This is a genomic window from Spirosoma taeanense, assembly GCF_013127955.1.
GTDB lineage: Bacteria > Bacteroidota > Bacteroidia > Cytophagales > Spirosomataceae > Spirosoma > Spirosoma taeanense.
Window position 1 is genome coordinate 518,587 of sequence record NZ_CP053435.1, and the last position, 230,686, is coordinate 749,272.

At 53.1% G+C, this 230,686-nt stretch carries 186 protein-coding genes and 1 pseudogene (2 of these 187 running past the window's edge); 92 read left to right on the forward strand and 95 right to left on the reverse strand.

The window, feature by feature from the left end:
- On the reverse strand, positions 1-1,905 hold the 5' portion of the coding sequence (locus HNV11_RS02320; RefSeq protein ID WP_171738125.1) for a hypothetical protein. The gene continues 366 nt to the left of window position 1, outside the view; 1,905 of the gene's 2,271 nt are visible here — the first part of the coding sequence; the start codon lies at positions 1,903-1,905; the stop codon falls past the left edge of the window.
- Positions 1,906-2,204: 299 nt separating this feature from the next.
- Here HNV11_RS02320 and HNV11_RS02325 point away from each other — a divergent pair, with 299 nt between their 5' ends.
- The gene (locus HNV11_RS02325; RefSeq protein WP_171738126.1) at positions 2,205-3,140 is read left to right on the forward strand and encodes a homoserine kinase; all 936 of its coding nucleotides are present in this window, start codon (positions 2,205-2,207) and stop codon (positions 3,138-3,140) included.
- On the opposite strand, the gene HNV11_RS02330 is transcribed toward HNV11_RS02325, so the two are convergent.
- From HNV11_RS02330 to secA, 5 genes are all read right to left on the reverse strand, one after another.
- On the reverse strand, positions 3,137-3,751 hold the full coding sequence (locus tag HNV11_RS02330; protein WP_171738127.1) for a DUF6134 family protein: 615 nt from the start codon (positions 3,749-3,751) through the stop codon (positions 3,137-3,139). The two genes, HNV11_RS02325 and HNV11_RS02330, sit on opposite strands and share 4 nt — an antisense overlap.
- Positions 3,748-4,686 carry a 3-oxoacyl-ACP synthase III family protein gene (locus HNV11_RS02335; RefSeq protein WP_171742033.1) on the reverse strand — a complete coding sequence of 313 codons (939 nt, stop codon included), beginning with the start codon at positions 4,684-4,686 and terminating at the stop codon, positions 3,748-3,750. Before HNV11_RS02335 ends, HNV11_RS02330 begins: the two co-directional genes overlap by 4 nt.
- A gap of 169 nt (positions 4,687-4,855) precedes the next feature.
- Positions 4,856-5,992 carry a glycosyltransferase gene (locus HNV11_RS02340; protein WP_171738128.1) on the reverse strand — a complete coding sequence of 379 codons (1,137 nt, stop codon included), beginning with the start codon at positions 5,990-5,992 and terminating at the stop codon, positions 4,856-4,858.
- Between the two features lie 51 nt (positions 5,993-6,043).
- Positions 6,044-7,126, reverse strand: a complete 1,083-nt coding sequence (locus HNV11_RS02345; protein WP_171738129.1) for a hypothetical protein — start codon at positions 7,124-7,126, stop codon at positions 6,044-6,046.
- 103 nt (positions 7,127-7,229) lie between these two features.
- A complete protein-coding gene (gene secA / locus HNV11_RS02350; RefSeq protein WP_171738130.1) occupies positions 7,230-10,622 on the reverse strand; it encodes a preprotein translocase subunit SecA in 3,393 nt (1,130 codons plus the stop codon).
- A gap of 215 nt (positions 10,623-10,837) precedes the next feature.
- Here secA and HNV11_RS02355 point away from each other — a divergent pair, with 215 nt between their 5' ends.
- From HNV11_RS02355 to HNV11_RS02450, 20 genes are all read left to right on the forward strand, one after another.
- Positions 10,838-13,321: an SLBB domain-containing protein gene (locus HNV11_RS02355; protein WP_171738131.1), complete on the forward strand. Its 2,484-nt coding sequence runs from the start codon at positions 10,838-10,840 to the stop codon at positions 13,319-13,321.
- Between the two features lie 45 nt (positions 13,322-13,366).
- Entirely contained in the window at positions 13,367-14,467 is a 1,101-nt protein-coding gene (locus HNV11_RS02360) for a Wzz/FepE/Etk N-terminal domain-containing protein (RefSeq protein ID WP_171738132.1), read from the forward strand.
- Positions 14,464-15,417, forward strand: a complete 954-nt coding sequence (locus HNV11_RS02365) for a GDP-mannose 4,6-dehydratase (protein ID WP_171738133.1) — start codon at positions 14,464-14,466, stop codon at positions 15,415-15,417. The genes HNV11_RS02360 and HNV11_RS02365 overlap by 4 nt, the downstream gene beginning before the upstream one ends.
- On the forward strand, positions 15,417-16,703 hold the full coding sequence (locus tag HNV11_RS02370; protein ID WP_171738134.1) for a flippase: 1,287 nt from the start codon (positions 15,417-15,419) through the stop codon (positions 16,701-16,703). Before HNV11_RS02365 ends, HNV11_RS02370 begins: the two co-directional genes overlap by 1 nt.
- Positions 16,696-17,607, forward strand: coding sequence for a glycosyltransferase family 2 protein (locus tag HNV11_RS02375; protein ID WP_171738135.1), 912 nt, complete (start codon positions 16,696-16,698; stop codon positions 17,605-17,607). Before HNV11_RS02370 ends, HNV11_RS02375 begins: the two co-directional genes overlap by 8 nt.
- 101 nt (positions 17,608-17,708) lie before the next feature.
- Entirely contained in the window at positions 17,709-19,439 is a 1,731-nt protein-coding gene (locus tag HNV11_RS02380; RefSeq protein WP_240163705.1) for an autotransporter outer membrane beta-barrel domain-containing protein, read from the forward strand.
- Between the two features lie 158 nt (positions 19,440-19,597).
- Positions 19,598-21,478 carry a beta strand repeat-containing protein gene (locus tag HNV11_RS02385; protein ID WP_240163706.1) on the forward strand — a complete coding sequence of 627 codons (1,881 nt, stop codon included), beginning with the start codon at positions 19,598-19,600 and terminating at the stop codon, positions 21,476-21,478.
- Positions 21,479-21,640: 162 nt separating this feature from the next.
- Positions 21,641-22,327, forward strand: coding sequence for a class I SAM-dependent methyltransferase (locus HNV11_RS02390; RefSeq protein ID WP_171738136.1), 687 nt, complete (start codon positions 21,641-21,643; stop codon positions 22,325-22,327).
- A gap of 242 nt (positions 22,328-22,569) precedes the next feature.
- Positions 22,570-23,118 carry a T9SS type A sorting domain-containing protein gene (locus HNV11_RS02395; RefSeq protein ID WP_171738137.1) on the forward strand — a complete coding sequence of 183 codons (549 nt, stop codon included), beginning with the start codon at positions 22,570-22,572 and terminating at the stop codon, positions 23,116-23,118.
- Positions 23,119-23,317: 199 nt separating this feature from the next.
- Positions 23,318-26,023, forward strand: a complete 2,706-nt coding sequence (locus HNV11_RS23880) for a beta strand repeat-containing protein (RefSeq protein WP_240163709.1) — start codon at positions 23,318-23,320, stop codon at positions 26,021-26,023.
- Between the two features lie 228 nt (positions 26,024-26,251).
- Complete coding sequence (locus tag HNV11_RS02405) at positions 26,252-28,801, forward strand: hypothetical protein (protein WP_171738138.1); 2,550 nt, start codon at positions 26,252-26,254, stop codon at positions 28,799-28,801.
- Between the two features lie 112 nt (positions 28,802-28,913).
- Positions 28,914-30,278 carry a hypothetical protein gene (locus HNV11_RS02410; RefSeq protein WP_171738139.1) on the forward strand — a complete coding sequence of 455 codons (1,365 nt, stop codon included), beginning with the start codon at positions 28,914-28,916 and terminating at the stop codon, positions 30,276-30,278.
- Positions 30,279-30,287: 9 nt separating this feature from the next.
- The gene (locus HNV11_RS02415; RefSeq protein ID WP_171738140.1) at positions 30,288-31,427 is read left to right on the forward strand and encodes a hypothetical protein; all 1,140 of its coding nucleotides are present in this window, start codon (positions 30,288-30,290) and stop codon (positions 31,425-31,427) included.
- A 37-nt stretch (positions 31,428-31,464) separates the two neighbouring features.
- On the forward strand, positions 31,465-32,553 hold the full coding sequence (locus HNV11_RS02420) for a glycosyltransferase family 4 protein (protein WP_240163711.1): 1,089 nt from the start codon (positions 31,465-31,467) through the stop codon (positions 32,551-32,553).
- Positions 32,554-32,637: 84 nt separating this feature from the next.
- Positions 32,638-33,783, forward strand: coding sequence for a glycosyltransferase (locus HNV11_RS02425; protein WP_240163713.1), 1,146 nt, complete (start codon positions 32,638-32,640; stop codon positions 33,781-33,783).
- Between the two features lie 39 nt (positions 33,784-33,822).
- On the forward strand, positions 33,823-35,370 hold the full coding sequence (locus HNV11_RS02430) for a capsule assembly Wzi family protein (protein WP_171738141.1): 1,548 nt from the start codon (positions 33,823-33,825) through the stop codon (positions 35,368-35,370).
- 187 nt (positions 35,371-35,557) lie between these two features.
- A complete protein-coding gene (locus HNV11_RS02435; protein WP_171738142.1) occupies positions 35,558-36,937 on the forward strand; it encodes a sugar transferase in 1,380 nt (459 codons plus the stop codon).
- Between the two features lie 43 nt (positions 36,938-36,980).
- On the forward strand, positions 36,981-38,507 hold the full coding sequence (locus tag HNV11_RS02440; protein ID WP_171738143.1) for a capsule assembly Wzi family protein: 1,527 nt from the start codon (positions 36,981-36,983) through the stop codon (positions 38,505-38,507).
- A gap of 133 nt (positions 38,508-38,640) precedes the next feature.
- Positions 38,641-39,891, forward strand: coding sequence for a serine hydrolase domain-containing protein (locus tag HNV11_RS02445; RefSeq protein WP_171738144.1), 1,251 nt, complete (start codon positions 38,641-38,643; stop codon positions 39,889-39,891).
- A gap of 65 nt (positions 39,892-39,956) precedes the next feature.
- A complete protein-coding gene (locus HNV11_RS02450) occupies positions 39,957-40,880 on the forward strand; it encodes an alpha/beta hydrolase (RefSeq protein WP_171738145.1) in 924 nt (307 codons plus the stop codon).
- Positions 40,881-40,940: 60 nt separating this feature from the next.
- On the opposite strand, the gene HNV11_RS02455 is transcribed toward HNV11_RS02450, so the two are convergent.
- The 14 genes from HNV11_RS02455 to HNV11_RS02520 form a co-directional block, all read right to left on the reverse strand.
- Entirely contained in the window at positions 40,941-41,507 is a 567-nt protein-coding gene (locus HNV11_RS02455) for a YceI family protein (protein ID WP_171738146.1), read from the reverse strand.
- 208 nt (positions 41,508-41,715) lie between these two features.
- A complete protein-coding gene (locus HNV11_RS02460; protein WP_171738147.1) occupies positions 41,716-42,528 on the reverse strand; it encodes a LytR/AlgR family response regulator transcription factor in 813 nt (270 codons plus the stop codon).
- 220 nt (positions 42,529-42,748) lie between these two features.
- Positions 42,749-43,810, reverse strand: coding sequence for a sensor histidine kinase (locus HNV11_RS02465; RefSeq protein ID WP_171738148.1), 1,062 nt, complete (start codon positions 43,808-43,810; stop codon positions 42,749-42,751).
- Between the two features lie 185 nt (positions 43,811-43,995).
- Positions 43,996-44,925 carry a hypothetical protein gene (locus tag HNV11_RS02470; RefSeq protein WP_171738149.1) on the reverse strand — a complete coding sequence of 310 codons (930 nt, stop codon included), beginning with the start codon at positions 44,923-44,925 and terminating at the stop codon, positions 43,996-43,998.
- A complete protein-coding gene (locus tag HNV11_RS02475) occupies positions 44,922-45,647 on the reverse strand; it encodes a VOC family protein (RefSeq protein ID WP_171738150.1) in 726 nt (241 codons plus the stop codon). The genes HNV11_RS02470 and HNV11_RS02475 overlap by 4 nt, the downstream gene beginning before the upstream one ends.
- 14 nt (positions 45,648-45,661) lie before the next feature.
- The gene (locus tag HNV11_RS02480) at positions 45,662-46,165 is read right to left on the reverse strand and encodes a hypothetical protein (protein WP_171738151.1); all 504 of its coding nucleotides are present in this window, start codon (positions 46,163-46,165) and stop codon (positions 45,662-45,664) included.
- Between the two features lie 160 nt (positions 46,166-46,325).
- Entirely contained in the window at positions 46,326-47,669 is a 1,344-nt protein-coding gene (locus tag HNV11_RS02485; protein ID WP_171738152.1) for a histidine kinase, read from the reverse strand.
- 350 nt (positions 47,670-48,019) lie between these two features.
- Complete coding sequence (locus HNV11_RS02490) at positions 48,020-48,769, reverse strand: hypothetical protein (protein ID WP_171738153.1); 750 nt, start codon at positions 48,767-48,769, stop codon at positions 48,020-48,022.
- A 267-nt stretch (positions 48,770-49,036) separates the two neighbouring features.
- Positions 49,037-50,185, reverse strand: coding sequence for an acyltransferase family protein (locus HNV11_RS02495; protein ID WP_171738154.1), 1,149 nt, complete (start codon positions 50,183-50,185; stop codon positions 49,037-49,039).
- 124 nt (positions 50,186-50,309) lie between these two features.
- Complete coding sequence (locus HNV11_RS02500) at positions 50,310-50,681, reverse strand: Hpt domain-containing protein (RefSeq protein ID WP_171738155.1); 372 nt, start codon at positions 50,679-50,681, stop codon at positions 50,310-50,312.
- A gap of 40 nt (positions 50,682-50,721) precedes the next feature.
- A complete protein-coding gene (locus HNV11_RS02505; RefSeq protein WP_171738156.1) occupies positions 50,722-52,251 on the reverse strand; it encodes an ATP-binding protein in 1,530 nt (509 codons plus the stop codon).
- Positions 52,252-52,255: 4 nt separating this feature from the next.
- Entirely contained in the window at positions 52,256-53,395 is a 1,140-nt protein-coding gene (locus tag HNV11_RS02510) for an FIST signal transduction protein (RefSeq protein ID WP_171738157.1), read from the reverse strand.
- Between the two features lie 250 nt (positions 53,396-53,645).
- On the reverse strand, positions 53,646-54,551 hold the full coding sequence (locus HNV11_RS02515) for a prohibitin family protein (RefSeq protein ID WP_171738158.1): 906 nt from the start codon (positions 54,549-54,551) through the stop codon (positions 53,646-53,648).
- 355 nt (positions 54,552-54,906) lie between these two features.
- Positions 54,907-55,359, reverse strand: a complete 453-nt coding sequence (locus HNV11_RS02520; RefSeq protein WP_171738159.1) for a DUF1573 domain-containing protein — start codon at positions 55,357-55,359, stop codon at positions 54,907-54,909.
- Positions 55,360-55,601: 242 nt separating this feature from the next.
- On the opposite strand from HNV11_RS02520, the gene HNV11_RS02525 reads away from it, so the two are divergent.
- The 3 genes from HNV11_RS02525 to HNV11_RS02535 all read left to right on the forward strand — a co-directional run bounded on the left by HNV11_RS02525 (position 55,602) and on the right by HNV11_RS02535 (position 60,001).
- Positions 55,602-58,013 (forward strand): alpha-ketoacid dehydrogenase subunit alpha/beta, encoded by a 2,412-nt coding sequence (locus HNV11_RS02525; RefSeq protein ID WP_171738160.1) that lies wholly within the window; start codon positions 55,602-55,604, stop codon positions 58,011-58,013.
- An 80-nt stretch (positions 58,014-58,093) separates the two neighbouring features.
- On the forward strand, positions 58,094-59,440 hold the full coding sequence (locus HNV11_RS02530) for a 4Fe-4S dicluster domain-containing protein (RefSeq protein WP_171738161.1): 1,347 nt from the start codon (positions 58,094-58,096) through the stop codon (positions 59,438-59,440).
- 18 nt (positions 59,441-59,458) lie between these two features.
- Entirely contained in the window at positions 59,459-60,001 is a 543-nt protein-coding gene (locus HNV11_RS02535) for an NADH-quinone oxidoreductase subunit J family protein (protein ID WP_171738162.1), read from the forward strand.
- Positions 60,002-60,028: 27 nt separating this feature from the next.
- Here the strand turns inward: HNV11_RS02535 and HNV11_RS02540 are convergent, their stop codons facing one another.
- The 5 genes from HNV11_RS02540 to HNV11_RS02560 all read right to left on the reverse strand — a co-directional run bounded on the left by HNV11_RS02540 (position 60,029) and on the right by HNV11_RS02560 (position 64,383).
- Positions 60,029-60,868 carry a TPM domain-containing protein gene (locus tag HNV11_RS02540; RefSeq protein ID WP_394353872.1) on the reverse strand — a complete coding sequence of 280 codons (840 nt, stop codon included), beginning with the start codon at positions 60,866-60,868 and terminating at the stop codon, positions 60,029-60,031.
- Positions 60,861-61,298, reverse strand: coding sequence for a TPM domain-containing protein (locus HNV11_RS02545; RefSeq protein ID WP_171738163.1), 438 nt, complete (start codon positions 61,296-61,298; stop codon positions 60,861-60,863). The genes HNV11_RS02540 and HNV11_RS02545 overlap by 8 nt, the downstream gene beginning before the upstream one ends.
- A 59-nt stretch (positions 61,299-61,357) precedes the next feature.
- Positions 61,358-61,939, reverse strand: coding sequence for a LemA family protein (locus tag HNV11_RS02550; RefSeq protein ID WP_171738164.1), 582 nt, complete (start codon positions 61,937-61,939; stop codon positions 61,358-61,360).
- Positions 61,940-62,015: 76 nt separating this feature from the next.
- The gene (locus tag HNV11_RS02555) at positions 62,016-63,485 is read right to left on the reverse strand and encodes a DASH family cryptochrome (RefSeq protein WP_171738165.1); all 1,470 of its coding nucleotides are present in this window, start codon (positions 63,483-63,485) and stop codon (positions 62,016-62,018) included.
- 106 nt (positions 63,486-63,591) lie between these two features.
- The gene (locus HNV11_RS02560; protein ID WP_171738166.1) at positions 63,592-64,383 is read right to left on the reverse strand and encodes a DUF547 domain-containing protein; all 792 of its coding nucleotides are present in this window, start codon (positions 64,381-64,383) and stop codon (positions 63,592-63,594) included.
- An 88-nt stretch (positions 64,384-64,471) separates the two neighbouring features.
- Between HNV11_RS02560 and HNV11_RS02565 the strand changes: the two genes are divergently transcribed.
- A complete protein-coding gene (locus tag HNV11_RS02565; protein WP_171738167.1) occupies positions 64,472-65,260 on the forward strand; it encodes an SDR family oxidoreductase in 789 nt (262 codons plus the stop codon).
- Positions 65,261-65,328: 68 nt separating this feature from the next.
- Here the strand turns inward: HNV11_RS02565 and HNV11_RS02570 are convergent, their stop codons facing one another.
- From HNV11_RS02570 to galE, 7 genes are all read right to left on the reverse strand, one after another.
- Entirely contained in the window at positions 65,329-65,988 is a 660-nt protein-coding gene (locus tag HNV11_RS02570; protein ID WP_171738168.1) for a response regulator transcription factor, read from the reverse strand.
- Positions 65,989-66,108: 120 nt separating this feature from the next.
- The gene (locus HNV11_RS02575) at positions 66,109-66,921 is read right to left on the reverse strand and encodes a sensor histidine kinase (RefSeq protein WP_171738169.1); all 813 of its coding nucleotides are present in this window, start codon (positions 66,919-66,921) and stop codon (positions 66,109-66,111) included.
- A gap of 108 nt (positions 66,922-67,029) precedes the next feature.
- Positions 67,030-67,707 carry a hypothetical protein gene (locus HNV11_RS02580; RefSeq protein ID WP_171738170.1) on the reverse strand — a complete coding sequence of 226 codons (678 nt, stop codon included), beginning with the start codon at positions 67,705-67,707 and terminating at the stop codon, positions 67,030-67,032.
- 23 nt (positions 67,708-67,730) lie between these two features.
- Entirely contained in the window at positions 67,731-68,138 is a 408-nt protein-coding gene (locus HNV11_RS02585) for a PH domain-containing protein (protein WP_171738171.1), read from the reverse strand.
- A gap of 367 nt (positions 68,139-68,505) precedes the next feature.
- Positions 68,506-69,366 (reverse strand): glucose-1-phosphate thymidylyltransferase RfbA, encoded by an 861-nt coding sequence (gene rfbA / locus HNV11_RS02590; protein WP_171738172.1) that lies wholly within the window; start codon positions 69,364-69,366, stop codon positions 68,506-68,508.
- 82 nt (positions 69,367-69,448) lie between these two features.
- Entirely contained in the window at positions 69,449-70,504 is a 1,056-nt protein-coding gene (rfbB, locus tag HNV11_RS02595) for a dTDP-glucose 4,6-dehydratase (RefSeq protein ID WP_171738173.1), read from the reverse strand.
- A gap of 72 nt (positions 70,505-70,576) precedes the next feature.
- Positions 70,577-71,617 carry a UDP-glucose 4-epimerase GalE gene (gene galE, locus HNV11_RS02600; protein ID WP_171738174.1) on the reverse strand — a complete coding sequence of 347 codons (1,041 nt, stop codon included), beginning with the start codon at positions 71,615-71,617 and terminating at the stop codon, positions 70,577-70,579.
- Positions 71,618-71,747: 130 nt separating this feature from the next.
- Between galE and HNV11_RS02605 the strand changes: the two genes are divergently transcribed.
- Positions 71,748-72,623: a transglutaminase-like domain-containing protein gene (locus tag HNV11_RS02605; protein WP_171738175.1), complete on the forward strand. Its 876-nt coding sequence runs from the start codon at positions 71,748-71,750 to the stop codon at positions 72,621-72,623.
- A gap of 59 nt (positions 72,624-72,682) precedes the next feature.
- Here the strand turns inward: HNV11_RS02605 and HNV11_RS02610 are convergent, their stop codons facing one another.
- Positions 72,683-73,303 carry a 4'-phosphopantetheinyl transferase family protein gene (locus HNV11_RS02610; RefSeq protein ID WP_171738176.1) on the reverse strand — a complete coding sequence of 207 codons (621 nt, stop codon included), beginning with the start codon at positions 73,301-73,303 and terminating at the stop codon, positions 72,683-72,685.
- A 106-nt stretch (positions 73,304-73,409) separates the two neighbouring features.
- On the opposite strand from HNV11_RS02610, the gene HNV11_RS02615 reads away from it, so the two are divergent.
- From HNV11_RS02615 to folB, 3 genes are all read left to right on the forward strand, one after another.
- Positions 73,410-74,309, forward strand: coding sequence for a WD40 repeat domain-containing protein (locus tag HNV11_RS02615; protein WP_171738177.1), 900 nt, complete (start codon positions 73,410-73,412; stop codon positions 74,307-74,309).
- Positions 74,310-74,428: 119 nt separating this feature from the next.
- Entirely contained in the window at positions 74,429-75,361 is a 933-nt protein-coding gene (locus HNV11_RS02620; RefSeq protein WP_171738178.1) for a DivIVA domain-containing protein, read from the forward strand.
- 62 nt (positions 75,362-75,423) lie between these two features.
- On the forward strand, positions 75,424-75,774 hold the full coding sequence (gene folB / locus HNV11_RS02625) for a dihydroneopterin aldolase (protein ID WP_171738179.1): 351 nt from the start codon (positions 75,424-75,426) through the stop codon (positions 75,772-75,774).
- A 67-nt stretch (positions 75,775-75,841) separates the two neighbouring features.
- Here folB and ytxJ read toward each other — a convergent pair whose 3' ends face one another.
- Positions 75,842-76,171: a bacillithiol system redox-active protein YtxJ gene (ytxJ, locus tag HNV11_RS02630; protein ID WP_171738180.1), complete on the reverse strand. Its 330-nt coding sequence runs from the start codon at positions 76,169-76,171 to the stop codon at positions 75,842-75,844.
- A gap of 282 nt (positions 76,172-76,453) precedes the next feature.
- Here ytxJ and HNV11_RS02635 point away from each other — a divergent pair, with 282 nt between their 5' ends.
- Positions 76,454-77,725, forward strand: coding sequence for a 3-deoxy-D-manno-octulosonic acid transferase (locus tag HNV11_RS02635; protein ID WP_171738181.1), 1,272 nt, complete (start codon positions 76,454-76,456; stop codon positions 77,723-77,725).
- Positions 77,726-77,789: 64 nt separating this feature from the next.
- Complete coding sequence (gene rsgA, locus HNV11_RS02640) at positions 77,790-78,716, forward strand: ribosome small subunit-dependent GTPase A (RefSeq protein WP_171738182.1); 927 nt, start codon at positions 77,790-77,792, stop codon at positions 78,714-78,716.
- Here the strand turns inward: rsgA and HNV11_RS02645 are convergent, their stop codons facing one another.
- From HNV11_RS02645 to hemC, 8 genes are all read right to left on the reverse strand, one after another.
- Positions 78,717-79,325, reverse strand: a complete 609-nt coding sequence (locus tag HNV11_RS02645; RefSeq protein ID WP_171738183.1) for a PDDEXK family nuclease — start codon at positions 79,323-79,325, stop codon at positions 78,717-78,719. It abuts the gene before it with no gap.
- Positions 79,326-79,396: 71 nt separating this feature from the next.
- A complete protein-coding gene (locus tag HNV11_RS02650; RefSeq protein WP_171738184.1) occupies positions 79,397-80,788 on the reverse strand; it encodes a cystathionine beta-synthase in 1,392 nt (463 codons plus the stop codon).
- The gene (locus HNV11_RS02655; protein WP_171738185.1) at positions 80,785-81,414 is read right to left on the reverse strand and encodes a hypothetical protein; all 630 of its coding nucleotides are present in this window, start codon (positions 81,412-81,414) and stop codon (positions 80,785-80,787) included. The genes HNV11_RS02650 and HNV11_RS02655 overlap by 4 nt, the downstream gene beginning before the upstream one ends.
- Positions 81,411-82,526, reverse strand: a complete 1,116-nt coding sequence (locus tag HNV11_RS02660) for an AAA family ATPase (RefSeq protein ID WP_171738186.1) — start codon at positions 82,524-82,526, stop codon at positions 81,411-81,413. Before HNV11_RS02660 ends, HNV11_RS02655 begins: the two co-directional genes overlap by 4 nt.
- Before the next feature lie 34 nt (positions 82,527-82,560).
- On the reverse strand, positions 82,561-84,234 hold the full coding sequence (locus HNV11_RS02665; RefSeq protein WP_240163716.1) for a M1 family metallopeptidase: 1,674 nt from the start codon (positions 84,232-84,234) through the stop codon (positions 82,561-82,563).
- 14 nt (positions 84,235-84,248) lie between these two features.
- Positions 84,249-85,454, reverse strand: coding sequence for an ABC transporter permease (locus tag HNV11_RS02670; RefSeq protein ID WP_171738188.1), 1,206 nt, complete (start codon positions 85,452-85,454; stop codon positions 84,249-84,251).
- Between the two features lie 54 nt (positions 85,455-85,508).
- Positions 85,509-85,940: a GNAT family N-acetyltransferase gene (locus HNV11_RS02675; RefSeq protein WP_171738189.1), complete on the reverse strand. Its 432-nt coding sequence runs from the start codon at positions 85,938-85,940 to the stop codon at positions 85,509-85,511.
- A complete protein-coding gene (gene hemC / locus HNV11_RS02680; RefSeq protein ID WP_171738190.1) occupies positions 85,937-86,863 on the reverse strand; it encodes a hydroxymethylbilane synthase in 927 nt (308 codons plus the stop codon). The genes HNV11_RS02675 and hemC overlap by 4 nt, the downstream gene beginning before the upstream one ends.
- A gap of 302 nt (positions 86,864-87,165) precedes the next feature.
- Between hemC and HNV11_RS02685 the strand changes: the two genes are divergently transcribed.
- The 4 genes from HNV11_RS02685 (at position 87,166) to HNV11_RS02700 (ending at position 90,348) form a co-directional block, all read left to right on the forward strand.
- Entirely contained in the window at positions 87,166-87,573 is a 408-nt protein-coding gene (locus HNV11_RS02685) for an Hsp20/alpha crystallin family protein (protein WP_171738191.1), read from the forward strand.
- A 446-nt stretch (positions 87,574-88,019) separates the two neighbouring features.
- Complete coding sequence (locus HNV11_RS02690; protein ID WP_171738192.1) at positions 88,020-89,069, forward strand: ribonucleotide-diphosphate reductase subunit beta; 1,050 nt, start codon at positions 88,020-88,022, stop codon at positions 89,067-89,069.
- Between the two features lie 146 nt (positions 89,070-89,215).
- Positions 89,216-89,410 (forward strand): DUF2283 domain-containing protein, encoded by a 195-nt coding sequence (locus HNV11_RS02695; RefSeq protein ID WP_171738193.1) that lies wholly within the window; start codon positions 89,216-89,218, stop codon positions 89,408-89,410.
- Positions 89,411-89,727: 317 nt separating this feature from the next.
- A complete protein-coding gene (locus tag HNV11_RS02700; RefSeq protein WP_171738194.1) occupies positions 89,728-90,348 on the forward strand; it encodes an FkbM family methyltransferase in 621 nt (206 codons plus the stop codon).
- 10 nt (positions 90,349-90,358) lie between these two features.
- Here the strand turns inward: HNV11_RS02700 and HNV11_RS02705 are convergent, their stop codons facing one another.
- The 4 genes from HNV11_RS02705 to HNV11_RS02720 all read right to left on the reverse strand — a co-directional run bounded on the left by HNV11_RS02705 (position 90,359) and on the right by HNV11_RS02720 (position 94,048).
- The gene (locus HNV11_RS02705) at positions 90,359-91,453 is read right to left on the reverse strand and encodes a glycosyltransferase family 4 protein (RefSeq protein ID WP_171738195.1); all 1,095 of its coding nucleotides are present in this window, start codon (positions 91,451-91,453) and stop codon (positions 90,359-90,361) included.
- A gap of 63 nt (positions 91,454-91,516) precedes the next feature.
- The gene (locus HNV11_RS02710) at positions 91,517-91,975 is read right to left on the reverse strand and encodes a regulatory protein RecX (protein WP_171738196.1); all 459 of its coding nucleotides are present in this window, start codon (positions 91,973-91,975) and stop codon (positions 91,517-91,519) included.
- A gap of 69 nt (positions 91,976-92,044) precedes the next feature.
- A complete protein-coding gene (locus HNV11_RS02715; protein WP_171738197.1) occupies positions 92,045-92,977 on the reverse strand; it encodes an RraA family protein in 933 nt (310 codons plus the stop codon).
- Between the two features lie 138 nt (positions 92,978-93,115).
- Positions 93,116-94,048, reverse strand: coding sequence for an RraA family protein (locus HNV11_RS02720; protein WP_171738198.1), 933 nt, complete (start codon positions 94,046-94,048; stop codon positions 93,116-93,118).
- A gap of 281 nt (positions 94,049-94,329) precedes the next feature.
- Between HNV11_RS02720 and HNV11_RS02725 the strand changes: the two genes are divergently transcribed.
- A complete protein-coding gene (locus HNV11_RS02725) occupies positions 94,330-95,781 on the forward strand; it encodes a mandelate racemase/muconate lactonizing enzyme family protein (protein ID WP_171738199.1) in 1,452 nt (483 codons plus the stop codon).
- Positions 95,782-96,517: 736 nt separating this feature from the next.
- On the opposite strand, the gene HNV11_RS02730 is transcribed toward HNV11_RS02725, so the two are convergent.
- From HNV11_RS02730 to HNV11_RS02740, 3 genes are all read right to left on the reverse strand, one after another.
- Positions 96,518-96,853 (reverse strand): plasmid pRiA4b ORF-3 family protein, encoded by a 336-nt coding sequence (locus tag HNV11_RS02730; protein ID WP_240163718.1) that lies wholly within the window; start codon positions 96,851-96,853, stop codon positions 96,518-96,520.
- A 100-nt stretch (positions 96,854-96,953) separates the two neighbouring features.
- Positions 96,954-100,496 (reverse strand): carboxypeptidase regulatory-like domain-containing protein, encoded by a 3,543-nt coding sequence (locus tag HNV11_RS02735; protein ID WP_317168054.1) that lies wholly within the window; start codon positions 100,494-100,496, stop codon positions 96,954-96,956.
- 264 nt (positions 100,497-100,760) lie between these two features.
- Positions 100,761-101,240: a recombinase family protein gene (locus HNV11_RS02740; RefSeq protein WP_171738201.1), complete on the reverse strand. Its 480-nt coding sequence runs from the start codon at positions 101,238-101,240 to the stop codon at positions 100,761-100,763.
- 222 nt (positions 101,241-101,462) lie between these two features.
- On the opposite strand from HNV11_RS02740, the gene HNV11_RS02745 reads away from it, so the two are divergent.
- From HNV11_RS02745 to HNV11_RS24185, 3 genes are all read left to right on the forward strand, one after another.
- Positions 101,463-101,657 (forward strand): hypothetical protein, encoded by a 195-nt coding sequence (locus tag HNV11_RS02745; RefSeq protein WP_171738202.1) that lies wholly within the window; start codon positions 101,463-101,465, stop codon positions 101,655-101,657.
- 70 nt (positions 101,658-101,727) lie between these two features.
- The gene (locus HNV11_RS02750; protein WP_171738203.1) at positions 101,728-102,195 is read left to right on the forward strand and encodes an ATP-binding protein; all 468 of its coding nucleotides are present in this window, start codon (positions 101,728-101,730) and stop codon (positions 102,193-102,195) included.
- Positions 102,196-102,228: 33 nt separating this feature from the next.
- Entirely contained in the window at positions 102,229-102,315 is an 87-nt protein-coding gene (locus tag HNV11_RS24185; RefSeq protein ID WP_394353882.1) for a hypothetical protein, read from the forward strand.
- Between the two features lie 46 nt (positions 102,316-102,361).
- Here the strand turns inward: HNV11_RS24185 and HNV11_RS02760 are convergent, their stop codons facing one another.
- The 8 genes from HNV11_RS02760 to HNV11_RS02795 form a co-directional block, all read right to left on the reverse strand.
- Positions 102,362-103,273 (reverse strand): TIGR01777 family oxidoreductase, encoded by a 912-nt coding sequence (locus HNV11_RS02760; RefSeq protein ID WP_171738204.1) that lies wholly within the window; start codon positions 103,271-103,273, stop codon positions 102,362-102,364.
- 114 nt (positions 103,274-103,387) lie between these two features.
- Positions 103,388-104,581 carry a threonine synthase gene (locus HNV11_RS02765; protein WP_171738205.1) on the reverse strand — a complete coding sequence of 398 codons (1,194 nt, stop codon included), beginning with the start codon at positions 104,579-104,581 and terminating at the stop codon, positions 103,388-103,390.
- 66 nt (positions 104,582-104,647) lie between these two features.
- Positions 104,648-105,553 carry a LysR family transcriptional regulator gene (locus tag HNV11_RS02770; RefSeq protein WP_171738206.1) on the reverse strand — a complete coding sequence of 302 codons (906 nt, stop codon included), beginning with the start codon at positions 105,551-105,553 and terminating at the stop codon, positions 104,648-104,650.
- Between the two features lie 36 nt (positions 105,554-105,589).
- On the reverse strand, positions 105,590-106,144 hold the full coding sequence (locus tag HNV11_RS02775) for a hypothetical protein (protein ID WP_171738207.1): 555 nt from the start codon (positions 106,142-106,144) through the stop codon (positions 105,590-105,592).
- Positions 106,145-106,203: 59 nt separating this feature from the next.
- Positions 106,204-107,112 carry a 30S ribosomal protein S6--L-glutamate ligase gene (gene rimK / locus HNV11_RS02780; protein WP_171738208.1) on the reverse strand — a complete coding sequence of 303 codons (909 nt, stop codon included), beginning with the start codon at positions 107,110-107,112 and terminating at the stop codon, positions 106,204-106,206.
- 51 nt (positions 107,113-107,163) lie between these two features.
- Entirely contained in the window at positions 107,164-107,658 is a 495-nt protein-coding gene (locus HNV11_RS02785; protein ID WP_240163723.1) for an ATP-dependent zinc protease family protein, read from the reverse strand.
- 67 nt (positions 107,659-107,725) lie between these two features.
- Positions 107,726-108,850: a DNA polymerase III subunit delta' gene (gene holB, locus HNV11_RS02790; RefSeq protein WP_171738209.1), complete on the reverse strand. Its 1,125-nt coding sequence runs from the start codon at positions 108,848-108,850 to the stop codon at positions 107,726-107,728.
- A 5-nt stretch (positions 108,851-108,855) separates the two neighbouring features.
- Complete coding sequence (locus HNV11_RS02795) at positions 108,856-110,055, reverse strand: putative sugar nucleotidyl transferase (protein ID WP_171738210.1); 1,200 nt, start codon at positions 110,053-110,055, stop codon at positions 108,856-108,858.
- 160 nt (positions 110,056-110,215) lie between these two features.
- Here HNV11_RS02795 and HNV11_RS02800 point away from each other — a divergent pair, with 160 nt between their 5' ends.
- Together HNV11_RS02800 and HNV11_RS02805 are read left to right on the forward strand one after the other, a co-directional pair.
- Positions 110,216-111,277, forward strand: a complete 1,062-nt coding sequence (locus HNV11_RS02800; RefSeq protein WP_171742042.1) for a hypothetical protein — start codon at positions 110,216-110,218, stop codon at positions 111,275-111,277.
- Positions 111,278-111,321: 44 nt separating this feature from the next.
- Entirely contained in the window at positions 111,322-112,191 is an 870-nt protein-coding gene (locus HNV11_RS02805) for an SMP-30/gluconolactonase/LRE family protein (protein WP_171738211.1), read from the forward strand.
- A 25-nt stretch (positions 112,192-112,216) separates the two neighbouring features.
- On the opposite strand, the gene HNV11_RS02810 is transcribed toward HNV11_RS02805, so the two are convergent.
- Positions 112,217-113,122, reverse strand: a complete 906-nt coding sequence (locus tag HNV11_RS02810) for a ChaN family lipoprotein (RefSeq protein WP_171738212.1) — start codon at positions 113,120-113,122, stop codon at positions 112,217-112,219.
- 112 nt (positions 113,123-113,234) lie between these two features.
- Between HNV11_RS02810 and HNV11_RS02815 the strand changes: the two genes are divergently transcribed.
- From HNV11_RS02815 to HNV11_RS02850, 8 genes are all read left to right on the forward strand, one after another.
- Positions 113,235-114,629, forward strand: a complete 1,395-nt coding sequence (locus tag HNV11_RS02815; RefSeq protein ID WP_171738213.1) for a sensor histidine kinase — start codon at positions 113,235-113,237, stop codon at positions 114,627-114,629.
- A gap of 55 nt (positions 114,630-114,684) precedes the next feature.
- Positions 114,685-116,346 carry an FAD-dependent oxidoreductase gene (locus HNV11_RS02820; protein WP_171738214.1) on the forward strand — a complete coding sequence of 554 codons (1,662 nt, stop codon included), beginning with the start codon at positions 114,685-114,687 and terminating at the stop codon, positions 116,344-116,346.
- A gap of 104 nt (positions 116,347-116,450) precedes the next feature.
- Positions 116,451-116,621: a UBP-type zinc finger domain-containing protein gene (locus HNV11_RS23885; RefSeq protein WP_240163725.1), complete on the forward strand. Its 171-nt coding sequence runs from the start codon at positions 116,451-116,453 to the stop codon at positions 116,619-116,621.
- Between the two features lie 87 nt (positions 116,622-116,708).
- The gene (gene egtB, locus HNV11_RS02830; protein WP_171738215.1) at positions 116,709-117,872 is read left to right on the forward strand and encodes an ergothioneine biosynthesis protein EgtB; all 1,164 of its coding nucleotides are present in this window, start codon (positions 116,709-116,711) and stop codon (positions 117,870-117,872) included.
- A complete protein-coding gene (gene egtD / locus HNV11_RS02835; protein ID WP_171738216.1) occupies positions 117,872-118,849 on the forward strand; it encodes an L-histidine N(alpha)-methyltransferase in 978 nt (325 codons plus the stop codon). The genes egtB and egtD overlap by 1 nt, the downstream gene beginning before the upstream one ends.
- 161 nt (positions 118,850-119,010) lie before the next feature.
- Positions 119,011-119,643 (forward strand): RNA polymerase sigma factor, encoded by a 633-nt coding sequence (locus tag HNV11_RS02840; RefSeq protein ID WP_171738217.1) that lies wholly within the window; start codon positions 119,011-119,013, stop codon positions 119,641-119,643.
- Between the two features lie 40 nt (positions 119,644-119,683).
- Positions 119,684-120,013 carry a hypothetical protein gene (locus HNV11_RS02845; RefSeq protein ID WP_171738218.1) on the forward strand — a complete coding sequence of 110 codons (330 nt, stop codon included), beginning with the start codon at positions 119,684-119,686 and terminating at the stop codon, positions 120,011-120,013.
- On the forward strand, positions 120,010-120,414 hold the full coding sequence (locus tag HNV11_RS02850) for a hypothetical protein (RefSeq protein WP_205402743.1): 405 nt from the start codon (positions 120,010-120,012) through the stop codon (positions 120,412-120,414). Before HNV11_RS02845 ends, HNV11_RS02850 begins: the two co-directional genes overlap by 4 nt.
- 41 nt (positions 120,415-120,455) lie before the next feature.
- Here the strand turns inward: HNV11_RS02850 and HNV11_RS02855 are convergent, their stop codons facing one another.
- From HNV11_RS02855 to HNV11_RS02875, 5 genes are all read right to left on the reverse strand, one after another.
- Positions 120,456-121,889 (reverse strand): vanadium-dependent haloperoxidase, encoded by a 1,434-nt coding sequence (locus tag HNV11_RS02855; RefSeq protein ID WP_171738219.1) that lies wholly within the window; start codon positions 121,887-121,889, stop codon positions 120,456-120,458.
- A 149-nt stretch (positions 121,890-122,038) separates the two neighbouring features.
- Positions 122,039-123,571: a SusD/RagB family nutrient-binding outer membrane lipoprotein gene (locus HNV11_RS02860; protein ID WP_171738220.1), complete on the reverse strand. Its 1,533-nt coding sequence runs from the start codon at positions 123,569-123,571 to the stop codon at positions 122,039-122,041.
- A 21-nt stretch (positions 123,572-123,592) separates the two neighbouring features.
- A complete protein-coding gene (locus HNV11_RS02865; RefSeq protein WP_171738221.1) occupies positions 123,593-126,817 on the reverse strand; it encodes a SusC/RagA family TonB-linked outer membrane protein in 3,225 nt (1,074 codons plus the stop codon).
- Between the two features lie 376 nt (positions 126,818-127,193).
- Complete coding sequence (locus HNV11_RS02870; protein WP_171738222.1) at positions 127,194-127,982, reverse strand: DUF3108 domain-containing protein; 789 nt, start codon at positions 127,980-127,982, stop codon at positions 127,194-127,196.
- A gap of 27 nt (positions 127,983-128,009) precedes the next feature.
- Positions 128,010-129,056, reverse strand: a complete 1,047-nt coding sequence (locus tag HNV11_RS02875; protein ID WP_171738223.1) for an aminopeptidase — start codon at positions 129,054-129,056, stop codon at positions 128,010-128,012.
- 195 nt (positions 129,057-129,251) lie between these two features.
- Between HNV11_RS02875 and HNV11_RS02880 the strand changes: the two genes are divergently transcribed.
- On the forward strand, positions 129,252-131,807 hold the full coding sequence (locus HNV11_RS02880) for a zinc-dependent metalloprotease (RefSeq protein ID WP_171738224.1): 2,556 nt from the start codon (positions 129,252-129,254) through the stop codon (positions 131,805-131,807).
- A 144-nt stretch (positions 131,808-131,951) separates the two neighbouring features.
- Complete coding sequence (locus HNV11_RS02885; RefSeq protein ID WP_171738225.1) at positions 131,952-133,418, forward strand: hypothetical protein; 1,467 nt, start codon at positions 131,952-131,954, stop codon at positions 133,416-133,418.
- A gap of 68 nt (positions 133,419-133,486) precedes the next feature.
- Here the strand turns inward: HNV11_RS02885 and mdh are convergent, their stop codons facing one another.
- Positions 133,487-134,428, reverse strand: coding sequence for a malate dehydrogenase (gene mdh, locus HNV11_RS02890; protein ID WP_171738226.1), 942 nt, complete (start codon positions 134,426-134,428; stop codon positions 133,487-133,489).
- 208 nt (positions 134,429-134,636) lie between these two features.
- Between mdh and HNV11_RS02895 the strand changes: the two genes are divergently transcribed.
- The 15 genes and pseudogenes from HNV11_RS02895 to HNV11_RS02965 all read left to right on the forward strand — a co-directional run bounded on the left by HNV11_RS02895 (position 134,637) and on the right by HNV11_RS02965 (position 155,036).
- Positions 134,637-135,095 (forward strand): YkvA family protein, encoded by a 459-nt coding sequence (locus HNV11_RS02895; protein WP_171738227.1) that lies wholly within the window; start codon positions 134,637-134,639, stop codon positions 135,093-135,095.
- A 90-nt stretch (positions 135,096-135,185) separates the two neighbouring features.
- Positions 135,186-135,395 (forward strand): Sec-independent protein translocase subunit TatA/TatB, encoded by a 210-nt coding sequence (locus HNV11_RS02900; protein ID WP_171738228.1) that lies wholly within the window; start codon positions 135,186-135,188, stop codon positions 135,393-135,395.
- Between the two features lie 163 nt (positions 135,396-135,558).
- Positions 135,559-137,013 (forward strand): Asp-tRNA(Asn)/Glu-tRNA(Gln) amidotransferase subunit GatA, encoded by a 1,455-nt coding sequence (gene gatA, locus HNV11_RS02905; RefSeq protein ID WP_171738229.1) that lies wholly within the window; start codon positions 135,559-135,561, stop codon positions 137,011-137,013.
- 91 nt (positions 137,014-137,104) lie between these two features.
- Positions 137,105-138,688 (forward strand): lytic transglycosylase domain-containing protein, encoded by a 1,584-nt coding sequence (locus HNV11_RS02910; protein WP_171738230.1) that lies wholly within the window; start codon positions 137,105-137,107, stop codon positions 138,686-138,688.
- A 107-nt stretch (positions 138,689-138,795) separates the two neighbouring features.
- Positions 138,796-139,385: pseudogene (gene ruvA, locus HNV11_RS02915) on the forward strand (Holliday junction branch migration protein RuvA).
- Positions 139,386-139,687: 302 nt separating this feature from the next.
- Entirely contained in the window at positions 139,688-147,364 is a 7,677-nt protein-coding gene (gene sov, locus HNV11_RS02920) for a T9SS outer membrane translocon Sov/SprA (RefSeq protein ID WP_171738231.1), read from the forward strand.
- Positions 147,365-147,427: 63 nt separating this feature from the next.
- Positions 147,428-148,486, forward strand: coding sequence for an aldo/keto reductase (locus HNV11_RS02925; protein WP_171738232.1), 1,059 nt, complete (start codon positions 147,428-147,430; stop codon positions 148,484-148,486).
- A gap of 77 nt (positions 148,487-148,563) precedes the next feature.
- A complete protein-coding gene (gene gcvH, locus HNV11_RS02930; RefSeq protein ID WP_171738233.1) occupies positions 148,564-148,947 on the forward strand; it encodes a glycine cleavage system protein GcvH in 384 nt (127 codons plus the stop codon).
- A gap of 97 nt (positions 148,948-149,044) precedes the next feature.
- Complete coding sequence (locus tag HNV11_RS02935) at positions 149,045-150,370, forward strand: dihydroorotase (RefSeq protein ID WP_171738234.1); 1,326 nt, start codon at positions 149,045-149,047, stop codon at positions 150,368-150,370.
- Positions 150,367-150,918: a DUF4199 domain-containing protein gene (locus tag HNV11_RS02940; protein ID WP_171738235.1), complete on the forward strand. Its 552-nt coding sequence runs from the start codon at positions 150,367-150,369 to the stop codon at positions 150,916-150,918. Before HNV11_RS02935 ends, HNV11_RS02940 begins: the two co-directional genes overlap by 4 nt.
- 70 nt (positions 150,919-150,988) lie before the next feature.
- The gene (locus tag HNV11_RS02945) at positions 150,989-151,507 is read left to right on the forward strand and encodes a DUF4199 domain-containing protein (protein WP_171738236.1); all 519 of its coding nucleotides are present in this window, start codon (positions 150,989-150,991) and stop codon (positions 151,505-151,507) included.
- Between the two features lie 71 nt (positions 151,508-151,578).
- A complete protein-coding gene (gene gldF / locus HNV11_RS02950; protein WP_171738237.1) occupies positions 151,579-152,304 on the forward strand; it encodes a gliding motility-associated ABC transporter permease subunit GldF in 726 nt (241 codons plus the stop codon).
- Between the two features lie 73 nt (positions 152,305-152,377).
- Complete coding sequence (locus HNV11_RS02955; RefSeq protein WP_171738238.1) at positions 152,378-152,767, forward strand: VanZ family protein; 390 nt, start codon at positions 152,378-152,380, stop codon at positions 152,765-152,767.
- Positions 152,768-152,923: 156 nt separating this feature from the next.
- On the forward strand, positions 152,924-153,820 hold the full coding sequence (gnd, locus tag HNV11_RS02960) for a phosphogluconate dehydrogenase (NAD(+)-dependent, decarboxylating) (protein WP_171738239.1): 897 nt from the start codon (positions 152,924-152,926) through the stop codon (positions 153,818-153,820).
- 145 nt (positions 153,821-153,965) lie between these two features.
- Positions 153,966-155,036 carry a fatty acid desaturase family protein gene (locus HNV11_RS02965; protein WP_171738240.1) on the forward strand — a complete coding sequence of 357 codons (1,071 nt, stop codon included), beginning with the start codon at positions 153,966-153,968 and terminating at the stop codon, positions 155,034-155,036.
- On the opposite strand, the gene HNV11_RS02970 is transcribed toward HNV11_RS02965, so the two are convergent.
- A complete protein-coding gene (locus HNV11_RS02970) occupies positions 155,033-155,893 on the reverse strand; it encodes a DNA/RNA non-specific endonuclease (protein ID WP_240163728.1) in 861 nt (286 codons plus the stop codon). The genes HNV11_RS02965 and HNV11_RS02970 overlap by 4 nt on opposite strands.
- A gap of 128 nt (positions 155,894-156,021) precedes the next feature.
- Between HNV11_RS02970 and HNV11_RS02975 the strand changes: the two genes are divergently transcribed.
- Together HNV11_RS02975 and HNV11_RS02980 are read left to right on the forward strand one after the other, a co-directional pair.
- The gene (locus HNV11_RS02975; protein WP_171738242.1) at positions 156,022-158,037 is read left to right on the forward strand and encodes a tetratricopeptide repeat protein; all 2,016 of its coding nucleotides are present in this window, start codon (positions 156,022-156,024) and stop codon (positions 158,035-158,037) included.
- Between the two features lie 381 nt (positions 158,038-158,418).
- Entirely contained in the window at positions 158,419-159,603 is a 1,185-nt protein-coding gene (locus HNV11_RS02980; RefSeq protein WP_171738243.1) for an alpha/beta hydrolase, read from the forward strand.
- A 78-nt stretch (positions 159,604-159,681) separates the two neighbouring features.
- On the opposite strand, the gene scpA is transcribed toward HNV11_RS02980, so the two are convergent.
- The 3 genes from scpA to HNV11_RS02995 form a co-directional block, all read right to left on the reverse strand.
- Entirely contained in the window at positions 159,682-161,814 is a 2,133-nt protein-coding gene (gene scpA / locus HNV11_RS02985) for a methylmalonyl-CoA mutase (RefSeq protein ID WP_171738244.1), read from the reverse strand.
- Between the two features lie 86 nt (positions 161,815-161,900).
- Positions 161,901-163,634, reverse strand: a complete 1,734-nt coding sequence (locus HNV11_RS02990) for a tetratricopeptide repeat protein (protein ID WP_240163730.1) — start codon at positions 163,632-163,634, stop codon at positions 161,901-161,903.
- A 185-nt stretch (positions 163,635-163,819) separates the two neighbouring features.
- The gene (locus HNV11_RS02995) at positions 163,820-165,154 is read right to left on the reverse strand and encodes a methylmalonyl-CoA mutase family protein (protein WP_171738245.1); all 1,335 of its coding nucleotides are present in this window, start codon (positions 165,152-165,154) and stop codon (positions 163,820-163,822) included.
- A 294-nt stretch (positions 165,155-165,448) separates the two neighbouring features.
- On the opposite strand from HNV11_RS02995, the gene dnaA reads away from it, so the two are divergent.
- Together dnaA and HNV11_RS03005 are read left to right on the forward strand one after the other, a co-directional pair.
- Positions 165,449-166,858 carry a chromosomal replication initiator protein DnaA gene (dnaA, locus tag HNV11_RS03000; RefSeq protein ID WP_171742045.1) on the forward strand — a complete coding sequence of 470 codons (1,410 nt, stop codon included), beginning with the start codon at positions 165,449-165,451 and terminating at the stop codon, positions 166,856-166,858.
- Positions 166,855-167,865 (forward strand): GNAT family N-acetyltransferase, encoded by a 1,011-nt coding sequence (locus tag HNV11_RS03005; RefSeq protein ID WP_240163733.1) that lies wholly within the window; start codon positions 166,855-166,857, stop codon positions 167,863-167,865. Before dnaA ends, HNV11_RS03005 begins: the two co-directional genes overlap by 4 nt.
- 79 nt (positions 167,866-167,944) lie before the next feature.
- On the opposite strand, the gene HNV11_RS03010 is transcribed toward HNV11_RS03005, so the two are convergent.
- Both HNV11_RS03010 and HNV11_RS03015 read right to left on the reverse strand, forming a co-directional pair.
- A complete protein-coding gene (locus HNV11_RS03010) occupies positions 167,945-169,972 on the reverse strand; it encodes a c-type cytochrome (RefSeq protein ID WP_171738246.1) in 2,028 nt (675 codons plus the stop codon).
- A 32-nt stretch (positions 169,973-170,004) separates the two neighbouring features.
- Positions 170,005-171,891, reverse strand: coding sequence for a family 16 glycoside hydrolase (locus HNV11_RS03015; RefSeq protein WP_171738247.1), 1,887 nt, complete (start codon positions 171,889-171,891; stop codon positions 170,005-170,007).
- A 165-nt stretch (positions 171,892-172,056) separates the two neighbouring features.
- Here HNV11_RS03015 and HNV11_RS03020 point away from each other — a divergent pair, with 165 nt between their 5' ends.
- On the forward strand, positions 172,057-172,863 hold the full coding sequence (locus HNV11_RS03020) for a 3-keto-disaccharide hydrolase (RefSeq protein WP_171738248.1): 807 nt from the start codon (positions 172,057-172,059) through the stop codon (positions 172,861-172,863).
- Between the two features lie 169 nt (positions 172,864-173,032).
- Here HNV11_RS03020 and HNV11_RS03025 read toward each other — a convergent pair whose 3' ends face one another.
- From HNV11_RS03025 to HNV11_RS03045, 5 genes are all read right to left on the reverse strand, one after another.
- On the reverse strand, positions 173,033-174,118 hold the full coding sequence (locus HNV11_RS03025; RefSeq protein WP_171738249.1) for an IPT/TIG domain-containing protein: 1,086 nt from the start codon (positions 174,116-174,118) through the stop codon (positions 173,033-173,035).
- 106 nt (positions 174,119-174,224) lie between these two features.
- Positions 174,225-175,796, reverse strand: coding sequence for a RagB/SusD family nutrient uptake outer membrane protein (locus tag HNV11_RS03030; protein WP_171738250.1), 1,572 nt, complete (start codon positions 175,794-175,796; stop codon positions 174,225-174,227).
- Between the two features lie 93 nt (positions 175,797-175,889).
- Positions 175,890-179,117, reverse strand: coding sequence for a SusC/RagA family TonB-linked outer membrane protein (locus tag HNV11_RS03035; RefSeq protein WP_171738251.1), 3,228 nt, complete (start codon positions 179,115-179,117; stop codon positions 175,890-175,892).
- 99 nt (positions 179,118-179,216) lie between these two features.
- A complete protein-coding gene (locus HNV11_RS03040) occupies positions 179,217-180,965 on the reverse strand; it encodes an ATP-binding protein (protein WP_171738252.1) in 1,749 nt (582 codons plus the stop codon).
- Positions 180,966-181,080: 115 nt separating this feature from the next.
- Positions 181,081-181,728: a response regulator transcription factor gene (locus tag HNV11_RS03045; RefSeq protein WP_171738253.1), complete on the reverse strand. Its 648-nt coding sequence runs from the start codon at positions 181,726-181,728 to the stop codon at positions 181,081-181,083.
- Positions 181,729-182,146: 418 nt separating this feature from the next.
- On the opposite strand from HNV11_RS03045, the gene HNV11_RS03050 reads away from it, so the two are divergent.
- From HNV11_RS03050 to HNV11_RS03060, 3 genes are all read left to right on the forward strand, one after another.
- Positions 182,147-182,656 (forward strand): SixA phosphatase family protein, encoded by a 510-nt coding sequence (locus HNV11_RS03050; protein WP_171738254.1) that lies wholly within the window; start codon positions 182,147-182,149, stop codon positions 182,654-182,656.
- A gap of 185 nt (positions 182,657-182,841) precedes the next feature.
- A complete protein-coding gene (locus tag HNV11_RS03055) occupies positions 182,842-183,345 on the forward strand; it encodes an FAD-binding oxidoreductase (RefSeq protein ID WP_240163734.1) in 504 nt (167 codons plus the stop codon).
- 12 nt (positions 183,346-183,357) lie between these two features.
- The gene (locus HNV11_RS03060) at positions 183,358-186,648 is read left to right on the forward strand and encodes a M4 family metallopeptidase (RefSeq protein ID WP_171738255.1); all 3,291 of its coding nucleotides are present in this window, start codon (positions 183,358-183,360) and stop codon (positions 186,646-186,648) included.
- A gap of 44 nt (positions 186,649-186,692) precedes the next feature.
- Here the strand turns inward: HNV11_RS03060 and HNV11_RS03065 are convergent, their stop codons facing one another.
- From HNV11_RS03065 to HNV11_RS03075, 3 genes are all read right to left on the reverse strand, one after another.
- The gene (locus HNV11_RS03065) at positions 186,693-188,138 is read right to left on the reverse strand and encodes a M56 family metallopeptidase (protein WP_171738256.1); all 1,446 of its coding nucleotides are present in this window, start codon (positions 188,136-188,138) and stop codon (positions 186,693-186,695) included.
- A complete protein-coding gene (locus HNV11_RS03070; protein WP_171738257.1) occupies positions 188,135-188,506 on the reverse strand; it encodes a BlaI/MecI/CopY family transcriptional regulator in 372 nt (123 codons plus the stop codon). The genes HNV11_RS03065 and HNV11_RS03070 overlap by 4 nt, the downstream gene beginning before the upstream one ends.
- Before the next feature lie 359 nt (positions 188,507-188,865).
- Positions 188,866-189,318: a hypothetical protein gene (locus tag HNV11_RS03075; protein WP_171738258.1), complete on the reverse strand. Its 453-nt coding sequence runs from the start codon at positions 189,316-189,318 to the stop codon at positions 188,866-188,868.
- A gap of 139 nt (positions 189,319-189,457) precedes the next feature.
- On the opposite strand from HNV11_RS03075, the gene HNV11_RS03080 reads away from it, so the two are divergent.
- The 4 genes from HNV11_RS03080 to HNV11_RS03095 all read left to right on the forward strand — a co-directional run bounded on the left by HNV11_RS03080 (position 189,458) and on the right by HNV11_RS03095 (position 195,728).
- Entirely contained in the window at positions 189,458-189,754 is a 297-nt protein-coding gene (locus HNV11_RS03080; protein WP_171738259.1) for an SCP2 sterol-binding domain-containing protein, read from the forward strand.
- A 135-nt stretch (positions 189,755-189,889) separates the two neighbouring features.
- Entirely contained in the window at positions 189,890-191,350 is a 1,461-nt protein-coding gene (locus tag HNV11_RS03085; RefSeq protein WP_171738260.1) for a Gfo/Idh/MocA family protein, read from the forward strand.
- 89 nt (positions 191,351-191,439) lie between these two features.
- Positions 191,440-193,398, forward strand: coding sequence for a sensor histidine kinase (locus HNV11_RS03090; RefSeq protein WP_171738261.1), 1,959 nt, complete (start codon positions 191,440-191,442; stop codon positions 193,396-193,398).
- A gap of 434 nt (positions 193,399-193,832) precedes the next feature.
- Complete coding sequence (locus HNV11_RS03095) at positions 193,833-195,728, forward strand: sensor histidine kinase (RefSeq protein WP_171738262.1); 1,896 nt, start codon at positions 193,833-193,835, stop codon at positions 195,726-195,728.
- A gap of 2 nt (positions 195,729-195,730) precedes the next feature.
- Here HNV11_RS03095 and HNV11_RS03100 read toward each other — a convergent pair whose 3' ends face one another.
- A complete protein-coding gene (locus HNV11_RS03100; protein ID WP_171738263.1) occupies positions 195,731-197,086 on the reverse strand; it encodes an NAD-dependent succinate-semialdehyde dehydrogenase in 1,356 nt (451 codons plus the stop codon).
- A gap of 65 nt (positions 197,087-197,151) precedes the next feature.
- The gene (locus HNV11_RS03105; RefSeq protein ID WP_171738264.1) at positions 197,152-197,637 is read right to left on the reverse strand and encodes a MarR family winged helix-turn-helix transcriptional regulator; all 486 of its coding nucleotides are present in this window, start codon (positions 197,635-197,637) and stop codon (positions 197,152-197,154) included.
- Between the two features lie 175 nt (positions 197,638-197,812).
- Here HNV11_RS03105 and HNV11_RS03110 point away from each other — a divergent pair, with 175 nt between their 5' ends.
- The 3 genes from HNV11_RS03110 to HNV11_RS03120 all read left to right on the forward strand — a co-directional run bounded on the left by HNV11_RS03110 (position 197,813) and on the right by HNV11_RS03120 (position 202,028).
- Entirely contained in the window at positions 197,813-198,931 is a 1,119-nt protein-coding gene (locus HNV11_RS03110; protein ID WP_171738265.1) for an HlyD family secretion protein, read from the forward strand.
- An 89-nt stretch (positions 198,932-199,020) separates the two neighbouring features.
- Entirely contained in the window at positions 199,021-200,625 is a 1,605-nt protein-coding gene (locus tag HNV11_RS03115) for a DHA2 family efflux MFS transporter permease subunit (protein WP_171738266.1), read from the forward strand.
- Between the two features lie 68 nt (positions 200,626-200,693).
- Positions 200,694-202,028, forward strand: coding sequence for a TolC family protein (locus HNV11_RS03120; protein WP_171738267.1), 1,335 nt, complete (start codon positions 200,694-200,696; stop codon positions 202,026-202,028).
- 52 nt (positions 202,029-202,080) lie between these two features.
- Here the strand turns inward: HNV11_RS03120 and HNV11_RS03125 are convergent.
- Positions 202,081-202,832 (reverse strand): IS5 family transposase gene (locus HNV11_RS03125; protein ID WP_171738033.1). Its coding sequence is split into 2 segments (ribosomal slippage): positions 202,081-202,517 and positions 202,517-202,832, totalling 753 coding nucleotides; the frame shifts between segments, so codons are not numbered across the junction.
- 119 nt (positions 202,833-202,951) lie between these two features.
- Between HNV11_RS03125 and acpP the strand changes: the two genes are divergently transcribed.
- A complete protein-coding gene (gene acpP, locus HNV11_RS03130; protein ID WP_171742048.1) occupies positions 202,952-203,191 on the forward strand; it encodes an acyl carrier protein in 240 nt (79 codons plus the stop codon).
- A 61-nt stretch (positions 203,192-203,252) separates the two neighbouring features.
- Here acpP and HNV11_RS03135 read toward each other — a convergent pair whose 3' ends face one another.
- The 4 genes from HNV11_RS03135 to HNV11_RS03150 all read right to left on the reverse strand — a co-directional run bounded on the left by HNV11_RS03135 (position 203,253) and on the right by HNV11_RS03150 (position 208,378).
- Positions 203,253-203,963, reverse strand: a complete 711-nt coding sequence (locus HNV11_RS03135; RefSeq protein WP_171738268.1) for a 2-phosphosulfolactate phosphatase — start codon at positions 203,961-203,963, stop codon at positions 203,253-203,255.
- Positions 203,964-204,005: 42 nt separating this feature from the next.
- A complete protein-coding gene (gcvT, locus tag HNV11_RS03140) occupies positions 204,006-205,091 on the reverse strand; it encodes a glycine cleavage system aminomethyltransferase GcvT (protein WP_171738269.1) in 1,086 nt (361 codons plus the stop codon).
- Positions 205,092-205,693: 602 nt separating this feature from the next.
- Positions 205,694-206,335 (reverse strand): deoxyribose-phosphate aldolase, encoded by a 642-nt coding sequence (locus HNV11_RS03145; protein WP_171738270.1) that lies wholly within the window; start codon positions 206,333-206,335, stop codon positions 205,694-205,696.
- A 102-nt stretch (positions 206,336-206,437) separates the two neighbouring features.
- The gene (locus tag HNV11_RS03150) at positions 206,438-208,378 is read right to left on the reverse strand and encodes a pseudouridine synthase (RefSeq protein WP_171738271.1); all 1,941 of its coding nucleotides are present in this window, start codon (positions 208,376-208,378) and stop codon (positions 206,438-206,440) included.
- 277 nt (positions 208,379-208,655) lie between these two features.
- Between HNV11_RS03150 and HNV11_RS03155 the strand changes: the two genes are divergently transcribed.
- Together HNV11_RS03155 and HNV11_RS03160 are read left to right on the forward strand one after the other, a co-directional pair.
- Entirely contained in the window at positions 208,656-210,629 is a 1,974-nt protein-coding gene (locus HNV11_RS03155) for an acetoacetate--CoA ligase (RefSeq protein WP_171738272.1), read from the forward strand.
- Positions 210,630-210,857: 228 nt separating this feature from the next.
- A complete protein-coding gene (locus HNV11_RS03160; protein WP_171738273.1) occupies positions 210,858-212,588 on the forward strand; it encodes a S41 family peptidase in 1,731 nt (576 codons plus the stop codon).
- 51 nt (positions 212,589-212,639) lie between these two features.
- On the opposite strand, the gene HNV11_RS03165 is transcribed toward HNV11_RS03160, so the two are convergent.
- The 7 genes from HNV11_RS03165 to HNV11_RS03195 form a co-directional block, all read right to left on the reverse strand.
- The gene (locus tag HNV11_RS03165; RefSeq protein ID WP_171738274.1) at positions 212,640-213,095 is read right to left on the reverse strand and encodes a hypothetical protein; all 456 of its coding nucleotides are present in this window, start codon (positions 213,093-213,095) and stop codon (positions 212,640-212,642) included.
- 104 nt (positions 213,096-213,199) lie between these two features.
- Positions 213,200-215,080 (reverse strand): gliding motility-associated C-terminal domain-containing protein, encoded by a 1,881-nt coding sequence (locus tag HNV11_RS03170; RefSeq protein ID WP_171738275.1) that lies wholly within the window; start codon positions 215,078-215,080, stop codon positions 213,200-213,202.
- A gap of 295 nt (positions 215,081-215,375) precedes the next feature.
- Complete coding sequence (sufB, locus tag HNV11_RS03175; RefSeq protein WP_171738276.1) at positions 215,376-216,854, reverse strand: Fe-S cluster assembly protein SufB; 1,479 nt, start codon at positions 216,852-216,854, stop codon at positions 215,376-215,378.
- 218 nt (positions 216,855-217,072) lie between these two features.
- Positions 217,073-217,783: a hypothetical protein gene (locus HNV11_RS03180; RefSeq protein WP_171738277.1), complete on the reverse strand. Its 711-nt coding sequence runs from the start codon at positions 217,781-217,783 to the stop codon at positions 217,073-217,075.
- Positions 217,784-217,855: 72 nt separating this feature from the next.
- Positions 217,856-218,254: a DoxX family protein gene (locus HNV11_RS03185; RefSeq protein ID WP_171738278.1), complete on the reverse strand. Its 399-nt coding sequence runs from the start codon at positions 218,252-218,254 to the stop codon at positions 217,856-217,858.
- Positions 218,255-218,294: 40 nt separating this feature from the next.
- A complete protein-coding gene (locus tag HNV11_RS03190; protein ID WP_171738279.1) occupies positions 218,295-218,561 on the reverse strand; it encodes a hypothetical protein in 267 nt (88 codons plus the stop codon).
- 21 nt (positions 218,562-218,582) lie between these two features.
- Entirely contained in the window at positions 218,583-218,852 is a 270-nt protein-coding gene (locus HNV11_RS03195; RefSeq protein ID WP_171738280.1) for a hypothetical protein, read from the reverse strand.
- 97 nt (positions 218,853-218,949) lie between these two features.
- On the opposite strand from HNV11_RS03195, the gene HNV11_RS03200 reads away from it, so the two are divergent.
- The 3 genes from HNV11_RS03200 to HNV11_RS03210 all read left to right on the forward strand — a co-directional run bounded on the left by HNV11_RS03200 (position 218,950) and on the right by HNV11_RS03210 (position 223,139).
- Complete coding sequence (locus HNV11_RS03200; RefSeq protein ID WP_171738281.1) at positions 218,950-219,744, forward strand: alpha/beta fold hydrolase; 795 nt, start codon at positions 218,950-218,952, stop codon at positions 219,742-219,744.
- A 96-nt stretch (positions 219,745-219,840) separates the two neighbouring features.
- Positions 219,841-222,231, forward strand: coding sequence for a bifunctional YncE family protein/alkaline phosphatase family protein (locus HNV11_RS03205; protein ID WP_171738282.1), 2,391 nt, complete (start codon positions 219,841-219,843; stop codon positions 222,229-222,231).
- An 89-nt stretch (positions 222,232-222,320) separates the two neighbouring features.
- Positions 222,321-223,139, forward strand: a complete 819-nt coding sequence (locus HNV11_RS03210; RefSeq protein WP_171738283.1) for a peptidoglycan-binding domain-containing protein — start codon at positions 222,321-222,323, stop codon at positions 223,137-223,139.
- Positions 223,140-223,251: 112 nt separating this feature from the next.
- Here the strand turns inward: HNV11_RS03210 and HNV11_RS03215 are convergent, their stop codons facing one another.
- Complete coding sequence (locus tag HNV11_RS03215; RefSeq protein WP_171738284.1) at positions 223,252-223,521, reverse strand: hypothetical protein; 270 nt, start codon at positions 223,519-223,521, stop codon at positions 223,252-223,254.
- A 148-nt stretch (positions 223,522-223,669) separates the two neighbouring features.
- Between HNV11_RS03215 and HNV11_RS03220 the strand changes: the two genes are divergently transcribed.
- The 4 genes from HNV11_RS03220 to HNV11_RS03235 all read left to right on the forward strand — a co-directional run bounded on the left by HNV11_RS03220 (position 223,670) and on the right by HNV11_RS03235 (position 228,153).
- Entirely contained in the window at positions 223,670-224,647 is a 978-nt protein-coding gene (locus HNV11_RS03220) for a GlxA family transcriptional regulator (RefSeq protein ID WP_171738285.1), read from the forward strand.
- Positions 224,648-224,821: 174 nt separating this feature from the next.
- Complete coding sequence (locus HNV11_RS03225) at positions 224,822-225,625, forward strand: alpha/beta fold hydrolase (protein ID WP_171738287.1); 804 nt, start codon at positions 224,822-224,824, stop codon at positions 225,623-225,625.
- A 91-nt stretch (positions 225,626-225,716) separates the two neighbouring features.
- Complete coding sequence (locus HNV11_RS03230) at positions 225,717-227,285, forward strand: sensor histidine kinase (protein ID WP_171738289.1); 1,569 nt, start codon at positions 225,717-225,719, stop codon at positions 227,283-227,285.
- A 76-nt stretch (positions 227,286-227,361) separates the two neighbouring features.
- Positions 227,362-228,153 carry an MBL fold metallo-hydrolase gene (locus HNV11_RS03235; RefSeq protein WP_171738291.1) on the forward strand — a complete coding sequence of 264 codons (792 nt, stop codon included), beginning with the start codon at positions 227,362-227,364 and terminating at the stop codon, positions 228,151-228,153.
- A 3-nt stretch (positions 228,154-228,156) separates the two neighbouring features.
- Here the strand turns inward: HNV11_RS03235 and HNV11_RS03240 are convergent, their stop codons facing one another.
- Positions 228,157-228,558 carry a hypothetical protein gene (locus HNV11_RS03240; protein WP_171738293.1) on the reverse strand — a complete coding sequence of 134 codons (402 nt, stop codon included), beginning with the start codon at positions 228,556-228,558 and terminating at the stop codon, positions 228,157-228,159.
- Positions 228,559-228,624: 66 nt separating this feature from the next.
- Positions 228,625-229,371, reverse strand: a complete 747-nt coding sequence (locus HNV11_RS03245) for an SDR family NAD(P)-dependent oxidoreductase (protein ID WP_171738294.1) — start codon at positions 229,369-229,371, stop codon at positions 228,625-228,627.
- A 375-nt stretch (positions 229,372-229,746) separates the two neighbouring features.
- Between HNV11_RS03245 and HNV11_RS03250 the strand changes: the two genes are divergently transcribed.
- Positions 229,747-230,686: the 5' portion of a glycosyltransferase family 2 protein gene (locus tag HNV11_RS03250; RefSeq protein ID WP_171738295.1), read on the forward strand. 50 nt of this gene lie beyond the right edge of the window; the window shows 940 of its 990 coding nt (coding positions 1-940); its start codon is at positions 229,747-229,749; its stop codon lies off the right edge, out of view.

The window sequence follows — 230,686 nt, forward strand, 5'->3', positions numbered from 1 at the left end:
GGCCTGCTGCCAGCCCGTTCGGAGGTCTTCGAGCGGAATTGGCAGGTTACGCTGAATATGACCTTCGCGCGGCTTCTCACAAATGGTATCTTCCGGCAGTTCGGCGGGCAGGTAATAGCGGCCCCGGTGCAGCAGATACTTCATGTACTCGGCCAGCAGCAGATTTAGCGACGGCGATACTTCGTGCTCAACCAGTTTCAAGTAGGCCAGCGCAGCCGTAAACGCTTCCTCTTCCTCATACGACGCTACATAACTGGCATCCTGCAGACACGATACGCCCATGAACGTCGTGTAGTGTTGCGCGTGACCGAAGCTGCAGTCCCATAGCCACATCTTGGCCACCACGCTGGCCATGCACACTTTACTCAGATCAAAATAGAGCCGGTTGCTGGTTATGCGCCAGAGCTTCGCCATCGTCACCGCGCTCATGATGGTGTTATTCGTCTGGTACAGCAGATCAAATCCTTTGCCGCATAGCCGGTGCGCCGACATTTCGGCTTCGTTCAGATACGTCTTATCGTTGGTTAGCTCATAGGCCTGTAGCATGACGTGCGTGTAAAGCCCCGGAACGTCAACCTCGCCCGCTGTACCGGGTTTGGGGTCGGCTTTATAAACTTTTAAACTGGTTATGTTATAAAAAACCGGCCATTCGTAATCGAAGTGATGAGCCGCTTTGATGACATAGTTGAGCGACGAGAAAAACATTTTCTTGGCCTCTTCATCGCCTTTCCCGGCCAGTCTGCCCAGGTTCATCAGGCTATACAACAGATACCAGGAGTCCATGCGCTGGGGGCCTTCTTCTTCGCTCAGGTCGGCGTCCGCCTTCTTAAACTCAGCACCCGGCAGCCACCGGACAATAGTGCCTAACTGCTCATTAAAGAACGTATAGACACTATGCTGGAGCTGTTTGACCAACTTTATCGGATCACCTTTCCACGGCTCATACTCCATCAGCGGCAGCAGGATTGCCAACTGCACCATGCTTTCGGGCGGTTTATAGGACGAACCGACGTAGGCGTTCAGATACACATGGTTTTTGATCCGGCGACTGCATACCGACGAACGGGTCAGCGTTTGCAGGGTCCGGACAGCTGTTGTGGGCCAGTCGTAATAGTCGGTTTCGGGTCGGGGAATATAGCGGTAGATAGCCGCAGTGGCGTCGATGTACTGATCGGCGGCCTCAAACTCATCGACTGGGAGCGTTTCGCTCAAATACAGATACGCATCCGAAAGAATCACTTCTTTTTTGCCCGGCAGCGGTTTGTCGGATGTAGGCAGCGACAAACCTATTTCCGGCCACTGAGCGCCTACTGTACCACTGGGGTCTGTCTGCGTCAGACTACAGTACGGATTCAGAGATGTCAGATTCTGAAAATAAAGCACGGTACCGGTCTGGTAGTCCTCCAGACAGAAATAGGCCGTGCCGGACGTAGGGCCGTTCTGGGTAGTAAAGATCTTGCCAGCGGTTTTAGAAAGCCGGTATCGCCGGTCCAGCACATAGACATCCCGCGGCAGAGCTGATAACGTCAGGTCCTGGTGGGGACGCAGTGCGGTTGTATAATGAAGCACTGGGCGCTCAGGATCGGGCCACTCAACCCGCACCGTAAACTGCCCAATGGCACCATCAATCTGGTATTCAGCGAAGGTATTACTTTGATTTCCCGGTTGGCATTTCTTCAGTGTCTGTGGGTCAAAACAGGTTCGAATCGCTACTTTACCGCCTTTAGGGAAACTGAAAATCAGCCAGAAGGAGGTAGCGTCGAGGCAGGTTTCCAACTGACCGAATAAGGGCTGAAGGTTGGCAGGCTTTCGGTTTCTGGATGGGCTTAGAGCTTCTTCGATACCCACCGTCCACTGGGATGCGGCCTGCTTTCTGGAACGTGACTGAGAAGAAGATTCTGCCATAGACGTGGAATTAGTGTATGGCAGAACTAAACCCGCTCCTAATAGTTAGCGATCGTACTCAACAATTAGGATACGGTTAAAGTCAGATTAACCAGTCAGAATTAGCTGGTTTTATCCTTGTCCTGAGGTAGATCAGACCGCACTATTGACAGGGGTAATAAATTTCGCTAAGGCTCGCGTTTGAAAGAATCTGACCAAATCAGGTCATTTAAAGATTGTGCAGCTACCAATGGCCGTTTATCATTGATTTTCCGGCTCGAAACCGCTAAACTTGTCCCTTCGCTGCCCTATTTCGTATCGTGGATTCAATTTCAGTGTTTGCGCCTGCTACCGTAGCCAATGTGGCCTGCGGGTTTGATATATTCGGTTTTGCAGTTGCCAGCCCCGGCGATCAGATTACTCTGACAGCGCGTCCGGAACCCGGCGTTCGAATTACCGACATTATTGGTGACGAGGGGCGTCTACCTCGGGAAGCTGCCCGTAACACAGCCGGGATTGCCATTCAGACGTACCTGCAGCATATTAACCGGACCGATGTCGGCGTAGATGTTCTGCTGCATAAGCAGATGCCGCTGGGTAGCGGGCTAGGCTCAAGTGCCGCCAGCGCCGTGGCGGGCGTATATGCCATTAACGAACTGCTCGGACGGCCGTTGGCGACGATGGACCTGCTGCCGTTTGCAATGGAAGGGGAGCGGCTGGCCTGCGGCTCGGCCCATGCCGATAACGTAGCACCATCGCTGCTGGGTGGGTTTGTGGTGATTCGGAGTTACCACCCGCTCGACGTAATCCGGATCGAAACACCGGCAGCGCTTTTCTGCACAATTGTTCACCCCGACATTGAAGTCAATACCAAAGATGCCCGTTTCATCCTGAAAAATGAGGTGTCGCTGAAGAATACGATCACGCAGATGGGCAATGTGGCGGGGCTGATTGCCGGGCTGATGAAACCTGACTATGACCTCATCAGCCGGTCGCTGGTCGACGTAATTATTGAACCCGTGCGGGCCATTCTGATTCCGGAGTTCAACGAAGCCAAACAGGCCGCTCTCGACAACGGCGCATTGGGGTGCAGTATTTCAGGCTCGGGACCATCGATGTTTGCCTTGAGCCGCGACGCGCATACGGCCGAGCGGGTTGGCGCGGCTATGCAGCAGGCATTTCTGTCGGTGGGTATCACCAGCGAAGCATACGTCTCGGAAATTAACCGGCAGGGCCCCAGAGTGCTGGCTAACTAATCCAGCAGCCGCAGCACGAAATTTTTGATGGCGTTGTGCTTGATTACTTTGACCAGACGACCGCGTTCATAGACATACTCGTCTTCCCGGTCGCCGAGTAGAGCACGATACGTTCCTGCCTGAGTTTGGCTGAGCTGAAAGTAATCACCGAAATACTCCGAAAAGACTTTGCTGCGGCCAATTGGCTCCGTGAAGTACAACGAGGAGAGGACGTAGTCGATCGGATTTCGTTCCGTCGCCTGCCGTTTGTATTTATACTGATCTGCTGAAATTACGTAATGATCGCCTTTCCACTCCGTTCGGGATGCGTAGTTGCCCCGGTTGGTGTGCGCTTCCACCGTTGAAAATATAAGCTTTTTGCCCTCAAAATGGGTATTGGCCTTGTAATATACCGTTACGGTGTAGACCAGCAGTTTAACCTTTACGTCGCTGATGAGCGTGTAGGTTGATCGGTTGTCGGCTAACGGCTGACGAACGGCGGTCATTGTGCCTACACGAATACCCGCGATTTCAATCGCGTAATGGTGCGTTTCGGCAGCTGACTGACCCGATGACTGGGCCAGGCTCACCGAGCCCAGCCCGCAAAGTATGCCCGCCAGAACCGCTTTCATCGCTCCAGCAGCATCGCTCCGTAGGAATAGCCTCCTCCGAAAACCGTCACTACAATCCGCTGTCCTTTCTGGAAGGTGTCCCACTTTTCAGACAAGGCAATGGCGCATCCCGCGCAGCCCGTGTTGCCCAGGTACTGAATATTAGAGATCAACTTTTCTTCGGGAAGATCAAGCGTGTGCATAACGTTGCGCGAAATTCGCAGGTTGGCCTGATGAGGCAGCACATAATCAACATCGGCCAGCGTCAGACCACAGCGCTCCAGCACCTGCAGGCTGGCTTTAGGCATATACTGGCAGGCATTGATAAAAACGTCGCGGCCGTGCGGCATCACAACTCCGCCTTCGTTAGGTTTGAGCACAACCGCGTTGGTAGCTTTGGCCGTATGGGCCGCTCCGCCCGTCAGCAGGGCTTTAATAACGAAATCGTCCTCGCTCTGCCGCTCTTTGGTAATCAGCAGGGCAGCCGCGCCGTCGCCCCAAAGATGCCCCGACACTTTATCCTGCTCGTTATTGTAGGCCGTGTTGTGTTCCGATACGATGACCAGGGCCCGACTGGCTTTGTTAAGCGCAAAGTATCCTTCAACCACTTCAATTGCGTTGAGTAGCGAGGAGCAGGCCGTCGAAATTGAAACAACCGGAATGTCGGCAATGCCCAGGCAATGCTGAGCTTCGTGAGCCAACGAAACAATGGTATCGTAGGGCGTATACGTAGCGCCAACAATCAGGTCAATCGTTGAGAGGTCAGTTTTGGGCGCGAGCCGACGGATGACGTCGAGCGTCATGGTGTTCGTGTTCTCACCAGGGGCGGCTTTGCGTCGCTCCCGAATCCCGGTTCGTTCAATAATCCAGTCGCTGGAAAGGCCGTTGAGCTGGGTAAAATGGTCATTGCCAACTACTTCTGTTGGTAAGTAGTGGCTTGCTGCATGAATATACATCAGGCCGATAAATAAAGCGGATTCAGGCATTGCCTGAAAAATATCCGAAAGTTAAATCCTTCCGGGAAAGCATGGTATTTGTCATTAGAACAATACCATAACGTGTTGGTAATGTTAAAAACATCAGGCTAGGGCGAATGATTCGTCCGCAGAACGATTTATTCGTCAGTTAGGCATGGGTTCGGTTCGGATTGTGTGAAATCTGTTTATAAAAGGCAAGCAGCTTCTGGGCCTCCGAATCCCAGTTGTATTCGGTTTCGACCGCCTGCCGACCACGTTGCCCCATTGCTTCGGCTTCGTCGGGGTGTTTGATCAGATACGTTAATGTTTCGGCCAGCCGGGCGGGATCATAGGGCGAAACGCAGAAGCCGCAGCGGTGACGCTCGACAACATGCTGATACAGCGGAAAGTCGGACGTAATAACCGGCAGACCCAGCGCCATGTATTCAAACATTTTGGTCGTGTATGAGTCCGGGTAATCGCCGACGGGTTTCAGCAAGGCCAGACCGGCCGTTGCTCCGGCTGCGTAGGGGAGGGCCTTGCGCTGATCGGCATACCCGTAAAAGCGGAGGTTTGATCGCACCGTTGAAAACGCAGGTAATTGCGCCAGATCAGCGTTCGTGAAGGTGCGCCGGCCGAAAAAATGAGCTATAAAATCGGGATGTTGGCTTTTGAGTCGGGCTAACGAATCTACCAGTGTATCGAATGCCCGTTCGAAACTTAGCCAGCCAATGTAAAAGAACGAAGGCTGCCCAGGGTTGGGCTGGTAAGGTCGGCGAAACGGTTCGAGAAACGACAGGAGCGGGTAATTATAGATTACCGCGTAAGGTTTAGCCATCCGGGTATAGGTGTCCAGATAGCCATGTTCCGTAAAAATCAGAAAAAAATGCCGCTGCGCCAGCCGGTCGAACCACCGAAACGCCCGTTCCAGCCCGTATCCCCGGTTGAAGGTCTTCAGATGTATTTTCTTGTATAGGTTCTCCTGCACTTCATAAATCACTTCTGCGCCAAACCATCGAAAGACAAAGGCAAATGGGATGAACTCCGGTACGTAAACATGGATGATCCGCGGACGCAGCCATAAACACCTTAGGAGAATAAGCGGACAGGTCAGTAAGGTTCGCCAGATCACGCGTCTGAAAAACGGCAGGCGAATGAAATGAATATCGGGGGCAACGGCCGGGTCGGCACGGGGCAGGGCGCAAAACACGTCATACGCCTGGGTGAGTGTCTGGCACTGCTTGAAAACAACACGCGGGTCCTGAGGCTGATGAGCGGTGCTGATGTGCAGGATACGAGCTTTCATCGAATAAGGCAACGCACTAGCAGCATGTCCGGCATCGCAAACAGGTCGTGTTTAGTTTTTCACCCCAAAGGTACGTAACTCTGCGTCAATTCGCTGATTCCATCGCTCCTGCGCCATCTGGTTCGTACCGTGGCCGGTCTCGGCGTCGTACTGCTCCTGCATCCGGTTCATATCCCGAAACGATTCAATGAACTGATATTGAATGATGCTGTTATAATCTTCCAACGTCAGGCTGTCGGAATGGAGTTTCCGTTTAAACCGCTCGGCAATGATTTTTGTAATGTCGAAGTGCCGTTGCTCGTGGTTTAGCGCATAATCGTTTCTGGCTTCGGTACGTCCCCAGGACGAGCTCTTGAGCATATAACTCTTCACCGTCAGGTTCACGTTTATAATCCCTTCCTTGACCGTGCTTTTGCCTTCGTAGGCGAAGCTGGTGAAGATTTCGGCGGCATAATGGCTGCCTCGGCGCGGTTCGGCCCGAAAATCATTCCAGGTAAGTTTACGGTCAGGATTATAATGTACCGTATCATCGTCGGTCATCCGGGAATCATCCGTGAAGATGACCTTCAGGCCGGTTGCCAGTTTTTCATTCTGGCTCACTTCGCGGGTCATATAGTCATTCAGCGTCCGCAGAGAAGCGACAACTGCCTGCCGGATAGTCGGTTCAATAACGGTTGTCTGGCTCAGGGGACGGGTGTAGTTGACGCTGCCCCGGTAGGTGGTCAGGCGGGTGCTGGTTTCGCTGCCGTCCTCGTTTTTGCCCAGCAGGTCGAAAGCAGCGGCAAACAGAAAGTGGCCCGTCACGCGGTTGCCTACAGCGGTTTCGGTCAACCGGAACTGCGTCACGCGCATGGCAATCGGTCGCAGCGTTTTATTCGGTCTGACACTCTGGTTGATAAATTGCCGGATGCCACCAACAAGCCCGTGTTCCAGATCAACCGACTGCGGAGGCTGATTAAGCACCAGCGCCAGCCGGGCAACCGGACCCGATTCGGATCGCTGATCAGAAACGGCAGCAATATAAAATTCTTTGGGCGTAAACGGCAGGGATTGCGGCTGAAGCCGGATAGGAACAGACGGAAGCGTATGGAACGCTCCGTACAGCAAAAGTAAGAGAAAGGTAACGGCTCTCATTCTATATCTAAAAACGGTTTCTGCGTTTAGAAAGTGCCGTAAACAAACGCCCTCCGAACAACAATCCGGAGGGCGTTTTAGAGGTAGTTGAGCAGCTGAGGCCTTACTCGATCAGCATGGCCCTGCCGCTCATAACGTCGTTCTCGACGGTTTTGAACTTCACATCACGTTTCACCGAGCCGTCGGCATACTGCACACTAACCCGGGCATTACGGTCCAGCTTCGCTACCCGAACCGGAGCCTGACGCGGAGGCATTGGAGGAGCCCCGGCCCCCATGGCGTTATTTTCGGCCATGCGACGGGCGTATTCCTCAGGACCGCTGGCAAGGTGGTCGTCGTCAAAATCCTCCATATTAGTGTGCAGCTGGGGCTGCGGCTCGGGCCGGTGCTGCGCAGGAGCCTGCCGGATTTCCTGCTGTACCTCTTCGGCCTCCTGCGCGGGGATATCGGCTTTGCTCAGGAAGCTGATCGTGTCGAAGTTGACTTTACTCAAGAATCGCTTAAACAGCTCTACAGATTCGAACTTATATACCAGCAAGGGGTCTTTCTGTTCGAAAACGGCGTTCTGTACCGACTGCTTCAGGTCGTCCATTTCGCGCAGATGTTCTTTCCATTCCTGGTCAATCACCGACAGCGTTACGGCCTTTTCCATTTCTGTGACCAGTTCACGACCACCCGTTTCAACGGCTTTCCGCAAATCGGTCACAACGGTCAGCTCGTGCAGGCCATCGGTAAAGGGCACCACAATATTTTTAATCTGGTGGCCCTGTTCATTCAGCACCTGCGTCAGCACGGGCAGGGCTTTCTCGGCGATGGCGTGGTTTTTAGCCTGATACTGTGCTTCGGCTTCGTTATACAACTGCCTGATCTGATCCGGTTTCTTCATCCGGCCAAACTCGTCGGCTGTCAGCTCGGGCGTAACGCCGAGTGTGGTCAGCAGTTGCAATTTGATTTCTTCATAGTTGCCCTCGGCGTTATTGACCGTTTCTTCGACAACATCATACATCGTGTTGGCGATGTCGAGCGGTAGCCGGTCGCCAAACAGGGCGTTCCGACGGCGTTTGTAGATAGCTTCACGCTGGTAGTTCATGACGTCGTCGTATTCGAGCAGACGCTTCCGGATGCCGAAGTTGTTTTCTTCGACTTTCTTCTGCGCTCGCTCAATAGACTTCGTAATCATTGAGTGCTGAATGACTTCGCCTTCTTCCAGGCCCATCCGGTCCATCACCTTTGCAATCCGGTCGGAACCAAACAGACGCATCAGGCTGTCTTCGAGCGAAACAAAGAACTGCGACGTACCGGGGTCGCCCTGACGACCCGAACGACCACGTAACTGCCGGTCGACCCGGCGCGACTCGTGACGCTCTGTACCAATAATCGCCAGACCACCCGCAGCCCGCGACTCGGGCGTCAACTTGATGTCGGTACCCCGACCGGCCATGTTGGTCGCAATCGTTACGGTACCCGGCTGTCCGGCCGAAGCAACGATCTCGGCTTCGCGCTGGTGATATTTAGCGTTCAGAACCTGGTGCTGAATCTTCCGCAGGGTCAGCAGGCGGCTCAGCAGCTCAGAGTTTTCAACCGACGTTGTTCCCACTAGCACGGGCCGGCCTTTCTCAACCAGCGCGGTGATTTCATCAACGACGGCGTTGTATTTCTCGCGAACCGACCGATACACTTTGTCTTCTTCGTCCTTGCGGCTGATGGCCCGGTTGGTCGGAATCACGACCACGTCCATTTTATAAATCTGCCAGAACTCCGATGCCTCCGTTTCGGCCGTACCGGTCATACCGGCCCGCTTGTGGTACATCCGGAAATAGTTCTGGAGCGTAACGGTCGCGTAGGTCTGGGTTGCGTCTTCTACTTTTACGTTCTCTTTGGCTTCAACGGCCTGGTGCAGCCCATCCGACCAACGGCGGCCTTCCATGATCCGGCCGGTTTGCTCGTCCACGATTTTTACCTTACCGTCCATGATGACGTATTCGGTATCCCGTTCAAACAGCGTGTAGGCTTTCAATAACTGGTTAACGGTATTGATACGCTGCGTCTTGACGGCATAATCGCGCACCACGGCTTCGCGGTGCAGAATCTTTTCCTGCTCCGAGAACTCGGGGTTTTTATCAATCGCATTGAGATCAATCGACAGGTCGGGCAGGATAAAGAAGTTAGGGTCCTCGCCCGAGCCCGTAATGTAGTCAATGCCTTTTTCGGTTAAGTCAATGCTGTTATGGCGCTCGTCGATGGTGAAATACAGCGGAGCGTCGGCTTCGGGCATCAGCTTCTGGTTTTCGGCCAGATAGATGGCTTCCGTTTTTTGCAGCAGCGCTTTGTTGCCGGTCTCACTCAGAAACTTAATGAGCGGCTTATGTTTGGGCAGACCCCGGTGCGCCCGGAACAAGGACAAACCACCTTCTTTCTCATCGCCGGCTGCAATCTTCTTTTTGGCGTCGTTTAGAAAATCGAACACCAGTTTCCGCTGGGCTTCTACCACGCGGGCTACGCGGGGCTTCAGCTCGATATAATCCTGCTCATCGCCACGGGGAACGGGGCCGCTGATAATTAACGGCGTCCGGGCGTCGTCGATCAGAACGGAGTCCACTTCGTCCACCATAGCGTAGTGGTGTTTGCGCTGAACCAGTTCGCCTGTTTCGCGGGCCATGTTGTCGCGCAGGTAGTCGAAGCCAAATTCGTTATTGGTTCCGTACGTAATGTCGGCCAGATACGCCTGCTTGCGTTGAAATGAGTTGGGCTGGTGCTTATCGATGCAGTCCACGCGCAGGCCGTGAAACTCAAACAGCGGAGCCATCCACTCGGAGTCACGCTTGGCCAGGTAATCGTTTACCGTTACGATATGGACACCGCGACCGGCCAGACCGTTCAGGAAGGCCGGGAAAGTAGCGACGAGGGTTTTTCCTTCGCCCGTCGCCATCTCCGCAATTTTGCCCTGGTGCAGAACCACACCCCCGATAATCTGCACATCGTAATGGACCATGTCCCATTTGATGGGCGTTCCGGCCGCATCCCAGCGGTTAGCCCAGTGAGCCTGGTCGCCCTCGATCACGACGTTTTTCTTGCGGGAAGCAATTTCACGGTCGAAGTCCGAGGCCGTAACCGTCAGTTGGTCATTCTCGGTGAACCGGCGGGCGGTTTCTTTCACAACGGCAAAGGCCCGGGGCAGAATGCTGAGCAGAACGCGCTCCAGTTCGGTATTACGCTCGGCCTCCAGTTTGTCAATCTGGTTGAAAAGCCGCTCTTTCTCGTTGACGTCAACGTCGGGGTTGCCAGCCTGTTCGCTCAGCTGGGCAAGCTGATTGTCGATGTCGGCCAGCTCATCCGCAATCTGCGCTTTAAGTTCGGCCGATACCTGACGAAGTTCATCATTGGAAAGGTCTTTCAACCGGGCAAATTCGGCGTTTACCTGTTCAACGTAGGGGAGCAGTTCCTTGATGTCCCGCTGCGATTTGGTGCCGAAAAACTTGGCTATCAGGTTGATCATATTCTTCGTTAATGGTTAGTAGCTCAGGGTTGGCAGGAAATAAAATTGCTCGTTACCAGTCACCAGCCACTAAAATTTTCTACAAATTTAGTGCATTAGCGCCGGACTTTAACATAGCTAAGGGCTGGCGATTTGTACGTTACCTTATGGGAACGACGTTTTGGGAGTAATGCATTACTTTTGCAAATCAAATTTTGGCCCAACAGCCAACATTCATGCGTACTAACGACAAATTGTCACCTACTTTATCATTGACTCGCCGTTTACGAACCACGTTTGTCTTACTCTTACTGACGGCAGCTATGCAGGCGTTGGCCCAGCAGCCTGCTCAGTCGCGGGTTGATCAGCTGACCGACGCCCAGGTTGAAGAGTTCTACCGCCGGGCGCAGGCCAGTGGTCTGAATGAAATGCAGATTGAGACCTACGCCATGTCGCAGGGCTATACGCTCGATGATATTGCTAAAATGCGCAAACGTATTGCGAATATTCGTTCGCAGACGTCGCGCCCCGGCAGTCAGACCGGAATTCGGGGGAACAATCGGCTCAACAACCGGGGAAATACCGGTACACGGGGGAACGTAAACGAGCCCAGCATGGAGTCGGGCCGGATGCTGCCCGACGATCTTTCGCAACGGGACGATTCGCTGCAGTTGCTGCCGCGCCAGGATACGGTTCGTAAACTACGGGTATTTGGCGCATCGCTGTTTGAGAATGCCAGTTTGTCATTCGAGCCGAACCTGCGCATCGCCACCCCCCGGAACTACATAGTAGGTCCCGACGATGAAATCAGCATTGATATCTCCGGAGCAGCATCCGATAACTTTCAGCTGCGGGTCACGCCCGAAGGAACGGTTAAGGTGCCGAACGTACAGCCTATTTTCGTTAGCGGGCTGACCATTGAACAGGCCGAACAACGGATTATTGCCCGTTTGCGGAAGGCGGGCTATCAGGGGCTGGGTGTGCCGGGCAGCGGAATAGATGCCAACGTAGCGCTGACCAATATTCGCAGCATTCGGGTGACGCTCGTAGGCGAAGTGGTACGGCCGGGAACGTACACCATCTCTTCGCTCGGGTCGGCCTTCAATGCGCTCTACCTGGCGGGCGGTCCGAATCCCGAAACTGGCTCCTTTCGTAAAATCAGCGTTATCCGCGGTAATCGCGTTGTCCGGACCATTGACCTCTACAACTTTGTCCTGCATGCCGATCAACGGGACAACATCCGTCTTCAGGATCAGGATGTTATTCGGGTGGCTGATTACGAAACCCATGTCGAGCTGACCGGCGAGGTACGTCGGCCCGCTATTTTTGAGTTACTGCCGGGCGAAACGCTTAAGACGCTGCTGAGTTTCGCAGGGGGCTTCGGTGATGATGCTTACCGGGCGTCGATTACGCTCCGGCGCAACACCAGCCGCGAGCGCCAGATGGTGAGTATTACCGAAGATCAGATTGCCACCTTCATTCCGCAGCGGGGCGACAAATACTTTGTTGGGAAAATTCTGGAGCGGTATGAGAACCGTGTGCAGGTAGCGGGGGCCGTCATGCGGCCGGGTGATTACGCGCTTGGACAAGGTCTGGAAACCGTACGGCAACTCATCACCCGGGCCGAAGGGCTGCGTAAAGATGCGTTTACGAACCGCGCAACGATCATTCGGGAACGCCCCGATATGGACCACGAGAATCTATCGTTCGATCTGGGTAAGTTAATGCGAGGCGAAATCGCCGATATTTCGCTGGTGAGCCAGGATAGCCTGACGGTGTTTTCCATTCGTGATCTGCGGGAAGAATATTACGTCACGATTGAAGGGGCGGTCAATAAACCGGATACGATTGAATTCGTCAACAACATGAGTGTTGCCGATCTGATTGCCAAGGCGGGCGGTTTTCAGGAAGGGGCTAAACCGACTCTGATTGAAGTGGCCCGGCGTATCCGGCAGGATTCGGTTGGTATCCGGACCACTATGCAGGAAGTATATCGTTTCTCGGTTGACCCGAACCTGCGCATCACGCAGTTTGAAGGCGGCCCCGGCACCGGTTCGGGCGGATCGAGTGCGTTCCGACTGCAGCCGTTCGATATTGTGTATGTTCGGACATCGGCGAACTACGAACCGCAGCGGCAGGTGCATGTTTATGGAGAGATTATGCAGCCCGGCAATTATGTGATCTTTAACCGGGAGGAACGCATTGCCGACCTGATTCGGCGGGCGGGTGGCCTGAAACCGGAGGCTTATCTGTCCGGTGCGCAGTACCGACGCAAGGGCCAGCTCGTGGGCAATGATCTGCGGAATCTGCTGACAGACCCGGGGGGCGAGGAAAATCTGCTGCTTAAGGAAGGCGATACGCTGTTCATCCCCCGACGGTCGGAGGTTGTTTACATCCAGGGGGCCGTACTGAACCAGTCGTCGGTTAGCTACAAGGCAGATTATAACTTTAATGATTACATAACTGAATCAGGCGGGTTTACGGAGAATGCACGTCAGAGCAAAGCCTATGTGGTGTATCCAAACGGACGGAAAGACCGCACACGTCGGTTTCTCTGGGCGAACCTGCGGCCGAATGTAGAGCCCGGTTCGACGATTGTTGTACCGTTCCGCCCGGATGATGACCGGAATCTAAGCCCAACCGAACGGATTGGCATTTTCTCGCTCATTGGGACACTGGCGGCCACGACGGCAACGGTGCTGATCAACGTATTGCGATGATAACCCGTATCCATCGTACCGAAACCCATCAAACTACACCTGTGCATGTCCGTAACGGAACAAAATAAAGTAAACTCCCCGAACGATGGCGAATATGAGATTCGGCTGAGTGAAATAGCTCAGTGGCTTGCCGAAAGCCGTCGTACCGTTGTCCTCTGGGCGCTGGGTGCGTTGCTGGTTGGGGCCCTGTATGCTTTTCTGACGCCAAATGAATTTACTACGTCGGTCCGGATCATGCCGGAGCTAAAAGCGTCCGGTAACGCGGGTGGCCTGGGCGACCTGAAATCGCTGGCCGGACTGGCGGGCGTGAACCTCGACAATGTAACGGGCAGCACCGAGGCTATCCGGCCCGATCTGTACCCGGACGTAGTATCGAGTGTTCCGTTCGCGCTGCATATGCTGCGCCAGCCGGTTTTTGTCGCTGAAACTGGCAAAAGCATGAGCCTGCAGCAATATCTGGTCTGGGATAACGAACGGCGCGTCATCGGCGCCATCCGGACGTATTTAAATTCGTTATCGTCTGCCGAAAAAGTGCCGGTAAGGAATATGGACAAGACTCAGGTGCTGACCATGACGTCTGAGCAGGAAATCTGGGCGCGGGAGATATTCAATCGGATTGGGGCCGCCATTGATAAGAAATCGGGTATTATCACGATTTCCGCTGAGATGCCGGATCCGGTTGTGGCCGGGACGGTGGGGCGCCAAACTCTTGATTACCTGCTGCATTACGTTACCGACTATCGGACGGGCAAAGCCCGCCAGCAGGTGCGCTTTCTCGAGCAGCAGGTCCGGAACGCCCGTCGCCGGTACGAGAGCGCCGAATATGCCTTGTCGGCCTATCGGGACCGTAACCGGAGCCTGTTCCTGAATACGGCAAAAATTGAGGAGCAGCGCTTACAGGGCGACTACCTGCTGGCTCAGACGGTCTATAATGATTTGTCCAAGCAACTGGAGCAGGCACGGATTAAAGTCCAGGAAGAAGCCCCCGTTTTCCAGACCCTTAACCCCCCCAGCGTACCGCTTAGGAAAAGTGGCCCGAAAAGGCTGGTAATTATCATCGCGTTTACCATCTTTGGGGCCTTAGCTGGTCTGACGGCCTTCTTCGTTCGTCGGATCTTTCGCCAGAAACCTGTACGGTTCGTATGAAAAAAGCGTTGATTTGTGGTGTGTCAGGGCAGGACGGAGCCTATTTAGCCAAGTTACTGCTCGAAAAAGGATATCAGGTATTTGGCGGTTCGCGCGATGCACAGATGTCGGGTTTCCGTAATCTGGAAAAGCTGGGAATACGGAAAGATATTCAGTTAATATCGGTCAATATCAACGACTTTCGGAGCGTTCTCCAGACGCTTATCAAGACCAAACCGTATGAGGTCTACAATCTGGCCGGGCAAAGTTCGGTGGGTCTGTCGTTTGAGCAGCCCGTAGAAACGCTCGAAAGTATTAGCGTTGGAACGCTCAATTTGCTGGAGGCCATTCGGTTCAGTGATCTGCCCATCAAGCTCTACAATGCCGGATCGAGCGAATGCTTTGGCGACACGGGCCATGCCGCTGCGGATGAACTAACGCCTTTCCGGCCCCGTAGTCCCTATGGCGTAGCCAAGGCGGCTGCGTTCTGGCAGGTTGCCAACTACCGCGAAGCGTATCAGCTGTTTGTCAGCACCGGTATCCTGTTTAACCATGAGTCGCCCCTGCGCCCCGAACGGTTCGTGACGCGTAAAATCGTGGCGGCTGCCTGTCGTATCGCTCAGGGAAGCGACGAAAAACTGACACTGGGTAATATTGACATAGCCCGCGACTGGGGCTGGGCACCCGATTACGTAGAAGCCATGTGGCTTATGCTACAGCAATCGCAGCCCGACGATTACGTTATTGCAACGGGGCATACCTGCAAACTAAAAGATTTTATCCGCGTTGTCTTTGACTGCGTTGGGCTGAACTGGGAAGACCATGTTCGCACGGACCCGGCTTTTTTCCGACCCACCGACATTGCCGAAGGCCACGCTAATCCTACCAAAGCCCGCGAACAGCTGGGCTGGCAGGCTGCGCATCGCATGGAAGATGTAGCCCGGCTGATGGTGGATGATCAACTTCGCTAATGCTGCTAACGCAACAGATCCGGAACGCCGTCCGGCGGGATCGCCATTTAGTAAAGAATTTTGTCGCCCTGGGGTTGGTCCAGGCCACCAACTTCATTATCCCGCTGGTAAATTTTCCGTATCTAATGCGGGCGGTCGGGGCCGAAAAGTTTGGCGTGATCGCCTACGGCCTGACCGTGCTGAACTATTTTATTGCGTTTACCGACTACGGCTTCAACCTGTCGGCAACCCGGCAGGTAGCCATTCATCGGGACGACCGGCCGCTCTTATCGCAGCTTTTTTCCGCCGTCACCGTTACCAAACTGCTGCTTTTTGGGGTCACCATCGCTACCATGGCCATCTTATGCCTGCTGGTGCCCCGGTTCAATCAGGATGCTCTGGCCTATATGCTGGGGCTTTTGTTTGTACTAGGTAATGTGCTCATGCCAGTCTGGTTTTTTCAGGGCATGGAGCAGATGAAGTATATCACCTACGTAAACCTGATTGCTAAAGTCGCTTTGCTGGGCCTGATTGTTCTGCTGGTGCAGCGGCCCGCCGATTACATTTATGTACTTGGGCTATATGGAGCCGCCAATATTCTGTCGGGTCTCCATAGTTTTTATCTGATTCGATCCCGTTATCGGCTGACGGTTTACTGGCCCGGCTGGCAGGCCATAAAAACTCAGTTGAAGGAAGGCTGGTATGTATTCCTGTCGAACTTTTCGATCATGCTCACGTCTAATCTGAACGTGCTGCTCCTGGGTTTCTTCGTAACCAACACGACCATCGGTTACTACAGCATCGCTGAAAAAATCGTATTTGCCATGTGGTCGCTGTTGTCGCTGTTTTCGCAGGTCATCTACCCGCACGTCTGTCGGCTGGCGCAGGATTCACACGCGCGTCTGCAGCAATTCCTGCGAACAACATTTGCTCCGCTGTTGATAGGGACTGTCCTGGTGGCGATCGGCGTGTATGCATATGCCGATGAAATTATCCGCCTTGTAGCCGGCACGACGCAGGCCGAAGCCGCCCATGTTCTGCGGCTGATGAGCTTTGTGCCGGTACTGGTCTGTTTGAATATTCCACCCTATCAGACGTTGCTGGCCTATAATCAGCAGAAGCTTTACGTAGTTTCGTTCAATATTTCGGCCGTTGCCAACCTGATCATCAGCCCACTGCTTATTTTCCAGTTTGGTGTACTGGGAGCGGCTCTGAGCCTGATGCTGATTCAGTTGCTGATTACGCTCTCCCTGTATTATACGCTTGAAGCAAAGCGTCCAGCCTACTCGCTTTTCAAACGTGTCTGATCGCCCCAACACCGCTGTCTTTGTGTCGGTAGCCTTAGCAACGTTTAACGGCGAGAAGCACCTGGCGTGTCTGCTCGACTCTCTGGTCGAGCAAACCCGGTTACCAGACGAAGTGGTGGTCAGTGATGACGGATCGCAGGATCAGACTTTAGCTATTCTACAGCGGTACAAAGGGCAATTGCCTCTGTATATTCATCAGCAGCCCCGGCCCGTGGGCATTGTAGCAAATTTTCGGCATGCCGTTTCCTTGTGCCGGGGGGATGTGATTGCTTTCTGCGATCAGGATGACGTATGGCTGCCTCACAAAGTAGCCACGGGTTTAGCCGCTCTGGAGCGCATTGACGGGTCAGATCCCGCGCTTATATTTACGGATTTAGAGGTAGTCGATCAGCAGCTGAACCGTATTGCCCCATCCTACTGGAACCACCGGCAATTACATCCCGAACGCGAGACATTCGGGTCATTGCTATACGGTAATTTTGTAACGGGCTGCACCGCCATGTTTAACCGGCCGATGGCGGAAGAAATAAAACGTATGCCCGATGATGCGCTGATGCACGACTTCTGGTTAGCCTGCGTAGCCTACGGCATTGGTCAGGTTCGGTACCTAACCAAACCATCGGTTCGCTATCGGCAACATCCCGACAATGTTACGTTGAACAACGCTATTACCTTCAACACCCGCTGGCGACGATTAAACAGGTTTATTGTTGATAATCAATACGCGTCTGAGTACCTTTTACCGGAAATTCGCCAGGCTGAACTGTTTTGCCGCTATTATAATGCGCAACTCGATGCTGCCCGCCGACAACAGCTCAATGCTTTTATCCAGCTAAAAAGGAAATCGCCCACCTATAGACGCTGGCGGGCTTTTCTGACTAAATTCCTGTATTGGATCGAATGAAATTTATTAATAATTATCCTATAATGGTAACTTGCGATTTGGTTTTTTAGTATTTTGCAGTCCGCTTGAGATAAGAACTTATCAGCCCGTACCTTATCCGTATGAACAAAACATTACTAGTCAGTACGCTGGCCGCCCTATCCAGCCTAGCCGCAGGCGAGGCCATTGCACAGTCAACACAAACCAATATTGCGATTACTGATCCTACCTCCGTTACAACGGGCGGCTCCGATAATACGCTGGTGGGCGTAGGGGCCGGCAACCGGAATATGAGTGGTAACGGTAACCTGATTCTGGGCCGGGGCGCAGGTGTTCAGAACATGGCCGGAGCCCAGAATGCGTTTGTCGGTGGATTAGCAGGCCGTCAGAATTCGTCGGGAAGCTACAATAGCTTCTTTGGGTACGAAGCCGGTGCTGGTAACACGATCGGAAATAACAACTCGTTTCTGGGCAATGGAGCCGGATACACCAATACGGAAGGGTATGATAACCTGTTTGGTGGTTACCGGTCTGGTTACTTCAACAGCACGGGCCACCACAACGTCTTTATGGGATCGGGAGCTGGCTACAGTAATACAACGGGAGCAGACAACACCTTTATTGGAGCTGATGCCGGGGGCAGTAATACCACTGCAGCCGGTAACGTGTTTATCGGTTCGCTCTCGGGCTCATCGACAACGACCGGCAGTCAGAACACGTTTCTGGGTACGCAGTCGGGGCAGAATGTGACCACGGCAGCTGCGAATACTTTTGTGGGCTATCGGGCCGGGGCCAGCACAACCACCGGGGCTTATAATACCTTTTTAGGCGTACAGGCTGGTCAGAATAATACAACGGGTAGTTCTAATTTCATAATGGGCACCAACGCCGGGTCGGCGAATACGACGGGAACGGCTAACTTCTTCCTGGGCGATAACGCTGGTGCAGTCAATACCTCTGGCGGGTATAACGTGTATCTGGGCGCTAATGCCGGTAATGGAGCGGGTGTTAATGGATCCAATAACCTGTCGATTGGTTTTGAATCCGGCCGGGCAAACAACGGCGGCAACACTAATACGTTTGTAGGCTTCCGCGCTGATGCCGGAGCGGCTGGCCTGAGCAATGCAACGGCGATTGGCGCGAACGCAAAAGTAAACGTCAGTAATGCCATTGTGCTGGGTAATGCGGCTAACGTTGGGATTGGTAACACGGTCCCTACGGCGCGGCTGCACGTAACCAGCGGCACGAGCGGGCAGTCGGGGTTGCGGCTGGAGAATATAACCTCGGCCACCAGCACCTCAGTGAATGCCAGCAAGTTCCTGACCGTCGACGGAACCGGAAACGTTATCCTGGCCAATGTCGCTTCAGGGGCGCGGCAGGCTGCGGGGGCCGAAGCGGTGGAGTCGCTCTGGGAACGCAAAGGCAACTACCTGCTCAGCCGTCAGGGTGAGGGGCTCATCATCGGCTCGGGCGTGCAGAAGACGCCGGCCGACTACAACCTGTTTGTCTCCAAGGGCATTCTGACTGAGAAGGTCAAGGTGGCCGTACGCAACAGCTCGGACTGGAGCGACTATGTGTTTGGGTCGGGCTATGCGCTTCGTCCGCTGGGGGAGGTGGAGCGGTACGTGAAGGCCAACAAGCATCTGCCGGGTGTGCCCTCGGCCGCGGAGGTGGTTAGGGAGGGGGTTGATCTGGCCCGCATGGATGCCAAGCTGCTGGAGAAGGTCGAAGAGCTCACGCTTTACCTGATTGAGCTGAAAAAACAGAACGACCTTCTGATTCAGCGCAGCAACCGGCTGGAGCGCGAAAACAAAGCCATTCGCCGGACTCTGCACTCGCTGAAGAAAAAGTAACTCCTACTGCTTACTGACAGTATAGACAAGCCTCTCAGGGTGTCACCTTGAAAGGCTTGTTCGCTTATTGCCTAAGTTTTTTGAACATTATCAAGTAAATCCTTTTCTATTCTGTGATATTGTTACCGTTTAATCAACTTTCGGCAAACTACGCTACTATGAAAAATCAACTGTACTATGGGCTGGGCTGGGGCTTGCTACTGCTCCAGATTAACGTAAGGGCACAAAACACAAATACAGTACTTAGCACGGGCACAGGGTCGCCGGGGCAGAACAATGTGTTGATTGGGGTTCAGGCCGGAAATGGTTCATTAACCGGTTCGGGCAACGTGGCCGTTGGTAAAAGCGCTGGTACACAGCTGACAACCGGCACGAACAATACCTTTGTGGGCTTCGGAACAGGAACTGCTAATACATCCGGGCCTAACAATGTATTTGTCGGTACGTTTGCCGGGAATGCCAATACCACAGGGGGGCAGAACACTGTTGTCGGTGTATCGGCCGGAACCTATAATACAACCGGTTTTGCCAACGCCTTCTTCGGAACCAACGCGGGGCAGGATAATACGACCGGCTCGCAGAACGCGTTCTTCGGGACGTATGCCGGAGCGGCAAATACGACGGGCCGATTCAACGCATTCATGGGTATAGAGTCTGGCGTGTACAATACAACAGGCTCCTATAACAGTTTTCTGGGAGGCTACGCCGGCAATCGGAACACGACGGGTCAATACAATACGTTTGTCGGGCAGGCCGCCGGGACGTATAATCTGACGGGTAATCAAAATACGTTTGTAGGCTGCTTCGCCGGAACAAATAATCTCACGTCAAATAACACCTTTGTGGGTTATAGCGCTGGTAACGGCAACACGACTGGCGACGGTAATACATTCATCGGCTGGTACTCCGGCTGGAGTAATCTAACCGGCACACAGAATACATTCATTGGCACCAGTGCCGGATTTAAAACCACCTCATCGGCTAATACGATGATTGGCAACAACGCGGGCTATAACAACACAACCGGCGATTTTAATACCTTCATTGGCGCATCGGCAGGCTTTAATAACTCGACAGGTAGCGCCAATTTCTTTTTGGGTGTCAATAGCGGCCGGGGTAATACGAGTGGTACCGGTAATTACTTTATGGGCAACAACGCTGGCTATTACAACACGACAGGGGGCTTCAACCTGTTCATTGGCAGTAATGCCGGTAACAGCAATACAACGGGTCAGAACAACGTAGCGCTGGGTTTTGAAGCAGGCACAAATAATACGACGGGTTCAACCAATACCATGATCGGGTTTCGCGCTAACGTAACGTCCGGAGGGCTGACGAACGCAATGGCCATCGGAGCTAATGCTACGGTTGCCGTCAGCAATGCGGTGGTGCTGGGCAATGGCGCCAACGTTGGCATCGGCAATAATGCCCCCACGGCGCGGCTGCACGTAACCAGCGGCACGAGCGGGCAGTCGGGGCTGCGGCTGGAGAACCTGACCTCCGCTAATGGGGCCGGCAGTACGGCCAGCAAGTTTCTGACCGTGGATGGCGTAGGGAACGTTATTCTGGCGAATGTGAACTCGGGTGCCCGGCAGGGTGATCTAGCCGATTCGTTCTGGCGGCAGAACGGCCAGTTCCTTCAGAATACGTCCGATGGGGGAGTCATTATTGGACAGCGGGTAAATAAAACGCCCACCGGTTACCGGCTTTTCGTTGAAGATGGTATCCTGACCGAAAAAGTAAAAGTGGCCGTGAAGAACACCAGCGAATGGAGCGATTACGTCTTTGCCGATGCTTACCCGTTAAAACCATTGTCGGAGGTCGAACACTATGTTAAAACAAACGGTCACCTGCCGGGCATTCCTTCGGCCGAAGAAGTTGTTAAACAAGGGGTTGACGTAGGGAAAATGGAGGCTAAGCTGCTCGAAAAAATTGAAGAGCTGACGTTATACGTTATTCAGCTTAAAAAAGAGAATGAGGCAATACGCAGCGAAGTAGCAAGGCTTAAAAAAGGGCCTCAAAAGCCGGTTAAACGGTAAGATGAATACGACGAAAGTTATATAGAGGCCGGGCAGGCCTAACTTTCGTTGTATTTTTCGTATATCCCTCTCGCTCAAATACTTCCGAATGGGTCAGGGCAGCGTCAAGGATTTTCGTAATTTTACAGCCAAAGCCTGCAACAACGCAACGAATCAAAACCTATGGAGACTACGCCAACGCCCCCGTCAACGGCTATGCAGTATTATGACGAGAAGATAGATATCTACTTCAACAACGTCCGACGGGACCTGATTGCGCAGCTTCCAAAACAACCCCAGCAACGCATTCTGGAGGTCGGCTCGGGTGGTGGCGATACGCTGGTGGCCATAAAAAAAGAGGGCCTGGCTACCGAGGTAGTAGGCGTAGAGTTATTCGACATGCCGGGTACGAACCAGCAAAACCCGGCCATTGATCAGTTTTTTATCCGCAATATCGAAACGGATATGCCTGCGCTGCCGCTGAATTATTTCGATGTAGTGCTGTGCGGAGATGTGCTGGAGCACCTGGTTGATCCCTGGAAAACGGTCCGGCAACTAACTGCGTTTTTGAAGTCGGGAGGCATTATTATCCTTTCCTGCCCGAATATTCGCGAAATAAGCACCTGGCGTAAAATCTTTCTGCAGGGCGACTTTGGCTATACTACGAGTGGCATTCTGGATAAGACGCACCTGCGCTTTTTTTGCCGTAAGAATCTGGAAGCGTTGGGTACAACGGATGAGTTACAACCGATTCGCAGCATGGCTAATTACACGCTGACGCCCCGGCGCCAGTCGCTGCGGCCCTTTCACTTCGGGCTGTTAGATGAATTTCTGGCTCCGCAGTACATGGTAATCAGCCGGAAGCGTTAAGCAATTTATCAAACGGTAATCCTTGGCCAGACATCTGTTTGACGTAAAAAATTGTCTGGTAAGATAAAAGTGCCGCTTTAGCACAGGGAATGACTATCGTTTGCGGTTTGTTAACACCTTTAGTAAATCAGTAAAAGAAATAAAACATTACGTTAAGTAAACAGATTGAACAACTTAACGAAAAAAGCAGTAAGATTGAGCATAAAATCATTCAGCCGAATCATACACACTTTTTCATAAACATGAGACACCTTTTCCTGCCATCCGCCCTTTTCCTGTTAACCACCGCCGTGGCGGTTGCGCAGGAATATCCTGTTCAGCAGGAAGTGAGCCGTACCCTTACGGGTGGTTCGCTTACCGAAGAAAAAGCCGTTGAATACCTGACCGGCCGTAACGAAGTACAGGCAGGTGCCGCTGCCTACTACGTGGCTGGTAAGTCCGTAACGCTCCAGCCGGGTTTTACCGCTCAGGCGGGTTCTGTTTTTCAGGCTAGTGTCGAGAAAGTTGTTTCGCGGCCGAGCGAAAATGGCGGTATTCTGACCGTTTCGGCTTATCCGAATCCGTTTGAGACCGTATCTGAAGTGCAGTACGTCCTACCAGCGGCCAGCAAAGTATCGCATACACTGACAGATGGTCAGGGAAAAATAATCCGTCAGGTTGACGCTGGCGAAGTGCAGGCCGCGGGCAAATACCAGACGAAAGTTGATGGGCAGGATCTCCCAACAGGCGTTTATCTTTATCAGGTGCAGACTGACCGCGAGCGCAAAGTCATCCGGTTGCTGAAGAAGTAGAAGCGGCAATCAACAGCCGTTCGGATAGTTTTACTAAACGGTAAAAAAGGCTGCTTCGGCGCTATTGTACGATAAGAAAAAGGCAAATCCGGGGGGATTTGCCTTTTTTGCGTGTTAAAAACAAGTTAAAGAGTTGCACAAGTTCATAGATGCTCTTATCATTGAGTAGGCTTATTTTAAGACTCAATTGATTACTTCTATGAACAGAAAATTTACAGTATTCACCTGGGCAATGGTGTTGTCATTGACTGGATTAACCAGTCGTGCACAAACAAATTTACTCATCAATGGTCCAGCCTCAACTACGCCCGGAGCTGCCAACACGTTTGTGGGCGTGAATGCGGGTAACACGGCGGTTACCGGAGTGAATAACACGCTGGTGGGTAACGCGGCAGGTCAGTCGGTTACCGGAGGAAACGCTAACTCATTCTTCGGACAGGCGGCTGGTACCGCTAACACGAATGGTTCACAGAACAGTTTTTTCGGTGTATCGGCCGGAAACGCTAACCAGACGGGGAGCTTCAATACGTTCATGGGAGTTAGTGCCGGCGCCAGTAACACGGTTGGCAGCTATAATGCGTTTGTGGGCTATTCTGCCGGAAACAAAAATCAGACGGGTAGTTATAATACTTTCCTGGGGCCGTGGGCAGGCTACAATAACACTGCAACCAGTAATAACGTCATTATTGGCGACTCGGCCGGTTTCAATAATGCTCAGAACGGGAACGTCTTTATTGGATCCAAAGCCGGTATTCGAAATACGGTAGGAGCCAGCAACGTATTTATTGGTGGTCAGGCTGGTATTAGCAACCTGGACGGCAATTTTAACACCTTTGTTGGGAATCAGGCCGGTGTCCGGCACACGTCCGGCATTGAGAACGTAATGCTGGGCTACTGGTCTGGCTTTAACACCACTACCGGCAACAGCAATACCTTTCTGGGGACCTACACCGGGTATAGCAACACAACGGGAACCAACAACGCATTTATTGGCACATCTGCCGGGTATTCGAATACCACCGGCATCAATAACGTAGCGATTGGCAGCCAGGCGGGTTATCGGAATACAACCGGCGGTTCGAATACATTCATTGGTAACTCAGCCGGAACCAATAACACAACGGGAACAAGCAATGCCTTCATTGGCACGCAGGCCGGTAATAACAGCACAATCGGCAACAACAACGCGTTTATCGGCAATCAGGCAGGTTATGGAAATACATCCGGTTCAGACAATGCTTTTGTTGGTACGCAGGCCGGTTTTAACAACTCTACTGGCAATCAGAACGCCTTTATCGGTTCGTTCGCTGGCTTAAACAATACATCGGGTAACAGCAACGTATCGGTTGGCGTCAATGCCGGCTACTCAAACACAAGTGGTAACAACAATGCCTTTGTTGGGAATCAGGCCGGGTTCGGCAACACGACCGGCAGTGGCAATGCGTTCTTCGGCTATCAGGCAGGTTTGAACGCACAGACCGGCAACAACAACACCTTTATCGGCAATTCGGCAGGATACACGAATAATGCGGGCGATCGGAACGTCATGATGGGCTACCAGGCCGGTTATCTGAACACGTCTGGTGCCAGTAATACCTTTGTTGGCTACCAGGCTGGTAACCGGAATACGACCGGAGCCAGCAACGTTGTGATGGGAATGAACGCCGGGTACTTTAATCAGACCGGTTCCAACAACATCACCATTGGTGATAGTGCCGGGTTTAACAACACGGCTGCCGGCAACCTGATTATTGGCTCGAAAGCCGGGTTTAACCTGACAACGGGTAATCAGAACACCTTTGTTGGGTTTCAGGCCGGATACAGCACGTCCAGCTCAGCGAACGTATTCATCGGTTATCTGGCTGGCCGGCGAAATACGACGGGTAATTTCAATACGTTTCTGGGTGTGCAGGCTGGGTTTAACAACAGTACGGGCTCCAGTAACTTCATGATGGGGACGAACGCGGGTTATGGCAACTCGACGGGAACGGCTAACTTCTTCCTGGGCGATAACGCCGGATACTCCAACTCAAGCGGGAGCTTCAACGTGTATCTGGGCGCTAATGCCGGTAACGGTCCCAGCGTCAATGGAGATAACAACCTGGCGATTGGTTTTGATGCCGGCCGGAATAACAACCTGGGCATTAACAACACGTTCTTAGGGTTCCGGGCGGACGCGGGTGCCAACCGCCTGACGAATGCCACTGCTATCGGCTCCAACGCGAAAGTTCTGGCCAGTAACGCCATTGTGCTCGGCGACAATAGCACCAATGTAGGCATCGGTGTGGGCGCTCCGACAACGAAACTTCATATCGTGAGCAGCACAACCGGCACAAGTGGATTGCGGCTTGCCAGTATAACCTCGGCCACCAGCACCTCAGTGAACGCCAGCAAGTTCCTGACCGTCGACGGAACCGGAAACGTTATCCTGGCCAATGTCGCTTCAGGGGCGCGGCAGGCCGCGGGCGCTGAAGCGGTGGAGTCGCTCTGGGAACGCAAAGGCAACTACCTGCTCAGCCGTCAGGGTGAGGGGCTCATCATCGGCTCGGGCGTGCAGAAGACGCCGGCCGACTACAACCTGTTTGTCTCCAAGGGCATTCTGACTGAGAAGGTCAAGGTGGCCGTACGCAACAGCTCGGACTGGAGCGACTATGTGTTTGGGTCGGGCTATGCGCTTCGTCCGCTGGGGGAGGTGGAGCGGTACGTGAAGGCCAACAAGCATCTGCCGGGTGTGCCCTCGGCCGCGGAGGTGGTTAGGGAGGGGGTTGATCTGGCCCGCATGGATGCCAAGCTGCTGGAGAAGGTCGAAGAGCTCACGCTTTACGTAATCCAACTACAGAAAGAGAATCAGCAAATGAAGCACCAGATCAAGCGGCTGAACACTAAGTTGAAACCCCGTCGCTAGGTAACCCTTAAGCCAAAAAGTCTCGCACACCGGACGTTTGACAGACACGGGCCCTAATAGCCTGGTCAGGTCAAACGTCCGGTGTTTGCATAGGTAAGCCGGGTAAAAGGAACGATAAAGAAGCCACTTCGCTAAGCGTATTGCATTGGTGCTGATCTGATTCGGGCGGTTAGTGTGTTGAAATACACGTACCTTTGTGCCCAGATTATTTGTGAGGTTACTGATTTTATGCGTTTAACCCGCTTTTCGTTCTGGTTACCTGTCTGTATCGCGTTTTTTGCTTTTTGCTGCCTTGTTGATCTGGTTTTACTAACCATTGACGGAGACCACGCGCTGCCCGTTGAGGTGCAGTTGACCACGGTAACCGCCAGATCAGTAACCGCCATTGATGTGTACCGGATTTCACCAGGCGGTACCCCCAGCCTGCTGACCCTGAAACGTACTGGGTCAGCCAACCAGCTTTTCGTTCGCAGTGAAGCAGGCAATCTGTACTATAAAGGTCTTCAGCTAACTATACCTGATAGTGTATTACCCGCAGTTCGGCAGGTTGGTGTACGCGTAGGTGACCGGCTGTTTGCTTATTTGCCCGCTGAGGTGGTTGGTTCCTGGCAGGTGACAGAACGTGTGGACGGCAGGACAACTTATGCATTTCCGGCAGAGGTTGTGGGTGTAACCTCCTTTATTCCGGTGTTTCAGAATGTGTTTAACTGGGCAGGTGACCCCCGGCTGATTCAGGCTGTTATCCTGAATAATCTGCCTATACTGGCGCTGTTGCTGATCGTAGCGGGTTTATACTCGAAACGGGGTCAACGCTTTCAACGGGTTTTTCAGGATGCGCTGCTGGCTCATCAGGGAAACCGGGCTGTGGGAGTAGCCGTTGTAGGCGCTGTTCTCTACCGGATGCCCTACGAACTGCAACCCATTGAGACAGGCGTAGATCCATCGTGGATACTGGGGCTGAACTGGGCCAGCAATGAAGGCTTCCGCTGGGGACAGGACTTTGTCTTTACGTATGGGCCATACTACTGGCTTATGGTACCGAACCTATTACTGCGTCAGCCGGTACTGCTTCTATCCTTTGGGCTAACGCTGCTCATTTTTGGGTTTTCCATCGGGATTATTGTCCGGCAGCTCCTTAATCAGCTCCGGGCTAACCGGTTGACAGTTCCCATCGCTGCGCTGCTGCTGCTGCTGCTGTTCCTGGCAGACTACAGCGTGATGGATGCCGTTGTCGTGGGCGTTCTGCTGTTACTTGTCAGGGGGCGGCATAGTCATTACCTGAGTCATACGCTGCCCGCTGCTACTTTGCTGGCTTTGCTGTCGCTGACCAAGTTTAGCTACTTCGCCGTTGCACTCGTGATGTTGATAGTTCATAGTCTTGCTTGTGTAACTGAACGGGACGTACGAGTACCTATCCGGGTGTGGTTAACCTATCTGAGCGCAGGGGTCCTGCTTTGGCTGGCGGCTGGTCAGCCGCTGCCGGGTCTGGTGGGGTATATTACGGGTGGCTTTGATATCGCCAGTGGTTATTCGGAAGCTATGGCCACGCCTTTGTGGAATGAAAACAGTACTCTGGTGGTCAACAGCGTTGGACTTCTGTTTCTGGCTGCCGCTGTTATACTACTGGCGGGTATCGGACTGATTTTGCTACTGGCTTTTCTGAAATCAAAAGACTGGCTGTTTGCCCTACTGCTAACTACGCCTATTTTATTTCTGGCTTTTAAAGAAGGCTATATCCGCTTCGACCGGATTCACTTCTCTCAATTCTTTGAGCAGTGGCTCGTCGTCATAATTGGCGTTTACCTGCTCGCCTATCCCTGGACCGCACGATTATTTGTACGTGGGTTTGCAGGACTTTCCCTTGTTGCCACGCTGGCTATCATTGGCTTTCGGGCTCCGCATTATTCTGCCGATCTGGCAGGCGTATTCAGCGCATCAGTTCGGGAGGATCGTTTGCTGGCAGCCCGTCAGCAGCTCCGGGCCGTGCATGGGCTGGACACAGCGCTGGTGCAGGAACTGAATGCCAGTCAGTCAGCCGACGTGCTTCCCTGGGACATTACGCTGCTTTATGCTTATGAACTCCCCTGGCGGCCCCGGCCCATTATCCAGTCCTATGCCGCCTTTACGACTAAGCTCGACAGTCTGAACACGCAGTCGTACCGGCAGGCTGATGCGCCTGAGCAACTGCTTTACTCATTCAAGGCTATAGATAATCGGTATCCACTCTTCGACGAGCCAATGCTGTTCGCGGAGTTGATGCGTCGGTACCGTACTGTTGGCTGTCATGGCGATGCATTTCTGCTTCTGCGAAAACGTCAGCAACCTACCCCTGCTCCTGACCGGCAGTCCGTTTCCAGTCATTTGGTAAAATTCGGTCAGAATGTAAATGTGCCTCGCCTGCCGAATCAACTGGTTTTCGCAAAGATTGATATCAACTTAACCCTTCTGGGGCGAGTGCTCAATTTCCTGTACAAAGTGCCGCCTTTACAGATCGAGTTTGTCACTACCACCGACGCTACACCCCGGCAGGCGCGTCTGGTCCGGCGAACGGCTACCGATGGCCTGCTCGTATCAACTTACCTGAAAGACTTAGAATCGGTGCAGCAACTGTTTGACGGCCGGAGTGCAGCTAATGTCCGATCGTTAACCCTGATTGGTAATTCGTGGGTCTACCAGCCGACCGTCGCTCTGGCGTTTTATAGCCAGCCAATAATTACGTCAGACAGCACTTCGCAGGCAACGGAGCCTCTGGTTGCCAACGGGACCTTGTCTGAATAGTGATCCGTTTGGTAAGGAAAGCCGGGTTTTTGTCTTCCATTTTGTACTATACCATGACAACAGGCCGTTAAGGGCCGAAAAGGTTGTATCTTTGGCTACCAAATTTGGATGTATGCGTAAAGCTGTCTTTTCGATTGTTGCCAAAAACTATATCCCGATGGCCAACGCCCTCGGTGATTCGATTAAAGCGCAACACCCCGATGTGCCGTTTTATATTGTTGTCGCGGATCAGGAAGATGGTGTCATCCGGTTCGATGAACAGCGCTATCCGGTCGTTCAGGCTAGCCAGCTGGGTATTGATCGGGCAGGTAGTGGCCAGCTGGCAGAGATGGCCTTTAAGTACAATGTTACGGAGTTCTGCACCGCTCTGAAGCCCTTCGCCTTTGACTTTTTTTTTGAACAGGGCTTCGAACAGGTCATTTACTTCGATCCCGACATTTATGTGTTTGCGAGTTTGGACGCCATATTCGACCGGCTTAATCAGGCATCCGTTGTGGTGACGCCCCATGTCTGCACCATGCAGAGCCAGTATACCGGGCTGGTGCCGGAGGGGATGCTGATGCACGTAGGCATTTTTAATTTTGGCTTCTGCGCCATTGCCAGCAGCGCCAACGGGCGCCGGGTAGTTGAATGGTGGAAAATACGGTTAAAGGACCAGTGCTACGCCGATAAAATTGATGGACTTCATACCGATCAGAAGTGGATGGATTTTTTGCCCTCGCTGATTGAGGATCTGCATATCGAGCGCGGGTTAGGCTATAATCTGGCCATCTGGAACTGGCATGAACGCCGGATTGAAGCCCATAACGACGCGTTCTGGGTCGTTAATCGACTCGATGGCACCGGCCTGATGCCGCTCGTCTTTTTTCACTACTCCAATTTTCTGTTCAGTCAGGCCGCCGATCGTGACAAGTTCCGGCCTAAATACATCCAGAAGTTTCCGGATGTGTATGCCGCTGGTGATTACTACGCCAACCAACTGGCCAGGGAAGCCATCGGTGAATACAGTCGTCTGTATACGTACACGTACGCTACGTTCGACAATGGAACGCCGATCAGTCATTTTCATCGGCGTTTGTTCCGCCGTCTGCTTGAGTCAGGTTATCTATTTGCCGAGCCGTTCCGAACGGGTACTGCCGGCTCATTTTACGATCTTCTAAAAAAGAATAACCTGGTCAGCAAGCCTGGTCAGCAGGCAGGCGGAAAGCAAAACGAAGAAAACTTCGCCGGATTTGAGCAGAAACTGGCTTATATCCAGCGTATTGCCCGGCTTATAAAAGGCGTAATCGGCATGGATCGGTACGCTCTGCTGTGCAAATTTGCGCAACGGTTTGTGCGGCCGGAGAACCAAACGTTCCTGATTAATGAAGTTGGGAACCGGATTCCATTCTATAACGAGAACCGATACATCAATTGGGAGGTATCGTCCGAGCAACCAACGCATCAGCCGTCGCTCGAACGAACCGCAAACGATTAGGGACCTGGCATGAATGTTTCTCTTCCCGTACTCAGATCGGCTAATCTGACCCGAATATTCTGGCATGTACTGTTCTATACGGTGGTGTGCTATGGGTTTCACCGGTACCTGTTTAAGTACAGTCACGGCGCTTTTGCCAAGGAAGGGTATCAGCAAACGCCCCTGATCTGGCAGGCTGGTAAGTTTGTGCTGGTTGCCGTAATGATGGGTTTGATCTATCTGAACAGCCGGTTTACAGCCCGCATTTCGACAAGGCTACTGCTTATCTACGCGTTCCTAGCGGTTGTCCTGATCGTTAACATCGGTTCTATCGTCCTGTATCAGGAGGTAATGACGGATGAGCTGGAATACCTGATTTATGCCACCCTGCTGCTGCCCCTGGCGTTTGTAACCCGGGACGATCTGCAGGTGCTGGCCGATGAGATTGACCCGATTCTAAACGTATCCCAGTATATCTTCATCGCATCCAACTGGATTGTGATTTTCAACTATTTCGCGTTTCGCATTATTCCGTTTCATGCCTATGAGGGCGTACTGATGCGGTTTGGCGGACTATGGGACGACCCGAATACATTTGCTATTTTCAGCGTATTCCTGATGGGCTACGCCATGCTTAAAAAACAGTACGTTCTGGTTACGCTGCATACGATCAACGTGTTGCTGACCATATCGCTCAATGGGTATCTGTTATTGCTCGCTTTTGGCAGCTACTGGCTTCTGAACAGCAGCAAAAACCGGATACTATATGTAGGGTTATTCTCTATTCTGCTGGGTTTCATCGCGGTGCTGGTCTTTTACAACCTCGATTACGCGATTCAGATTTATGAAGCCAAACAGGAGTCGATCGATCAGCACTCCAGCATTGTGAACATGGCGTTTTATGGGATTCCACTGCTGCAGCCTATTGAATTCCATGAAACTTGGTTTTTGAGCGAGAACGTCAATTACTTTCCGTTTTCAGTGCCGTTTACGGTCGCCATGATCGTTATTTTCATTCGTTTTTTTCTGTTCAGGCCCCGCAGTATGCAGCGGCTACTGTTCATTATATTTTTCATAACCAGTTTATTCCTGCCATTTCTGTACATGTTCCCGGTCAACTTTATTGCCTTGTTGTTCCTGGTGCTATACACGAAAGGCGTTCAGTTTTAAGCCTGCCGTAATGATTCGTTTTTGTGCCGACGTTCGTATGATTCACAATTCCGGGATTGGGGTATACATCCGTCAGTATATCCGGCATATTCTTGAAGCGGATCAGTACATGATTACGCTGCTGGGACGTCGTACAGAGCTGGATCGCCACTTTGGGATGTTTACGAACTGGCAGCATATTGAAGCCGACTTTCCAATTTATTCGGTACAGGAACAGCTAAAGTTGCCCTTTCTGGTGCCGGAGTGCGATATCTTCTGGTCGCCCCATTATAACATTCCACTGCTTCCTATTCGGGCCCGCAAGCATCTGGCCACGATTCCCGACGTATTTCATCTGGCGTTCTACCATACGCTCAGCGCAGCGCAGAAAGTGTACGCCAAGGTTGTTGCCAATGCCGCCGTTCGAAAGCCGGATTTGGTGACAACCATTTCGCATTACTCGAAGCAGGAAATTGTGTCATTAACCGGAGGCAGGGCCGATAAAATCAAGGTGATCCATTTGGGGATTGATCAGGCGCTTTTCCGGCCGGTGACTGACCTGGCAACCCGGCAGCGGGTTCGGGAGCAGTATCAACTGCCAGACCGCTTTATCCTGTTTGTCGGAAACGTCAAACCAAATAAGAACCTGCGCAGTTTGGTAGAAGCCTTTTCGACGTTACTGACCGAGCTCCCCGATGTTTATTTGATGATTGTAGGCAAGAAGGAAGGTTTTATTACGCTGGACAGCAGTCTTTTTGAACGGATTGAGGCCGACCCGGCTTTGGCCGAACGGGTACGCTTCACGGGTTACGTCGAGACAAACGATTTACCGGTTCTGTACAGTCTGGCAACTCTTTTTGCCTTTCCGTCCATATACGAGGGGTTTGGTTTTCCTCCCCTCGAAGCCATGGCGTGCGGTTGTCCAGTGGTTGCGTCGAAGGTAACCAGCATTCCTGAGATTTGTGGCGACGCGGTTTATTACGTTGACCCTCTCAGCCCGGCTAGTATAGCCGAAGGGTTACGAGCCGTAGCAACGGATGAAGGATTGCAAAAGCGGCTCGTTGAGGCAGGTAACCACCAGTACCGTCAGTACAACTGGCAGCATTCGTCGAATCAATTTATTGAAACTATAAACGAACTGGTTTGAGTCTATAACAAATAGATACGTGATTTGCGCCGTTGAACCGGCTGGCAAATCAGAAGTTGGCAACCAGTTTTGATTAGAGCATCTATGAAAATAGCACTTGTACAGGATGGACTAATGTGCCGGGCGGGTGGCGAACAAGTCGCGCTTTGCTTCCACAAAGCATATCCAGACGCACCCATTTACACACAATGCTATCAACCACACCTGACGTTTCCGGAGTTTCAGGGCTGCGATATCCGAACAACCTGGCTGCAGCGTTTCGTCCGTACGGATGATACGATGAAGAAGCTGTTCTTCCCCCTGGGCGTGATGGCGATGCAGTCCCACGACCTGACGGAGTATGACGTAGTCCTGATGTCGGGAACGCATTGCGCCAAATACGTAAAGGTTAACCCTAGGGCACTGGTCATCAGCTATAGCTTCACCCCGTTCCGGCTGGCCTGGAACCCGGAATCCTATGCGCAGTATGCCGAGTCCGGGTGGGCGGTACGTAAAGTGTTTGATATGGTTCTGAAACGGCTGCGGTCCATTGACTTCAGGGCGGCTCAGCGCCCCAACCATTTTGTGGCTATGACCGATGAAACGGCCGATCGGCTTCGGGAATCGTATCAGCTCAACGGGAAGATTGAAATCATCAACCCGCCGGTTAATGCAACCAACTTTTATGTGTCCAATAAGCCAAAGTCATATTACCTAGTTGTATCCCGGCTGGAGTACTACAAAAAGGTAGATTTGGTGATCGAAGCGTTTAATCAGCTCGGTTATCCATTGATTGTTGTAGGTAAGGGCTTGCAGGCCGATGAAATTAAGGCGATGGCCAGCGAGAATGTAACCTTTAAAAGCGGGCTGTCGGCCGAAGAGTTGGCCGAGCTATACGCCAACTGCCGGGCGTTCATCTTTCCTCAACATGAAGATTATGGCATAACTCCTTTGGAAGCCAATGCCGCTGGCCGGCCCGTTATCGCTTATGGACGGGGCGGAGTACTGGCAACCCAGATTCCGGTTTCGGATGACCCCGCTCAGGCTACGGCTCTTTTCTTTGACGAGCAGACGGTTGAATCGCTGGTGGAGGCCATCCGGCAGTTTGAGCCGATTCAGCATCGATTTGATTCCGCCTTTATCCGGCAACATGCCGAACAGTTTGACGAAACGCATTTTATTGATCAGATTCGTGAATTCGTTGGCCGTAAATACCGTGAGCATCAGGCCGAGCCCATAAGCGTATCTTAACAACAATACCACCGTAACTCATTACGAAACCCTGCCTGAATGAACTATAAGTCCCGAAGCGCCCCACGAATAGCCGGTTATCGTGCCGGACTGTGTTTGCTGGCGTGCCTGAACGCGGCTGTTGGACTGGCGCAAAGCTTTCGGGCTCCAAACGCATTCTCGACGGAAGTGGGTGGGTTTGTATCGAATTCTGACGTAACCCCGTTCTGGCTGCGTGCCAATCAGTTTGGTCTTGTTCCTAATGAGTCGCCTGCGCTCACATTCCGCGCGGGTATTTATTCCGGATACGATTCCACCCGCCGTTCTACGAGCCGCTGGCGTACTTCGCAGTATGATTTCGGATACGGTATAAACGTAGTGGCCAACTCCGGCAGCGCCATCACGGGCAACAAACTTCTGCTGCCCGAGGCATATCTGAAAATACGCCGGGGCATTTGGGAGGTCTATGTCGGCCGCCGACGCGAACGGTTTGGTCTGGCCGACTCGGCAATTTCAACGGGCTCGTATTCCTGGTCTGGAAATGCCCTGCCAGTTCCTAAAATTCAGGTGGCTATTCCGGCCTTTGCGCCGATTGGTTTCACGAAAGGCTGGGTAGCCATTCAGGGTACGTATGCGCATGGCCTTCTGGATGCATCTGGCTACATCCGCAATACCATGCTGCATCAGAAGTCGTTCTACGTGCGCCTGGGCCGGGCCAGTGAGGTAGTGCGCCTGTACGGCGGCTTTAACCACCAGGTCGTGTGGGGCGGGAAAGCCGCCGATCCGGCCGGGATTCCGGGGGTTATTCCCGTTGGTGGAAAACTGCCGTCCAGCCTGATTGATTACTTCTACGTGGTTACCGGCATCAACTCCGGACGAACAGACTCAACTAAGTATACGTATTTTGACCAGACCAACCGGGTCGGTAATCATCTGGGCTCTATTGACCTGGGATTTGAGCTTGATTTGGTCCGGCATACGATTTTTGCCTACCGTCAAAGCCTGTTTGAAGATGGTTCACTAGCCTCGCTGATTAATATATCGGACGGGCTAAATGGCTTGCGCATTCGTCGCAACAACCCCAATGCCCTAGTGCGGGATATCCTGTTCGAGTTACTAAACACGACCAATCAGGGCGGGTCGGTCTTTATAATCACCGAGGCCAAGCTGCGAGGAAAGGACAATTATTTTAACCACCAGCAATACCGCGACGGATGGGCCTATCGGCAGCACGCAATCGGAACCCCATTTATTACGCCCGCCATCAGTCCGGATGGGGCGTATCCATACGGTATTTTCACGTTAAACAACCGCGTACGGGTGTTCCATCTTGGACTGGCGGGCAGCCTGCCCATTCGGGGAAGCGCTTTGACAAGCCCGGTGGCCTATCAGGTTAAGCTCTCCTACAGTCGGAATTTAGGCACGTATGATGTTCCTTACCAGCCTATTCGGGACCAGTTCTCGGGGTATGCGGGTATTATGATTCCATTCTCAATGCTGGGAGGCATACAACTGACGGGGAACGTAGCAGTCGACAATGGAGCCCTGTACCAGAATACCTTTGGTGCCTATATAAGTCTTCGAAAAATATGGTCCTCTCGCCCCTGAAAAGTTACATCGTTCGCGACACCGTTTAATAGAGCAAGTTACGGAATTGGATAAAAATCACTACTTTGCGCGGCAACTTTACAAACCGTAGGATAATTTAAAGAATGTACTTCGGTTTCAAACGTTACTTTAGCGTGATGGGTTTAAGCACGTACGCACCTGAATGTAGCTGGTAAACCAACAGGGTATGAGGCACCGTTATTCCATATTGTTTTTCCCGCTCCATGTTTTTGTTGATTTCCTAAGTCTCAACACGGCTTTTGTCGGAGCGTACTGGCTCAAGTTTGGCATTATCGACCCTGTTTTTGAGCCGCCCTACGCTACATTATTGTGGGTCTTTAACCTGATCTGGCTGGCCGAAATCCTTCTTTTTAAACCCTATATCTTTCCACGCCAACTTTTCAAAGCTGACCATTTAATCAAAAAAATGCTCCTCCTGATGGCGGTGCATATTGCCCTTATCTCATTGTACTGGGTAGCGATTAAAGGGTATTATTATTCGCGTGAGCATCTGTTTATTACCTATGTTCTGTTTGCCGGACTGGGCGCTGCGTTTCGGCTGGGCGCATTAATTTTTTTACGCGAATACCGTGCCCGGGGATATAATAACCGGAAATACGTCGTGGTCGGTTACGGTAAGTTGGCTACGACTATCCGCGGCTTTTATGATGCCCATCCAGAAATGGGGTTTCATTTTTACGGGTACTTCGATCAGCCGACTGCCGAGAACAGCGATTTACTGCAGGGAGATTATGATAAGCTGACAGCCTATATTCAGGCTAATCGGATTGACTGCGTTTACTGCTGCATGCCCTATATTGACAATAGTCGCCTTAAAACGATTGTCGATGACGCGGAGTTGGTTGACTATCAGGTAAAGCTGCTGGTTGACTTCCGGGGCTTCCTGGCCAAGGGCGCATCGGTCGAGTATCATGATTTTCTGCCCGTGTTGAATCTGTCGTCGCAGATGCTGGCCGATTTTCGGGTCAATACGTTAAAACGGGCTTTCGATATTGCGTTCTCATTCGCCGTACTGACCATAGGGTCGCCGTTTTTTATGCTCATGGCGATTATTACGTGGATTACTTCGCGAGGCCCTGTTCTATACGCTCAGGAGCGCATTGGTCGGGACGGTAAGCCATTTACTATCTATAAGTTCCGGAGCATGTACGTCAATGCCGAAACAAGCGGACCTGTGTTGTCGGCAGGGGAACAGGATAGTCGTATTACGCCCTGGGGCCGGTTTATGCGGCAAACCCGTTTAGATGAGCTGCCCCAGTTCTACAATGTGCTGAAAGGAGACATGTCGGTGGTGGGCCCCCGGCCAGAGCGGCAATTCTTTATTGATCAGATCGTAGAAGTTGCTCCTGAATACCGGACCTTATTGAAGGTTAAACCCGGCATCACATCAATCGGGCAAATCAAGTTTGGATACGCAGCCAACATTGAGGAAATGGTTCAGCGCCTACGGTATGATCTGCTTTACCCCGAACGCCGGTCGTTTCTGTTTGATATGTGGATTATTGCCCAGACGGTTCGGGTGATGATGCAGGGACGTGGTAAATAACTGTTGTAACGGTTGGTACTACCCCGTTCGATTAGCCCACTTTATGAAACTTGCGCTTTTTTCATGTCGTTGTCTGCTGCTGGCTGCGGTCGGATTATCAGCCGCCTACGGTCAACGAATTAATCAGTACTCGGTTGAAGCAGGCGCCATGGCTGCTTCGGATCAGACACCGTTCTGGCTTCGGGCTAATCAATACGGAACCGTTCCGCTACGAACGCCAGTAGCACGTCTGACTGCCTCGCTTCGCTCGGATTATCGCCTAGCCGATAGTACAGGCTATCGTCGAAAAACAGATTGGGGCTACGGTCTGAACGTTGTCGCCAATGCAGGTCCTTCGGGGCAAGTGTTGCTGCCGGAGGCTTATCTGAAAGGGCGGGTTGGCGCTTTCGAGGTATATGCTGGTCGTCGGCGTGAGATAGTTGGTTTAGTCGATACGCTCCTGACGACCGGCGCCTATGCCTGGTCGGGGAACGCGCTGCCAATTCCTAAAATCCAGATTGGCCTACCAGCCTTTACGTCTATTCCTTTTACGAAAGGCGTTTTCTCTATTATGGGTGCCTTCGCACACGGCTGGTTTGAGAATTCGGACCGTTTAGTGAAAGGCTCGTATCTGCATCACAAATATTTTTACGGGCGGCTTGGAAAGCCGACGTGGCGGGTTCGGTTCTATGGCGGGTTTAATCATCAGGTCATCTGGGGTGGTTACGCCGATCCAAGCGTGCTGGGGCCCGTGGTGGCGATTGACGGTAAACTGCCGTCGAGTATCCGCAATTATCCGGCGGTGGTATTCGGAACCCGTGGCGATCCGCAGGATAAGACGATCACCTCATTCGAATGGAACCGGATTGGCAACCACCTGGGCTCGGTAGATGCTGCGCTCGAAATAAATCTGAACCACTGGAATTTGTTTGGTTACCGGCAGTTCCTGTACGATGATGGATCGCTGTTTTACGGTACGAATCTGGAGGACGGCCTGAATGGGTTGCGCATCCGGAATAATGATCAGCCAGGCGGATCCGCGTTTTTTCTGCGGCAGATTACGCTGGAGTATCTATACACGGGCAGTCAGGGCGGCTCGGTGTTCGTTATTGATGACGAAAAACGGCGGGGCAAAGACGATTATTTCAACCATAGCCAGTTCATAGATGGCTGGACGTATTTTGGACGCACGATTGGCACCCCGTTTCTGACTCCTCAGTCGGAAGTGCGTCCTGATTCACCAGACCATAGTATAGGTATCGCCAATAACCGGGTCAGCGTGGCTCATTTTGGCCTGAGCGCCTTGCTGTTCGCTACTGTTGAACTAACAACCCGTTTGTCATTCAGTAAAAACGCGGGTACCTACAATGTGCCTTATCCGTTGATGCCGCGCCAGTTTTCGGGCGTGCTTTCGCTCGGCCTACCGTTGCCTATTTTAGGGGGTACGGTCCTCAGCGGATCAATAGCAGCCGATTCGGGCGGACTCTTTCCCAACAGCGTAGGTGGTTATCTCGGAATTCGGAAAACAGGCTTTCTGGGTAAGCCACAGGGCAGCCGGTCTGCTCCAATCAATTCACCGCGCCAGTGGTGAACCGACGCAGAGACGCAGGTAGACTAAGACTAATTTTCACTCGTTTTTAACGAAGCGACTCTTGGAAGAGTGAACGCAATTTCTACATTTGTAGCAGTTGGATTAAATACGAGTAAGTTAATAACGCGTAAGGATGGTGCGGACGAACGGCTTAGGAGGTTTATTAAGCGTTTTGCTCAGTGTAGGAATTTTGCTTTCGTGCGGACAGGATTCGCAGAAACAGTTAAATAAGTCGGCGGATGCCTTACGTAACTGCGCTGATGATCAGAAATTAACGCGGGCAGAGGAACAATCCATTCGTCGTCAGATAAATGCGGACGAGAAAGCCCGTGAAATCGAGCAGATCATTCAGCAGAAAGTTCGGGCTGGTTTCAACGGAAACGTGCTGGTTGCTCAGAAGGGAATCGTATTGTACAAAAACTGCTTTGGCCTGGGGCATTTTGAACGGGGGCAGCGCGACACGCTGGTCGATGACTCGAAGTTCCAGCTGGCGTCGCTCTCAAAGACCTTTACCGCCATTGCAACACTGAAACTGATTGAGGCCGGTAAACTCAGTCTGGAGGACAGTATCCAGAAGTTTTATCCCGATTTTCCGTATCACGGTATTACCGTCCGGCTTCTGCTTAGCCACCGTAGCGGCCTACCCAACTACGCTTACGCCTTCGACGACAGTATGAAGGTTAACTTCTATAAAAAGGAAAAGCCCTATCCAACCAACGCAGTTATCATGCACTGGTTTGCGACGGTAAAGCCGACACCCCAGCGGTATAACATACCAGGTCGCGGATTCAGCTACAGCAACACGAATTACATGGTGCTGGCGTCTATTATTGAAAAGGCAACGGGTCAGACTTACGAGCAGTTTATCCATAAAAACATTTTTGAGCCGCTGGGCATGCACCAGACGTTTGTAGCGACTACCAAGAATCAGCTGTTCAACCGCCACCGAACAGCGGGGTATCAGTGGAACCGTCGACTACCCAAGGATTATTATGACGATGTAGTAGGGGATAAAGGCATTTATTCAACAACGGGCGATCTTTTCCGGTGGTACAGGGCGCTGAACGGTGACTGCCTGCTCCAGAAAAAGACCCTGGCCGAAGCCTTTGTGCCGCGTAGCTTCGAACGAAAGGGGGCTAAAAATTACGGCTACGGCTTTCGGATGATGTTGAATTCGCTCAATCAGCCGGAATACATTTATCACTCCGGCTGGTGGAAGGGTTACAACACGATGTTCTGGTTCAGCCCGAAAGACGAGTACGTAATCATCATGCTGGGAAACCGGTATAACAAGACTGTATATCGAGTTAAAGAGTTAGTAGATGTTCTGGATGGGGGATCAAAGGAGAGTAGTCCTCATGAAGACGCCGAAGTAGAGATATGAGTAGAGCCGACGGATTAGTCGGCTTTTTCTGTTTTCAGATACCCATCCCCGGCTGACTCTCCTTTATGACACGTTCTGTACTGGTTTCTCTCGTTCTAGGCATTGTGTTCACCCAAACCGCTTTTTCACAGGAAGTTCTCAACCTCTGGCCCAACGGAGCTATTCCGAATGCAATTCCGGGCGTAACCCTCACAGAAAAGGCCGAAAAAGGAGCGGACGGTATTGATCGTATTAGTAACGTATCGGTTCCAACGCTGACCGCTTACGTACCGCCGAAGGACAAGGCCACCGGAGCCGCCGTGATGGTATGCCCTGGCGGAGGTTACTCGATTCTGGCGTCGGGGCACGAAGGAGTTGACATTGCCCGGTGGCTGAATGGTATGGGTATAACCGCGTTTGTGCTGAAGTACCGGCTGCCCGACTCAACAAGCATGAGCAATCAGCAGGAGGTGCCCCTTATGGACGCTATGCAAGGCATGACGCTGATTCGGCAGAACGCCGGACGTTATGGCATTGACCCGAACAAAATAGGCGTCATGGGATTCTCGGCGGGTGGTCATCTGGCGTCTACGCTCGCCACGCATTATCACCGCGGCCCCAGAGCCAGCGAACAGGCCAAACCAAATTTTTCCATTCTACTGTATCCAGTCGTTACGTTCGGGGAGAAGGCGCATGGCGGCTCGCGCGATAAACTGCTGGGTAAACTTAATAAATCGCCCGAAATGATCGCCTACTACTCAAATGAGCTGCAGGTGTCGAACCAGACACCCCCTACATTTCTGGTTCATTCGGAAGACGACAAAGCCGTTCCGGTCGAGAACAGCATCAGTTACTACCTGGCCTGTCTGAAAAATAACGTGCCGGTAGAAATGCACCTGTATCCGACAGGTGGACATGGCTACGGACTGCGTACAGCGAAGTTTGGCTCACTGAATACGTGGCCCGAGACCTGCCGCGCCTGGCTGGCTTCGCTGGGAGCTGTAAAGTAGAGGCTTCTTCTTGGAAACGGGCGTGAGCAGCCTTTATAGCCTGCTCACGCCCGTTTTGATTTAGTTCTGGATGAACTCAGCGTTGGCGCGGATATTTACCTCATCGCTCACAACTGCAACCGGGATGGTGCCGACACCAAAATCACTACGCTTCAGCATGCCCGTAATCTTGAAACCCGCCATTGGCTTCTGAGTCCGTTGATTCTTGCCGATGCCGTTCAGCGTTACATCGAGTACAACGGGTTTGGTTACACCGTGCATGGTCAAGTTGCCCTCCATGCGGTATTTTTTACCTTCCACTTTTCTGAACGATGTGCTTTTAAAGGTGAGGGTGGGATATTTGGCAGCGTCGAAGAATTTCTCGCTTTTCAGGTCAGAATCGCGTCGCTCATTCCCGGTGTCAATGCTGTTTACGTCGGCAGTCAGTTCGACGACTGCGTCCGAAAAATCGTCTTTAGCCGAGTTAATAGTTGCGTCGAACGTTTTGAAGTTGCCTTCAACATCCGAAAGCATGAGGTGGGTAACTTCGAAACCAAGTTTGGCATGGGCTTTATCCACCGACCAGGTCTGAGCATAAGTAACCAGACCAGCGAGTACCAGAGCAGCTGAGAGCACAAAACGTTTCATTGAGAAAAGAGTTTTGAGTTGAATACAAGAGGTTTACGACGATAAATCTGCTTTATTAACAGGACTATGTCAATATAATCTGGCCGAATGACGGTTTTGCAGTCCTGAATCGGCGAAATAGCCCTATTAGTGTTAACGTCAGTTCTCCGCATAGCGGAAAAGCCTCTACCTAATAGAGATAGAGGCTTTCTGGTCAAAGAAGAAAGAATCATTTACCCATCCATTTCTTGAAGTCCATCGCGCGTTCCCGGCTTACCAGAACCTCATCGTCGGGCGTCGGTTTAAGGGTTAATTTGAGCTTGTTATTAAAATAAGGATGAATCTGCTGGACGGTGTTTATATGGACGATAAACTGGCGGTTAGCCCGGAAAAATTGCGCCGGGTCGAGCATCTTCTCTAAATCGTCGAGCGTGTAGTCGAGCGAAAACTTCTGATTGCCTACGGTGCGGAACAGGCTAACCCCCTCTTCCGAGTAAAAGTAAGCGATGTCACTTACTTCCACGGGTACCCACTGCTGAAGATGTTTAACCAGGAAGCGACGGCGGTAGTCGGTGGGCTGAATGTGCTGGCGAAGCTGCTGCACCAGGGCATCGATATCCATCGCGCCAAAATCGGCTGAGCGGGGTTCGACTGTTTCGCCGTTGGCTCCTACTTTCGTGCGCCTGTATTTGAACAGGCTGGCTTCCAGCTCCTGGCGCTTGATAGGCTTGAGCAGATAATCAATGCTGTTGACCTTAAAGGCACGTAAAGCATACTCATCATAGGAAGTCGTGAAAATGACCGGCGCGCTGACCGTTGTCTGCTCGAATATTTCGAAACTTTGCCCATCGGCCAGTTCAATATCCATCAGAATCAGATCAGGGGCCGAAGGCTGGTTGGGACCATTGGCATTGAGCCAGGCTACCGACGCCCGCACACTGGCTGCTGTTCCCACGATCTTAATGCTTTCGTCGACATCCTGCAACAGTTTAGATAATTTACGGACGGCCAGTTCTTCGTCTTCAATGATTAGCACGTTCATGGCTTCTGAGAGTAGATAAGGAGTTATGGGCTTTTTGTAACGGATATATAGCGTTAGGCTGTCAGCGAAGGGCCTGACAATGGGTTAATAAAGGTCTGAGTTAGTAGCGTAAAGCGCAACAGATGGGGCGGTGAAACGGCAGTAACATCCCTTGAAGTGTTAGTTCTGACAAATCAGCGATAAGGTTATCTAAAAAACTGATCATTGTTATACGACCCGTTCAGCCGGCTGACGCTTTATTGACAAGCGATGGAAAGACAAGCTGTTCCTTCCGGACTAACGTCAGGCAAACCTTAAACTGCTGTCCGTCATCTTCAATGAGAGGCCGGGCTAAACCCAGTGCACTAAGGCGAGCGGCCAGAGTGGTTAGTCCGCCCTGTTGCGCCAGAACAGGCGTTTTTTTGCGCTGGATGCTATTACAAACAATGAGTTTTCCCTCCCGAATCGCAATATGCAGGGTCAGCGGTTGTTCGGTTAGCAGGAGATTATGCCGCAGCGCATTTTCAACCAGCGTCTGGAGGGTGAGCGGGGGGATCCACTGATCCATATACCGGTCATCAACGCCAACTTCCCAGTGAAGCGCCTTGCCAAAGCGTGTATCGAGCAGATAACGGTAGGCAGTCAGAAACGCCATTTCGTCGGCCAAGGTAACGAGTGGTTGCTGGGCCGCCTGAAGCAAATACCGATAAACGCTCGACAATTCATCCAGGAACAAACCGGCTTTTTGCCGGTCCTCCGAGATAAGGGCCGAGAGTGAATTGAGCGCATTGAATAGAAAATGCGGATTGACCTGGTTTTTCAGGTTGTCAAACTGGCTTTGCAGGCCTGCTTTCTGGACGGCTTCTGATTCCTGAATCGCTTCGCGGTATGTCTGCAGATAATAGCGTACTTCGTAGACGTTGCCCATAAACAGGGTGCAGACAAAACCAGTCAGCAGACCGGTGATATACACGCCCCTGCTGACCGGAATGAAGGCAGTATTCAGGATGTCAATGACATACAGAAAGGCAAGCGAGTGAACCGCCGTAATGAGCAGGTACCCGGCAAGCGTAACAAATACCCGTCGGCGGGTCTGGGCAATGCCAGCGTATTGCCGCCGAACGTAGAGCAGCCACCGCATAACCACCTCCCACACGACGGCAACGTAAACCATGCCGAAGAGCGACCACCCAAAATACCGTTTCGGATTATAGTGGTAGTCTTCGAGATAGAACAGGTTGGCCACTAGAACAACTACCGGAATACCAACCCAACGGAGCCATTTATCGTTAGGGGGTTCCAAGCGTGAAAACGGTTGAACAAGGCAATGGATCACAAAATACTAAAGTTAATTCGTTATGATTCGCGCAGGAAATCAGTTTCTTAGAATTACTATATAAAAGTAAAAACCCATTTGCCGCTTGAAAATGGCAAATGGGTCGATCAGGCGGAATACAGGGCTGAACTGTTGTATTCCGGCTTGAATTGTTAGTGGAGTTCCGCCAGCCACTGCTGGGCCATTAGTCTGGCTTCGGCAACAGGCTCCTTACCCAAACGGTAAAGAAACTTCCACTCCGCGGGTTTACGCTGATACACCGGGTTGGCAAATTCATGCTTATACCCCATAGGCACCAGTCGGGCTTCGAAATCAACAGAGTTGGCGAGTGCGATAAAGTCCTGAAGGCGCTGTTTCAGCAACGGGCGAAAATCAGCATGCGCATCAAATTCGGCCTTTTTTCGGCGTTGCTCCGCTAGTCGTTCTTTATCAATTTCGGGTGCCTGACCGGCATGGGCAGCCTCCGCCCGATACTGTTGCTTCAGATAAGCCAGATACTGTTTTTTACACTCAGCCGGAGCGAGCGTCAGCATCTTCTTCAGGGCGGTTACGTGGCCTGAATGCGCCGTCCGCTCGTTGCCGGAAAGCGAAGCCAGTTGCTGCTCTTCTCTGGCCAACTGCGATCGTATAGCCAGTTGCAGTATGGCGGGGTCCATAGCCAAAAACACCTGATCCATAGATGCTACCTGCTGGTCAACAGCGGCCTGCTGCATCTTCTGTAGCTGTTGCCGTTCGGCCTGCGTTTCTTCGCGGTACGAATCGTCGTAGGGATAAGTTACACGCAAGTCCTGAAGCCACTCCTGCCTGAACTGGGTTGACTCAACGTACAGACGGACTACTTTCCCCAGCGCTCGTACCGTTGCGGCACGGGATGACTCCGGAATCCGGCGCGCCATCTGCCGCATAGAACCGCTTGCGTTAAAAAAGAACCACTTTGGCTCTTTCAGGTTCAGGAACACATCCTGCCGGAGCTTGTCCGAACTGATGCCCAGGTCGGTCATAACGTCGATGGGGCGGGTTGCCATCAGGCAGGGACCAGCGACTACCAGCGCTAATAGCGAAAATCGTGTGATCGCTTTCATAAGGCAGAAAGGGTATAGGGTTTAGGGCGGTTGGGGACCTGATACCCAATGGGCATCTGATTGATATCGTAACCAAGTAAGGTCTGAAGCTGGCAGCCGGGTGTGCGTTCGAACTTGATCCGGCAGTAGTTGAGCGCGGCCGGCGTGTCGGTGAAGAGCCAGTTACGACCTACTTTCGACAGAATGAGCAGGCCGTTGTCGTCGCCCATTGCCATGAAATCCGGCAGCTGAACCGATTTGGCGAACGGACCGATACCAAAGCGCTGGATAAGCTGGCGGGCTGTTTCGGAGACGCATTCGGTGGCAATACCAATCTCGCTGATGCACTGAAACAGATCGCCGAGGGTTAGGTTCGGACTGTCCAGAGACAGGTCATTGCGGGCGATGAACTCCAGCAGGTTACCATTGTTATCGTAGAAATAGGTCGATCGGGCCCGCCAGGAAGGAAACTCGGCAATGGTCTGACCCGGTGCCTGGGTATCAATATAGTCCAGCTGATACCAGTGCATACAAACCTCCAGCGTACCGCTGGGAACATTGATTGCCAGGTGGTAGGGCGCTACCGATTCGGTTACGGCCCGGAACGTCAGACGGGTCCAGCCTACCTGAAGCGTAAGGTAATCCGAAGACTCGGCGACGATAGGCAGACCCAGTTGCTGCGTATAGAACGCCCGGGTACCTGCCGGGTCGGCCGTGTAAAGTTCGATGTCGAGGAATCGCATTGGTCAGCGGGGCTTTAGATGGCTTTCCAGGTCATCGTGGCTTTGAGCGATACGCCATCCTCAACGACCGAAACTTCTACTTTCAGTGTTTTTGCCGAAGCCTCCAGAACATGCCATTCCGAAATGTCCGTTTTGTCTTCGGCATCAATGATGCGCAGGATTTTCGTCTGCTCGTCATAACTCCAGGTGCCGGCACTGCCCGTTGCAGGTTCATCATCGTCGCAACGAAGTGCGCCGTTATCGCCCGACAGACGACCGCCTTTTTCGAACACGATCGTGTTGTCTTTATCGCATTCCTGCATGAAGGCCATCAGGTCGGGGTCGACTTTACCGTCGCCATCGAAATCAACGGCTGGACTCATAGTAAACGCTGATAAGATCAGTCGTTTGCCCACAAAAGCCTGCGTACCTGTGGTGGCTCCATCAGGTTTGACGATGTCATTGGTTTTTTTGCAAGCCGACGTTGTCAGCATCATTGCGGCCGTTACGGCCAGGATGAAGGGAGTAAACCGTTTCATTGTCTTGTATTTGTTGGCTAAAAAGAGGTTGGTTCCTGTCGGTAAGCCTAAATGGCCCGTTGACAGGACAAAAATGGCACGGCGAAGAGGGTAGTATCAATCCTAGAAGGACTGAACTGCATTATTTAGCCAGTGAAGCGGTATAAAAAGCGACGGGGCGTCAGGCAGGCCGGATGAGTTGAATAATCACCTCAAACATCTCCGCCGTTTCTGTAATCTGGATGTCGGGATGATTCAGCAGCTTGTATTTCTGGGTAATATTTAACAGGCCCTTCTGGGTGGATTGGCTTCGGCTGCCAACTTTACGTTGCAGGTTATTCCGAACCGATAGCCGGGCCGCATCATCGGTTGCAATGCGAATGCAGAGCGGCCGGTCGGCCGATACAATATTGTGTTTGACGGCGTTTTCCAGCAAGAGCTGAAGGGTCAGGGGCGGCAGCAGATACGAGGAATACGGGTCGGCAATGGCAATGTCGAGCTGAATTCCTCGATTGTAGCGCGTTTTAAGCAGATGGTAGTAGGACTGGATGAACGTCAACTCTTTAGCCAACGTCGTGAGTTCGCGGTCGCTGGACTGCAGCAGATACCGGTAAACACTCGACATTTCATCGACGAACTTCTCTGCCCGGTCCGGCTCGTCGGCAATCAGCGACGACAGTGAGTTCAGACTGTTAAAAAGAAAATGCGGGCTGATCTGCGACTGTAAGGCCCGCATCTGCATATCAATCATTTCCTGCCGCAGTTGCTGAACAGACAACTGGGCCTCAGCCTGCTCACGCCTGCGCTGCTCGCGTTCCCGGGCCAGTTCCTTATCAACCAGAGCCTGCCGAATGGCTTCACGTCGGTGACGGTAGGCCAGGCCCAGCGAAAAGAACAGCAGCTCAAAAACAATACCGATGTGCAGATACGTTAAAGGGGCCCGCCAGAAAGGCGTTGGGTCCGGATCGTTGGCGTTCATCCAGAACAAGGTGAGGAGCATGGCCGTCAGGCCACCCAGCACCAGCAACAGCGAACCCGTGATAAATAACCGCGCCATCAGATCCTGCCGCTGGTAAATTCGGACAATAATAAAGCCCGATAACACCGTCAGCATCAGCCGGACAGCCGTATGGACGACTTCATGGACAGGTTGTGCCCACAGCTCCGTCGCGAAGCAGAAGGCAGCTTCAAGCCCTACGTAAGCGCCTAGTGCCACCTGCGCGTAGCGGAGCAGACGTACTAGGTTCGGGTGCTTTTTAGGCAGGCCAAGGAAAGTTATGGTAAACTCAAAGTAAACGAAGTAGGCCAGCATGGGGCCAATAGTTCGCACAAAATACCAGACATTGTCGGGAAGTTTGAGCGAGCTGGCTGGATTACGTAGCAGGAAGTAGCCCAGCCAGATGAGCATGTAGACCGTGTATAGACCGTACACGCGTTCGCGGTACCATAGCCACTGCACAATATTGTAGAGCAGCATGGCAGAAATCATTCCCAGAAACACTAATACCCAGGTCTCGTAGGTCATTCGAGCGAACGTTAGAATCGACAAAGGTACGGACGGGCTGCTCGAAGTCCATGAGTTTGATTGTGGGAACGGTAAAAGCAGGCATTCAGCCAACAAAAATTTCCGATGGAGTGTATGCTAATCGCTCGAACGGCTGAAAACATCGATGTCGTATAAACCAGTCTGGTTTATACGACATCTGACAACGAAGAGCTTACCGGGCGCTGATGCGCGAAGATGTCAGGCGGATGGGCCGCGTCGCTGGGGACGCAAAGCCTAAGAGCTGATCCCGTTGCGTGCGAAACACGGTTCGGATGGTGCGAGTTGATTTCATGGTTGTATATGTTGTTTACGTGTTTACTTAATCCTGATTAAAACTTGGCCGATACACCCAGGCGCAGGGCTGACACACCGTAGCCAACTTCGGCAAAACCGCCGATTTTTTCGCTGAACATATAGCGGGAGCCAAGATGGATGCCCAGGTACAGACCGCTGGAGTAGGGGCTGTAATAGTCGTTGCTATAGCCATAGGTATCTTTATACGACGCGTGACGGAAGCCCAGTGAAACGCCAGCGTAGGGGTCGAACTTATCGTTGCCAACGTTTAGCAGTTCGCCAAGGTGATAGGAGGCACGAGCGCCTACGTAGATAAAGTTATAGTGCCATTTGTAGCCACCGTAGTTGTAGCCGTAGCGTGAATAGTCCACCGAACCGCCCACAGAGATGTTGTCGCGGATCGTTTTTTCGAACGAGATGCCAATTGGAATGCCGCCCGCGCCGTAAGCCGCCAGGCCAATTCCCGCATTCAGGTAAGCCGTGCGGTCACTCGATGATAGCACGGCTTTGGCATGTACTGAACTGAGCACTGGTGCGGCTGGCTTGGGTGCTGTTTGGGCAACCGGCTGTGCTTGGGCCACAGGTTGAGCTTCAGGAGTTGGTTTAGTGGCTGCCACCGGAGTAGCTTTCGCTACAGGCTGAGCAGCTTTTGTGGTTGGCTGAGTCGCTTTGGCAATGGGGCGGACCGCATGCGTTGGCGGAACGGCTTTACGCGCGGTTGATTGCGCACTGACCCCGAGGCTGCTCAGCGAAAGGAGGGCAATTGAGTACAGAATCGTTTTCATTGTAGTATTTGGTCTTTACGAGGAAAAGGTGATTAAGGTCGTTTGGCTTGCCGTTGTCGGCGTTTGGTGTGACAAAGTTGGGGCAGGACGGAGGGAGACCCAATCAGCATATGGATGAATCGGTACTTTTACCGCCTGGATTGGGGAATTAGGCAAGCAGGGCGGAAGCCGCCCGAAACGTAATTGGAAGGAATTGCATAAAAAAGCCGACTTCATTTCAGAAAGTCGGCTTTAAGAACGCTTGAAAGGCGGGTTTAAGCGGGTAGCTTATACCCGCAGGAATACGTTTTTCCGATACAGGAAATACAGGAAGCCCCATTTTATGGCCAGAAAGGCCAGCACACCTCCGAGCGCCCGAACGGGTTCACTGAAGAACCGCAGCAGTCCGCCAAACAGGTAATGGGCAGCGTGTTCAAAATCAATAACTTCGCCAGCCAGATAGATCAGGATGGAGTTCATTCCAATGACAACGAAGAAGAATGTCCACCGGCGTAGGTTCTGTACGTCAATAATCCAGTAGAACAAACTTAAGGCTAATAGGCTCCAGCCACCGGCAACCAGTACGAATGAGCTGGTCCAAAGGTTTTTATTCACAGGAAAGACCAGATTCCATAGCCAGCCTACGGCAACGCAGGCGACACCCGCCAGCACCAGTTGCTGAAGTTTACGCCCGTCGCTGAGGTCTCTCCGGCGAAGGACCGTACCCGCAAAGACGCCCAGCAGCCCGGTAGCAATGGCCGGCAAGGTCGATAATAGGCCTTCGGGGTCATGAACGACTTTATAGAGCCGGCCCGGCAAGACCATCTGGTCAACGTAACCGACCAGACTACCTTCCATGGTCAGACTACCAGCTCCGTAGCCTGGTACGGGTACAAGCATGAGCAGGGCCCAATACAGGAAGAGAATTCCTATAAAAACCCCGTAGCGCGCCCGTTCGCTGCGGACGTAAAGAAAAATAAGCTGCGCGAACATACCGGCCAGACCAATGCGGGCCAGCACGCTTGGAAAGCGCATCTCGGCAAGTGGCCTGGCAAACAGGCCGTTGTTGTAAATAATTCCCAGCAGAACCAAGACCATCCCGCGCATGATGACTTTACGAGCCAGCATAGCCCGGTCGTCGCCCCTGGCGAGACGGCTTCCGAGCGAGTAAGGCGTTGATACGCCCGCCAGAAATAAAAACAAAGGAAAGATGCAGTCGTAAGGGCGAAAGCCGTTCCAGTCGACGTGCGTGAACTGATCGGCCATAAATATGGCCCATGCCCAGCCAGTGGTTTTAGCCAGAACATGAAAGATTTCTTCTCCGCCAATAATCCAGAACATATCAAAGCCGCGCAGGGCGTCGAGCGATAGCAGCCGCCGGACAGGGGCAGGTTGAGCAACGGCGGGCTCCTGTCCGGCAACGGTAGAGGTCTGCATGAATAAGTTTGTTCGGTTAGGGTCAGAACAATGATACATAAAAAACGCAACTCGTCAAACCAGAACGGCTGGCGGGTTGCGTCGCTGAAGCAATTACTCTATGTGAAAGCCTGCTGTCTGATTCCTATTCCATTCGGGCCAGTTCCTGCCGCAGGAGAGGAACGGTTCGGTCGAGGCCCGCTTTGAACCGGTCCCAACTGGCCGTCATACTCTGCGTAGTCGGGTTGTGCTTGGCCTGTTTCTCCAGGCTTCGTAGCTCTGTTTCCAGCGAGGTCAACCCAACCATGCCTACCCAGGGCACAATCTTATGGGCCATGTCGGCTACTTCCGGCCACTGCTGCTGTTGCATACCCTGCTCCAGCTCCAGAAAGTCGGGGAGAACTTCATCCAGGAACAGCTGGAAGACGCTGATAATTTGCCGACGATCGCCACTGTGTAATTTGTTGAGTCGTTCGTGGTCAATTGTGTGTTCACCGACCGGATGTAGTAAAGCCATAACGCAGCAGAAGATTGAATGAAAGCAGAAGTCGTCAGGATCAGACAGGTAGCTGACGCTGGCTGTATTTAACAATTTTATGGAACAGGTCTTTCGGATTGAAGGGTTTGGTCACGTAATCGTTGATACCTACCCCAATAGCCCGGTCTTTATTGCTGAACGTAGCTGAAGCCGTTAGGGCAATGATAGGCATGGTGGGGCTTAGTTTCCGAATCTCCTGTGAAGCCGTATAACCATCCATAACCGGCATCTGAAGGTCCATCAGAATCAGGTCATAATTGCCAGTCTGGAACTTCGTTAAGCCAACCAGTCCGTTTTCGGCCGTATCGACCTCCAGGCCCCATTTGTGCAGGAACTTCAGGGCTACTTTTACGTTAACCGGATAATCTTCTACCAGCAGCACCCGAACCCCTTTGAGGGTCTGGTCGTCAACGGCATCGGGCAGGGCCGCCGTTGGTGCTGGCGAATTGCCAGTAGCCAGGTTCAGCGTAAAATAGAAGGTTGATCCCTTCCCTTCTTCACTTTCTACCTTGATTGTACTGCCGTGAAGTTCCAGCAACCGCTTGGTAATGACCAGTCCCAGTCCTGTGCCGCCAAATTTGCGGGTCGTTGCCGAATTTGCCTGGGTAAACATGCTGAAGATATCCTGTTGTTTCTCCGGAGCGATACCGATACCGGTATCCTGAACGGATACGTAAATAGACGCCCGGTCGTCGGTGCGGCTCTGCAGGGACAGTTCAATGGTAATGGTTCCCTCGTGGGTAAACTTGATGGCGTTGGAAACCAGATTCGTCAGAACCTGCCCGATACGTAATGAATCACCAATGAGCGAATCCGGAATGTCATCGTCCACCATCAGCCGGATGCGGTTACCGTTCTCCTGCGCTTTGGTCTGCTGAGCCCGTTTGATATTCGAGACAAGCTGCTTCAGGCTGAAGTTGGTTTCTTCCAGCTCAACCTTGCCGGCTTCAATCTTACTGAAATCCAGAATATCGTTAATCAGCGCCTGTAGGTGTTCAATGGAAAATTGCAGCGTCTTCAGGTTCTCAATCAGATTGGGCGGTACCTCTTCCTGAAGCATCAGGTAGGTCATTCCCACGATACCATTAAGGGGCGTCCGAATCTCATGACTCATCATGGACAGAAAGTCTGACTTGGCCTGAGTGGCGTTTTCAGCTACTTCTTTCGCTAGCCGGAGTTCGGCTTCAATCGACTTGCGGTATTCAATCTGACGCTGCAAAAAATCGACTAAGCCAACTAAATTGTTCGGCTCGAAATTAGGCATAGACTCCTCTTCCGGTACGTCAATCAGGTAGATGGCTTCAATCAGCTTCTCGACCGACTGCCGGCGCTGGGCAATCTCTTCCTTTAGTTTGCGGTTGATTTCTGAATAGTCCCGTTCATTCAGCGCAGCCGAATGTTCAAACAATTCTTTATCGCGATCAAAATTGTTATAAGAGTCGTTGACCGCCCGAATGAACTGCTGGAAGGTTTCGTTCTGGAGACATTCCGGGGTTAGATATTTGTTTATCTGCCGGGTTAAAACTTTATGTAAAGACTTTACTTCCATACGTTTAGTGTTCAGAGAGGGTAGTTATGGTCATGGTCTGGTTGTGAAGTTCACCCGGTGTATCGGGCCCGGCTGGAGCAATTTCGCCATAGGAGTAAAATCCGGTCATGACGGGGAAATCGCCGAAAATATTCCGGGCTACCTCCACTTCTTCCTCTGTGCGCTGCCCCAGTACCAACTTCCGGCCGATGCAGCTAACGAGCAGGGCTAGATCAGGCGTTGTGCCTAACTGCCGCAGCGACCGTTGGGCAGCTATCGCAGAGGCATCGACCAGTCGGTCCAGATTAGCGCGCATGAACCGAACCAGGGAACCTTCGGGTATATCCCCGGCGAAGGTCATGCTCTTTGCCTTCTCATCGATAGTCAGGATCGTTCGCACAAGCGGACGCGATTCGGCCGTTGCCCGAATGGATAAAGGAAACAGCAAAGCCGTTGCGGGCAGATCGTTGGCATACTTGCCCAGGTAATCTTTATACAAGTCCAGCGCCTGTCGGTCGTCAATCTGATAAAGTGTGGTGTAGGCTGACTTGGTCACTTCCCGCTCGGGGCCAAAGGCGTCCCAGCCGCCCATGCTTCCGTGACCAACTTTGATCCCGTCTCCGTAAAAACCAATACCAACCACTTTTCCGGGCTGCGGATCCTGATTAAGCCCCACCACTGTCCGTTCAAACCGGGCTGCGTCGCCCGCCAGGCCGCCTGTTACCGGCACATGACGTTTCAGGGATTGATTCGTGGCGCTGATCAGATCGCTGCCGTTAACGACACCTCCATCGGAAATAATGAGGACGGTGGACAGGTCGGGCGCGTCCAGAGCCGCTCCAATCTGTTCGCCGGCACGATAGCTTTCGGTATGGTCGGTAATATCAATCTGCGTCGTCCGAATCGTTGATTTTTCCAACTCGATCGCAGTGACAATGATCGTATCGTCGTGAACCTTATCCGAGAAAATCTCGCCCGAGGTAGAGTTTATAACAATGTGAGCCGATGGATAAAGCAAGCGCAGGTGAGCATAGGGCTTGAGCTCTTCCAGTAATTTACGTTCGCCGAAGGCCAGTACCAGCTGTGCCTGCTGTGGATCGAAGTTTAACGTCTCAGAAACAACCTTCCAGGCACCGGCTGCATAACGGGATTGGGCGATTTTCATCGGAGTAACGGATAGAGGCTAACGACTATTTAGTAAGTGTATATTTAATAAGAGCAAATATATATAAGTTTATAAATTACAAAAACATAAAACTTATATTTAATTAAGTATGCTTCAGGAAGTTATTTAAAACTCAAATTATACGCTAAACGGGTCGCGGGTTGGGAGAACTTTACGTAAAGTTCTCCCAACCCGCGACCCGTTTAGGCTTGATGAGCTATAGAACAGATCGCCTGGTTAAAGCTGATGATCAGCGGTTGTCCAGAATTAACGGAACGTTGCTGCGGCTGCCCATAATCACAATCTTGGCGTTGGGCGATGCAGCCAGTTCGCGCTGCGCTTTAATCTGTTCATACTGCAACTGTTTGTCGCTCAAACCTGTAGAAAGAATCTTCTGATAGTCGGCGATGCCCTGTGCTTCAACGCGTTTCCGTTCTGCTTCCTGCCGCTCTTTCTGGAGCACAAACTGCATTTTCTGAGCCTCCTGCTCCGCGTTGATCTTTGACTCTATGGTCTTCTTAACCGACGTAGGCAGGTCAATATTCCGAATCAGCAGCTGTTCGAGCATCAGTCCCCGCTTACGAAAATCAACCTCAATGGTTTTGTATATCCGTCCCTGAAACTCATCCCGGCGGGTTGAATAGAGTGCCACGGCGTCGTAGTAAACAGCATTATCGCGGATACGGGTACGGGTAATAGGGCGAACAACCTTATCGGTGTAGTCAGGGCCGATCTCGCGGTAAATTTTCGGCGCATCCGTAGGCACCACCCGGTAAAGCACCGTCAGGTCAATAACAACCTCCAGGCCATCGGCAGTGAGCACGCGAATAGCGTCGTCCCCCTGTTTCTGACCTTCATCCCGGGTAGCCGACATTGTATAGTTCTGGGTCTTGATGTCAAACTCCGTTACGCTGGCGAGGGGATTGACAAAGTTCAGGCCTGCGTTCAGGGCGCGGTCGCTGACGTTACCGAATAGAGAAATCACCCCTACATGCCCGGCGTCAATTTGCCGAACGCTGGAGCTTAGTAACCCAAGTACAATTAAAATGATTCCGACTACTTTAATGGGTCGGGAATAGCGTGAGAAAGCCAGCGCGGGCGTATTAATGGCAAATCCGGCAACGAGGGCCAGGATACCAAGCACAAGAAAAAACATAGCCGTAAGAGAATAAAAGACGATGAACAAACAAATCGCTACTAGCTCGGCTAGCTACGACAGTAAAACAATTCTGTCTGATCTGCTCAGGAGCGTAGGAAGCTCTGGCGATATAAAGCAGAAATGGGGAAAGCAGGAACTTGCCGGCCTCAGGGCGGATTCATAGAGGAACTTAGGTCAGAAGACACGCCAAATGTAGAACCTAAGGGCCTGTGTAGAAAGTGGTTTTACAGGAACGGGCGCGGCTGTAGCCGGTCGGTCTCTCAATCGGATGAGCTACAAAACAGGCACAAAAAAAGGCATCCGGTAAACGACCAGATGCCTTTCGAGACCACACTATTAACCCTTCAGCGTGTTATCGTGAAGTCTTAGTACCTTTTTTCTTATTCTTGTCCGACGGAGAAGCGGCCGGAGTCGCAGCCGTCTGTGCATCTTTCTGGGTAACAACTTCGCCTTTCAGATAAAGAACCGTCTGGCCAGATTCTGCATTGCTCGTTACGGTCACCGTTTTGGTAAACTGACCAGCAGCCGCTGCATTGTAGGTAGCCGAAACAGTACCCGATTTACCCGGCATTACCGGCTCACGGGAGAAGCTTGGCTTGGTGCAACCGCACGATGCTGTTGCGTCGCTGATGATTATAGGATCAGTACCGGTATTCTTAAATTCGAATACGTGCGTCACGGGCTTGCCTTGCTCAACCTTGCCGAAGTCATGCGTTTCTTTCGCAAACTTCATAACCCCTTTCTGGGCGTAGCCAACTGCGACGAACACAAATAAAGCTACGAAAAGTGAAAAAATCTTTTTCATTGGACTATATAGAATTATGGTTTGGTTGTTTGGATACGACGCCTAATAAACAATTACTTGAGCAAACATTTTGCCAAATAGCCGTTGGTTTTCTTTTGCCTAACAAAGAAACGGAAAAAATCGTTTTTTTGAAAGCTGGGTTGTTTTACCTTAAATTTACTTTCGCTTGGCCTCCGTATAGGGTGCCAAGATTACTTCATCAAGGAAACTAACGTTGGACGCTTTCAACCCGTAGCTTCACTGTGATAGCAAACGAACAACTCCGCTCAACCGATATTTTAAGTCGCGAAAAAATCCTATCTGATTATCGACTGGCCTGCGAAAGTCGACAGGTCAGTTTATTGGGTAGGCGCGACGTTATGGGGGGGCGAGCGAAGTTCGGAATCTTCGGCGATGGTAAGGAAATAGCTCAGATTGCGGCTGCTCACGCGTTTCAGCGGGGCGATTTCCGGTCGGGTTATTATCGGGATCAGACGTTCGTAGCCGCCCTGGGCGAGCTCCGCTGGACGGAGTTTTTTGCGCAGCTCTATGCGCATACTGACCTTGCAGCTGACCCTAATACCGCTGGTCGATCCATGAACGGGCACTACGCTACCCGCTGGCTCGACGAACAGGGCCTGTGGCGTAATCAGACCGAACTGTTCAACTCGGTTTGTGATATTGCTCCTACGGCCGGGCAGATTCCGCGCGCGCTCGGGCTGGCCTATGCCTCAAAACTCTTTCGGCAGAATCCGGCGCTACGTAGCCTGACTAACTTCTCGCGGAACGGCGACGAAATCATATTCGCTACCATCGGTGACGCGTCTACGTCGCAGGGTATGTTCTGGGAAACCATGAACGCAGCCGGGGTTTTGCAGGTTCCTCTGTTGATGTCGATCTGGGACGACGGATACGGTATCTCCGTACCCGTCGAGTATCAGACGACCAAAGGCAGCATATCGAAAGCCATGGCTGGCTTCCAGCGGGATAGTCACGACGAAAAAGGAATTGAGATATTCACCGTAAAAGGATGGGATTACGTTGCCCTGCTCGAAACCTATCTGCAGGCCGCCCGCCTTTGCCGCGAGCAACACGTACCGGTTCTTGTTCATGTGCAGGAGCTTACCCAGCCGCAGGGCCACTCAACGTCGGGTTCTCACGAACGTTATAAAACAAAGGACCGACTGGCCTGGGAAGCCGCTCACGATGCGAACCGGACGTTCAGACAGTGGATTCTGGAGAACGGTTACGCTACCAACGACGAACTCGATACGATTGATTCGGAAGCTAAAAAGGCTGCGCAGCAAGCGCGATCCGATGCCTGGAATGCGTTTCAGACATCTATGAAAGCTGATTATAACGAGTCTGTTGAGCTGCTCCAGCAGGTGGCCCGCCATAATGCGAAATCAGCCGAGCTAATGGCCATTCGCGAGGAGTTACGGAAGACTGTTTCACCGCTCCGGCGCGATATTGTAGGCGCCGTTCGGAAGGCATTGCGTGTCTTACGTATGGATGCCGGTGCGGGTAAACAGCAGCTGAAAGCATGGCTCGAACGGGCCGAGCCCGAAAATGCTGATCGGTTCAATTCCTATCTATACAGTCATTCACCAGAGTCACCCCTGCTGGTCGAAGCCGTACCTGCTCAGTATAGTGACGATGCCAGCCTGGTAGATGGATACGTGCTTATGCAGCGGTATTTCGACAGTTTGTTTGCCCGCGATGTTCGCGTGGTAGCGCTGGGCGAGGATGTTGGGCAGATAGGTGACGTAAATCAGGGCTTTGCAGGTTTACAGGAAAAATACGGCGAAATCCGGATTACCGATACTGGTATTCGCGAAACAACGATTATTGGACAGGGAATAGGACTGGCTATGCGCGGTCTTCGTCCTATTGTCGAGATTCAATATTTCGATTATATTTTCTATGCCCTGGCAACGCTCACCGATGACCTGGCGACCCTGCAATACCGAACCAAAGGGGGACAAAAGGCTCCGCTGATTGTTCGGACGCGCGGCCATCGGCTGGAAGGAATCTGGCATTCGGGCTCACCTCTGGGTGCAATGCTCAGCAGTCTGCGCGGTATGCATATTCTGGTGCCCCGTAACATGACCCAGGCCGCCGGTTTTTACAATACACTCATCAAAGGTGACGATCCGGCGCTGCTCATCGAATGCCTGAACGGCTACCGGCTGAAAGAAAAACTACCCGACAATCTCGCTGAGTTCTGCGTACCTCTGGGCATTCCCGAAATACTGCGTGTCGGCTCAGACGTTACGGTCGTTACCTACGGCTCGATGTGCCGGATTGTTCTGGAGGCAGCTGCTCAGCTAGCGCCGATGGGTATTAGTGTTGAAATTGTTGATGTACAGTCGCTGCTACCGTTCGACCGGAATCAGTCCATTGTCGAGTCGATTAAGAAAACAAACCGGGTCGTGTTCGCTGATGAGGACGTACCGGGTGGTGCATCGGCGTATATGCTGCAGCAGGTTGTCGAAGGCCAGCAGGCTTATCGGTATCTGGATTCTATTCCCCGGACGTTGTCGGCTAAAGCACATCGTCCGCCCTATGGTTCCGACGGAGATTATTTTGCCAAACCCAGCGTTGACGATGTAATCGAGACGGTGTACGCGCTCATGGGCGAGGCCGAGCCGGATCGGTTTCCTTCGTTATACTAAATAATAAGCGTTAAGGAGCAACAGGTGCTGACTTATACACGTCTTTCGGACTTTATGCCAACTCCACGTTTAGACTGATAATGAGTTACTTTCAGGACATACAAGCGGGTATCCGGACAACGCTCAAGGGTCTGAGTCTGACGTTCCGGCACTTGAAAAACGCTACCCACCGGCGGACACCCGAGGGTATAGCAGATGCCAATTATTTCGATCAGCAGAACGGTCTCGTCACCCTTCAGTACCCGCACGAGCAACTTCCTATTCCGGATAACGGGCGTTATCGGCTCCGTAACGAGATTGAGGATTGTATCGTTTGCGACAAGTGCGCCAAAGTCTGCCCGGTCGATTGCATTACGATTGATGCCATCAAGGCAACCGAGGAGGTGGGTCGCGCATCTGATGGATCACCTATCCGATTATATGCCGCCAAGTTTGACATTGACATGGCCAAGTGCTGCTACTGTGGTTTATGCACCGCAGTATGCCCGACAGAGTGCCTGACCATGGACAAAAAATTTGACTATAGCGAGTTTGAGTTAGGCAAATTAACGTACCAGTTTGCCGAATTAACGCCTGCTGAAGCCGAGGAGAAACGGGCGCTATACGAGCAATTTGTTCGCGAAAAGGAAGAGCAGAAAAAAGCGCAGGCCGCTGCAAAAGCCGCTGCTCAACCAGCACCCGCCCCAGAACAGGCTGCGCCTGCAGCCAAACGCCCCATCTTTCGACCAACGGCTAAACCGACGGCACCACCAGAAACCGTTAATTCGGCTGGCTCATCGGCGGAGCACCCGTTAACGGATGCCACGCCGGATGAAATGCAGCAAATTGCGCAGGGCGGACTGGAAACCCAGAAGCGGCCCGTATTCAGGCCAACGCGGAAACCCGAAACGCCTTTGACCGACACGCCGTTAGAGGATAAAACTGAAAAAATTACTACCATGCCGGCTGATGAACCAACGTTGCCGGATACTAAAGCCGTTACGCCTAAACCAGCTTTCCGCCCGACAATGAAACCGGGGGCAGGCTCGTCAAAACCAGCTGAGGCTCAAGCAAAGACGCCCGCCAACGAACCGGCTCCGGCTGAACTACCTAAGCCGGAGCCTGCGTTTCGGCCAACGATGAAGCCAGGTGGAGACCAATCGTCCAAACCGGCTCAGCAGGAGTCGGAACCTACGGCTAAGCCGCAGCCAGCCGCCGAAGCACCAAAGCCCAAACCGGCCTTCCGACCGACGATGAAACCGGCTGTCGCACCGTCTAAACCCAGCGCGGAACCAGCACTTTCCGGAGCCGACGATTCGGCTGAGGTTTCGGAAAAGCCAGTTGCTGAAGCGCCAAAGCTCACAGAAGCCCGACCGAAACCCGCGTTTCGACCAACCATGAAACCAAAACCAGACGCGACGCCCCCGAAACCCGACGAGTCTGCATAACATAAATCAAACGAATCGGTGGTTCAGATTGCCTTTTACGGGTTTACAGCCCTAACCCTTGGCGGAGCGCTGGCGGTGTTACTAACCCGCAACGTGCTCTATGCCGCTTTTTTTCTTCTCTTAACGCTACTGGGTGTCGCCGGGCTGTTTGTCCTGGCAAGCGCTGATTTTCTGGCGGTTGCTCAGATAATGATTTACGTGGGTGGGGTGCTGGTGCTGGTTATTTTTGGGGTTATGCTAACGCATAAGCCCGAATTGCCAGCCGCTACCAGCAGTCAGACACCCAACCGAATTCCGGCGCTCAACCGAGCCGGATCGCGTTCGGCCTGGGTTGTGGCTCTGCTGGTCGCGGGGGCATTATTTGTTGCGTTATATACCCTGCTGGCGCGGTCGAATTTTGCGTTATTGAACCGGCCCGTTGGCTGGCAAACAACGATTAACACGGTAGGTCGGCAATTGATGACGGAGTACGTCGTGCCGTTTGAGATTGTCGGGATTCTATTACTGGCTGCATTGATCGGCGCTACGTATCTGGCTGCACCCTTAACCAAGCGGCTTTAATTGAGGTAAGGGAGTAGGCCCAAAGGCTTAGTAATCGCCCCCGGCGCCACCCCCACCGAAACTGCCTCCGCCAAAGCCGCCGAAGCCACCACCTCCACCACCGCCCCAACTGCTTCCTCCGCCCGAGCCGCCCCAGCCCGAATAGGTTGAAGTGGGAAAAAAGACCGGCGGAAAGAAACCTCCACCCCGGTTACGATTGCTGCCTCCCCCGCGATTCCGTCGCGAGATAAAAAAGATGATAGCCAAAATTATCAGCGCCCAGATTATGAATGAGCCAAAGCCGCCGTCGTCGCTGCCGGTATCGGGGTTGGCTTTATACTCACCGCTGGCACGTTGAATGATCTCCGTTGTGGCGTCATCCAGGCCCTCATAGTACCGTTCCTGTTTAAAGGCCGGGGCAATCGTGTTGCTGATGATGCGTTTGGCAATGGCGTCGGGGATGGCACCTTCCAGCCCATATCCGGTTGCAATGAAAACCTTGCGGGTCTGGGTTGCCCAGGCGATAACTAGTCCATTGTTTTTGCCCTGCTGACCGACCCCCCATTTGCGGCCTACCTGAAACGCAAAGTCGCCAATCGGATAGGGCTCAGTTGTCCGAACGATGACAATCGTAATCTGGGTAGACGTTGAGTCGTTGTAGGCCCGGAGTTTCTGCTCCAGTTGAGCGCGTTCAGAACTCGCCAGTACACCCACAAAATCATTAACCAATCGGGGCGGGTTGGGCCGGTTAGGAATAACAGAATCCGCACTACTGATCTGGGCCCGCAAGCTGCCCGCCAGCATGAGTAACAGCAGCAAACTGCCCAGACCCGTTGTGCGGACGAAGCAGTAAAGTAAGGTGGGTACGTTCACAGATAGATTAGTCAAACGAAATGTCGTCGGTAAGTTCGTTGATATCGTCGGCACCGGCGTGTGGGAAATACTGTTTCAATTGCTGGCCGGCGCGTTCGATGCCCCGGCTTAGCCCGCCGACATAATCCCCCTGCCTGAAATGGTTCCTGAGCAAATCTTTCGTGCTCTCCCAGAAGTCGGCCGGGACGCGGGCATTGATGCCTTTATCCCCAATGATGGCAAACTTCCGATCGGCATGAGCGAGGTAAAATAAGACGCCGTTCTGCTCTTTGGTCTGGTGCATGCCCAGCTGGGCAAATACGTCGATTGCTCGCTGTATGGGGTCGGCATGCGGACAATTCGGTTCTACATGGACCCGGATTTCCCCCGACGTGGCTTGTTCAGCCTGCCGGATGGCGTCGATGATCTGTTGCTGTTCGTCGGGGGTAAACGGGTTTGTGGGCATAGACTAGATGAGCAGGGCTAAAAGCGGGACTAACATACTCCATGCCTTAGCCTGTCCTATTAAAACTGAACCGTTGGAGCGTTCTGAGCAGCCTGGGACGCTTCAAATAAACCCCGGCGTTCAAAGCCGAAAATACCCGCGAAAATATTGTTTGGAAACGACCGCACCGACTGGTTATAACTCGTGGCAACGCCGTTGAAGTCGTTCCGGGCCACGGTAATCCGGTTTTCGGTGCCTTCCAACTGCGCCTGCAGCTCCGAGAAATTCTGCGTAGCCTTTAGCTGAGGATAGTTTTCGGCTACGGCCAGCAGGCGCGACAGCGAACCGGTCAGCTGATCCTGAGCGGCCTGGAACTTCTGAATATTTTCGGGCGTCAGCTGGTCGGCGTTCAGGTTGATGCCCGTGGCATTCGCGCGAGCCTGAATGACAGCGGTCAGCGTGCTTTTCTCGAAATTAGCCGCGCCCTGAACTGTCCGGACGAGGTTGGGAATCAGGTCGGCCCGGCGCTGGTACTGCGTCTGGACATTAGCCCAGGCGTTCTCAACCTGAGTATCTTTCTCCACTAAGCCGTTATAGGAACTACAGCCATACATGCCCAGAAACAGGGCGATAACTACAACGATAATTAAGGTTTTTGACATGGTTTTTTGGGATCAAAAAGGTTGTTACCCGGTTCAAAATTGGTTAAAACTCGTCAACTTGTCATGTAAAACTACGTTAGCGGTGCTTTTCTGGCTTGGTCCACTTGTCTGGGTTGATGATCGGCAGAGGGTAATTTTCGCCCAGCGTAACACCAAATTTCACCTGTTCATCGGCAGATAAGCTGGAAACCAAATGCACTTTATCTGGGGGAACATGGGCAAGTTCGGGTAGCCAGTGTTTTACGTATTCGCCCGCTGCATCATAGCGCATAGCCTGCGCATAAATATTGAAGTAACGTTCCTCATGCGGGTCGTTGCCCACGCCCGCAATATAATTCCAGTTGCCCCAGTTGCTGCATGGGTCGTAATCGATCAGCATACTTTCAAAATAAGCGGCTCCCCAGGTCCAGTCAATCCCCAGATCATTAACCAGAAAGCTCCCGACGTTCTGCCGACCCCGGTTCGACATGAAGCCCGTAGCGTTCATTTCGCGCATATTCGCGTCAATAAACGGAATGCCGGTCTGGCCTTCTGCCCAGCGCTGGAACAAGGCTAGATCGCGACGCCATTTTCGATTCAGATTGTGCCGGATACCGCTCGGTTTGAATATGCGCGTACCGTAGCGTAAAGCCACAAACCGGAAGAAGTCCCGCCAGATCAGCTCAACGATGAGCCAGTAGGTCGAGTCATTTTTAACGCGTTCAGTCTCGTAACGTTTGACTTCCTGATAAATCAGGCGGGGCGATAAGCAGCCCAGCGCCAGCCAGGCCGAAAACTTCGATGAATAATCTTCGCCCAGCATGCCATTGCGGGTTTCCTTGTAAGTCCGGATAAGCTCTTTTCCCCAGATATACTGATTCAGGCGGGCCAGGGCTACTGTTTCCCCGCCCGTAAAACGAACAACTCCCCGGCTGTCGGGGTGCTGCAGGGCTTCGGGCGAAAAACCGAAGGTAGCCAGCGTCGGCATTTCGCCGGGCGGTATAGTTTCGCCCGTTGCCGCCCCCGCAAGCCGAACCTGCCCGGGTGCTGGTATCGGTTCACGTACGGGAGAAGATTCTTCGACCTGTTTCCGGTACTGGGTATAGGTATTGGGCAGGCGCGAAACCCAGAACGGCAGATCGCGCACGTGGTAAAGCGTCGACGCCCAGAACATTTTCAGATCGATATTGACCGGTTTCAGGCGCTTGCTTAGGTCTGATTCAGTGTCGGTTTCTTCCTGGGTAACTTCCTTGCTGGCATAGATGGCCTCGGCGTCAATATCTTCGGCCAGTTCCGCCAGAATGGTAACAGGATTGCCCACGCGAACAATCAAGTTCGAACCTTTAGCCTGCAACGACCGGCGCAGGTCGGTTACGGCTTCAATGAGGAAATTGGTTCGGTAGACCCCGGTTTTGCGAAAACCCAGCTCAGCCAGGTCGGTATACCATCGCGAATCAAACACGAACACGGGCAGAACCGCATCGGCTGATTCGACGGCCCGGGCGAATCCCTCGTTGTCGTGCAGGCGCAGGTCGTTTCTAAACCAGTACAGAATGCGTTTAGGCATTTATCTAAAACGATGGTCTGCTGACTTAACTGATTAACCGGGGGAAAGGATTTAAAACAGCGCCCCAGCCCAGAGAATCACTTGCGTGGAAGCACTCCGAAGCAGGCTACTGCTCGTTTAAAGCCCAGTTGTATTCCAGGAAGGAAATGTCGGTATCCTTATTGATTTTGGTCTTCGAATACTTGTTCACCCAGTACTCAACTGATTTATTGTTCTCTTTCCAGTCGCCTTTATACCAGTCAAAGTATTTCGACAGGCTGGCTTTTTTAGGCGTAATGGCGTTTTTGGCCGGGTTATTCAAGAAATCCGAACCCTGGTCGTCTAGCTGAGCATCAAGCTTGTCGCCTGTATAGGCCTCATTTCGTAACCGGGGGCACGACCGGGCTGCACACACCAGCGCAAAGTGAATCCGTGGATCATTATAGTTTTTGCGCAGCGTACCATGCTCAATGTTATCAAGACTCATCGACTCGTCCCCAATCTTGAAAAACTTACTGGCCCAGGGCGTCGTCACGAATGGAATTTTGATTTTAGAGCCGATATCCTTGATGCTCTCGACTGGATAATGGTTCAGAATCAGTTGGATCGTATAGGCATTGTAGGCGTTAATCCAGTAAGCGATCTGATCATTTTTGCTCCATTTACTGGTTGGCGGGTTGCTGCTGATCATATCGAGATACTTCTTCAACTCTTTTTCCTCGCTTTTAAACCCTTTATAATTAACCAGCCCTTTGTCATTTACGTATTTTTTCAGGAGCCGATCATAAATGCTGTGATCAACGGGGGCGCTGGTTATCACGGCTTCAACCGGTGACTTAACGTCCGTAAAGGCTGTCAGATTTATCAGAATAAAGCCCGCAAGTGCGAACGTTATTCCTTTCAGCGTGTAGTGCTTCATAAAATTTCGTTTGTTTACGGTATATACGTTGGCTATCCGCAAAAGGTTTACCAGGACCGGAGCGGACTAATCGGTCTCCAATTCGTTTATGAACCTTAATTTAATCGGAAAAACGGCTCTTGTCTGCGGTAGTACGCAGGGAATTGGCCGGGCTACGGCCGTGGAACTGGCTCTGTTGGGCGCAAGTGTCGTTCTAATGGCCCGTAATAAAGAAGCGCTTAAAACGACGCTCAGAGCGCTGGATACGAGCAAAAACCAGACACACCGCTATCTCGTAGCCGATTTTAGCCAGCCGGGAGCGGTGGAAGCGGCCATTGCGCAGCATTTGGTGCAGTTTCCCGATCTGCATATACTTATTAACAATACGGGTGGACCGGCCGGCGGCCCTCTACTCGATGCGCCAGCAGACGCCTTCGTGCAGACGTTCCACAATCACCTGCTGAACAACCAGGCGCTAGTACAGGCGGTCGTACCCGCCATGCAGCGGGCGGGATATGGACGTATCGTTAACATCATCAGTACATCCGTAAAACAACCAATTGTGGGCCTGGGCGTGTCAAATACGATCCGGGGCGCTGTTGCCCAGTGGGCCAAGACGTTATCGCTGGAAATCGCCCGCTTCGGTATTACAGTCAACAATGTATTACCGGGCTATACCCAGACCGCCCGACTGGACGCTGTGCTGACTATGCGGGCTAAAGCAAGCGGGATAACCGAAGACGAGATGGCCGCCCAGATGGAACGTGAGATTCCGACCGGACGGTTCGTCCGACCGGAAGAGGTTGCTGCCGCGGCTGCGTTCCTATGCACACCCGCAGCCGCTTCTATCAACGGCATCAACGTACCGGTAGATGGCGGAAAGACGGGTAGCCTTTAAGACCATAACAGAGCACTATCCTGTAGACACGGCAGAACCTGGCTGCCCTTCTTACCTGGAAAAGCCCGTTAAACCAAACTGTTTTTAAAGGCGTATGCGACCATGCCGGCTGTGTTTTTGGTGCCGGTCTTTTCGAGGATTCGCAGCCGATGTCCTTCAACTGTGCGGGGGCTCAGGAAAATTTTCTCACTGATTTCGTTGGTAGATAAACCTTCACATATCAACATCAAAACTTCTTTTTCGCGCTCCGAGAGCAGGATTTTGCTGTTGTAGAACGCGTTGATCGGTTTGGTTACCGTGGTCTTGTTGGTCATCTTTCTGAGCATGGCCTTCGAGACGAACTCATTGAGGTAAACGCCCTCATCCATTACTTTCCGCACGGCTTTTTCAACCTCCCCCGCTTCGGCATCTTTCAGCAGGTACCCGCTAACGCCTTTCTCCAGCAGGTGCAGGACCATCCGGTCTTCATCGTGCATCGTCAGAACGACAATCTTAACGAGCGGATAGTTTTCTCGTAGGTAGTCGGCTGTGGCGGTGCCATCCATAACGGGCATCTGCAGATCAAGCAGCACTACGTCGGGCATTTTGCGCGGGATCCGATCAATCAGTTCCTGCCCGTTTCCAGCTTCCAGAATTAATTCAAAATCATGAATCTGACCCAGAATGGTGGCCATGCCAACCCGGAACAGGGTATGGTCGTCGCAAAGTGCCAATTTAATTTTACGCATGAGAGTGGGAAGGTAAAGGTTTAGTTGACTAGCCGGTTAGTCGGTCTATTGGCAAACGAAGTAAACAGTTTAACCAATAAATTTCTGACAAACAAACGAACGAACAGAGCGACACGCAAATCAGCTCTGTAAACTAGCGAGTTCCAGCTCGGGCAGGCGTACCTGCACGTGAATCTGCGACCCGCGGCCGGGTGCAACATCGAACGTTACGTAGCCTTCTACGACGCTCAGGCGGCTTTCAATATTACGTAAGCCCAAGCCACCCTGTTTATTTTCCATAACGGCGTCAAAATCAAAGCCAATGCCGTTGTCCAGCACGGACAACCGTACTTCTTGATCAAAACAATGCAGTTGAACGGTGATGAGTTTGGCCCGGGCGTGCCGAATCGCATTGTTAACCAATTCCTGCGTAATTCGATATAACATGAGGTTAAGTGCAGGCGGCAGGCTGGCTACCGTTTCAGTGCAGTCTAGCTGTACCTGCAACTCGCCGTCGGTTGCGCGATCGGCCAGTTCTTCAAGAGCGGGAAGCAATCCAAATCGTTCGAGCGTGGTCGGAACCAGGTCGCGGCTGATGCGCCGGACATTCGTCATTGTTTCGTCAATCATGGAGCGGGTTTTCTGAATCTGAAGGCTTGTACGAACGGTGGCGTCGCCGTTCATTTGCCGCTCCAGCTGATTGAGACTCATCTTGGTAACCGACAGCATCGTACCGATGCCGTCGTGCAGGTCTTCGGCCAGCCGCCTGCGTTCTTCTTCCTGCCCCCGAAACGTAGCGGCCATAAGCTCACGCCGGTGCTGCTCCTGCAACTCTTTGAGCGCAAGTTGTTGCTTTGCCTGCTTTTGTTGATAGTAGGCGACAAAAATGATGATGAACACCGCCATCATTAACAGCACGGCCGTTCCGACCGCAATTACAAAACCGGAGTCCATCGGCGTTGCGTTTACTTACGGCTCAATCCGATTAAAACAAAATTGAGCAAACTCATTTTGAATGTCAATTTCCGGGGCCTAGGATTGAGCGAATGGCAAAATTCACACCTATATCAGGTTCTTGTATTCATACTTACTGAACGAAAGGCCAACGGTTGCCAACAGTGAGAAAAGTATAAATAAAACCTGGCTTGCATTCCAATACCGGTCAAATTCCGCTGCGGGTACTTTATTTATGTCTTTGTACCAGTACTCGCTGAAAAGCACAATAAAGAATGTACCAGCGGCATAAATAAGTAAGCCCGCACTAAACCAGAACAAGGTGTGGATAGCAACATTTTTTATGCGCATATCCTGCAGAATTTTGTTAAAATAAGACAGGACCAGGCATATCGCAAAGACTCTGAAGATGATAAGGTCAATAGCGGATATTTCGTAACTTTTAAAAAAGATCAGGCCTATTGCCGAACAAATAAGTGTATAGAACAAAATTAAACGTTTGACCAGATGGCTTTCGAAACTATAGTAATAAATGCAGCCGACCAGAATAGTTTGAATAATAGCCTCGGAATTTTGTATGAATAAATTATTCTGTTTTAACAGAGAAAGCCACAGGGCGGTGGTATCCTGAATAAAATATAAAGCAAAAAATAAACCAATGAATTTTGACGTAGTGGGCAATAGCCGGTAGTTTACTATACTAATTAAAATAGGAAAGCCACCACTCAGTTGAGTAATAAAATCCAGAGGATATTTCTCGGCCTGTAGTAGTAGCTTTTCTATCACTGCGTTAATAGGATCTAGTCTTTTTAACGGCCGCAGTGTTGCGGGCAGGTGTGTCCATCGCCCAGGGCCTGACTCATCCCGTCGCTGCCCGCCATATCTTTCAATCCGCTGCTGCCCATACGTAGGAAGATATCCCGGCCGTCGGCGTCGACGCCGGTTAACAGCACACGGGGTTTGAGCTGGCCTTTGCCTTCTTCTGTGGGCCGGCCTTCGGCGTCTTCCCAGCGTTTGGCGTGGTGAACACGTAAGCCTACGCAGCCCGGCTGGCTCAATAAATACTGAATCTGGTTAAGGCCGAAGTACTCCGAGCGAACGTAATCCTCGTCGGTCAGGCCAGCGGCTAATTTACGGTCGCGGTACGCACCCGTCATTAATTTTGTTTCTTTCGGGTCCAGAAAACGGCCAACGTTTTCGTTGAAAATAGAATCCATACAGGTTTTGGGTAAAAGAATAGAAAGTGCCCGAAAGCTATCAATAAACGCCGGACTTGTCAATTCAGGACGGGGACAGTCTATATTTAACGGTAAATAATCGGCGCAATCAGGTAGTTCTACGTAATGGATTACGGGCTTATGCCTGATTTAGGAAGAACGGCCAAAAAGCGGGTTTTTGCGCTCGGAGAGAAAACCTTCGGATGCCTACCTTTGTATCGTAGCGGCCCGGTAATTAGTAGCCGGTAGAGAATCATCGCAAAAGACTTTTCTCATCTCATAGGTTAGGTTAATAAAAACGCCGGGGCAATTGCTCCGGCGCTTTTTTTTGCAGTAATACAGTAAAATCACCCGTCTGACCGGCAAGTTATTTTAATAGATTCAGCAGATATTGACCATAACCGCTCTTGACCAATGGACGGGCAATTTCGGTGAGTTGTTCGGCAGTGATGAATTTCATGCGGTAGGCAATCTCCTCAGGACAGCCGATCTTCAGCCCCTGACGCTCTTCAATGACGTGCACGAACTGTCCGGCCTGCATGAGCGATTCAAACGTACCCGTGTCGAGCCAGGCCGTTCCGCGGTCGAGAACGCCTACTTTCAGTTTTCCCTGTTCCAGATAGACCCGGTTCACATCCGTGATTTCCAGTTCACCCCGGGGGGACGGCTTAATGTTTTTCGCAATTTGAACGACCGAGTTGTCGTAAAAATACAGACCCGGTACGGCATAATGCGATTTAGGGTTCTGGGGTTTCTCTTCAATAGACAGAACGTTAAAGTCCTTATCGAACTCAACGACACCATAGCGTTCGGGGTCATGCACCTGATAGGCATAGACGACGCCCCCATCCGGATCGTTGTTGGCCTGCAGCAGTTTCGACAGGCCTGAGCCATAGAAAATATTGTCGCCCAGTACCAGGGCTACCTTATCATCCCCAATAAATTCTTCACCGATCAGGAAAGCCTGCGCCAGACCGTCTGGACTGGGCTGAACAGCATATTCAAAGCGGCAGCCAAGCCGTGTACCGTCGCCGAGGAGCTTTTCGAAATGCGGCAGATCATGGGGCGTTGAGATAATAAGAATCTCACGAATGCCCGCCAGCATCAGAATGGACAGCGGGTAATAAATCATCGGCTTATCGTAAACCGGCATCAGTTGTTTACTGACAGCCAGCGTAAGCGGATGAAGACGGGTACCGGAGCCTCCGGCCAGGATAATTCCTTTCATCTTGTATAAAGAGTGAAAGAGTGAAAGAGCGATTGAGTGACTTCAGCGTCGGCCGCCTTGCACTCGTTCACTCGTTGACTCTTTAACGATTTGCGTACATGCCTTCGTAATATTTCTGGTAGGCGCCGGAGGTGACGTTGTCTAACCATTCCTGGTTGGCCAGGAACCAGTCAACGGTTTTTTCAAGGCCCTGCTCAAACTGCAGCGATGGTTGCCAGCCCAGTTCGTTCATGATCTTGTGGGCATCAATCGCGTAACGCAGATCGTGCCCGGCGCGGTCGGTTACGTAGGTAATCAACTGCGTAGAAGTGCCCTCCGGCCGGCCGAGCTTACGGTCCATGATTGAACACAGCAGGTTAACCAAGTCGATGTTTTTCCATTCGTTGAAGCCGCCGATGTTGTAGGTATCACCCAGCTTTCCTTTGTGGAATACCGTATCAATAGCCCGGGCGTGATCGACGACGTATAGCCAGTCGCGGACGTTCTCGCCCTTGCCATAGACAGGCAGAGGTTTGCTGGTCTGAATGTTATGAATCATCAGCGGAATCAGCTTCTCGGGGAAGTGATTCGGGCCGTAATTGTTTGAGCAGTTCGACAGGACGACCGGGAGCTTGTAGGTATTGCCGTAGGCCCGCACGAAATGGTCCGACGCGGCTTTCGAAGCCGAGTAGGGCGACTGTGGGTCGTAGGGAGTTTCTTCGGTGAAGAAGTCCTCGGGATTGTGCAATGACCCATAAACCTCGTCGGTCGATACGTGGTAAAAGCGTTTGCCCTCAAAATTGCCCGCCCAGGCGGTTTTGGCTGCGTTCAGTAGGTTTACCGTTCCAACCACGTTGGTCATAACGAACGACATGGGGTCCGTAATGGAGCGGTCAACGTGCGACTCGGCCGCGAGGTGAATGACGCCGTCGAAAGGAATTTCGGCGAACATATCGTTCAGAAAACCGGCGTCCGTAATGTCGCCTTTAATGAACGTATAGTTCGGTTCGTTCTCGATGTCCGTCAGGTTGGCCAGGTTGCCGGCATACGTCAGTTTATCGAGGTTATAAATCTGATACTCGGGGTATTTGGTAACGAACAGCCGGACAACGTGCGATCCGATAAAGCCAGCTCCGCCGGTAATTAAGATTGTTTTCATGGTAGTTTGTTTGGTAGTCAATAGACTGTATAGCTGTTCAGGTGGCAGGTAAGGTCCCGGGCCTGGAACCAACTAAACAGCCGAACCTAACTTCTGCTGCCACCGCCATGCGTCGCGCAGCGATTCGCCCAACGTACGGCGGGTTGTCCAGTCCAGTACGTGATTGGCCTTCGTAACATCGGCATAGACCTGTTCGACATCACCCGGTCGGCGGGCCCCAATCTGGTAATTGAGTTTAACCCCTGTTTCCTGTTCAAACGTTTTAATGATGTTCAGAACCGTTTCGCCCCGGCCCGTTCCGATGTTAATGACGTCGTAGAACGAGTCCGCAGGATTCTCACCAAGTTTTCTGAGCGCCTGAACATGGGCTTCGGCCAGGTCCATGACGTGAATATAATCGCGGACGCAGGTGCCATCGGGCGTATTGTAGTCGTTGCCGTACACCGTCAGACTGTGGCGGATGCCGGCGGCCGTCTGCGTAATGAAAGGAACCAGGTTAGCCGGAACGCCCAGCGGCAGTTCGCCAATCTCCGCCGACGGGTGCGCACCAATGGGGTTGAAATAACGGAGTGCCAGCGCCCTGATGGGCGATTTCGACAGTACAGTGTCCCGGATAATATCTTCGCTGATCGCCTTGGTGTTGCCATAGGGCGACTGCGCCGGAAGCCGCGGTGTTTCTTCGGTTACGGGCAGCTGTTCGGGCTGGCCGTAAACTGTGCAGGACGACGAAAAAACAAGGCTCGGGACCTTGTATTTCGGCATCAGTTCCAGCAGCAACATCAGCGAGTCGAGGTTGTTGCGGTAATACATCAGTGGCTTCTGCACCGATTCGCCAACGGCCTTGTAAGCCGCGAAGTGAATAACGCCGGAAAAGGCTTCCTTCCGGAAGATATTTTCCATGGCCGTCTCGTCGTTGCAGTTGGCTGCGTAACATGTTACGTCGCGGCCCAAAATAACCCGCAGACCATCGAGTGCCGAACGCTCTGAATTGGAAAAATTATCAACGATAACCGGCTCGAAACCAGCTTCGACCAGCGAAACAACCGTGTGGGAGCCGATGAATCCTGCTCCGCCGGTGACCAGAATCTTGGGAGAATTGCCTGTAGGTGTCAAACCGTTTTATATAAAATTTTTGTTGTTACTTTAGCATAGCGGCCAGTGAAACCAGACAAAAGTAGTATATTCAGGAGGTTTGCGAAAGCAGTATTTATTCTGGGGCAATCCCTCAACGCAGTAAAAGGATATGAATGACAACGAATTAAAAGCCCTGATCTCACTGCTGGACGACGAAGACCAGGAGGTAGTCGAGCACGTTGAACAGCGAATCCGACAGATGGGCGGGCAAATGATACCGCTTTTGGAGACCGAATGGGAGGGGAGTTTTAACCCCGCTCTGCAGAAACGGATCGAGGAAATTATTCATGATTTGCAGTATGAATCGGTCCTGGACCGGATGCGCGACTGGAAAAACGGCGGGGCAATGGACCTGCTCGAAGGCCTGTGGATCGTGGCGACGTATCAATACCCGGACCTGTCGCTGCAGAAACTGAAGCAGGACGTTGAACAGCTTTATTATGACGTATGGCTCGATATCAAGCCCGATATGCACCCGACGGATCAGGTTCGGGCGATGAACAATGCGTTTTTTACCAAACTGAAGTTTGCGCCGAACACCAAGCATTTTCATTCGCCAGCCAACTCCATGATTAATCAGGTACTTGACACGCGTCGGGGAAACCCCATTACGTTGTGTGTGCTGTATATGCTGATTGCCAATCGGCTGAATCTGCCCGTTTATGGAGTCAACCTGCCGAATCTGTTCGTGCTGACGTATAAAAACAATAACGGGGTGCAGTTCTATATTAATGTCTTTAACCGGGGACTGGTGTTCTCCAAAAAAGACATTGACCAGTATATCGATCAGCTGAATCTGAAACAGCTTGATACGTTCTATCAGCCCTGCACCAACGCCGACATTGTCCGGCGTGTGCTGCGGAACCTAACGCTGGCCTTTGAGAAAAATGGCGACACTGACCGGGTTCGGGAAGTTGAGCGAATCCTGGATGCGGTTAAAGACGACGGCGACGGTCTGCCGCTGTCAGATTACACCCAGCGGTAAAAAGACGCGGGGACGTAACACTGTAAATGTATTCTACAGGGTTACGTCCCTATCTTTTTCTAAAAAGCCACCGCCAGCAGGCCCGGCCCGACTCGAAAACACTGCACGCTTAGCTGCTCTTCGTGGTCGGGCAAGCGAACGTGTCCAATAAGCTGTTCGGCTCCATCCTTGAAGGGTTCTACATGCAGATGTTCGCGGAAACTCAGCTGCCGTTTTCCATACAGTTTATAGAGCGATTCTTTAGCACACCAGTAAACAGCGAGCCGGTTTGGGTCGCCGGCCGCATGCGTAATCTCATCTTCCGATAAAACGCGCGGCACTACGCGCCGAAACTGGTCGCGGATGGGTTCGATGTCGATGCCGACCGGCCGAACCCGATGCAGCACCGCGGCCGCCCAGCCAATCGTATGGGAAAGGGATACGTGCCAGGGCGAATCAATCAGATGCGGCTTTCCAAACTCATCTTTCTCCAATCCCAGATACGTCATGCCCTGCGCTTCGGCCAGCTGCTGAACAGCCACTCGGCAGGCCAGCCATTCTACCCGCTGAGCTGGATGGCTGATACTCCCCAGCTCGTCCAGCTCCGGAGTCGTTAAGAGTAAGCCTGACCGGAGCATTGACTCGTCTTCGGTGATTGGCCGGAGCGTTACGGTGCAGTCGTTGTTAATTTGTAGATTCAAGGTGGCAGTGTAAAAGCAAACAGTCAAAAGTCGGAAGTCGTTTGGGAAAAAGAAAGGTTAGGTGTTTGCCTTGCACGGCTTATTTTTTCTTAGCGACCTTTGCGCTGTGATTATTGAAAAACTCGACACCTTCGGTGGCCACCGCGATAGTGTGTATGCGCTTGAACGCGGCCCACAGCCCGAACAGTTCTTTTCGACGGGGGGCGACGGTATGGTTGTGCGCTGGCAACTGGACCGGCCCGACCTGGGTGAACTGGTCGCCCGGGTACCTGCATCGGTGTATGCCTTAGCGCTGCATCCAACCAGCGGCCTGCTCTGGGTGGGACAGAATTACGAAGGGCTCCACCTGATCGACCCCGCTCAGAAGCAGGAGGTGGCCTCGCTCAAACTCACGTCGGCAGCCATTTTTGATATCAAATTTTACCGGAACGACGCGTTTGCCGCCCTGGCCGACGGCGTGGTGGCAGTCATTGACACCGAGCTACTTGTTGTTCGGAAGCATCTGAAAGCGTCGGATCAGTCAGCGCGGTGTATAGCCGTCAATCCGGTCGAACGGGAGTTAGCAGTCGGCTATAGTGATAACAGCGTACGAATTTTTGACCTTGTCTCCTACGATCTGAAACGCGTTATTCCGGCGCACACGAATTCGGTCTTTACGGTGGTCTACTCGCCAGATTTCCGGTTCCTGCTCACGGCCGGGCGTGATGCTCACCTGAAAGTCTGGGACGCCGAGAACCAGTATGTTCTGAGTCAGGACGTAGTGGCGCACATGTTCGCCATCAACCATCTGGTCTATAATCCAGAGGGGAATCTACTGGCCACGGCGAGCATGGACAAATCCATCAAGATCTGGGATGCCGAAACATTTCGATTGCTGAAAGTTGTCGACCGCGCCCGACACGCCGGACACGGTACGTCGATTAATAGACTACTATGGACGGCTTACGATAACCAGTTGCTGTCGGCTAGTGACGATCGAACAATATCGGTCTGGAAACTGAGCTGAAAACCCGGATTCAGACCAGAAAAGCGGATTTCTATTGCTCTTTTTTGTTTAATCCGTATAATGGGTGTTACTTCACCTTAAACAGGTACCTCACTAAATACCTAAACCGAAGCACACCGATGAAAATTACGGCCATCGAAATCCGGCAGCATACGTTTGAGCGCGCGTTGCGCGGTTACAAACCTGAAGATGTGGATGCCTTTCTGGTTTCTTTGTCCCAGGAGTGGGAGCGCGTAACCGGAGAATATAAAATGCTGAAAATGCAGCTTGAACTGGCCGAGAAAGAGCTGGGTAAGCTGAAAGAGGTTGAGATGACGTTGTTCCGAACCCTCAAGACGGCTGAAGATACTAGTAACCAGATCACCGACCAGGCTAACAAAGCAGCTGAACAATACCTGAGCGAAGCCCGACAGAAATCAGACGATATGCTGGCCGACGCCCGCAAACGTTCGGCGCTGATGGTTCAGGATGCCGAGAATCAGGCTCGCTATCTGAAAGATAACATTCTGAACGATTTACGGGCGCTGGAAAACGACTTCAAGGCGCTGGAAGGCTACAAGGAAAATCTGGCAACGCAGATACGCGCCCTGGCCGGTAATGCAGTTGACAGCGTAGATCGCTTCGAGAAAAAGTTTGTTAAACAGAATCTGAAAGGCAAAATTGATGAGGTTGCCAACCAGATTACCGACGAACTGAACCAGCAGGACAATCAGAAACGTGCTGGCGAAGACAACGGCGCGAACGCAGCGGCCACGAATGAACCGTCGAACTCAGCTGCTGATCTGCCTCCGTTGTTTGAACGGGAAACCGCCGTGCCGGAAGCTATACCCGTCGATGAGCCAATGCTAGCTAAGATTGACGACGCAATTGATCACACAACGAAGTCGGCTAACAGCGCAGAACTAAGCGGAACGGCCGAAACCAGTCAAACTACAGAGCCGGCAATAGCGGAAGCAAACTCATCTGAACAAACCGACGATGAAGCAAAACCGGTTGAGGTAGCCGAGGAAACCCAGCCCCGGAAAGGCGGGTCGTTTTTCGATCAGATTTAAGTAGCTGAGGCTGGAACCTATTAACGAATTAGCACCCGGAGCCAGTCTGTTCTACAATCTACATGGGAACAATTGCATTAGAAGGTCTCGAATTCTTTTCCTACCATGGTTATTACGACGAGGAGCAGAAGATCGGGAATAAATACTCGGTCGATATTATCGTAACGGCCGACTTCTCGGAAGCCGCCCGGCGCGACCGCTTAAGCGCGACGGTTAATTATGAAGAGCTGTATCGGCTGACAGCCAACGTTATGCGGCAGCCGGCCCGGTTGCTGGAGCACATTGCGCATCGGATCATCGAGGAAATTCGCGCGGCCTATCCTGATCTGGAATCTGTTGAAGTCAGCGTTTCTAAATTCAATCCGCCTATCGGGGGCGTTTGCCATCGGGCAAAAATTACGCTGAGGGAGTAATTAAGTAACTAAAAGCGGAGGGCACTGTGACTATTCGTAGCCAGTGCCCTCCGCTTTTAGTTACGCTTTAAACAGCCTGCTGTAAACCAGCAAAGGAAATTGCCATGTGGGAGGCATCGTAAACGCACTCGCCATTGCGAATTAACAAAACCTGGGGAGATTCGTGCTCTACGCCAAATTCGCTCACAATTTTATTTGAAATCGGCCGGTTGGCGTGCAAATCAAGGTAATATGGTTTCACGCCCAGTTGGTCGCTCCAGTTGCGTTCCATACGGCTGAGGGCCATTGCGCTGATTGAGCAGGTCGTGCTATGCTTAAAAATCAGCACCGGCTGCTTTGCCGACTCCTCTTTGATTTCGTCGAGTTGAGCGGCACTCGTTAATTTATTCCAATTCATGGCATAGGTATTCTACGGTCATAGAAGCATTTTTATGCCTGAAAAGTTCGTCATTCTTCCAGACAGGGTTTCTACGCTCCAATCATTTCAGGCGATTGCCGTTTTAAGCACTCGGCGTTCTTACTGTGCTCAGGGCTGCTTGTTTTAGTTCCCAACTGCACGTAACCAAAAAGGTTACTGTTTTTCTGTTCAGTCTAAGCCACCAGGCCTCTGTACGGGTCAACCCTCGAAGGTTTGGAGCCGAGTTCGTAGCTTTGTGCGTATAACCAACCGTATTCCGGCTTGATTTCGGAACTTTATAATACTTCTATTCGGGCTTATCAGGCGCTGCTTCAACTGATCGCGCCTATAAATCCTAAAGCCCGGTTGTGGGTAGAAGGTCGGCGAAGCTGGGCGGCCGTCTTGTCTAAAAAATTAGCTGAAAGCCATACAAGCGGACCTGTTGCCTGGTTCCATGCCGCTTCGCTGGGTGAGTTTGAGCAGGGACGTCCGGTCATTGAAGCTTTTCGAACGCAATATCCCGATTACCGAATCCTGCTGACGTTTTTCTCTCCTTCAGGCTATGAGGTACGTAAAAACTATGCAGGCGCCGATTACGTCGTATACTTACCGGCCGATACGCCTGCCAATGCCCGCCGGTTCGTTGAACTGGTGAAGCCGCAGCTTGCGTTTTTCATCAAATACGAATTCTGGTACAACTATCTGCGTGAGCTAAAAGCAGCCCAGGTACCCGTAATCTCATTCTCAGCCATCTTCCGGCCAGACCAGTTGTTCTTCAAACCGTACGGCGGCTTCTACCGGAACCTCTTGGGCTACTTCGATCATATTCTGGTTCAGAATTCGCAATCAGTTGACTTATTGAAGCGTATTGGCATTACGTCCGTTACGTTGGCGGGCGATACGCGCTTTGACCGGGTAGCGCAGGTGGCAGCCGCCCGCCGGAAAATTCCCGTGGCGAAGGCCTTCAAGAATAGCCAGCCGCTGCTGGTCGTTGGCAGCGCCTGGCAGGCCGATATGGACATTCTGATTCCGTTTCTGAACCAGTTTACAAAGCCGCTAAAAGTCATTATTGCCCCGCACGATATTCATGAGGACGAAATCGAACGCTGGCGCTCGCAGTTCACAAAACCTTCCAGACGCTTCTCGCAAACCAGCGAAACGGATGTTTCGAGTGGGGAAATCCTGTTTATTGACAACGTAGGCATGCTGTCGTCGCTGTATCAATATGGAGAGTTTGCTTATATCGGTGGAGCGTTTGGGAAAGGGCTCCATAACATCTTAGAAGCGGCCACGTTCGGAATGCCGTTATTTTTTGGGCCTCGTTACGGTAAATTTCAGGAAGCCATCGATCTGATGAGCGAAGGCGCGGCTTTTCCGGTTAACAATACCGCTGAGTTGACGGCTGCCTTTGCGCGCCAGTACGCCGATCGGTCGCGGGCGGCTCAGGTTAGCCACGATTACGTGCAGCGGAACATTGGCGCAACCGCGCAGGTTATGAAGGTTGTAACGAATTTATTGAGCGGAAGAGCAAACCGGAACGCCGGACCGGAGTGAAAGAGCGATCTAGACGTGATTCATTCCTTTCTTTCACTCGTTCACCTTTTCACTCTGTACGTCATTGCAACAAGGCTTAGTTATCCGCTCTACCGGTTCGTGGTACGACGTGCGCGACACGGACGGGCATATCTTTCAGGGCCGTCTGAAGGGCAAATTTAAAATAGCCGGGCTAAAGGTGACCAACCCGATTGCCGTTGGCGACCGGGTAACCTTTGAGGTGGAAGATGAAGCTGAAAATACGGCCGTTATTACCGACATTGCCCCCCGCGAGAATTACATTATCCGACAGTCGGTCCATAAAACGGCCCATGGTCATATTCTGGCGGCCAATCTCGACCAGGCCGTGCTGCTGGCTACGCTTACGCTGCCGCGTACTTCGTTGGGTTTCATTGACCGCTTTCTGGTTTCCGCGGAGTCGTTTCGGATACAAACGACGATTGTCTTTAATAAGGCCGACATTCTGAACGACGAAGGGCTGGCATTTCAGCAGGAAATCATGGATATGTACGAGCGGATTGGCTACCGGTGTCTGGCAACGTCGGCGACCGAAGGAGAAGGAGTAGAGGCTTTTCGGCAGTTGCTCGATCATAAAGTAACGTTGCTGTCCGGCCACTCAGGCGTGGGCAAATCGTCGCTGGTCAACGCCATTGCGCCCGAGCTGAATCTACGAACAAACGAGGTATCGACGTTCGCCAATAAAGGCGTTCATACGACTACGTTCGCCGAAATGTTTGAGCTGGCGCCCGACACGTACATTATCGACACGCCGGGCATCAAAGAACTTGGTCTGATTGATACGTCTAAAGAGGAAATCGGCCACTATTTTCCCGAGATGCGTAATCGCCTGAACCAGTGCCGATTTCACAACTGCCTGCATATCAACGAGCCCGGTTGCGCCATAAAAGACGCCGTGGCTGAAGGTGAAATAGCCGAAAGCCGATACATGAGCTACCTGAGCATGATGGAAGGCGGAGACAATCGACGCTGATTACAGCACTCCTTCTTCGGTCAGGATGGTCGCTACATTCAATGTTACGTCGTCCATAACCGGAACCGTGGTATCCCAGTTAACCGTAATCCAGTTTTCGTCCTTTGTCGCTACCAAGACTTTTTTCGATTGAGTCGTAATCCAGATAACCCGCTCTGTACCAAAGTCGAGCATGGTCTGTGTTTTCTGATAAACGTAATCCTGCTCCATCGCCGGAAAGGCTTCCAGATCGACCTTTATATCAACCTCGACAACAACCTTTGGCGCAACGTCAAAAAACTTTCCTTTGATGGTTACCTTGTCCTTCTCATAGAAGGCGATGTCATTGGCCAGATTACCGCCTAATTGGATATGTAAACCAGGTTCATTTGTGACTACCCAATAGGCTTTGCGATCAGTATGGTTTCCCAGATACAGATACAAAGCAGATACAATAATTGCCTGTAGGTCGCTACAACCCATGATTTCGCCGGGGGTTTTACGTTTAGCCAAAACATCTTTATAGCCCTTGCGGTACAAGGGTTTCCCGTTGAGTGTCTCATAAATCAGGTAGGATGGAATGGCCTGTTGTGCTGCTTCAGGTTCCATCGTTGTTAATTCTGCTGCCATAGCCTTACGATTTAAGCCAATATACAAAGGTTTTGGACACTATAACGCGGACATCTCCGGTGTTATGTTGCTTAGTTCGTCATTGCAGCCAGCAAATCGGCCTGCGTAATGATGTGGATCTGCTCTTTCTCATCCCGGACGAGCAATGCTTTGTTTTCCCGGTCAATCAGCGACGAAAGCGCATCAATCGTGTTGTCTAAGCCGACAAATTTGAACGGCTTGTCCATGACTTCGCTGACGGGGTGATCTTTGACGGCCGGATCTTCGATGAGTCTGTTTAACACCGTCGAATCGGTCAGGCTGCCGACAATCTGGCCGCTCTCATCCGTAACTGGAATCTGCGAGATACCGTACCGATTCAGCACCTGAATGGCCTGACTGACCGAAACGCCCGAGCCGATTGTGGTGAGCTGCGATTGCCGATTCGTCGCCCCGCCATTTTTGCTGTGAACGATATCGCGGGCCGTCTTGAACGCGCGGTCTTCCAGAAAGCCGTGGTCCTTCATCCAGGCGTCGTTGTAAATCTTGGCGAGATAACGCGTACCGTGGTCGGGCAGCAGAATTACCATGACATCATCGTCGGTGAGGTTGTCTTTAGCCCACTCCAGGGCTCCGTGTACCGCCGTACCGCACGACCAGCCGACAAACAAGCCTTCTTCGCGCGAGAGCCGCCGGGCCATGATGGCCGCGTCCTTATCGGTGACTTTAATAAACTGGTCGATGACGTCGAAGTCTACGTTCTGCGGGAGGATATCCTCGCCGATGCCTTCGGTCAGGTAAGGATAGATTTCGCCGGGGTCGAAAATGCCGGTTTCCTTATATTTCTTGAACACCGAGCCGAAGGTGTCCAGACCCAGTGTGAACAGATCCGGGTTCTTCTCTTTCAGAAATTTCGCCGTACCGCTGATAGTACCACCCGTACCGACGCTGGCCGCAAAGTGGGTAATCCTGCCGTCGGTATCCCGCCAGATTTCGGGGCCGGTGGTGTCGTAGTGCGCAGCCGTATTCGACAGATTGTCGTACTGATTGGGATACAGTGAGTTGGGAATGTCGCGGTTAAGTTTCTTCGCGACTGAGTAATATGAGCGCGGGTCGTCGGGCGCGACATTCGTTGGGCAGACAACGACTTCAGCGCCTACCGCCCGCAGAATATCAATCTTTTCCTTAGACTGTTTATCGGCCATCGTAAAGATGCACTTGTAGCCTTTGGCAATGGCTGTTAGGGCCAGACCGAAGCCTGTGTTACCGCTGGTGCCTTCGATAATCGTGCCGCCGGGTTTGAGAATTCCCTGTTTTTCGGCGTCCTCGATCATGCGAATAGCGATGCGATCTTTCACCGAGTTGCCGGGGTTGAAGTACTCGACTTTCGCCAGAATTGTGCCCCGAATCCCTTTTGTTACGTGATTCAGCTTGACTAAGGGCGTATTGCCAATGGTATCGACGATGGTGTTGTAGTAGTTCATGACGGTTGAGTTTTGTTGTACTGGTTCAGGAAGCCGGTCACCTGCTTATGAAAATGAGCGAAGCTGCGAGATTGTTTAGCCAGTTCATCGAAGTCTGCTCTTTCAGCAATGGCCTGAGCTATTCGATCCATATTTGGTCCGCTATTGTTCCCTTTATAGAGAAGCCGCTTTAGTTCGTCCTGCGGTTTGCCTTCTACACCATTTACCGCAAATCTGGATGCCACACCAGTTTTATACGCTTGGTATGACAGCCAGTGCTCAATGGCTTGAACGGGTACGAAATGCACAATTTGTTGGCCGTATTTTTTATAATTTTCCCCTAGTGCATTCAGAATAATTTTGCACTCTGCAGCGTGTTTTGCCTGCTCAGGCTCGTGGTCAGCAACGTCTAAATCAACACCTACTATTATGAGTTGATGGTTTTGTTGTATAGCCAAAGAGCAGAAATCGGCGGCCTCTTTTAAAACCTTCGATTTGCCAGCGTCTCCACCTTTGAATCCAATACGGCTACGAATCGCCTTAACTCCGTATTGAGAAGAAATCAGTTTTAGATAAGTTGGTATAAATGCATATTCAGCGTATCCCTCTGCTATAAGCGTGTATTCTAGCCGGTTCTCGTGCTTCATAGCTCATCTGCTGGTACACCGCCGATTAATCCATACATCCATCTTTCACCTAAGTCAGCTGTGAAATCTATTTTTTTCAAACCAAGCTTCTCGCTTTCGCGATGCGATGGCTCAATAATATCTTTTCGAAGGTTTCGAACTGTGGTTGCACCAGTTTCTTCATCTTTATCAAATACAAAGACTGATTCAGGTATTGCCGAAAAGGCGTTAACAACATGCTCATTGTGTGTAGTCATGATGATTTGCACCCCCTTTTCCTCTGCTAACGCGAAAACCAGTTTCATCACCTCCCAGATTCTTCGTGGGTGGATACCCCGTTCAGGTTCCTCCAGTAGAAGTAACCTTGGAGGATTAGGTTGATTAACAATACATAGTAAGATCAAAAAATACAATACACCCTCTGACACTTCACTTGCCCAGTAACTTGCTTCATGTTTATCAAAAAACCTTAACCCAAGCATATTCTCACCCTCAACAGGAGGTGTTCTAAACCGGGCTATTTCAGGAACACATCTTGACAGGTCGGATTGTATCTTGACAGAATTTTCTTCGTGATTATTGAAAATTGAGAAATAAAAGGGAATTAGGTTCGAACCATCAGGTGCTAATTCTACATTGCTACCTGATAATTTGGCTGCATGGATCAGTTTAGAGGGGTCTGGCCGGAAGATTTTTGTTCTAACAAAATCGAAAAATTCTCGTCTATGCCCACCTTCAACTTTACCTTCATTTACTATTCCACTATGGGTTGTAAACCAATCACTAATGGTGCTTTTGACTTCATATGAATTATTTTGTTCCTCAACTATATAGCTTTGATTGAAGTGATATATATCATATCCATCTTCATTATAATTAGTAGCTATAAAGCCTGAAGAATCAGGTACAAATTCAAACTTGCTTGTTAAATCAATCCTTTGGTGTTTATAGCTAATCGACTCAAGATCAGCAATACGGTGCAAGTCTAGCCCACGTGCTGTAAAAAACTCCAGCGCCTTCAGGAAATTTGTTTTGCCTGAGTTGTTCGGGCCGATGAGTAAGTTGACTTTTTGCAGGTCGAGCGTTACGTCTTTCAGGCTCTTGAAGTTCTGGATGGATACGCGCTTCAACATGGTCTTAGGCGATTAGTGAGCGGTAAGTTAGCAATTACTTGCCCATTTGGGTACGGCTCGACGCTTCGGCCCGCATCAGTACGGTATTGTCGGGGTCGATGACGATAGTAGCCGGTTTTGCCGACACCGGTATGGTAAACGACTGCGCCTGCTGGTTCATAATCAGCTTGCCGCTGCGCGACAATTCGCGGCCGCTCGCGTTGCGAACGCTGAACGTAAGCGGCAACACAAAGACCGTACCGGTACGCTGAATCTGCCGAACGTCGATAACCAGTTCCTTCTTGGCCGCGTCGTAACTCGATTCCCAGACCAGATCAGGGTAACCGGGCTGGTAGAGCCACTGCTGGAAAAACTGCCCCAGCTTTTTCCCCGAAACGCTTTCCATTACCGACTGAAAATCGCTGGTTTGGGCGTTAGCGTTGCGAAACTTTTCATAATAGGCCCGAATGCCTTTCCAGAAAATGTCGTCGCCGACTTCGTGGCGGAGCATGTGCAGAATCCAGCCGCCTTTCTGATAGGAAAGCGGGTTCAGTAGGTCCATCAGGTTCGTCGTGGTCGAATCCACAACAGTGCCTTTGGGCTTCAGGGCCGTATAGCGGAATATTTGGTTTTTGTTCTGATTCAGCACGGCGTTGAGGGTATCGCGGCCGTAGGCGTGTTCCAGATATAGTCCTGAAAAATACGTCGCGAAGCCTTCGCTCAGCCAAAGCTGCGACCAGTCGCTTTCGGTCGCCGAGTTGCCGAACCACTGATGCGCAATCTCGTGCGCCAGCAGGGCCTCTACGTCCGAGTCTTTATGACCGACAATGACTTTCTCATTGTAGAAAATACAACTGGCGTTTTCCATGCCACCAAAAACCGTGGTTGATTCAACGTTTGCCAGCTTTTCGTACGAATAGGGGCCAATCCGTTCAATGAAATATTGCAGAATCTCCTTCGCCGGCCGGTAGTCAATGAACCCTTTCTGGCTGTCGTTGGGGTAAAGCCAGCTTTGTACGGGTACCCCGCCCACTGCGCCAACGTCTTCGACTGCGAAGCGGGCCGCCCCAATGACCATCACTTTCGTTGGGATGGGTGTACTTTCCTGCCAGCGCGTCAGCTTGCGGGGTGTTCGGCCGCCCGCGACCGCACTTTCGCCCAGCAACTTTCCGTTGGCAATGACGCGATAGGTAGCGGGCGTATTAACCGTAAAGGAGCAGGTCGCCTTGTCGGATGGGTGATCAACAACGGGCAAATAGTTACGGGCGTTGTTGGGCCAGTTGTCGCCGAAGAACGTCCGGTCGCCGTACTTATTCCGGCTGATGATGAGTCCACGGGCGGGTGTACCCTCGTAACGGATTGTAACTTCCGTCGGCTGGTTGGGAGCGGGAGGGAGATTGATAAACACCCGGTCGTTACGGTGGCTGAACGGGGCGGTTTTGCCATCGGCCAGACGCACTTCCCGCACCCGCATTCCTAATGTAGCGTCGGCGCGTTGGCCGGAGTCAGGCCGGGCCGCGACGAGGTCGAACCAAACCGTCTGGCGATCGTCGGCGCGGGTAAAGCGGATGGTTGTTTCACCCTGAATTTGGTTGGTTGAGTCGCTCAGCGTGAGCGAGAATGCATAGTGCTGAACGTCGACGCCTGGCTGCGTATACCGCGCCAGATTACCCGGAAACTGGGCGTAGGCAGCGGGAATTAAAAACAGGAAAAGAAATAGGTTTTTCAAACGTAAATGCCTCATTACTCTTTGGCTAATGTCCGGGAAATATTCATGCGGTAAACCCCCAGCGCAGGCAGGGCGGCCGCCAGCAAGCCAATCAGAATGGCTACACCCAATAAAGCCCATTCGTCGGGAAGAATACCGAACGCGGCCAGATCGTAATGATATTCAGAGGAGACACTGCTCGAAAACAGCCATAGACCCACGCGGCTCAACAGAATACCCAGCACAAAGCCAATCAGAGCCAGCACGAGCCCTTCGAGCAGCAGCATGCCGAATAACTGCGCCCGGGTTGCACCCATCGACAGCATCAGCGCCATTTCATAACGGCGTTCTTTCAGGGAGTTATAAAGCGATACAAACACGCTGATACCTGAAATTAGCATAATCACAATTGCCAGCCCACGCAGCGTTTCAACGCCTACACCCAGCAGCGAAAACAGACGGTTTATTTCGATGTTCGGCAGGGCCGCCTGTAGTTTCGAGTTCGTGTTGATGCCTCGCGCCAGCATCATCCCCAGCGGGTTCCGGAACTTGATGAGCATACTCGTAATCTCGTGCGGCTCATCTTCATGCTCTTCGCCTTCAGGTGCTTCCTCACCTTCGTGGCCATGATCGTGGATGGCCCACACGCTCGACAGCGGGGTCAGAATAAGCTGGTCGGCAACCGTATTGCTTCGATTCAGAATCCCAACAACTTTGTATTTAGTATCGGCATGGGCTTCACCCTCGGCGTCCAGACCGTGTGAGCCGCTAAACGTATCGCCCAGCTTCAGACCGGCCGCTTCAGCTACGCGGGGACCAATCACGGTTTCCAGATTCTGCTGAAACAGCCGCCCCTGGCCAACGGTCGCGCCAAAATGATCAAGGTATTTTTTGTTAGTTCCGATAATCCGGAACGACTGGTAGTTGTCGCCCATCGCCAGCGGGATGGCGGTTTGAATCATGGGGTTACGTGTCAGTCGGTCGGCTTCGTCAAGAGGAATATTGCCCGTCGGCGAATCAATCTGATAGATACTCGACAGAATCAATTGCAACGGGCTACCCTTCGCGCCCAGAACCATATCAATCCCTTTGATATTCTTCCGGAACTGGTCGTCGAGCTGCTTGTTGAGCAGGAGCAGCAACGAGATAATGGTGATGCCAAAGGTCATGAGCAGTCCGCTCAGAAAGCTGCTCAGCGGTTTGTCTTTAAGGTTACTCCAACTGATTCGGAACAGGTTCATCAGGCGTTGGTAAGAGTGACAGGTTAGCGAGTTATAATCCGTCAGCTTGGCTGCTTATAAATCCAGTTTAAAGTGGTGCGATGCAATATTGAACCGCTTGTTGAGGTATAACCGATGCGCGTCGTAGCGAGCCGGATTCTGGCCGGAATCCAGTGAAACGCACTGGCAACCTGTTTGCCGGGCCTGTTCAATAACGAAATCGAGTAACGCGCTGGCGTACCCTTTACCCCGGGCATCAAGCAGGGTCGACAGATCGTCAATATAAATAGTTTTGCCGCTGTAGAGCAGATTCATGGTCCGGTAACCAATCACCGCCGGAGCCGTTGACGTACTGTCGTCGATAAACGCCAGCACAAACTGTTCATGCGCCTGCTGGTAGCGAATCCGCTTGAAGGCGAGGTCGGCGGTCAGGTGTGGACGTAACGCCAGCAGTGCTGGCAGGCATCGTTGAACATCGGCGTCCGACTGGGCGATTGTTACAGTCATAGCGTCTGACGAATTTGCTGAAGAAGTTCATCGCCCCCTCGCTCCAGTGTGCTCTCGGCCAGAGCATGTCCTAGTGCATCGGCCTCGCCGGGTGCTCCTACGAACGTATCCCGAATGATTTTACTGCCGTCCAGGCTAACCAATCCGCCCGTCAGGCTGATGGTTTGTTCGGGCGTCCACTGCGCCAGGGCAAAGGACGGGATGCTGCATCCGCCTTCCAGCCGCGCCAGAAACGCCCGTTCGGCCAGCAGGCAGGCCTCGGTGGGCGCATGGTTGGTTAGCTGCCGAATGGAATTCAGCTTGTTCAGGGCCAGCGTATCTGCGACTTCAATGGCAATACTGCCCTGGCCTACGGGTGGCGTAAACTCCCGAACGGGCAGATGCTCAACAATTAAATCGTCGTAACCCATGCGGTGAACACCGGCGTAGGCCAACAGCAGCGCATCGCACTGGCCCTCATCGAGTTTGCGCAGGCGGGTTTGCAGGTTACCGCGCATTTCTACTGTCGTAATATGCGGACAAAGGTGTTTCAGCAAAGCAACCCGGCGGGTAGAGGACGTACCGACGGTGAACTCCCGGCCGCTGGTCAGTGAGAGCGTTCGGTCGCGGCTGATGAGCACATCGTTGGCGGGCTCGCGCTCGGTGAAGGCAATGAGTGCTAATCCGGTCGGTAGAGTTGACGGCATATCTTTGGCGCTGTGCACTGCGATGTCAATGCTGCCCACCCGGAGCTGATCTTCAAGCTCCTGGGTAAATACCCCCTTGCTGCCAATTTTCGACAGCGAGCGGTCGAGTACTTTATCGCCTTTAGTGTCAATAAGAACCAGTTCAGACGTAAGTCCGCCCGCCTGTAATAAGGTTTGTATGTGTTCAGCCTGCCAGACGGCCAGCCGACTGCTGCGTGTTCCAATTCTGATATGCATAACACAACAAAGGTACGGCTTAACGCCCACGAAAACAGCCTTTCTGAGGAGCAAATACACCACAGCGGTTTGTGGAAGAGAGGCCACACAAAACCACAGTGGGTAACACCACAATTCCCCACCTTGTAAATTAGTCTGTTCGCGCAAATCTGCGCAAAAATGGCCTCAGGTGTGTCAAAACGGCATTGACGCCCTGAAAAAGGATGAAATTTGCTGACAGCTTGGCGGGGATTTAGACGGAGTTTGCCTTAGGCACGAGGTTTGATTAATAGATAATACTTGAACAGTAAACAGCAACTCCTATGAAAGCGATAGAGAATGTATTTCAGGGAACGGGCGGTCAGGTTGATTTGCTCAACACCCTCTACGGCGGTTCGAGCCAAACGACGATGAACGTTGAGCGCGAAGACGAACGGCTGATCATCAGGCTGTCGGCTCCCGGTGTTAGTGCCAATTCGTTCAATGTTCTGGTTGAAGGAAACAAGCTCGTTCTATATACCTTATTGGTTAGTACGTCGGCTCGCAAGGATGGCGAAGGCAACACACAGCGGTTAGCCGTACCGATGTTTCTGCGGGTGCTTGATATTCCCACGTTTGTTGATGCCGATCAGATTGAAGCCGTCCACGAACACGGCCAGGTGCTGGTAATGCTGCCATTCAAAGACGAAGAGCACCTGCATCGGCGGATTGATATCAAAGATCTTTTCTAACTGTCCAGCGAAGAGAACAATACCAGAAAACAGTTCAGATTTTTCGGAGTTGGGTTTATCCGCCTGCGGGTATTCGTTTCGGGACATGTATTCTCATCCGGGGCTTTTTTAATATGCCCTGTAGCCTATAGATTAATTTGAGGTCGCTTCTACGGAAGTGACCTTTTTTGTTTCCATTAGAAGGCATGGCCTTTCTAATCGGCTGACAGTCAAGCTGCGAATCTTTTTTAGAATTATTCCAAGATATTCCTTTTAGGCTTTTTGTTCAACCTGTTGATTCCGTTTAGGTTACCGGAAACACTCCTTGATTGCACTAGTCGCCTGCTCATAAGCCGGGTTGTTTAAGTGGTGAGAACGCCTAATTTTGTTGAAACGATTTTTTGCATCAACTCGCTGCTTCCATCGGTTTCGCCGACTGGTCATACGCTGTAAAATCACTATCTGTTATGGTACAAAACGACGCAATTGAACCGATCTTAGAAGAAGACAAAAACCGCTTTGTGCTGTTTCCTATCAAGCACTGGGATATCTGGGAATACTATAAAACCCACGAAGCCTCGTTCTGGACGGCCGAAGAAATAGACCTCGGTCAGGATATGAAGGACTGGAACAGCCTGAACGACGGCGAACGGCACTTCATCTCCCATGTCCTGGCGTTTTTTGCGGCTTCGGATGGGATTGTGAACGAAAATCTCGCCGTCAATTTTCTGTCGGAAGTGCAGTATGCCGAAGCCAAGTGTTTCTATGGCTTTCAGGTGATGATGGAAAATATCCACTCCGAGACCTATTCGCTGCTGATCGATACATACATCAAAGATCCGGCTGAAAAAGATCGTTTGCTTAATGCCATCGACACCATTCCCTGCGTTCAGAAAAAAGCCGAGTGGGCACTGCGCTGGATTGAAAACGGTACGTTTGCAGAGCGACTGATCGCATTTGCCGCCGTAGAAGGGATTTTCTTCTCGGGTTCGTTCTGCTCGATTTACTGGCTCAAAAAGCGGGGTCTGATGCCCGGCCTGACGTTCTCCAACGAATTGATTTCCCGCGACGAAGGGTTGCACCGCGATTTTGCGTGTATGCTCTACACGGACCACATCCGGAACAAGATGCCCGAGTCGCAGATTTATGATATTATTCGTAATGCCGTCGAAATTGAGCAGGAGTTTGTAGCCGATGCCCTGCCGGTGTCGCTCATTGGCATGAATGCCGATCTGATGAAGCAGTATATTGCCTTCGTGGCCGACCACCTGCTGACGACCCTTGGCATGCGTAAACTCTATAATGTAACGAACCCGTTCGATTTCATGGATATGATCTCACTGCAGGGCAAAACCAACTTCTTCGAGAAGCGCGTTGGCGAGTACCAGCGGGGTGAAGTCATGGCGAAGTTCAAAGCCATGAAAGCGCAGGCTACCAGTACGCAGGATGCCGAAAATCCGGCTCCAGCCCCAGTCGCCGAAGAGCCTAAAGGCTTCGTAATGGATGCGGATTTTTAGGCCTAGACATAGACTTGTGGTCAGTTGTTCGGGTTGCTGACCAATCCTATGTTAAAGCCTGATTACAGTACGCGTATTCGTCAACACAGACAAGCAACCCAACGTTGTGAAATCTGTTTACAAGACGTCGAAGATACAAAAGTACCATGAAGGTAAAGTATGACCGTGAAGTAGATATCCTATATATCAGGATCGCGGACTCGCCTGTTGAAGAAAGCGATGAAGAGCGGCCGGGTACTGTGATCGATTACGATGCAGAAGGAAGAGTGGTTGGTATTGAGATTATGAACGCATCGAAACGAGTAACACGGCCAGATGCTATTGAACTGGAAATCGCCTGATATCGTCATCTTTGTTTCGTATTAAATAGAAAAGTCCCGGTATAGCAGCACGCTGTACCGGGACTTTTCTATTTTTAGGCATAATTACTTAGATGAAGCAGACACGGCACACATATTGTCTTCTGCGCATCAGTTGACTTATGGCTGTTGAAGGCGTAAATAGGTATTTTAGATTGTGGAACCATATCGCCAATCCGGGTGAGTATGTATTTCATAAGGGGGAGCGACGCAAACGTGACCTTCAATTCACGACAAGGCCCCTGCCTATACAGTTTCAGGTAGCTGAGCGTCTGTATCAGGTATTCAAAGAAATATTCATGGCAGATGTTTATGAGATTGATACGCTTGTTCACCAACTGCCTTCTAACCCCGTAGTCATTGATATTGGCGCAAATGCCGGTTTTTTTGAGGCTCTGCTGCTGTCCAAAATTAATCAGGCCACGATTTACGCCTATGAGCCGATTCCGGCCAACGTAAAAACATTCCAGCGGATGTTGCAGGGCAATCCAAGACTTCAGCATCAGGTCCGGCTTTTCCAGACGGCCGTGACCGGATTGCCGCTCGACAAGCTGGAACTGTTTGCAGAAGCTGCCGAGAACAGCCAGGTGGTAGCTTCCCGGTTTGCAGGGTTTAATGAGAATAATACTCAAAAACTAGATGTCAGCTGCGTAACGCTGTCGGCTATTATCCTGAACAACAATCTGCAATCCATTGACCTGCTGAAGCTGGATTGCGAAGGCAGCGAATACGATATCCTATATCACACGGCTCCGGAACTTATAAAGCGGATCAACCGAATGGTCATTGAAGTACATGATATTGATGAGGACCAGAATAATATCAGCGCCTTCAATGAATACATTCAGTCATTAGGCTATAGCACCACGCATGAGCCCATCAATGCATTTTGCCATATGATGGAAGCGATTCGCCAGTGATTGGATGGAATTATAAAGCGTTTGACGCCTGCTGCTGCAGTTGGCTCATTTCGCCGGAATATACCTGCTGATAAAGTTTCCAGTAATCGGCCGCTACGGTCTCCCAGCGAAACCGCTGGCTTTGCTGCCGGAGCCGATCGGGCATGGCAGGATCGTTGCGAAAGGCTTCCATACCGCGCCGAAACGTTTCGACAACATCCGCGGCTTCGAATGAGGAAAAGTAGAAAGCGTCAGATCCACCAACTTCGGGTAAACTGGTCAGGGGCGAGCAGAATACGGGCTTGCCCAAAGCCATAGCTTCCACAACGGGCAGACCAAAGCCTTCAAGCAGCGATGGGAACATAAACGCGTCGCAGTTAGCGTAAAGCCACCATTTGGTTGACTCGTCGATTGGGCCGGGCATCAGCAGCCGGTCGGCTATACCCATCTGGCGGGCCTGCTCCCGAATCTCCTGCCCATACGGACGATCGTCGGGACCCGCCAGCACCAGGCGATACTCCGGAAACGCTTCCAGAATCGGCAGTAGGGTATGCACATTTTTATACGGCTGCAGCATCCCGATAAAAAACAGAAACGGACCATCGGGCCGAATGGAGGGGGGCGTTTCGGGGGCTTTTGAAGGTGTTTCGACTCCGCAGTAAATAACCTGCAAGGGGGTGTGGGCGGGTACCGCCAACTGCTCCCGAATGTCCTGCGCTACGTACGCTGATATAGTCGTAATGGCAACCGCCTGATTAATCCGTTGCTGATAACGCTTTTTCTGGCGTGCTCTCCGTTGAAGAGAGTATTCCGGCAGTGACAGATAGTTGAGATCCAGAATCGTATAGATCAATGGGGTACTACGGCCAGGTAAAAAACGGGTTCCCTGATAGGGGCAGTGCCAGACGTCAAACTTCCACGGATGCCATAATCGGCGCCATTTGGCCGCTACTTTGTAGGTAGCCAAAGGGCCAAAAATACCCACCTGTTCGCGGGAAACCAGAAAGGTGATTTCCCAGCCCGGTGGTTTCTGACGCACCAGTTCCCGGCCTAGATGTAAACAAAGCTGACCCAAGCCACTGGTTAGGTTAGCCATGCGTTCGGTATCCAGAAAAACTCGGGGCATAGGGTCGGGAAGAATGATAAAGTCACAAAATTGGGTAAAAAAGACCTATTGAGAAAATGCCCCTTAGTCCTCACTACCCAGCACCGCAAAGATGAGATCCGATTCATACCCTTTGCTCATTGCATAGCGCACCAGCTTCTGCCTGATAACCAGAGGATTGTCGTCGCGCAGGCTCCGGCGCTTTTTATCGAGCAGATCGGCCAGCGTTTCGCGGTAGTCGTCCGGAGCGATTTCTTTCATGGCCTGATCGAGATTATAGCCTGTGATGCCGCGCTGCTGCAGGTGCTGCTTGATTTTACGTCGGCCCCAGCCTTTTACGCGAAATTTGCCACCCGCGAAGCTTTTGGCAAAGCGCTCTTCGTTGAGGTAGTTCTGCTGAATCAGCTTGGCAATCACTTCTTCGGCATCGTCGCCCCAGACGCCCCATTCTTTCAATCGGTCGCGGACTTCCTGCTGCGTTCGCTCCTGGTAAGCGCAAAACATGGCGGCTTTGCGAAGTGCGTCTTTTAACGTATCGGTCATACATAAAAAACACGTCCCGCCGGGAGGAGGTTCGACGGGACGATGAGGAATAATGGGTTCCTGCAAACCTTACCAGGTCCGTTTGCTCATGACTTTATCTAACTCAGCTCGGGTCATGGTGCCCAGCTCCGGGTGCTGACCTAGCCATTTAAGAAAATCCGTTTTGATTTCGTCGGTCCACTGGCTATCAATCTGACCGGTGGTGTATCGGCCCGATTTAACCGTTTCAAAACCGAACTGATCCTTTCGGGTGACGAATTCAGCGGTGCTGATAACCTGTTCAGCCATATGAGCCGGAACGAAAAGCACCCCTTCGCGCTGGGCAATCACCAGATCGCCCGGTAAAACCATCGCATTGCCGATACGGATGGGTGCGTTCAGACCCATCAGAACCATTTCTTCCAGAAAGGACGGGTGAAAATCGCGGACGAAGGCGTTGAACCCTTTAATGTTCTGAAGTTCCTGCAAGTCTCTGGCGGCTCCGTTGAACACGACGCCATTACCAGTTTTACTAAAGATGGCATTACCTAGCGTAGCGCCCATGAGCGTTCCTCCGCCAATCTTGCCAAAAGCATCGGCCACGTAAACATCGCCTTTCGTCAGCACCTCAATTGGCCAGGCGTTGGTGTTACCTTTGCGGCCCTGTTTGCTGATGCCCCGCTCCTTAATATTCTTTTCAATATCCGGTCGGCTAGGCATAAACATGGCGGTAACCGCGCGGCCAATTACCGGCACGTCGTCTTTAATTAGCTTCCAGTTGCCTTCAAACTGATTGGTATACCCTTCGTTTTTTAGAACCGTCCAGGCGTCATCAATTCCAATATTTTTCGCGCGTTCCAGCAGGTTATCGGGAATTTTGGGCCGTCCGTCCGAAAAGCGCTCCCCTTTCCACTCCGAAGTCAGAAAAATTAGTTCGTCTTTCGGAATTGTCTGGGCTAACGCAGAGCCGGCAAAGCAAAAAACGGCAAGGAGCAAAGCCGGAAACGTAATTCTAAATTTCATTGGTCTGTTTGGGTTTTGACACGACAAGATTTCAAAGCGAATATTGGTAAACAAAAAATCAAAAAACAATAAACGCAGATGGTCCTTGTTTTTTGATTTTTGCCTGTTCAGATCGCAGATTCACCGCCTGGTTACGTATCAATGGCCCTTTGCCAGATACGCTTCCAGGTCTTTATCCGTAATGGCCAGTTTCTTGGGATACTTGGCTACCCAGGCCCGGAAATCATTCTTTATCTTGTCGGACCAGTCGCCGTGAATTTCGCCGGACGGGTATTTGCTCTGCTGCAGGAGAACCCGCTCGAATTCATCGCGCAGGGCGGTCATTTCCGAGGCCGACACCAGACCCTCCACCAGGTGGGCCGGAATAAATACGACCCCATATTCATTGGCAAAGACCACATCGCCCGGCAGCACGCTCACGTCGCCAATGCGAATAGGGGCGTTGATGGCGGTAGGCGTCATGTCTTTGATATATGACGGATCGTGGCCTTTTACCCAGGCGTTGAAGCCTTTAGTATCTTTCAACTCCTGCATATCCCGGACCGACCCGTAAAAGATAACCCCTTTACCGGTTTTGCCGTAGATGGCGTTGCCCAGGCTGGACCCAATCAGCGTACCATCTTTAATCTTACCATAGCCATCGGCTACGTAAATATCGCCTTTAGTCAAAATATCAATCGGCCAGATGTTGATCCCGCCCTTCTGCGAGCGGCCTTCAGCTTTCCCCTGGGCCCTGACCAGACTATCGAGGTCGGGCCGGGTCGGCATAAACTGCGCCGTTACGACGCGGCCGGTCATGGTTTCGCCGGGTTTCAGAATAATCCAGTTTTTTTCGACCTGATTCCGATACCCTTTGTTGCCCAGATAACCCCAGATTTGCTCCAGCGTGCAGTTCTGCAGTCGCTCCAGAACCAGGTCCGGTACGTGCGGCCGACCATCAGCAAACCGTTCGCCTTTCCAGTTGGCCGTCAACGCTTTTACGTATTCAGGAGAAGAGCCAACGCGCTGGGCCTGCGTTACGATACTTCCCGTTAGAGCAATTGTTAAGGCTAATAGCGTTCTCTTTATCATCGTTTTAACAGCTATTGAGTGTTATTGAAATAGGTTTAGGTATCCTGAGATTCACAGGTGTCGACACGTTCTGAGGGTCTGCCGTTACGCGATACACATCTGATTCCGAGCCAGACACGGGTTAATGCGCCCATGGCGAAAAGAATAAGTAAAGCGGGTTTTAGTCGTCAGAAACAGAATGATTCGAGTGATTCTGCCCATTAAAGGATAAAAAATAAGTAAAATACTGGCATTTACTTATTTTATGGGGGAATAGCCATAAACCAAGATAAACCTTTACCATGAAAAAAATTTTTGATCGCTTTTTGATGCCGGAACACCCCTCAGACGGCTCGTCTGACCGCCGGGATTTTCTTCGTAATGCCGGACTAGGAGGCTTATCACTGGGCATGATGTTCGATAAACTCAGCAATCCTTATAAAACCGAGCAGGAGCTGGAGTTCATCACCCAGAAGGTCGGTCGGGATTCTAAACCATCCGATCTGAAAATAACGGATATGCGGGTGGCTACGCTCGTGGGCGTTCCTTTCTCGAGCCCGATTATCCGTATTGATACTAACCAGGGGCTCGTTGGCTGGGGCGAAGTACGTGACGGAGCCAGTGCGAACTACGCGCTGATGCTCAAAAGCCGGCTATTGGGCAAAAATCCCTGCAACGTCGAGAAGATATTCAAGGAGATCAAGCAGTTTGGTAACCACAGCCGGGCGGCCGGTGGCGTTTGTGGCGTTGAAATGGCCCTCTGGGACCTGGCTGGCAAGGCGTATAACGTTCCTGCCTATCAGCTGTTGGGCGGAAAGTACCGCGACTTTATCCGGCTATATGCCGATACCCCCGAAGCGAATACGTATGAAGGCTTTGCCGAGAACATGAAGAAGCGCCGGGATCAGGGCTATACGTTCCTGAAAATGGATTTTGGTATTGGTATGCTGGCCGATCAGCCGGGTATGCTGGTCAACGCCAGCAACTGGAGCGTTAAGCGGCAGTGGGATGACCGGGAATCAGGCAAGCTGGGGAATTATGCCAATACCAAACACCCGTTTACACGTATCCAGGTCACGAAAAAAGGACTCGATAAACTCGTTGAACACGTAGGTAAAGTGCGCGACATTGTTGGTTACGATACGCCCCTGGCGGCCGATCACTTTGGCCACTTTGACGTGAATACGGCCATTCAGATCGGGGAGGCTATGGAGCCATTCCGGCTGGCGTGGCTGGAAGACCTGGTGCCCTGGTTCTATACCGACCAGTGGAAACAGATTTCGGATGCCATTGAAACGCCAACGCTGACCGGCGAGGATATCTTCCTGAAAGAAGAATTTATTAAGCTGATTGATGCTAAAGCGATCGATATGATCCACCCGGATCTGGCGTCGTCGGGTGGGTTGCTGGAAACCAAGAAAATTGGCGATTATGCCGAAGAAAAAGGAATTCCAATGGCCATGCACTTCGCCGGTTCACCAATTTCTATGATGGCTAACGTGCACTGTGCGGCTGCAACCGAGAACTTTGTTGCACTTGAGCACCATGGCGTAGATGTAACTGGTTGGGAGGATATTGTTACGGGCCTGAAGCCCATTGCCGACAAAGGCTTTGTTCGGGTGCCCGAAAAGCCAGGTCTGGGGGTTGAGTTGAATGAGGACGTCGCCAAAAAATTCCTCAAAAAAGGCGCAACCTGGTTTGCTCCGACCGATACGTGGAATACCAAGGATTCGGCCGACCGGGAGTGGAGTTAAGCTGAAAAGGCCCAAATAGCTTGCAGGGGGCGAATGATTCAACGGAGTCATTCGCCCCCTGCTTTGTTTATCCCTTGGTTTAATCCTACATCGGTGACCCAAATGTTGTTTCGATCAACGGTTAGACCATGGGGCATGATAAACAGGTTGTCACCCCAACTGTTTAGAAGTTTTCCCGTTTTCGCATCAAGCATTAAGATTGTTTTAGAAGCGATATAGGTCTGGGGCAATGCCCCCAGTAAAGGCCACTGCCTATTGGCTCGATGAAAAACAAAAAGGTGTTGATTCGTATCAACACCGATGCCGGTTGGATTGCCTCATTGGAAGTTATGAGCAATAATGATCAATCATGTACCAATGGGTACGAGACACGCTTAGCCACAGCTTTTGTGGTTTTTGACTCTTAGGCGCTATTGCAGGCACTCATCCATAGGCTCATAACACCATGATTGTAGTACTACAACGGGTTTCGGGTAAAACCAACAAAAGAAAATACTCATGCTTAGAATAGTGTTAAGTTTGCCAGTGGGTAGAGAGATAAGCACTCCAAAAAAATAATGGAGGTGTAGCCGTTTATTCGGAGAAACTATAAGTTAAGAAGCTACGGTTACCATATCAGATTTTACGGAGTAAAATCACTCCGAACTAGGCTGCTGATTCCGTCTTGCCACATTTACACCCTTTTTAAATAGCCACAATAAAAGGTGGACTTGCAACAGTATAGTGGAGATTATTCTTAGATATCACATAATCGGGTGGTCTGAGGAATTTCTAGAAACGGCTCACCATCCGTGTAGTCGATCCCGTAGCGTCGGCCGGCAATCTGAAAGAAAGGCAAGTGCCAATTGGTCCAGCCCATCACTAACTGGACTATAGGGTGCATTTGAACCACAGTGGTATCTGCTCTTATGCCAAACCGGCGATATACCTCCGGGCTGATGTCAAGTAAATGTATCTTGAGTTGATACAGGCTCTTGTACGGCTTAACCTGAGTGGGTTCAGGTGTGGACCGTTTTAGCTTTTCATGGTGAGATGACAGGCTTATCCTGAAGTACGAAATTACCTGCCTCACCCCAAGCTTTTACATGCTCCCCCTTTTCCGTAGAACTACCCAAGTTGGGTGTAGTGAGGAAAATGAGCATGAGTTGTTGTTAAAACAGGAAGTTGTACCATTACCTGACAGGCAGCACCCAAGTGAAGGACATGGGTAGGCCCTCGCTGGTCAATCCCTGTACCACCAGCCGCAACCGCTTGGCAGTGTCACTCAAAGGAAACAGCAGCCTGGCCTGCCCATCGGCATCATTCTGTCCCAGTGGCTCCCAGAACAGCACATCCCGACGGTCGTTGACGGACTGAGTTGTCGACGGCGCATAGCGTGGCACGTAAAACTCGCGGGGCGTGGCGAAGCCGAACACAGTGGCCGACACGCTACTAGGCGAAGTAAACGGCTCAACAATGCCTTTAGTCGTGTAGATGGCAATGACCCCCGCCCCCCCACGGGCACCATACATACCCGCAGTAGTCGCACTTTTTAATAATTCAATGCGGCTCACTTCCAGAGGATTAAGGGCATCGAGCATATCCTTATCGGCGGGCATCCCATCAATCAGATACAATGGGGTGTTGTTTCCCAGGCTGCTGATTCCACCGATCGTTACCATACCGCCAATTACACTTACACCCGGTAAACGCATAATTAGCTGATCCACTTTAATAACCGAGTTAGCAACGTTTCTATCCACCACCAGCACCCCGTCAGCAGCTCCGTGCAGACTGGCTTGTTGTATGTCTTTGGGGCGTTCGGGTTTTGGTTTGGCCGCCCGAACGATGACTTCGGCCAACTGGCGGGCTGTTGAGTCGCGATAATAAGCCGGCCAGGCCGTCTGGCGCGCCCTGATACTGGCCAGCGAAGCACTAAGTGCCCCCCAGTCGGGTGGGGCTACGGCCGGAGAGGGAAAACGCATACCCGGGGCATCGAAGCTCACCACCGCTCCCCCCGGACCCGGATCGCGAACCCCCGCCTGCACCTGCACTGTGTCGGCGATACTCAGCTCGCCCAGGCGAAAGGCGCCCTGCGCATCGGTATTGACCCGGCGCAGTATCCGCTGGCCACCCTGTTCCAAGCTTATCAGGACCGGTTTGCCCGCCAAGGCCCGGCCCCGCTCATCCCGAACCCGGCCGCTCAAGCTCCAGCCCTCCGTCGAGTCGAGTGGCTGGGGAGCCGGTAGCCGACGCCAGCCCTGCGTCAGTAGGAGGTTATCCACATCAGCCCGGTGTTCGGGCTCCAGGTAATACGCCGGCGATTCAACCACCCCGCGCAGGCCGCCCGTCAGGAGCAGGTAGGTCCGCAGGTCGGCCCCGCTCGTATCGGCTGGCAGTTGATCGGCATCGGTGACAGCCGCCGACCAGCTACCCGTCACGGGGTAGCCCTGGGCATCGCGGAGCTGAAGGCCAATGACCACCTGTTCGCGGGCCTCGTAGCGGGGTTTCCCTGTAATCACTTGCATCTGAATGCTGCCGGCCCCTTCGGGCACATACACTAACCGTTCGGCGCGGGGCTGGTTGGTCATGTCCCATAAGGTGAGCCGACATACACCGGGCGGCAGGGTAGCGGTCGAAAGGGCGAAATGGGCTTCCCCCTGGAGCAGCAGCCACTTCTGACGGTAGACCAGCTGCTCACGGCTTTGCAGTGTCACGTACACTGGCTGCTGGCTGTAGCGACCCGTAGCCCGCACGCTCACTAACAGGCGACTGCTATCGGAGAGGGCATCGGCCTTCAGCGACCAGCCCTCCGGCTCGACGGCCGGTAAGACCACGGGCCGGGCGGCTGAGCCCGCAGCCCCGTCCATGAAGGCCGTGTAACGCTGACCTGCCTGTGGGATGAACGTCACCTGTCCCATGCCCAGGACGTTGGTTCTAAAACGGCCTACTTCAGCGCCGGCCTGATCGACGATACGTCCGCTAACGAGCCGGCCTCGGCCGTCGGCTTGCAGGACCTTGATACCTAGCCGCCCCGGTATCCCCGCCAGCCAGCGGCCCCCTTCGGGCAGGAACTGCAAATCGAGGGTGTCTGCCAAGGGGTGCTGGGCTAGGTCGGTAGTGCCGGGCGGAGTAGTCACGTCCCGGCTGGTTGGGCTGCCGGGGGCTGGTTGTTTGAGGTTATGCACGGGAAACGAGCACTCGAAGGCCGGAGAGCTGGCTATTTGGTCCATCGCCGTGTAGGCCCGCAGCCGATAAGTTCCCGCGGTGAGTGTATCGGCTAAGTGGATGCTGGCTGCCGCCCGTCCGTTGGTCAGTCGCAGCCACTGGTGCAGCACCGACCGACCCGACGGAGCAATCAGTTCCACATGGAGGGCTGTCTCGGCGCGGCTGACGAGGGGTAACTGCCGGGCCGCATCCAGCACGTAGGCGCTCAGCCAGAGCCCGTCACCGGTAGCATACAGGGTCTTATCGGTCTGCACGTAGACGATAGGAGCGGTTTGCTCGTACTGCCGTCGGCGCAGGGCCACTAGGGAGTCCAGCCCGGCATCAGGCTTCAGGGGCCGCCCGGCGGTAATGTTGATAGGGACTAAACTTTCTTCCTGGCTCGGTACCCAATCCCCCGGCAGCAGCGTCGCCAGCCGTTCGCTGCCCAGATAACCCCGCACGTCGAGACCATTACTCTGGGTTATGCCGCCGTTGACGGTTAGTTCCAGTCGCCCCTTAGGCAGCAGCAACAGCGAGTAGGCATAGGGCGAGTCGCGGTAGGGGGAGTTGGCGGCATACACCTGATTGTAGTATACCTCTAAGGGTTGATCAGAAATAAGTCGTCGCTCAGACGGCAGTTCGCCCGGCCGAAACAAGGCTTGGGCCTGTCCGCTGCCGATGTATTGCCGCTCGGCGGTACGTACCAACGGGAATACCTGATTGTTGCTCTCACCGCTTAGCGGTGTCCGGTACACCGAGTAGCCAGCCTGCTCATGGGTACCCGCCATCAGGTTTGCCATCAGGTGCTGTAGTGACCCCTGGTATACTTTTTGCCGGTTCGCCTGCCAGAGTGCCTGCTGGTGGGGGTCCGTCGATGGTATCTCCTCAAAGCGAGCGGTACCAGCAAAGAGCAGCTTGCTCTGAAAGAAATCAAAGTGGAGTAGATTGTAAGAGAGCCTGTAGCCCAGCGCTCTATTTTCGATCACCAATGGCTCAGCCGCTTGCGCCCGTAGGTGGCCTTTCTCTTCCTGGAAGGAAATCACATTCGGATTGACAATGCGGCACTGGCGGGCCTGAGGCCGGTTTCCGAGTAACTCACGGTTAAAGGTGCGCAGTTGGCGGGCATAGGCCGGACTGCGCCGGGCCGTTACGATAACGGTGGACAGCGCCTGATCAGCTGATTCAAGTTTGAGGTCTACCGTGCGCGGGCGCGTATCGGTCAGGCGTAGGGGCTGGCGTAGGAGCTGATAGCCCAGCGCCGAACCAACCAGTTCGGCATTGCCTAATGGTACGTTCGTCAGGTGGTAGGCGCCGTTAGAGTCGGCCACGGTGCCTCGGGAACTATTATTTATATAAATGGATGCGAAAGGAAGGGGTTGGCCCGTTTTAGCATCGCTAACCCGCCCTGTCAAGGTAGCCACCGGCGTTTGAGCAAGGGCAGGGGTAAGCAGTAGCAAGCAGAATAGCCCAATTACAGCTAAAACTGTTGGTTTACCAAGGTGACGTTTAGTGGCCATTGCTCTCATCATCCTAAAAGCGTATGCTAGGGCTTACGTTTGACATTAATGGGAACCGAAAGGAGTGATTTTATAAGCACAATCTTCTTTAGCCAGATGTTAACTGACTGATTGGGTGTTTTCCTGCTTGGCCTTCATTGCCCGTTTCACCCGCTGAACTGTATCCATTGACACCTGGCGTAGTACCGCCGTTTGTCGGATGCTTAGGCCGTTCTCCAGGTCTTTGGCTATCATCGCATAATCAATCAACAATTGATCCTGCTGTTTAACCGAGCCTTAAGGGCGACCTAATTGCTTGCCACGACGTTGAGCCTCCGCCAAGCCCGACATGATACGTTCGGAAAGTCGCTCGGTTTCCATCGCATCAATTTCGATCATCACGGCGATCACAATGCCGGCCACCGGATTCCGTTTGCCATTGGCCAGCAGGGTTTCCAGCCCTAAGTTATGGGCATAGATAGAAACGCCAGCTTCGGTAATGACTTCCATTAGGGCTGGCGTCTCACTACGTCGTCTTCCTAGTCGGGAAAACTCGGTAACCAGCACCTTCTTGATAGCCTTCGTCCTGCAAAGATTGAGCAACTTGTCTAACTCGGGTCGATCCACATTGCTATGCTTGGTAGCGGAGCCTGTCTCGTGAATGATGTGCGCAATGTAATAGCCCTGCTTATCTGCGCAGGCCGTCAGGTCAGCTACTTGTCTTGAGTAAGCTTGTTCCTTCGTCGAAACACGAACAAAGAGGGCGACGGGAATCATGGCCGTTGGCGTTTAGCTTATGTAAGTTAGCTAATTGGCCTCATAAGCTGGCCAAGATTTATCTGTTATCTTTAGGCTGTGATTGATACGCTTAACTACACGGGGCTACTTTATGAGTAATGATCAGCGCGTTCGTCGAGATTGACGGCAAGGCGGTGCTGTACATACCCGTGGGGACGATGTCCGACGAGCGGATGCTTCGCAGCGCGGGTCTCTAGCAGCGTGATATGCAGACTGGAAGGCTACACCTTAGCCGCAGCCTTGCTCTTCGGCACCCCGCAGACGCTGCTGACGACTGTACCGCAGCACTTCATGGATGCGCTGCTGCGCCGGGTGGATGAAGATCGTTACGAAGACCGGGACTACTCCGCGACAACCTGCTCAATACGTAAGACCGGCTCATCAACTTCGTTGTAAGCATCTTTACGATCCTTTTTACCTGGAAGGCCCACAGCGCATCAGCATCCGGAGGGTCATCTTCTGGGAAGTGATCGTCAACCTGCTGGCTCACCGGGAGTACAGCAGTGGCTTCACGACCCGTATGATGATCTACAGAGACCGGGTAATCTTTGAGAATCCCAATCGGGCCTTCTATCAAGGACCCAGTGACACTGATACGTTTACGCCCCGCACCAAGAATCATACCCTGTCCAATTTCTTCAAAGAAACCGGCTTCATGGATCAACTGGGATCGGGCGTCATAAAGGTAACGAAAGACATAAGGGCATATGCCAACGGTAAAGAAACTCAGTTTATTGAGGGCGATATGTTTCGTACCATTATCCCCCTTGATGAGCGGTTAGTAAATACACGTTTTGCTTCCAGCAATGAGGTTTCTTTGAGCGGGCAAAAGGTCGATGTCCTAATAAATGTCCTATTAAGCGATTCGTCTCGCCACCAGATTGAGGGCATAATAAGGAATGTTGCCCAAAACAAACCTCTTCAGCCCACCTAATGGACAGAGCGCTATGGTGTTACGGAAAAGACCATTCGCAGGAACTTGGATATCCTGCGGAATGCGGGTCTAATTCAGTTTGAAGGGTCCAAAAAATTAGGTCATTATGTTCTCACCTAAACAGGTAGGCAACGGCTTATAGATGAATAGTGTACTGATATAATCACTATTTTAGTAAATCCTCCAGTGCTCTACGCAGGTCTGCGTACTGGTACTGAAACGACGTTTCTTCAGCAATACGTTTGTTGAGTACGTAGTTGCCTCCCGTGACGACGATGGCCAGTTCACCGAACATCAGTTTAATGGCAAAAGTGGGGATGTTCGGTAGAATCAGCGGCCGGTGCAGGACCTGAGCAATGGCCCGCGTCATGGTTTCGTTGGTGACGGGCGTCGGCGCAACAGCATTGTAAACGCCCTGCCACGATTCGTCCGTTAATGCCTGAATAAACAGCTGGCAGAGGTCGTCAATGTGAATCCAGGAAACATACTGCTGACCAGAGCCAAGTGGCGCCCCCGCTCCCAGCCGGATAGGTTGTACTAGTTTAGGCAACGCTCCACCATCCATGGTCAGGACCACCCCGGTTCTGAACTTAACCGTCCGAATGCCGAGGGCAGCGACCTGATCTTCGGAGCGTTCCCACGCCCGGACGACCTGCGCCATAAAATCGCTGCCTCCTTCACTGGTTTCGGTCAGCGGTCTGTCGCCGGTGTCGCCCCCGTAATAGCCGATAGCCGACGAACCGATAAATGACTTTACGTGGTGAGTTTGGCTGGCGAGCGTCTGAGCCAGCAGATCTGAGGATTGGGTGCGGCTGGACAGAATCTCGTCCTTACGGGTATCGGTCCAGCGCTTGTCGGCAATGCCTTCGCCTACCAGATGAACAATGTGGTCGGCAGTCAGGACAGCCTCCGGATCCATCCGGCCTTTCGTTACGTCCCATTGATAAACCGTAACGCCAGGAATGGACTTCGCTGAACGGCTGAGTATGGATACCTGATAATTCTGCTGACGGAGCAACTGGGTTAAGCGACGGCCGATAACGCCGGTGCCGCCCGTGATTAAAACGGTCTGGCTCATAACTGGACAGAGTGGGTTATGCCTGATATAACGCCATGTCCCGCTGGGTGTTTTAGCATAACCCGGCACGGGCGACAACCGGATGAAACCCCGGCAGGGTTTCGCGGCTGACCCCTACCAGCTACCTTTCAGATTATCCAGATACTTCTGGCCGGAGCCCGTATTTAACAGTAGTACGTGCTCATTGGGTTGTAGCCAGCCCTGCCGGAGCAATTTCTTCGTGGCGGCCCAGATGGCTCCGCCTTCGGGCGCAACAAAGAAGCCTTCCTGCCGGGCGAGTTCGCTGACCCCTTCCAGCATTTCGTTTTCTGAGACAGCCAGCGCGGTTCCGTTCGATTCCCGAAGAACTTTAAGCATGAGCGGCTCGCCAATAGGCCGGGGTACGGCCAGTCCATTGGCGAGGGTCGGTTTGCCTATATACTGTTTGGAATTGGGCTGCTTACCATCAAAGGTATCGACAACTGGGCAGCACTGGTCAGCCTGAACGGCCACCATTCGGGGGAGGGGCTGGTGCGGGGTGATCCAGCCCAATTGTTTAAGCTCATGAAACGCTTTCCAGATGCCAATCAGGCCGGTGCCCCCGCCGGTTGGGTACATGATTACGTCTGGTAGCTGCCAGTTCAGTTGCTCGGCGATTTCATAACCCATCGTTTTTTTGCCTTCTACACGATATGGCTCTTTCAACGTCGATACGTCAAAATAAGCGCCGGTCTGGTTCATTTCCTGCACTTTAGCCGCACAATCGTTGATCAGACCGTCGATCAGAATCAGTTGAGCGTTATAAGCCAGACACTCTTCCTTGAACGCATCGGGTGTATGCCGGGGCATGACAACCACCGCTTCCAGACCCGCGCGGGCGCAGTAGGCAGCGGTGGCTACGCCCGCGTTGCCCGCCGTAGGGACGATACAGGCCCGTTCGCCGTTCTCTTTTGCTTTCGAGATGGCCAGACTCAGTCCTCTGGCTTTGAAAGAACCGGTTGGGTTTAAACCTTCGTCTTTCAGACTGAGTTGGTGCAAACCATATTGGCCGGCCAGCCGGTCGACAGGCAGGAGCGGAGTCCATCCTTCACCCAGGCTAACCCGGTTTTCGGCCTGAAATACGGGCAGTAGTTCGGCATATCGCCATAGCGTGGAGGGGCGGGTAAGCAGGTCTTCGCGGGAGAGAGGGCTTGCGTCCAGTTCATACTGGCTTAAAAGCGGAGCCCGGCAACAACCGGACAGCGTCTGCCGAACATGAGCCGAATGAGTTTTACCGCAATAGGAGCACTGCAGATCGCGCAGGAGTGATGAAGTCGTTAGTACGTGCATAGCTGTTGAAGACGGCCGAAAAGTGGCCGTTCGCAACCCCTAATGCAAATCGTTTTTTGGCATGAGTTATTCTATAAAGGAATAGTAGCGCCGGGTTGTGCGAATGAAGGCATTTACCCACTGGTTGTTTTCTGTGCCCTTTCGTTGAATAAAGTGGAACCCCCGTTCAATCGTCAGCCCCTGAATCGGCACTTCGACCAGGGCCGACGTAGCCAGTTCATGACGGATTGCCAGCCGGGGCAAAAACGACAGACAGGTGTCGGCCAGCACAAAGTTTTTCAGGGCCTCGGTGCCACCGAGCCGAATCCGGATCTGAAGCTGAGCGGGGCGGATACCCTGTTTCTGCAGGGCCGATTCGACGGCAGCCAGGGTACCGGAGCCGTTCTCACGCAGGGCGAGTGGGATTGCGGGCAGGTCGGTAATGGTTAAGCTCTGGTTTCGCAGGGGACTATTAGCCGAGCAGACCGCCACGACTTCGTCGGTTAGAAAAGGGCTGTAGGTTAACGTATTGAGCCGGGGAATACTTTCGACAATACCTACGTCAATTTCGTGGTCGAGCAGTGCCTTCTGGACGTTAGTGGAATTTCGGTTCAGAACGCTTATCTGGATAGTGGGATACTGCCGAAGGTAAGCCGACAACACGGGCGGAAGTACATACAGACTTATAGTTGTGCTGGCACCAATGGCCAGTTTGGTTGGCGGCAGAAAATCCTGGTTAAGCTGGTGCATGGCCTGATGAAGCTCGTGCTGCAGCTGAGTGGCCTCCAGGAGTTTTTCGTATAGCAGCTGACCAGCCGGCGTCAGACTAACGCGGGTTCCGTGGCGTTCGAAAAGGCCGGTTTTATAGAATTGCTCCAGCGACTTGATCTGCTTGCTAATAGCCGACTGACTGAGGAAAAGCGTTTGACTGGCTCTGGTGAAACTCAGCAGTCGGGCCACTTCCATAAACACCCGGTGTTGTATTGACAGCATGGCATGATGATTTGTTAACAAAGCCTGCCTGGAGTCTCAGACCAGCCACTCTTTGGGAAGGCCCAGTTGACGGGCGTAGTGCGCCGGAGCAGCATAGTTGACCCAGCTCAGGAGTTTATTGATCTCGTCGGCAAACTCAATGAAGTAATCGGGGTCCAGCTTCCCGGCTTTTTTCAGAATCTGATCGGTGCGTTTGGCGATGTACTGGGCGGCCTTATCGGTCCGGGAGTTGTATTTGTGCAGCAGATGAGCGTGGTGGTCATAGAACGTATTGAGCATATACAGCATTAGGTCCACTTCGCCGTATTTGTCTTTGGTAACTTTCAGGTGGCGGCTGATGTAGCCGCTAATGGTACGCATGTCCATCATAAGCCAGCCGGCCGAATCCTGCTTCAGGTTGACGGTTCGGTTGATGAACTGCCGGATCAGCTCCCGCCGTTCGTCAATGGTTTGCCCATGTTCAATGAGTTCGAACTGGAGCCGCTCGGTCAGAACGGGGTCTTTGACAATCAACCGCAGCAGCAGCTTATCTTTTTCCGCGCCCGGCATCCGGACGATGGCTTTCTTCAGATCTGAATCGAGAGCAGGCATTGACGAACGATAAATTATTCGGCTAAAATAGAACATCATTCGCCATAACCCAGCAAATGCTATACGCCAACCATATCGCCTTCGTCAGCCCGGATTTTGTCTTCAATGTACGCGATGATCTGGTCGGCAATGTCAACGCCCGTTGCCGATTCGATTCCTTCCAGACCCGGCGACGAGTTGACTTCGAGGACTAAAGGACCGCGCTCGGAGGGGAGCATATCAACCCCCGCGACTTTCAGACCCAGGGCGCGGGCGGCTTCGATAGCGGTCTGCTCTTCGTCGGCCGAGAGCGTAACGGCCACCGCATTGCCACCTCGGTGGATATTCGAACGAAATTCACCGTCGATACCCTGCCGCTTCATGGCCCCAACTACACGACCGCCCACTACCAGTGCCCGGATGTCGGAACCTTTGGCTTCGGCCACAAATTCCTGCACCAGCACATGCTTTTTTAAACCGTAAAAAGCTTCAATAGTCGACTTGGCAGCTTTGGTTGTCTCGGCCAGCACCACGCCAATGCCCTGCGTACCCTCCAGCAGCTTAATGACTACGGGTGGCCCACCAACGAGTTCGATCAGTTGCGTTACGTCCCCGTTCTTGGGATGGTTGGCAAATACCGTTTTGGGCAGCCCGACGCCAGCTTTCGACAGCACCTGCAAACTCCGCAGCTTGTTACGGGAGCGGGTAATGGCCTGCGACTTGGCCGTCGTAAATACTTTCATCATTTCGAACTGCCGTACAATGGCGCAGCCGTAGTCAGTAACGGACGCACCGATGCGGGGTACGATTGCATCGAACGGGTCAAGTTCCCGGCCTTCATACAGTACCGACGGACGACCGCCCTCAATCATGACCTGGCAGTTCAGGTGGTTCACCACAACGGCTTCATGGCCACGCTGGTTGGCGGCTTCGAGGAGTCGTTGGGTAGAATATAGATTCGGATTGGCCGACAAAATGGCAATACGCATTAGCTTGATTGTCAAGGAAAGATGAGCTGCGAACAGGAATCAGATCGCAATTCAGGAAGGCTCGCTCACCGGTAGTGTTGAGGATTTTCTGGCTTGATTAGCAAGTTTTGCTGCGTAAGACAGATTGTTTTCAGAAACATCGACCACGAAGCGGTTACGAAGCAATTTGCGGCCCAGCAAAACCGGATTCTTGAGCCGTTCGCGATCAGCAAGGGTAAATTCGGCCCGAATCGTGCGCCCAAATAGAGTAACGCGGGTTTTGATAACGTACCGAAGCTCGGCCACCCCGAATGAGTTACGAATCATGCGCTGGCTGAACTGGTCGCTATAGAACTGCTTAGGCGGCCCTCCGGTTTTGTCAATCAGCCAGAAACTTAACCGGGTCTGCATACCGGCTCGCTCCAGTTCAATGTGTTTACAGTGAAGGGCCGACGTAAACGCACCCGTGTCTATCTTCGCCTGTACGTTGAAGAGAGCCAGATCCGGAAAATCAATGAGGTCGGTCATGCCAATTACCTGCTTAGGTTTGGGTTTTCGAGACTTCATGGGTAGAGCGGATAGAAACAGCGCGTAAAAGTATAAGGCTGGCAGTAGGCGAAGGCCTATACCTTATTTACCGGATCAGGCGGCTAAATGTAAGCGACATATCGAGCATCACCATTTTGGCGCGGGCGTTGCGTTCGAGGTGGTAGGCGGCCTCGTTCAGATCGGTCACGATACGTTCGATGTGGCTTATTGTCAGGACTTTGGCGAAATTTTTGACGAATGCCATCTCATCGTCGGGCAGGCGCAGCAACGCGCCCGCACCCTGCTGCCAGAGGAATAAATCCCGGCATAGCCGAATGCTGTACTCAAGCAGACCTTTCTGTTTTTCCTTACTGAAACCGTCGAACTGGTCGGCCTGTTTGACCAGCGTAATCAAGTCCTGCCGGTAGCACGTGCGCATCCAGTCGGCGAACCAGACATGCTGATCAGAACCCGAAACGCCATTGCTTTCCTGCTGGCTCAACTGCAGGGCCGTAGCCAGGTTTCCATCGGCCAGGTAGGCAATCCGTCGGGCGGTTGTTTCGTCGAAATTCAACTGCTGACGCAGATGCGTCGCTACGTCTTCGTCTGAGAACGCCCGCACCGCCACCCGTTGCGTACGGGAAAGAATGGTGATAAGCAACTTGTCGGACTGGTTAGTGACCAGCAGAAACAGAGTCTGGGCGGGTGGCTCTTCCAATACCTTCAGCAGGGCGTTGGCCGAGGTTACGTTCATCAGTTCGGGCAGCCAGATGAGCATAATCTTATACCCGCCTTCATACGATTTCAGCGACAGTTTCTGCAGAATACTCCGGGCTTCTTCGGCTGAAATATTCCCCTGCTTGTTGTCGGCCCCGACCGATTCGAGCCAGTCCGGCAGTGTACGATACGGTTGTTCGAGCAGAAACCGACGCCAGTCGGCGAGGTAGGCTTCGGAGGTTTTGCCCTTTGCCAGATTCGCCACCGGAAACACCATGTGCAGGTCCGGGTGCACGAGCTTCTGCATCTTAACGCAGGATGCGCATCGTCCGCAGGCATCCGCGGGCTGCTTGTCTTCGCAGTTGACGTACTGCGCCAGCGCTAAAGCCAGCGCTAAATTGGCGCTGCCAGCCGGCCCGTCGAATAGCAGGGCGTGGGCCAGGTGATTGGTCTGCACTGCCCGCAGCAGCAGCTGCTTAGTATCGTCCTGGCCGATAATTTCGTTGAAAAGCATACCGATTAGAGCGAACGGTTGGCCTGCTCTGCGTTGAATACGGCCCGTAAAATGTCTTCCTCTACCATATCAAACAGGCGTTCGCGCCGTTTGAAGGCTTCATCGGCTACCCGCAGGGCTTTTTCGATGCGGTAAAGAGAGAAGCCATCCTGGGCTCCGCCCCACGAAAACGAAGGAACGTGCTTGGGCGGCAGACCACTGCCAAATACATTCACATTCACGCCGACCACCGTACCGGTGTTGAACATGGTGCCAATACCGGTGCGGGTGTAGTCGCCCATTATCAATCCGCAGAACATCCGGCCCGTATCGACCAGATCGTTCGTGACGTAGCTATGGAGTTTTACGGTCGAATAATCGTTCTTTAAATTCGACGTATTCGTGCCGGCACCCAGGTTACACCACTCGCCAACAACCGAGTCGCCAAGGTAGCCCTCGTGACCTTTGTTGCTGTTGGCGAACAGAATCGAGTTGGCAACTTCGCCCCCTATTTTGCAGTACGGGCCGACGCTCGTGTTTTTTCGCATTTTGCTATTGTAATGCACCATCGAGCCTTCGCCCAGGGCAAACGGCCCGATCACGACGCTGCCTTCGCTGATGCTGGCGTTCCGGCCAATGTAAATCGGACCGTCTTCGGCGTTCAGGATGGAAGCCCGAACGGTGGCTCCTTCTTCCAGAAAGATATTTTCAGGGGCGTAGCAGCGCGTAAACGGGTCGGTAATTGGTTGTGACTGCCGTCCGGCGGTGATCAGCGTAAAGTCGGCTCGCAGCTGATTACCATGGGCCGCAATGATACTCCAGAGCTGGCGCAGGGTCGGTACGGGTTCATCGAACGTTGTGGTATGCTGGGGGATATCAAGCAGTTGGTCGGCCTCAGTCGGGTTCCGGTCGGTGCGCAGGGCCAGCAGCAGACCACCGGGTGAAATCAGACTTTCGCCCAGGGACAGCGTTTTAATCCGGTCAACCAGTTCATCGGTCGGGCAGACGGCACCGTTGATGAATAAATTATCGGTAGTGAGTTGCAGCGGATACTTGACGCGCAGATACGACTCGGCCAGAAAGGACGGTTCCGTCCGGAGCTTCAGCGTCCACTTTTCGGTGATGGTCAGAATCCCAACCCGGATGTCGGCTACGGGCCGGGTAAACGTGAACGGCAACAATGCGGGACGAATTGCTGGGTCGTCGAACAGAATCAGATTGGACATGCGTAATGGCAATTGCGATTACAAATATCAGACCTTAATTTGGAAAAAGAGAACCAATTTGGGATTCTGTATGGAATCCTGGGAAGTGGTTCTGGGACTGCTCTGGCTTGGAAGGTCCGGCAGGCTCGTGTACTTTTACAGCCCCAGTACGGGGGGATTCATGGCCCTGCTAAACACCGACGAAATCATCCGGCGCATTGCTGACCTTCAGGGCGAAACCGGGCTTTTTCCGGCGATTCGAAGCAATTCGACCTGGCGTTATCAGCGTCCGGACACGAATGTGTTTTTCACGGCCATCACAGTTTTTACCCTGCAACGGCTGCAGGCGTCTGTTACGTCGACCGCGCAGTCGGTAATTAATCAAATCGCCGGGCGGGCTGCGGCTGCCTATCCGTTGTTTCGGAACAAAGACGGTCTGAATACCTATAACTTCTGGCCGACACGACCGTCGCGGCACTTCCCGAATGGCTATCTGTTCCGTCGATTCGAGCATTTTCGCATTCCCGATGACATCGATGATACGGCCATGGTCTACCTGACCACGCAGCCGCTGCCTGAGGAACTGGATTGGCTCAAAGGCAAAGTAGCCCAGCACGCCAACGGCGTTCGCCAGCAGATTCGGAACACCTATGCTGACTACCGGCAACTGCGGGCGTATTCGACCTGGTTTGGTAAGAATATGGGCATCGATTTCGACGCCTGTGCGCTGAGCAATCTGCTTTACTGTATATGCTACTATAAACTTCCGCTGAATCAGCACGATATTGACTCGCTGACCTACTTACGATCAGTAGTAGAATCGGGCCGGTACGTAACGGAGCCGTTCCGGGTGGCGCCCCATTACGCCCGTACCTCGCTCATTATCTACCATCTGGCGCGTCTCATGAACGCGTTTGACTTGCCCGAACTGGAGCCGATCCGGCCGCGTCTGATCGCCGATGCTTACTCGCTGCGAACGGCCGCTGACAATCGTGTCGAGCAGAGTATGCTATCGACGGCACTGGCATGGCTGGGCGAGTCTCCGCTGGTGGTGAACCTGGTGGATATTGAACAGGATTTCGGCAGATTTCATTTTTTCATTGCGGGACTGCTGACGGCTTATGAGCAGGCGTGGCTGCGTCGGTTCGCCGACCGGCCGCTCGTGCAGATGCGCTGGCAGTGCGAGGCTCATTGCTGGGTGCTAGTAGCCGAATACCAGACCGTATGCAGTCCGAAACGCTGAGCAATGGTTCTTTTTTGTAAGTTTAGCGGCAGCCTTATCTCGAAATGGTCAATCCGTTTTTTCAGTTTCTATTGTTTACCAGCGCTTTGTTGCCGTTGATCGGCCGGGCGCAGTCAACGCTTGTCCCGGGCTTCGATCATCCCGAAAGTGTCTGGCCGACGCCGGGGGTTGTGTACGTCTCGAATATTGGCAAAGAGCTCAAGCCATCCGATAAAGATGGCGATGGCTATATTTCGCGTCTCGATCCGCGCGGTCGGGTACTCGAACAGCGGTTCCTAACCGGTCTGAACGCGCCCAAAGGCATGGCGGTGGTGCGGGGCGTCTTATACGTAGCAGACATCGACCGCATTGTGGGTTTCAACCTGAGAACAAAATCGGTCGTGTTCGAGCTGGATTTTACGTCGGAGAAGACGCAGCTTCTGAACGATCTGGTTATCCGGGACGCGCAGACGCTGTTTGTGTCGGCTACGGACAGAGGAAAAGTGTATCAGGTGAACCTGTCCGCAAAAACCTATACAGCACTGCCCGGCACAACCAACGGCCCCAATGGACTATTCTTTGACGCCGACCGTCGGCGGTTGTTCGTGGTTGGCTATGGCAGTAACGGCCAGCCGGGCGACATTGGCGTTTTTGAGGAACAGAACGGACAAATGATCTACCGGACGCTGCTGCCCAGAGCCGGGGTGTTTGACGGCGTTACGTTGCTAAACGGCAAAGTGGCTCTGGTAACCGACTGGGGAACGACCTCCAGGCCGGGCGGTAAACTCTGGCGGCTCGATTTAACCAGCAACACCCTGAAACCGTACGCAGCCCTGACCAACCTAAGCGGCCCCGCCGACTTCGGCGTGTTCGGACAGATGCTTTACCTGCCCCAGTTAACGGCCGGTACCGTACTGGTTCAGCGAATGGATTAACCTGGCAAAGTCCATAGAACCGCGCTTAATAGGTCTTGGTCATGTCAGCAGGAATCGCCAATACAAAGTCGGCCAGATTCCGATTTTCGGAGGTAGGCTTTTCAGTGTCGAGCAACTCGACCGACGAGAGGGTAACAACATTCAGGTCGGGTCGCTGCTGACGTAAATACCAGACAATCCCCTCAAAATTCTTGGAGTGATAGTCGCCGTTGAGGTGCAGCATTGTCTGGCCGGGCTTCAGATTTTGCAGGATAAAATAAGCCATTGTGGCGTCCTTAATGGCCTGAGCACGGGCAAAGTTAGCGGCCTGATCGGTGCTGCCCTGGTGCGGATTGCTGGCGGTGCCCTTGCTGCCGCTATGTGCCGAACCATTCATCATGTCGAGCATGGCCTTATAGCCGGGCAGCGTCAGATCGACCGTCAGGGGCAGTGGCGCCATCTGGCCTTTTGCCTCGGTCGATAGCGTATCGAGGGCGGTCAGACCCTGGCGTGCAACCAGACTGGCGTACCGGCGCGGTACGTTAGTGGCGATGAACGGAATCTTCTGCTCGCGGGCAAAATCAGTAATGGGTTTGTAGTCGGTGTCGAAATTAGGCCACAGCCGGGCCTGGGTGGCCAGTTCTTTGCCGGTCGTGCGCCCCTGAACGTAATCCGTTAAGGCAGTCTGGTTGTCGGCCTCAAACATTTCGGCACCCAGGACCAGAGCGCCTTTCTTCCGGGCCTGCAGGTCTTTGGTGAGCTGGAGTTCGAGCCAGTGGCAGATGGGATTGTTGTGCAGCTCGCCGAACAGCACCACGTCGGCATCGGCCGCCCGGCGCAGCAGTTTATCGTAGGTAGCCGCTTTTAAGTTCGGATCATAAAGCCGGTAAGCGGGTTTGTCGGGCCTAAAACTAAAGACCAGCAGACAAAGTAATAGCAGGACGAAGCGCATCCGGTACATGGTTATTAGGTAATACCGTAACCAATCGCATCGTCAATTAGTTACCCGATTGGCTATAATCCGGCCAGACTCCTGACATCCTGCAAAACCTTCCCGCTACCCGATGACCCTGCTCGAAAATCTTCGCCAGTTTCCGGCCTTTGAGAACGTACCCGATGAGCAGCTCCAATGGCTGATTGACCGCGCTGAGGAGCAGACGTATGGACAGGAAGAGGTCATTTATGCGCCCGATATACCGGTTGATCATCTGATGCTGCTGCTAGACGGGCGAATTCGTATCGACGGGCCGAACGGGGTCAGTGACGAGATTGCTTCTTACGAACCTCATTCCGTTCTGGGCGTGCTGCCTTTTTCGCGGATTAAAACCATTCCCAACCGGCTCGTTGCCGAAAAACCGGCCCGGGTACTTCGGCTTCACCGCGATCACGTTCGCGAACTGGCCCATACGCATTATGAACTGACGGAGGCTCTTGTGCATCAGATGACCACGCGCGTCCGGGACTTTACGCGGCAGGTTCAGCAGAACGAAAAAATGGCGTCGCTAGGACGGCTCTCGGCGGGGCTGGCGCATGAACTGAACAACCCGGTGGCGGCCGTCGTGCGGTCGGCCGATACGCTCCGCCAGCACCTGCGCGCCACGCCCGAAGCCTTCAAAACGATTATGCACCTGAAGCTGAGCGACCAGCAGGTGGATTCGGTAAACGAGGTAATTTTCAGGAAAATAGATCAGAAGCCGCCCATCCTGACGTTGCTGCAGCGGAGTAGTCTGGAAGACGAAGTGACCGACTGGCTCGACGATCAGGGTGTCGATGATAGTCTGGATATGGCCGGACCCCTGGTCGATTTTGGCTTTACGGTCGATGATCTGGAGTGGATGCTGGAGCGCATCGGCGACGAGAATCTGGCGGGCGTGGTAGCCTGGCTGGTGAATAATCTGGTGACCGAAAAACTGGTAACGGACATCAGCGAAGCCTCCAAACGAATTTCGGCTCTGGTCGGCTCCATTAAAAATTATACTCACATGGATCGGGGAGTAGGCAAAGAACGGGTTCAACTGGCCGATGGGATCCGGAATACGCTAACGCTCCTGGATCATAAGCTGAAAAAGAAACAAATTGCCGTTACGTTGCACGTTCCCGACGATCTGCCAGCCGTCTGCGGCTGGCCGGGTGAACTCAATCAGGTCTGGACCAACCTCATCGACAACGCCATTGATGCCCTGCCCGAAGGTGGACAATTGACTATTGATTGCGAACTTGACCAGCGGGCCGAAGGGATGGCGTTTGTGCTGACAAAAGTGATTGATAACGGCGCGGGCATCCCCGAGGACATTCGGGATAAAATATTTGAGCCCTTTTTCACAACTAAGGAAATAGGCGCCGGAACGGGACTTGGGCTCGACATCGTGCAGGGGGTTGTGAAACACCACAATGGCTCCATCAAGGTACAGTCGGAGCCGGGGCGAACAGAGTTCTCGGTTTGCCTGCCCGTCGAATAATTTTGTTTCGTTACTGCTTCACCCCGGTTAATCTTGTACGAACCCATTGTCTGTTATGAAACTACCCATCCTTTTTTCTATTGATGATGACCCGCAGGTGCTGCAGGCCATTCAGCACGACCTGCGGCAGCAATACCGGAAGCAGTACCGGATCATGTGTACCAGTTCGGGACAGGAAGCGCTCGATTCGCTGGGCGAGCTGAAAAAGAAAGGGGAAGAGGTCGCCCTGTTTCTGTCCGATCAGCGGATGCCCGGTATAACCGGCGTGGAGTTTCTGGCGCAGGCCCGAAAGGTATTTCCGAATGCCAAACGGGTGTTGTTAACGGCCTATTCAGACATTGACGCGGCTGTCCGGGCTATTAACGACGTGCAGCTCGATTATTACATTGCCAAGCCCTGGGATCCTCCCGGCGAAAAACTATACCCGGTGCTCGATGATCTGCTGGAGGCCTGGCAGGCCGATTACCGCCCCGCTTTTGAAGGGCTGAAACTAATTGGCTATCAGTTTTCGCCCCAGTCGCATGAGCTGAAAGATTTTCTGGCGGGTAACCTGTTTCCTTACCAATGGTATGACGTGGAAACGAACCCGCAGGCACAGGAGTTGCTTGGCTTGCATCAGGTAGAGTCTAAAGACCTGCCAGTCGTCGTGTTTGAGGACGGAACTGTACTGGCGCAACCCACGCTCAGCAGTTTGGGCGAAAAGCTGGGCCTTACGCCCAAAGCTTCCCAGGACTTATACGATCTGGCCATCATCGGCGCTGGTCCGGCCGGGCTGGCAGCCGCAGTATATGGCGGCTCCGAAGGGCTAAAAACTATCCTGATCGACAAGCGGGCACCAGGTGGACAGGCGGGCACCAGCTCGCGGATTGAAAACTACCTGGGCTTTCCGAACGGGCTGAGCGGAGCTGAGCTTACCCGGCGGGCTATTACTCAGGCGCAACGGTTTGGGGTGGAGTTTCTGGCTCCGCAGGAGGTCGTCTCGATTCAGTCACGCGGGCAATACAAAGACATAAACATGGCCGACGGCTCGAAGGTCGTGGCGCGGGCGATCCTGCTCAGTACGGGCGTTGCCTACCATAAGTTAGAAAACGAAAGTCTCGACAAATTCACTGGGGCGGGGGTGTATTATGGTGCGGCCACAACCGAAGCCTACGCGTTTAAAGGGCAGCCGGTTTACGTCGTCGGCGGGGGAAACTCGGCCGGGCAGGGGGCCATGTATCTCTCCCGAACGGCCTCGGAGGTATTTATCTGCATTCGGCGGCCCGACCTGTCGGAAACAATGTCTCAGTATTTGATCGATCAGATTGAGCGCACCCCGAATATCACCGTACTGGGGTGTACGGAAGTGACCGAAGGGCTGGGTCAGGAGCGGCTGGAATGTCTGGTGCTGGAAAACATGGACTCGAAGGAGCGTCGGACGGTGAAAGCAGCCGGGCTGTTTATTTTCATTGGCACCAAGCCCCTGACCGACTGGATTGAGATGAATATTATTAAAGACCCGAAAGGGTTTATTGCCACTGGCCGGGATCTGGCCAAATACGCCGATTTCAAAAAGGTCTGGCGATATAATCGGGAACCCTATCTGCTCGAAACCTGCAGCGCGGGCATTTTTGCGGCCGGCGACGTGCGGGCTGGTGCCATGAACCGCGTAGCGTCGGCTGTAGGCGAGGGCGCTATGGCGGTGAGTTTTGTCCACAAGTATTTAGCCGATACCTAAGCATGCTCCGACAAAAACTCTGTGGCCATCTGGCCGATTTGTCAACCATTCGCCCGGCGCGCGAGTATGTGTGCGAGGAATGCATCAAAACGGGTGATCGATAGGTGCATCTGCGTACCTGCCAGCAGTGCGGCACCACGCTTTGCTGCGATTCGTCGCCCAATAAACATGCGACAAAACACTTTCAGGCCAGTGGTCACCCCGTTGTGGCATCGGCCGAGCCGGGCGAACGGTGGCTATGGTGTTACGTAGATGAACAAATGGCTCAGTACTGAACAAGACCCCTGGTTTGTGGTTATTTAGCTATTGACCATTTACTGCTTTATACTATCGTCAGCGACGACTACAAGCCAACGCCACACATGATTGCCGAACAAACGCTTACTGACCAGTACCTCCGTGTACGGGCGCATTCAGAAGCCATTTGCCGGGGCCTGGAAACAGAAGATTACGTTGTTCAGCCCATCGTGGACGTCAGTCCGCCGAAATGGCACCTGGGGCATACAACCTGGTTCTGGGAAACGTTTGTGCTGGTTCCCAACGCGCCCGGCTATCGAATTTACCACGAAGATTTCAGCTTCGTTTTCAACAGCTATTACGAAAGCGTAGGCAGGCGGGTGCTGCGGACGGACCGGGGCAATCTCAGCCGCCCGACCGTAGCCGGCGTTTATGCTTACCGTGCTTACGTCGATGAGCACATGAGCCGGTTTCTGGATACGGCCGATATCGCTCCGGAGCTATATGCGCTGATTGAACTCGGTTTTAACCACGAGCAGCAGCACCAGGAGCTGCTCATTACCGACATTAAATACATTCTGGGACATAACCCTCTGTTTCCAGCGGTCGAAATGCCTATCACGGAGCATCGGCCGGAATCGCCCGCTTCAGCGGTAAGCCTTGCCGAAGGCATTTATACCATCGGCCACCGGGGCAACGGATTTTGCTTCGATAATGAGCTGGCTCCCCATAAGGTTTACGTTAATGATACGATTCTGTCGGGAAATCTGGTGACGAACGCCGACTACCTGGCGTTTATCGAGGCCGGCGGGTATCAGAACTTTCGCTTTTGGCTGTCCGACGGCTGGGCGTGGGTAAAAGCAAATGACGTTCAGGCTCCTTTATACTGGCACCGCGTGGAGGGCGAGTGGTGGAACTATACGTTCGATGGACTGAAACCAGTTGATAAAGACGTTCCGGTTTGCCACGTCAGCCAGTATGAGGCCGACGCTTACGCGCGCTGGAAAGGCCAGCGCCTGCCTACCGAGTTCGAGTGGGAAGCGGCTGCGCAGCAACTCGCCTGGGTTTCGCGCTGGGAGTGGACCAACTCGGCTTATATGCCCTATCCCGGCTTTACGACCGCCGAAGGAGCTGTGGGCGAATACAATGGTAAATTCATGAGTGGGCAGATCGTGCTGCGTGGCGCTTCAGTTGCTACGCCAGAAGGCCATTCCCGGCCGACGTACCGCAACTTTTTTCAACCCGACAAACGATGGCAGTACACGGGAATTCGACTGACGAGTCAGTAATGGTTGAGCCTTTGGCAACTAGGAATGAAGTCGATCCCGCATTGATCGAGGAGGTCCGAACGGGACTGCTGAAAACGCCGAAACGCCTGTCGTCACGCTACTTTTACGATGCCGAGGGAAGCCGGATTTTTCAGGCCATCATGCACGCGCCGGAATATTACCTGACGCGGTCTGAATACGAGATTCTGGATACGTACAAGACCAATCTGCTGGACCTGTTTACGCCCGATAGCCGGCCGTTTGAGCTGGTCGAACTAGGCGCTGGCGATGGGCTTAAAACCAAGATTCTGCTGTCGTTTTTTGATCAGCAACGGGTCAATTTTACGTATGCCCCCATTGATATTTCGCTCGACGCGCTCGAAGGCTTAGCGGCCGACGTACGCCAGCAGTGGCCCCGTTTGCGGCTTAATGCCCGGCATGATGATTACTTCAACGCGCTTGAACAACTATCAGCCGAAACCAACAGCCGCAAAGTTGTGCTCTTTCTGGGCTCGAACGTCGGCAACTTTACGCCTGAAGAAGCCATTACGTTCTACCAGCAGCTACATGACCGGCTTCAGCCAGGCGATCTGGTGCTCACGGGCTTTGACCTGCAGAAACATCCGGCGGTTATTCACGCAGCCTACAACGACCGGCAGGGGCTAACGCGGGCCTTCAATCTGAATCTGCTCCGGCGCATCAACCGCGAACTCGACGCCAATTTCGATCTGGCGGCTTTTGATCATTACGAGGTTTATAATCCGGAAACCGGCGAAGCCCGTAGTTATCTGGTGAGCCAGAAAGCGCAAATGGTCGAGATTAAAGAGCTGGAAATGAGCGTGCCATTTGACTACGGTGAAATCATCCACACCGAAATCTCGCGCAAGTTCACCTGGCCTCAGATCGAACAACTGGCGCAGACGACCGGCTTCTCCGTTACGGGCTGGTTTACGGACTGCAAGAGCTACTTTGCCGACGTAATCTTCTGTAGATCATAGCGCTACGTAAAATGCTCTGGCTCATCCCGGTTTTGCGCCATTTGCGCAAGCCTATTTCCGCTTGTCCTTTTCTGCCTCTGTTCCGGCACCCGCCAGACAATATTTTTGGTTCTCCTCCGACTCTCCCGTTGTAAGGGCTCTGATAATGGGTCAGCTGGATAATGAATACCACCTTAATTAACCTTCCTGCTCCGGCCGTGGTGGCTACTGACGACGGTTCGGCAAACCGACCGCTTGGTGAGACCATCCGGCAGGAGCGTGGTCGGCTGCTGGCGTTCATTCGCCGACGCCTGCCCGAATCGGTCGATGCCGAGGATGTGCTGCAGGACGTGTTCGTTGAACTAACCGAGGCTTATCAGGCCGCCAGGCCCATTGGTCGGGTCGCTTCGTGGCTGTTTGCCGTAGCCCGTCATAAAATCAGCGACTGGTACCGTAAAGCGGGGTCAACCCAGGACGGCAGCCAAACCCGAACCGTTTCACTCGATACAACTGATTATGGAGACGATGATGAGTCGCCGGTACTGGCCGAGTGGCTGGCGGCTACCGACAGCAACGGACCCGAAAGCGAATTTTTCCGGGAAACCTTCTACGATGCCCTGACCGATGCGCTCGCCGAACTGCCTGCCGAACAGCGGGATGTGTTTGTGCAGCATGAACTGGAAGGGCGGAGTTTCAAGGATCTGTCTGCCGAATGGGGCGTTCCGGTCAACACCCTGCTCTCTCGCAAACGATACGCCGTGCTGCATCTCCGCAACCGGTTACGTACTCTGTACGACGATTTTTTCAACGAGTAATTCACTCACGAACACGTTCACTCTTTAACCAACACAGACCATGATGATTTTGAAAGGAATTGGCTTCGTGCTGCTCGGCATCGGGCTGTTTTTGCTGGCTACCTATGTCGTCATGCGGCTCTGGAACTGGCTTGTGCCATCGCTGTTCAACGGCCCTCGTCTGCGGTTTGTGCAGGCGCTGGGCTTATTCTTCCTGGCCCGGCTCCTGTTTGGCTTTGGTAATTTTGGCCGGGGTGGGCGCTATGGCTATGGTCGTCATAACTGGCACCATCGTCAGTTTAATGAGCAATCGAATAAGCGAAATGCAAACCATTCTCAAATTCCGGCTGGAGATTCTGTATCTATTAAACCTCAACTACTTAACCAATGAGACGCTTCTGGATTCGCCGGGGCTTACGGTTCCTCGGCTTCGCTATACTCTTCGTCGGTCTGGCCGGACTGGTTGTCATGACCCTCTGGAATGCTTTATTACCCGCTATTGTGGGCGTAACAACCATAACCTTCGGACAGGCGCTGGGCCTGCTGGTCTTAAGCCGGATTCTGTTCGGCGGCTTCCGGGGCGGCTATGGTCGCCGGGGATTTGGATATGGACCCGGCCGGGTGGAATGGAAACAGAAAATGGCCGAACGCTGGCAGCAAATGACGCCTGAACAGCGGGAGCAAATGAAAGCGCAGTGGCGCGAACGATGCGGTGGGCGGGGCCGTGGCTGGTGGCGCGAGCCGCAGACCGAGCAGCCCAGTCAACCGGAGCCGACCCCAACGGCTATTTAAAAAAAGCCCCGCGTCTATAAGCATCCAGACGCGGGGCTTTTTTATTTTTTCCAGACAAGTTGATTGATACTTTCGCCAATCTTTTTGCCTTGCAGCAGACCGGCTTCGTTATCCTGCTGGGTATGAATACCGCCCAGAATGCGCGACCAGCCTGACTCTTCGGCGGCCTCCCAGAACGAATTAAACGTCCGGGCTTTGAACTCAATATTTCGAAGCTGGTCTTTGGGATGGCCCACGTGCGAATCGTCGGTGAAGTGAACGTTGGCTCCGAACAGGTCCGTCAGGACAGTAGCTGTAGCGGCTGCCTGTGTTGAATGGCCGGACGAAAAGCCGGGAAATGGTGGCTCGGGCCAGAACGGACTCCACGTTCGGTCGATATTTGCCCGGATGAAGGTGGATGGCCGCTCGTTGTGGTGCGTGTATTTCGTTTTAAAGCAGCAGATGAAGGCGTCGGCAACTGCCATTCCGGTGCGGGCATACGTTTCCACGGCCAGCGCCAGATTTGCCCCGGATGTTTTGATTGCAATGCTTGCCAATTTATAGGAGTGGCCGGGCGGGGTAAAGGTCTGGCTGGGATCGTCGGACCACCACAGAGCTGTTTCTTTTTCGGCCTGGGTTAGTTGCCGGTTTTTGTCGTAGACAGCTTTATACAGTTTAAAGTAAGCCGAATTCGCATTAGTTGAATATGTTTCGGGGGTGGGCGCAGGCATCTTGGCACTGGCCGGAGCGAAGGTTCGGTTATTGCCCCACTGCGGATGCAGCGCGCGGGCAACTGCTACCTGCCCATCCGTTGGAGCCACCCAAAAGCCTGTGCCGGTGGGTAGGCGGTAATCCGTTGGAAATGGGTTCTTATACCCCTCGTGCCCACCATCGCTCTTCGCCCATTCATAAATAGCCGCTGCAATGGCCCGTCCAAACGCGATTGAACGTGCCGCAACCTCCGTCCGCAGGGTATCGCTATAAGCCAGCCGAATCGCCGTTTCCAGCGAGTCGATAGCCGTCAGATTAGCCGGGAAGGTATGTTCATACAGGTTTCGTAGCAGATAAGCCTGCCCGGCGTTTAAGGCCAGTGGCCAACTGTAAGCACTGTCGCTTTTAGGAAGTGGAAGGGTATTTAAATTACTCAGTTGCTGAACCATTGACTGATGGTCAGCCATACCATGAACGGTTGTTTCATACATCGCCAGCCCCAGGTAGCCAAACGCCCGCGAGGCATAAGTTGGCGTATTGCCGGGCGTGCCCGCCGTAATTCGCAAAGCCATATCGCCCCACCGAACGGCCGTATTGGCGTTATAGGAAGCCACTGGCGTTCCGACTGGGAAGACGGGCAGGGGCGGATCTGGCTTTACGTCGGGCGTTGGCGACGTGCAGCTATACAGAACGTAAAAGCAACCCAACAGCCAGAACCAGCGGATGGATTGTCGTAACGCAGTGGGCGTGGCGGAATCTGGTAAGAGTAACAGGTTGGGAAACATGAGCTACGTTTCAGCAAGGATCGTCTGCGTCAATAGACACCTTCGGCTGCATAACCGTTGGAATGCGCTGATTATTTTAAGGGTTATTCATAAAAAAGCAGCCCGGGGCATAGGCTGCTTTTTTACAAAGATAAAGGGTGATACGCTTTTTACGGCTTATCCCACCATACGCGTGTGTCGAGGTTGTCGGGGCCCTGCCGGGCAATGGCTTCGGCCTGACTTGCCCGGTTCACCGATACTTCAGAATCCGGATAGCTCAGTCGGTTAATGAAATTGCCCTTGATCTCTTTCCCCGGATACGGATTAGGCGGCAGTTGCGGGAAATTACTCCGTCGGAAATTGGCAAACACTTCCGGCCCATTCAGGAACGAAGCTACCCAGTACTGTGTGTTGATCAGCTCTAAACCGCGGGCCGTCACGTAAGGGTTTTTCTGCAGATAAGCCGTGATTGCTGGCTGAGGCACCAGAGACGTGGCGTCGTATGCGCCCAGTTGCTGCATATGCGCCGTGACACCCGCATTATAGAAATCGGCCGGATTACCTGTTATCCAGCCGCGCTGGGCAGCTTCGGCCAGCAGCAACTGCGTCTGCGCATAGGTGACGAGGAACGTTGGGGCGTCAAAGCGGCCCATACGCGTCCGGTCCAGCTGCGAATAATCATAGAAGCTCGCCAGCTTGTCGGCGGTAGCCCGTGCCGGGATAGTGCCATTGTCGTAGCCAAGCGGCATACCAATCTGCACGGCCGGGTCGCGGTTAGCGCGGGCTGCGGTCTGTTCCGGACCACTCTTGGCTCCTACGTAACGTACGGCGATTGACGCCAGCCGGGGGTCTTCCGTTGACTTGAGGTAATTGACGAAGTAACTCGTGAGGTAGTAGTTGGCAGCCTCCGTTGAGTTAAGCGTCGTACCGACCGGGTTCTGGAAGTTCGCACTGTTACGAACAACGGCATTATCAGCGTTCGACTGCATCAGTCCGCCAGCCACCGCCTTCTGGACGGTCGCCTGCGCCAATGTAGGGTTCACTTCCGTCAGACGCATACCGGCCCGCAGCAGAAGCGAGTAACCAAACCGTTTCCATTTGGTGATGTCCCCACCATACGTAACCTCACCGGCTTCGGTGGGTTTACTGGCGTCCAGGGCCGCCGAGGCCTCGGTGAGTTCTTTAATGATATCGTCGTAGATGCTCTGCTGCGTGTCGTACTTAGGCATGACGTTTGCGCCTAAATAGCCCAGTCCCGCGTCTTTATAGGGCACATCGCCATAGGTATCGGTGAGTACCATAAACGCATACGCCCGCCAGATCCGGGTCATGTTGTAAAGGTTACTCCGGTTGGGATTGTCCTTGATTTGGTTCTGGATGTCCACCAGATACCGTACCACGTCCCGGTAATACCGCTGCCAGATGCCCGCATTCGCGCCCGATGGCCCTCGGTTGTCGATATTAAAGTTACCCCCCGACAGAATGCCCGAGTTGGGCGAAAACATCTGCTGGACAATCGGATGTTCAAAGATCAGCGTTGACCCCGGAAACGAGGTATTGATCATCGCGTTGTTGAACGTGAAGACCGGGTTGAGCGCCGTAGCCGCCGTGGGGTTTGTATTCAGTTGGTCGAATCCTTTTTCGCAGCTGCTGGCACAGACAAGCAGGGCAAACAGACCAAGGGTTATGCTTATTTTTTTCATGATCAATGGAAGTGGCTACGGTTAGAATCTTACGTTCAGGTTAAAGCCTACGCTGCGGGTTGTGGGCAGACCCGTCGATTCCAGACCCACCAGGTTGTCGGAGCTGAAGCCAAACTGTTCGGGGTCAATGTTGGGTACCCATTTTTTCAGGATGGCAATGTTGTTGGCCACGGCATTCAATCGAACCCCTTTAATGAACAAATTCTTCGGCAACAGACTCGTGAAGTCATACCCCAGCGTAATCTGGCGAAGCTTCCAGAAACCAGCGTCGTAGACGACCTGCTCACCCAGGCTTTTGGAGCGGCCCACCGAGTAATAGTCCTGAACAAACGCCCGTACGGCGTTAACCTCGCCTTTTTCGTTTACACCAACGCCCACCATTTTGTTGTCGGCTTCGCCCCGGCCCACCAGCGTTTCTTTTTGCAGACCGTGCCGGAACAGGTTTAAGTTGGTACCCGAGATCATCTTGCCGCCCAGCTTAAAGTCGATCAGGAACGAAAGACTGATACCGCGGTAGGTAAAGGCGTTGTTGATACCGCCTACGTATTTGGGTAAGGCCGAGCCAAACGAAATTGGTGCGGGGGTACGAACGGGCAGTCCGTCGCTGCCGTGTACAATCCGGCCCTGCGCGTCTCTTACGTATCCATAGGTATAGAGCTGGCCCAGGGGCTGGCCGACAACCTGCCGCAGGTCGCCCACAAAAATCCCCGCGCCCACCACGATCTGTTCGGGCAGTTTATCGCCATTGTAATCCTTGCCCGGTGTGCCGTCATCGTCGGTCAGGAGCCGCAGAAGCTTAGTTTCATTGTAGGAGCCATTCAGCGTGACATCCCACGAGAAGTTTTTCAGGCGAACCGGCGAGAGATTCAGCAGGACTTCAATCCCCCGGTTGCGGCTCTGGCCGCTGTTGATCAGAACGTTGGTATAGCCCGAAGCATCCGACGACTGGGCCGCCACAATCTGATCGCTCGTGATTTTGTTATAAACGGCCAGATCGAGACCCACCCGGTTGTTGAACAGTTTCAACTCCAGACCCACCTCTGTTTCGGCCGTCCGGCTGGGCTTCAGCGTTGCGCTGGGTACCGTGTTGGAGGTGATGTTACCTACCGGCTGACCCAGACCAGCGGGGTTCGGGAACAGGTTGGCGGCTACGGAATAGAACAGGTTATTCGAGTAGGGCGCTACGTCGCCGTCGCTACCGACTTCGGCATAAGCGGCACGGAGTTTACCGAAATTCAGCCAGGCGGGCAGGTTCTCGAAGGCCTGCGAAAATACAAAGCTCCCCGTTATCGAAGGATACAGAATACTGCGGTTAGCGGGTGCCAGCGTCGAGAACCAGTCGTTACGAGCGGTTGCGTTGAGGAACAGGAAATCTTTGAAGGAGAATTCAGCTGCACCATAAAGCGAATTAACTTTTCGTTCGCTGAGACCATACGTTGGGTCTTTTACCCGGCCATTCTGCGGAGTATACAGGCCCCGAACAATAAAGTCTGTAACCTGAACACTGTTCAGATCGCTTCGGCGATAGAGCTGGTTGCCCCCGAGCGTCAGGTCAACGCCGAAAACGCCGAACTGACGATTGGCACCCAGCAGGAAATCCGTGTTGATTTCGCGGAAGCGACGCGCGTCCTGCACGTAGGCGCCATTCACGAAACCGGCCGGAGCTGCTGCCAGCGAGGCCTGCCCCGTTGGGAAATTATAATCCTGGTCGCGCGCCCAGTAGTCCTGCCCAACCCGACCCTGCAGATACAGCCAGTCGGTAAAGTTGTAACGGGCCGTGAGGTTACCAAACAGGCGGTCCCGGCGGATGTTCTCGAACTTATTGTTGAGGACAAAGTATGGGTTCGTCCGGTTCATGAACCGCGAGTAGATGAACTCATTGCCGGTTACGGGGTTAATCTGGCTCGCTTCCAGCAGGTCGAGCGGCATGGAGTTGGCAAGCGTATAGATCACCGTAGGCGTACTGTTGTCCTGCTGCGCAATCTGGGGTGGGTTTTTGTTGTACTCGTTGGAGTAGTTAAGCGTTCCCGTTACGGTCAGCTTTGGCGAAAGGTTGTAGCTAAAGCCGAGGTTGAAGGTTTTGCGGTTATAGGTATTGTTGCGGGTGATGCCTTTGTTATCGAGGTTAGACACCGACAGGTTGAAGCCGCCCCGTTCGCTGCCCGATGACACCGAAATGGTGTTGGTCCAGGTCGAGCCGTCGCGGTAGAAGGTGTTGATCCGGTTGCGAACCGGCGCGTAGGGTACCGTAACACCACCGAACAGAACCTGGGTCATGCCCGGCTGGAATTTCTCGCCAAAGCTCCAGACGCCCGACGTCGGGTTGGGCGCCGTTGGCCGAACGCCATATTCGCCCTGGCCGTATTCATACTGATAGTCAGTAAAATCCAGCGGATGATCGACGGTGAAGTTGGTGTTATACGATACGCCGATTCCCTGACTGCTGCCTTTTGTTTTAGTGGTAATCAGAATAGCACCGTCTTTAGCCCGCGACCCATACAGAGCCGCTGCCGTGCCGCCTTTCAGAACGGTCATGCCTTCAATGTCGTCCGGGTTAATGGACGAAAGGCCGTCACCACCGTCGGAATAGTTACGGTCGCGGTTCCCGATGGAGTTGTCACTACCGCGGTTTTCAGCGTTCTGGCCGAAGTTGGTATTGTCAATCGGTACGCCATTGACAACGATCAGTGGGCTGTTTTGTCCCGAAAAAGACGACTGACCGCGAATCCGGATTTTGCTCGTTCCGGCTGCGCCCGTACCCAGACTGGAAATGTTTACCCCGGCAATTTTGCCCTGTAAGGCATTCACAAAGTTCACCGTTCGGTTAGTCGTGATCTGTTCCGGGTTCACTGTCGCAGTAGCGTAGCCTAATCGCTTGGCTTCTTTCTTGATACCCAGCGCCGTAACGACCACTTCGCTCAGATTCTGGTCAGCTTCCTGAAGGGTTATGTTCAACTGGGTCTGGTTGCCGAGCGTTACCTCGGTACCGGCATAGCCAATGGCGCTGAACACCAGCGTGGAATTTGGCGGTACGCTGATCACAAAGTTACCGTTGGCATCCGTTGTGGTTCCCAACTGGGTGTTCCTGACCAGAATAGTCACCCCCGGAATGGCCTGCTGGTCTTTACCGGACGTAACCCGGCCAGTAATCCGCCGGTCCTGCGCCGAAGCCCCTGTAGAGAGAAAGCAAACGAGCCAGAGTAGCAAATACCCGGCTCCAACTCGCTTTAGTAAAGAATGTTTCATTGGTGGCGTTACAGTTATGTGAAGAGTATCCTATTTAAATAAAACAAATTATTCCCATTTAATTGCTAGTCCGTAAAAGAGCCGCTCTGCCTGCATCTACTATGCAAAAGCCGTATAAACCCCTAAAATTTGGCTGTATTCACTATTGTATGGAACAAAACATAAGGAAAGGAAGCCAGACCCGCGCTCGGTGAGTTACCGCGTTTGGCTAGATGCCTGGCAATGAGTGGCTAACAGAATAGAAAAGCGGTGATGCTGCTGCATGGGTCAAACCAATAAGGTTTGACCCATGCAGCAGCATCACCGCCTGAGTGTTTACTGAATATTTCGACCGGCTTCCCTGCTAAACTCCGCAGAAGTTACAAGGCTGCCTGAATTAGTAATAATGCAGCCCCTGTTTAAGCCCTTTATTTCGGCGCAGGTCCATGACCATGGAACCAACCCAGAGATCAACCTCTACCTTAACCGGCACCTTGTTGATGTCATCGGACACGTAAATCCGAATGGATTCTTCTTCTTTAAACAACTTATTGGGTGGAAGAACCGGGTGGAGCCGGATCACATTGATCTTGCCCTGTTTGGTCTTCAGAACCTCCTTGCCCCGATAGCGGACTTTCATGTTATAGACCGTATCGTCGTAAAAAGCCGGAACTTCAAGAACCTGCCCGTTCGTGAGCCGGTGAAAATCGATCGTCCGTAAAAAGTAGTAACCGCTGATGAGGTCATGAACGTTATCAGGCACCTTAAACACATCGCGCTCGGTTCGCTCTTCGGCTTTTACGGTGTTGGCTGCGTGGTTGAAGGTGATGTTTTCTTCCTTTCGGTAGCTGTTTTCCTGTATGTTGGTATAAAACTTCTGCGGCAGAATAGCGGCCGTATCAATATAAGACCGCCAGGTGTCGCGAATCCGCGTGACGAGGTCAAACGCTCCGACCGTACGGCCGTCTACGTTGACCCGGTAGCAGGGCCGTTCATTCACTTTATACAAAGTCGGACTAACGTCTACAATGGCCTCGGCCGCGTTCAGAAACCCATAGTGAACGCGGTACTCCAGATGTTCGCCGGGCCCAAAGCTATTATTCACTACCCGTCGGTAGGTGTTCAGAACTGTAAAGCCGGTGGCCAGCATAAAAAAGACACCGAGACAAATCAAATATTTCTTCATAAGAACAGCCGCCCAGCCGGGCTTCGTTTACAAAGATGGATAGGTTTGTTTGAGGTATGATAGATACCGTTTAAAATCCCCCCTAAACCGACTCTCAAATTCCTGCCGGAACCGATTCTGTTGTTTCCGGTAAGTCAGGTAGCCAATAAAGTACGCGTTATTTGGCAAGTTTAGTTTGTCTAACCGCCGTTTTTTTACTGAACGTAACCGGTTAGCCTGCCGCGCGTCAGTCAGCGTATCCGCCGACACAACAATTGCCCGGATCGTCTGCCACTTCAGCGAATCTTTGACCGACAGCGGCAATTGGGGTTTAAACGTTCGGTATAAACTGTCGAGCGTTCGGGTACCCCGCAGTATGTGCGCATCATACCGGTCATAAAACGCTTTCGTTGCCAGGTAGTTCTGGTAAGGCACAGCGTTCAGGCCATATTTATAGGCCAGGAACCGGAGCGCCCCGTACTCGCCCACAAAATCGGCTAGGTTCTCATTATACTCCAAACTATTTTTTACAAATAGTGTCCCGTGCGTTAGCTCATGTATGATCAACTCGGCCAGACTTCCCACGGGGCGGTCAAGCATACTGGACAGAATGGGATCATTTAAAAATCCTAACGTCGACCAGGCCGAAACTTCACCAATCCGCGTATCCAGTCCTTCCTGCTTTAACTCTTTTACCTGTTCATCGGCCCGGTCTTTCTCAAAGAAACCTTTATAGGAAAAGGTACCGATTACGGGGAAATGCCACAGTCTCGCAACCAGTTGATAGGGGGCCGCACCCGTAACGACCCACAGAATCGGTTTGCCCTGCTGATCGTAGAACGACTCGTAGCTGCCCGACTTATCCAACCCGAGCGAATCTATGGCAAAACGCTTTATTTCAAGGATAAGTTCTATTTTATGCTTTACCGAATCTGGATAGGCCGGGTCAGCCAGAACCTCCGCAACGGGTCGGGTGTTCCATAAAATCTGCAGTTGTCCGCGCCCCTGCATCCATCCGTAACTAATCAGTTCCCGCTGCCAGACCCCTACACTAATCAAAATAATAAGCACCACCAGACCAATTTTTTTCCACATACGAACAGCGGGTAATAAGGCTGCAAACATACAAAACCGAAGATACCGTTTGGCTCAATCTAACTTGCCGGACAGATTAACAGGCTTAAACAAATTCAGGGCGAACCGTCGTTTTTCTTTTGCGTATCGCCAAAATGGCCGCCCTGAGCTTTCTGTTTTGCTGTATCTTGAGCAGCGAATACAACCTTATTTAAAATGAAAAAACAGTTATTCGCCCTTCTTTATCTTTATTTCGGCGTCTGCTATTCCCTGATTGCTCAACCATCAACCGGATCTTCGGATCGTATTGCCGCCTTCACGGCTGGCATGGAGCGAAATCCGGGGTTTCTGACCTTCTACTGGGACGCCAAAAAAGGCAAGGTCTGGCTGGAAATCGACAAGTTCGACACCGAGTTGCTGTATTACCCCACGCTGGCACAGGGAGTCGGCTCAAACGACATCGGTCTGGATCGGGGTCGGCTGGGTCAGGAGCATATTGTCCAGTTTCAGCGTAGCGGGAATAAAGTTCTGTTGATTGAGCCGAACTATGCCTACCGCGCTATTACGAGCGATCCGCTCGAACGCCGTGCGGTAGTGGAATCGTTCGCCAAGTCGGTGCACGCGGGTTTTGAGATTGCGGCCGAAGAAGGCAATCGCGTCCTGGTCGATCTGACGCCGTTTCTGATGCAGGACGCTGTTGGAGCCGCGCAGGCCATTGCTCAGACTAAACAAGGTAATTATAAACTAGATCCGACGCGGAGCGCCATGTACCTGCCCCGCTCGAAGGCGTTTCCGCAGAATACAGAGTTTGAAACGATCATTACGCTCACCGGCGATTCGCCCGGCGCTTATCTGCGTGAAGTAGTGCCAACGGCCTCGGTCGTTACCATGCACCAGCACCACTCGTTCGTACAACTGCCGGATGCGGGCTATAAGCCGCGGCTGTTCGACCCGCGTATTGGCTACGGCGGCATGGAATTTTTTGATTACGCCACGCCCGTAAGTCAGCCGATTACCAAACGGTATATCTCCCGGCATCGGCTGGAAAAGAAAGACCCGTCGGCCGCAGTCAGTGAAGCCGTTAAGCCCATTGTTTACTATATCGATCCCGGCACGCCCGAACCGATCCGGTCGGCCCTGATGGAAGGAACCGCCTGGTGGAATCAGGCGTTTGAAGCAGCTGGGTTCCGGAACGCTTTCCAGGTAAAGCTGCTGCCTCCCGATGCCGACCCGATGGATGTGCGCTACAACCTCGTGCAGTGGGTCCATCGCTCAACGCGCGGCTGGAGTTATGGCGCCAGCATCATTGATCCGCGTACGGGCGAAATTATTAAAGGAAAGGTTACGCTCGGCTCGCTGCGGGTTCGGCAGGATTTTCTGATTGCGCAGGGGCTGATCGGGAAATTTGATTCCGATTCGTCGCAGGTCAATGCCATGATGACGATGTCGCTCGACCGGCTGCGGCAACTGGCGGCCCACGAAGTCGGGCACACGCTCGGGCTGCCGCATAACTATATTGCCAGTACGCAGGGCGGCAGTACGTTCGGGCGGGCTTCCGTCATGGATTACCCGACGATGGTCGCTAAAATCCGAAGCGGAGGTCAGTCTGGTCCGGCCATTGATTTATCGGATGCTTATGCGAAAGGTATCGGGGCTTACGATAAGTGGAGCATTCGCTACGGTTACGAGCAGTTTCCGAATGGGGCGAATGAAAAGCAGGAACTGGACAAACTGGTTCAGCAGATGCACGCAGCCGGACTGACATTTCTGACCGATCAGGATGCCCGCCCCGAAGGCTCGGCTCACCCCCTGACGCACCTCTGGGATAATGGCTCCAATGCCATTGACGAACTCAAACGCGTGATGGAAGTTCGGCGCCTGGCGCTGAGCAATTTCACCGAAAAGAAAATTCCGGCCGGAACGCCCATGGCTACGCTCGAAGAAGTCTTTGTGCCGATGTATATGTTTCATCGGTATCAGGTCGAAGCGGCCGCCAAAGTGCTGGGTGGGCAGAGCTACACCAACGCACTGCGGGGCGACCGGAGCACCGGACCGGACCAGCCAGTGCTGGCAACTGTGCCAGCCGCCGAGCAGAAACGCGCGCTAGACGCGCTGCTGCTGACGCTGACGCCCGACGCCCTGGCCGTTCCGGCATCAGTGCTGGCGTTAATTCCGCCCCGGCCGTTTCGGTACAATCCTAATCCGAGAGAGGTTTTTAAACGGCGAACCGGCATTACGTTCGACCCGATGGGGCCACCCGAAGCGGCCGCTGGCATGACCCTGCGGTTTTTACTGAATCCGGAACGCTGCACCCGACTGACCCGGCAGAGCGTTGCCAACGGTCAGATGCCCGATCTGGAAACTGTGCTGACCTCCCTAATCGTGGCTACGTATGGCCCTTCCGGGAAAGGAAGCGAGCCAACGAAAGCAAAAGGCTATGATGCCGAAATCCGCCGAATGGTGCAGCGAAAGCTGGTGGAACACCTGATCCAGCTGGCAGCCAGCAGAGATGTAGACGGGGCTGTACGTTCGGGCGCTCACAATGCGCTGATGACCATCAAAGGGAACTACACCCGTAAATGGGGGGCTAATACAGCCTTCCGCAATACCGACGAGTACGACGATCACCTGCACTGGCTTATTCGGCAGTATGAGCAGAATCCTTCTACTATAGCGAGCACTACGCCCCTCACCCCGCCCGAAGGCGCGCCGATTGATCCCGGTCAGGAGTGGCTGGCCCCGGATTGCGACTGGACCGGATTTGACCGGTAAACGTCAGGGGCGTAACAGCAGCGCGATACGGATTTGAGATGTATTAGGTAAGTCTGTATAATCAGTTTTATTAGCAGCGAAAACCGCATGGGCTAATTTTGGCCGGTGCGGTTTTCGCTGCTAAAGACCAACATACACCCAATTATGAAAAAAACATTAGTTCTGATGGCCGTGCTGAATAGTGGCCTGACCGTTGCGCAGCAGCCAGCATACTCATCGGCAGGTGACACGCTGGCACCCCCCGCCGAACAAACGCAGCGCAGGCCGGGAATGGCAACGCGCCCATCTGCCCTGACTGGCACAACCGGAACTGACAGAAACGAATTAAAATATAACCTCAACGCGTCGGGTTCTCATTTTTTTAAAGTGACGTTCATGAACCAGACGTGGCTCCGGTTCAACCAGAGTAACCCGGGTACTACCGTAGTTCAGGAGCCGAAGGATAATACGTTCGACATCGGCCTGCGCCGGACCCGTATTCAGGCGTTCGGACAAATCAGCAACCATGTGTTTCTGTATTTCCAGTTCGGAATGAATAACTTCAACTACCTGAACGGATTTCCGGCCTTTAATACCAACGGTACGCCGTCGAACCGGAAGGTGGCCGCTTTCTTCCACGATGCCCTTGCCGAATACCTGGTCTTTAAAAACAAGGATTATTTGAAAATTGGGGCTGGACTGACCATTGTCAATGGCCTCTCACGCTTTAGCCAGCCGAGTGTTACGAGCATTGTGAGCATGGATGTTCCGGTGTTCGCGCAGGCTACGGTGGATCAGACTGACCAGTTTTCGCGGAAGCTGAGTCTTTACGCCCGGGGGCAGGTCGGCCCGGTTGATTACCGCGTGGCCATCAGTGACCCGTTCCCGATTCAGACCAGTGGGGCCACTCCGCCAACGCTGGGAAGCACCTCGAACTTTGCCCTAAAAGGTCACAAAAAGCAGTTTCAGGGCTTATTCCTGTATCAGTTCTTCGATAAAGAAGCCCATCAGACTCCTGGCTATATGACCGGTACGTACCTTGGTAAGAAGAAAATCCTTAACCTCGAAGCTGGCTTTATCACGCAGAAAAACGCGATGTGGCGCCGGGAGGGAACAACTGATACAACTTACCAGAATCTGGATCTATGGTCAGTGGCTACGTTCCTCGATATGCCGGTTAACCGGGCTACGGGTACGGCAGTCAATGCGTATCTAGGCTATTTCAATCTGGACTACGGCACGGATTACCTGCGCTTCAACGGAATCATGAATCCCGCCAGCGGCACCAAGCAGTCGGTGGGCGGGCTGAGCGGAACGCAGGGGAATGCGTTCCCGATGTTCGGTACGGGAAAGGTTGTGTACGGTCAGTTTGGTTACCTGATGCGGCAGGATTTGTTTGGTGGCGGTAGAGGAACGCTGCTACCTTACGTTCAGGCTCAGCTGGGAAATTATCAGCGCGTAACGCAGACAATGGGCGTTTATAACCTTGGTGTCAACTATCTGATCAACGGGCACAATAGCAAACTGACGCTCGACTATCAGAATCGCCCGTATTACGAAACGTCCGGAACCCAGATTGCACCGGCGGGCCGGCGGGGCCAGCTGGTGCTGCAGTATCAGGTATTTATTTAGGCAACCTGCCCGGAGCAGACGTAAAAAACCGCTGGCGGGCCCGCCAGCGGTTTTCATAAAGTTCGGTACTATACGCCGATGTTCAGCGTACTCAGTACGTTATTCATATTCCGAACGGCGTCGGCTGATTTGTTGAAAGCCGCCTGCTCTTCGTCGTTCAGTTTATAGTCGATAATTTCTTCCCAGCCATTTCTTCCCAGCACCACCGGCACGCCGAGGCAGATGTCTGACTGACCGTATTCTCCTTCCAGCAATACGCAGGACGGAATGACGCGCTTCTGATCGCGCAGGATGCTTTCAACCATGTAGGCTCCAGCCGCGCCGGGTGCATACCAGGCCGACGTACCGATCAGTCCCGTGAGCGTTGCTCCGCCAACCATCGTATCAGCCGCTACTTTTTTCAGCGTTTCCTCGTCGAGAAACTGGCTTACCGGTACGCCTGCCTTCGTGGCCAGACGCGTCAGCGGAATCATGGTTGTATCGCCATGTCCGCCAATCACCGACGCCTGCAGATCGTTAGGTGAGCAGTTGAGCGCCAGCGACAGATACGTTTTGAAACGGGCCGAATCCAGGGCACCGCCGAGGCCAATTACCCGATTTTTTGGCAGACCCGACGCTTTCAGCGCCAGGTAAGTCATCGTGTCCATCGGGTTCGAAATAATGACAAAAATGGTGTCGGGTGAGTGTTTCAGAATGTTCTCCGTTACCCCTTTTACAATGCCCGCGTTGATACCGATGAGGTCCTCGCGGGTCATGCCCGGCTTGCGGGGCAATCCCGAAGTGATCACCACTACATCCGAACCGGCTGTTTTTTCGTAATCATTTGTAGAACCCGTCAGTTTTACGTCGCAGTCGAGCAGCGTAGAGGCCTGGAGCATATCGAGGGATTTCCCTTCGCTGATGCCTTCCTTGATGTCTAGAAGAACGACTTCATGGGCAAGTTCCCGGCGGGCGATGTTGTCGGCGCAGGTGGCTCCAACGGCCCCGGCACCTACTACGGTGACTTTCATACAGTAATCGGAATTAAAGGGTTAACAACGAGCGCAAAGTACGGTTCTGCTTGGAGACAAACCAAAGGACACCGGCACAAACTTCTGTCCCGTAAATCGGTTTATGGACTTTTTGGAGAAATATTTTGTTAAAGGGTCTGAGATGGAGACATGGCAGTTTTATGGACCGGCTCCCGGAACTCATCATTCAACGTTTTTCGATAACTCAATGGCTAACAAGCATCTTATAACTCGGATTTTGAGTTCGATTTTTTTTAAGCGGGCCAATATCGGCGCCGTTCGCTACGCACGTAATACCCGGAGTCTGCTGGGATTGATCCGCGATGCGCTCGACAAAAGCGGTAGCTTATCGGGCAAGAATGTTGCGGCTTTCCGGGAGCAGCTGGGTATCGTAACCCGATTACTGAAAGCCTATGCCTCTGGTGAATATCGCCAGTTGCCCTGGAAAACGCTGATTCGGGTGATTGCCGTTCTGATCTATTTTGTTTCACCAATCGATATTCTGCCTGACTTTCTGCCCATCGTGGGTATCTCGGACGACATAGCTCTGATGCTCTGGTTATTCAGCGGCATCAAAGACGACATTGACAAATTTCGGCAGTGGGAGGTTGCGTTCACAACCCCCTCTGATGAAGCGCCCCGGCGCCAGACCATTAAAATTGGGTAGACGAAATATAGTAGAAATAGTTTCACCTGGTTTTAATAGATTATAACACAATAGTTTCTTAATTTTGCATACATTCAAATCCGAAGAATCATGATTTCTGCAAGCATTTTAGCGTTTATGGGTTTGGGCGGTCAGGAGATGATCTTTATTTTCCTGGCATTGCTCCTGTTGTTCGGCGCAAAAAAGATTCCCGAACTGGCACGGGGACTTGGTAAAGGTATCCGCGAGTTCAAAGACGCTACTAAAGATGTGCGCGAGAACATCGAAGATAGCCTGAAAGAAACAGACACGACGAAATAAGCTATTTTGTTCATAGACAGACAACTGAGTCGCTCCGTATAGGACCTGCTCAGTTGTCTGTTTTTAGTTTGTCGTTCGTAGCGGGTGGAGTTTAGAGTCGTTTTCCCGATTCATAAACCGCCCGCTACGAACGACAACCGTTTACCAAAGGCCTCCTCTTGTTTTGACGCTCTACCGATCCTTTTCCGCCGTTCAGTCCGATCTTAAAACCGGCATAATTACCTGCCGCCGACTGGTAGAACAGTACCTTGTTCGTATTGACGAGCACCAGCACCTGAACGTCTTTACCGAAGTTTACACTGACGAAGCCCGGCAGCAGGCCGACGCAGTTGATCAGAAGCTAACCAATGGCTCCGCTGGCCGACTGGCCGGGATGGTCATCGGAATTAAAGACGTGCTGAATTATGCGGGGCACAGTGTCCGGGCGGGCAGTAAAATCCTGGATGGTTTTACGGCACAGTTTACGGCGACGGCCGTGCAGCGGCTGATCGACGAAGACGCCATCATTATTGGGCGGCAGAACTGCGACGAGTTTGCGATGGGCTCCTCGAACGAAAATTCGGCGTTCGGGCCGGTTCGTAACGCCGTTGACCCCGAGCGGGTGCCGGGTGGTTCCAGTGGTGGCTCGGCGGTAGCGGTGCAGGCCGGATTATGTCTGGCCAGTATCGGCTCCGACACGGGCGGCTCGGTACGTCAGCCGGCCGCGTTCTGTGGCGTGGTAGGCCTGAAGCCTACGTATGGCCGCATCAGCCGCTGGGGTCTGATTGCCTACGCATCGTCGTTTGATTGCATTGGCCCTATTGCCAACACCGTTGAGGATGCCGCGCTCCTGCTCGAAGTTATGGCGGGACCCGATGATTTTGACAGCACCGTATCCAGTCGGCCCGTTGCGTCTTACTCTCAGACTTCTCTGCCCGATCGGCCTCTGCGCATCGCTTACCTCCGCGACGGCGTCGAAAGCGAAGGTGTAGACGCCAGCGTCCGCGAAGCCACCCAGCGTACCATTGATGACCTCCGGGCGATGGGGCATATCGTTGAGCCGGTTGAGCTGTCGCTGCTCTCCTCTCTGCTTCCTACCTACTACATTCTGACTACGGCTGAAGCCTCCTCGAACTTATCCCGTTTTGATGGCGTACGGTATGGTCACCGGAGTACATCAGTTACGGACCTTTTGTCGTTGTACAAAAAAAGTCGGACAGAGGGCTTCGGGCCGGAAGTACGTCGGCGGATTCTGCTCGGTACATTCGCCCTGAGCGCCAGTTATTACGACGCATATTACACAAAAGCGCAGCAGGTTCGGCGGCTCATCCGGGAAGAAACCGAGCGTGTTTTTGCGCAGTATGACTTTCTGCTGTCACCCACGACGCCAACGCCGGCCTTCAGATTAGGAGAGAAAACGGACGATCCGCTTCAGATGTACCTGGCCGATATTTTTACGGTGCAGGCTAACGTAGTGGGGTATCCGGCCATTTCGATCCCGAACAGCAGCGACGGGGTTTCAGAAGCGCAGGTGGCGCTGCCGATTGGTGTACAAATAATGGCTCCGCCTTTTGCCGAAGGGGCGCTGGTTGCGCTGGCCAGGACCTTGGAAGAGAGCCGATTAGTCACCAAAGGTTAGAGATTGAGTTTTTTTGCTTTCTAGTAAAGGCAAGCTGTAAATCCAGCGGCCAGCGATACGTAACATGAACCTAACCTAACAGATAAACCGCATGACGCATCAGAACCGTAACCTGTTCCGAATCGGGGTACTCTGTGCCGTGCTCGGCCTGACGATTGGGGCTCACGCCGAGATAGTTTCTCAAACGGACACGACAATCGTTCAGAAAGATACGGTTGCCGCCGTACCAACGGTGCCGGACAGTCTGCTTCGTGAACGGCTAACCAAACTGGAGAAAGATATTCCGCTGCCCTATCATAAATCCGTTCAGAGTTACGTCGACTACTTCGCCTTCCGGAAGGCAAGTTATACGCGCACCATGCTCGAACGGATGCCGATGTTCTTTCCACTTTACGAGCGAATGCTGGCTCAGTACGGTCTGCCCGATGAACTGAAATATCTTTCTATCGTGGAATCGGCGCTGAACCCACGGGCCATTTCACGGGCCGGAGCAGGGGGGCTCTGGCAGATCATGCCCGGCACAGGACGCGACCTGCGACTGTACCAGGATGATTACGTTGATGAGCGCATGGACCCTGTTAAGGCGACCGAAGCGGCCTGTAAATACCTGCGTGATCTGTATAATATTTTCGGTGACTGGCACCTGGCACTGGCGGCTTACAACAGCGGGCCGGGTACGGTGAAGCGAGCCATGCGTCGTTCCGGGGGCGATTCGTTCTGGACAGTTTATGAGCAACTGCCCCAGGAGACGCGGGCTTACGTCCCGCAATTCATCGCCATTACCTATCTGATGAATCACGCTAATGATCACGGTATTTTTGGCGAGAATTTTGAGCACCCCATCCCAACCGATACCATTCAGATCACGGGTTATTTCAATCTGGAGACGTTTGCCAAACATAGTACAGTGCCCCTGGCCGACCTGCAGAAGATGAATCCTGCCGTGACGACGACGATTCTGCCTGAATACACGAACCGATACCCGCTGCGGGTGCCCCGTCAGCAGTTTGCTTATTTCTCCAGTCATCGGCGGGCCATTATGGATTCGGCGAGTCAGCTGCCGGTTGCGATGCCGCATATTCTGCTGGCTCATGCGGAGAATATACGTTACGGTACTGATTCAATGGAAACCTGGGCCTCATTGAGCAGCAACCCGCTTGCGGGTATGAGCCTGGAAGAAACACCCGCAGAAGGTGAGGAGACGGTAGCGTCGGCAAAAGATAAAAAAGTGGCTGCCGAATCGGGAGATGAAGTTGAAGAAGATATTGAGACAGTTGTAGCTCACAAGCCCAACAAGCAGTTATACGTTGTGAAGCGGGGCGACAACCTGGGGGATATTGCTGAGCGCTACGGTGTCGAACTGTATGATCTGAAACGCTGGAATCATCTGCGCTCCAGTACCCTCCAGCGGGGACAGAAACTGGTCATTCTGAAAGAGGTTGCCGAAACGCGGACCGAGCGGCTAGCCGATCAGGGCACAGCCAAGGCGCGCAAGAAGGCAGAAGTGGCGACCCACGCCAAACGCTACAAGCCTCGCTATCACCGCGTGCAGGACGGTGATACGCTCTGGAACATCACGCAGCGGTACGACGGGCTAACCATCGATCGGCTCAAAAAAATGAACCATATCCGGGGCAACTCCCTCCGGCCTGGCCAGAAGCTGATTGTGGGATAGGCCCTGGTATACGCGCTTTTACCCATGACTCTCCCGTGCGAAAGTCATGGGTTTTTTGTATCTTTACTAATTCTAACTGCTTCAAAAACAAGCCATTTCTTACCTGAATGATTGCTTATTTAGACGGATTGTTATCCTATAAAGAACCAACGTATTCGATCATCGATGTGCACGGTGTAGGATATGCCGTTCATACATCTTTACAAACTTACGCAACACTTCCCGGCGGGGGGAGCGGGTCAAACTGTTTATACATCATCTGTTTCGCGAAGATTCGCAAACGCTGTATGCGTTTGCTACGGCCGACGAAAAGAGTCTGTTTCTGGACCTGATCGGCGTGTCGGGCGTGGGGCCAAACACGGCGCTGGGTATGCTGTCGGCTATGCAGCCAGCCGATCTGCGGCTGGCTATTCTGGGCGAAAACGTCCGGGCGGTGCAGGCCATCAAAGGCATCGGTGCCAAGACGGCCCAGCGGATTATTCTCGAATTACGCGACAAAATGAAGCGGGCCGGTGTCGTACCCGACGGACCAACGTACCGTCAGCAACCAGCCGCCAACCCTGTGCGGGAGGAGTCACTGGCCGCGTTGGTAGCGCTGGGCTTTCCGAAACCAACCGCCGAAAAAAGCGTGGATGATGCCCTCAAGGCCGATCCGAACCTGACGGTTGAAGAAGTGATCCGGCGCGCACTGCGCTAAGCAGCTAAGTATTGGCTCCGTGGCCTGTGTTTTTATGGGCCACGGACAAGTCAACCCATTCAGAAAATCGCTCCCTAGCCAGTCCCGTCTGCTGGTTTCTTCATGTACTGGTAATTTACGTATCTGAGAAATAGTTGCTTTTTGCTTAGCTTTACGGTTACTCTGATAAAAAAGCAGGCTATAGGCGCGCAATGGCCTACCGCATAAAAAATCTAGTAAAACCTTAGACGATTGGCCTGATTTCGGCCGTTTAGGAGAAAGACGTGCCGTACGCTACCCATACTGAACTTTATAGTACCCCAATGGTGAACCCTTACCTTGTTCACAAGTCCTTAACCAGCACTCATCTTCCAGCCGCGCATCCGCTTCTGTCCCGACAGACCAGATGGTTGTTTTTCGTGGTGTGGTTTATGGTCGGGATGGGCGTAGCCGTTGGCCAGAATCAGCCTAATACAACACCTGCTCGGCGGGGAGCCGCTAACCGGCGGCAACAGGCTGCCGTTGATTCGGCACGGACCGATGCCCGCCGACGGGCGTTAGCACGGGCCGACTCCATCAAGCAGGCCATTCAGAACCGGAACGACAGTATCCGGGCGGCCCGCAGCGCAAACCGACGGCCTACCGTCAACTGGCCCGACCGTCGGGCTACGCGCTTTTCGGAACGGTCGTCCAAGTCGCCCTTTATTCTACGCGATCCCAAAGGGGTCGCTACCGATTTCCAGCTTTCTCCCGACGGGCGCATTGGCGTGTCGGAACGCGTTCGTTCGGGCGTGTCGTTATCAGGCGCCCCTACGCCGAACAGCGTACAGGGCCGAACCGACAATGTCGGCGTTACGCCGGGCGGTGTAACCCCCGTCTTTCCTGATGCAGCCGCACCCAGTACTACCCCACCGGGTACGATCTCGCCTGGCATACCTACGCCTGGTCTGGCTCTGCCGCCTTCGCAGTACGGAATGCCCTACCGACCCGCCGAGACGATTCCGTATTCAACGTATAATCAACTACAGAACCAGCGCGTTGAGCAAAGCCTCTGGCGTGAATACGGCGCCCGGCGCGATGGACAGAGTGCGCTGAGCGGACGCGGTCTGTTTCCAAAACTCGAACTGCCGCCTGTGGTCGATCGGCTGTTTGGCGGAAGCCAGGTAGACTTTAAGCCCAATGGCTTTGTTACGCTCGATTTCGGCTATCTCTACCAATTCATTGATAACCCCGTTATTCCGGTGCGGCAGCGTCGCAACGGCAACTTCCTGTTCAACGAGCAGATCAGCATCAACTTCAACGGTAAGATTGGCGAAAAGCTGGGCGTGCTGGCCAACTTCGACACCAAAGCCAGCTTCAATTTCGAGAACGCGCTCAAAGTAAACTACCGGCCGGGTGGCGGACTACCCGCGTTTGGCTCCGGACAGGGGCTGCCGGGCTTACCGCAGAATCCGCTGAACAACCTGCCCGGTGTGCCGGGTGTGAATGGGCAGACGCCGGGCATACCGGGCTTTACACCCCAGAATGAAAGCATCCTGCAGGGGCTGGAAGTGGGTAACATTAGCTGGGCCGTCAATAGCCAGTTGATTCCGGGGGTGCAGAACCTGTTCGGGATTAAGTCGCAGTTGCGGTTTGGTAAGCTGAACGCTACGTTGGTGGCATCGCAGCAGCGGTCGCGCAAGAACGAGATTGTGCTGCGGGGCGGTACGTCGAACCGGCCGTTTGAAATCCGGGCCGACCAGTACGATGAAAACCGACACTTCTTCCTGTCGCAGTTCTTTCGCTCCATTTACGAACAGTCGCTGCGGTCGCTGCCGCAGGTGACGTCGGGGGTGAATGTTACGCGGGTCGAGGTATACGTGACTAACCGTACCAATACCACCGAAACGCTACGGAACATTGTTGGTTTTCAGGATTTGGGCGAAGGACGGCCCTATAGTGCTAACAACCCGAATCTGCAGCCGATTAATGGCCGGTCGCCCGCCGACAATGCTGCCAATGGACTGTATGCCCGGCTAACCAGCAATAGTCAAAGCCCAATTCGGGAGGTTGACCGCACCTCCGAAGTTTTAACGTCGACCTATGGTCTGACTAAAGGAACTGACTTCGATGTGCTGCGGGGAGCCAAACGACTAACCGATCGTGAGTTTAAGCTACAACCTGAACTGGGTTATATTTCGCTCGTTACACCCTTGCGTAACGATGAAATTCTGGCGGTTTCCTACGAATACACCTATCAGGGCCGACGGTATAAAGTAGGTGAACTGACGGAGGACTATCAGGCGCGTCGGGACGATGAGGTGCTGGTGCTGAAGCTGCTGAAGTCGGCCACGCTGCGCAACAACCTGCAACTGCCGATGTGGAACCTGATGATGAAGAACATCTACTCGCTCAACACGGCGCAGATTACTCGGCAGGGGTTTCAGTTGCGGATTATCTATAAGGATGACCTGACGGGCATTGACAACCCGAACCTGCAGGAAGGTCGCCGGTTGCAGAACCGGCCGCTGGTGCAGGTGTTCAATATGGACCGGCTCAATCAGCAGCTTGATGCGCAGCCCGACGGTAACTTCGATTACGTTGAGAACCTGACAATTGATAGCCGCTACGGTAAAATCATCTTTCCAGTACTGGAGCCGTTCGGCTCATATCTGGAGCGGCAGTTTGACCCCGACGAAGATGCTTTGAAGTCGAAGTATGTCTTTAATCAGCTTTACCGCACCACGCTGGCCGACGCCCAGCAGATTGCTGATAAGAACAAGTTTTTCCTGCGGGGCTCGTTCCAGTCGGGTAACGGGGCGGAGGTTCAGCTCCCCTACGGCGTCAATGAGCAGTCGGTGACCGTTACGGCCGGTGGCGTACCGCTGACGCCGGGGCAGGATTTTGTGCTGGAAAGCCAGACGGGCCGGTTGCGGATTATCAACGAGAGCGTAACCAACTCCGGCCGCGAAATCCGGATCAGCTACGAACAGCCCGATCTGTTCCAGAATCAGATTCGTTCGCTCATCGGTACGCGGCTGGATTATGCGATTAGTCCCGACATAAGCCTGGGACTGACGGCCATGCACATGAAAGAAACGCCCGCCGGTTACCTGACCCGGGTGGCGATTGGCAATGAGCCGGTCAACAACACCATTCTGGGCGTCAATGCCAACATCCGTAAAGATGTGCCGGGGCTGACGCGCCTGCTGGATCGCCTGCCGCTGGTGCAGACCAAAGAGCCGTCGACCATCCAGTTCAATGGAGAAGTCGCGCAGCTGCTGCCCGGCACGAACCCCCGCGCCCGGAATGAAAGCTATCTGGACGACTTCGAAGCCGCCCGGACGATCTTTGACCTGACGCGCCAGCCGACGCGCTGGCGGCTGGGTGCAACGCCCCAGCAGTTCCCGCAGGGCACATTCCAGAATCCGCTGGAGTCGGCCTACAACCGGGCGCGTATCTCGGTTTATTCGGTTGACCCGTCGCTGTACACGCCCGGCGCACAGGGCGTTGTGTCAAATATTGACCCCGACGAAGTGAAACGGTACGTGTATGAACGTTACTTTCTGCCGCAGGATATTTTCCCCGGCCGGTCGGTGCGGCCCGTGCAGCTACCCGAAAGTATTCTGGATGTAGCCTACTTCCCAAGCGAACGGGGCATGTATAACTACAACCCGAATCTGAGAGCTGACGGAACATTGAACAACGACCCCCGACGTAACTTCGGATCGGTAACGCGGGCCATTGCATCGGATATTGACTTCGACAACGCCAACATTGAGAATATGACCTTCTGGCTGATGGACCCCTTCGTAGGGGGCGAAGCTGGCAAGGTGCGGGGTAACGCTGACGATTCAAAAAACCGCAACAACACAACGGGCGGCAAGCTCGTATTTAACCTCGGTGATATTTCGGAGGATGTGGTGAAGGACAGTCGGTATGAATTTGAAAACGGCTTCCCGGTTAATGACGATACGCTGAACGTTCGGGTTCGGGGCACTGAAACGACAGCCTGGGGAAAAGCGCCCAAGCAGCAGTTTGTTACGAACGCTTTTCAGAGCGGAGCGCGGGACCGGCAGGATATTGGGCTGGACGGACTCGACAGCCGGAATGCCAAAACCGAGCAGCAGTTTTTCCAGAGTTACCTGAATACGGTACGTACGCGGGTAACCGACCCGGCGGCCCTGGCGGCTATTGAGCAGGACCCGTCGAACGACGATTTCAAGTTCTATCTGGGCGAGGAGGCCGATCAGCAGAAATACGTGGTGGCCCGGTATAAGCAGTATATGGGTATGGAGAACAACTCCCCCGAGAATACGTCGACGAACCAGTTCCTGACACCCGCATCCACGACGTTGCCTGACATTGAAGACCTGAATATTGATAATACCATCAACGATAACGAAGCCTATTACGAATACGAACTGGACCTGCGTCCCGGTAAACTACAGGTAGGGCAGGGGTACATTGTCGATCAGGTCCAGGTGCAGTCGGAAGGAGCGCCGGGCGGGGTGGTGACGTGGTATCAGTTCCGAATTCCCATCCGCGAATACCTGCGGAAGGTGGGCAGCATCAATGGGTTCAAATCCATTCGTTTCCTGCGGATGTACCTGACCGACTTCCAGCAGCCCGTGGTTATGCGTTTCGCGCAGTTGCAGATGGAAGCCAACCAGTACCGGAAATACACCGGCGATCTGAACCAGCGCGGTTTGCAGGAAGTGCCCGAACCGTACGACGCTAACTTTACGGTTTCGACGGTCAACATCGAAGAAAACAGCAGCCAGCAGGCATCCGTGCAGGGTGGGGCCAAATACATTTATACCGTACCGCCGGGCTACCAGCGCGACCGCGATTATACGCAGGTCAGCACCGTTCAGCTAAACGAACAGTCCATGCGGATGAGCGTAACGAACCTGCGCGATGGCGATTCGCGGGGCGCCTTCCGGAATACGAACATTGACCTGCAGTTCCGCAAGACGATCAAGATGTTTATCCACATGCACAACCCCGACAACGAAAGCGGTCAGGTGTCGGCGTTTGTGCGGCTCGGTACAGATTACACGGATAACTATTACGAGATTGAAATTCCGCAGCTCCTGGCGACGCCCAGCGGTCTGACCGGCGATGCGGAAAATGATGAGGCTCTGCGGCTCCAGGTCTGGCCCGTTGCCAACGAGCTCGATCTGGCGCTGGAGGAACTCATTAACCTTAAAACCGAACGTAACCGGCAGCTAACCCGCCGAACTTCGTTACCGTTTTCGCTCATGTCGGCCAACGGAAAGTACCGGCTGACGGTGGTTGGTAACCCGGACCTAAGTTCAGTGCAGTCAATCATGATCGGGATGCGCAACCCCAAATTGAATGGCGATGGCGAACGGCCAAAAACGTTTACGATCTGGGTCGATGAACTGCGGGCCAACGGTTACGATCAGCACGCGGGCGTGGCGGCCATCGGGGCGCTGAATATGAAACTCGCCGACCTGGCTACGGTGACGGCTTCCGGCCGGATTACGACCTTTGGTTTCGGTGGGGTACAAACCCGCATTGGCGATCGTACCCGCGAAACAACCGCTGAGTTTGGACTATCGTCGGCGATTGCGGTCGATAAATTCCTGCCCGAAAAGTGGGGGTTCCGGATTCCGCTTTACGTGAACTACGACCATCGGAACGTAGACCCGCATTTCAACCCGCTCGATCCGGATACGCCCCTGGATAAGTCACTGTCGGCCATTGACGACCTGACCGAGCGGAGTAACTACCGCCGACTCGTGCAGGATAACACGACGCGCCGGGGGTACAATTTCTCGAACGTTCGCAAGGTCAAGACGGGGCCAAACGCCAAGTCGCATTTTTACGATTTTGAAAATCTGGCCTTTACGTATGCCTTCAACGACACTAAACGCAGCAATATCCTGACCGACGAGTACCTGCAGCGTCAGCAGCGGGGCGGTGTTTCATACACCTACAGCGGCCAGCCCCGAGCGTTTGAGCCATTCCGTAACAAAGCGTCGTTCGAAGCCCCGTACCTGCGCTGGCTTAAGGATTTCAACCTGACCCTGCTGCCGTCGCTGGTGTCCATCCGGACCGATCTGGACCGGAGCTTTATCAAAACCCAGCTTCGCTCGTCGGACCTGACAACGGATGGTATCGTACCGCAGTTTGAGAAGTATTTCCTGTTCAACCGCTACTACGATCTGACGTGGAACCTGACGCGCAACCTGGTCGTGACTTATAAGGCGCAGGCCAACTCGGTCATCGACGAACCGGCGGGCGACATCAACTCACAGGCCAAGCGCGACTCGATTCTGAACAGCATCAAACACCTCGGTCGGCTGAAAAACTTCGTGCAGGATATCCGGGCAACGTACCGCCTGCCGCTGGACAAGATTCCGCTGCTGGACTGGATCGCGGCTGATGCCATTTACGGCGTGGGCTACCAGTTTCAGGCCAATTCGTTCGGTATTGCCGATTCATCGAACGTACCGTTTGGCAACATCCTGCGCAATAACCGGGAGCGGGGACTGACGGGACGGGTAGATTTGATTCGGTTGTACAACAAAATCCGGTACCTGCGCTTTGCCAATACGCCCGCGCCGGTTCGCAAAAACTTTGCCCGTAACCCCGGCGATATTGAAGAGATTGACCGGAGCGAAAGTAAAGTCCTCAAAAACTTCACACGGGCTTTATTGACGGTGCGCGGTATCAACTTCTCCTACACGGTACAGGAATCGACAATTTTGCCCGGCTTCCTGCCGACGCCCAAGTTCTTCGGTCTGGCTCAGAACAACGCGCCGGGGCTGGGATTTGTGCTGGGCAGTCAGGATCGAACCATCCAGTACCGGGCCGCTGATCGGGGGTGGTTATCGCCAAGTATCGTGCAGAACAACGCCTTCCAGCAAACGATTGCCAAGAACTTCAACGCCCGCACGACGCTGGAGCCGTTCCGGGATTTTCGGATGCAGGTCGAATGGCGGCTGACCCGTTCAGATGCGTACCAGGAGTATTACCGGCCAGGCACGCTGGGTGGGCCGTTTGAGACGCAGACGCCAGTTAGAAACGGCCAGTTCAGCATGTCGTTCTGGTCGTTCCGAACCGCATTCATCGGGCTGCGGAGTAACAGCACCTCGCCTATTTTTGACCGCTTCGAGAGTTACCGACAGTACTTCATCGACAAGCTGACGCAGGCGAATCCTGAAACGCGTGGTCGGTACACCAAAACCTCGCAGGACGTATTGATCCCGGCCTTCTTTGCGGCTTATAGTGGGCAGCCCATTGAGAAAGCGAAACTGTCGCCGTTCTACAGTTTTCCACTGCCGAATTGGCGAGTGGATTACAATGGTCTATCGGGCCTGGGCTTTATCCGGAAACAGTTCAGTGCGTTTACGATCACGCACAGCTATACGTCCAACTACAGCGTCGGCAACTTCATTTCGAACCTGGATTATGGTGCGGCTTACGTCAATCTGGCGGTGCAGGGATATCCGCTGGCGGCTGCGGTCAACCAGTTGGGGCAGTTCGTGCCGGTGTTTGCCATGAGCACCATCACCATGTCGGAGAAGTTTGCGCCCATGCTGGGGGTGCAGTTCCAGACGCGGAACCGCATCAGTGGACGCCTGGAATACAACCAGAGCCGCGACATTGCCCTAAGCCTGTCGAACGCGCAGGTGGCCGAGCTGACCAACAAAGACCTGACGGCATCGGTCGGCTTTACGCGGCAGAACGTCCGGATTCCGTTCCGCATCAATGGCGCATACAAAAAACTGAAGAACGATCTGACGTTCTCCTGCAACCTGACCTTCCGCGATACGCGGGCTATCCAGCGTAAACTGGATGCCGAGCAAATCATTACGGCCGGAAACGTTAACTTCCAGTTACGTCCGCAGGTCAGTTATATCGTCAGCCGCCGGTTGAATTTCAACCTGTATTTCGACCGGACGTTCAACGATCCGCTCGTCTCGAACTCGTTCCGCCGGGCCACCACATCGGGCGGGGTGCAGGTGAAATTTAATCTGGCTGAGTAAGCCAATACGCCAACAATCCCCCGGTTTGCCGGTTGAGTTTATGAGACTTCAACTAAACAAACCATGAACTACAATTTTCTGGGGAATACGGGCGTACTGGTTTCTGAAATCTGCCTGGGTACAATGACATTTGGGGGCGAGGGGCATTGGAAGGCAATGGGCCAGCTTCAGCAGGACGCCGTTAACGATATCGTGAAAACGGCCATTGATAACGGCATCAACTTTATTGATACGGCCAATGTGTACTCGTTCGGCCAGTCGGAAACGCTGCTGGGTCAGGCCCTTAAAACCTTAGGGCTGTCGCGCGACGAACTGGTGATTGCCACCAAAGTACGCGGCCGGATGGGCGAAGGCAAAAACCAGGTTGGCTTGGGTCGTCTGCAGATTCAGCAGCAGATTGAAGGCAGCCTCAAACGCCTGCAGCTCGATCATGTTGATCTCTACCAGATTCATGGTTTCGATCCTATAACCCCGCTGGAAGAAACCATGCGGGGGCTGGAAGACGTTGTTCGGAGCGGGAAGGTCCGCTACATTGGCTGTTCTAACCTGGCGGCCTGGCAGGTGATGAAAGCAAACGGCATCGCCGAGAAAAACGGCTGGACGAAGTTTGTCTCCACGCAGAATTATTATTCCATTGCCGGGCGAGACCTCGAAAACGAGATTGTGCCGATGGTGCAGGATCAGCATATGGCTATTCTGCCCTGGAGTCCGCTGGCGGGTGGTTTTCTGTCGGGCAAGTACACCCGTACCAACAAGCCCGAAGGCGATTCGCGCCGACTGGAGTTTAACTTTCCGCCCGTCGATCAGGAAAAGGCCTACGACATCATCGAAGCGATGGAGCCAATTGCCGAAGCCCATGGCGTATCGGTTGCCCGAATCGCGCTGGCGTGGGTGCTGGCTCAGCCGGGCGTAACAAGCGTCATTATCGGCGCAAAAAACACCGATCAGCTTCTCGATAATATCAAAGCGGCCGAGCTGAGCCTGACTACCGAGCAGCTGGAAGACCTCAACGAAGTGAGCGCAACGGCCAAACCGTATCCGCAATGGATGATCCAGCGTCAGAGTAACGATCGGCTGGGGCCGGCTAACTTCGCACCGAGTCAGGCCGTAGCCGCCAAGTAGACCAGTTCGGGGCCGGAACGTGTTTGCAAATCCGGCCCCGGATTCCGTATTTTGTGCCTGTAAAAAATCGCCCCGCAATGAATTTTCCCGCAGAACTAAGTTATACGCAGGATCACGAGTGGATACGGATTGAAGCCGACGGTACGGCAGTGATTGGTATTACGGATTTTGCCCAGCATGAATTGGGCGATATCGTTTACGTAGACATCACGGCCATTGGCCAGTCGCTTTCAAAAGGAGAGGTATTTGGTTCCGTTGAAGCTGTCAAAACCGTTTCAGACCTGTTTTTGCCGATTGATGGCGAAGTGCTTGAACTGAATCCGGCTATCGAGAAAACTCCCCAGCTGCTGAATGAAGACCCGTATGGCGAAGGATGGATCATCCGGCTGAAGCCCAGCGATGCCGGACAGAAAGATGACTTGTTGAGCGCCGAAGCGTATCAGGAGTTGGTTGGCGCCTGATTTTATTGATAACAACGTAGAGAGGCTCCGGTACAGGGGCCTTTTTTTTAGACACTCACTTACCACGGCCCCTCGCCTGAAAAGCGGGGATCAATCCATGCAATTCCTGATTCGTTCCGCTCGCTTTGTTGACTCCACCTCCTCGTTCGATGGACAGATTGCTGACCTGCTGATCGAAAACGGCCTGATTCGGAAAATTGGCCAAAATCTGTCTGTCGATGAAGGTACTCGCGTCATTGAAGCCAACAACCTGCACGTTTCGCCCGGTTGGGTAGATATGCGCGTGTCGGCGCAGGACCCCGGTTATGAACATAAGGAAGATCTGACGAGCGTATGCCGGGCAGCTGCGGCCGGTGGCTTTACGGACATTGTCGTGCTGCCCAACACTCAGCCGGTGGTCGATGCGAAGGGAACACTCGGGTATGTCCGTCGCATGTCTGAGGGCCAGCCCGTGAGCGTACACGTTGTGGCGGCTATCACGAAAAAAGCCGCCGGAGAAGACTTTACGGAGATGCTGGATCTACACCATGCCGGAGCCATCGCCTTTTCGGACGGGCATCACCCACTTCAGAACCCTGACCTGCTGCTCAAAACCCTGCAGTACCTGCATCCCATCAACGGCTTACTCATCAACCGTCCCGAAGAAACCCTGCTGACTCGCTTCGGGCAGATGCACGAAGGGGTTCAAAGCACGCTCCTGGGGCTAAAGGGAATGCCGGCCCTGGCCGAAGAACTGATGATTGAACGGGATCTGCGTCTGCTGGATTACGTTCTGAGCGGTAATCCGCAGATCGAAAACGATACAGAGACACCAGCCAGCCGGTTGAGTAAGCGTGGGCCGGCGCTTCATTTTACGACCATTTCCTCGGCTCGGTCGGTAGAGTTGATCCGGCAGGCTAAAGCGCAGGGCTTACCGGTTAGCTGCGACGTAGCGGTTCACCAACTCGTGTTCGACGATTCGGCGCTGGCCGGGTTTGACACAAACCTGAAAGTGAACCCACCGTTCCGGTCAGTGGAGGACGTAGCCGCGCTCTGGGCGGGTCTGGCCGATGGTACCATCGACGCCATTGTGTCGGACCATACGCCACAGGATGCCGAAAGCAAAAACCTGGAGTTCGACCAGGCCGAGTTTGGCATTATCGGCCTTGAAACCGTCTTTGGGGCTGTCAGAACGAATAATCAGGGCTTGTCGCTGGCTCAGCTCATTGACAAACTCACTACGCAGCCCCGGCATATTCTGCGGCTTCCGGCAGTAACGCTCGCCGAAGGACAGTCTGCCAGCCTGACGCTCTTTCAGCCTGATGAGCCTTGGACCTTTAGCCGGACTCTGTCTAAATCGAAAAACTCACCCTTTCTGGGGCAGACACTGACCGGCCGTGTGGTTGGCACCATTCACCAGGGCCAGTTTAATCATAACGCATGAAAGCAATCATCGCTTACTTCAATCACCCGCTGCTGAAAATCCCGCTGCTGGCCGGACTGCTGACGGGTGCTTTATGTTTTCTGTACTTCCTGGCGCTTTATGCCGTTGGCGTACCGGCTCTTGGTAATATCCGGGTGCTGGATTACGGCATCCACATCATCGTCATGATTGCTACGGTTTGGTACTACCGTAAATCCATCGGGCAGGGACGGTTGCACCTCTGGGAAGGCCTCACGATTGGTTACGTACTCAATACCGTAGCGGCTCTGGTGACGGGCTGGCTCATTTACCTGTTCGTAACCCAGATCGATCCCGACGTATTTGCGCAGTACGTTGTGAACTCAAAGAAGCTGCTGTTGGAAGGGAAAAAGCAGATCACGGATCAGTTCGGTTCCGAAACGTTCGATGAGCAGTGGAGCAAAGTAAGCAACATGACGCCGGGCGTACTGCTGCCCGATGAGCTGACGAAAAAAACGGCCCTGGCTGTACTACCAGTTCTGATTATTTCGCTTATTTTCCGTAAGCAGGATTACAGCGTTCTGCAGTAAGCCCGCAAACCGGCTCCTATCGTCTAAACCAGTTTAAACCTACCGGGCGGATACGTCCAGACCATTGCCGATGAATGAAGAACCTTCAACTGCCCGCGTTGCCCTCAAATGGGGGTTAATTCTGGGTGTCGCCCAGATTCTGTTCTCAACATTTCTGTTTCTTACGGATGGCATCGGTAATGCCTCACTGGGCTATGTTTCCTACGCGCTCAGCATTGCTGGTATTGTACTGGTAATGCGTGATTTTCGGACGCTGAACGGCGGCTATATGAGCTATGGACAGGGCCTGAGCCTGGGAACGCTGACGGCTGCCGTTTCAGGATTCTTATCCAGTTTATTCTCGGTGTTCTACATGACCGTAATCGACACGGGCGTCATGGGGCGGGTTATTGAGAAAACCCGTGAACAGTTAGAAGACCGGGGGGTTCCGGACGATCAGATCGATCAGCAGATGCAGGTCGTACAGATGTTTCAGAGCCCCGGTCTGCTGTTTGTGTTTGGGATCATTGGAGCGGCCATCGGCGGACTTATTTTTTCGTTGATTATTGCTGCGTTTATGCGCCGGAACCGGGCCACTCCGTTTGAATAAATAGATTCCTTGCTGAGCGAAGCAGATAGGTCTGCGTAGGCTCGGTTGCTGCTATCCCAATTACCAAGAACGTGCTGGCTATTTTTCGCAAAGAAATTAATCAATTCTTCTCGTCGCCCATTGCCTACATCATCATGGCCGTGTTCCTGACGGCGGTAGGGTTGCTCTTATGGGTTTTTCCCGATACGAGTCTGCTCGAAAACGGCTATGCCGATATGGGCACGTTTTTCAACCTGACGCCCTACGTCATGCTGTTTCTGGTGCCGGCCGTAACGATGCGTTCCATTGCCGACGAACGGCGAGCGGGCACCCTCGAATGGCTGCTTACCAAACCTGTGAGCCGGTGGAGCGTAGTTGTGGGTAAGTTCCTGGCGAGCTGGCTGCTGGTTGCGCTGACGCTCCTGCCCACACTGCTGTATTATTTTACGCTCTATCAACTCGGTTCTCCCGTCGGCAATATTGACTCGGCCGGGGTGTTTGGCTCCTATATCGGGCTGTTGCTATTAGGGGGAGTGTTTGTCGCCATTGGCCTGTGGGCATCCTCGCTCAACGACAATCAGGTGGTGGCTTTCGTGCTGGGGGTGTTTTTCTGCTTTCTGCTTTATGTAGGGTTAGGTGCCCTGGCGGGGTTAAGCGCCGTGGGCGGCCTTGGCTATTATCTATCGTATTTTGCGCTGGACGAACAGTACCGGGCTCTCGGCCGGGGTCTGATCGACTCCCGTAATCTTGTTTATTTGCTAAGTCTAATCATTTTTTTTCTGCTGCTGACTGTCAATCGGCTGCACGTGAGCCGCTGATCTGAATTCGCCGGGTACCCTTAACGGCCGACTGAGTTCTTGAGGAATCGTTTCGTTCATAAACTACTACACCATGAATAATCCGACACTACGCCGGGCTGCTGCTATCGCCTGGACACTCATTATGTTATGGGGCTGTTTATTGCCGGGTCCTAAAGTACCCCGGATTATGGCCTGGCATGATAAGTTGATGCACGTCGTTATTTTCGTTCTGTTTAGTGTGCTCTGGATGCTGGCCCGGCCAGGAGGGCGCACCAACTGGCCCGATCGGGCCGGAGCAATCCGTGTATTGCTGGCCGGCCTGGCATTCGGCATCATCATCGAGGTATTGCAGTATACGCTACCCATTCGCCGGTCGGGTGACGTAGAAGACGTAATTGCCGACTTTGCGGGCGCGCTTCTCGGCGTAGGTGTGATCTGGCTTGGACAGACCATGCTAAAAAGAAGTGATGTGAGCCGCTAACAAATCACCGGTAGGGGAGTTCAACTTACTAAAGGACAGAAGCAGAACTGTCGATAGCCCGGTGGTTAATTTGACCGTTCTGCTAAATTCAATCCAGACAGCGGGTCGGGGTTTCGGAAAAAATCACCAATTTGACCGCTCAAATCATTGATCGTTATGCACATTGGATTTATTGGCTTAGGTAAAATGGGGTATAACCTCGTTAGCAACTTAGTCCGCCACGGCCACACTGTTGTTGGTTATGACATTAACGAAACCTTAGTTGAAGCGATAAAAAGCGAAGGAGCGCAGGGCGTTAACTCACTGCAGGACCTGTATCAGGCGCTTCCCGAGAAACGGATTTTATGGCTGATGATACCCGCCGGCCCACTGGTTGATAACGTAATTGAACAGTTGCTGGCTATAATGCAGCCCGGCGACGTGGTCATTGATGGTGGTAACTCGCACTATCAGGACTCACTTCGGCGCTATAAATACTTAAAAGAAAAAGGCATTGGTTTTCTGGACTGTGGCACCAGCGGAGGCATCAGCGGAGCCCTTAACGGCGCCTGCACCATGGTTGGTGGTGACAATGAGGTAATTGAACCACTGCACGAAGTATTCCGCCAGCTTTCGGTCGAGGGGGGCTACCTGCACACCGGGCCAGCCGGCAGTGGACACTTTACCAAGATGGTTCATAACGGCATTGAATACGGTATGATGCAGTCTATTGCCGAAGGGTTCGAGGTGCTGCAGAAAAGCCAGTTTCCGCTCGATTTTGCGGCTGTTGCCCATATGTGGAGTAACGGCTCTGTGATTCGCGGCTGGCTGATGGAACTGACCGAAAAGGCGTTCCGGAAAGACGCAAAACTGGATGAAATTCAGGGGCGGATGTTTTCCTCTGGTGAAGGCAAGTGGACGCTCGAAACCGCGCTGGATCTGGGTGTACCAACGCCGGTTATTGCACTTTCGCTTATTATGCGTTACCGCTCGCTGCAGGATGATACCTTCACGGGGAAAGTTGTTGCCGCCTTGCGGAACGAGTTTGGGGGGCACGCCGTCGCGAAAAAATAAATTTTCGACGGTAGTCGTCATTCAAATAGTGGTTTATACGTTATTTAATATATGTTTACGGGTTCGGGCAGTTTCGATTGTCGTTCAGGGGCAATCGAAACTGCCCGAACCCGTTTTTTTAACCCTATAATCACCGTGCTGCTGTATGAAGGCACTTGGCATCATTAATGACCCGACCTTTTCTGGACGGACTTACTCCAGGCTGGACCAGTTTTTTCTGGGTTATATTAAAGACGAACGTGATCTGCCGTTTGTGTATCTGACGATTCGCATCAGCCTGGTGTTGATTCCCCTGAGTGTACTGCTGTTTATGCCGTTTCTGACGGGCTGGGCCTGGTGGGCCGTAGCCGCCGTTCATTTTTACGTCAGCAATTTTGTATTTAAAGGGCCGTTTGGGTTAATGCTGCACTGTACGAGCCACCGGCAGTTTTTCAAACCGGAGCACACCTGGCTAAATAATTACCTGCCGTGGGTACTGGCTCCGTTCTTTGGCCATACGCCCGAAACTTACTACAGCCATCACATCGGGATGCACCATCCCGAAAACAATCTCGAAGATGACGAAAGCAGCACGATGACGTTTCAGCGCGACAGTTTCCGGAGTTTTCTGGCTTATTTCGGGCAGTTTTTTGTGCGGGGCGTTCATGATCTGCTGAAATACCTGCACTGGAAAAACCGCTCCAAACTCGCCCGACGTGCCCTGATTGGCGAACTGACGTTTGCTGCGGTCTGCATTGCTCTTTGCTTTGTCAGCTGGCCCGCTACGGTGCTGGTATTCATTTTTCCGCTTTTCATCTATCGCTTCATTGCTATGCTGGGCAACTGGACGCAGCACGCATTCGTAGATGCCGAAGACCCGGGTAATGCCTACAAAAACAGCATTACGTGCATCAACGTTAACTACAACAAAAAGTGCTGGAACGATGGCTATCACATCAGCCACCACATCCGGCCTGCGATGCACTGGACAGAGCACCCTACGTTCTTCCTGAAAACCATCGACAAATACGCGCAGAACCGCGCCATTATCTTCGACGGGCTGGATTTCCTGCAGGTATTTTTCCTGCTGATGCGTGGCCGATACGACAAGCTGGCCAAGCACATGGTTAATCTCAACGATACCTTCACGGATGAAAACGATGCCATCGCCCTCCTGCGTCAACGCACGCAGCGGATTCCGGTCGGCGTAGCTGAGCCAAGTCTGCAACGGGTTTAGCTATTCCCGCCGTCCACCCGCGCTTCGATAATGCGCTGTACATCCGCCGAAACGTTCGACAGAAAGTCGTAGCCAGTCTGGTTTTCCAGCAAATCTATACTCGTAACGTAAGCGTTCCAGGGCTTGTCGGCCGCCGACTGAACGTTGGGGATATTGACCGCAATGACGCGTGTATTAGTCGAAATGCGGCTTACGTCGTCCGAACCCGTAGGCAGAACCACGATAATCTTCCAGAGTGAAGCCGGTACGGTCAGTTTGCCACCGGCCAGCGCAGAAGCCGGTCCGTTCTGCCCCGTGCCGCCCACGCCATACGTTCCGGCAATGACATAGACCTCATTGCCGTTTGCTACAAGATGCCGCTCATATTCTTCCAGATATTTCCAGACCTCGCGGTTATGGCGTGGCGCCTGTGGCACGATGTTGGTTAGCAGAAAGGTAGCCGCATTGTCTTCTGCCGATCCATCCCGGTCATCGGATGGGCACAGGTGGCCACGGTCGAAACCGGTATGGGTGTAGTCGGAGGTTTTAGCCGCATACCAGCCCGTGGGCAGCGTCGGGTCAGGCCGAAACTCGTTGGTGCGGGGGCTGTCGCCTTTCCAGGCCGAACTCAGGTGCCAGCTCACCCAGTTAGCAATACCCCGTTTGCGGCTGTACGACAGCGTATACGTCGATTTTGCCATCAGATAGTTGTCCGGATCGTTCAACGTGGCCCGGCTTGGATTACCCAGCGCGAGGTTATCGTCGCGGGTTGGCTGCGTTGACCCCGTAGAGGTTCTGGGCGTGACGGGCCTGAGACAGCCGTTGAGCAGAACGCTGAGACCGGCCAGATAAACGAGAGTTTTGAGTTGATGAATCATGACAATTGATTTTGCTGACATTCTTCCTGAACTTTACAACTACGAAAACGTAACGAAGGTCTACTAATCCTAGTGAAGAACGGCGTAGATCTGAAACTGACCTAAAATCAAGCGCGTTAGCTGCTGATATGGCGAAAAAAAAGCAACCTGCCGGGCCGGTTCGTCCGGTATCCAAACCTCTCGTCACGCCGAGCACCAGTCGGTCGACTCGCGCGGCTGATACGACCCTGCGCCCACCCGTACGGGCAACGGCTACGAAGCCTGCCGGCCCGTCCACAACGCCCAGCCTGCCTGTCGACAGCCGGGCTGTGAAGTGGTGGCCGCCTGTCTTGCTTGCCCTGCTCGGATTCCTTCTGTATGTCAATACATTCAGTCATGAATACGCCCTGGACGACATTGCGGCCATCGGTCAGAACCTGTTCGTCAAGAAAGGGCTGGCGGGTATTCCGGACCTGCTCCGGACTGAGTTCTGGCACTTCAGTAATATTTCGCTGGGCTACTACCGCCCTCTGTCGCTCATTACGTTCGCGCTGGAGCAGGAGTTTTTCGGCGACAATCCGCACATCAGCCACATGATCAACACGGGGCTGTATGCACTGACGGGGTTGGTTGTTGGTATACTGCTGCAGAAGTGGCTGCCGAAGCAAACGATTCCGGCGTTTCTGATTGGCCTTGTCTTCATTGCTCACCCGCTCCACACAGAGATTGTGGCCAACATAAAAGGCCGGGACGAGGTACTGAGCTTTCTGTTTATCTCGCTGATGCTGCTGACTTACTGGCGGTATCTGGAAACAAAACAGGTCGGCTGGATTGTAGGCGCCTGTGTTTCGCTGTATCTGGCTTTTCTCTCGAAAGAGTCTTCCATAGTTAGTCTGGCCCTGATTCCGGCCATGCAGTACTGGTTCGCTCGTCGGAATCTCTGGCAATCGCTCATCAGTCTCTGGCCCTTCTTGATCGTTGCCGCTTTATTTTTCTATCAGAAGAAGTTGATGATCGGCACGCTCAGTGGCAACCCGCCGGTAGACTGGGCCAACTATCCTTACGCGATTTTGAAGACAGAGAAGTCGACTACGTTCAAATTTTTGCTGCATTACATTCAGTTGCTGGTGTTCCCGCATCCGCTAGTGTATGATTATTCCTACAATGTGATCCCAACCGGCGGTAAAGGTGATCTGATGACGTGGGCGGGCTTTTTCACTTTGTTAGGGCTGCTGTATCTGACCATACGCGGGTTTATTAAACGGACAACCTGGGGATTTGGCCTGTTCTGGTTCTTTGTTACTATGGCACCCGGCCTGGGCTTTATCTGGCTCCGGGGCGGCATCTTTGCCGAGCGCTTTACCTATGCGGCTGTTATGGGCTTCGGGTTTATTCTTATCTGGGCAGGGCAGAAGCTGCTGGTCCGCAAGCCCATTGAAGCCGAACCGGCATTGGTCAGTTCAGATCTGACTCAGCCAGCCCGGCCGCTTCTGGTGCGTTACGCTCCGCTGCTTGGCCTGATGGCGGTAGTGGCTGGTTTGTATTCGTTTAAGACGGTAGACCGTAACCGGGACTGGAAAAACAACTTCATTCTGTTCAACTCTGCGCTACCATACGCACCCAATAGCTGTCAGGTGCAGCGGCACGTTGCCAATGAATGGATTGAAAAAGGCCTGAAAGACCGCGCCCGGCTCGACTCGATTCAGAATGCGCTGAAGACCGCAAAACAACCGGCGTTGGTTAAACAAGGTCAGGTGGCGATGGACTCGGCGCTGGCAGCCGCGAATAAGCACGGCCGCTGGGCGCTCGATCACCTGCAGGAATCAACCCGGATCTATCCCAATTTTGGCGAAGCTTATTTTTCTATGGCGTATGTCTTCCAGAAAATAACGCCCAACGTAGACTCAGCCAAGTATTATTACAAACAGACCATTCGGGCCGCAAATGCCTATGCACCAGCGTATAATAACCTGGGTGTGATCTACCAGACAGAAGGATTTGCGCAGAACGATCGACGTAAGCTGGAACTGGCGTCGTACTATTACAATAAGTCGATGGTAGTAAACCCTGCCTATGTGGATGGTCAGAACAACCGCGCTAACCTGATGAAGGCAACGGGTATTGACGTGAATATACTGCCAGACAGCGTATTGAATAAGTACTAGTCTTCCGAAATAAGTGACATCAGCCCTTAGTAGTTTAAGGTTAAATCCCTGAGGCTACTAAGGGCTGATTTATTGCGGGTTAGCTTAAACTGTACATTCGATCTGTTTTGTTGAAGCAGGCTTCCGAACCGGCAATGAGCATTGAAAAATTTATAAAAATTGTTTTAAACAAGTAATTGGGTTGAATGTCAATAAGTTGATTAAACGGCGTATGCCGCAATCAACAATTACTGTAAAGCGACTGCCCCATTCCTGTAGAGTATCCGATACAGAATGCTTCAGGTTTGGGGGTACATTATAATATGATATTTAATGCGTTGTTAAACAAGTTGTTAGGGTGCAATCAAGTAGAAGTCTATGAGAACGCAACCATCTGCAGCAATGAAACTTTACTCAACGCTCAACTCTGTAATTACCGCAAGTCTGGTCCTGGGGTTAACCTTATTGTCTGGCTGTGAGCAGACCGAACCCGCTGAAGGACCGGTGGATACGGGAGCCGCCCGATCAGCAACGCAAACCTCAACTCTTGTCTCGGCTACGCCCGTGGGCAGCTATAAGACTACTCAGTCGGGAAGGTACAATGTGCAGGCTTTTCGACTCGTTTACGCAACCAGCAATGTAGATGGCTCGCCCATTCAGGCGTCGGGCTTACTGCTAGTCCCGCAGAAGAACACCCCTTCGCCAATGCTAAGCATGCAGCATTTCACCATCGAATCCGAGTTGATGGCGCCTTCGTATTATTCGCCGGGAACGGAAAGCTATACGACTGGTAATCAGTTCGCTTCAGAAGGCTATATTGTATCGGCTGCCGATTATATTGGCTATGGCGCATCGCGTAACGTACCGCATCCGTACGAACATCGCAGCAGCCTGGCATCGGCCAGTTTGGACATGCTTCGGGCTGCCCGTCAGTATCTGACCCAGAAGAGTATCTCCTGGGATGGCCGGTTGTTTATAGAAGGTTATTCAGAAGGCGGTTTTGCTACGCTGTCCCTTCAGAAAAAGCTGGAGCAGGAAGTGCCGGGCGAATTTAACCTGATTGCATCGAGTCTGGGGGCCGGGGCACACGATAAACCTGAGTTCATGAAATACATTATTAACAACAAGACCAGCGGAAACGCCGGCTATAACAAAAAATACCTCTGGACCTTGTTAACCTATGACCGTATCTACGGCCTGAACCGACCAATGTCGTTTTACTTTAAGGAACCCTATGCTTCGCAGATTACCCAAAAAGGCAAGGATGCATCGATTAGCGTCAGTCTGCACGTAACGTTTACGGATAATTTCCGGCAGGGTGTCAATAACGGAACCGATGTTGCGTTTCTGAATGCGGTGAATGACAATGATATCCACGACTGGAAACCCAGCGCCCGGACGCGTTTTTACCATGGTGACGCCGATCAACTGGTCTTTTACTTTAATTCTAAGAACGCCAGCGATGCCATGAATCGCCGTCAGGCACCGGGGGTTGACCTGAGTACGTTGCGCGGAAAAGGGCATGATAACGCAATCAGCGATTTTATTAGCGGCACCGATTTGCTGTTTGCACAACTGGCCCGCTAAGCGGTAACCGGCCCCGTCTATCTGACCAGATTCGATAGTCGGGACTGGGTCTTTGTAAAGGAAGTTTTCCGAACGGATTCATTCATTGATCATGGCCAGTAACTCACCCAGAATTTTCTGGGCGGCTACGGAAATAACCGTTCCGGGGCCGAACACACCCCGAACGCCCGCATCGTAAAGGTATTGATAGTCCTGGGCTGGAATCACGCCCCCGGCAATGACCAGGATATCGTCGCGCCCAATTGTCCTCAATTCCTCAATCAGTTGGGGAACCAGCGTTTTGTGGCCGGCCGCCAGGCTCGACACGCCAACGATATGCACATCGTTTTCGGCGGCTTGCCGGGCCACCTCGGCAGGGGTCTGGAAAAGCGGTCCCATATCGACGTCAAAACCCAGATCGGCAAAGCTGGTGGCAATCACTTTAGCGCCCCGATCGTGGCCGTCCTGCCCCATTTTGGCCACCAGAATGCGTGGCCGGCGTCCGTCGAGTGCGGCAAAATGATCGCTCATCTCGCGGGCCAGCCGGAAATTCTCATCGTCGGATACTTCGGCAGAGTAGATACCCGATATCGCCCGGATGGTGGCTTTATGACGACCAAAGGCCTTTTCCATAGCGTCGGAGATTTCGCCGAGGGTGGCGCGGTGGCGGGCTGCTTCAACGGCTAGCTGCAGTAGATTTCCCTCGCCTGTTTCGGCGCATTGGGTAATGGCCGCCAACGCTGTTTGAACGGCGTCGGTATTACGTTTGTTTCGAATCTGTTCCAGCCTACGAATCTGGGCTTCCCGGACGGCCTGGTTGTCGATGGTGAGTAGCTCAATCTCTGTTTCATTTTCCGGCCTGAACCTGTTAACACCCACAATGACATCTTTCCCGGCATCAATTCGGGCCTGTTTGCGGGCAGCTGCTTCTTCAATGCGAAGTTTGGGCAGGCCGGTCTCAATGGCCCTGGTCATGCCACCCAACTGCTCGACTTCTTCAATCAGCGCCCACGCTTTTTGAGCCAGTTCTTTGGTTAAATATTCAACGTAATAAGAGCCGCCCCACGGATCAACGGCGCGGGTTACGTCGGTTTCGTATTGCAGATAAAGCTGGGTGTTGCGGGCAATGCGGGCTGAGAAATCGGTAGGTAGGGCAATGGCCTCGTCCAGTGAGTTGGTGTGCAGACTCTGCGTACCGCCCAGCACGGCTGCCAAGGCTTCGATGGTAGTGCGGGCAACGTTATTAAAGGGGTCCTGTTCGGTCAGGCTATAGCCGGAGGTCTGGCAGTGGGTACGTAACGCCAGCGATTTCGGGTTTTCAGGCGAAAACTGCTGTACGATTTTGGCCCAGAGCAGCCGCCCGGCCCGCAGTTTGGCAATCTCCATGAAATGGTTCATGCCAATCCCCCAGAAAAAGGACAGTCGCGGAGCAAAATCGTCGATGCTCATACCTGCCCGCAAACCCGTGCGGATATATTCCAGTCCGTCGGCGAGCGTATAGGCCAGTTCGAGCTGGGCCGGGGCACCCGCTTCGTGCATATGGTAGCCGCTGATGCTGATTGAATTGAACCTGGGCATGTGGCGGGCCGTGTAGGCAAAAATATCGCCCACAATGCGCATGGAGGGTTCGGGCGGATAGATATAGGTGTTCCGCACCATGAATTCCTTCAGGATATCATTCTGGATTGTGCCCGACAGCTTTTCGGGCGAAACGCCCTGTTCTTCGGCCGCAACGATGAAAAACGCCATGATGGGCAGCACCGCTCCGTTCATGGTCATCGACACCGACATCTGGTCGAGGGGAATCTGATCGAATAAAATCTTCATATCCTCCACCGAATCGATCGCTACACCTGCCTTACCAACGTCGCCGACAACGCGCGGGTGGTCGGAATCGTAACCCCGGTGGGTCGCCAGGTCGAAGGCCACCGACAGTCCTTTTTGCCCGGCTGCGAGATTACGCCGGTAAAAAGCATTCGATTCTTCCGCCGTTGAAAACCCCGCGTATTGCCGGATGGTCCAGGGCTGCCGAACGTACATGCTGGCGTAGGGACCGCGCAGGTAGGGCGGAATACCGGCTGCATAATTCAGATGATCGGCGTCGGCAATGTCGGCGACCGTAAAGCGCGGCTTAAGCCGGATGCCCTCAGCCGTGGTAAAGGCTTTTGCTGAATCAGGCTGGTCGTCAGTTGAGGCAATAGAGGATTTCAGGTTGATGAAGTCAGGGCGCATACCAGATTGTATTAATCAGAACAAAATACGGTATTATTACCGTACAACTAACAACCTTCGGACCCGCTGCCCGATGGGCAGCCGTATTACCGAATAGAGTTAACCAGTTGTCTGTCGGCCCATCGCCAGGCCTGCAGCGCCCGGTTTTTTGTCTGCCGGGCACTGGCGGGTTTGTTCTGAGCCTGTTGCGCTTTAGCCAGACCCGCCAGTGCCCAGCCATTCTCGGGGAGTGTCTGCAGGTCTTCCGTAAAGACCTGTTCGGCCGCCCGCCACTGCTTTGCTTTAAGCAGCATATCGCCTAATTGATGGCGGACTGAAAAAAGCCAGTCGGGTGGTTCATTGTAATTGAGCTGATCTTCCCGCCTGACGGCCTCCCGGAGTAAGGCCACGCTCGCTATAGGCTGGCCTTCCTGTGCTAAAATCTCAGCCTTGAGAACGCGGCTGGCGATCTGTACTAACGGCGCGCCCGAGTTAATCCCCCAGAAGGTCTGTTTAGCCATAATGGAGTCACTGGCATACGCTTCCACCTGTTTTAGCTCGGCTTTAGCCTGTGCCAGCTGCTGCTTGCCAGCATAAGCCATACCGCGGGCGTAGTGCCGGATAGCGCTTGGATACTTTAAACTAAGCGTATCGATCTGGCTCCAGTGCAGGATGTCGTCCCATTTTCGAAACTTAATCGCCACGTAGTACGGAATGGTATAATAATGCTGCAACGTACTCCAGCCGGGCTGGTTAAGAAGACTTCGTTTGGTATTTTCGGCTACTTTTCGGGCGGCATTAAGCGCCAGGGCACTATTGCCTTCCAGCGCAGCCGTAGCCGCCAGAAAATGGTAGTTGTGCGGATAGTACATCAACGGATACGCGCCCTGCGCATGGCAGGCCGTCAGATAGGTGCTGTCGGCTCTGACGGCCTGTATATTCGACTGAGAACCTTGGTGGTACTGACCGGTGCGGATATAAATATGGGAAGGCATATGAGCGAGGTGGCCCGAACCCGGTGAGATCTGAGTGAGTAAAGCAGCACTTGCAAGCCCGCGCTGGGGTGTCTGTGATGCCTCAACAGCATGGATATAGAAATGATTGGCCCCCGTATGCTTTGGGCTGCGTTGCATTGTCTGTTCCAGCACGGCAACAATTTCGGGTGTCCAGGGTTTGGGCTGGCCACTTTTCGTCCAGAGATCCCAGGGGTGTAAGTCCATCAGCGATTCAGCGTAGAGCGCCCCAATGTCGACATCGTCCAGAAAACGGTCGCGAACGGCTTTCATCGCATTGGCGTAGGCAACGTCATACGGCCGTCGGTCGTTGACGGGCGATGCGGGGTAGCGTTTGGCTAATGCATGAATCAGACTTTTTTCTTTCTCGGTACAGGCCTGAGAATAGCGAATGGCCTTCTGGATGGCCTGGTAAGCCCGTTGGTAATTGTCCGGCTCCATGCCGGCGTTGTAGTTTGGCCCCAGTACGTAGCTAAAGCCCCAGTGGGCCATGGCGCTGGTAGAGTCCAGCCGGATAGCCTGATAAAATGATCGGGCAGCCTCTGCATGGTTGAAGCCATAGGCTAAGGTCAGTCCCTGATCGAAATAGCGCTGAAGGGTTTGGTTATTGGTCGTAATGGGATAATGTACGGTGCCCAGGCTGTCGAAAAACGGGGCTGCCTGCTGGTCGCTATACCAGGCTTTGTCCGTGGGCTGAACGCCACAGATAACCGCTGATGCCTCGTACAATTCCGACTGTTTGGTAAGGCTTTCTTTTTGGGCGGATTGACAGGCGGCAATTGCCAGACACGCAATTGCCGTTAAACAACAAGCGATCAGGGTCTTCATACAGAACAGGGTTTAGGCTGGGTCGAGCCAGCAGTAGCCTGCCGACTACTGGCCATTGGCACGACTTCAGGGCAAGTAAGGTTGTAACCTGTTACTAGTCAAGTTCTTGTTCGGCAACGGTTGGATAAGTCCGCAGACCCTTTTGCCATGCATAAACCTGTTCAAGCCGATCTGCTCAGGACGTATTACTCAAATTCCTGGGGTAATCGGCGGTCGGGTAAGGAGTTAGTAAGCCGTTGAACGGCCGGTTGTGCGGGGGCTGCCGGGTCGTCGGACCGAAATTTTGTGACCCCAACCAACACCTTTCCATGGCGGACGGCCTCAACTCTGGCCTGATAAGCCTGTTCGATTTCGTGCTGGATAAAACCGTTCTCCAGCGCTTTTTTAAAACCGCCCTGCTGCTCAACGTTCAGAAATAACCCCCAGGCGGCTTCGGCCAACTGATGGGTCAGGTTTTCAATGTAGTAGGAGCCCGCCGACGGATCGGTAACTTTATCCAAATAACTTTCGTCCCGGAGCAGGCTGGATACGTTACGGGCAATCCGTTCGGAGAAATCACTCGTCTGGCCCAGCACCCTGTCGTAAGGGTGAACTGTCAGCGCATCGCACCCGCCTACAACAGCCGACATAGCCTCGGTGGTGGCCCGCAGCAGATTGGTGTACGGCGTGGTCCGCGCATCGTAAAACGTTGAAGTCTGCGCATGAACAAACGCCGGAGCCGACTGGCCATACGCCTGCAGGAACCGACTGTATAATACCCGAAGGACGCGTAGTTTGGCAATCTCCATGAAATAACTCGTGCCAACGGAAACAGAGAGCAGCGTTTTAGTTGCAAGCAACTCTGTTGTCAGGCCGGCCTCGGTAAGCTGGTCGTAGGCATCGCCGAGCCGCGCCAGCAGAAAAGCCAGTTCCTGCGTTGCCGTCGCTCCCGCGTTATGAAATACGGAACTACTGACGCAGATCGTTCGAAACAAGGGCGAATCGGCGGTTAGTCGGGTGGCCTCCACAGTTGAGTTATTCGTATCCATAAGTAACCCTCCTTTCAGTTGATATGGAGCGATGAGTTTCAGGGCCTTTATAAATTGGGTCTGATCCGGCGAGTCCAGGCGAAAAAAGACGGGTGTATCGCTTAGCTTTATTCCGTTCAGAAGCCGGGTTAGGGTGTCGCTGTCCGCGTCAATTTCAGCGGGGAGTTCAAGCACCAGCGCATCGGCCCCCTGCCGGAGCGCGTTCCGCAGAATCATATTATCCGTCTTTGGGTTGCTGATGCGTTTTTGGGGAGCATTGAGCCAGCCGTTACCTCCCTCCGGCGACGCAGAGTGTTTCTGAGCCGCCTGCGTTGCGTCCAGCGGCAGGGTGATCAGATCCTCGCTGGTATAGTAAGGTTCAGCAACGAAGCCGTCTGGCGTTAACCAGCGCAGACTTTCGTAAACGTTTTCGTCCTTTAATTCCCGGCGAATTTGCGCCAGCCAGGCTGCTTTATCGACGGGCGGAAACGAATCCGAAAAAAGTGCGTTCATCGAGCGGTTCGGGTTGATAAGTCGGTAAATGTAAACGTTTATCTTTATCTGGGGAAACGTAAGGCTTTTAACCCCCTGTTGTCCAATGTGGTTGCATTATTCAAAGGGATTAGCGTAGTGCGTTGACCTTCCGGCCGTTTGGCGTTACTTTCGTTTCGGCAACAAAAAAGAGCGGCAATCCAGCCGGGGAGATAGCTGACCCGGTCAGATATTTGCCTACATTTGTCTCCCTTTTTTGACCGGCACCAACGTAATTTGTATTGTCTCCCCGTGAACGTAACTCCTCAGAATGGCATGCAGCGTGAAGTGATGACGGTGTGGAATCGCTGTCTGAACGTCATCCGGGAGATCGTACCCGAACAAAGCTTTAATACATGGTTTGAGCCAATCGTACCGCTGCGGCTCAACGGGCATATCCTGACTATACAGGTGCCGAGCGAATTCTTCTACGAATGGCTCGAAGAAAACTTTGTGCATGCGCTGCGTAAAGCCCTGGATACCGCCATTGGCCGCGATGGTCAACTGGAGTACTCGATTATCGTCGACAAAGGCAACGAGCAGAACCGCCCGCTGACGGTGAATGTCCCGACGACCAAAACCCCCCAGACGGCCAAGCCGGACAATGTCAGCCCCGACATCCTGAAAAGTCCGTTTCAACTAAAGGACCTTGACTCGCTCACGCTGGATTCGTACCTGAATCCGACCTACACGTTCGATAATTACGTTGAGGGCGACTGCAACCGGCTGGCGCGGTCGGCAGGTTATGCCGTGGCCGAGCGGCCGGGGGTTACGTCGTTCAATCCGCTGATGATTTACGGGGGTGTGGGGCTGGGTAAAACCCACCTGGTGCAGGCCATTGGCAACTACATCAAGAATAACAACCAGAACAAGTTCGTCCTCTACGTTACGTCGGAGAAGTTTACGAATCAGTTTCTGAACGCCATCCGAACCGACGGTATCCGCGACTTTACGAGTTTCTATATGCAGGTGGACGTGCTGGTCATTGACGACGTACAGTTCCTGCAGAAAAAAGAAAAGACGCAGGAGATATTCTTTCATATCTTCAATCACCTGCATCAGTCGGGCAAGCAGATCATCATGACCTCCGACCGGGCGCCACGGGCACTCGACGGACTGGAAGACCGGCTGCTGTCGCGGTTTAAATGGGGGTTATCGGCCGATCTGCAAACGCCCGATCTCGAAACCCGCATCGCCATTATCCAGAAAAAGCTTCAGGCCGAGGGAATTTATATCGACGATAACGTCATCGAATACCTGGCGCATAGCGTCAACACGAACGTTCGGGAGCTGGAGGGCGTGATTGTTTCGCTGATGGCACAGGCATCGCTTAACCGGCGCGATATTGACCTCGAACTGGCCAAGCAGACGCTGCGCAACATCGTCGTGGATTCCGAGCGCGACGTAACGATCGACTCGGTGCAGGAAGCCGTCGCCGATTTTTTTAACGTTACCGTTGCCGATCTGAAAGCGAAAAGCCGTAAGCGGGAACTGGTGTACCCGCGTCAGGTGGCGATGTACCTGGCCAAGGAAAAAACGGATCTGTCGCTCAAATCGATTGGCTATCATTTTGGTGGTCGCGACCACAGCACGGTCATTCACGCCATTCAGACCATCAGCGATCTGGTCGCTAAAAATGCCGATACGCGTGATTCGGTCGAGAAGCTGAAGACTCTGTTCAAGTGAGTCGGGGCGGAAGGGCAACGGACGTTCAGGTTCTTACCCGTTCTCAAATCATTGATACCGCCTGGAATGCCTGCGTGGCCCAGGCTCCTAAATCCATCGTTTACGGCTATACCTGGTATTTAGATGCCGTTCTGCCGGCTGGCGAACACCACGCTCCAGCCTGGAAATGGGTTGGGCTGGTTATGCCCAATCAGGAGGGTGGCTACGCGGCCGTTATGCCGGTGCCGCTGCGCCGGAAAGGCGTCGCTGGTATCGTCTATAGATGGGTTGTTCACCAGCCGCTATTCTGTCAGATGCTGGGCGTCTTCAGTCGCAATCCGGCCGTTGATCCTGCGCTTTTCTGGCAAGCTATCCAGCAGCACTTTCGGTACGGGTCAATCTTCAGCGTTCGGCAACGTCCCGCCTTGTCGGCAGGCTTCGATTCCGTAGAAGCCCGAACGACGCATACACTTGATCTATCCGTTGGGTACGACGCCCTTGTTCAACATTACAGCCGCGACCGTCGGCTCAATCTGCGCCGGGCCGAACGTGCTGGCTGGACTATTGTTGAAGACCTGAATCCCGAACCCCTGCTAACCCTGTTCCGTCAGAATCATGTCGACGGTATTGATGGAGGAGTAGCTGAATGGGCTTACGGTATCTTCAGAAATCTGGTTCAGGAACTGCAGAAACGTAGAATAGCCACGTTACGCTACGCCCTTCGGGACGGACAGATTGAAGCCGGGGTCCTGTTCGTGCAGGAGGGCGGCCGGATTATTTATCTGTTCAATGCCGCATCCGAATCCGGTCGGCGTGGAAACGCCCGAACGCTGCTGCTTGATCAGATGATTTGGCAGAACGCGGGCAGGCAGGTCTGGTTTGATTTTGAAAGTCCCGAAAAGGCTTCCATTGCTGAGTTTTACCAGAGCTTCGGTGCACTTGCCGAGCCGTTCTGGGCTATCCGCTGGAACCGGATGAATTTCATGGAGAAACGGCTCCTGCATCTGAAACGTATCTTCTTTTCCTGAGAACGCAAAAACGCCGGTTTAAATGAACATTAGAGAATGTTCATTTAAACCGGCGTCGGCTACTAATTAACGCTTTTCGTTAGGGCTTCGGCTCGCCTGCCGATTCACTGCCTGCGGACGGAGCCAGCGAGTTGATCCAGGCCGCAATTTTCAGAGCGTCGGCCTTGGGCACCTGCGGCATTGGGGGCATTTCGGTGGCGTATTCCGGCCAGTTTTGCGGTTTGGGATTATAGATCAGCTCCACAATCTGGTCATTGGTGTATTTACGCTTAGCTACGTCGGCATAGGCCGGTCCAACCTGCCGTTTGTTAGCCTGATGGCAGGCCAGACACGTATGGCGGGTCAGTAAGCCTTTCACCTCGTCATAAGTCGGCGCTTTGGCCATCGTTACGGCCTGACCCTCCTTCAGTTTTGGCTTGCCGCCCGTGGTTGCGTTTGCTTTGGCGGGTGCTCCCTTCCTGGCTGGTGCCGATTTACTCGTTGAAGCAGCGGGCGCGGCTGCCGGGGCGGCCGATGCAGCGGCTGAGTTTCTCGTGCTGACCTCGCTCATAGCCAGTTTCTGGCCATCCGGAATATTGTTGAGCGTATAGTAAGCAATCGGATGAACCAGCGAGTAGGACCCTTCGGTACCCCGAACACCATCGAGCGTCAACTGATGGATGTAGTATCTACGGAGATTATCCACCAGCAGGCGGGCCTTCATACCGTCTTCAGAAACCTTTACGCCTTTGATGGGTAACGCTTCTTTGTTGATGGTCGGGCTGCCGTAAACCGGATGGTATTTATAAATAAAGCTCTCGACCCGATAGGAGGCCAGGTCTTCGGCCGATTTACGGTCAACGGGCTTCGTGAACTCGATCTCAAAGCCATCGGGCATGGCTTTTACGGTACGCATCTCGAAGGGCACAACACCATTCCAGACTAAGCGCTGTAGACCTTCATTTGCTTCGCCCGCTGAGCCCCAGCCCCGGTTGGTTTCGCCTACGAACAGGGAGCCATCTTTCCCCCAGGCCATCCGCAACACGCCCGACCGGAAGCCGTTACGTAGTTCGATGGCGCCACCCTGGTATTCGCCGTTGACTTTCTCCATGAACACCCGCGAGATTTTGCTCATGCCCTGATCACCGACGAGTAACTGACCGGAAAACGGCCCGAATGCACCCTGCGGAATCTCTACGATTTCGGAGTTGGAAATGCCCAGAATTCCGTGCGGCAGCCAGACCGCCGGGGTCTGAATGTCGACGCCGGGGAACTGCTCCTTCATAGCATACAGAAGATTGGGCGTTTCATTTACGACGTTTTCGGGTTTGATGGCCCGCCCGTTCTCATCCCGACGACGACGTTCGTCAATTTTGGCGGTGAACTGTTCTGGGGAAAGCTTTACGGGGGAGTTGGCCATGCCGGTCCAGCGTAAACCCGCCGGATGGCCTGTAAAAGAGCCTTTCTTGACGTGAAACACGCCCCCGGAACCCATCCATTCGCCCTGATTATCGGAGTAGAATAGTTCGCCGTCGTAGATACCCAGTCCGCAGGGAGAGCGCATGCCCGTGGCCCAGGGCTGCATGGTGCCGTTCTCGCTGATCTTCATGGTCCAGCCCCGCCAGGGCACGCGGCTTTCGCCCCGCCACCATTCTTCGTCGCCGAAGGCTACGTTACCCGTTACGAAAAACTGGCCGTCGGGCGCAATCTTGGGACCGAAGCTATACTCGTGATAGTGACCCGAGAGAGGCCAGGCAAAGACCGTCTCGAAGATGTCGGCCTTACCGTCTTTATCAGAGTCGATCATTTTGGTGAGTTCCCCGCGCTGGGCGCAGTACAGTGCACCATCTTTATAGGTTAAGCCCAGAATTTCGTGCAAACCCGACGCGAACTTGCGGAAAAAGGGTTTGCGGCTGCTTGGGTTCTCGACAATCCAGACGTCGCCCCGGCGCGTTGCAATGCCCAGATTCCCATCGGGCATTACGGTCAGGCCGCCTACTTCAAGCAGTGTTCCTTCGGGCGCCGTTACTTTCAGAATTTTAAAGAAGTCCTCTTCTTTGGGCGATTCCTGCCCCCAGGCGGCTGACAATCCGGCAGCTACCGAGAGAATAGTTAAGATTTTTTTCATAGCAATGGCTCGGGGCTGGCCCAAGCGGATTGTTAAAACAAGATCGAGTAAACCACTTTACCTTTTACCGGCACAATCAGCTCCTGGCGACCGTTGGCATCGCGAACCGTTGGTTTGGCTCCGTTCAGATCGTCCAGCCGAACGTACTGCTGCCCATCAACGAGGTACATACCGTTTTCGATGGGGCTAATGCTGGTACCACTGATTAGCCGGGCATACAGGTCACCGGCAGGATTGGTTAACGTTACTTCGCGCTGAATGCCTTTGCCTTCGCTTAGGACCCGAATCTTATCATCGACCGAAGCGCCGTAACTCTGGTAGCGGAACGTTGGGCGGTCTTCGTTGTCCAGCACGTAACCTTTGGGCCGGTAACCCGATCCGGTCGTGTCAGCTGTCCAGTTGGCCTGGGGCGACGCGAGTTTGGCCAAAAACAGCACGGGGGCGCCCATGCGCTGAACCATACCCATTGGCCGCGACGAACCATCGCCCCGGTCGTGCCACATGGGCGTAGCGTCAAGGAACGAACCACGCCAGACCTGGATCAGCGCTCCTTTGTCCAGGTCGTAGGTGTAATGCACGCCATCGGGACTACCTACCGATACGGCGTGAACCACGCGGAGAGTCCGGCCCTGCGTATTTTTCTCGCCCGGCATATCCATAAAGCTGCGCAGAATCGTGTTGGTGGGCGCGTCAACAATGATTGGGTCAACTTCTTCGCCCGTGCCGCCATTTGCGTCGCTGATGACGAACTCTCGGATGCCGGGACCGGCTATAGCCAGCCCTAACGCGGGTCTGGCCCAATCCACAAATTTTGAATAGAGCAGTTCAAAGGGCAGATCGCCTTTGGGCAGGGTCGCCTGTCCCCGACCATTGGAGCGTCCGGGGCCGAGGATGGTCTGGTTGTTGATCTTGAGCATACCACCGCCCCCCGATGCACCGAGGTTTAAGCGGTACTCGCCCGGCTCCGACACGCGCAGCGTACCGGTGTAGCGAATCAGAAACTCATTCGGAATGCGGGTCACGGAAGCCGACAGTACCTGGGTTGGTCCTTCGGATTCAGGTGCTGTTCTGTCGTATTCCGGCTCCTTTTCGAACTTGCCTTTGTATACGGAGTATTTCAGATTGACCAGTTCGGGGCGGGGCTTATCGTAAGCGACGTAACGGATATCGCGGAAGGCTACGGCGCCATGATCGCCCTGCAGCATAATTGGGCCAAGGGGCTTTTCGTCGTCGAAGGCAGCCGCCCGGGTTGGGCCGGTGAGTTCAACATCTTCGTGGATGACAACGCCGTTCAGCTCGACGCGGATCATGCGGGCATTTTCAGTCTTCTGTCCGTTGGCATTAAAGCGCGGAGCCTGAAACGAAATCTTCAGGTGCTGCCACAGGCCGGGGGCGCGGCTGGCGTTCTGCCGGGCTGGGTGGCCTTCGTAGCCATTCTGACCCTCGGGCCGCTTCGGGTCCCACCGTTCATAGATTGAGCCGTTATCAATCGCACGCGGGCTGCGGACATCCCAGCTATCAAACAACTGCACTTCGTAGCGGCCCTGCAGATATACTCCTGAATTGGACTTGGCGGCAATCATATAATCCAGTTCAAGATCTATGTCGCCGTGCTGCAGGTTCGTGAAGAGGTTATACTTCTGAGCGTCTTTTTCGCTGGGTGGCGTATTCGACTGCGGAATATTCGCCAGCACGTCGGTGCCTTTGCCCGTAATGAGCGTGTTAGGTTTGTTCAGGTCGGCGCGAACGCTGCCAACAATACGCCAGTTGGCGGTCGCGGGTTTAAAAGCGCTCAGGTCGTTGAGGGATATCGGCGTACCCGGCGTGGGAGTCGGCTGAGCAACGGCCAGACTGGCACCCATCGCCCAGCCAACGCTCAGCAGGCAGTAGAAACGGGCTGTAGCTGTTATTTTTATCATCAGGAAAGATAATTAGAGGCCTGAAATTTACCATTTTTTCTTCTAAAAAGGACGCGAAACCGCATTTGCTCTATCTTTGAATGTTTTTGGTTAAGCCGTTCTTTCCCGATCAGAAATGAGGCAGAAGCTGATTAACCGTAAATTCTTTTACCCCTTTATATCTTCATGAAAAACGTCCCGTTATCAATTGCCGCCTGCGTAAGTATGCTCGGTCTGGCGTTAATTAACCCAGCCGCGGCCCAGGTCGAACCCAACAAACAAACCCCCCAGTCCAGTGAGATATGGGAGCCCGTACCGCCCGTTATAACGCCGGGGAGCATCTCTGCCAGTACAAGCGGCATAACTGCGCCTTCGGATGCCGTTGTGCTGTTCGATGGTAAAAACACGGACGAATGGGTAGCTATAAAAGGCTATTCACCTGCCAACTGGGAGAACACCAACGAAGGCCCGTTGAAGTGGCCGGTGCAGGATGGGGTGATGTACTCTACAAAAGGCTTTTCGGCCCGTTCCAAAAAGGAGTTCGATGATTTTCAACTGCATCTGGAGTTTAAAACGCCGGAGAAAGTAGAAGGCAATAGCCAGGGTCGCGGTAACAGCGGTGTTTTTCTGCAGGGCCGCTACGAGCTGCAGGTGCTGGATAACTACAACAACCCGACCTACGTAAACGGGATGGTTGGTTCGATCTACAAGCAGGCGATTCCGCTGGTTAACCCCAGCCGCAAACCGGGCGAATGGCAGACGTATGATGTCATCTACCAGGCGCCGAAGTTTAACAAAGCTGGCCTGATGACCGATTTCGCGTACGTTACGGTTTTGCTGAATGGTGTGCTGGTTCAGAATCACACGCCGATTCGCGGCACAACCGAGTATATCGGTTATCCGAAAGTGCAGGCCCACGGCGCCGGCCCAATCCTGCTTCAGGATCACGGTAACCCGGTTGGTTTCCGCAATATCTGGGTTCGGCCTTTGTAAGCCATAAATTGCCTGACTTCTTTGCTAACGTACAAATAGGGCTACCCTGCCCTATTTGTACGTTAGTTTTTTTACGGGGGTATGATTGTAGTAACAGGGCTTGCCTAAAAAAGAACCCACCAACAGCCGGGTGGCCATTGGTGGGTTAAACGATGGTGGAAAGTCTGGATTACTTCACCAGCATGATATCATCGAAGTAGAACGTCTCATCCTGCTTATCCGGGCCTTTGATGCGGAAGCCAACCTGCTTGAGGGTTTTGCCCGCCGACCAGAAGTCGATATCCGACAGCTTAAGCTTGAAATACGTCCAGGTATTTGCTTTTACGTCGATCCGGTTTTTCTCACTAAAGCCACCGAAACCACCAGCGCTGGCGTCGGTCGTCAGGTAGAGCGAGTAGTCGGCCGAAGCGCCTTTGATCCAGCCCGTAATGTAAGTATAGTCCGGCGAATAAGTGAGCGCCGACGCACCCCAGTTGGCGAAGCCGATCAGGTGCCAGTTGCCTTTCTGGAAGGTCTTGGCCGCCGAGGCCGTTCCATCCTTGAACTCCTTGGTCGATTTAACGCCGGCATCACCCCAGGATGCATCCTGGAAGTCAGTGCCGTAGCTATCGGTAAAGATTTTGTAAGCCTTATCGACGTTGATAAACTCCTGTTTCGTGCGCATCCGGCCCGTGCTGTTGGTAATACTCAGGGTTCCCCGGTTCAGCGTCGTCGCCGGCATCTGAACAACCAGCTCCTTTTTCGATTTCGAAACAATCGTTGCCGCGTCCGAAATTCCTTTCACTGAGTCAGCAACAGCAACCGCCGTTACGTCGTCGAGGTTGTTACCGGTAACCGTAATCACCGTTCCCTTTGTGAAAAGATAGTTCGATACATCGCTCACGGTTGGGTAAGCCAGAACCTTAAACGGCACCGTTACCGACTGTCCGGCGCTATTGGTGAATACGACGTTCTGCTTGCCACCCGAGGCATCGGCAGGTACCCGAAAAATTAGCGCTTCGCTGGTATTGAGTGTGGGCTGGAAACCGGCCGGTACGTTCTGTTTCTCAAATACAATGGTGCGGATGTCGCCCAGACCGGTACCCGTCAGCGTAACGACTGAGCCACCCGCTGCCGAATCCGGCATGATTTTGCTCGCTACGGGCGTGCCCGGGCTGATCTGTGGCCGTCCGTCCGTGTCTTTTTCGCAGGAGCTAAGCGCAAACCCGGTCAGAAGGGTCAGGCTCGCTAATGAAATGGATTTATAGAAGTTCATGGAATGCTTGGTTTTCGGTCATCTATAGTCATTAAGTGGTCACTTACGGCCATTGGTTGTTTCAGACAGCAAATGACCGCTTAACGACTATCGAATGACAAGTTTATCACTTATAATACGGAACCGGCTCTTTGCCCAGTTCAGGGTCTTGTATAATCTCACCGGCCGGAATGGGCAGGAACATCTTATCCTGCGTGAAGTTGGTCAGATACGTTGCTGCCGTAACGGTACCCCGGTTCTGTTTCTCGATGATGGCTTTCGCTTTGGCAAAACCCTGCCGCTGAATATCGTACCAGTAGTCGCCTTCGAACGCAAACTCGACCCGGCGCTCGTGCAGGATGTCGTCGAGTGTGATGGACGTCTTGGGGTTCAGACCCGCCCGGCGTCTAACCTGGTTCAGCGCGTCGAGCGCTTTGGTGTCCGATGTCGAAGCGTTGGCTCCCAGAACGGCTTCGGCATAGATCAGCAGAATATCGGCGTAGCGCAGCAGCACGACGTTGTTCCCCGAGTTCTGGCCCAGCACCGGCTCACCACCGAAGCTCTTACCCGGACCCGCGAAGTATTTCACGATGTTGGCGCGGGTTGGGCTCAGGCTACCGCCGTCGTTGGTTGGCTGGAGCGTATCGTATTTAAAGCCATTGGCCATGAACGCGTTGTATACCGGCGCGTTGGCACGCTGGGGTTTCCAGGTTGGTTTCGTCCAGCCCTGTTCCATCACCGACCATTTCCGACGCAGATCGCCGAATTCATATTCTTTCAGCATGTCGATGGAAGGAACGTACATTTCCCAGGCATCGGCTTCCGACGTACGCAGGGCACCCGCACCCCGGTCGGGGTTCTTGATGTTACCCGTTCCCCAGGGGTCCTGTGCAAACTGGTGCTGGATTGAGAAAAGCGACTCGGCGTTGTTGTTCATGCTCATTTTGGTGAACATGCCTTCGTAATCGCTCACCAGAGTGTACTTACCCGAATTGATGACCTCTTCGGCTTTGGCTTTGGCGTTAGCGTAGTCCTTGTTATACAGATACAGCTTTGCCATCATGCCCTTAGCTGAGTATTTGGTGACCCGGCCCGGAACGTCCGACTCCGGCAGGTTTTTCTCCGCCAGCTGCAGCTCTTCGAGTGCGAAACGCAGCACATCCTTCTGCAGATACCGGGGAATGTTGAAGTCACCCGACAGCGCCGTAGCACCCGGATCGGTGATGATCGGAGCCGCGCCCCAGGTGCGGGCAATATAGAAATACAGCATACCCCGGATGAAGTGAGCCTCTGCAATAGCGGGGTCGAGGTAGCTGGCGTCGCCACCGGCTGCTTTTTTCTCCTCAAACGTTTTCAGCATTACGTTCGAGTAGCCAATGATTTTGTAAAAAGCACCCCAGGCAGCTCCAACCCGCTCCGAAGCGGCTGATACCGTGAAGTTGAGGTATTCCGTATCGGTATAGGTAAACATATTACCACCCATCACGTCGCCGATGGCATCCTGCGCCCGGCTTTCGTAGTTCCGCCAGGGCAGGCCACTGTACAGCGTGCTGGTAGCAGCCCGGACCTGTTCGGCACTGTTGTAATAGTTACCGGTCGTAGTACCCGACAGCGAAGGCCGGTCAATGAAATCTTCTTTGCAACTGGTCAGCATCAATGCCGGAGCCAGTAACGCAGCATATATGATTTTCCGTTTCATGTCTTTTTGTATTGAGTGATTGAGTGAGTAAGCGATTGAGTGGTTGGGCGGGAGCTTTTTGCTCAATCACCCAATCGCTCATTCACTCAATAATTAGAATTGCAGATTAGCGCCGATGGTGAACGTGCGGGGATTCGGGTAGTGACCGGCGTCGACGTTCATCAGCTTGATGCTGTTATTGAATGAGCCGATTTCCGGATCGTAGCCCGAGTACTTGGTGAACGTCTTCAGGTTCTGGATTGACCCGTAGATGCGCAGGTTCTGCACCCGCACTTTGCTCAGCAGATTTTTCGGCAGGCGGTAACCCAGCGTAATGTTCTGAATCCGGGCGTACGATGCGTCTTCTACGTAGCGGTCCGACATGGCCGTGTTGTTCTTGTTGGTCGCCGTAAAGCGGGGCAGTGCGCCATCCGTATTGTCAGCCGTGTAGCGGTCGGTCACCGTACGCAACTGGTTGGTATAGGCATTGTTCAGGCTTTCGAGCTGCCAGCGCAGGAAGTTGAACGCCTTGGCGCCCTGGCTGCCCTGCAGGAACAGCGAGAAGTCGATGTCGCCGTAATTAAGCGTATTGGTGAATCCCCAGGTGAACTTCGGTAGCGGGCTGCCAATGAAGGTATAATCGCCAGCGTCTATTTTGCCGTCGCCGTTAACGTCCTTGTAACGGATGTCACCCAGCCAGGTTTCATTCTGGTTCACTTTATAGCCAAACTGCGGCAGGCTGCTGGCCAGTTCTTCCTGCGTACGGAACAGCCCATCGGTAACTAGACCCCAGAATGAGCCAACCGGACGGCCCGGCGTGGTGTGCGTAACGAGGTAGTTGTTGTAGTAGATCTTACCATCCAGCGCCGAAGCTGCCGAAGCGGCTTTGTCGTACCGGTTGGTGAACTGCGTCAGTACGCCGTTGGTCTTCCAGCTGAAGTTACCTTTCTTGATGTTGGTTGTTGTCAGGCTCAGGTCAACACCCGTATTGGTCATCTGACCGGCGTTACCCAGTGGCGCTTTCAGGTCATCCCACTGATCGCCGACACCAATCAGGTTCGGGCCGGTCAGGAAGATAATCATGTCCGACGTTACTTTCTTGTAAACGTCGATGGTCGCGTCGATCCGGCCGTTCAGGAAGCCCAGGTCGATACCGGCGTTGGTCGTTCTTACCGACTCCCACTTGAGGTTCGGGTTAGGAATCCCGTTGATCATGTTCGACGACCCGAAGCCCACGGGGCCCGAGAAGAACTGCACCGCACCTACGTATGCCGGGTTAGGCGCACCGCCGGGGAAGTTCTGGTTACCAACGGCACCGTACCCGGCGCGGAATTTGGCGTAGCTCAAAACGTTAGCGATAGCACCTTTCATGAATTTCTCGTTCGAGATTGTCCAGCCGACCGACACGCCGGGGAAATAACCCCACCGGTTGTTCGGGCCGAAGTTCGACGAGCCGTCAGCCCGGAAGCTGGCCGAAACCGAATAGCGGTCATCGTAGGTGTAGTTGGCGCGGGCGAACCACGATTCCATTGCCCACTGACCTTTGCCTCCGCCCAGGCCCCAGGTGGTCTGGTCAGCACTACCCGTGTTGAGGTCTAAAATGTTCGCCTGCAGATCGACCTTGGTACCCGAAATCGCCTGGTAGTACGAGTTCTGCGCCTGGTGACCTGCCGTCGCCTGAATCCCGTGCTTACCAATATATTTGTTGTAGCTCAGGTAGTTCGTCAGTGACCAGTAGTAGCTGTCCGAGCGTGAGTCGATCAGCTTGCTGCGGAATGAGGTCGTCCCTACGTTACCGGCTTTCTGATACGCTACGTTGTTATCCTGACCCAGCGAGTACGATAGTTCGTTCCTCAGTGACAGATCTTTGGTGAACTGCAGTTCTGCGTACAGGCTACCAAAGATGTTGTTTGTCGTTTTGGTGTTGCCCCGGAACTGGCTGTTCCCCACGAGGTTCGAGCCGTAGTATTGCACGCCACCAACCGTCTGGCCACCGCCCCAGGTGCCGTCGATGTTTTTCACCGGCGTCAGCGGGCTGGTCGAAGCGCCCCACCAGATCGTTCCTTCGGCCGCATCGGCCAGCGAAACGTTCTGAATACTGCGCGATACGTTCGCACTAATACCTACCTTCGCCCAGCTTTTCAACTGGCTGTCGAGGCTGAACCGCGAGGCATACCGCTTGAAATCCGACCCCAAGATAATCCCCTTGTTGTCGAAGTAGTTGAGCGAGAGGTAGTACGTCGTCTTGTCGCGGCCGCCCGAGAAGCTTAGCTGGTGGTTGTTGATTTTACCACGCTGGAACATAGCCTCCTGCCAGTCGGTACCATCGCCCAGCAGATCCGGGTTCTTGAACTCGTCAGCGACCGGGTTGCCAATTAGTGGCAACACTTCGTTCTGATACCGGGCAAAATCCCGCAGGTTCATCAGATCGAGCCGCTTGGCCACTTCCGACACGCCCGTGTACATTTCGTAGTTGATCTTACCTTCGCCCTGCTTGCCTTTCTTGGTCGTGATCAGAATCACGCCGTTGGCCGCCTGCGAACCGTAAATTGCCTGCGCCGACGCATCTTTCAGCACGTCGATGCTCTCGATGTCGTTCGGGTTCAGCATGGCCATCACCGAGTTACCAGTTTGACCGTCGCTGCCACCCAGACCCGCGTAACCGGAGCTGCTTGAGGTGTTGCCGCCTACAAATGGCACGCCGTCAATTACAAACAGCGGGTCGTTGCTATTGATGGACGTAACGCCCCGAACTTTAACCGACACGCCACCGCCCGGCTGACCACCGTTGCTGGTAACCGTAACACCAGCAGCTTTACCCTGCAGGAGCTGGTCCACACCGGCAGCTGGGATATCCTTTAGTTCGGCCGCCTTCACCGTCGTGATCGACGACGTAACGTCCGACCGCTTAGCCGTACCGTAACCAATAACAACGACCTCGTCCAGCGACTGATCGGCAGTTTGCAGGGTGATGTTCAGCGTTGTGCGGCTGCCCACTTCAACTTCCTGCGTTTTCATGCCGATAAACGAGATGACCAGGGTTTTAGCCCCCGCCGGCATATTGATCGAGAACGCGCCATTGACATCCGTTGTGGTTCCCAACTGGGTACCTTTTACCGATACAGTTGCACCGGGAAGCGTATTCCCTTTTTCATCGGATACCGTTCCTTTAATCAACGCTTTTGTATCCAACGGGCCATTGACGCCCGCCTGCGCATGCCGGGTAGCAGCCAGAGCCATCCGATTTACATCGGGCGCGGTTCTGGTTATGGTTCGTTCATGAGCAGAGACAGTAAGCCAGCTACTCAGGAGGACGAATCCTGAAAGCACATGTTTAATCATATAAGAGGGAAATTAATTGTGTTAGGCAATAGAAGTAATCGTATTAGTAGGTAATTCCGGGAATAGCTCAGCTTTTGAGCTTATATGAAGTTGTATCATTCAGGCGACTGTGGCTGTAGGTTTGACCAGTTTTTGCATCGGGATCGAAATCATAACAGATGTTCCCCGGCCCGGCTCGCTCTGCCACATAACCTGCCCGCCGAGGTAATCAATACGGGACCGGATGTTGGCAACGCCGTTACCTTTGGCAGGGCCGTCGGGGAAATCGCCCCCCTGGCCGTCGTCATCGACACTGATCAGCAAGGTTTCGTCGTTAGCCATAATCTGCACCGTAATGGCCTGGGCGTTTGCGTGTTTTAAGGCGTTATTCAGGAGTTCCTGGATGACCCGGTAAATCATTGCCGATGCTTCGTCGCCCAGGTCCGGAAGCTCACCGTAATGCTCCAGCGTCAGTTCGGTCTGATTGACCAGGTTCAGCTTTTGAACCAGATCGTCCAGCGCCGTAATCAGCCCGAACGTCGACAAGGCATAAGGTCGCAGGTCGTTGGAAATCAGTCGGGTTTCAGTGCAGGCTTCATCCAGGAACTGGTTCAGAGGGTCCTTGACGGATAAGGGCAACCGTTCCTGATGCGCTTCCACAAACAGTTTGATCCGCGATAGCTGGATACCCAGTCCATCGTGCAGGTCACGGGCAATGCGGCTCCGTTCGCCTTCCTGCCCTTCGATCATCGCCCGCAACGATTTCAATTCCAATTGCCGGATCTGCTGCTGGGCAATCACGGACTGCTGGTGCGTAATCAGTTTCTGTTGCCTGCGCAAAAAGAATAGCGACATTACGCCTAAAACGCTGATAATTAAAATGATAGCCAAGGTTGTGTTCAATATACGCTGGTGACGGCTCTGTTGCTCCACTAACTCTCTCTCTACCGCCAGCGTCTTGATCTGGCTGTCTAACTCCTGCAACCGAATACTTTTAGTCTGCTCGGAGAGGTAAAACTGGTCGGCAAACCCCATGGACTGCAGAGAAGCCTGATAGGCCTGTTTGTAATCACCCATGCGGGAATAACTATCGGCTGAATGCTTGGCTAGCTCGCGCAGCATAGCCACATTTTTCTCGGCTTTGGCCAACTGGTAGCTTTTCCGATAGGCTTCCAGCGCAGCTTTCGGGTGATCTTTAAACTGCTCGACAATCCCCAGATAAAAGTGATTCAGGGCAATCAGCCAGTTTACGTTTATCCGTTGCGCGATGGCCAGGCTTCGGGTGGCGAAGTACTGAGCCGAGTCGGGCATTTTAACCCGCGAATAGGTGTTGGCCAGCAGATTCTGGGCAAACGCCTGAAAATAGGGCTGCCTGTACTGAGCACTCATTCGTTCGGTTTCGCGCAGTTCGGTCAACAGGTTTTTCGGTAACGGGACTTTCTTCTGATCAATATTGGCCAGTCCCAGCCGGCACTCGATGACTTTAGGCTGGTTCTGGCTTCGCTCAAAAAACTGCAGGGCTTTCCGAAGGTATTTTTCGGCCGACGCCTGCATGAAATAATCGTGCGTGTAGTAATCGCCAATCTTAATATGCTGCGTATAGTACCCCACCGAATCGCCCGCCAGGCTATAGTATTTCAAGCTGTTGAAATAAGCGTCCATGGTGTACTTGTTATAGCCAAACTGATGGTGGTAAAGCCAGCCCAATCGCTCATACGAATCGCCAGCCTGCGCATATTTTTTAGTGGTAACCAGCTGCTTTATCTGTTTTTTGACGCTGTCGATGGGCGGAGTATCCGCTTTAACCGACATCTGCCCGAGCAGGCAATGCAGGGCGAGCAACAGGTAAAAGGCAAGGCAAAACTTCATTGATCAAAGACCTAAGGGAGGTTCGTTTTTATGAGTCTATTTCTAAAAACGTAACAGCTATGATTTTTTAGATACCCAATGGTAATGATCCCAGATGTTTTAGTAGAACCAGTTGCTAGTCAATGTATTGCATTTCCATGGCCGTCTTGATCAGCAGAGCCGTGTTGGGAACCCCAAACTTCATCAGCAGGCTGCTGCGATGAAACTCAACTGCTTTGGCGCTGACGAACAGTTGCGTGGCCATCTGCTGTGTAGTCATTCCCTGGGCAATCAGAGTCAGCACCTCCGACTCGCGGGGCGTCAGGTTCGGCTTTAGGCCGGCACCGGCTGCGGGCTTTCGAAGCCGGGGCTCGTCGCTCAGTAGAATGTGCATGATGGTATCGTTGAAATACTGCTTTTCCTGGTAGACGGTCCGGATAGCCTGCAGCAGTTCGTTTTTGGTGGTATTCTTCAGCAGGTACCCCTTAGCACCTTTCTTTACTACCCGTTTAATCAGACTGACGTCGTCGTGCATGGTCAGGGCAACTACTTTTGTTTGGGGATAGTTGCGCGTGATTCGTTCGCACAGTCCCAGGCCATCGTCAATCTGAGGGAACGAGATGTCAAGCAACACGACGTCGATTGGCGTCCGCGCCAGCGACTCAACCACGGATGCTACGTTGTAACAGCGCTCGGCCACTTCTATCTCAGAGGACCCCGATATGAGCGATGCAATTCCTTCGACGAAAACGTTATGATCGTCTGCAATCAGCACCCGTATCATTTACCTGCTGAGTTTCTTGTTTTGAATGAAGCAATGAATAACCGATAAACACATAGAAAATCTAACTAATTCCGGTAACCCGAACAGAATTACCGCATATCAGTTGCTTCGTTTAAACGCCCCTGTTGATTATGACTGTTTAACTATTTACTTGTAAGAAATAGTTAAATAGAATTTTGTTAAGCAAAATTAGGATTGATGTGGCCGCTAAAAGAATAGGGAAAACCCGATTTTGTGAAAACTTAGGGTAAACCCTACAGCCCGTTTTTATTGGCCAATCGGCTGGTAGGAAATACTGATTGATGAAAAGGTGGTTAGCGCGTAATCCATTTAAGACCCGTTAAACTATCTAGAAAATGCCTTCAGCCGCTGTCAGGACCTTTTTATATCGTTGCAGTGATTTATATTATTTATAAAAATGCGCCTACGCTCCCTGTGCTACACGCTGCTGATCCTCTTATTGGCCAGCTGCTCGACAACGACGGTCTTTATTGTTCGACACGCCGAAAAAGTAGACGAATCTGATTCGACTCATCTAAGTCAGGCCGGGCAGGTACGGGCCGTTGTGCTGGCCGATACCCTGGCTAACCGGGGCATCGATTCCATCTTCACCACGCCTTATCGACGGACCCGCCAGACCGCCCAGCCCCTGTCGCAGCGTTTGGGGTTACCAATTGTTAGTTACCCCGCCAGTCCGACCAGCGCAATTGTGCAGCGTCTTGAGCGCATTCGCGGGAAAGAGGCACTCGTAGTAGGACACAGTAACACAATCCTGGATATTGCGAAAGGATTGGGGGTTACGCCGACGCTTTCGACGATTGCATCCGGCGATTTTGATAATCTATTTCAGGTCAGGATTCGCCGGACGCCGTTTGGCAAATCCGTTCTCCTTACCGAAAAAACGTATGGGCACCCCACTCCTCCCTGATTCTGCCCGGAAACCCGTATCGTTTTAGATGATTTAAGCATCGGCAAGGCTCCCCGACGGTACGGTTGATTACCATTTACTAACGGTTGACGAAGGTCTTTTTACAGCTCATACGTCATGAATATTCATGACGCCGGGGGCGGTATGTACCTTCGTTAACCTCTTTACTGCCAAATCTTTAGCCGATGCAACGACTATTCCTACTCCCCGCCTTTATGTATGCGTTGACCAGTTCGCTGTTCAGCCTGGCGCAAAGCAAGCCCACTCCCGGCAACGTACCTCCAGTGGTTACTTCTGAAACGGCGAAAGCCGGTACACCGGCTACTTACAAGGGGCGTCAGCTCATAGTGGGCAGCGGGGGCGGAGCTACGGGTTTTTCAACGACGTATTTTTTGCTGGACGACGGTCGACTGTTTGGAAAGCGCAGCCGCGATACGGTCTTTACGTCTATCGGCCGGCAGAAAGCGACTGATACTAAGCGTCTGTTCATGACGGCCGAAACCCGGTGCAGGATCAAAACTACCCGGTTCGACAACCCCGGTAATCTCTACAAGTTCGTGCAGTGGCAGAAAGGCAAACAGGCCTACAAGGTAACCTGGGGTGATCCGGGCAAATCGGTGCCTACGTCCTATCCCGCCTTCTACAACTCGTTCATGGCTCTAATCCCCGCTTCGGCGCGGTTGAAATAAACCCTTCCTGGTATGAAAGCATCTTTCCTTTTGCTAACTCTTTTGACGACTGCCACGGCGCTGGGGCAGCAGTCGTCACCGTCCGGCTTTGCGCGCAAGCATAAAACGGGCCTTCCTTCCGAAGGACTCGCCGAGCGGCTGGGAGCGAAGATAGTGCCTGTCCCAACGGATAAGACTGCTCCCCGGACACTTCTGGCTACCGGTGGAGCGCGGCTGTCGGTTGAGCCGTTACGATTGCGAGTGGTGCGCGACTCCACCACGGGTTTGCCGGTTTATATCGAGCGAAAGCTTAGCCAGCGTGCTGCCGCCGAAGCCTTAAAAAATCGGGGTGCCCGAGTGTCGGCAACTGCGGCTGCTTCGGCAACGTATCAGTTCATCGGACAGGTGCGGGGTATGCTTAAACTGGATAAGCCCGAATCGAGTCTGGCCATTACCCGCACCGAAACCGATGACCTCGGCCAGACGCACGTACGGCTGATGCAGACTCACCGGGGCCTACCGGTTTATGGGTCTGAACTGGTCGCGCACCTGACCGGCACCGAGGTAACACTGCTGAACGGGCGTTACCGACCCGTGCCTGCTGACCTGGTAAAAACGCCTAAACTGGCTCTGGCCGAAGCGTCAGCGCGGGCGTTTACCGATGTTCGAAAGACATCGCGCGTCCGAACATTCGGCGATAACCTGCTGAACATGAGTCCGTCGGAGGGCGAGTTGTGCGTTTTTCCGACGAAACAGGGTGCCCGGCTGGCCTATCAGCTTACCGTCCGGCCGAATCTGCTCGAACGCTGGGAGTATATGATTGATGCACTGACCGGCGAGATTCTGGACAAATACAACCACACCTGTTCGTTTACGGGCCTGATCAAATCGTCGGCAAAAGACCTCCACGGCACCACGCGCTCGTTCCAGACCTATCAGCAGGATACGAAGTATTATCTGATCGACGCTACCCGGCCCATGTTCAACGCCACGAACTCAAAAATGCCGAACGACCCGGTAGGAGCTATCTGGACGACAGACGCCCGCAACAGCCGGAGCGACTCGATGCAAGTGTTTCAAATCAGTTCGGCCAATAATACCGACTGGTCGCCCACGGCGGTTTCGGCGCACTACAGTGCCGGACTGGCTTACGACTATTACCGGACTACGTTTAATCGCAACGGTCTCAACGGAAACGGCGGAACAATCATCTCCGTTGTTAACGTAACCGACGAGGACGGTAAAGGCCTAGACAACGCGTACTGGAACGGAAAAATCATGGCCTACGGAAACGGTCGGCTCCTGAAACCGTTTGCCGGCGCCCTCGATATAGCTGGCCACGAAATGACCCACGGCGTTATCCAGAACACGGCCAATCTCCAGTACAAAGACCAGTCCGGCGCAATTAACGAGTCGATGGCCGACGTTTTCGGGGTGATGATCGACCGCGACGACTGGGGCGTGGGCGAAGATATTGCCACGACGAAGCTGTTTCCGTCGGGGGTTGTGCGGAACATGGCCAACCCCAATCAGGGCGGGAAAGCCAATGATCCGAATGGCTACCAGCCCGCTACCATGGCGCAGTACGTTACCACTACGGAAGACAATGGCGGTGTCCATATCAACAGCGGCATTGCCAACTTTGCCTTTTATAAATTCGCGACGGCGGTTGGGAAAGAAAAGGCCGAGAAAGTCTATTACCGCGCGCTGACTACCTATCTGGTGCGCACCTCGCAGTTTCTGGATCTGCGGCTGGCCGTCATCAAAGCCACGGCTGACCTGTTCGGAACGCCCGGCGCGGAAGTGACGGCTGCCCAGAAGGCGTTTGATGCCGTTGGTATTATGGAAGATACCCAGACGCCCCCCGACGAAAAACCCGAAATTCCGGTGGCTTCGGGGCAGGATCTTCTCTTGCTGACCGATGTAGAGGAATCGAAGCTTTACTCGACCAACGTGAACGTCAAACCGGCGAAGTTCGATCCGAAAACCAACTCAGCGCTCCTCCACCGGCCGAGCGTAACCGACGACGGGCAGCTTGCCTTTTACGTCTCTGCCGACAAGCGCATCCGGGCCGTTAATCTGACCGGCGTCGCATCCGAAACGATCGTTTCCAACGAAACCATCTGGGACAACGTAGCGATCTCGAAAGACGGCAGCCGGTTAGCCGCCCTGACGGCCGACAAAGACGGCTCAATGTACATCTATAGTTTTGCCAAAAAGAAGTGGGCGAAGTTCAAACTCTATAATCCGACCTATACGGAAGGCGTCTCAACGGGTGAAGTAGAGTATGCCGACTCGTTTGAGTGGGACTTTTCGGGCCAATACGTCGTGTATGACGCCTTCAATGCCCTGAACAACCCGAATGGCGACGCCATCAATTACTGGGACGTAGGCTTCATCAACGTCTGGGATAACAAAGCAGGTGATTTTGCCAAAGGCAACATCGAGAAGCTGTTTGCCAATCTGGATGAGGGCGAAAGCGTAGGCAATCCGTCGTTCGCCAAAAACTCGTCGAATATCATCGCGTTCGATTACTTCAACGAAAGTGAAGACATCTATTACGTCGTGGCTACAGACCTGAGCAAGGGCGATCTGAAAGGCGTGTACCGGAACAATACGCTGGGCTTCCCGAGCTATTCAAGACTGGATAATAAACTCGTATTCAATACCGAATCGGACGATGGAGAGGAAGTGTCTGGGATTAATCTGGGGGCCGATAAACTGTCGCCAGCGGGTGAGGCAACGGTGCTGTACACGGGCGCAAAATGGCCAGTCTGGTACACCCAGGCTACCCGTGCCCTGCCGACAAAAGCGGCCCAGACCATTACGTTCGACGCTATTGACGACCGTTACACGAACCAGGGCGACCTGCTCCTGCGAGCAAGCTGTTCGTCGAACCTGCCGGTTAGCTTCGTTGTCCGCAGCGGTCCGGCTACGCTGAGCGGCAACACCCTGAAGTTTACCGGAGCGGGAACCGTAACGGTGCGGGCCTATCAGGACGGTAATAATCAGTTCTATGCCGCTACGCCGGTGGATCAGTCCTTTACCATACTGACCGTAACGGCCCTCGAACCAACCTGGACCGATGTCCTGCTGACTTATCCGAATCCCGCCAGCACGACGCTCACGGTGGAGCTGCCCAGTTCGCAAACCATCGAATCGTTGACGTTACGTACGAGCAGCGGAGCCGTGGCTGCTCAGTCCACCGGCCTCAACCACCAGCGTCAGGTTACGCTCGATGTCAGCCAGTTGCCAAAGGGGCTGTACCTGCTGCAGATTCAGACGCCTGGCGGTACAGCAACCCGGAAAATTCTGAAAGAGTAAGTTGACAGGCCCGCGCCGAAACCTGATTCCGGCGCGGGCCTGTATTATTTCGTGGTGATAGCGATAAGCCTCTGCTTTTTATCGACGTCGACCCGGCGAATAGTATTCGGCGAAAGTGCGCTGACTTCGGCTTTGCTGGCTTCTTTGCCATTGATCATAAACCGCTTTACGTCGTTCAGCACCGATGCGTCATTGGCTGGAACCGGGGGCGGTGGCGGAGGGCCTACTGCTCTGATCGATTCTTCATCAGGACCGTCAAGCTGGAAATTAATTGGAAGATTATACTGCACATTTACCGCGCGGCCATTCTGAGTGCCAGGTTGCCAGCGAGGCATGGCTTTCAGGACGCGAACGGCCTCTTCGTCAGCTCCGTAACCAATTCCTTTTAAAACCTTTACGTTCGCAACATCGCCTTCTTTAGTGACAACAAACTGGAGGAATACCCGGCCCTGCACGTTCGCTTTTTGAGCCGCTTCCGGATAACGGATGTTTGCCCCCAGAAATTGATAAAGCTTTTCTATACCTCCCGTAAATTCCGGCTGGTTCTCGACAACGGTAAAGATTTCACCTTCTACACTCGCGGCTATTCGGGCCGATGCCTCCGACGAGGTTCGTTCAGATGCGGTTTGAAGCGGCTCGCGGTCGGGTTGGGTGCAGAGGGTTAGCAGGCTGGCCAGGGGTAGCACGAGGGCATAGCCAAGCAGCGCCCGGCGTTTGGACTGGGTTTTCTGGAGCATAACGATTCTTTGTTTTAGGGTTGAAACAGACACAAAAGGCGTTGTCAGAGCCGCCGAGGGAACGTTGAGCGCGTAGGCGACCAACTGGCGGGCATAGTCCGGGCGTGAAACTGATTGCGCAACCGCCCGGTCGGCGAGATATTCATGCACTTCCTGCAACGAGCGTTTATACAGCCACAGCACTGGATTGAACCAGAACGCGGCCCGCAGCATCTCCACAAACAGGATATCAAGGGTATGGCGCTGGCGAATGTGGATTTCTTCGTGCCGTAGCAAAGCATCGGGGCGGGTCAGAGCATCCGACTGGTTCAGCACCAGATACCGACCGAAGGAAAACGAGGGTGTTCGATCGTCCGAAAGTTCAACGAGGGTGTACAACCGGTATCGCTCGCGCCGACCAGAGTTGATAAGCCGGAAAATGGCCCACAGCTGCAGGCCCAGCCGCGCCAACATAACCCCGGCTCCGCCCAGGTACAGCAGCCAGAGCCAGTGGTTCATAAGCAGCGCGTCAGACGGCGCAGGCGCGTGACCGCCGACGACAAAGGTCGATAAGGTGATCGTGCCAACGGGCAGTGACTCGGCCGTTCCGTTCGGTAGTCTGACCAACGGCAGCCCTAATGACAGCACAACCGATGCCAGCAGGTAAGCCCGGTTCAGGCCGAAGAACGTGTTTCGGCGCAGCAGCAGCCAGTAACAGCCGTAAAACAGCACCAGATACAGACTGGCCGTCAGGAGATAGGAGAGGGCGGTCATTGGTCTTTTTGGTTATTAAGAAGTTTGATGATTTCGTCGGCTTCAGACAGGCTGATGTTTTTCTCCTGCACAAAAAAGGAGACCAGCTTCTTGAGCGAATTGTCGAAGTAGTTGGACATTAATTGCTCGGTCTGGAACCGGCGATACTGCTCCTCCGTAATGAGCGGAAAGTATTCGTGCGTTTTTCCATAGGCGGTGTAACCAACCAACCCTTTTTTCTCCAGAATCCGGACGATGGTCGAGACGGTATTATAGGCCGGTTTCGGCTCGGGTAATTCGGCCAGCACGTCTTTAACAAAGCCTTTCTGAAGCTGCCAGAGCACCCGCATGATCTCTTCTTCGGCTTTGGTGAGTTCGCGTAACTGCATGGTTTGGACGTAATGAAAATTGAGTTCAGAAAGGTATGACTAATAATTTAGTTTTACAACTAATATTTTAGTTATTATGTTTTTAGAAAAAGCCGCACTTTAGTCCGGCATTACGTACACACGAAAAAATTATGATAATCAGGCTATGGCTCTGCGTAAAGGCGTACTGCGTCGGAGATTATTTCTTTAAATCTTTGTAGCTAATCAATTGAATCCCTTTGGCTTTGATGAGATCCCGAATGCGCATATTCGCTCAGACATCTGTTTAGCTTTAACAGTCTGAGGAATCTGCTCAGAACAATGGTATGAAGGACCTTCTGTTGGAGCATATAAGATTTAGCGAAAAGCTGGGCGGTTGATCAATGCATGTCTTTTAAATTCAGCGCGTACAGACCGGCAAACAGAATACTAAAGAAAACACCGAATGATGTGTGCAGGGCACTGAAACCGGCAAGTGCAACTGGCAGGGCAAGACCGGCCAAGACCCCGGCTACGTAAACCCAGAAGCCCAGCTTACGCAGCCGGAACATGAGCGCTGCCCCGATGAGCGTCAGTAAGCCGTAAATGAACTGCGCAATTGACAGTGACCGGATCTGTTCGGGATCACCGGGCATAGGGCCATCGCTGGATGAACGGTCTTCAAAGTATTGTTTGGGAAGTTTCTTTTGCTGCTCTGGCGTATAGGAGCGCTGGATATAGGACGTCTGCGCGACGTCGTTGGTCTGTACAAACGACACGATGGCGTCGGTCAGGCTCCAGGCGCAGCTTAAGAACGTAAGAATACACAGCAGGGTCAGGAATTGGGAACGCATAAGAAACCAGGATGAATGGAGAGCCTCCGTTATTCAACCGCCGAAGTTAGAATTAAAAGGGCGGACCGTCTGTCCACCCTTCCGGAAAACCTTATTTTCGTGCCAGAGTTTCTCTAAAAACAACGAACTCCCTACAAGCATGACCTTACAAGAACTAACTGACCAGATTCGGACCAAAGCCACGCACGCCGATAGCCTCAACGCCACGGCTAAAATCGTAACCGATCAGGGTGTAGTGTACATTGATGCCAAACAATCGCCCGCTGTGGTTTCGAACGATGATAAACCGGCTGACTGCGATCTTTACGTCAGTATAAACGACCTCGTTCGTATGGGCACCGGCGATCTGAACCCCATGATGGCGTTCATGTCGGGCAAGCTCAAGGTGAAAGGCGATATGGGCATTGCTATGAAAATGGGTCAGGTAATGGCCTAGAACAACCAGACAAAAGGCGGTTAAATGGGCGAAGGCCCGGTGTTGTGCGGAATAAGTTAATGCTTAACTTCGCTTCATACCGGGCTTTTGTGGAATTATACGGATTTTATATAACTTTTTTTACTTTTCCTGCCTATGACCCCGCTCTCGAAGGATTCTCGCCGAAAGTTTTTAAAACAGGGTGCCCTGGCCGTTGTTGCAGCCGCCACTGGAAGTTTTACGATTGTTCCGCGCCACGTATTGGGCGGCAAACGGCCCGATGGCTCACCCGTTATTGCCCCGTCCGATAAGTTGAATATTGCGGCTGTTGGCTGTGGTGGCAAAGCCGACGTGAACATCCGGCATGCGTTCAACAACGGCTCCGACAATATTGTGGCCCTCTGCGACGTAGACGACCGGCAGTCGAAAAAATACCGGACTCAGTTTCCCAACGCTCCTTATTTTCAGGATTACCGCGAACTGCTCGACAAAGCAGGTAAAACGTTCGACGCGGTCATTGTGAGCACACCCGACCATATGCACGCGCCTATTGCGATGGCAGCTATGCAGCTCGGCAAGCACGTTTACGTCGAAAAGCCACTAACCCACGACATCTATGAGGCCCGGATGCTAACCGAAGCCGCCCGCAAATACAAGGTTGTTACGCAGATGGGTAACCAGGGGAGTTCGGGCGACGCCACGCGGATTATCGAAAAAGCGATTCAGGATAAGCTCATCGGGCACGTTCATACCGTCTATTGCTGGACCAACCGCCCCGTATGGCCGCAGGGCGTTCAGTCGCCAAAAGACAAAGGCGAATCGCAGCCCGTACCGCCGGAAGTGAACTGGCCCCTCTGGCTCGGTACGGCCCCCGCCCGTCCGTATCATGAAGCCTATATGCCAACCCGCTGGCGCGGATACTGGGATTTTGGTACCGGTGCGTTGGGCGATATGGGGTGCCATTTTATCGATGTTCCGTTCCGGGCGCTCAGACTCAAATACCCAACCTCCGTCGAATGCAGTGTGGGCTCGGTCTATTCCGATTTCTTTAAAGAAGCGTTCTATGACGACGTATGCCCTCCATCGTCGGTTATCCACCTGACGTTTCCATCCGAGGACCGGAAGGTGAAAGAAATCAAGTTCTCGTGGTTCGATGGCGGCATCCGCCCGCAATTGCCCGAAGGGATTGAGTACAGCGATGTATTCCGGGATGAGAATGGCGGAATGCTGTTTATCGGCACTAAAGGTATGCTGACGGGCGGGCTGTTTGGCAACGATCCAAAGCTGCTGCCTGCTAGTAAGTTTGCCGATAAAGCTCTGCCCGCCCCCGAAAAGCCGCTGGTAGAAGGCAAAACCGAGGGTCACCAGCAGCAATGGGTAAAAGCCTGTAAGCAGGGCCACGGTGCCTATACGTCCTCGCCCTTTGAAGAAGCCGGTCCGCTCACCGAAACCGTGCTGATGGGTAATCTAGCTACGCGCTCGTATCTGGCGCGCGAAGACGGCAAATTCCCCGGTCGCAAAAAGCTCCTCTGGGATGGCGAGACAATGCGGATAACCAATTTTGACTACGCTAACCAGTTCGTAAAGCGGCAGTACAATGGTGGCTATACGTTATAAATGCGATTGAGGGCGTGGGAACCGCCCTCAACTGTTACTTCTTGCTTTGCAGTGGCCTCCCCTTACCTTAACGGTATTCCTGACCTATCATGAACAATTGGCCGCAATCGATCCTTCTGCTGCTGGGCAGTTGCCTGCTGATGTTGCATGTATCGGCCCAGCCGGTTGTCAGGCTGGCCTCTGCCAGTGATGGGGTATCGCTGGAAGGCCATCTGGTTTATTTTCAGGATTCTACCCATATCCGCACCGTATCCGACGTGCTGCAACCGAAAATTCAGGCTGCCTTTTCCTCCGTTACTACCCCCGTCCCCAACTTTGGGTATGTTACAGGACTTGAAGCAGCCAATCCGGTCTGGTTACGTTTTCGGGTGCAGAACGCTGACCCGCAGCCACAGACCTGGCTTACGGAGATCGACTTCTGGTGCTTCGACGAACTTCAGCTTTTTGTGGTTGATGGTCAGAATCGAGTCTTATCTGCCTCGCCGGTCATTGGCTGGAAAACGCCCGTTAACGAGCGGCTTCGGCAGCATCGTCACTATTGGTTTCCCTTTACGCTGGGGGGCCGGCAGAACGTAACGGTGTACCTGCGGATGCTCAAACGGCGCGGAACGCAGATTGTGCCCATCAAACTTATTCGTGAATCGGTTTATGAATCGGTCGTCCAGCGGGGGTATCTGTTCTGGGGCGGGGTACTGTTTACGTTGTCGTTCGTGGCAATCGTGAGCCTGTTCTTTTTTCTGGCTACGTTCGATCGCATTTATTCAAAATATATCCTTTGTCTGTTTGGTCTGCTGGGCTTCTTCTTTATCAACGATGGTTTTATGAACCAGTTTGCCTTTGAGACGCAATTCTGGCTGCCTAGGCAAAACGTTTATTTTCTGTTCCCACTGATTCTGTTTTATTCTCAACTGCTGTTTGTTCGCTCGTTTCTGACCCTGCGCCATACGCCTTCCTACCGCTGGCATACCGCCGGGACGGTAGTGCTGTGGTGCGGAGGGTTCTGTCTGCTGGCGTTGACCGCCGAATGGTTCTGGCCCCTGACGCCAACGGCCGAGCTGGTGCTCATGCGCATTTTTTCGGTATTCTACTGGTTCCCGATGCCGGTTATTGTCGCCTACATTGTTGTTAGTATTGTTCGCGGATATCACGTTCGGGAGGCCTGGTTGTATTTGGTGGCGGTGTCGCCGTTCTACGCGCTGAATCTTGGCCAGGTGTTTGCTAACTTCCGAATAATCCCAACCTATGAACCCGTTGCTGATTTTACATATTACGGCATGGCAGCTCTGTTCGAAGTGCTCGCTCTGACGTTTGGACTGGCTTACCGCTACAAGCTGGACCGCGACCAGACGGAACGGCTCATGCAGGAGCGCACCCGGCAGCAGCAGCGGACCTATGAAGCAGAAGTCCAGACGCTGGCCATGAAAAACAGTCTGCTCGTTGAAAAAGAACGGATTGCCCGGGATCTGCACGATAACGTAGGGGCACATCTGGCCTTTGTAGTCACCAATCTGACGCACATCAGCGATCAGGCCGAAAAGCACCCAGTCAGCAATGGGCGGGAGTGGGCCGGGCAGTTACGAACCATCGTTACACATACGCGCGAAGCCGTAAAGCTTCTGCGCGAGACGATCTGGGCGATCCATCAGGAGAGCTTTACCGTTGAGGAATTTTCCGAGCGCTTAAATCAGTATATCAACCGTTACGTCCACGAAGCGGATGGTTTACACGTAGATGTCGTGGTAACGGGCTCACAAACTCAGCGGCTCACCTCGGCGCAGGTCCTGAATCTGTTCCGGATTGTGCAGGAAGCGCTGAACAACGTTATGAAACATGCACGCGCTACTACGGCGACGGTGCAATTAGGCGTTCAGTCCGGTGGTCATATCACCCTGCGAATTCGCGACAATGGACGGGGCTTCACCTGGGCTAACGGCGCTATGCACGAAAACCATTATGGACTGCAGAATATGCAGGCCCGTGCCCGCGAGCTGGGCGGCACATTCCGCGTTTTTGCCGAAGACGGAACAACCGTAGAGGTAGAAGTTTAAAGGAAGCATACAATGGTTAATCAACCTAAAACACAAGCGGGAATCGTGTAGAACGATTCCCGCTAATGCAGCAGTACAGAAGGAAGGTTTAATCGTATCACTGACAAGTAGATTAATAAGGTATGGATTAGTAAAAAGGTTGATTAAGTAGATTTTTGGTATGGAGTATTGGTTTGTTAGTATAAAAAATACGAATTATTAAAATATTTCTCTAAAAAGGGGGGTAGTTCGTACGGAAACAAATTACTTTTAACCGCTTCCTGAATTATTGCCGTATCAAAACAAACTTATTTTTGGCAAGGAGTCATACTCCTTAAGGAGTAATTTTTAAGACCCCTGAAAATTGTTTGCCGTTTACACAATATCTATGTAACTGCCTAATTAACAGCTCTTAAATTTTGTTACCCGAAATTGACTTATGATCCGTTACGCCCATGGGTCCGGTTGGTCGTTTGCTATTGTGTACACTGCTGGGATTACTTGGCCATCTGCAGAATAGCCGGGCTTCAACGCCCGTTATTCAACTTTCAGATACTACCCAACAGATCTCATTTGAAGAGGGATTGTATGTGCTCAATGATCCGCTCAACCAGTTATCAGTTCAGGATCTGGTCAGAGAATCCCGGAGCTATCAATTCGAAGCTGTAAATACGCCCATTAGCCTGGTGAACCATCAGACGATCTGGCTACGGTTTACGGCCGAAAATGTCGAGAGCGGCTCATTGCCTATGTTACTGGAAATCGATTACCCATACCTGGAGACCGTTAGCGCGTACGTCATTAGTCAGCGAGGCCCTGAGTTGGTGGTTCCCGAACTGGGCTGGCGAATTCCAGCCATAAAACGCCCTTACGTGCATCGGAATTTCGTGTTACCTATCAGCTTCCCGGGCCGCCAGTCCGTAGAGGTATACGTGCGGATTCGCCGTGAGGCAGGTATGTTGGTGATACCGGTCCGGCTTTGGCAACCGGAAGCCTTCCGGTTACACGATCTGAATGAAACAATGATCTGGGGCCTGATTGTTGGCTGGCTTCTGTTTGCGGTTGGTTTCAGCTTGTTTGTATTTGCTGTACACCGGCAGAATATTTACTTATTCTATAGCTTCTACATCCTGGTTCAGTCGGGCGCGTTGCTTAGCACGGCCGGGCTGCTGGAAAACCTATATTTTAATGCCGATTGGGGCATTGGCGGGAATCATACCCGTCAAATTCTTATGCTGCTGAGCGCTGGAAGTAATTTTTTGTTCGTACGTTCCTTTGTAACTATCAAAAAGAGCGAGACGGGCTGGTACAGCCGCTGGAGCCGATTCACGCTGCTGGCGTGGGGAGGGCTGGCTGGCGTCGTTGGCGTCTTTGGTTTATTTACCGGAACAATTGATACGACAGCCGAACAGACTGCCTTCGAGATTTTGGTTGGCCTGATTCGTCTGGTCTATGCCCTTATCCTGTTCCTAACGCTCAGTACGGTTATTAAAGGACTGCGTTTACAGGAAAGCGTTTCGGTAGCTCAGCTTTATCTGCTGGCATTTACCCCCTTGCTGCTGATTAGCCTGGAGCAATTTTTAGGCTGGCTCATGCCCAATGAGAATTATACCCATATCCGGATCAACGATTATATTTTTGCCGTCGTATTTGAAACCGTCGTTCTGCTATTTGGTCTGATTTACCGCTTTAAAACGTATCGCGATGAGCGCGAAAACGCGCTCCGGCAACAAAACCAGCTTGCCCTGCAGGCCCAACAGACCGAGCGCGCCCGCCTGGCCCGGGAGCTTCACGATGGGGTGGGGCCTGAACTGGCCGTGCTGAAAATGCAGCTGGAGATTGAATCAGACCAGAATGGGGCAGTGCCCCGACCGCAGCTTAAGCGCTTTATTGAGGATGTCGACCGGATTAGCCGTGATATTCGGGATGTGTCGCATGCGCTCATGCCTGCCGACCTGCGAGCGCAAGGCCTGGTCCTGAGTCTGGAACAGTTAGTCGCCCAACTAACGGCAGTACAGTCTGGCGCTGAAATTAATTTTACGCACGGAGACATCGGGCAAATGACAGCCGTTGTCGAGCAGACGGTCTATCAAATGACTAAAGAGCTCCTGAACAACATGTTCAAACACGCCCATGCATCATTGATTGATATAGAACTATACCGCCAGAATGGCAATCTTCTGCTGACAATCGCTGACAACGGCGTTGGCTATGATCCCGCAATTGTAGAGCGGGTCGAAGGCATCGGGCTGCGTAATATTCAGACCAGCGCAGAGGCCTTGCAGGGCGAATTCGAGATCCGCCGTAAACCGACCGGAGGAATGCTTCACCGGATTACGCTACCGGTTTGAGGTTACCCTTCAATCCACACTGTTTTTACGTTGACGAATTCTTTCAGGCCGATCTCCGACAGTTCGCGTCCGAAACCTGATTGCTTAATGCCGCCGAAGGGCACCCGGGCATCGGACCGCATCAGGCCGTTGACAAATACAGAGCCAACCTGTAACTGGCGCGCCAGTCGGTCTGCTTTAGCTATATCCTCTGTCCAGATAGCCGAGCCCAGGCCAAAGTCGGACAGGTTGGCCAGCCGAACGGCGTCGGATTCGTTTTTAGCTTCAATTAGAACGGCCAGGGGCCCAAAGGTTTCTTCGTCATAAGCTGGCATTCCGGGTTTCACTTTGTGGAGCAGCATCGGCTGCACATTGCACCCGTCTCGGTTACCGCCGGTGAGCAGTTTCGCTCCCTTGGCAACCGATTGACGGCATTGTCGTTCAATGGAATCCGCCAGGTCGAGCCGGGCCATAGGCCCCATGGTTGTGTCATCGTCGGTTGGGTCGCCCTGCCGGATCTGTTCAATATAGTGCAGCACAAGTTCGGTGAAGGGTTTCTTAACGGCCTTTTCAACAATAAACCGTTTGGCGGCAATGCAGCTCTGGCCTGCATTCTGCATACGGGACCGGACGGCGGTCTCGGCGGCTTTTTCCAGATCAGCATCGGCCAACACAAGCAACGCATCCGAACCCCCCAGCTCCAGGACCGATTTTTTAATCTGACTGCCGGCAATCGTCGCCACGGAAGCCCCGGCCCGACTGCTGCCCGTAAGCGTAACGGCTTTCACCCGTCGGTCTTTCAACAGACCATCAACGGGCGCAACGTCAATCAACAGCGACTGGAAAACGCCTTCCGGTAAGCCGCAGGTCCGGAAGACCTCATCAATCGCTAACGCACAGCCAAATACGTTGGGAGCATGTTTGAGCAGGCCAACATTACCGGCGATCAGTCCCGGTATAGCAAATCGGAAAACCTGCCAGAATGGGAAGTTCCAGGGCATGATGGCCAGCACCGGGCCAAGGGGCTGGTAGGTAATGAAACTGGAGCGCGCTTCGGTCTGGATGGTCTGATCGGCTAAGAACTCAGCTGCGTGATCGGCGTAAAAGTGGCAGGAAAGCGCGCATTTATCAATCTCGGCCACGGCTTCTTTCAGGGTTTTCCCCATCTCAGACGTGATCAGCGCGCCAAGCTGCTGGTTGTTGGCTGTCAGGTGCTCGCCAACCCGGCGTAATGCATCCAGGCGCTCCTGAAGCGACAAAGCCGACCAGTCGGCAAAGGCCCGGTCGGCTTGTTTAAGTTTTCGCTCAATGACGGCTGGACTGTCGGCGCGGTAGGTTTTTAACTTCTTCTGGTTGTAAGGATTGATAGACGAAAACATAACGATGGACGGCTTCCGATAGGCGATGCGAAGTGTTTTCCTTTCTCGTAAACCGGTTTTTCGCGCTACTGTTCGTCTTTCTCCAGTTCGGTCACGAGTTCGACCATTGTATCAATGACCAGTTCCATCCGGTCGTGGCCAACAATAGCATCGAACCGGTCACGGCCTTCCTGCATGCAGTCGCGCAGGGCTATAAATAGCTCTTTTCCCCGTTCGTTCAGGAAAATAACGCTCGACCGCGAGTCGGTTGGGTTCTTTTCTATGTGAATATACCCATCGGTTTCCAGCAGGCTGACAAGTTTACTCATCATCTGCTTCGTTACGCAGGCGCGTTTAGCCAGTTCGTTATTCGTAATGCCTCCTTCGTCAATATGCGCCAGGACCATCAGATAACTCATCTTGAAGTTTGTGTAACCCAGCGCGTGCAGACGAGGCTCAACGAAATTATCCATGTACCGCTTTAGCCGCCACAACAACCGGCCTATTGACCGACCCCGGATAGCTCGGAACTGGTTAAAATCAAAGTTCTTTTTGTCTGTTTCCACGATCATACTGGCAAAGTATAAAAAAACCGGAACAATTTTTTAGAGAAACTTTGACAAATATAGTCAACCTGTTTGACTTTATAGTCAACTCAGTTTACTTTTGTTCGATAATAGTCAAAAAGGTTGACTATGAAATTTGTTCTATCACAAACCCCAGTTTTCCCTTTCGATAGATACGTGTATGGCAACGGTAATGACTAAGGAAGAAATAACAGACACAGAGGAAAAAAGCGGCTTACGGACGTATTTGCCCCGGATCATTATTGGCCTGGTGCTACTGGTCGGCGGCTACTTTGGCTACCAGGCGTTTCGGCATAGCCAACAGTATGAAACGACTGATAATGCGCAGATTGAGGGAAATTCTGCCCCGGTGCTGGCTCGTGTAGCAGGTTATGTGCAGTCGGTTAGTGTTGACGATTATGCGAACGTTAAAAAAGGCCAGTTACTGGTAACGATCGATCCGCAGGAATACGACGTAGCACTAGCCCAGGCTGAAGCCGATTATCAGCAGTCGCTGGCTGATCTGGAAAACGCCCGGGCCGATTTGCAGAACGCTCAGGCCAGCGCCCGCAACGTAGCGCAGAATCTGCGTGTTGCCCAATCCAACGCCGACGTACAGGCATCCCGGCGTGATAAGGCACAAAATGATTTGAAACGGGATCAAAATTTATACCGGGAACAATCCCTGACCCAGAAACAACTGGAAGATTCGCGGAGTGCAGCCGACGTACAGACGCGGCAGTATACCGCTAATGTTGAGCAGATTAGCCTTGCCCGCACCTCGCAGGGAATTGCGCAGGCGGGTATCGCCAAAGCGCAGGCGAACATCCAGAAGATTCAGGCCGTGCTGAAAGTGAAGCAGGCTGCCATCGATAATGCTAAGCTACGGGTTGGTTATGCCCGCCTGACCGCCCCGATTGATGGAAAAATCGGCCGGAAAAACGTAGTGGTTGGCCAGTACGTACAGCCCGGTCAGAACCTCTTCACCATCGTGGCCGACTCGACGTTCTGGGTCGTTGCCAACTTCAAGGAAACGCAGCTGGAGAAGATGCACCTTGGCCAGCTGGTAGACATCAAGCTCGATGCCTATCCTGACCTTGACATCAAAGGCCGGATCGCTTCGCTTTCTGAAGCAACGGGTGCCCGGTTTGCGCTGCTGCCGCCGGACAACGCATCGGGGAACTTCGTGAAAATTACCCAGCGGGTGCCGGTTAAAATCGAGATCCAGAACCCGGAGAAATACAGAAATCAACTCCGCGCGGGGTTGAGCGTTGAGGCTGAAGTGCGCGTAGCTGATTAACGAAAAGCGGGGAGGGGCGGAGCAGGCCATGAAACTCACTTCCGACTGCTTATCGTCTTTGTCGCCGTTCTTTTCTTTCTCCTTTAATTATGGCAACTCAAACCATGAGCCCACCGGCCCCACCGATGGGGCTGCGCCGGTGGGCTGTAGTCGTTACGGCCATTTCGGCGGCTATTATTGAATTAATTGACACATCCATTGTGAACGTCGGCCTGACCGACATCGCTGGTAATCTCGGCGTTACGATTGAGGATGTGGCCTGGGTGGTAACCTCATACGCCATTGCCAACGTCATCGTCATTCCCATGACGGGATTTCTGCAGCGGTACTTCGGCCGGAAAAATTATTACATCGGCTCCATTATTCTGTTTACGGTAGCGTCCTACGGGTGCGGGTTGTCCGACAGTTTGTGGATGCTGATTCTGTTCCGCTTTTTGCAGGGCGTTGGGGGAGGGGCCTTGCTGTCAACGTCGCAGGGCCTGATGTTCGACGCTTTTCCACCTGCCCAGCGTCCTGTGGCGTCAGCTCTGTTTGGGATGGGGATTGTCCTGGGTCCTACGCTCGGTCCTACGCTGGGAGGCTATATCATTGACAACTACCACTGGAGCTGGATGTTCTATATCAACGTGCCGATTGGTATTCTGGCGGTCTTCATGAGTTCGACCTTTATCGACAAAAAAGAAGATGAGATCAACATTAACCGGCGGGCCATCCATATCGACCAGATTGGTATTCTGCTGCTGGCCGTAGGTATCGGTAGTTTACAGTACGTATTGGAGCGGGGCGAAGCCGACGACTGGTTCGATAGCAAAACGATTCTCTGGCTATCGGTGGCGGCCATTATTGCCATCCCTCTGTTCGTCTGGTGGGAACTGAGAGGCACCCGAGAGCCGGTGGTTGATCTGCGGACACTAAAAAACCGCAACCTGACCATCGGGTCGATTCTGATTGTGGTCGTCGGTTACGGACTGTTTACGTCTGTATTGCTCTTTCCGCTGTTTGCCCAGCGGATTGTGGGGCTGACGGCGACCAAGACCGGACAACTGCTTATTCCCGGTGGTCTGGTAACCCTGCCGATGTTTGCTATCGTGGGCCGGATGCTGGCGAAGGGAGTTTCGCCCCGGCTGATTGTCGCGCTGGGGTACGTAGCGTTCGGGTCGTTCTGCTTCATGATGTCGACCTACAACGCCGATGCGTCGTCGGGAGATTTTATTCAGGCGCTCATCATCCGCGGAATTGGTCTGGCGCTGGTGAATGTGCCGCTCATTAACCAGTCGGTTTCGACGCTGGAACCGCGTCAGCTCCCCACGGGTATTGCCATCGTCAACATGATGCGGCAGATTGGCGGAGCGTTCGGTGTAGCGATCACAAATACCTATGTTACGCAACGCACGGCCGTGCACCGTAGCGATCTGGTGTCTAACCTCCAGCCGGGCGACATGATTACGACTGAGCGAATCACTGCGCTGACCCAGGGGCTGGTCGCCCGTGGCATGAACGCCTTCGATGCGGTTTCGGGCGCTTATAAAACCCTGGATGCCATTATTTCGCGGCAGGCGCTGATGCTGGCTTACCTCGATACGTTCCAGTTAGCGGGTATGTTCTTTGTGGTGACCTCACCGCTCCTGCTACTCCTGAAACGCAAAAAAGTAGATGCCGCTACGGCCAAGGCTATCGCCGATGCCGCTCACTGATACTGGGTCCGGACAGCTTCCGGCAGCCTAGGCCGGAGATTATTCGGGCTACTAACACCTGATCAACTATGAAACCAACAGTATTAATAATTGCCAGTTTGTTTGCCGCCGGTACCGTACAGGCGCAGAATCAGGCCATACAGGTGCCGGACGATCTGCGCGCTCTGGTTCAGCAGGCCAATGCCAATTACTCGGTGCTGAAACAACAGCAGCAGCAAATCCAGGCTGGCGACCTGCGCGTTGATATTGCCCGTTCGGCCATGAAGCCAAACGTAAACGGTAACGCATCGTACCAATACCTGACGCCGGTTGCCAAAGCTACCCTGCCGGTAGATGGGGTAAACCGCACTATTCAGTTTCAGCCCAATCATAATGTCAATGCCTACGTAGGCGTTGGACAGACTATCTACGACTGGGGACGGACCAACGCGGCCGTTCAGCAGGCCACCGGCAACGCGCAGATTCTTCGGCGGAGTCTGGAAATTACGCAGCAGAACCTGGCGTATCAGGTGGCGGCTGCCTACTACAGCATCGGGTTTTTGCAACAGAGTCTGGCCGTGCAGGATTCGGTCATAAAAACGGCGGGCGCGAACGTCCGGCTGCTGGCAACGCGGCTGCAAAACGGCGATGCGCTCGAATACGACGTGCTGACCCAGCAGGTTCGGGTGAAAACGGCGCAGAACCGCCGGGTCGAAATTCAGAATCAGCTGGAGCGGCAAATCGCCCTTCTGACGTACCTGACCGGCAATCTGAACCCGACCGTTGCGGGTGCGGCCAGTCAGTTCAATCTGGAAATGGCGGGCCGTAACATAACCACACAGCCGTATAATCTGGATGGCGATCTGCAATCGGTTGTGGCGGGTAATAAAGAGGTGCAACTGGCGCAGGATCGTGTTCGGCAGGCCGAAACTGACGTATTGATTAATCAACTGACGGGGCGGCCAAGTCTGAGCTTTTCGGGCTCGGCGGGCTATCGCAACGGCTATCTGCCTGAAATCAATACGCCTAAGTTCAACGTAGCGGCTGGCGTAGCACTCAGCGTGCCCATCTACGCCGGAAAACGTTATCAGCTTCAGAACCAGGCGGCTCAACTCAACCTGAACGCGAGCCGCTACGCCGTCGAGAATACCAACGCGCAGCTGCGCCAGAACATCGCTCAGCTAAACGCCGACATTCGCAGCAACCAGACGCGGCTGGCCAATCTCGAAACGCAGGTGCAACAGGCCCGGAAAGCGCTACAGATTGCCAACGCCCGGCTGCGTAATGGGGTCATTACGAATGTTGAACTGCAAAGCGCCGAAACTGGTGTAGAGGAAGCCGAACTGGGCCGACTGAATTTTCAGTATCAGCTGCTGCTGAATCAACTGGAACTGAAGCGACTTTTAGGCGAAACACTTTTTTAAACTGGCCCGCAGAACAACAAAGATGCTTTTGCGAACTAGGGCGTGTTGACAATCAAGCTAATAAAATCAAAGCCGAAGACAGATAAATGAATCCAGCAAAACTCACGGCCGTCTTCTCATAGCGAGTAGCGACCCGCCGGTATTGCTTGAGCTTGTTGAAATAGCGTTCCACTTGGTTGCGCTCTTTGTACAAGTTTTCGTCAATCTGTCGATCTGCCAGTCGATTCTTTTTGGATGGTATCACCACTTGCGTATGGGACTCTGTTAACCAATCAATCAATTCGTTGGCATCATAGCCTCGGTCCGCTAACACCGCATCTGTTTCATAACCAGTCAATAAACCCTTCGCCTGGGTAATATCCGCTCGCTGTCCGACGCTGAGAATAAGCCGCATAGGATTGCCTAAGGCGTCAACAACGGCATGAATCTTAGTCGTCCAGCCGCCCACCGATTGACCTAAGCACTCGCTGGCAGGATCGCTTTTTTTTGACCAGCTGCATGCTGGTGCGCCCGCACCGTCGTGGAGTCAATCATTAGCCAATCTAAGTCCGGTTCCTGCAACTCGTCAAAAACAGTTTTCCATACACCTGCTTTAGCCCAGCGTCGAAAGCGTTGGTAGACCGAGTTCCAGGGCCCGAACCGCTCGGGTAAATCCCGCCAAGGGGCACCCGAGCGGGCGATCCAGATTACCGCATTGATAAATAGTCTATTATCGACGGCTGAACGGCCCACATGACCGACTTTGCCGGGTAGTAAGTGGGCGATTTGTTGCCATTGTTGGTCCGTAATCTCGTAGCGACGCATGGCACAAAATTCCCAATCATTCCTATATTTACCTAATTGTCAACACGCCCTAATAACTTTCAGGAGCAGACGTTAGGAAATTGATATCGAACAACAGAGCCGTAGAGCAAACAACTATGATGAAAGAACGCGTTATAGAAATTCTCAAAAACTTTGGCATCTCGGAGACCGCCATCACCGACGACGTAAACTTTGTCCGGGACCTGGGCATGGACAGCCTCGATACGGTGGATTTAATAATGCAACTGGAACAGGAATTTGGCGTCCGGATTCCCGATGAAGACTATTCGAAGCTGACCACACTGCAGGGCGTTCTGCAGTACCTGAGATATGAGCAGCAGGTAACCGTGAATGCTTAATAAACAACAGTGGAGCTGAACGACTCAGGGTCATCAGCTCCACTTCGTTAGTAAACCAAACCTACACCGCCATACTAACTAGCGCGGTGCCCCTGAGCACTGGAACCACATCGTACAGATCGTGTTGCAGGCAGTAGGTGATGTCTTTCTGAATGCCGAGCCGCTGCAACCGCCGGATGTGCGATGCGTTGGCCATGTAGCTCACCAGATTGTTTTTCCCGTCGCAGTAGAGCCGATTGGCCATAATGGCGCTGTCTTCGGCCATGGCGAACCCGTCTTTCAGCCGGTCAACCAGCGCCCCGGCAAATAGCGTATCTTCCAGGTTCACCCGTCCTTTCCAGCCCGCGCAGAGTACCAGCACGTCGTACGGCTCCGTTTTGAGGTAGCGCGCAATTGCGTCCAGATTTAGAAACGATCCGACCAGCACTTTCACGGCGTTACGTGAGCGCGTAATGGCCAATGTTCCGTTGGTAGTGGTCATGGCTATGTTGGCACCCCGAATCCGATCGTCCATATACGTAAACGGCGAATTGTCGAGTTCAAAGCCATCGACTCTGCGGGCATTCCGCTCGGCAGCGGCCAGATACCCCCGTTCCTGCCAGACGCGGCACTCATCAATCGTCGCTACGGGAATGATAGAAGCTACACCGTGCGCAAAGGCTGTAACCATGCACGAAGTCGCCCGGAAGACATCGGCGACAACGACAATAGTGTTCTCAGTCGTGTGCAAATGCAGCAGGTCGGGCGTTAAGCAAACGTCAATTTGTTTCATACAAGGCCGTCTGATGGAGATTCCACAATCTCCATCCAGACATTATTTTTTTACGAAGGGAAGTTTAACGACCTGAGCTTTGAGCAGTTTGTCCCGAACCTTCACGAACAGTTCAGAACCAAGTTTGCTGAAGGCAACCGGTACATAACCCAGACCGATACCTTTGCCGAGCGTGGGCGATTGGGTGCCGGAGGTAACTTCACCGATTTTAGTGCCGTCGGCATCCGTCAGCTCATAATGGCCCCGCGGAATACCCCGGTCAATCATTTCAAAACCGACTAGCTTGCGCTCAACGCCCTGCTCTTTCTGCTGCTTCAGGCGATCGGCGTCGATGAAATCATGGGTGAATTTGGTGACCCAGCCCAGGCCCGCTTCCAGGGGGGAGGTCTCATCGGTGATGTCGTTGCCGTAAAGGTTATAGCCCATTTCGAGCCGAAGCGTATCGCGGGCTCCTAAACCAATAGGTTTGATCCCGTAGGGTTTTCCGGCTTCCATGATGGCGTTCCAGACGCCCTCGGCCTGATGGTTCGACACGTAAATCTCGAAACCGCCCGCGCCGGTATAGCCCGTTGCCGAAACAATTACGTTGGCGTAGCCGGCAAAATCAGTTTTTTCGAACGTATAATACGTCATTTCCAGATCGGCGGGCGTGAGCGATTCGAGCGCTTTAGCAGCCAGTGGCCCCTGCACAGCAAATAGACACATACCGTCGGAGATGTTGACCATGTCAACGCCCTGGGTGTTGTGCTCACTGATCCAATTCCAGTCCTTCTCGATATTCGACGCGTTGACGACGAGCATGTACTCGACTTCGCTGATCCGATACACGAGCAGATCATCGACGATGCCGCCCCGACCGTTGGGCAGGTAGCTGTACTGCACCTTGCCGTCGAACAGCGTACTGGCGTCATTGGCCGATACGCGCTGAATCAGATCCAGTGCTCCTTCGCCTTTGAGGATGAACTCGCCCATGTGCGACACGTCGAAAATACCGACGGCGTTACGGACGGTGTTGTGTTCGTCGAGGTCGGATGAGTAGCGAACAGGCATTTCGAAGCCCGCGAACGGCACGATCTTGGCGCCTGACTGCTGATGAATGTGATGGAGAGGGACTTGCTTGAGCGACATCTGCGCGGAGGTTATCCGGCAAATTTACCGAAAATCGCGGAGAAAGTGCGGTTAGGCACAAGTGTGTATTGACACAGTCCAGGCTGGGAAGTCGCCTGTTAAGCTGAAGGCTATGCTGAGTTGGTTTATTTCTTGGGCGTATGTTTATACTTATCTAGCGTTCGATACCGCATATAACCGGCAATGCTTACGCCGATAATGAATATGATCAGCATTAACGGGAACCCCAACATGGCTAATAAGGCTTACGTTAACAGATGTTTTAGAGTCGCTACTGCGTCGTCAGAAAGACTATGAGCCAGGCTAATTTGCTTTAGCAGAACTTCCTGAATAAGTAAACGGTCGCTCCGGCCAAACATAAAACTGTCTGGACACCCTTTACGTTAAAAAAACCCGTTCACCATGCAAACATCATTGCAGAGCGAAATTTATGGGTAACGTATACCAAACCCGAACTGCCCTGCCACGATGTACGCCCGGTTTCCAGTGCCCGTTGGTAGCTTTTACTATCGGCAATGCTTCTTGGTCGGTTAAATTATTGATGAGCTGCATTTGGTATACAGAAAAGGAGCATTTGGCTTGAGCCAAGCCCGACAATAGACTTAATCTGGCCGATGGCTTAATGATAACCGGTCAACTTCGGCGGCTACCAGCGCTTCCAGTTGCTCCTCGGTGGCACCGTCGGCTACGATCTTGACACCCACCGAGCGCGGCACATCGCGTCGAAATTGCAAGGCTGTTTCCAGCGTAAACGCAGCTTGAAGGGTACCAGTTGCGTTTTTCAGAAAGTCAGCACCGGCATCAGCAGCGAGTTTGATCAGTCTGTTGATCTGGTCTGAATCGAGCAGGGTTGATTCGAGGATGACCGTAAGCAGTTTTTCCTGCGCATGGGCAAGGGCCACGAGTTTCGCCAGTTCAATCTTGAGCCAGCCCGACGAGGACGAAAACAAAGCCGACGTGTTGACAACAACCTCAATCTCGCTGGCTCCGTCTTTCAGTGCCAGTTCAAGTTCCAGTTGTTTAGCTTCGGTGCGCTGGTAACCGTATGGATAGCCTATGACTGTGGCAAGCACGGCGGGGTGCTTATCGCCGAGTTCGCGCCGGAACTTGCGAACCCAGAACGGCGCTACGGTCATGCCCGCCAGGCTAAGCTGCGTTACCTCATCCAGCACTTCATACTGCTCACTGATCGTTACGCCGGGGTGCAGCAGTGTCCGTTCGATATAGGGGAAAAGATGATTCATGCTGACAGTACCGGAATTGCCGGTAGGCAGTAAAACAAAACGAGTGAATGAGTTCTGTCCGAAGACTACTCATTCACTCGTTTTATTGTTTGGGCGCTGGCTCTAATTGAAGTATTTCAGCTTCACAACCTCTTTAGGGTCAAGGAAGCGCCACTTGCCGCGCGGCAGATCTTTCTTAGTCAGACCGGCGTAGGTCGTGCGGTCGAGCTTGGTTACCTCATAACCGAGGTGCTCAAAAATCCGACGTACAATCCGGTTCCGGCCCGAGTGTATTTCGATGCCAATTACGTGGGCGTCGGGCGTAACGATGCTCAGCGCGTCGGGTTTGATGGGACCGTCTTCCAGCTCCAGCCCTTTCTGAATGGCTTCAAAGTGCTCGTCCGTGATGGGCTTATCCAGCTCCACCTGGTAGATTTTGCGAATGTTGTTCGACGGGTGCGTCAGCTTATCGGCCAATTCGCCGTCGTTTGTCAGTAACAGCAAACCCGTGGTGTTCCGGTCCAGACGACCCACCGGATACATCCGGAAGTTGCCCGCATCAGCCACCAGTTCCATCACTGTTTTACGTTCTTCCGGGTCTTCGGTGGTGGTGATATAATCTTTCGGCTTGTTCAGCAGAACATACACAAACCGCTCCGGATTAAGCACCTTGGTGCCGTACTTCACCGTGTCGCCTTCTTTGACCTTGAAGCCCATCTCCGTGACAACTTTTCCGTTGACGGAAATATCACCCCGCGCAATCAGTTCATCGGCTTCCCGGCGCGAACACACGCCCGAGTTGGCGATGTAGCGATTCAGACGGGTTAAACCACTCTGATCTTCAGACGCCGTGCGATTCGGCTTATCATCCTGCCGTGACTGTGGTTTACGACGATCATCGTTATCATGCCGCCGTTCAAACGGTTTCTGCTCCAGATTATAATTGGGCGCTTTACTATACTGGCCCGTGCGCCGGTCACCCGATTCTTTACGCTGTTCGCTCGAAAACCGGGAAGGTTCGGCGTTCCGGTTTGTATCCCGGTTGTCGTTACGTCGGTTGTCGCGGTTAAAGCGGTCGCCGTTGTTCCGTTCGTCGGCTTCCCGATTAAAACCACCTACGCGCTTAAAGGGCTTATCGTCCCGGCTGAACCGGGGTTTATCCTCGCGGTTGAAGCGGGGACGCTGGTCAGGGTTGGTATCCCGGTCGCGGTTAGAGCGTGGCCGGTTGTTGTCGTTATTGCGGTCGTCCCGATTGAAACGTGGTCGTGATTCCGAACTGCTGTTGCGGTCGTCGCGGCTGAAGCGCGGGCGGTCACTGCGGTCATTGTCACGTGCCCCTCCGCTGTTGCGGTCGTCCCGATTAAAGCGAGGCCGGTCGCTATCCGGCCGATCCGAAAACCGCCGTTCGCTGCCGAACCGGTCATCGCGGTTGACCCGCGGCCGGTCATTTTCTTTACGGTCGGTGTTCCGGTCGCGGTCGCCAAACCGACGCTCATTGCCGAACCGGTCGTTGTTGCGCTCAAAGCGGGGAGCGTCACCGCTCCGGCGTGGCCGATCGTTGCCAGAACGGTCCTCGCGATTAAAGCGGGGCCGCTCATTGTTCCGATCGTCGCGGTTGAACCGAGGGCGCGATTCCGAGTCGCTAGAACGGTTGTCGCGGTCGCCCCGGTTAAACCAGGTGCGCTGGTCAGAGTTGGTATCCCGGTCGCGGTTGGAGCGTGGCCGGTTGTTGTCGTTATTGCGGTCGTCCCGATTGAAACGTGGTCGTGATTCCGAACTGCTGTTGCGGTCGTCGCGGTTGAAGCGCGGGCGGTCACTGCGGTCATTGTCACGTGCCCCTCCGCTGTTGCGGTCGTCGCGGTTAAAACGAGGCCGGTCGCTGTCCGGCCGATCGCGGTTGAAACGGGGCCGCTCGTCGCTGCGGTCATCCCCGCTACGGCTAAACCGGGGGCTTTGCCCGCCATCGCGCGGGTCATTGGTGCGGTCGTCATCCCGACGGCCGAAGGAACGATCGCCCCGGCGTACTGGTTCGCCGTCGCGGTTCTGTTCTGAATCCTGATTCATGGAAAAATACAGTAAATCGTACTGTTGTGCTTAATCGATAGGCTGATAATCAGCGGTCAGGCTGAAGCGTAATCAAAAAGGGACGCAAAGTTAGGGCTTTTCGCCAGTAACTATATCCTGTCTGTCTGAGCTACAACGCATTTTCGTAAAAAAACAATCCACGGACGCAAGAAGTCTGCATAAAAACGTTTAGGGGGTAGGGTGCTGACGGTCGGTGCCGGATTGGCATTGACCGTCAGCATTTGCTCTACCGTGGTCCTTACTCCTGCTGCACCCTATGCCTCGCCCAACTTTAACTCCTCTTTACAAGCCTGACCAGCGCACCGTCGACCAATCCATTCTGAAACAGTACATGAACTGGCTGTTTATCAAAAAAGGATTGTATTTCCGGGATTACGACGATCTGTGGGACTGGTCGGTAACGGATCTGGAAGATTTCTGGGAGAGTATATATCAGTTTTTCGATGTTCAGAGCCATACGCCTTATCATGAGGTTGTGCTGAAACCTAACCGGAGCGAAATGATCGGCACGGAATGGTTTACGGGCGCTACGCTCAACTACGCCGAGTATCTGTTCCGGCACAAAAACGACCAGCGGGCGGCCCTGCTGTTTGCCTCCGAGCGGCAGCGGCTGGTGGCTATCTCCTGGGATACGCTGGAACGGCAGGTGGCAGCCGTGGCGACCTATCTGCGGCAGCAGGGCGTGGGTGTGGGTGACCGGGTTGTATCGGTACTGCCGAACATTCCGCAGGCTGTAGTGGCGTTTCTGGCCACCAACGCCATTGGCGCGGTATGGTCGAGCTGTTCGCCTGATTTTGGTACGGCCAGTATTGTTGACCGCTTTCAGCAGATTGAACCCAAGGTACTGATTGCGGCCGATGGCTATACGTATAATGGCAAACCCATTGATAAGACGGAGGCCATGCGGGAGCTGCGTGTCAGTCTGCCCACGCTGCAGCGGGTCATCTGGGTGCCGTATCTGGATGCCAGCAGCAAGCTCGAACGGGCAACGCTCTGGAAAGACGTGCTGGACACACCCGCGCCCGATGGACTGGAGTTTGAGCCGGTGCCGTTTGAACACCCCATCTGGGTGCTTTATTCATCGGGAACAACCGGCAAGCCTAAAGCCATTACGCACAGCGTTGGCGGCTGTCTGCTTGAACACCTCAAAGTGCTGGCCCTGCACCAGGATGTTCACGTAGGGGAGCGGTACTTCTGGTATTCCACTACCGGCTGGATGATGTGGAACTTCGCCGTTGGGTCCCTGCTTGTCGGCGCTACGCTTGTACTCTACGATGGAGCCGCCGGCTATCCTGATCTGAATGTGCTCTGGAAACTGGCCGAAGACGCCCGGATTGCGCATTTCGGGGGCGGAGCTGCTTTCTATCTGGCCTGCCTGCGCGAGGGGCTACAACCCGGTGGCAGCTATAAACTAACGCACCTGCGTTCAATCGGCTCCACGGGGTCACCTCTGCCGCCCGAAGGGTTCCGGTGGATTTACGATGCGGTCAAGCCGAATGTCTGGCTGATTTCATTCAGTGGCGGCACGGACGTATGCAGCGGGTTTGTGGGCGGCAACCCGATGCTGCCGGTTTATGAGGGGGAGATTCAGTGCCGGCTGCTGGGCAGTAAAGTTGAAGCCTTCGATGAGAACGCGAAGCCGGTGCGGGGCGAACTGGGCGAAATGGTCATTCTGGAGCCGATGCCGTCCATGCCAATTTATTTCTGGAACGATCCCAATAATGAACGTTACCGGAAGAGCTATTTCACCGAATACCCCGGCATTTGGCGGCACGGCGATTATATCCAAATCACTGAGCGGAACGGGGTGATCATCTCGGGACGCTCGGATGCTACGCTCAACCGCGATGGCGTCCGGATCGGGACGAGTGAAATTTACAGCGCCGTCGAGAGTCTCCCCGAGATTGCCGATAGCCTGATTGTGGGGCTGGAGCAGCCGGGTGGTCGCTATTTTATGCCCCTGTTTGTGGTCCTGCGCGAAGGTTTTACGCTCAGTGACGAATTAATTACCCGAATCAAGCAAACCCTACGCAGTCGGTTTAGTCCGCGTCACGTGCCGGACGCTGTTTACCCAATCGGTGAGGTGCCTTATACCATCAGTGGGAAGAAACTGGAAACGCCGGTCAAAAAAATCCTGTCTGGTATGGACGCATCACTGGCAACCAGCAAAGACACGTTGCGTAATCCGGCATCGCTGGATCAGTTCACCGGATTTATAATCTCAAGATAAGGGCTGGCAATGCCAACTGACAACCCGTTGGGGACATAGGAAGGTAGCGAAATAAGGAAGTCAGAAGAAACGACAGGACTGAACACCGGTTGGAATTGGCCGTTAGCTGGTGGCGTTTTGAGGTTACTTGTTTTTTTGTGCCATATAGAAAATTCTGGTAAACATTTCGCTATATTCCAAACGTTTAGGAAGATAATAGTGGACGAGTTAAGGAAGGGGAAAAAGCGAATGGAAGTAGGACAGGACTTCAACCATGAACCGGGTGGGCAAAAAGGCACCAGAGGCCGGATTCACAATGATAAAGCAACGGTTCGGTTGCCCATGCTATTGGGCATTACGCTGGCTGGGGGCATGCTCATCGGTGCTACGTTTTTCGGCGGAGCCAAGAGCCTGAACACCATCGGGCGGGGCTACACCAAGTACCGCGAAATCCTGCAGCTGATCGAGAATAATTATGTCGATACGGTCAACACCGATGAACTGGTCGACTACTCCATCGAGAAAATGCTCGAAAAGCTTGATCCCCATACGGCCTACATGAACCCGCAGGACGCAGTGGCCGCCCGCGCCCAGTTGGAGGGCGGCTTCGACGGAATTGGGGTCGAGTTCAACATCTATAAAGACACGGTTTACGTCGTTACGCCGATTTCGGGCGGTCCCTCCGAAACGGCCGGGATAATGAGTGGCGATAAGATCATTAAAGTCGACAACACGCCCCTGGCGGGTAGTAATATTGAGAATAGTACCGTTTTTAAAGCCCTGCGCGGCAAACGTGGCACGGACGTAAAGCTGACGATCCTACGTAAAGGCGAGAAAGAACCGAAGGTGTTTACCATCACCCGCGACCGGATTCCGACCTACTCCGTTGATGCGGCCTACATGGTTGATGCCAAAACGGGGTACCTCAAGATTAACCGGTTCTCGGAAACGACCTACGACGAGTTTAAAACGGCGCTGGCCTCGCTGAAGGCACAGGGTATGACCCAACTGCTGATGGATCTGCGTAACAACCCTGGTGGCTACATGGATCGCGCGACGAGCATTGCCGACGAGTTTATTGCAGGTAACAAACTGCTGGTCTACACCGACGGGAAAGACAACCGCTACGACCGTCAGACTTTCGCCCGCATCGCCGGTCAGTTTGAAGAAGGCCCGTTGGTTGTGCTGGTTGATGAAGGCAGCGCATCGGCCTCCGAGATTGTAGCGGGCGCATTGCAGGACCACGACCGCGCCCTGATTGTGGGTCGCCGGTCGTTTGGAAAAGGGCTGGTGCAGATGCCGGTGCAGCTATCTGATGGTTCTGAACTTCGGCTGACCATCTCACGCTATTATACGCCAAGCGGTCGGAGCATTCAGAAACCGTATCTGCCTGGGAAAGAAGGCGATTATGAGAAAGACCTCGAACTGCGCTCCAAACGTGGTGAGTATTACATTGCCGATTCAATCAAGAATGATCCATCCAAGCGGTTCAAGACGGAACATGGCCGGGTCGTCTATGGCGGTGGTGGTATTACGCCGGACTATTTTATTCCGCGCGATTCTTCCTGGCAGACGAACTACCTGGTGCAGCTGTACGGCAAGAACATCATCCGTGAGTTCGCGATTGAGTACACGAATGATAACCGGAAAAAGCTGGAGAAACTGCCCTTTGCCGAATTTGACAAAGCCGTTTTGATTGATGACGAGCAGATGGTCCGACTGGTGAAAGGCGCCAGTGCGGAAGGCATTAAGTTTAACGAAAAGGAATATAGTCGCTCGAAAAACTATATCCGGACTCAGATCAAAGCGCTGGTAGCCCGGTATATCTACCAGAAGGGTAACAAGGGGGGATTGAATAATGAGTACTTTAAAGTAATGGGCGAAGCGGATGACACCTATCAAAAGGCCTTAAAGCTCTTCGATCGGGCTACCAAGCTCGAACACGGTATGTTTACCTACAACCAGCCCGAACGTAAGTAGCAGAATCAGATAAAAGCGAAAGGCAGCTCCCGATGAGCTGCCTTTCGCTTTTTATTTAAAGACCTCTGTTTTTTTGCTGAATTGGTAGGCAAAACCCAGGAAAGACTGCAGGTTGCCGACCTTAAAATCCTTGCGGGAATAAGGTGCAATTTCGAATGCTACGCGTAGATTAGGCATAAACGGAATAGGCTTGACCCGAACCCCTACGTGCAGAGAGTAACCTTCGAGCACATCGCGATTATCCAATCCGTTAAGTGGGTTGAAGCGAACGCCCAGGCCAGTGTAATAATTGACCTGATCACGGCGAACCACGTTAACCATCGGGCAAAGCGTGGTACTCAGTGAGCCAAACAGTGTATTAGTCTGCACGCGGGCGTCGAGCCAGAGGGCCCGGTCGGCGTTGGTACTGACCGTAACGAGACTGCTGAATGGATAATAAGCGACTGAGGCCTGACCGAAGGCAGATACGGCGCTGCCGAGAAGCAGCATGAGTAGGACATGTTTCATGCCCGCAAAACAACAACTTTCCAGGTATAAACAAAGCTCACCGAGCCCTAAACTGACCGTCTGGCTCTGCCGGATCAGGTACTGAATACGTAGTACAACGAAGTTTAGCGAAGCACGGTCAGGCTGCCTCGGTACGTGCCAGGCTGGTCAGTCAGCCGAATTTGGTATGTGTAAACGCCCCGTTCTACCGGTTTTCCCTGATGGGTGCCATCCCAGGGCTGGGCATAGCCAGTTGAATGGAATAAAACGCTTCCCCAGCGGTCAAATATAGTTACCTCGCAGGTTGGCAGGGTGATGACGCCTTTGAGCTCCCAGGTATCGTTGAGGCCGTCGCCATTGGGCGAGAACGCACTCGGTATGTGCACACCTCCCAGTACCGTAACGGGCACCTCGGCGGTAGCCGTGCAACCGGCGGGCGTTGTTACCCGCAGCACATAGGTTTGTGACTGCTGTGGACTGGCTCCGGGCCGTAGAACATAGGCATTGCTTAATCCGTTGGAGGGCGACCAGACAGCTGTTGCAAGGGGCTCGCTGGACGACGCTGCCAGAACAACGGTATCTCCTCGCCGGAGATTGATTCCGGTAGGTACGGTTAACCGGACGGGTTGCTGGACAATTGCTGTTCGCCTGGCGGAAAACCGACACCCGGCCGCATCCGTACCGCTGTACGTCAGGACATACTGCCCAACTCCGGCTATGGCTGGGTCGAACCGGGTTCCCGTTACGCCGGGACCAGTGAACTGGCCACCCAACGGACTGGCGGTCAGCATTATTGGGCTGATATTTGGTTCACAAATGGGTAACAGCGAATCGAACCGTACGGTCGTCGCGGTCGACCGAATGACCTGTACAGGCTGCGAAACGGTATCGCGGGCGCAGCCTCCGGTCGCGCTCTTGACCACGGTGTAAAGGCCGGGGACGCTGGCTGTAAACGTAGCCGACGTAGCGTTGGGCAGGTTGGCCCGATCACGCTGCCACTGATAGGTGTAATCGGTACCGGGCGGCACGGCCAGCGTCGCTGAATCGGTATCGCATAACGTAACGGTTTCTACAGGCTGGCCGCTGCGGGTTATAACCGGTGGGGACAGGAGCGTTTTGGAGCAGTCGGTCACTAAAAGCTGGAATTCCCGGCGGGCTACACCAATCGGATGCCCGTTGCGCGATTCCGTCACCTCCACCGCGAAGGCAAACAGCCCAGTTTGTCCGGCTGTAAGGCTCAGTATGCCGGTGTTTGGATCGATACGCAGTGGGGCCGGACCGGGTATAACGGCACCATCGCTGAAGCCATCCTGCCAGACAACGGTTGGGTAGGAGGAACGGGAAATAACTGTACCGCGTCGCTGGGCAGGGTTGGTATAGCCCGCCCAGGGCGTCACGAGCCGGTAGGTTAGCTGGTCGCCGTCGCTGTCCTGAGCGCTGAAATTAAGCTGATACGCCTGGTTCAGACAAACGTAATCCCCTGCGGCCAGCGTAAAGTTCGGGCTGGAGTTAGGCGTTTCGCCCGTTGGGGGCGGGAACTGAAGATAGAGTACAAAACCGGTTTGCGCTGGGTTACGGATGTTCATTACGCTCCCATTTCGGCAGCAACGCTCCCAGACAAGGTAATAGCCTTCCGGATCTGTATAGCGACTGTCGAACTGAAACAGGCTGTCAAATCGAACCTCAACCGTTTGCAGCCGATTGGCCCTGGCGCAGGCCGGGTTCTGGTACGTAACGGGTTGTTTATGGGTCTGCCGAAGCAGGATAGAGTTCATGAAGGTGTTGGTCCGCCGACTGAAAACAAACACCTCCTGCTGCGCGTCATTGCTATAATCGCCGGTGTTGTTCGTCTCATTCCAGTATTGGTTCATGGTAATACGAAACAAACCCGGTTTGCCCAGATAGGTCATAGTCAGGTCACCCCCGACGAGGTGGTCAGCCCGTAGGGGAGATGGTGCCGCCAGCGCTAGCCAGCCGCCAATCAGATACCATAGTCGTTTAGCCATGACGCCCGACAGTCGCAACGAATACGAAGTTACAACGACGGCGGAAAAACTGATTCAGAATGGGTTAATGCTTTTTTAACGGTCGATTTAAGGTTCGTAAACGGCTAGTCCTAAAATCGTCCGGTTCCATCCGGCGTCGTTCCCACTAAAAAAGATTGCAGGGTCTTCTGGTTTAAAATCTGACGGATCGGCTTCGGATATTTCATAAAATCAGACACATGGTTGAGCATGTTAACATAAAAAGAGCCCCTACGTTTCCGCAGAGGCTCTATATCAAAATTATTAAGGCTATCTGTTAACCAACGCTGCCCTCCAGACTGATCGCCAGCAGTTTCTGAGCTTCCACAGCAAACTCCATCGGCAACTGGTTCAAAACTTCCTTGGCATAGCCGTTAATGATCAGGGCAACGGCCTGTTCGGTCGGAATACCCCGCTGGTTGCAGTAGAACAACTGGTCTTCGCCAATCTTCGAGGTAGTGGCTTCGTGCTCAACCGTAGCCGAGGGGTTGTTTACCTCCAGGTACGGGAAAGTATGCGCACCGCATTTATCCCCCAGCAGCAGCGAATCACACTGTGAGTAGTTACGGGCGTTTTCGGCCCGTTTCAGCACCTGGACCAGCCCCCGGTAGGAGTTCTGGCTTTTGCCCGCCGAAATGCCTTTCGACACGATCCGGCTCTTGGTGTTTTTTCCAATGTGCACCATCTTGGTGCCCGTATCGGCCTGCTGCATATTGTTCGTAACCGCTACTGAATAGAACTCGCCAATGGAATTGTCGCCTTTCAGAATAACCGAAGGATACTTCCACGTAATGGCCGAACCGGTTTCGACCTGCGTCCACGAAATCTTGGCGTTCGGACCGTCGCAGATACCGCGCTTGGTTACGAAGTTGTAAATACCGCCCTTGCCGTCTTTGTCGCCGGGATACCAGTTCTGTACCGTCGAGTATTTGATCTCGGCGTTGGCGTGGGCAATCAGTTCGACCACGGCTGCGTGGAGCTGGTTCTCGTCGCGCATGGGTGCCGTACAGCCTTCCAGATAGCTGACATACGAGCCTTCGTCGGCAATAATCAGCGTCCGCTCAAACTGACCCGTACCGGCCGCGTTGATCCGGAAATAGGTCGAAAGCTCCATGGGGCAACGAACGCCCTTCGGAATATAGCAGAACGAACCATCGGTAAACACGGCTGCGTTGAGGGCTGCGAAGTAATTATCTTTCGCCGGAACCACCGACCCCATGTATTTCTTCACCAGTTCGGGGTGCTCATGTACGGCCTCCGAAATAGAGCAGAAGATGATGCCGCGTTCAGCAAGGTCTTTTTTGAATGTCGTTGCTACCGAAACCGAGTCCATGACGGCATCGACAGCTACCTGCGGACGTTCGCCCTGCGGTTCATCGACAACACCCGTCAGCCTCTTCTGTTCGCTCAGCGAGATACCGAGCCGGTTAAACGTATCCAGCAGTTCGGGGTCAATTTCGTCCAGGCTGCCAACGGTTTTCTTCTGCTTCGGTGCCGAATAGTATTTAATGGCCTGGTAGTCAATTTTAGGGTATTTGACGTTAGGCCAGTGGGGTTCGATCATTTCCTGCCAGAGCCGGAACGCTTTCAGGCGGTTTTCGAGCAACCACTCAGGTTCGTTTTTCTTAGCGGATATAAACCGAATGGTGCCCTCGTCAAGACCTGCGGGGGCTTCATCGGCCTCAATCAGCGTCTCGAATCCGTATTTATACTCGGAGTTGGTAATACTCTCTAAAATTTCAACGTCCTTGCTCATAGTCAGTTGTCGCGTGGTTTTTTGCACCGTTGCGATATATTTTTAACAATCTGTCGGTATGGTACGTTCCGGGCAGATTGGACAAATATCGGAAACTTTCTGCGATTTTGGATAAAAGGATCGCTATCTGCTCTTGCGTAGGAATATAATGAGCTAAACTAAAAACGGCTACCGATTATGTTGTCGGTAGCCGTTTTTAAATTGGTAAGAGCGATTCTTTATCTGGCCGTTACCCTGATGCTGCTGTAATACAGGGTTGTTAACCCTTCGTATCCCGAGTCTGTGCCAACAACGAGCCAGAGTTCGCCCTGGGCGTTGGTGCGTGCCGTCAGGAGGTTATCGCTATTGCTGCGGGTAATGAGTTTGTAATCGGTTACGTCATCGCCTGCTCCAATGGTACCCAGCAACGTAACATCGCGACCACCCGTAGACTGATTGCCCTTGTCAATGCTGAGTTCATAAAAGCCATTGGTCAACTGCTTTTTCGGTTCGCTGGCCGACGCGCCTGCTTTCAGAAAAACACTGCCACCTGGTGAACCACCAATGCCGACCGAGTTATTGGCGTAGGACGAAGCCAGTTCAATATCGAACAATAATTTATAATCCGTATTGGGCTGCAGACCGGTCAGCTTCCTTTTCAGGAACATAAACACGTCATCGCTGCGGTTCATGCTCGAAAGCATGATGGCTTTACGGCTGGTGTCGAGAGGTTTAGGCAAAGTTGTCCAGGCCGACTGAAACTGAATATCGGCGATCTGCGTGCCATAATCCGTATAATCGGCTTCCCAGCCGTCGCTGTTCTGCTGGAAATTGGACTGGTATAGAACGCCGGGCTGATTTGGCTGTAGTGAAACACTATCGCTGGTGCAGGCGGTGAATACGAACAGGCCTCCCAGGAGAATGAAGGCCAGTAACAACGTTGATTTCATGACTAACTCGATTTGTTTCCTGTATGGACTCGACTCTGTCTGAAAGCGTTGGAACTGCCAGCCAAAAAAATGTTATCGGTAATGGCTCCGGCCTGAGCTATCCAGACCACGCAGGGCCAGATAGAACGCGATAACATACACGAGCTGGTTACCCGCCCCGGCCCAGTCTTCTTTCAGCGTCGTGCCGAACAGCAAAGCGCCAACAACCAGACCGCCCAGAAAATAGCCCCATTTACTAAACTGGCCACCCAGCAGAATTAGTATGCCGCTAGTCAGTTCAACAAAGGGTAATGTATACAGGAACGCAGACGTAAGTAGTTCGGGCAGAATGGTGTTGGCGAAACCAGCCCCCGTTTTGGCCACAAATGTTTTTAACTTGGGCAGGCGCACCAGGCCATGCATCAGCATATTAATGCCCAGCCCGATCCGGATAACGAGCTGGGCCAGTTGATTGGCACTTAGGTTATTCATACAATCATTGGCTTATCGGCAACAGGACGCAGGCCGCTGGTTAATCGGTTTCGTCTCCGGTATCAACTTCTACGTCGCCATTTGCTACGTCTTCTGCCTCCAGCAGGGCGTTACTAACGCCGTTGGCGTCGGTGTCTGAGTCGTTAACTTCCTCTTTGACGGGTTCGGGTCCCTGCGCCCTGACGGGGTTCATGTACTCCACCTGCGACACGCCGTTGTTGGCTTCTTCGCCCTGCGCCAGTTTGGTTAGCACCCCCTGGTTTTCATCTTCAGCAGGGTTATACGCATGATTATTGGTTGAATTCATCGGGTTTTAAAATTAAGGGTTCTACACGCTGCCCGACCGGGTTACGTGGCCGCCTAAGGCGTAATTATCATCCTGATGATGATCGTGTTCGCCGGTAGGGTCGCCGTCTTCATCGGTAGGCTCATCATACAGGCCATTGTCTTCGGTTACGTCGTCCGCTTCATCGGCTTCATCATCTTCCATCGCGGCACCGCTCTGGTTACTGAAATTGTCGGGGTCCAGGCGACCGATGCGTGAGCCAATCAGCTCGACATCGTCGCTGGGGGTTAGGTGATCGATTAAGGTTACCATGATCGTTGAGCGTTTGTCTGTACTAGTAACTCGGTAGAATGACGAAAGGTTAGGCTTATTCAATCCCTGGATTATTAATCCCTTATTCCGTGATTTCATGAGATCGTTTTATCTGATTGCCTGCCTGTTAATTTCGCTGCTGACCAACGCCCAGACGAACCGTGAGCCGTTATTTACGTCCTTCGATGGTACCAAAATTCATTACGACGTCATTGGTGAGGGAAAGCCGGTGGTATTGCTGCATGGCTTCATCACGAATGGCGAAAGCTGGAAGCGGGCTCCCGTGTGGCAGGCGCTGGCCGATGCGGGTTTTCGGGTTGTAACGCTGGATCTCCGTGGCAATGGCCGCTCGGATAAACCCCATTCTGCCGAAGCGTACCGCGACGATGCCGAGCTGAAAGACGTAATGGCACTCATGAAACACCTCGGACTGACCAACTACGACGTCGTGGGGTACTCGCGCGGAGCTATCCTGACTGCCAAACTCCTTACGCTCGACAAGCAGGTTCGTCGGGCCGTAATGGGTGGCATGAGCGCCGATTTTACGGCTCCCGACTGGTACCGACGTAAGAATTTTTTTGAAGCACTGACCAGACCTGGTAGCCATCCTGAGTTGCAGGGCGCTATTGATTACGCGAATAGAACCGGAGCCGATACGGTTGTGCTGGCGCGTTTGCAGGAGTTTCAGCCCACGGCCACCCGCGCCGAACTGGGCAAAATAAAAGTGCCGCTGCTGGTCGTCAATGGCGATCAGGACCGCGATAACGGCGACCCGCAGTCGCTGGTTGATGCCGTGCCCGGCTCGCGGCTGGTTGTTGTGCCGGGCAACCACGGCGCGGCCATGAGTACGCCGGAATTCGCCAAAGCCGTGGTTGAATTCCTTCGGAATTGATGCCCTGTTCTGGAAAAACAGCAGGTGATCGGCTTAATAGCACCGTAACATTAACCAGCCCAATCCGCTCTATCTTTGCCTGAAACTCAACTTCCAATGCATCGCCTGCTCGCCTTCCTCCTGATTGTCTCGCCCCTTTTTGTTAGGGCGCAGATCCCGAAAACAACCCAGCGCCTGACCCTGCCCAACGGCTGGAGTCTGACGCCGGTGGGCAGGTCACTGCCCCTGGGCGATCTGCCGCTGAACCTGGCCGTTTCACCCAACGGGAAACGACTTGCTGTGACCAATAATGGACAAAGCACCCAGTCGATTCAGTTAATCGACGTAGTCAACGAGAAGGTACTGAGCGAAGTCGAAATCAAAAAGTCGTGGGTGGGGCTATGCTTCAGCCCGGACGGCAAGCGGCTGCTGGCTTCGGGCGGCAACGACAACCGGGTGTTAATTTATAACGTAACGGGCGACCAGTTGATCAAAATCGACTCGGTGGTGCTGGGTAAACCCTGGCCTAACCGCCTGTGGGTGGCGGGTATCGAAACGGACCGGACCGGTTCGACCCTCTATGCCGTAACGAAAGATGACAGCACCCTGTACGTCTGCGATCTGGCTTCGAAACAAATCAAAAACCGGATCAAGCTGCCGGCAGAGGGCTACACCTGCCTGCGTCAGCCCGGTACCGATGAGCTGTATATTTCGCTCTGGGGAGCCGAGAAGGTAGTTATCTACGACCCTAAACAGCAGAAACTGACCGGTGAGATCCGGACCGGTAGCCACCCGAACGATATGGTGTTTACGCGCGACCGGAAGTACCTGTTTGTAGCCAATGCAAACGACAACTCCGTATCGGTGATTGATACAAAGACTCGCAGGGTGCTCGAAATCATTACCACCTCGCTGTACCCCAATGCCCTGGCGGGCAGCACGCCCAACGGACTGGCGCTGACGCCCGACGGCGAAACGCTGCTGGTTGCCAATGCAGATAACAACTGCCTGGCGGTGTTCAACGTAGAGAAGCCGGGTCGCAGCCGGTCGCTGGGTTTTATTCCAACGGGCTGGTACCCGACTGCCGTGAAAGTAGTGGGCAAAAAAGTTATGGTTGCCAACGGGAAAGGGTTTTCGTCACAGGCAAACCCGAACGGACCCAATCCTTACAAACGCCGGGAGTCAGGTACGGAATATATTGCGGGCTTATTCAAGGGCACCTTATCGCTGTTTGAGCTACCGAAAGCTACTGACCTGACTAGCTTGTCGAAGCTGGTCTATGAGAATACGCCGTACACTAAGGAGAAAGAAAAACTGGCAGCTGGTGAGGTTAATAACCCGATTCCCAGGGAGGTGGGTGCCAAAAACTCGCCGATCAAATACGTCTTCTACATTATCAAGGAAAACCGGACCTATGACCAGGTCTTTGGGGATATAGCGAGTGGCAATGGCGATACGTCGCTCTGTATCTTTCCAGAGAAAATTACGCCGAATCAGCACGCTCTAGCGCGTGAGTTCGTGCTGTTGGATAACTTCTATGTCGACGCTGAGGTGAGTGCCGATGGTCATAACTGGAGTACGGCCGCTTACGCCACCGATTACGTTGAGAAAGTCTGGCCGACGAGCTATGGTGGGCGGGGTGGTACGTATGATTTTGAGGGTAGCCGCCCGACGGCCTATCCCAAAAAAGGCTTCATCTGGGATTACTGCGAGCGGGCCGGTTTACGTTATCGCAGCTACGGCGAGTTTGAAGCCTATGCAAAACGGAAAGGGTCGGCGCTGGATGGCCGGTTTGCCCCGAACTACCCCGATTATGATTTGAAAATCAAAGATATTGATCGCGTCGAGATCTGGAAAAAAGACATTGACTCGCTGATTGCCAGCAACGCCGTGCCCCATTTCAGTAGCATTCGGCTGGGGAACGACCATACCAGCGGAGCCCGGATTGGAGCCCCCACGCCAGCCGCCCACGTTGCCGACAATGACCTGGCCGTTGGTCGATTCGTCGAGCACCTGTCCAAAAGCTCGATCTGGAAAGAATCGGCGGTGTTTATCCTGGAAGACGATGCCCAGAATGGGGCCGACCATGTCGATGCGCACCGGTCGCCCGCGCTCGTCATCAGTCCCTACACGAAGCGTCGGCACGTCGAGCATTCGATGTATTCAACTTCTGGTATGCTCCGCACGATAGAGCTGATTCTGGGCCTGCCGCCCATGAGCCAGTACGATGCGGCTGCCCTGCCCATGTTTGCCTGCTTTACCAGCACACCTACACTGACGCCCTACACGCATCTCCCGGCAAACGTCGATCTCGAAGCAAAGAATACGGCCATGACCGAATCGGCTAAACAATCGCAGAAAATGGATCTTCGGTACGCCGACAAAATAGACGATCGGCTGTTCAACGAGATTATCTGGAAAGCGGTTAAGGGCGAAAACTCCGTTATGCCCGCACCGAAGCGGGGCGCTTTTGTGATCGTTGCCGCCGACGATGATGACGATGAATAAAGAGTTGCTGGCCGGTAGCCGATGATTTGGTATTGTTGCTGAAAAATCAGCCGCAACGGATTATCTGTTACGGGTTATCTTCCTCTGTCATGATCAAAACTGCGTTTCGGAAAGAAGCCCAGCTGGCAACCACGCTTCAGCAGGGCAGTAAAGGTTTCGATGTTCAGCGCGTACAGGAATGGCTTTGCTTAAACGCGCAGCGATTTCCGAACGTAGCCCTGAACACGACGTTAGACAAAGATTTTGGACCAGCCACCGAGCGGGCCGTGCGGAACTTCGAGCGGGCAATCAAACGGCCCCAGACAGGCAGAGTTACGCCCGACCTGTTTGCCGCGCTGAGTGAACCCTTATCCACCGCTTTCCAGACCGAACCGGCTGCCAGCGACGTGCGAAAGGCCGTTATTCGGATTGCACAGATGCACCTCCGGCAACGATCGGCCGAACTCCACGTGAACGAAGAGCAGACGAACCTGGGGCCCTGGGTGCGGTCGTATTGCGATGGACTGGAAGGCAAACCGTTCAAATGGTGCGTAGGGTTTGTGCAGACCATTCTCGATCAGGCCGCTTCAGGCTTTGGCCGGGCGTTTACGGTCATCATGCCTCATACGCTCAGTTGCGATCAACTGGCTTTGAGCGGTCAGCAGAGCGGGCGGCTCATCGATAACGCAAAACTTCGTAAAGACTCCCGGCTGGCCCGTCCGGGCGACGTGTTTCTGCTTCGTAGCAGCGCAGGGCCTGTCAACGACTGGTTCCACGCCGGACTGATTACGTCCGTGTCGGGTGATGTGCTGGAAACGATAGAAGGAAATACCGATTCGAAAGGGGGCAGCAACGGTACGGCCGTATTTGCCCGCGTACGTAACTTTCAGAAAGCTACGCTGGATGTGTTTTCAATTGAGGGTTTATGAGTGATTTGGGTGGGTTAACGCACTGCGGAATCGCCCAGGCTGCTTCAAAAATTTTAGACTGTTACATCCCAAACCCCTGTTTAATCGTATTTACCCCTGCACGTCGCCAGGCTTAGCAAGTGAACAGGCTACCGGCCGGCACTATGGGTTCTGAAGCCGGAACATCGTCTGGCAGGATTTCCGCGCCGAAACCCGCTGCCCTTAGCAGGGTAATCAATGAAGTTGATTCTACGACTCCAGATGGACATTCGACGCGCAGGACTCGGTCGCAATCGTCCAGATCAAAATTGGCTTGATAGCTGGTGTAGGTACTATGAATCTGATCAATGAGCCGCTTTGCCTGCGTTGGGCTGCGGACATCGGTTTTAAAGACTTCAACCATTGCGCTGCTAGTCTGGACTAAGCTCCGTTAACTGGTCGGAAAAAAGAGAATCTGTGACAAATGTACAAGACCCATTTCAATTAAAAAGGGTGCAAATACGGCAATCTGAAGGGTTGATTGCGGCATTAATTTTGCCTATTTTTAACGTATGAAGCACATATCGATTTTAGTACCTGAAGGCGCTATTTTGGGTAGTCTCGAAGGCTCCCGTCAGCTCTTAACGCAAGTGAATGAGTTTGTCAGAGCCAGGGGAGAGGCTCCCATCTTCGAGGTGCAGTTAGTTGGTCTTTCAAAGGAAACTCTCCTGAGCGGGGGTCTATTTACAGTAAACACCGACCGGCTTCTGTCGGAGGTAGCTAAAACCGACCTGATCATTATTCCCGCTATTGATGGGGAAATCACCCAGGCGTTAGCGGCCAACCGCGATTTTGTTCCGTGGCTGATCAATCAATATAACCTAGGCGCTGAGATTGCCAGCCTGTGTCTGGGCGCTTTTCTGCTGGCTTCGACGGGCTTACTCAAAGGTCGAAAGTGCGCTACGCATTGGATGGCGACGAACAATTTCCGGCAACTGTTTCCGGACGTAAACCTGGTGACCGAAAAGATCATCACCGACGAGCAGGGAATCTACTCCAGCGGAGGAGCGTTTTCCTATCTGAACCTGATTCTTTACCTCATCGAAAAATACGCCGGTCGGGATATGGCAATTCTATCGGCCAAGGTATTTGCTATTGAAATAGAACGGGACAACCAGTTGTCCTTTACCATCTTCCAGGGTCAGAAAGAGCATGAAGATGAGCCCATAAAGAAAGCCCAGGAGTTTATCGAGAAGAATTACCAGGATAAAATCACCGTTGAGCAATTAACCTCTATGCTGGCGCTGAGCCGTCGGAATTTTGAACGCCGGTTTAAAAAGGCTACTGCTAATACGATCGTGGAGTATATACAGCGCGTGAAAATGGAAGCCGCCAAAATCAGTCTGGAGTCATCCCGGGAGAATGTCAACGAGGTGATGTACAAAGTTGGCTATACCGATACCAAGGCTTTCCGCTCTACATTCAAGCGAATCACTGGTTTGTCGCCCGTTGAGTATCGCAACAAGTATAACCGGGAGATGCAGGTATAAGTAAGTCTTAAGGCGTGTTGCTTCTGGCCTAATCTTAGAGGTGAGAAGCAACTGTTTAGGCTGGATTATTCAGGAATAGTTGAAATTTTTCATTGAAATTCAACTGTTTGACGAACTTATCCCATTAATGGTATTAAATTGCATACAAAGTAACATAAAGTATAAAAAAACCCTATGTCAGTACTTTTGCGCAATAACGTTCGTGTGCTGGGAAATGAGAAGGCAGATGAGACGTTGGTGTTTGCTCATGGTTTTGGTAACGACCAACAGGCATGGGCCGAAGTTGTTCCGGCGTTTCTGGATGATTACCGGATTGTGCTGTTCGATTACGTAGGGGCTAACAAGCAAACGGTTCCGTATTTTAATCCTCGTAAGTACAGAAAACTTCAATCGTTTGCCGACGATATCCTGGACATCATTGAGGAGCTTTCCCTGGAAAATATTACTTTTATTGGGCATTCCGTGGGCGGAATGAGTGGAATTCTGGCCGCCATTCAGGAGCCAGCCTGGTTTTCGCGCCTTGTTTTACTGAATGCCTCTCCCCGCTACGTCAACGGAGACGATTACTATGGCGGGTTCAGTCAGGAAGTGCTCAACGAGCTGTTTACCCAGATGGAAAGCAATTTTTATGCCTGGGCCAGCGGGTTTGCCCCGACGATTATGGCTAATCCTGACCGGCCGCAGCTGGCTTCAGCCTATGCCCAGACGCTGTCGGCTATGCGTCCGGATGTTGCGCTTTCTATTGCTAAAATGATCTTTCAGTCAGATCACCGGACTGATGTTGAGCGTGTTAGGCACCCTACTTTGCTCATTCAGGCGAAAGATGACGTAGCCGTTCCGATGGAGGTCTGTTATTACCTGGAAAAACATATTCCGAATGCCGAATTGTCAATCATAGATACGCAGGGCCATCATCCGCACATCAGCGATGCCGACAAGGTCATAAAGGCCATTAAACCGTTTATTAATCTGAACTAATACCGGTGTTGCCGTGCTTATTAGAACGTGATAAGTCGAATGCAGCGGTTCGTCGAATACCTAAGCCTCTGACTTTTTTTCGAAACCCATAATGTTAGACTGTAGAATTCTCGAACGGAATTTTCAGGCAATTTCAGCTAATGAAATTGGGCCAAGGAAGATGGCGGCTTACGCGTCGGAACTGCTTGATTTTTTGCAGGCCAGTTGTTGTTACGTCGTTCAGGAGCGCGACGAATGGACGGCCACTGTGCTTTTTTCGAGCACTAAAGGATCGGTGCAGCCGTTTAATCCGGGTCAGCTGGCCGAGTTAACCCGCTCAAAAGCGTTCTTCTTCGACCAGGCCTTTGTGCCGCGCCGGGCCCTGAAAGCGATTTCGGGTACCTGCTGTCAGATGGCGGGCCTGCGCCTGGACAATTATTCGTTCAGAGGATGGGTTCTGATTGGTTGGCAATCGACCACCGATCACGTGCCGACCGATATTGAAAATGCGTTGTTCCGTTTTGGCGACAAGGTGCTGATCCATTACCTGTCACTGCAGCGGATTGCGATGGAGCAGCAGTACCGGTTTATTTTTTCGGTGGTTCCGCAGGCTGTTGTGCTGGTTAACGAATCAGATGATGTCAGCTGGGTGAACCAGGCCGCCATTCAACTGCTGAACCTGGCCCCCGATGAATTACGGCCCTCGTCCGTTGAGGTATCGACAGGCATGCTGCGGTTACGGGCGCAGGCCCTGAATCAGGATGCGATTAACGAAACTGCCGGCGAGCTGATGAAGAATCCTCACTTCATCACTAAAGAATGGATATGGCGGTTCGATAGTCAGGTGCTGGCTGTGCGCACCCAGCCCATTTTCTCCCCTTACTTTAAAGGGCGGATCTGGTTGTTCAACGACGTTACCGAACTATACACGAAGAGTCAGCAACTGGCGGACGCCAATCAGGAGATTGAAAACCTGATCAGTGTGATCGCGCACGATCTGAAGTCGCCCCTGGCTACGCTCAGTTTCATTTTCAGCTTCCTGCCGATGCATGGCCCGCTCAACGACGAACAGAGCGAAAATATCGGATACGGGCAGAAGACCATCAAGCGCGGCCTGAACCTGATTGACAGCATTGTTTATTTCAATAAGCTCATTACGTCCAACCAGCCCCTGCAGATGACCAGTACAGAGCTGGACGGGCTCCTGACAATTATTGTAGACAGCTTTACGGCGCAGGCCTATCAGAAAGAGATTACGCTGCATATGCAGAAACCCGAACAGCCGGTTCTGCTGCATACCGACCCCGAATCGCTGGTCCGTATTCTGGATAACCTCATCAGTAACGCGCTGAAGTTCTCGCCGTTTGGACGTAATGTGTATGTGGAGGCCGAGTTGACAGATAAGCAGTTAGCCATTGCCGTCCGTGACGAAGGCCCCGGTATCTCACCCGACGATCGGGGAAAGCTGTTCAAGCGTTTTCAGCGTCTGTCGGCCCAGCCAACCAATAATGAAGGCTCCTCGGGGCTTGGTCTGTCCATTGTGAAGGCTCTGGCCGAGAAATTGGGCGCGGCTATTGAAGTAGATAGTACCTTGAATGTGGGTACAACCTTCCGGGTCGTATTTCCGGCGCAGTACGTACAGGTGATTGACCCGGAAACGGTAAATGAACACCTGCTTTAAGTTGTTGAGTATTCCTTCTGGCGGCTTTTTAGAGTGTACCCCAACTGAAGGACCAGTTACCAATTTTGGTTGTATAATGCCCCTGTTTATCACATCTTTAAATTCAGGCAGCAATGGAAATTGCTATTACGTTGGTAACGAACGCGAAGCGGTTTTAATTGACGCCGGCATCTCCTGCCGCGAAACCGAAACGCGAATGCGGAGACTGGGTCTATCGATGGAGACCGTAAAAGCTATTTTCGTTTCCCACGAGCATTCTGACCACATTCGGGGCATTAGTCAACTGGCCAAAAAATATCAGTTTCCTGTATTTATTACCCCCGGTACGCTGCGCTCGTCAGGACTGTCGGAGCTTCGGTTACCCATTCAACCGTTGCGGGGCCATGAGCCCGTCTGGATCGGTGAATTATGCATCACGGCGTTCCCAAAACTGCACGATGCCGCTGACCCGCATAGTTTTCTGATTACCTGCCTGGATACCAGAGTGGGTGTGTTTACGGATATCGGCAGTCCCTGTACGCAACTGATCGATCATTTCAGTCAATGTCACGCTGCGTTTCTGGAAGCTAATTATGATGAGCAGATGCTGGAACGGGGCAGGTATCCTTATTACCTGAAGCATCGGATTCGGGGTGGAAAAGGTCATCTTTCCAACCAGCAGGCCTTGCATCTGCTCAGGACCCATAAGCCGGCTTTTATGAGTCATCTGCTGCTGGCTCACGTGTCTAAAGAGAACAACTGCCCAAACTTGATTCGGGAGCTATTCACACCACATATGGAAAGCACGGAACTTATTGTGGCTTCTCGTTTTGAAGAAACGCCGGTCTATCAGATTGATGCTCCCCGTGTGATCCGGTCGGTAGCCTAGTCTTTACACTTTGCTTTCTGGATACACTTTTTTGTGCTGCGCAACCAGAACGGCGTACTGCTCCGGAGTAAGAATGGCGCGGTAGTCGTGAACTTTCTCGGTTTCGACGGCTATGGCCAGAGTTCGTAACTTCTGCTGATTCATACCCGAAGCCGCTTTCAGTTTCTTTACGCCCTCATTGTATTTCACGGTAGCCTTTGTAATGATCTCTTTGGCTTTGGGAAGCTGCTGATCGGTTAGTTTGAGCCGTTGTTTATCGGCTTTCAGAACCGACTTTATGATCATGCCAACGGTTACGCCATTATTGAGGAAAACGAACTTTTCATTCTCCACCGACTGCGTTTGGGCGAACGTCATCGCCGAAAAGCCAATGACCAGGGTCAGGACGGTAATAAAGGTTCTCATACAGAAACTAGAATTTAGAACGATTGAGTTAAGTTATTACGCAGCTTATGAATCGCGCGCAGGGCATCATTTTCGGACGATAGTTGTAGCGGCCGCCTGCGCCGAAGCCAGGATGGTGAGGTCGGCGATGGTTACGTGGGCGGGTGCCGTTACGGCATAAACAATGGTGTCGGCAATGTCATCGGCGGTCAGGGGCGTAAACCCTTCATACACTTTCGCGGCCCGACCGGCATCACCTTTGAAGCGAACCATTGAAAACTCGGTTTCGACCGCGCCGGGCGCAATATTCGTGACCTTGATCCCATGCTGGGTGAGATCCAGCCGCATGCCGGTACTAAGCGCTTCAACGGCGGCTTTACTGGCGCAGTACACGGCTCCATTGGCGTAGGTCTGCTTGCCTGCAATGGAACTCAGATTAACGATGTGCCCGCGTTTCCGGGCAACCATACCCGGAACCACCGCCTTCGAGACGTACAGCAAACCCTGTACGTTCCCGTCGATCATCTGATCCCAGTCGGCCGGATCGCCATCCTGAAAAGGAGCCATGCCGTGAGCGTTGCCGGCGTTGTTCACTAAAATATCAATGGCCTGCCATTCGGTAGGTAGCGTGCGGATAGCCTGATCTACCTCGTCCCGGTTTCTGACGTCAAAGTTAAGGGTCAGCACCGACGTTTGTTCGCTGAACTGTTCCTCCAGTTCGTCCAGCCGGTCCTGTCGACGACCGCATAGAATCAGGTGGTAATCGAGTTCGGCAAAGGCTTCGGCAGTGGCCCGGCCAATACCGGAGGTGGCGCCGGTGATGAGTGCAATCATAAAAGCAAAACGAGTTGTTGACAGATAGTATTGCCGCAAAGCTAACAGAATCCGGGGCAAATGGCCCGTCGGGTTTCTAGCGTTCTGGCTATACATATTTAATGCAAAACCCAGGTCGAAAGCCGCGACAACGAATTGTTAAAATTGGCCAAAAAATTGTATTTTCATCGTAAAACAAGCGCTTTTAAGTGTGTTCACCGCCTTCGACCGGCCAATCGTACCGTTAAATCAGATTGCATCTGTTGATTAAAACGACGGTGGTCTTCGTGCGTTTATCTCGCTAGTTAACAGCCATTCACAGTCGTTTTTGGATTACTCGATGTGGGCAGTTCGCGTCGGGGCCTGATCTGGTAACGACCTAACGCAAATCCTGCTATGATCCCTGAATTTTCGGTGGTGATACCCACGTATCAGCAACCGGCTTTACTCCTGAAATGCCTTGATGCGCTGAGTCGTCAGCGTCTGCCCCGCAACCAGTTCGAACTGATTATCGTTGATGATGCCAACTCGCCCGAAACGGCCTCAGCCGTTGCGAACTTCACCCGGCAGGTGGCTCAGTCGGGTGGAGCGCTGGAAATCCGGTATCTGGGTCAGCCCACCTGGCGTGGTCCCGCAGCCGCCCGAAACCGGGGATGGCGCGCAGCCCGCGGCCGGTTCATTGCCTTCACGGATGATGATTGTCTGCCGCACCCTGACTGGCTGAGGGCTGCTCTACCGGGTTTACAGCGGGGTGCCCAGGTGCTGATGGGGCAGCTGCGGCTAACCTTACCTGATCCGTCGACGGATCAGCCTTCACAAACGCTGTGTTTTGACACGGGTGAGCTGATTTCGGCTAACTGTTTCTGCCGGAGGTCGGCGCTGGAGCGCGTCGGCGGCTTTGAGGAAGCGTTTAATTTTGCCTGGCGGGAAGACAGCGACCTGCAGTTTAAATTTATTCAGGCGGGTATTCCCATTAGCCGGTGTCCCGAAGCGATCGTTGTGCATCCCATGCGCGAAATGCCCTGGTACACCCCGCTGGCCAATGAGCGGAAAAACTATTACGATGCTTTGCTGTACAAACGGCATCCTGAATTGTTCCGGCAGCGGATTGCAACCGACCGGGGTCTTATTTTGCAATATTATGCCTCGGTAATGGGTATTGCGGCCGGGGTGATGGGCGGTGTCGCGGGTAACAGCGTTGTGGCTACGGTTGGCTTCGGTATATGGGGGGCCTTATCGGCTAATATGATCTGGCACCGGCTGCTGGATGATAATGAGGATAAACCCCGTTTACCGTATGCCATTCTGACCGCTCTGGCAACACCCTTCCTGTCGG

What these genes read in the sequence shown, in the direction of transcription:
- HNV11_RS03165 (WP_171738274.1), bottom strand. Translation starts at nt 213,095, where the DNA reads ATGAAACATGTCCTACTCATGCTGCTTCTCGGCAGCGCCGTATCTGCC.
- HNV11_RS23880 (WP_240163709.1), top strand. Translation starts at nt 23,318, where the DNA reads ATGAACAGAAAATTTACAGTATTCACCTGGGCAATGGTGTTGTCATTG.
- HNV11_RS02345 (WP_171738129.1), bottom strand. Translation starts at nt 7,126, where the DNA reads ATGAGAGCCGTTACCTTTCTCTTACTTTTGCTGTACGGAGCGTTCCAT.
- HNV11_RS03170 (WP_171738275.1), bottom strand. Translation starts at nt 215,080, where the DNA reads ATGGCTAAACGACTATGGTATCTGATTGGCGGCTGGCTAGCGCTGGCG.
- HNV11_RS03185 (WP_171738278.1), bottom strand. Translation starts at nt 218,254, where the DNA reads ATGAATAACCTAAGTGCCAATCAACTGGCCCAGCTCGTTATCCGGATC.
- HNV11_RS02715 (WP_171738197.1), bottom strand. Translation starts at nt 92,977, where the DNA reads ATGAAATTTAGAATTACGTTTCCGGCTTTGCTCCTTGCCGTTTTTTGC.
- gnd (WP_171738239.1), top strand. Translation starts at nt 152,924, where the DNA reads ATGCACATTGGATTTATTGGCTTAGGTAAAATGGGGTATAACCTCGTT.
- HNV11_RS03160 (WP_171738273.1), top strand. Translation starts at nt 210,858, where the DNA reads ATGGAAGTAGGACAGGACTTCAACCATGAACCGGGTGGGCAAAAAGGC.
- HNV11_RS03235 (WP_171738291.1), top strand. Translation starts at nt 227,362, where the DNA reads ATGCCCCTGTTTATCACATCTTTAAATTCAGGCAGCAATGGAAATTGC.
- HNV11_RS02480 (WP_171738151.1), bottom strand. Translation starts at nt 46,165, where the DNA reads ATGAAACGGTTTACTCCCTTCATCCTGGCCGTAACGGCCGCAATGATG.
- HNV11_RS03190 (WP_171738279.1), bottom strand. Translation starts at nt 218,561, where the DNA reads ATGAATTCAACCAATAATCATGCGTATAACCCTGCTGAAGATGAAAAC.
- HNV11_RS02520 (WP_171738159.1), bottom strand. Translation starts at nt 55,359, where the DNA reads ATGAAAAAGATTTTTTCACTTTTCGTAGCTTTATTTGTGTTCGTCGCA.
- mdh (WP_171738226.1), bottom strand. Translation starts at nt 134,428, where the DNA reads ATGAAAGTCACCGTAGTAGGTGCCGGGGCCGTTGGAGCCACCTGCGCC.
- HNV11_RS02605 (WP_171738175.1), top strand. Translation starts at nt 71,748, where the DNA reads ATGAATGACAACGAATTAAAAGCCCTGATCTCACTGCTGGACGACGAA.
- HNV11_RS02700 (WP_171738194.1), top strand. Translation starts at nt 89,728, where the DNA reads ATGGCAGATGTTTATGAGATTGATACGCTTGTTCACCAACTGCCTTCT.
- HNV11_RS02550 (WP_171738164.1), bottom strand. Translation starts at nt 61,939, where the DNA reads ATGTCAAAAACCTTAATTATCGTTGTAGTTATCGCCCTGTTTCTGGGC.
- HNV11_RS02565 (WP_171738167.1), top strand. Translation starts at nt 64,472, where the DNA reads ATGAACCTTAATTTAATCGGAAAAACGGCTCTTGTCTGCGGTAGTACG.
- HNV11_RS03025 (WP_171738249.1), bottom strand. Translation starts at nt 174,118, where the DNA reads ATGAACTTCTATAAATCCATTTCATTAGCGAGCCTGACCCTTCTGACC.
- HNV11_RS02685 (WP_171738191.1), top strand. Translation starts at nt 87,166, where the DNA reads ATGAAAGCGATAGAGAATGTATTTCAGGGAACGGGCGGTCAGGTTGAT.
- HNV11_RS02900 (WP_171738228.1), top strand. Translation starts at nt 135,186, where the DNA reads ATGATTTCTGCAAGCATTTTAGCGTTTATGGGTTTGGGCGGTCAGGAG.
- HNV11_RS02770 (WP_171738206.1), bottom strand. Translation starts at nt 105,553, where the DNA reads ATGCTGTCAATACAACACCGGGTGTTTATGGAAGTGGCCCGACTGCTG.
- HNV11_RS02560 (WP_171738166.1), bottom strand. Translation starts at nt 64,383, where the DNA reads ATGAAGCACTACACGCTGAAAGGAATAACGTTCGCACTTGCGGGCTTT.
- HNV11_RS02505 (WP_171738156.1), bottom strand. Translation starts at nt 52,251, where the DNA reads ATGGAAGTAAAGTCTTTACATAAAGTTTTAACCCGGCAGATAAACAAA.
- HNV11_RS03020 (WP_171738248.1), top strand. Translation starts at nt 172,057, where the DNA reads ATGAAAAACGTCCCGTTATCAATTGCCGCCTGCGTAAGTATGCTCGGT.
- HNV11_RS03080 (WP_171738259.1), top strand. Translation starts at nt 189,458, where the DNA reads ATGACCTTACAAGAACTAACTGACCAGATTCGGACCAAAGCCACGCAC.
- rimK (WP_171738208.1), bottom strand. Translation starts at nt 107,112, where the DNA reads ATGCGTATTGCCATTTTGTCGGCCAATCCGAATCTATATTCTACCCAA.
- HNV11_RS02800 (WP_171742042.1), top strand. Translation starts at nt 110,216, where the DNA reads ATGGCCCTGCTAAACACCGACGAAATCATCCGGCGCATTGCTGACCTT.
- HNV11_RS02740 (WP_171738201.1), bottom strand. Translation starts at nt 101,240, where the DNA reads ATGATTCCCGTCGCCCTCTTTGTTCGTGTTTCGACGAAGGAACAAGCT.
- HNV11_RS03110 (WP_171738265.1), top strand. Translation starts at nt 197,813, where the DNA reads ATGGCAACGGTAATGACTAAGGAAGAAATAACAGACACAGAGGAAAAA.
- HNV11_RS02995 (WP_171738245.1), bottom strand. Translation starts at nt 165,154, where the DNA reads ATGAACGCACTTTTTTCGGATTCGTTTCCGCCCGTCGATAAAGCAGCC.
- folB (WP_171738179.1), top strand. Translation starts at nt 75,424, where the DNA reads ATGGGAACAATTGCATTAGAAGGTCTCGAATTCTTTTCCTACCATGGT.
- HNV11_RS02940 (WP_171738235.1), top strand. Translation starts at nt 150,367, where the DNA reads ATGAAAGCAATCATCGCTTACTTCAATCACCCGCTGCTGAAAATCCCG.
- HNV11_RS02970 (WP_240163728.1), bottom strand. Translation starts at nt 155,893, where the DNA reads ATGATTCATCAACTCAAAACTCTCGTTTATCTGGCCGGTCTCAGCGTT.
- HNV11_RS02820 (WP_171738214.1), top strand. Translation starts at nt 114,685, where the DNA reads ATGAAACTACCCATCCTTTTTTCTATTGATGATGACCCGCAGGTGCTG.
- HNV11_RS03055 (WP_240163734.1), top strand. Translation starts at nt 182,842, where the DNA reads ATGCAACGACTATTCCTACTCCCCGCCTTTATGTATGCGTTGACCAGT.
- HNV11_RS02965 (WP_171738240.1), top strand. Translation starts at nt 153,966, where the DNA reads ATGAAGGCACTTGGCATCATTAATGACCCGACCTTTTCTGGACGGACT.
- HNV11_RS02845 (WP_171738218.1), top strand. Translation starts at nt 119,684, where the DNA reads ATGATGATTTTGAAAGGAATTGGCTTCGTGCTGCTCGGCATCGGGCTG.
- HNV11_RS03225 (WP_171738287.1), top strand. Translation starts at nt 224,822, where the DNA reads ATGTCAGTACTTTTGCGCAATAACGTTCGTGTGCTGGGAAATGAGAAG.
- HNV11_RS02895 (WP_171738227.1), top strand. Translation starts at nt 134,637, where the DNA reads ATGGCTAACAAGCATCTTATAACTCGGATTTTGAGTTCGATTTTTTTT.
- HNV11_RS03060 (WP_171738255.1), top strand. Translation starts at nt 183,358, where the DNA reads ATGAAAGCATCTTTCCTTTTGCTAACTCTTTTGACGACTGCCACGGCG.
- rfbA (WP_171738172.1), bottom strand. Translation starts at nt 69,366, where the DNA reads ATGAAAGGAATTATCCTGGCCGGAGGCTCCGGTACCCGTCTTCATCCG.
- HNV11_RS02555 (WP_171738165.1), bottom strand. Translation starts at nt 63,485, where the DNA reads ATGCCTAAACGCATTCTGTACTGGTTTAGAAACGACCTGCGCCTGCAC.
- ytxJ (WP_171738180.1), bottom strand. Translation starts at nt 76,171, where the DNA reads ATGAATTGGAATAAATTAACGAGTGCCGCTCAACTCGACGAAATCAAA.
- HNV11_RS02440 (WP_171738143.1), top strand. Translation starts at nt 36,981, where the DNA reads ATGAAACTTGCGCTTTTTTCATGTCGTTGTCTGCTGCTGGCTGCGGTC.
- HNV11_RS02575 (WP_171738169.1), bottom strand. Translation starts at nt 66,921, where the DNA reads ATGGACTCCGGTTTTGTAATTGCGGTCGGAACGGCCGTGCTGTTAATG.
- HNV11_RS02510 (WP_171738157.1), bottom strand. Translation starts at nt 53,395, where the DNA reads ATGAAAATCGCCCAATCCCGTTATGCAGCCGGTGCCTGGAAGGTTGTT.
- HNV11_RS03050 (WP_171738254.1), top strand. Translation starts at nt 182,147, where the DNA reads ATGCGCCTACGCTCCCTGTGCTACACGCTGCTGATCCTCTTATTGGCC.
- HNV11_RS03035 (WP_171738251.1), bottom strand. Translation starts at nt 179,117, where the DNA reads ATGATTAAACATGTGCTTTCAGGATTCGTCCTCCTGAGTAGCTGGCTT.
- HNV11_RS02870 (WP_171738222.1), bottom strand. Translation starts at nt 127,982, where the DNA reads ATGAAGAAATATTTGATTTGTCTCGGTGTCTTTTTTATGCTGGCCACC.
- HNV11_RS02620 (WP_171738178.1), top strand. Translation starts at nt 74,429, where the DNA reads ATGAAAATTACGGCCATCGAAATCCGGCAGCATACGTTTGAGCGCGCG.
- HNV11_RS02865 (WP_171738221.1), bottom strand. Translation starts at nt 126,817, where the DNA reads ATGAAACATTCTTTACTAAAGCGAGTTGGAGCCGGGTATTTGCTACTC.
- HNV11_RS02450 (WP_171738145.1), top strand. Translation starts at nt 39,957, where the DNA reads ATGACACGTTCTGTACTGGTTTCTCTCGTTCTAGGCATTGTGTTCACC.
- hemC (WP_171738190.1), bottom strand. Translation starts at nt 86,863, where the DNA reads ATGCATATCAGAATTGGAACACGCAGCAGTCGGCTGGCCGTCTGGCAG.
- HNV11_RS02415 (WP_171738140.1), top strand. Translation starts at nt 30,288, where the DNA reads ATGAATGTTTCTCTTCCCGTACTCAGATCGGCTAATCTGACCCGAATA.
- HNV11_RS03120 (WP_171738267.1), top strand. Translation starts at nt 200,694, where the DNA reads ATGAAACCAACAGTATTAATAATTGCCAGTTTGTTTGCCGCCGGTACC.
- HNV11_RS02875 (WP_171738223.1), bottom strand. Translation starts at nt 129,056, where the DNA reads ATGTGGAAAAAAATTGGTCTGGTGGTGCTTATTATTTTGATTAGTGTA.
- HNV11_RS02860 (WP_171738220.1), bottom strand. Translation starts at nt 123,571, where the DNA reads ATGAAAAAAATAAGCATAACCCTTGGTCTGTTTGCCCTGCTTGTCTGT.
- HNV11_RS02390 (WP_171738136.1), top strand. Translation starts at nt 21,641, where the DNA reads ATGGAGACTACGCCAACGCCCCCGTCAACGGCTATGCAGTATTATGAC.
- HNV11_RS02435 (WP_171738142.1), top strand. Translation starts at nt 35,558, where the DNA reads ATGAGGCACCGTTATTCCATATTGTTTTTCCCGCTCCATGTTTTTGTT.
- HNV11_RS02405 (WP_171738138.1), top strand. Translation starts at nt 26,252, where the DNA reads ATGCGTTTAACCCGCTTTTCGTTCTGGTTACCTGTCTGTATCGCGTTT.
- sov (WP_171738231.1), top strand. Translation starts at nt 139,688, where the DNA reads ATGGTGAACCCTTACCTTGTTCACAAGTCCTTAACCAGCACTCATCTT.
- HNV11_RS03045 (WP_171738253.1), bottom strand. Translation starts at nt 181,728, where the DNA reads ATGATACGGGTGCTGATTGCAGACGATCATAACGTTTTCGTCGAAGGA.
- HNV11_RS02975 (WP_171738242.1), top strand. Translation starts at nt 156,022, where the DNA reads ATGGCGAAAAAAAAGCAACCTGCCGGGCCGGTTCGTCCGGTATCCAAA.
- HNV11_RS03070 (WP_171738257.1), bottom strand. Translation starts at nt 188,506, where the DNA reads ATGCAGTTACGCGAACTCACCAAAGCCGAAGAAGAGATCATGCGGGTG.
- HNV11_RS02980 (WP_171738243.1), top strand. Translation starts at nt 158,419, where the DNA reads ATGAAACTTTACTCAACGCTCAACTCTGTAATTACCGCAAGTCTGGTC.
- HNV11_RS02650 (WP_171738184.1), bottom strand. Translation starts at nt 80,788, where the DNA reads ATGAACTACTACAACACCATCGTCGATACCATTGGCAATACGCCCTTA.
- HNV11_RS02705 (WP_171738195.1), bottom strand. Translation starts at nt 91,453, where the DNA reads ATGCCCCGAGTTTTTCTGGATACCGAACGCATGGCTAACCTAACCAGT.
- HNV11_RS02485 (WP_171738152.1), bottom strand. Translation starts at nt 47,669, where the DNA reads ATGACCTACGAGACCTGGGTATTAGTGTTTCTGGGAATGATTTCTGCC.
- HNV11_RS02735 (WP_317168054.1), bottom strand. Translation starts at nt 100,496, where the DNA reads ATGATGAGAGCAATGGCCACTAAACGTCACCTTGGTAAACCAACAGTT.
- HNV11_RS02570 (WP_171738168.1), bottom strand. Translation starts at nt 65,988, where the DNA reads ATGCGTAAAATTAAATTGGCACTTTGCGACGACCATACCCTGTTCCGG.
- HNV11_RS02495 (WP_171738154.1), bottom strand. Translation starts at nt 50,185, where the DNA reads ATGCAGACCTCTACCGTTGCCGGACAGGAGCCCGCCGTTGCTCAACCT.
- HNV11_RS03180 (WP_171738277.1), bottom strand. Translation starts at nt 217,783, where the DNA reads ATGAAATCAACGTTGTTACTGGCCTTCATTCTCCTGGGAGGCCTGTTC.
- HNV11_RS03230 (WP_171738289.1), top strand. Translation starts at nt 225,717, where the DNA reads ATGTTAGACTGTAGAATTCTCGAACGGAATTTTCAGGCAATTTCAGCT.
- HNV11_RS02395 (WP_171738137.1), top strand. Translation starts at nt 22,570, where the DNA reads ATGAGACACCTTTTCCTGCCATCCGCCCTTTTCCTGTTAACCACCGCC.
- HNV11_RS02430 (WP_171738141.1), top strand. Translation starts at nt 33,823, where the DNA reads ATGAACTATAAGTCCCGAAGCGCCCCACGAATAGCCGGTTATCGTGCC.
- HNV11_RS02720 (WP_171738198.1), bottom strand. Translation starts at nt 94,048, where the DNA reads ATGATAAAGAGAACGCTATTAGCCTTAACAATTGCTCTAACGGGAAGT.
- HNV11_RS03195 (WP_171738280.1), bottom strand. Translation starts at nt 218,852, where the DNA reads ATGGTAACCTTAATCGATCACCTAACCCCCAGCGACGATGTCGAGCTG.
- HNV11_RS02380 (WP_240163705.1), top strand. Translation starts at nt 17,709, where the DNA reads ATGAACAAAACATTACTAGTCAGTACGCTGGCCGCCCTATCCAGCCTA.
- HNV11_RS03015 (WP_171738247.1), bottom strand. Translation starts at nt 171,891, where the DNA reads ATGATAAAAATAACAGCTACAGCCCGTTTCTACTGCCTGCTGAGCGTT.
- HNV11_RS03065 (WP_171738256.1), bottom strand. Translation starts at nt 188,138, where the DNA reads ATGACCGCCCTCTCCTATCTCCTGACGGCCAGTCTGTATCTGGTGCTG.
- holB (WP_171738209.1), bottom strand. Translation starts at nt 108,850, where the DNA reads ATGCTTTTCAACGAAATTATCGGCCAGGACGATACTAAGCAGCTGCTG.
- HNV11_RS02945 (WP_171738236.1), top strand. Translation starts at nt 150,989, where the DNA reads ATGAATGAAGAACCTTCAACTGCCCGCGTTGCCCTCAAATGGGGGTTA.
- HNV11_RS03100 (WP_171738263.1), bottom strand. Translation starts at nt 197,086, where the DNA reads ATGTTTTCGTCTATCAATCCTTACAACCAGAAGAAGTTAAAAACCTAC.
- egtB (WP_171738215.1), top strand. Translation starts at nt 116,709, where the DNA reads ATGATTGCCGAACAAACGCTTACTGACCAGTACCTCCGTGTACGGGCG.
- HNV11_RS02775 (WP_171738207.1), bottom strand. Translation starts at nt 106,144, where the DNA reads ATGCCTGCTCTCGATTCAGATCTGAAGAAAGCCATCGTCCGGATGCCG.
- HNV11_RS02760 (WP_171738204.1), bottom strand. Translation starts at nt 103,273, where the DNA reads ATGAGCCAGACCGTTTTAATCACGGGCGGCACCGGCGTTATCGGCCGT.
- HNV11_RS03215 (WP_171738284.1), bottom strand. Translation starts at nt 223,521, where the DNA reads ATGGTTGAAGTCTTTAAAACCGATGTCCGCAGCCCAACGCAGGCAAAG.
- HNV11_RS02695 (WP_171738193.1), top strand. Translation starts at nt 89,216, where the DNA reads ATGAAGGTAAAGTATGACCGTGAAGTAGATATCCTATATATCAGGATC.
- HNV11_RS03075 (WP_171738258.1), bottom strand. Translation starts at nt 189,318, where the DNA reads ATGCGTTCCCAATTCCTGACCCTGCTGTGTATTCTTACGTTCTTAAGC.
- dnaA (WP_171742045.1), top strand. Translation starts at nt 165,449, where the DNA reads ATGCAGCGTGAAGTGATGACGGTGTGGAATCGCTGTCTGAACGTCATC.
- HNV11_RS02425 (WP_240163713.1), top strand. Translation starts at nt 32,638, where the DNA reads ATGAAAATAGCACTTGTACAGGATGGACTAATGTGCCGGGCGGGTGGC.
- HNV11_RS02880 (WP_171738224.1), top strand. Translation starts at nt 129,252, where the DNA reads ATGAAAAAACAGTTATTCGCCCTTCTTTATCTTTATTTCGGCGTCTGC.
- sufB (WP_171738276.1), bottom strand. Translation starts at nt 216,854, where the DNA reads ATGAGCAAGGACGTTGAAATTTTAGAGAGTATTACCAACTCCGAGTAT.
- acpP (WP_171742048.1), top strand. Translation starts at nt 202,952, where the DNA reads ATGAAAGAACGCGTTATAGAAATTCTCAAAAACTTTGGCATCTCGGAG.
- HNV11_RS02765 (WP_171738205.1), bottom strand. Translation starts at nt 104,581, where the DNA reads ATGCACGTACTAACGACTTCATCACTCCTGCGCGATCTGCAGTGCTCC.
- HNV11_RS02385 (WP_240163706.1), top strand. Translation starts at nt 19,598, where the DNA reads ATGAAAAATCAACTGTACTATGGGCTGGGCTGGGGCTTGCTACTGCTC.
- HNV11_RS02935 (WP_171738234.1), top strand. Translation starts at nt 149,045, where the DNA reads ATGCAATTCCTGATTCGTTCCGCTCGCTTTGTTGACTCCACCTCCTCG.
- HNV11_RS02420 (WP_240163711.1), top strand. Translation starts at nt 31,465, where the DNA reads ATGATTCACAATTCCGGGATTGGGGTATACATCCGTCAGTATATCCGG.
- HNV11_RS02545 (WP_171738163.1), bottom strand. Translation starts at nt 61,298, where the DNA reads ATGCCCACAAACCCGTTTACCCCCGACGAACAGCAACAGATCATCGAC.
- HNV11_RS02925 (WP_171738232.1), top strand. Translation starts at nt 147,428, where the DNA reads ATGAACTACAATTTTCTGGGGAATACGGGCGTACTGGTTTCTGAAATC.
- HNV11_RS03150 (WP_171738271.1), bottom strand. Translation starts at nt 208,378, where the DNA reads ATGAATCAGGATTCAGAACAGAACCGCGACGGCGAACCAGTACGCCGG.
- HNV11_RS03220 (WP_171738285.1), top strand. Translation starts at nt 223,670, where the DNA reads ATGAAGCACATATCGATTTTAGTACCTGAAGGCGCTATTTTGGGTAGT.
- HNV11_RS02670 (WP_171738188.1), bottom strand. Translation starts at nt 85,454, where the DNA reads ATGAACCTGTTCCGAATCAGTTGGAGTAACCTTAAAGACAAACCGCTG.
- HNV11_RS02490 (WP_171738153.1), bottom strand. Translation starts at nt 48,769, where the DNA reads ATGAAAACGATTCTGTACTCAATTGCCCTCCTTTCGCTGAGCAGCCTC.
- HNV11_RS03040 (WP_171738252.1), bottom strand. Translation starts at nt 180,965, where the DNA reads ATGAAGTTTTGCCTTGCCTTTTACCTGTTGCTCGCCCTGCATTGCCTG.
- HNV11_RS02360 (WP_171738132.1), top strand. Translation starts at nt 13,367, where the DNA reads ATGTCCGTAACGGAACAAAATAAAGTAAACTCCCCGAACGATGGCGAA.
- HNV11_RS02370 (WP_171738134.1), top strand. Translation starts at nt 15,417, where the DNA reads ATGCTGCTAACGCAACAGATCCGGAACGCCGTCCGGCGGGATCGCCAT.
- HNV11_RS03095 (WP_171738262.1), top strand. Translation starts at nt 193,833, where the DNA reads ATGGGTCCGGTTGGTCGTTTGCTATTGTGTACACTGCTGGGATTACTT.
- gcvH (WP_171738233.1), top strand. Translation starts at nt 148,564, where the DNA reads ATGAATTTTCCCGCAGAACTAAGTTATACGCAGGATCACGAGTGGATA.
- HNV11_RS03085 (WP_171738260.1), top strand. Translation starts at nt 189,890, where the DNA reads ATGACCCCGCTCTCGAAGGATTCTCGCCGAAAGTTTTTAAAACAGGGT.
- HNV11_RS03145 (WP_171738270.1), bottom strand. Translation starts at nt 206,335, where the DNA reads ATGAATCATCTTTTCCCCTATATCGAACGGACACTGCTGCACCCCGGC.
- HNV11_RS02455 (WP_171738146.1), bottom strand. Translation starts at nt 41,507, where the DNA reads ATGAAACGTTTTGTGCTCTCAGCTGCTCTGGTACTCGCTGGTCTGGTT.
- HNV11_RS02585 (WP_171738171.1), bottom strand. Translation starts at nt 68,138, where the DNA reads ATGGATTCTATTTTCAACGAAAACGTTGGCCGTTTTCTGGACCCGAAA.
- HNV11_RS02660 (WP_171738186.1), bottom strand. Translation starts at nt 82,526, where the DNA reads ATGTTGAAGCGCGTATCCATCCAGAACTTCAAGAGCCTGAAAGACGTA.
- HNV11_RS03090 (WP_171738261.1), top strand. Translation starts at nt 191,440, where the DNA reads ATGAACAATTGGCCGCAATCGATCCTTCTGCTGCTGGGCAGTTGCCTG.
- HNV11_RS02445 (WP_171738144.1), top strand. Translation starts at nt 38,641, where the DNA reads ATGGTGCGGACGAACGGCTTAGGAGGTTTATTAAGCGTTTTGCTCAGT.
- HNV11_RS02645 (WP_171738183.1), bottom strand. Translation starts at nt 79,325, where the DNA reads ATGGCAGCAGAATTAACAACGATGGAACCTGAAGCAGCACAACAGGCC.
- HNV11_RS02785 (WP_240163723.1), bottom strand. Translation starts at nt 107,658, where the DNA reads ATGAAGTCTCGAAAACCCAAACCTAAGCAGGTAATTGGCATGACCGAC.
- HNV11_RS03210 (WP_171738283.1), top strand. Translation starts at nt 222,321, where the DNA reads ATGATCAAAACTGCGTTTCGGAAAGAAGCCCAGCTGGCAACCACGCTT.
- HNV11_RS03205 (WP_171738282.1), top strand. Translation starts at nt 219,841, where the DNA reads ATGCATCGCCTGCTCGCCTTCCTCCTGATTGTCTCGCCCCTTTTTGTT.
- HNV11_RS02805 (WP_171738211.1), top strand. Translation starts at nt 111,322, where the DNA reads ATGGTCAATCCGTTTTTTCAGTTTCTATTGTTTACCAGCGCTTTGTTG.
- HNV11_RS02815 (WP_171738213.1), top strand. Translation starts at nt 113,235, where the DNA reads ATGACCCTGCTCGAAAATCTTCGCCAGTTTCCGGCCTTTGAGAACGTA.
- HNV11_RS02410 (WP_171738139.1), top strand. Translation starts at nt 28,914, where the DNA reads ATGCGTAAAGCTGTCTTTTCGATTGTTGCCAAAAACTATATCCCGATG.
- HNV11_RS02910 (WP_171738230.1), top strand. Translation starts at nt 137,105, where the DNA reads ATGACGCATCAGAACCGTAACCTGTTCCGAATCGGGGTACTCTGTGCC.
- HNV11_RS02885 (WP_171738225.1), top strand. Translation starts at nt 131,952, where the DNA reads ATGAAAAAAACATTAGTTCTGATGGCCGTGCTGAATAGTGGCCTGACC.
- HNV11_RS02655 (WP_171738185.1), bottom strand. Translation starts at nt 81,414, where the DNA reads ATGAAGCACGAGAACCGGCTAGAATACACGCTTATAGCAGAGGGATAC.
- HNV11_RS02955 (WP_171738238.1), top strand. Translation starts at nt 152,378, where the DNA reads ATGAATAATCCGACACTACGCCGGGCTGCTGCTATCGCCTGGACACTC.
- gcvT (WP_171738269.1), bottom strand. Translation starts at nt 205,091, where the DNA reads ATGTCGCTCAAGCAAGTCCCTCTCCATCACATTCATCAGCAGTCAGGC.
- HNV11_RS02500 (WP_171738155.1), bottom strand. Translation starts at nt 50,681, where the DNA reads ATGGCTTTACTACATCCGGTCGGTGAACACACAATTGACCACGAACGA.
- HNV11_RS03030 (WP_171738250.1), bottom strand. Translation starts at nt 175,796, where the DNA reads ATGAAACGGAAAATCATATATGCTGCGTTACTGGCTCCGGCATTGATG.
- HNV11_RS02340 (WP_171738128.1), bottom strand. Translation starts at nt 5,992, where the DNA reads ATGAAAGCTCGTATCCTGCACATCAGCACCGCTCATCAGCCTCAGGAC.
- HNV11_RS02470 (WP_171738149.1), bottom strand. Translation starts at nt 44,925, where the DNA reads ATGAAAGCGATCACACGATTTTCGCTATTAGCGCTGGTAGTCGCTGGT.
- HNV11_RS02330 (WP_171738127.1), bottom strand. Translation starts at nt 3,751, where the DNA reads ATGAAAGCGGTTCTGGCGGGCATACTTTGCGGGCTGGGCTCGGTGAGC.
- HNV11_RS02795 (WP_171738210.1), bottom strand. Translation starts at nt 110,055, where the DNA reads ATGTCCAATCTGATTCTGTTCGACGACCCAGCAATTCGTCCCGCATTG.
- HNV11_RS02690 (WP_171738192.1), top strand. Translation starts at nt 88,020, where the DNA reads ATGGTACAAAACGACGCAATTGAACCGATCTTAGAAGAAGACAAAAAC.
- HNV11_RS03245 (WP_171738294.1), bottom strand. Translation starts at nt 229,371, where the DNA reads ATGATTGCACTCATCACCGGCGCCACCTCCGGTATTGGCCGGGCCACT.
- HNV11_RS03105 (WP_171738264.1), bottom strand. Translation starts at nt 197,637, where the DNA reads ATGATCGTGGAAACAGACAAAAAGAACTTTGATTTTAACCAGTTCCGA.
- HNV11_RS03115 (WP_171738266.1), top strand. Translation starts at nt 199,021, where the DNA reads ATGGCAACTCAAACCATGAGCCCACCGGCCCCACCGATGGGGCTGCGC.
- HNV11_RS02840 (WP_171738217.1), top strand. Translation starts at nt 119,011, where the DNA reads ATGAATACCACCTTAATTAACCTTCCTGCTCCGGCCGTGGTGGCTACT.
- HNV11_RS02855 (WP_171738219.1), bottom strand. Translation starts at nt 121,889, where the DNA reads ATGTTTCCCAACCTGTTACTCTTACCAGATTCCGCCACGCCCACTGCG.
- HNV11_RS02725 (WP_171738199.1), top strand. Translation starts at nt 94,330, where the DNA reads ATGAAAAAAATTTTTGATCGCTTTTTGATGCCGGAACACCCCTCAGAC.
- HNV11_RS02710 (WP_171738196.1), bottom strand. Translation starts at nt 91,975, where the DNA reads ATGACCGATACGTTAAAAGACGCACTTCGCAAAGCCGCCATGTTTTGC.
- HNV11_RS02810 (WP_171738212.1), bottom strand. Translation starts at nt 113,122, where the DNA reads ATGCGCTTCGTCCTGCTATTACTTTGTCTGCTGGTCTTTAGTTTTAGG.
- HNV11_RS02675 (WP_171738189.1), bottom strand. Translation starts at nt 85,940, where the DNA reads ATGACTGTAACAATCGCCCAGTCGGACGCCGATGTTCAACGATGCCTG.
- HNV11_RS03135 (WP_171738268.1), bottom strand. Translation starts at nt 203,963, where the DNA reads ATGAAACAAATTGACGTTTGCTTAACGCCCGACCTGCTGCATTTGCAC.
- HNV11_RS03200 (WP_171738281.1), top strand. Translation starts at nt 218,950, where the DNA reads ATGAGATCGTTTTATCTGATTGCCTGCCTGTTAATTTCGCTGCTGACC.
- HNV11_RS02515 (WP_171738158.1), bottom strand. Translation starts at nt 54,551, where the DNA reads ATGTTTTTTCTTGTGCTTGGTATCCTGGCCCTCGTTGCCGGATTTGCC.
- HNV11_RS02355 (WP_171738131.1), top strand. Translation starts at nt 10,838, where the DNA reads ATGCGTACTAACGACAAATTGTCACCTACTTTATCATTGACTCGCCGT.
- HNV11_RS02850 (WP_205402743.1), top strand. Translation starts at nt 120,010, where the DNA reads ATGAGACGCTTCTGGATTCGCCGGGGCTTACGGTTCCTCGGCTTCGCT.
- egtD (WP_171738216.1), top strand. Translation starts at nt 117,872, where the DNA reads ATGGTTGAGCCTTTGGCAACTAGGAATGAAGTCGATCCCGCATTGATC.
- HNV11_RS02475 (WP_171738150.1), bottom strand. Translation starts at nt 45,647, where the DNA reads ATGCGATTCCTCGACATCGAACTTTACACGGCCGACCCGGCAGGTACC.
- HNV11_RS02530 (WP_171738161.1), top strand. Translation starts at nt 58,094, where the DNA reads ATGAGTTACTTTCAGGACATACAAGCGGGTATCCGGACAACGCTCAAG.
- HNV11_RS03155 (WP_171738272.1), top strand. Translation starts at nt 208,656, where the DNA reads ATGCCTCGCCCAACTTTAACTCCTCTTTACAAGCCTGACCAGCGCACC.
- HNV11_RS03240 (WP_171738293.1), bottom strand. Translation starts at nt 228,558, where the DNA reads ATGAGAACCTTTATTACCGTCCTGACCCTGGTCATTGGCTTTTCGGCG.
- secA (WP_171738130.1), bottom strand. Translation starts at nt 10,622, where the DNA reads ATGATCAACCTGATAGCCAAGTTTTTCGGCACCAAATCGCAGCGGGAC.
- rfbB (WP_171738173.1), bottom strand. Translation starts at nt 70,504, where the DNA reads ATGAAAACAATCTTAATTACCGGCGGAGCTGGCTTTATCGGATCGCAC.
- scpA (WP_171738244.1), bottom strand. Translation starts at nt 161,814, where the DNA reads ATGCGCCCTGACTTCATCAACCTGAAATCCTCTATTGCCTCAACTGAC.
- HNV11_RS02365 (WP_171738133.1), top strand. Translation starts at nt 14,464, where the DNA reads ATGAAAAAAGCGTTGATTTGTGGTGTGTCAGGGCAGGACGGAGCCTAT.
- HNV11_RS02335 (WP_171742033.1), bottom strand. Translation starts at nt 4,686, where the DNA reads ATGTATATTCATGCAGCAAGCCACTACTTACCAACAGAAGTAGTTGGC.
- HNV11_RS02990 (WP_240163730.1), bottom strand. Translation starts at nt 163,634, where the DNA reads ATGAAGACCCTGATCGCTTGTTGTTTAACGGCAATTGCGTGTCTGGCA.
- HNV11_RS03010 (WP_171738246.1), bottom strand. Translation starts at nt 169,972, where the DNA reads ATGAAAAAAATCTTAACTATTCTCTCGGTAGCTGCCGGATTGTCAGCC.
- HNV11_RS02460 (WP_171738147.1), bottom strand. Translation starts at nt 42,528, where the DNA reads ATGAACGTGCTAATCATTGAAGACGAAGAACTGGCCGTCCGTAAATTA.